The organism is uncultured Bradyrhizobium sp., assembly GCF_947648125.1.
Classification (GTDB): domain Bacteria; phylum Pseudomonadota; class Alphaproteobacteria; order Rhizobiales; family Xanthobacteraceae; genus Bradyrhizobium.
Map to the genome: position 1 here is coordinate 1 of NZ_CANSMR010000008.1, position 224,621 is coordinate 224,621.

The window sequence follows — 224,621 nt, forward strand, 5'->3', positions numbered from 1 at the left end:
GCCCCGAAGCGGCCTCCCGCAGCAAAGCGCCCGGTCCAGATCGCACCGGCTACGCCCGCGCCGCCGCCTGCCGCGGCGAGTGCGCCAGCAGCCGCGAACCAGGAATGAGCTGATGACGGCGGCTTGAGCCGTCGTCATTGCACCGTTCCGGGCAGTAAATCCCGATATCCACTGCCGCCGATATCGCTCCCTTTCCAAAGCGCCCGCCGGCCGCTACATCCGGCGCATGCCGCTTCATCTCATCAAGCTCGCCGTCGGTTGCGACTCGGTCAAGGAACTCAAAGGCTGGGTCGCCGAACGGATGACGACCGCGAAGAAAAAGGGCCTGCCCCTCCGTCACGTCCACATCACGCGGATGACGCCGAAGCGCGAGGAGGAGATCCTCGCCGGCGGCTCGCTGTATTGGGTGATCCGTGGCGAGATCGCCGCGCGCGAGAAGATCATCGCGATCGAGCCGTTCCGCGACAAGGACGGTATCGGACGCTGCCGGCTGGTGATGCAGCCCAAGGTGATCGCCGTCTCGCCGCGGCCGATGCGGCCGTTCCAGGGCTGGCGCTACCTGACCGCGGACTCCGCACCCGCAGATCTCACCAAGTCGAGTGCAGCCAGCGTGGCGTCGATGCCGGAACCGATGCGCCGCGAGTTGCGCGACCTCGGATTACTCTAAAGGGGCGCCGTGATCAGGTGCAGCCGCGTCCATTCGGACGGTGGCAGATCGACGTTCTGTGCGGCCGCCGCACTTTGCTCCATGATATCGATCAGATCGTCCAGGCTCGCATCCGGTTTGCGCGTGAACCGCTTCACACTTGTGCGGACCTCGCATTAGACCGCGATGTTGTCGATCAGGCGCGTGCTGCCGATCCTTGCCGCCACCAGCATCCGCATCGGGCCGTCCTTCAGCGACCCGATCGGCGCCAGCGAGGCAGCGTGGCGGACCTCGAGATAATCCAGCACGAAGCCGGCCTTGGTGATCTGCGCCGCTCCGGCGGCCATGGCGGTCGCGGCGTCCTCACCGGCACGCAGGCGGCCTGCCGCTTCCTTCATCGCACGGTTGAGCTCGGGGGCCGCGCGCCGTTCCTCCGCCGAGAGGTAGACGTTGCGCGAGGACATCGCGAGGCCGTCGCGTTCGCGCACCGTCTTCGACCCGATCACCTTGACGCCGAGGTCGAGGTCCGCGGCCATCTGGGTCACGACCCGAAGCTGCTGAAAGTCCTTCTCGCCGAAGATCGCAACATCGGGCCGGACTTGGGTGAACAGCTTGCCGACCACGGTGGCGACGCCGCCGAAGAAATGCGGTCGGAAGCGATCCTCCAATCCGGCGGTGGCCGGTCCCTCCGGCACGATCTTTGTGGCGAAGCCGTCGGGGTACATCGCCTTCACCTCGGGATGCCAGATCAGGTCGACGCCTTCGGCGGCGAGCTTGGCGACGTCTTCCTTCCAGGTGCGCGGATACGAACCGAAATCTTCGGTCGGCGCGAACTGGGTCGGGTTGACGAAGATCGAGACGACGACCCGCTTGGCGCGGCGCTTGGCGAGCCGCACCAGCGACACATGGCCGTCATGGAGGGCTCCCATGGTCGGGACCAGCGCGACGGTCGCCTTCTTGGCGCGCAGGGTGTCGACGGCGCGACGAAGGGCGGGGACGGTACGGACGACGGTGGGATTTCTCGGCATCTGGTCTCGACTCGTGGGGCAAGCTGGGTGGGGGGAATCCGAGTGGAACATTTGGCGTTCGGCAGGTAGTGCAGCTTACCAAGTCCGAACCGCTATCGGCAAACCACCGCGCAAGCATTACTCGATCTCGCACGCGCATGGATCGCAGGCCGCGTGCCGCCGATCGACGCAGCCGGCTTGCGCGTTCGATTCATCATTAAGGACGGCTGCAATTGATTTCCTTGCGCAGTGATGCATTTCACTTGACCGCAGCCGTGCGCGATTTGAAGATCAATGCGGGGATTGAATCATGTTGGTGCAGGCTAGTCAGGGTCAATCCGGCTCCGCACATGTCGTGGTGCTCGGCAACGAGAAGGGTGGTTCGGGCAAGTCGACCACCGCCCTGCATATCGCCGTTGCGCTCCTGAAGGCCGGACAGCGCGTTGCCAGCATCGATCTCGACTGCCGCCAGCAGAGTTTCACCCGCTACATCAACAATCGTCAGGCCTGGGCACGGCGTTCCGGGCTCGATCTCGAACTCCCCGCGCATTATTGCATCAAGTACGGCGAGACGATGCAGATCGAGGAGAACGAGAACACCGAATTCCAGCAGTTCATGGCCGCGGTGAGCGCGGTGGAACGTGCCTATGATTTCATCGTCATCGATACCCCGGGCTCCGACAGCTACCTGATGCGGCTCGCGCATTCGATGGCCGACACGCTGGTGACACCGATCAACGACAGCTTCCTCGATTTCGACGTGCTGGGCACCGTCGATCCCGCGACCTATGCGGTGATCGGGGAGAGCCATTACGCGGAGATGGTGCGCGACACCAGGCGCAAGCGCCGCCAGCTCGACGGGGCCTCGACCGACTGGATCGTGGTGCGCAACCGGCTGTCGATGCTCGGCTCGCGCAACAAGCAGCTGGTCGCCGACGGCTTGAAGCAGCTGTCGCTGCGGCTCGGGTTCCGTGCGGTCGACGGCTTTGCCGAGCGGGTGGTCTACCGCGAATTCTTCCCGCGCGGGCTGACGGCGCTCGACGACATCGACGAAGCGACGCTCGGCACCCGTCCGAGCCTCGGGCACGTCACCGCCCGCGAGGAGGTGATGGGTCTGCTGCGCCAGCTCAAGCTGCCGCTCGACGAGCGCGGCCGCCGCCGCGCCGCCAACCGGGCCGAATGGTTCAGCCAGGTCGACAAGCCGCTGGAAGTCGACGACATCATCGGCAGCTAGGGCGTTTTCGAGCGAAGTGGGGCCCGGTTCGCGTGAAGAAAACGCGTTAACACTGGAATCCAGAGCCTGTTCAGATTCAATCGGAACGGGACTCCGGCGTCGGCGCGGCGGAGCGGGCCTATCGGTTCGGCTTCAGCACCGTCATCTTGAACGGCCCGCCATTGGCGGCGGCATGCGCGACCGCGTCGTTGGCGTGTTCGAGATCGAAGGTCGTGACCTCGAATTGATCGAGCCGCAACAGTCCGGCGCGCGCGAGGTTGACGAGGCCGAATGTCGCCTCCGGCGGATACATCCAGACGCCGTGAATGCTGATGCATTCGCGCATGATCCAGGGGTAGGGCAGGTCGAGCCCCGGTCCGCCCTGCATTCCGACGCCGCCCATCAGCACGATCCGGCCATAGGGACGCACCGTCATGATCGCGGCGCGGACGGTCGGCGTCGTCACCGATGGCGGCATCAGGTCGAGCACGCAGTCGATCGGACCAGGTGAAGCCTGCCGCATGCGCTGGCGATCGTCGTCTTCGTTACCGCTGAGCCTGACCGGCCGCACGCGCGGTCCGAAGCGGCGGACCAGATCGGCCAACACTCTCTCGTTGCGGCCTGGCGCGACCACGCAGGCGGCGCCCATCGCGAGCGCGACGGCGACCGCGGCGCTGCCGAAATTGCCGGTCGCACCGCTCACCAGCACGGTCTCGCCCGGCTGCAGCCGCGCTGCCAGGAAGCCGCCATAAGGCACCAGGCAGGTGCCGAGCGCGCACCATGATGGCGCGTCGGCCGGATCGATGGTGCCGATCCGCTTGACGTTCTCGGTCGGCACCAGCGTCTGCTCGGCAAACGAGCCGTGGCGGAAGTGGCGTTGCAGGCGCAGTCCGCCTTCACCGCGCGCGCTCCAGCCCTGCAGGGTGATGTCGGGCGAGATGCTGTCGTCGCGCGAGCGGAAGGTTGGATCGCAGTACACCCAATCGCCGGCGGCGAGGTGGGTCGCGTCCGGCCCGACGGCGCGCACCCGTCCGATGGCGCCGGGACCTGGAACGGTCGGCAGCTCGAGCAGGTAACTGCGCGCGCCGCTGAAGACCTCGTTGGCGTAGGACAGCACGCGCGTCGCGACCACGTCGACGAGGACTTCGCCCGTTCCCATCACGGGTGGCGGGATCTCCTCGATCGCGAGCGGCGAGCCGAACGATTTCAGGATTGCTGCTTTCATCTGATCTGGCCCTTGGTTGAGGCCGGCATGATCAGTGGGCGCGTTGCGGCCAACAAGACCTGGTATTATCCTAGGACTGTTGAACCCCCTCAAGAGGTCCGGCGATGGCCAGTCCGCGGCAAGGCGAGCTCGGAGATTTCCTACGATCGCGGCGCGAGAAGCTCACGCCAAAACTGGTCGGCATCCCGGCCGGGCGGCGGCGCCGCACGCCCGGACTGCGCCGCGAGGAGGTGGCCGACCTCGCCGGCATCGGGGTCGATTGGTATGTGCGGCTTGAGCAGGGCCGCTCGGTGAGCCCGTCGGCCGCGACGATCGACGCGCTGGCGCGGGCGCTGCGGCTGAGCAAGGCCGAGCACACCCATTTGCGCGCGCTCGCCAAGGAGGGCGACCGACGGCTGTTCGTGCCTGAGGTGGTGCCGCCCGAGATTCGGCGCGCGGTCGAAAGCCTCAACCAGCCCGCCTATGTGACGGGACGGCGATGGGACGTGCTGGCGTGGAATGCGGCAGCCGAGGACGTCTTCGCCTTCGGCCGCCTTCCCGAGAACGAGCGCAATACCTTGATCTGCATGCTGACCAATCCCGAGACCCGCCGGCTGTTTGCCGCAAGCTGGGCCGAGGAGGCGCGCAGGATGGTGACGCAGTTCCGCAGGACTCACGACCTCTGGGCCGGGGATCCAGCCTTCGTCGACCTGCTGGCGAGGCTCCGCCTGGGCTGTCCCGAGTTCGATGCCTGGTGGGGAACCCATGATGTCAGCAGCAGCGTCGCCGGGCGGAAGGTTCTCAGCCACCCCAGGCGCGGCAGGCTCAATTTTGAGTACGCCAGCTTCCAGGCCAACGACGATCCCGGCCTGAAGCTGATTATTTACAGCGAGATCGGTTGAAATCCGTGTTTTTCCGGTGAATTCGGCCACATCGCGGCCAAAAAGCCGGAACAAAGCAGCCGAAATCCAGTTTTTCCTCAACGTCGATCCAAGGGCGATCCAAGGCTTGAACGCAACCTTGGGAACTCACGTCGAAGGGGAGAGGAGAGCACGAGCCGTCGCGGCGAGGCGTGTGCACCTGCACAAACTATAGGTGCGGCGCACAACGTTATGCCACCGAAGCCACAATATTTGGACTTCCTGTCACGGCGCTGTGACATATATTCTCACAAGGAGGCCGAAGAGCCTCCGGCCAAAATCGCCCTGTAAAAGGCAGGCACCTCGAGGACGTCATGAAGCGTGGAATTCTCGTTCTGCTTTCGCTCTCCGTAGTGATCACGGGTGCGTATTTCACCGCGAGCAAGTGGGCGATCCGTCACGAAACCCTCATGTTCAAGGATCCGACCCGCGATGAGCGGCCGGTCGCGGTCGACGTTGCCGTGCGCTTCGACAAGGAGATGCAGGCCGACGCCGGCATGATCAAGCTCCCGGTTGCGATCCTCAATCATGGCAATACCGTCAAATTTACCGAATATTCCTTCCTCGCGAATGTGTTCGCGGCGCGCGGCTATCTGACCATCAGCATTCAGAACGACCTGCCGTCGGATGGACCGATGGTGACCAAGGTCGGCGAGCTCTATGTCGGGCGCCTGCCGCAGTATCAGCGCGGCATCACCAACATCAAATTCGCGATCGAGGAGATGAAGAAGCGTCAGCCGAACGCGGACTACAGCAAGCTGACGATGGTCGGCCATTCCAACGGCGGCGACATCGCGATGTATTTCGCCAAGCAGTATCCGGACGAGATCAAGAAGGTCGTCACGCTGGACAATCTTCGCGTGCCGTTCATGACCGACGGCAAGTTCAAGATCCTCTCGTTCCGGTCGCACGATCAGCACTTCAAGCCCGATCCGGGCGTGGTGCCGGACGAGGAGGAGTGTGAGAAGGCCGGCATCACCGTTGTGAACACCAACTTCCAGCACAACGACATGCGCGACACCGGACCCGAGAAGGCCAAGGACTCGATCCAGGCGATGCTCGATAAATTCCTGGCCGACACCGACAGCGATGTCGCGGCGGTCGATACCAGGAATTCGCCGCCGAAGATTCTGGAGCCGGGTCCGGTCTCGCTCTACGTGCCGGTCGAGAAGGCGCAGACGTTTGGCGAGAAGGTCAAGAAGTCGCTGTCGCTGACCAAGACCGAGACCAAGAAGGGTCCGTCGGTCACGAACTGACAGGGCCGCCTGAGATCCGATCCGGGCCGGCGGGCGCGTCACGTTGACCAATCCGATGCCGCGGCCCACATAGTGTTTGCTGTACGAGGCAAGCGCTGATGGCTGGCAAGACGATCAAACCGACATCCGGAGGCGACGTGCGCCCGGCCAATGCGCCTGGCGTGCCGGCGTCGAGCGCCAATGACATCGCCGCGTTCGTGGCGAAGGCGCGCGCGATGTCGCCGCATCGCGCCGGCGCACGCGGCAGGCTGGTGTTCGCGCTCGACGCCACGATGAGCCGGCAGCCGACATGGGACATGGCCTGCACGCTGCAAGCGGACATGTTCCGCGAGGCCGGCTCGCTCGGCAGCCTCGATATCCGCCTCGTCTACTATCGCGGCTTCAACGAGTGCCGTGCCTCGGGCTGGATCTCCGACAGCGCGCAGCTCGCGCGGCTGATGAGCAAGATCGACTGCCAGGGCGGCAATACCCAGATCGGCAAGGTGTTGTCGGAGACCCGCCGCGAGGCGGTCGCGGCAGGCGTGCGCGCGCTGGTGTTCGTGGGCGACGCGATGGAGGAGAACGCCGACGCGCTGTGCGCAAGCGCCGGAGAGCTCGGCCTGCTCAAGGTGCCGGTCTTCATGTTCCAGGAGGGCGCGGACGCCACTGCCGAGCAGACGTTCCGCGAGATCGCGCGGCTGACCGGCGGCGCATGGTGCAGGTTCGATCCCGGCGCGGCGGCACAGCTCCGCGAGCTGCTGCGCGCCGCCGCGGCCTATGCCGCCGGCGGCCGCAAAGCGCTGCTGCAGCTGGCGAAGACGACGAGCGGCGCGGCCCGGCTGATCGGCCAGATGAAATAGGGCGCCGCCGGATCAGGCTCCGCCCGACGTCACGGCTTTGGCGATTGCGTCGAGCAGCGCCGACATACTGGCTGTGACCTGTTGGGTCGCTTCCGCGATGCCGTTCCGTTCGGCGAGCCAGGCCGGATCGTTGTAGGAGAACCAGCAGTCGCCGGCTTCGTCCTGCCAGACCAATGCCTTGAGCGGCAGATCGATCCCGATGGTCTGCGCAGCCTGCATCAAGGGCGTGCCGCCCTTCGCGTTGCCAAACACGAACAGCTCGGTCGGACGGAGCGCAAGACCGGCGCCGGCGGCGCCCGCGGCATGATCGATCTGCGCAAACAAGGTCAGCCCGCGCGCCTGCAATTCGGCCTTGAGGCGGTCGGCGGTTTGCTTCGGCCCGACATGACTGCGAAGGCTGATCAGTCCGTCAATCGCCATTGAGCTTCCTCCAGCGCGATTGCTGGAAGCTACTCAATCGCAGGGGACGGCGCCACGCGATGCGACTTCACGCTCCAGTGAGACGAAGCTTCGCATGCTTTTTGTCGCCGGGCCGCTTATATTCCGCGCATGCCAACCCTGATCGCCGGCGTCATCGCCGTTGTCGTCCTTTATTCCGCGCTGCAGATGTTTCGTGCGGCCAATCCGGCCGTGCTTGCACGTGCGATCAAGATCGTGGGCGGGGTGCTTGCGCTTGCCGTTGCGGCCTTTACCGGGGTGCGGGGCGAACTGGCGGTGGCAATCCCGCTCGGCATCTTCGGCGCCGGATTGCTCGGCTGGTCGCCGTTCGGGAGTACCGGCTTTCCCAATTTCGGCGGCATGTTCGGCGGTTCGCGCAATCAGGGACAGAGCTCGCGGGTGCGCTCGCAATATCTCGACATGAGCCTCGATCACGACAGCGGCGTGCTCAAGGGCCAGATCGTGGCGGGACCGCAGGCCGGCCGCATGCTCGACGAGTTCGACCTGTCGCAGCTTCTGGCGATGGTGCCGGGCTTCGACGCCGAAAGCGTCGCGCTACTTGAAAGCTATCTGGACCGCCGCTTTCCCGCCTGGCGTCAGGACGCACAGGGCGACCGGACAGGGGGGCAGGGCCGCGCGCCGACGAGTGGCAAAATGACGAACGAGGAGGCCTATCAGATCCTTGGCCTGCAGCCGGGAGCGTCGCGTGACGACATCAGCCGGGCTCACCGCACCCTGATGAAGAAACTCCATCCCGACCAGGGGGGCTCGACGTATCTCGCTGCCCGTGTGAACGAGGCCAAGGATACTTTGCTTCGCACGCATCTCTAACTCCGGCTACGCTACTGACGCCATAGCCGAGAGCTGCCTTCCGTTTCTGATTGATGCCCCGTGTGGCCCGCCGCTGTCCGGCGTGGCTGATCGTTCTTTTGGGAAAACTTAACCGTAAAATCTTGACGAGAAGTTTCATGGTTGCGCCGCGCGCCGACAGGCCGGCCGTTGGCGCGGCGGCCTGCCAAGCAAAAGGGCCGGCGCTTGCGGCGCCGGCCCTTTGAAATCAAGCGATCGCGTTGATCAGTTGCGAACGGTGATGCAGGAGATCTCGGCGCGCTTCAGCGTCTTGCACGCCGCTTCGGCCTGATCGCGCTCAAGGCCGGCAAAGCGGGCGCGGTAGAGCTTGCGATTGTCCTTGGCCACGACCTCGGTGAATGGGTCCGCCTTGCTGAGCAGGCCGCGCGCCGAGCTGCGCGCAAGGTCGATGCGCTTGTTGGCCTCGCCTTCGGACTCGAGCGCGCCAACCTGGATGATCCAGCCGGAGTGCGCAGCGCCTGGCTTGACGACGCTGGTCTGCGGGGCGGCCTGCAGGCTGCGGGTCGGCTCGATCGAGGCCACGGCCTGCGGCGCCGGAGCGGCGGCCGGTGCATGGACGGACGAGGCCGGCAGTACGCCGAGGATGCCGTTGCCGGTGCCGAAATTGGCCGGCTGCGGCGGCATCTCGGGCCTCGACGTCTCGGCAGCCCGCGCTATCATCGCGTTGGAGGTCTCGGGAACTTCGCCGCGGGACGGGATGGTGCTGGTGATCGGGGGGGCGGACTGTGCCGGGCCGGCGGCGGCGAGCTTGATCTGGCCGGCCTTGACCTGCACGGTTTTCACCTTGACCGGCTTCATCGGTTCGGCCGAGCCGGGGATCGCAGTGATCGGCTGGGTCTGGATCACGCCTGAGGTCAACGGGGCCGGCTCGGGCTTGGCCTGCGGCTCAGGCTTTGCCGGGGGCGGCGGCAGGGCAGCGGCGACGGCGGCCATCAGCGAGGGCTTGCTGGCCGGGCGCGGCGCCTGCACCGCGACCGCTGCCGCAGCAGGCTCCGACGCTGCGACCGGCGCGGTGTCCGCGCTGCGGGCGTTGTCGGCATCGGCAACCTCGACATTGGCGTCGGCCGGGTTGCGCTCGGTGATCGCGGCGGCAGTGCGGGTGGTCGCGCCCTTGCTGATGTTCTCGGCGAGGAGGTTGCGCATGATGGCGTCGCGGGAGCCGCCGCTGCGGCCGCCGAGCACCACGCCGACCAGGAAGCGATTGCCACGGTGGATCGAGGTCACGAGGTTGAAGCCGGAGGCGCGGGTGTAACCGGTCTTGATGCCGTCGACGCCTTCGACGCTGCCAAGCAGGCGATTGTGACCGGTGATCGTGTGGCCGCGGAAATTGAACGCCGTGGTCGAGAAGTAGCGATAGTAGCGCGGGAAGCGATCCTGGATGGCGCGGCCGAGCGTCGACTGATCGCGCGCGGTGGTGATCTGCTCGTCGTTGGGCAGGCCCGAGGCGTTGCGATAGGTGGTCCGGCTCATGCCGAGCGCGCGGGCCTTGCGGGTCATCATCCGGGCGAAGTCGTCTTCGCTGCCGCCGATCGCCTCGGCGATCACGACCGCAGCGTCATTGGCGGAGCGGGTGACGAGGCCCTTGATGGCGTCTTCGACCCTGATGGTCTGGCCGGGCCGCAGGCCGAGCTTGGTCGGGTCCTGCTCGGAGGCGTGCTCGGAAACCGGCATCTCGGTGTCGAGCTTCATCTTTCCGGAATCGAGGCGCTCGAACAGCAGATAGAGCGTCATGATCTTGGTGAGTGAGGCGGGGTGCCGCAGGCCGTCGGGACTGTTTGATGTCAGCACCGAGCCGGTGTTGCCGTCGACGATGATCGTCGCGAACTGCGGGCTGTAGCTTTCGCGCGCGGCCTCGCTGTGGTGGTGACGGGCGGTGTGGCGCCGGTGACGGCGCGCCTCCGCGCTATCACTGGTGATCAGGATCGCCGTCGTGACGGTAACGAGCCCAAGAACGCCAACTCGCAGCGCCCGCGAGGAGGCCAAGGTTGTTCGAAGCATCTACTTCCCCGTCCCAATTTCTATCTAGATCACTGGCTCGTGAGGCGAAATTGTGCCCAGCGGCCGTCGATCCTTGCCTGCGCAACAGACCACTTCGGGCAGAACCATCGGCCCTCGTGGCGGCTCAGGTCGCTCTTCTAGCTAAGGTGTTGTTCACAAACAGCTTTCAAGGCTGCCCGTCGGAAGGCGAACAAAGTCCGGGAATCAGGTTAGGCGGCCCGAGTTTCCAAAAGATTAAGCAACCGTTGCGTAGTCCCCCGGGGTTTATCGCAAATGCTCAGGATTCGGGCAAATGTCGTTGTGCGTCGCACAATATTTATTGACTTTATTGTGCGATGCGATATTCCAATCGCTGTCAGGGGGCCGGGAGCTTCCCGGCAATGGGAATTTGCGCCTTCAAGTCTGGGAAAAGGAATTCCATCCATGGTCAAGATCGAAGACATTCAGAACTACGGCAAAGAGCATTTCGAGTCCGTCACGGCGTCTGCGAACAACCTGCAGAGCGGCGTCCAGGCGATCGCCACCGCCTATGGCGACTATGCCAAGAAGTCCTTTGAGGACACCAAGTCGTTCGTCGAGAAGCTTTCTGGCGTGAAGTCGCTGGACAAGGCGCTCGAGGCGCAGACCGAGTTCCTGCGCTCGTCCTATGAGACCTTCGTCGCGGAATCGCAGAAGATCGCCGGCCTGTACAGCGACTGCGCCAAGCAGACCTTCAAGCCCTATGAGGGCCTGGTCTCCAAGTTCGCGCCTGCTCAGTAAGCGCCACTGATCAAGACAAACGAAAAGCCCGGCCGTTTCGGCCGGGCTTTTTTGTTGTGCGTGAAGCGGGCGGCTATTTCGCCAGCCGCAACTTGCTGAGAGCAGTGCCGATCGTGTTGAACGTCGTCACGATCTGGGTCGAACTGGTCAGCATGAAGAACTTGTCAGGGCTGCTGGCGCAGTTCTTCAGGACGGTCGAGGTCGGATCGGCGGGCGAGCTGGTGTTCACCTGGATGGTGTAGATCGTGTACATCGGCGCCCCGTTGGCATCCTTCGCGTTCTGCAGGTTCTGGCACTGCAGGGTCTGCCTTGCGTCGATCGGATTGCCTGAGGCCTGCGAACTGCCGTCGCCGTAATCGGGCCAGCGGTCTTGGGTATTCAAACCGTCGGACAGCAGGATGATGACCCGGTTGTAGGTGGTGTTGGAGTCCTCCGCCGGTGTATTCAGCGGACCGCCCACCAGGAGGGACTGCCACGCCACGGCCAATCCGATCGACTGGTCGGTGCCGCCGGTCGGCTGCATCGCATTGACGGCGGTCTTGAGCGCACTCCAATTGTAGCTTAGCGGAATGACGGGCTCGAGCGGTGTCGATGCGCTGCTGCTGCAAAACGAGTTGCTACCCCAGGTGTCGAAATACTCGTTGGCCGGAAACAGCGTCGTCACGTCGGATGACGCCGGCAGCACGCCCGTTGCATCGTTCGGCTGGGTGCGGTCTGCGACGCAGCCGGTCCAGGTACTGATCGGGTTGGTGGAGGGCTGGCGCCAGTCATTTGCGACCCCCACAGCGTTGGGGGTCCAGACGTGGTCCTTGTTGGGGGTATTGCTGTTATCCTTGAAACCGACGATGGCGGAAACTCTGGGTTGATTCGAATTGTCCGTCAGGTCGTTAGGCCCAGGCTGTGTCCAGTTGTGAACATAGGTCCATCCGGTACAGGACTTGCCGGTGCCGGTGCCGGTGCAAGTGCAACCCGAGACGCTGGAACCAGAGAGGTTCTTTGGGCAGCTGCAGTTCGAGCTTCCGCTGCAGAATTTCTCCTGGAGGCCGGTTGGTTCGCTGCTCCAGCAGCCGTTGTACTTTGCCTGGGTGTTGTTGTCGGCGGTCGGGCAAATTGGATTTTGGACGGATGCGCCGTTCACTGTGACCGTCGTCGACGGAATCGTTGACGTAGTCGAACTGTTGCTTGCTGTGGGACCAGTTTTACAAACGAAGCCACCGTTTGCGGCGCCATTCGTATTGCCAGTGGTGTTCGTGAACGGGCATCTCGAACCAGGTCCCACGGCATGCCAGTTGATGGGAAGCGTCGCGACACTCTGTCCGTTGGCGGGCTGGGTGGTGGGCGGATTTAGCCAGTCGGTCCAGTCGATCCAGCTCTGGCCGTAGTTGCTGGAGCCGACATTGACGTCCTTGGCGAACGGGATAACGGAAATATAGACGTCGCCGTTGTTCTTGCTCAGCGCGCTGAGCTGATCGATCAGGCCGCCGGATCCCGCCACCGCGTTGCGCAGCGCGGTAATCTTGCCGTTGTCCGCCATCGATCCCGTGTTGTCGAGGGCGAGGGCGACGCGCATCTTGACGTTGCCCCAGGTGGTGGTGGTCGAGGTACCGAAATTCATTTTCTGGAAATTGCCGCCGGACAGATCGGCAAACTTCATGAAATAGGTGTTGATGTAGCCGGACCCGCTCAGGAGAATGGTCGCCGCCGCGTTCGCGGTCGGGGTCGTGTAGGTGGCCGAGACGGAAATGCCCTTGCCGTCCTTGTTGGTGAAGAGACTGTTGAAATAGGTCTGTGCTTTGCTCGGGATCTGCGCGGCCGTGATGTTGCCCATGGTCAGATCCTTGGACAGCATCAGCGCGGTGGAATCGAGGGCCGCCTGCATCGCGGTGCGGGCGTTGTTGGCGCGGGTATAGTCGATCGCAGCGCCCACGAAGGCGAGGATCGGCAGGACGGCAAGGGTGAAGATCACCGCCACATTACCGTCGGTTGCCCTGGAAAACCGACGCACAGCCTTGCGGACGCGGCTGGAAATGGCTGAACCAAGCATGGCACTCTCGTCAAAATGGATTGCGCGGCCATATCCAACTGCGCGGCTAAACAGATGGTGAATCGGGCTAGGGAAACCCTGCGGGCGGCCCGGCAGGCGATCAAAGGCGGGGCCAAAGCACGCACTATCATCAATGCCGGCTAAATTGGATGCCCGACTCCTTTGTCAAATCAGGCAGAAATGATTAACCTTCCGAGGGTTGCCGCGCCGGGAATCGGACCGGTGGGCTGCGGCGGGTCTGCGCTTGCGGCAGGGCGTCGTGAGGCCCATATTCGGGAGGTCGATCCGGCCGCCGGATCGGACCGGGAGCGGCAATCTGGAAAGCATTGCTGGGGGTTCCGCGATCAGTCTTGCGGCAATCGCGACCACCTTCCAATCGCCAACCGGTTTCCCGCCAGTTTCCCTTGGGGAATTCGAACGCCTGAGCCATGCTGCGATACACGTTGACAGTCCCGATCTCCGAGCCGGTTTCGGCCATGCCCGCGGTGTCCGCCGCGCCGGTGCCGAAAATGAGCAATGACGACAACCGCAATGGAGCGGGCAGCGGCCCGTCGACCTCGGTCATCACCAAGGTCAAGCCGAAGACCAAGCGCCCGAACCTGTATCGCGTCCTGATCCTGAACGACGACTACACGCCGATGGAGTTCGTGGTTCACGTGCTGGAACGGTTCTTCAACAAGGACGCCGAGGCAGCGACCAAAATCATGCTGCACGTTCACCATCACGGGATCGGTGAGTGCGGCGTGTTTACCTATGAGATCGCCGAGACCAAGGTGACGCAAGTCATGGACTTCGCGCGCAAGCATCAGCATCCGCTGCAATGTGTGATGGAAAAGAAATAGTTCGCGGGAACGATTGACCTGCCGCGGGAAGCGGAACGGGTTTTGCATCGCGTTTTGACGGCGGCGAACGGCGTTCCCGTATGATCACGGGGCGCGGCCGGACAGCGTTCCGGTGCCCCGAATTTAGAAGAAAACCATCATCGCGGGACCGGTCTTTCGCCACGATCCGTCGTAACTATATCAATGGCGATCACGAAGGTTGTTATTGCCTGACCCGGTAATGGCGATCATGATGGCCGGGGGCCATAGAGGACGCGAATGCCTACTTTTTCCCAAAGCCTAGAACAATCCTTGCATCGTGCATTGGCGATCGCGAACGAGCGTCACCATCAATACGCGACGCTCGAACACCTTCTGCTGTCGCTGATCGATGACTCGGATGCGGCGGCGGTGATGCGGGCCTGCAGCGTCGATCTCGACAAGCTGAGGACGAGCCTCGTCAATTATCTCGAGACCGAATTCGAAAACCTGGTGACTGACGGCGCTGACGACGCGAAGCCGACCGCCGGGTTCCAGCGCGTGATCCAGCGCGCGGTGATCCATGTCCAGTCGTCCGGTCGCGAGGAAGTGACCGGCGCCAATGTCCTGATCGCGATCTTCGCCGAGCGCGAGAGCCACGCCGCGTATTTCCTGCAGGAGCAGGACATGACGCGCTACGACGCCGTCAACTACATCAGCCACGGCATCGCCAAGCGGCCCGGCGTGTCCGAGGCGCGGCCGGTGCGCGGCGTCGACGAGGAAACCGAGGCCAAGGGCAACGAGGACGCCAAGAAGAAGGGCGAGGCGCTCGAGACCTATTGCGTCAACCTCAACAAGAAGGCGCGCGACGGCAAGATCGATCCGGTGATCGGCCGCAATGCCGAGATCAACCGCGCGATCCAGGTCCTGTGCCGCCGCCAGAAGAACAACCCGCTGTTCGTCGGCGAAGCCGGCGTCGGCAAGACCGCGATCGCCGAAGGCCTCGCCAAGCGCATCGTCGACAGCGATGTGCCTGAGGTGCTGGCGGCCGCGACCGTGTTCTCGCTCGACATGGGCACGCTGCTCGCGGGCACCCGTTACCGCGGTGATTTCGAGGAGCGGCTCAAGCAGGTCCTGAAGGAGCTGGAGGCGCATCCGAACGCCATCCTGTTCATTGACGAGATCCACACCGTGATCGGCGCGGGCGCAACCTCCGGCGGCGCGATGGATGCTTCCAATCTGCTGAAGCCCGCGCTGGCTTCGGGCACGATCCGCTGCATGGGCTCGACCACCTACAAGGAATACCGTCAGCACTTTGAGAAGGACCGCGCGCTGGTGCGGCGCTTCCAGAAGATCGACGTCAACGAGCCGACGGTGGAAGACGCGATCGCGATCCTCAAGGGCCTCAAGCCCTATTTCGAGGATTACCATCGGCTGAAATACACCAATGAGGCGATCGAGGCGGCGGTGCAGCTGTCGTCGCGCTACATCCACGACCGCAAGCTGCCCGACAAGGCGATCGACGTGATCGACGAGTCCGGCGCGGCGCAGATGCTGGTCGCCGAGAGCAAGCGCAAGAAGACGATCGGCATCAAGGAGATCGAGACCACGATCGCGACCATGGCGCGGATCCCGCCGAAGAGCGTGTCGAAGGACGATGCCGAGGTGCTGAAGCATCTCGAGCAGACCCTGAAGCGCACGGTGTTCGGCCAGGACAAGGCGATCGAGTCGCTGGCGGCGTCGATCAAGCTGGCACGTGCCGGCTTGCGCGAGCCGGAGAAGCCGATCGGCAGCTATTTGTTCTCGGGTCCGACCGGCGTCGGCAAGACCGAGGTGGCCAAGCAACTCGCGGCGTCACTCGGTGTCGAGCTGCTGCGCTTCGACATGTCCGAATACATGGAGCGGCACACCGTGTCGCGCCTGATCGGCGCGCCTCCCGGCTATGTCGGCTTCGACCAGGGCGGTTTGCTCACCGATGGCGTGGACCAGCATCCGCATTGCGTCGTGCTGCTCGACGAAATCGAGAAGGCGCATCCGGATCTGTACAACGTGCTGCTGCAGATCATGGACCATGGCCGGCTCACCGACCATAACGGCAAGCAGGTCAACTTCCGCAACGTGATCCTGATCATGACCACGAACGCGGGCGCGGCTGACCTCGCGCGGCAGGCCTTCGGCTTCACCCGCTCGAAGCGGGAAGGCGACGATCACGAGGCGATCAACCGGCAGTTCGCGCCGGAGTTCCGCAATCGGCTGGATGCGATCGTCTCGTTCGCGCACCTCAACGCCGAGGTGATCGGCATGGTGGTCGAGAAGTTCGTGCTTCAGCTCGAGGCGCAACTCGCCGACCGCGACGTCACGATCGAGCTGTCCGAGCCCGCCAAGGCCTGGCTGATCGAGCACGGCTATGACGAGCAGATGGGCGCGCGTCCGATGGCCCGCATCATCCAGGAGCACATCAAGAAGCCGCTCGCGGATGAAGTGCTGTTCGGCCACCTCAAGGGCGGCGGACACGTCCGTGTCGTCCTGGTCAAGGACGAAGCGACCGCCAAGGACAAGATCGGCTTCGAATATGTCGAGGGCCCGGTCACGCCGAAGCCCGAGAACCTGCCGCCGCGCAAGCGCAAGCCGCCGAAGGGCGGCCCGAACAACGGCGGCGGAGGCGGCACCAAGGGGCCAGCCTCAAAGGGGCCGATGGTCAAGGCCTGACGGGCTGCATAATCAAAAAGGCCGGCTCTGAGCCGGCCTTTTTCGTGTGGCAGCCGGTGTTTTCCGTCGGTCGCGCATGCCGTCGGACCGGCGTTACACGCGGCCGGCCAGGAAATCCCGCGTTTGCGAATTCATCGGATAGGACAGTTCGATCCGCAGTTCCTGCAAACCGACATCCTGGGGCGTGCCGAACGTCGTGATCGTATTGAACAGGTGCAGCACGGTTCCATCGATTTTTAGCTGCAGCGGGACAATCGGGAGTTCGGTCCGCTCCTGATCGTCCGCCGCCAGGTCGCAGCCTGCGGACGGTCCGAACTCACTGAGCAGTGATGCGGAGGGTGACCGAGGATCGCCGCGCGCCTCGTTGCGAAGCCGCGCGAGCAGGCGTGGCGCCACCGCCTGCCAGTTCAGGATTCTCGGGCGCATTTGCGAAGGCTCGAACATCATGCGCATCAAATTGAGCGCGCCGTCCGCCTGCAGCGCGCGCAGCGTGGCTTCGTCGAAGCAGGCGGCGACGAGCCGCGCCGCGCCGTTATTGTGCATGACGACGCGCCACTGGCGGTCGACCACGAACGACGGATAGGGCTCGTGGTGGGTGATGATGCGCATGAGCGCCTCGCGCACGCTTGCCATCTCGGCAAGATCGAGCGATCGCTCCGGATAGAGCGCGGCATAACCGGCTGACGCCAGCAACTCGTTGCGTGCGCGCAAGGGAATATCCAGCGCATCGCAGAGCCGGATCAGCATCTCGCGGCTCGGAAGCGTGCGGCCGGACTCCAGGAAGCTGAGGTGGCGCTGCGAAATGTTGGCGGTGATCGCGAGGCTGAGCTGGCTCTCTCGCCGCCGCGTCCTCCATTCGCTCAGCCGCGCGCCGACGTGATCTGCCTGCAGCGGTTGTCGTCGCTTGCGTTCCGTCATGCGCGCGATCCTGTCCGGCCCGGTGGGCGCGTCCAATTACCCGGCGGGTAATTGCGCGAATTACGTGACCGGCAGTAGTGAACGAGAGAAGCACCCATGCAACCCCCGACATTCCGGAGCGATGCAATGTTGAAGCCGAAGATCCTGGTCACCGGAGCGACCGGCAAGACCGGCATGCCGACTGCACTCGGGCTCGCGGAGAAAGGCTTTCCGGTGCGCGCCCTCGTTCGGCGGGACGACGGGCGCGCGGCGCTGTTGCAGAGCAAGGGCGTCGAAATCGTCGTCGGCTCGCTGGAGAGCCTGCGCGATCTCGAGCTGGCCATGAAGGGCGTGAAGCGCGCCTATTTCTGTCCACCGCTCGAACCCGGCACGCTGCGGCGTGCGGTGCTGTTCGCGGCGGCTGCGCGTGAGGCCCGGCTTGAGGCCGTGGTGCAGCTCAGCCAATGGGTGGCCGACGCAAGCCATCCCGCGGTGCATGCGCGTGAGAAATGGCTGACCAATCACATGCTGTCGTGGATGCCGGATATCGGCATCGTCACGGTGCAGCCCGGCTGGTTCGCGGACAATTACTTCGCCGTTATCGGGCAGGCCGCCCAGTTCGGGCTGTTCGGCCTGCCGCTGGGGCGCGGCTGCAATGCGCCGCCATCCAATGAGGACATTGCGCGGGTCATTACGGCTTGCCTGGCCGAGCCGACGCCGCATATCGGCAAGGCTTACCGGCCGACCGGCCCCCGGCTGCTGGCGCCCGGCGAAATCGCCGAACTGATGGGCGTGGCACTTGGCCGTGCCGTAAGCTACCAGGACGTGCCGCTGCCGATGTTTCTGAAGGCCGCCGCGTCGCTCCGGCTATCCGAGTTCGTGATCTCCCAACTGTACTGGTTTCTGCAGGACTATCAGGCCAACGCGTTCGGCGTCGGTGCGCCGACCGACGCGGTCGAGGACGTCGCCGGGGTGATGCCGGAGGATTTTCTCACCATCGCAAGGCGCTACGTCAGGACGTCGCCATCGGCGGAGCGCGGGATAGCGGGAGCGTTGCGGGAGACCGGCGGCTTGCTGGCTGCCTTGCTCGCGCGCAAACCCGACATCGGGCGGATCGAAGCGCGCCTTGGCGCCCCGCAGATCGAGGGCTTCGTGCTTGCACGCCAGTCTGAGGCTTGGCTAGCGACCCATGCCTGACGGCGAGACACCTTCAGCCTTCGCTGAGCAAATTCCCTCCTTGATCTCGCACTTCGGGCGAGCGCGATGATATCGAAAAGATCGGCTGAGCAGCCGGCTCTTTTTTGTTTGCGCTCACTCGCCCTTCAAGCGCTGGCCCTCATGGACCCGCACCTGGTCGGCGCCGCGGCTGCCGGCCGAGGACAGCCGCAGCGTGCTGAGTACGGCGCCCACGACGGCAAAGCCGACGCCAACCATCAGCGAGATTCTGGTGCCGTCAGCCGGGTAGCGCGCCAGCAGCATCGCCACCAAAGCCGCGCCGACGGTTTGGCCGAGCAGGCGCGCGGTCCCTAGCATGCCGCTGGCGCCGCCCGAGCGCTCGCGCGGGGCGGCGGCGATCATGGTGCGGTTGTTCGGGGTCTGGAACAGGCCGAAGCCGGCGCCGGCGAGCGCCATCCGCCAGATCACGTCGATCGGCGTCGCATGGACCGGCATGAACGCCAGCGTGCCCAATCCCAATGCGAACAGCAGCAGGCCGATGCCGCCGAGCAGGCCGGCGGGGTAGCGCTCGACCAGCCAGCCGGCGATCGGCGCGGCGAATGCGACCGCGATCGGCCACGGCGTGATCAGAAGGCCGATCTGCACCGCCGAATATCCGAAGTGGTTCTCGAGATAGAACGGCATCGCGACGAAGGCCAGCATCTGGCCGCAGAACGAGGCGATCGAGGTGCCGATCGACAGCGCGAAGATCGGAATCCGCAAGAGGTCGACCGGCAGCAGCGGTGAGGGTAGATGCTGTTGCCGCCGGTACAGCAGATGAGATGCGACCGCGGCAATCGCGAACTCCAATGCGCAGAGATACAGCGCCTCGCCATGGCCGGCGCTGTCGATCGCGCTGATGCCAAATCCGAACGCGATGGCGCTCATCGCAGCGCTCTGCCAGTCGAAGGCGTGAACCGCGGGCCTGGTGTGCGGCAGGAAGCGCCAGCCCAGCGCCAGCGTGACGATGCCGAGCGGGACGTTGATGGCGAACAGATAGGGCCACGTTCCGACCGCCAGGATGAACGAGGCGATGGTCGGGCCGACCGCAGCCGAGATCGCGACGACCAGCGCGTTGACGCCAATGCCGCGGCCGAGCTGCGAATGCGGATAGATGAAGCGGACCAGCGCAGTATTGACGCTGAGGATTCCGGCGGCGCCGAACCCCTGTAGGATACGGGCGACCGTCAGCAGCGGCAGCGTATGCGACAGCGCGCAGAACAGCGACGCCAGCGTGAACAGCAACAGGCCCGCCAGATAGACGCGGCGATAGCCGATGATCTCGCCGAGCGAGGCCAGCGGCAGCAGCGAGATCGTGATCGCGAGCTGGTAGCCGTTGACGATCCAGATCGAGAAGGCGGGGCTGGCGTCAAGATCCCTCGCGATGGTCGGCAGCGCAACGTTGGCGATCGAGCCGTCGACGACGGCCATCACGAGGCCGAGCGCGATCGTGAGAATGGCCCAATTGCGCTGCGGCTGCGGCAGCCCGTCGGGATGCTCGATGATCGCGGACGACATGTCGTGAAATGGCCTTTGGTTCCAGCATGGGCGGGCTTACCGGATGCTGGATTAACCTGGCCTTTGCAACCCCCGAAATGACAGATGCCGGCCGCGATCCAAACGCGGCCGGGGAGCTGCGGGAGGACGCTCAGCCCTGGCCGAGCAGTTCCTTGATCCGCCGCTGCAACTGCCGCTTCTTGATCTCGCTGCGGCGGACCCGCTCGTCGAGATCGCTGACAGGGGTGTCCGAGGTCATGATCCGGAACGCGAGGCCGACCTTGTTGGCCTGGCGCCAGATCATGCGCGCCAGGAACGAGCGGCCCTTGCACGCGACGCTCAGATTCATCTCTTCGGGCAGGCGTGCGGCGTCGCCAAATTCGACGCAGGCGCCGCCTTCGCTGATGTTGCGGACGACGCAATCCATCGTCGAGCCGCGCTCATTGATCTCCGCAACCGCACCGTAAAATACCTTGTCGCGTGGGCTCTGGCGCCGGTCCTGCATGGGAAATCCTCCTAAATCAACGGCAGGACTGTACCGGTCCGGACCTGCGAAAAGAAGGGTACCAACGGAACCCGTTGGAGTTAGTGTAAATTGATTGCATCTGTGAAGGTCGGGATTCCCGGCTATTTTGCGCCGCAAACGACCCGAGAAGTCAGTTCGGCACCCGGCTGTGCCGCCAATCGCGCGGCGACAGGCCGTAATGGTCGCGGAACACGCGGCCGAAATGCGAGAGATCGTTAAAGCCCCAGGCGAATGCAATCTCGCCGATGTGGCGATGCGCGTGCGCCGGTGAGGCGAGGTCGCGCTTGCAGCGCTCCAGCCGCTGCGCCAGCACGAAGCGCTGGAACGAGGTGTCCTCGTCGGCCAGCAGGCTGTTGACGTAGCGCGGCGAGATGCCGAGCGCCGCGGCGGTTTCAGTGAGGCTGAGCTCGGGGTTCGGCAGGTGCGCGAGCACATGCGCCTTCAGCCGGTATAGCAGCGCGGAGCGGTGCGTCGAAGCCGGTAGCGCCGTGCCGCCGAGACGCTCGCTGATCGCCATCGCGAGCAGGTCGGCGGCCTGGTCGGCGAGGCGGATCGCGTTATCAGGATCGAGCTTGTCGGCGATCTCGGAGAGCCCGCTGATGAACTGCCAGGCGAGCCGCTGCACCGGACGATCCGATGTGAACGTGGTCGCCGTCAGGCCCTGGGTGCCGGCAAAGCGCCGGTGCAGCATCGCGCGCGGCACCTGGAAGATGGTCTGCGTGAAGTCGTCGTCGAAGCGCAGCTCATAGGGTCGGGTGGTGTCGTAGAACGCAAACTCGCCCGGCTGGATCACGGTCTCGCGACCGTCCTGCAGCACGGCGCCACAGCCGCGCTGGCCGAGCGCGAACAGAACAAAATCCTCGCTGGTGCGTGCGATCCGCGACGGCGTGCGCAGCACGCGCTGCCGGCCCGACGAGACGACGGAGCATTTCACCGCGCCGAGCTGCGCGCTGGTGATGGCGCCGTGGAAGGCGGTGCCGAGATCGGACTTGCAGTCGAGCTGCACGAACACGTCGCAGACGATGTCCCGCCAGAGCGCGAGGCGCCGATGCGTGGGCGCGACTTCCGTGGTGAACAGGGCCGGCATGATTTCCTCCCTTCACGAGTGCAAACGCTGGCCACGCAAACAAAGCAAGCTTCGTACCGGGGACGGCCGGGGGAATCTCCTTCGCAGTCGAATTTTCCTTCCGTCCTGGTCGAACGGCGTTCCCGGTCCCGGGGCAGCATGATGTCAGAGGCCGCTAGGCCCGATCAAGTACGAACCGGACAGCATCGGCGGCCACGAGGAGGACATCATGGGCATCGAACATCCGAAATATCGCGTTGCGGTGGTGCAGGCCGCGCCTGCCTGGCTCGACCTCGACGCCTCCATCGCCAAGAGCATTGCCTTGATCGAGGAGGCCGCCGCGAAGGGGGCCAAGCTGATCGCGTTCCCCGAGGCCTTCATCCCCGGCTATCCTTGGTACATCTGGCTGGACTCGCCGGCCTGGGCTATCGGGCGCGGCTTCGTGCAGCGCTACTTCGACAACTCGCTGAGCTATGACAGCCCGCAGGCCGAGAAGCTGCGGCTCGCCGTGAAGAAGGCCGGCATGACCGCGGTGCTCGGCCTGTCCGAGCGCGATGGCGGCAGCCTTTATCTGGCGCAGTGGCTGATCGGGCCCGACGGCGAGACCATCGCCAAGCGGCGCAAGCTGCGGCCGACCCACGCCGAGCGCACCGTTTACGGCGAGGGCGACGGCAGCGACCTTGCGGTGCATGACCGCCCCGGCATCGGCCGCCTCGGCGCGCTGTGCTGCTGGGAGCATCTGCAGCCGCTGTCGAAATACGCGATGTACGCCCAGAACGAGCAGGTGCATGTCGCGGCCTGGCCGAGCTTCTCGCTGTACGATCCGTTCGCGCCGGCGCTCGGCTGGGAGGTCAACAACGCGGCCTCGCGGGTCTACGCCGTTGAAGGCTCGTGCTTCGTGCTGGCGCCTTGCGCCACCGTCTCGCAGGCGATGATCGACGAGATGTGCGACCGCGACGACAAGCACGCGCTGCTGCATGTCGGCGGCGGGCACGCCGCGATCTACGGGCCCGACGGCAGCTCGATCGCCGAGAAGCTGCCACCCGACCAGGAGGGCCTGCTGCTCGCCGATATCGATCTCGGCGCGATCGGGATCGCCAAGAACGCCGCCGACCCGGCCGGGCATTATTCGCGGCCCGACGTCACGCGCCTGCTGCTGAACAAGAAGCCGTCGAAGCGCGTCGAGCACTTCGCGCTGCCGCTCGACAGTCTTGAGGAGGTCGACGCGGCCGCGAGCTAACGCATCAGCGCAACATCCAACCGGAGGCGACTGCCATGGAATCCGCGATTCCCTCTCATCTGCAAACAGCGCGCTCCCGTCATCGTCGTGTGCCCGACGATTACGCGCCGCCTTATCCCTCGTTCGTCGCGCGCCACAAGCCCGCGGTCGCAAGCGTCATCATGGCCTATTTCGGCGTGCAGGTTCGCGGTGAGCCGACCGCTGCGGTGACCGAGGCGCTGGCACTGATCGCAAAGCGTTTTGCCGCTGAGAACGGCCCGACGCATTGGGACCGCGCGCAATATGTCGACCAGGCCGGATTCACCAACATCGTCTCGGTCGCCTATTGGGACGATGCCGGGCGTTTCGACTCCTGGTTCGAGGGCGCCCGCGAGGCCTGGACCGGCGGCGGCGCAGCAAATGGCGTCGGCCGCTTCATCGAAGTGCTGCGGCCGCATGTCGCGCGCTACGAGACGCTGTTCTCATCGCTCGGCCGCCCCGAGGGCGTCGCGGTCCTTGCCGACGGCATGAGCGGGGAGGTGCAGGAGCACGCCTATTGGGGCGGCATGCGCGACCGCATCCCGTTGTCGCAGACCGACGCGATGACGCCCGGCGGCGAGCCGCGCGTGATCCGCGACGGCGCGCGCATCCGCGTGGTCGCGCATGACAATCTCTGCCTGATCCGCTCCGGCCAGGACTGGAGCGACACCGAGGCGTCGGAGCGCAAGATGTATCTCGACGATGTCGAGCCGGTACTGCGCGAGGGCATGGACTTCCTGCGCGACGACGGCGTGCCGATCGGCTGCTACGCCAACCGCTACATGCGCGTCGTGGACGCGGATGGAAGACTGACGGAGAAGTCCTACGGCCAGAGCTGGTGGAAGAGCCTCGCGGCGCTGGAGCGCTGGGCGGAATCGCATCCGACCCATGTCAGGATCTTCGGCGCGGCGATGAAGTATCTGTCGACCTTGGGACCGGCCGCGAAGCTCAGGCTGTATCACGAGGTCACGGTTGCCGCGGCCGACGAGCAGTTCTTCGAATATCTCGGCTGCCACGAACGGACTGGGATGCTGAACGCGGTGCAACTCGCGGTGGCGCCATCCGCCTGACGCGGGGCGCCTGGTCCGAGCAGGGGCCGCATCGAAGCTGCATTCCTTCTCCCGCTTGCGGGCAGGGCTATCGCATGGCGCTGACGTGCCCACGTCGTCATAGCCGGATGCGATAGCCCGCCGTCGCAGGGGCGCACTGCCAAAATATCGAAAACAACCCCATGCAAAGTAGCCGGCGGCTGCCGGCGTTCGACACGGCAACTTGACTCGTCGGGCAACTCAGCGGTAGCCTTCTATTATTCCGAAATCGTGATGTGAGTTGGTGACCCCTCCAACCCGTCGTCCCTGCGAAAGCAGGGACCCATACGCTGCGGCGGATCTTGTTCAAGGGACTCGTCGTTCCAGCGTCGCCCAACAATTGGCATCTCTGTGGTTATGGGTCCCTGCTTTCGCAGGGACGACGATGAGGATGGATCTCGATTCAAGGCGTCACACCACGTGGTGTCATCACCCGCCACGCGGTCTCGCCTTCGGCGAGCCCGGCCTCAGACCATTCTAGCAAAACATCATTGTACTTCTAAGGCCGCAGCCGGCCACCGCGTTCCGTGATGGCCTGCGCCAGTTCGACCGCCGGGCCGCGTCTGGTGCGGCGGGCGGTGCGGACCACGAATTCGACGTCGCCGAGCGGCGGCAATCCTGACGCCGGCATCGCTTCGAGTCCGTCCGGGATCAGGCCCTGCGCCTGCGGGGTGATGCCGAGGCCGGCGAGCGCTGCGGCGCGCAGGCCGCTGAGGCTGCCGCTGGAGCAGACGATGCGCCAGGGCCGTCCGAACCGTTCCATTGCCTCCAGCACCACGCTGCGGCTGACGCTCGGCGGCGCGTAGAGGATCAGGGGCAAAGGCTGCTCGGGATCGAGCCGCATGCCCGGCGCGCCGGTCCACACCAGGCGGTCCTGCCACACCAGCTGTCCCAGCGCGTCGCCGGGGCGCCGCTTGCCCAGCACGAGGTCGAGCTCGCCGGCGTCGAGCTGCTGGTACAGCACGGCGCTGAGGCCGATCGTCAATTCGAGATCGACCTGCGGGTGGCGGCGGACGAAGTCGCGCAGCAGATCGGGCAGGCGCGAGCTGGCAAAATCCTCGGCGGCGCCGAACCGGACCTTGCCGCGCACCTGCGATCCCGCGAAGTAGTCGCGGGCGCGGGCATTGGCCTCCAGGATCGGCCGCGCAAAGCCCGTCATCGCCTCGCCGTCGGCGGTGAGCACGACCGAATGGGTGTCGCGCACGAACAGGCGGCGTCCTGCGGCGGCCTCGAGCTTGCGGATGTGCTGGCTGACCGTCGACTGCTTCAGGCCGAGGCGGCGGCCGGCCTCGGTGAAGTTCTGGGTCTGCACCACGGTCAGGAAGGTTTCGAGCTGGGCCAGGTCGAGCATGGCGGCAATCTGTCATTACGTTACGTAATGACAATAACATCGGTAACTGCGGTTCACAATTGGCAAGGGGAGGGCCATTTTCCGGTCAAGGAAAGGAAGCCACCATGACCATCACCCGCCTGCGATCATTCGTGCCCGTCGACCCGTACATCGCCGCCATCGTCGGCATGGTCGGCCTCGCGACGCTGCTGCCGCTGCACGGACAGGGTACCGTGATCGGCGGCTACGCCACTGATGCTGCGATCGCGCTGCTGTTCTTTCTGCACGGCGCCCGGCTGTCGACGACGGAGGCGCTGGTCGGCGCCCGGCACTGGCGGCTTCACCTCGTGATCTTCCTGTCGACCTTCGCCCTGTTCCCGCTGCTCGGCCTTGCGGCCCACGCGCTGGCGCCGCATCTGCTGACGCCGGCGCTGTGGGCGGGCGTGATCCTGACCTGCATCCTGCCGTCGACGGTGCAGTCGTCGGTTGCCTTCACCTCGATCGCCCATGGCAATGTGTCGGCGGCGCTGTGCTCGGCGACCGCTTCCAACCTGCTCGGCATCGTCGCGACACCGCTGCTGGCTGGCGTGCTGCTCTCCAGCCATGGCGGGTTCTCGGGCAATGCCGCGCTCGACATCGTGGTGCAGCTCTTGCTGCCGTTCGTGGCGGGGCAATTGTCGCGGCCGCTGATCGGCCGCTGGGTCGCCAGGCATCATGCGATGCTCGGCCTTGTCGACCGCGGCTCGATCCTCTTGATCGTCTACACGGCGTTCAGCGACGGCATCAGCCACGGCATCTGGCATCAGGTCAACGCAACGCAGATGGCCATCGTGCTTGGCCTCGATGCGCTGCTGCTGGCGATCGTGCTGCTGATCACCAATTTCGGCAGCCAGCTGCTCGGCTTCTCGCGCGCCGACCGCATCGCGATCATGTTCTGCGGCTCGAAGAAGAGTCTGGCGAGCGGATTGCCGATGGCGAGCGTGCTGCTCGCCGGGCAGTCGGTCGGGCTGATCGTGCTGCCGCTGATGCTGTTTCACCAGATCCAGCTGATGACCTGCGCCGCGCTCGCGCGTCGTTATGCGGGCGGCGAGGAGGCCGCTTCACATGATGCTGTCCCGGTGCTTGTCGAAGCGCACTGAGTGGAGGCATGGGCCTCCGCTGTCGTCCCCCGGCTTGACCGGGGGACCCAGTACGCCGCGGCTTCTCCGTGACTGACTAGTGTCTCTGGAATACTGGATCGCCCGGTCGAGCCGGGCGATGACACCGAGAGTTGGGTGAGTGATCGGGCTTAACGCAAAGCCTCACGCGACGCGCAGGCCCTTCGCGATTTCCTTCTGCGCGTCGAACTCACGACGCAGGCGGGCGAGCTCCTCGGCGCTCAGCGCATCGGCGTTGCTGTAGTCGCGCTTCCAGGAGGCGTCCTCGCTCCAGCGCAGCGGCGACTGCACGGTGGTCTGCGGACCGGGGGCAGTTTCCAGCACGCGCAGCGCCAGCTCCAGCGTGAACGCCTGCGAGGCCACGTCATGCGGCTTACCGGCGGAGTTGCCGAGCGGGAAATCGGAGAACAGGAAGCGTGGCACCGCGGCGTGCTCGACGATATCCTTGGCGCAGCCCATCACGACGGTCGGGATGCCGTTGGCCTCGAGATGCCGTGCGACGAGGCTGACGGTCTGGTGGCAGACCGGGCAGTTCGGCACCAGCACCGCGGCGTCGACCTTGTCGTCACGGCAACGCTTGAGGATTTCGGGCGCATCGGTCTCGATGGTGACGCGGTGGCTGCGGTTGGTCGGGGCGCCGAAGAAGCGTGGGGCGACTTCGCCGATCTTGCCGGCCGCGGCGAGGCGCTTGAGTTGCGCCTGCGGGAACCAGGTGCCGCTGTCGGTCGCCGTGGTGTGGGCGCGGTCATAGGCGATGTGCGAAATCCGCAAATCGTGCGGCTGCGACGTGTCGCCGTCATAGACCGAATAGAACTTTGCCCCGCCATTGTATTTCGCGCCGGGGCCTTGGTCGCCCTTGGCTGGATCGAACGGTGCGGCGGTCGTGATGATGGCGACGCGGGACTGGTTCAGCGGCTTCGTTAGCGGCTGGAACGGGGCGGAAGTGTAGTGCGCCCAGCGGTAGGGGGTGGCGTAGCCGATCGCCGCATAATAATCGCGGGTCCGCTTCATGTAGCCGATCGGGGCGTCGTCGTCGGGGGCAAAGCCGAGTTGATCGTCTGAAGCTGCGGCCATTTTGCGCTCCCTTTTGCGCGCCATCATTTCAGTCCATAGCTAGACCACGAGCTTGCGGTGTCAAGCCACGCCGCGCGGGAACAGATTTGCGATGCGAACAGGTCTTTGCGCCGCATGGGTCATGCTTGTGTTGCTGGTGTCGCCGGGTGGCGCCGGCGCGGAGGACGCGCCTGCCGCTCCTCCGGCGCCGCCGCCAGGTGCCGAACAGCCCGCAACGCCGCCTGCGGACAAGCCCGCCATGCCCGCCGAGCAACCTGCACCGCAGCCGGGAGAGCAGGCCGCACCATCGGCCGGGAAACCTGCCGCGTCTCCGGCGGACACGCCCGCGACACCTGCCGAGAAGCCCGCGGCGGCAACCGACAAGCCCGCGGATGACGCGCGCGAGAGCGACACCCGCGAGGCGATGTGCCTGATGATCGAGTCGGCGGCGCGGGCGAACGATTTGCCGCTCGAATTCTTCGCGCGCGTGATCTGGCAGGAGAGCCGTTTCCAGGCCGACGCGGTTGGTCCTGTCACGCGGAGCGGCCAGCGCGCGCAGGGCATCGCGCAGTTCATGCCGGGCACGGCAAACGAGCGCGGGCTGCTCGATCCGCTCGATCCGGTACAGGCGCTGCCGAAGTCGGCTGAATTCCTCAGCGAGCTGCGCAACCAGTTCGGCAATCTCGGCCTCGCGGCCGCCGCCTACAATGCCGGCCCGCGCCGGATCCGGGACTGGCTCGCCGGCTCCGGCTACATGCCGCAGGAGACGCGCAACTATGTCTCCGCGATCACCGGCTCCAGCGTCGACGACTGGGCTGCCGCCGGCCGCAACGGCAAGATGCCGCAGCGTGCGCCGACCGCGAGCTGCCGTGAGCTGATGGCGCTGCTGAAGCGCGCGCCCAATCCGTTCGTGGCCGGGCTCGAGCAGCACATCACGCTGTCGGCGGCCAAGGTCTGGGGCGTGCAGCTCGCCGCCGGCTTCAGCCGCGACAAGGCGCTGGCGATGTATGCCCGTGCCATCAAGCGGCTGTCGAACGTGATCGGCGATCAGGACCCGAGCCTGCTCGGCTCGCGGCTGCGCAGCCGCGGCAGCGCGATGTTCTACCAGGTGCGCATCGGCGCCGACACGCGCCCTGAGGCCGACGGCCTGTGCAACCGCATCCGCAAGGCGGGCGGAGCATGCTTCGTGCTGAAGAACAGGGCGTGAGGTGAAGGGCTGAACTCTCCACGTCATTGCGAGGCGCGAAGCGACGAAGCAATTCATCGGCCCGCATGCGCGGAGGGATGGATTGCTTCGCTTCGCTCGCAATGACGGTTGGGTCGTCGCCACCGCATACCGGACCTGTCCCCGCACTTGCTTGACCCTGCGTCGCGCGCGCCCTAAGCCGCCGACATTGCAAAACCTTCCGGCTCCCCGTGGCGCTTCCTCCGCTCGATTCTCCGCAATGGCAGACCTCGTTCCGCGCCTTCCTTTGGGGCGCGCGGTCGATCGGCGCCACCGTGCTGACCTTGGTGCTGTTTGCGACCTATCTCGGCATCGGCGCGCTGGCGCATGATTCCGGCTTCTCGCTGGGCTGGACCCTGGCGAGCACAGCGTTCGTCTGGGCGGGGCCTGCGCAGATCATCGTGATCACGACGCTCGGCTCCGGCGCCACCGTGCTGCAATCGGCGATCGCCGTCACCGTCAGCGCGATCAGGCTGTTTCCGATGGTGGTGTCGGTGCTGCCGATGATGCGCACCGAGGACACCAAGCGCCGGCATCTGATCCTGGTGGCGCATCTCACGGCGGTGACGCTGTGGGTCGAGTGCTTCCGCTTCCTGCCGCAGGTGCCGCGCAACCGGCGGATCGCCTTCATCCACGGGCTTGGTTGCGGGCTGGTGTCGGTCTGCCTGATCGCCAATACCATCGGCTACACGCTCGCGGCCAACCTCACGCCGCTGCTCGCCGCCGGCATGCTGATGCTGACGCCGCTCGCCTTCCTGTTCTCCACCGCGCGCAACTGCCGCGAACTCGCCGACGTCATTGCGCTGGTGCTTGGGCTATTGCTGTTCCCGCTGGCGGCGATGCTGAACAGCGGCGTCGACATCCTGGTCAGCGGCGTCGTCGCGGGAACCATCGCCTATGGCGTGCACCGGGCGAGGGCAGGCATCGTGAAGGCGCGCGCATGACGGGCTTCATCGGCGATTGGCATGCGCTGGCGATCCTGTTCGTGGCGGGTGTCATCCCCAACCAGATCTGGCGCATGCTCGGCCTGTGGTTCGGCGGTGGTATCGACGAGAATTCCGAGCTCTTGGTCTGGGTGAGGGCGGTCGCCACCGCGATCCTCGCCGGTATCATTGCGCAGATCGTGGTGCAGCCGCCGGGCGCGCTCGCTAGCGTGCCGGACTGGCTGCGTTACGGCGCCGTCGCCGCGGGCTTTGTGGCCTTCATGCTGGCGAGGAAATCGATCTTCGCCGGCGTGATCGTGGGCGAAATCGTCATGCTGTCAGGCAAATACTGGCTCGGCTGATTGCGGCAGCCGCATTATCCGTTACTCTCGTTCCCCAACAAGACAACAACGGGGAAACGGCATGCGGCAGCGCGCATCATCGGCCTTTATCGTGGCTCTGACTGCCTTGCTGGTAGCAGCGCCGCCTGCGCGTGCTGCGGACTATCCGACGTGTCCGATCAAGCTCGTGGTGCCCTACGCCGCGGGCGGCCCGACCGACGTGCTCGGCCGCATCGTCGGCGAATATCTCGGGCGCGATCTCAAGCAGGTGGTCGTGGTCGAGAACAAGGCCGGCGCGCAGGGCGCGATCGGCGCCGAAGCGGTGGCGCGCTCCGACCCCGATGGCTACACGCTGTTCGTGACAGCCGCCTCGATCTTCGTGCTCAATCCGCTGCTCTACAAGAAGCTGCCCTACGATCCGGCCCGGGATTTCCGCCTGCTGTCCGTGATCACGGATGCGCCGATGATCATGGAGGTGCATCCGTCCGTCCCGGCCAAGACGATCGCGGAGTTCGTCGCCTACGCCAAGAAGAATCCCGGGAAACTCAATTTCGGATCGGCCGGCACCGGCGGCACGGTTCACCTTGCCGGCGAGATGTTCAAGCAGATGGCCGGCGTCGAGATGACCCACGTGCCGTACAAGGGCGCAGGACCCGCGCTGCAGGATTTGCTGTCAGGCAACATCCAGCTGATGTTCGACACGCTTGGCACCGCGCTGCCGCCGGTCAAGTCCGGTATGCTGCGCGCGCTCGGCGTCAGCTCGACCGAGCGCGTCCCCGATTTGCCCGATCTGCCGACGATTGCCGAGAGCGGCTACCCCGATTATGCGGTCAGCGTCTGGTATGGTATTGCGGCGCCGTCGAAAGTGCCTCACGAGATTGCCGACAAGATCAAGGCGAGCCTCGACCGGGCCTTGAACGACGAGGCGTTTCGCGCTTCGCTGGTCAGGATCGGTTTCCCGCCGCTGCGCGTAAAGGGCCAGGCCGAGATCGACAGATTTGTGGAAACCGATCGCGCGCGGTGGGCGGGCGTGGTCAAGGCGCTGAACATATCGTTGGACTGACACATGGTACGTGAAATGGAATTGCGCCAGGGCGAGGTCGCGGTCGACATGCCGACGGCGCGCGACGCCGGGCTCGTCTTCATCGGTCGCATCCGCACACCCTGGACCTCTCGGCTGGCGACGCCGCGGCAGGGTCGGCATGACGGTCCGGTGTGCCGGCTCGAGATCTTCGAGCCGTGGGTCGCCGCGATCAAGGGCGTCGATTTCTACTCGAATCTCGAAGTGCTGTACTGGCTGCACCAGTCGCGCCGCGACATCGTGCTGCAAAGCCCGAAGAACAACGGCAACACCCGCGGCACCTTCTCGCTGCGCTCGCCGGTGCGCCCCAATCCAATCGGGACATCGATCGTCAAGCTGGTCGGCGTCGAGGGCAACGTCATCCTGGTGCGCGGCCTCGACTGCCTCGACGAGACGCCGCTGATCGACGTCAAGCCCGACCGCTGCGAGTTCACCCCGCTCGCCCCGCCGCAGGCGGGGGATTTCGAGACGGAGTAGGATTCGTAGCCCGGATGAAGCGAAGCGAAATCCGGGACGGTCTTACAACGCTGTAAGGACTCCCGGATTGCGCTGCGCTTCATCCGGGCTACGCAGCATCGCGCGTGTCGCGCGGCCTATTTCAACGCCGCGATCAGCTTCGCCGCATGCGCCTCCAGCACCTTGCCGTCTTCCTTGTGACTGGCGGGCGGCAGCAGCGCAACGCCGTCCTTGCGCGGCATCACGTGCATGTGCAGATGGAACACGACCTGACCCCCGGCCGGCTCGTTGAATTGCTGCACGGTGATGCCGTCGGCCTCGAACGCCTTCATTCCGGCGGCGGCGATCTTGTGGGCGGCGCGCGCGACGTGAGCGTAGTCGTCCGGGGTGATGTCGAGGATGTTGCGGGCAGGGGCCTTCGGAATGACAAGCGTATGCCCGGGCGAGCGCGGCATGATGTCGAGGAAGGCGAGCACGTGCTCGTTCTCGTAGACCTTGTAGGACGGAAACTCGCCGCGCAGGATTTTTGCGAAGGGGTTGTTGTTGTCATAGGCGGCGGGCATGGAGGCGGCTCCCTGGATTTTGTGGGTCTAATTTCTCGGTCGCGAGCCAAACGTCAAGCGTCGTCGTCGACGGTCTTGCGGAACGGACCGGCCTCGGAGAGCTCGCGGCCAACCTCGGCGACATAGTCGCGCTCGCGCTTGAGGTAATCGGCGATCGCGCGGCGCAGACCGGGATCGGCGATGAAATGCGCCGAATAGGTGGTCTGCGGCAGGTAGCCGCGCGCCAGCTTGTGCTCGCCCTGCGCGCCGGCCTCGACCACCTTGAGCCCACGCTGAACCGCGAAATCGATCGCCTGGTAGTAGCAGACCTCGAAATGCAGGAACGGGTGGTGCTCGATCGCGCCCCAGTTGCGGCCGAACAGCGTGTCCGAGCCGATGAAGTTGATCGCACCCGCGATCCAGCGGCCGTTGCGCTTGGCCATGACCAGCAGCACGTCCCGGCTCATGCTCTCGCCGATCAGCGAGAAGAATTCTCGGGTGAGATACGGCCGGCCCCATTTGCGCGAGCCGGTCTCCATGTAGAACTCGAAGAACGCGTCCCAGGCGTCCTCGGTGATATCGGAGCCGGTCAGCCAGTGGATGGTGATCCCGGCGGCAACCGCCTCGCGGCGTTCGCGCTTGATGCCCTTGCGGTGACGGGAGTTCAGCGATCCCAGAAAATCGTCGAAGGTCTTGTACCCTTGATTGTGCCAGTGGAACTGCTGGTCGGTTCGCTGCAGGAAACCGTGTGCGCCGAGGAATTTTGCCTCGTCCTCGCGGGCAAAGGTGACGTGCACGGAGGAGGCTTCGGTGGCGTTGCAGAGCGCGCGCAGGCCCCGCGCCAGCGCCGAGCCGATCGCCTCGCGGTCGACGCCGTCGCGGATCAGCAGCCGCGGCCCGGTTGCGGGCGTGAAGGGGACGGAGACCTGCAGCTTCGGATAGTAGCTGCCGCCGGCGCGGTGATAGGCCTCGGCCCAGCCGCGGTCGAACACGTATTCGCCCTGCGAGTGCGATTTCAGATAGCACGGCACGACGCCGACGATCCGGCCATCGAGTTTTGCAATCAGATGCCGCGGGCCCCAGCCGGTCCGCGGGCAGGCCGAGTTGGAAGCTTCGGCCGCAGCAAAAAAGGCGTGGGAAACGAAAGGGTTATAGCTCGAACTTGCGACGGCCTGACAATCGCCTGCGACAGCAGGCGAGGCCAGCGTGTCGAGGCTATGGATGCTGTCCGCATCCGCCTTCGGATTGGCGCAGGCGTCCCATTCGGCGGCCGGAATTCCGCCGATGTCAGCCACAGCCTCTAGGGTGATTTCAGACGACGCCATCGAGAGTGAAGACCGGTGCCTCTTTTGAGCATGATCTTTCCGGAACAGCTGGCTCCACTTCCGGATCATGCTCCGCATTCCGCCATCGCCGATGACGACCAACTCCCGACAACATCGTGCGTCGCAGCGACGAGTTCAAGAGTCTCTGCGACATGTCAGGTTCCCGGCACAAACCCCTCGAAGATCATCTGGTCGGCGTAGCGCGCCGCGCGCTCGCGCTGTTCCGCGGTGCGCACGGTCCACGCCAGCAGCGGGCAGCCGAACACGTTGCGGGCGATCCAGGGCGCCGGCGCCGGGAGCTGGTTGACCCAGAAGGCAACAAAATGCGGCTCGGTCTTGAAGCCGTGGCGCAGGTACAGCATGCCGTCGCGCTGGGCCGGTGTCAGTTTGGTCCAGGAACTGTCGTCATAGGTGCGCTGGGCGGTAATGCCGCGCGGCAGGTTCGGCATGGCCTCGCGCAACGCCAGCACCTGGTCGGGATCGAACGACATGCCGACGACAGGGCCGGAATAGGACGACAGCACCTCGGCCATCCGTCGAACCAGCTTGCGGTCGCTGTCGAAATGGCTCTTCACCTCGACCACCAGCGGGACGCGGCCGGCGACCAGCGCGCAGAGGTCGCCGAGCGTCATCATCTGCTCGGAGGTGTTCTTGAACTTCACCGCCTTCAGCTCGGCTGCGGTCTTGGTCGACAGCAGGCCCGAACCTTCGGTGAGGCGGCCGAGCGCATCGTCGTGATGCACCATCGCCTCGCCATCGGCGGTGAGCTGGATATCGCACTCGATCGCGAAATTGCCCATGACCGCGGCGTTGGCCGCGGCCGGCATGTTCTCGATGATGCCGCGTGCGGCATCGTGCAGGCCGCGATGCGCGACCGGCCGTTTGGTCAGCCAATCAGGCGCGCGCATCGCTCAGGAGACTTCGAACACGCCTTCGACTTCGACCGCAGCGTCCGCAGGCAGCGAGGCGACGCCCACGGTGGTGCGGGCATGGCGGCCCTTGTCGCCGAAGGCTGCGACCATCAGGTCGGAGGCGCCGTTCAGCACCTTCGGTCCGTCGAAGAAATCCGGCGCCGAGTTGATGAAGCCGCCGAGCCGCACCACGCGCACGACCTTGTCGAGATCGCCGAGCGCCGCCTTGACCTGGGCCAAGAGGTTGATCGCGCAGCCCTGCGCCGCGGCGACGCCTTGCTCGAGCGTGACGCCGGCGCCGAGCTTGCCCTTGGCGAACAGCTTGCCTTCGGCGTTGAAACAGACCTGGCCCGAGACGAACAGCAGGTTGCCGCTGCGGACGAAGGGGACGTAATTCGCGACCGGCGAGGTCGGCTGGGGAAGTGTGATGCCCTGTGACGCCAGTTTCTGTTCGACGGTGCCCGCCATTTTTGTTCCCCAATTGGATTTGCACGAAGCCTGAAACGCGGTCAGGGCCAAGTTTGTTTCGATTGTTTCGCGCATCGTGCCGCCGGTTGCAAGCGACGGTAAGGTGAGGACAGGGCGGCCGTGACGTGTGGAATCGCACGAAAAGCTGCCAAAAATGACGACAAATTCGCTGCGCACATTGCTATTTTGTCAGATTTGCCCCAGTTGCGGCGCAATACCACCGTCACTATTGTGACGAATCCCTGCCTCATCGAGGAAAAACCATGACCCTGCCGTTTCGGAATCCGTCGCGTGCCCTGGTGCTCACGATCGCCGTTGCCGCAGGAACCGGCCTGGTTCATGGGGCGGCCGCTGCGGCCGCTGCGGCCGGCGGGCCGTTTCTCGCCCATCAGGCGCTTTACGATCTGAGCCTCGTGAAATCGCGCGGCTCCAATTCGGTCAGCGATGCGCGCGGGCGCATCCTCTACAATTTCTCCGGCAGCTCCTGCGAAGGCTACACCTCCGAATTCCGCCAGGTGTCCGAACTCGACAGTGGCGAGGGCAAGGTGACGCTGTCCGATCTGCGCTCGTCGTCCTGGGAGGACGCGTCGGGCAAGAGCTACCGCTTCAAGATCGACACGCGGATGAACGACAGTGAATCGTCGCCGGTCGACGGTATCGCCGAGCGCGTGGGCGATCATATCACCGTGAAGCTGACCCAGCCGGTGAAGAAGACCTTCAATCTCGACGGCAAGATCGTGTTCCCGACCGAGCAGATCCAGCACATCATCGCCGCCGCCCGCGACGGCAAATCGGTGCTCGAGCAGACCGTCTATGACGGCTCCGACAATGGCGAGAAGGTCTACAACACGCTGACCGTGATCGGCCGGCCGATCACAGGCGACCGCGCGCCGTCATCGCCCGATCCGTCGACCGCGAGCGATGCGATGAAAACGATGACGCGCTGGCCGGTGACGGTGAGCTACTACGACAGCGACGCGCGGGCCAAGGATGGCGAGCAGACGCCGGTCTACGCGATGTCGTTCGAGCTCTACGAGAACGGCGTCTCCCGTGCGCTGGTCCTGGATTACAACGATTTCGTGATCTCGGGCGCGCTGGACAAGTTCGACGTCAGGGATTCCAAACCCTGCAAGTGAAGGCCGGTAAGTGACCGGCTCGCTATCGCCACCCATTCGGCGTCGTCCCGGGCAAGCGAAGCGCGACCCGGGACCCATAACCACGACCGTCAATTGTCTTGCCGCGTTGGAGCTACAGCGCGCTTTAGCAACTGCTCCCTGTGGTTATGGGGTCCCTGCTTTCGCCGGGACGACGGCGGAGCAAGCCTTGAGCAATAAGCCAGACCGCTCTGGCCGGAACCATCAGACACGAGTACGCTTCCCAAAACACGCGTGTCAGGGAGGCACATCATGAGCAAATCAGACCATCTGCGCCCCAGCGGCCTGCATCACAATCCGGCTTACTCCCACGTCGTGGTCGCGTCAGGCGCGCGCACGATCTACATTTCCGGACAGGTTTCCACCGACGAGGAGGGCCGGGTGGTCGGCGCCGGCGATCTCGCCGCGCAGACGACGCAGGTGATGCAGAACCTCGGCATGGCATTGAAAGCCGCCGGAGCAAGCTATTCCAACATCGTCAAGATCACGACCTTCGTCGTCGGCTACAAACCGGAGCTGCGCCCGATCATCGGCAAGGCACGCTCGGCGTTCTTCGAAGGCATGGAGCCGCCGGCCTCGACGCTCGTCGGTGTCACCGCGCTCGCGGCGCCGGAATGGCTGATCGAGATTGAGGCGGTCGCGGTCGCTGATTGACGCAGGTCGTCATGCGCGGGCTTGACCCGCGCATCCATCGCGCTTCGAAGAATCTTTTGAGATGGATGGCCGGGTCAAGCCCGGCCATGACATCCCCAACTAATCCGGCTTTCCCGGCCCCTCATAGGCTATGCCGCGGATCACGGCGGCGTTGCCGAACTTCTTGCGCAGATTGTCGATGGCGCGTTCGGCGTGCGCCGAGCGGCGGTCGAGCATGTCGGAGTCGTTGGCCTGGGAGCCGGGGCGCAGCGCGCTGACGCCGGCGCCCATTAGGCGGAAGGCGGTGCCGTCGATCTCCTTGGCCAGCATCTCGCGTGTCACCGCAAAGATCTTTGCGGCCAATTGGGTCGGCGTCTGGATCGATTGTGAACGGGTGCGCTGGCGGAAATCCGCGGTCTTCAGCTTCAGCGTGATGGTGCAGCCCGAGAGGTCGCTGCTCTTCAGCCGCGCCGAGGTCTTCTCCGACAGCTTCCAGAGCAGTTTTTCCAGGATTGCAAAATCGCGGATGTCGGTCTCGAAGGTGGTCTCGCTCGAGATCGTCTTGGCACCGCGATCGGGCACCACGCTGCGGTCGTCGATGCCGCGCGCCAGCCGCCACAGCCTGCGGCCTTCGCTCGCGAACTGTTTCATCAGCTCGTTCTCGTCGGCGCGCTGCAGGTCGGCGATGACGCGGAAGCCGCGTTGTACGAGTTTTTCCTGGGTCGCAGGGCCGACGCCGTAGATGAAGCCGACCGGCTTGCTGGCCAGCATCTCGCGCGCCTCGTCCTGGTCGAGCGTGGCGAAGCCTCTCGGCTTGTCGAGGTCGGAGGCGATCTTGGCGAGGAACTTGTTGCAGGACAGCCCGACCGACACCGTGATGCCGATGTCGCGCTCGACGTCGCGGGCGAACTTGGCGAGCACCTTGGCCGGGATCATACCGTGGACGCGCTGCGTGCCGGAGAGATCGAGGAAGGCCTCGTCGATCGACAGTGGCTCGACCAGCGGCGTCAGCGCCTGCATCGCCTGGCGCACCTCGCGCCCGACCCGGACATATTTCGCCATGTCCGGCGCGATCACGGTCGCGTCAGGGCAGAGTTCCAGCGCCTTGAACATCGGCATCGCCGAGCGGACGCCGTAGGTGCGGGCGATGTAGCAGGCCGCCGACACCACGCCGCGCTTGCCGCCGCCGATGATGACGGGGCGGTCGGCGATGTCAGGATTGTCGCGCTTCTCGACGGTGGCATAGAACGCGTCGCAGTCGATATGCGCCAGCGCCAGCGCGGGCAGGGTGCGATGACGGACCAGCCGCGGCGAACCGCAATGGCTGCATCGCTTCACCTTGATATCGAGATCGCCGAGGCAGTCTCGGCAGAAACTGAGGGGGCCGTCGGAAGCTGGCGCTGCCGTCGTCACGGCACGTCGCGCTCCCATTTCGGGTCGCCCAGCACCTGATGGGCGGCAGCGATGTTGGTCGGGTGCAGTTCGGAGGCTGCGGCGAACGCCTTCACGGTGGCATCGTCGCGCATCACGAAATCGAGCACGCTCGCAAGAAATTGAGGATTGGACGCAGCGTTCCGCAACGTCTCCGGACCGATTCCGGTTTCGGCCAGGAACAAGCCCAGCCGCTCGGGATCGCCGGCAATGAAGCCGAGCGCCTGAATCGCAACGATTTCAGCGACTTCCCGGGGGTTGTGAACAGGCTTTTTCAACGCGCCGGTTTGCCTTTCCGTTAACTTATGGTCTCTAATGAGAGGCCCATCATGCCCGAGTCTTCCGCATGTGTTCAAGCAACGGAAACCACGCTGCGGAAGTTGGACTACGGGTTAACGGGTTAGAGCGATTCTGGCGCTAGTTTGAATTCACATTTTCGACGCGCTCCGCGCGCGGTGCGTGAGGTGCCGCAGCCGGGCCTGTTTCCTAAGTCTGGGAGGGACGGGATGGCCAAAACCGTCCTGATCGTGGAGGACAACGAGCTCAATATGAAGCTCTTTCGCGATCTGTTGGAAGCGCATGGCTATCAGACTTCGGGCACCAGCAATGGCTTCGAAGCGCTCGATCTCGTCCGCAAGCTGCGCCCCGACCTCATCCTGATGGATATTCAATTGCCCCAGGTCTCCGGCCTGGAGGTCACGCGCTGGATCAAGGACGATCCCGATCTGCGCACGATTCCGGTGGTCGCGGTCACCGCCTTCGCCATGAAGGGCGACGAAGAACGCATCCGCGAGGGCGGCTGCGAAGCCTATTTGTCCAAGCCGATCTCGGTCGGCAAATTTATTGAGACTGTCCGACGCTTTATCGGATAGGGGAGTTGTGGTGCCATGTCCGCGCGTATCCTCGTCGTCGATGACGTTCCGGCGAACGTCAAGCTGTTGGAAGCCCGTCTGTCAGCTGAATATTTCGACGTGCTGACTGCTTCCAACGGGACCGAGGCGCTGGAAATCTGCGCGCGCGCCGAATGCGACATCATCCTGCTCGACGTCATGATGCCTGATATGGACGGCTTCGAGGTCTGCCGTCGCCTGAAGTCGAACCCGGCGACCCACTTCATTCCCGTCGTCATCGTCACCGCTCTCGACAGTCCTGCCGATCGCGTGCGCGGCCTCGAGGCCGGCGCCGATGACTTCCTGACCAAGCCGGTGTCCGACGTCGTGCTGATCGCGCGTGTGCGCTCGCTGACGCGGCTGAAGATGATGACCGATGAGCTGCGCATGCGCGCCATCACCTCGCTCGAGATCGGCATGCAGGCGCCGGAGCGCAGCGCGATCGCCGACAAGGGCACCGGCGGCCGCATCCTGCTGGTCGACGACCGGCCGTCGTCCTACGAGAAGCTGGCGCCGATCCTTTCCGCCGAACACACCGTCGACGTCGAGACCAATCCGGCGGAAGCCTTGTTCCACGCCGCCGAGGGCAATTACGACCTCCTGATCGTGTCGCTCAGCCTCGACAATTTCGATGGCCTGCGGCTGTGCAGCCAGGCCCGCTCGCTGGAGCGTACGCGCCAGGTGCCGATCCTCGCGGTCTCGGATGCCGACAACAACACGCGGCTGATGCGCGGGCTCGAGATCGGCGTCAACGACTATCTGCTGCGGCCGGTCGACAAGAACGAGCTGCTGGCACGCGCGCGCACCCAGATCCGCCGTCGCCGCTACACCGATCATCTGCGCGACAACGTGCAGAACTCGATCGAGATGGCGATCACGGATGCGCTGACCGGCCTCAATAACCGCCGCTACATGGAGAGCCATCTCGCGACCCTGGCGGAGCAGGCCTCGATCCGCGGCAAGCCGCTGGCGCTGATGATCCTCGACATCGACTACTTCAAGGCGATCAACGACACCTACGGCCACGATGCCGGCGACGACGTGCTGCGCGAATTCGCCGTTCGCATCCGCAAGTCGATCCGCGGCATCGATCTCGCCTGCCGCTATGGCGGTGAGGAGTTCGTGATCGTGATGCCGGAGACCGACCTGCATGTCGCCGGCATGGTCGCCGAGCGGCTGCGCCGCTCGATCGCGGGCGAGCCGTTTGCCGTCGAGAAGGGCGGCAAGCGGATCACGGTCACGATCTCGATCGGGCTCACCACGCTGGAGCGCAAGGGCGAGCAGGTCACCGACGTGCTCAAGCGCGCCGACACCGCGCTCTATCGCGCCAAGCACGACGGCCGCAACCGCGTGGTTTCAGCCGCGGCGTAACGCGCGTCGCACTTTCCGTATCCTCCGTCGTCATACCCCGCGAAAGCGGGGTATCCAGTACGCTGCGGCCTCTCGTTTCAGCTCCCGTAGCCCGGATGAAGCGAAGCGCAATCCGGGGTTCTCGCCAGTTGCACAATTGTCCCGGATTTCGCTGCGCTCCATCCGGGCTACGAAGCGCTACTATCTCCCGCGCTTCACCGCGTCATAAGCCATCCGCTTGAACTCGAACGAGAACGGATGGACGAACGCCATCTGGCGCTGCGCCATCATGACGCCGGCGATCCCGGTCTTCGGCGAAATCCACCATTGCGTGCCGGCGACGCCGCCCCAGTAGAACTCGCCGGCAGCGTCGGGATGATCGATCGGCGAGGGGTTCAAGATCAGGCCACCGGCCAGACCATGCGCCTTGCCGGGTTGCTCGCCCATCATCGCGAAGCGGATCCACTGTCCTTCGGGCAACTGGTTGGACATCATCATGGCGATCGTGTCCGGCTTCAGCAGCGTCGGTCCGCCGGGCAGCAGGCTGCGGATCAACGCGACCATGTCGGGCAGCGTCGACACCAGGCCGCCGCCGCCATTGAGCCTTGCGACCGGGCGCAGATAGGCGCCGGGGAAGGGCGCATTGTCGGTGCGGGTGAGGCCCGGCTTCATCGGCTCCATCAGATCGGCGCCCGCGTAATACGCGACAAGGCGCCCCTGGTCCTGCTCCGGAACGACGAAGCCGGTATCGACCATGCCGAGCGGATCGAGGATGCGCGCCTTGATGAACTTGTCGAAGGTCTGGCCGCTGACGACTTCCACGAGGCGTGCCACCACGTCGATCGCAAGCGAATATTCCCACGAGGTGCCCGGCTGATAGATCAGCGGCAAATCGGCGAGCACGTCGACCATTTCAGCCAGGGACGTGTTGGGATTGTGCACGCCGCGCTCGTTGAGCGCCTTGAAAATGACGGTGCCGGGATCGAAGAAACCGTAGCTCAAGCCAGCGCTGTGGCTGAGTAATTGGCGGATGGTGATCGAACTCTTCGCGGGCTCGGTTTGATCGATCGACGTCGCGCCTTTCAGCAGAACCTTGCGGTTGCGGAGCTGCGGGATGAATTTCTCGATCGGATCGTCGAGCTGGAAGCGGCCATCCTCGAACAGCAATAGCGCCGCGCAGGAAGTGATCAGCTTGGTGTTGGAGAAGACCCGGAAGATGTGGTCGGTGCGCAGCGGGGTCTGCGCTTCCTTGTCGGCCCATCCGACGCAGCCCGTGTCGGCGATGTCGCGCCCGACCAGAACCGACCAGGAGATTCCGGACAGCAGATTGTTGTCGATATAGCGCTGCATGGCGGCGCGCGCCGGCGCGAAATCGTAGCCGGTGGCCGTCACCTTCAGATCTTCCATGGTTGTTCCCCAGTTGTGCCGCAGGTCGTCGTGCGGTCGTCAATCTCGCCGGACGGAATATCCAATCGGGAATGCCGTCTATGCCGTCACGCTACCAACCAAACCGGACTTGTGTACGCAACCGGATTTATCCAGTGCGCTTGTTGTCCGCAGGCGCGGGGCTGCCGACCTTGACGCCCGCATTCGCCAGCAGCACGCGGGCGGCTTCCTTGGCCGCGCGCGCCATGGCCGGGTCGTCGCGCACGAGGTCCTGCGCGATCGAGCCGTCGACCAACAGCGTCAGCTGGGTCGCAAGTGCCTCGGCATCCGTGACGCCGAGCTGCCGCAGCAGATCGCGAAACCAGACCCGGCGGCTTTCCTTGAAGGCGACGGCGATATTGCGGACGGTGCGGTCCTCGTCGTCGGGCCCAAGCTCGGCGACCGCGTTCACGAACGGACAGCCGCGAAAATCCTTCGCCGAGAAGCGCCGTTCCAGCGAATCGAAGGTTGCGAGGATCTGCTCGGCCGGCGGCTTGTCAGAGGGGCGGGGCTGCACGAAGCGGCGCTGCAGATAGGCCTCGATCAGCGCGTCCTTCGACGGGAAGTGATTGTAGAGCGTGCGCTTGCTGATGCCGATCTCGGCCGCGATGGTGTCGACGCCGATGGCGCGAATGCCCTGCAGGTAGAACAGTTTGTCGGCGGTCTCGAGGATCCGCTCTTTCATGGTCTGTTTGGGAGGCGGGGAAGCCATGCGTCGGCCGTGATCCTCTTCGCTTGACAGTTGGCCCCCTGTATAGCCTATGTACACAGGTCTGTGTAACTAAAACATGCGTGAATCGCAGGCTGTGGCACTCGTGCCGCGCCGTCATGGGAGAATAAGAACAATGCCCCTGTTTCAGGTCCTGCGTCCCACGCTTCCCATTCTGATCGGTGCCTCCATCATGCTCACGCTGAGCATGGGGCTGCGGCAGAGCCTTGGCATCTTCATGCAGCCGCTGACGCACGACATCGGCATCTCGGTGTCGCATTTCACGCTTGCGCTGGCGGTGCAGAACCTCGCCTGGGGCTTCCTGCAGCCGCTGGCGGGCGCGATGACGGTGCGTTACGGCTTCCGCCCGATCATGGTGGTCGGTGCGCTGGCCTACATCGCGGGCCTTGTGCTGATGACGACGGCGCATAGCCTCGTCGCCATCATGATCGGCGCCGGTGTGCTGATCGGCCTTTCGCTCGCCTGCACCGCGAATGCGATCGCCATGTCGGTCGCGGCGCGCGCGGTGTCGGAGACGGTGCGCTCGACCGTGCTCGGCATGGTCTCCGCCGCGGGCTCGCTCGGTGCACTGCTGTCGGCGCCGATCGGCCAGATGCTCAATGAAGGGTTTGGTTGGCGTGTCGGGCTTGCCGGATTCGTCATCCTGTCGATCGGGATGATTCCGGCCGCGTTGTACGCCGGCCGCGTCGACAAGATCCCGCTGCCGAAGCCCGCGGCCGATGACATCGGCAACGCCACAGCAGCGACCGCGGCCAAGACCGCATTCGGCAACGCATCCTTCGTGGTGATGACCTGCGCTTACATGGTCTGCGGCATGCAGCTCGTCTTCCTCACCACGCATCTGCCGTCGTATCTCGCGATCTGCGGGCTCGATCCGATGCTGAGCGCGCAGACGCTCGGCATGATCGGCGGCTTCAACGTGCTGGGCTCGCTGTTCTTCGGCTGGGCTGGTCAGCGCTGGAACAAGCTCGCGCTGCTCGGCGGCATCTACATCCTGCGCTCGCTGGCGCTCGCCTGGTACTTCATGCTGCCGGCGACGCCGGGCTCGACGTTGCTGTTCGGCGCCATCATGGGCTTCCTCTGGATGGGCGTCGGTCCGCTGGTCGCGGGTGCGGTGGCCGAGATGTTCGGTCTGCGCTGGCAGGCGATGATCCAGGGCCTTGCCTTCATGAGCCACCAGGTCGGCAGCTTCCTCGGCGCCTATGGAGGAGGGGTGATCTACGACTCGCTCGGCTCCTACACCATGGCCTGGCGGATCGGCGTCGCGCTCGGCCTTGCCGGCGGCATCATCCAGCTCGCCTTCGCGCTGATCCGCCCGGCACAGCCGCCGCTGCTCAAGGCCGCCTAGCTTCCGATCCCGGCAACCAGTGACTGCCCCATGTGAGGGCAGTCGCCGGTTGCTGCCTATTTTTCCATCGATTGTTTGCTATGAGAACGTGCAATGGAGCGCGAAGCCGTTCCGCTCGCAGATCGAAGTAGTAGTGCTTTCAAAACGTTACGCGGCACGCTTTCGTGGCACGAATCTTGTTTCAATTTGGCTAGAAATCGTGCCGGAACCCGTCGCTGAGGTTCCGGCCTGGGGACCCATGGGAAGGGCTGGCCGCGATGAGGCTAGTCGCCGTCATTCTCCAGCCATCCGCGCACCACGGCTTTCGCCGCGCCGCCGAGCAGGAGGCGCTTGTGCCTCGCGTCCGGCGCGATGCCGCGACCTTGCTGCTTCGCGCCGTCAGCATCGCCGACGCTCGGAGCGCGCCGCGCTCATTCCGAACAGCAGCATTTCTTGTGATGGGAGGACGATGATGGAGTCTGCGACATACACGCGCCCGAAGCTCGTGAGAATTCTGATTGCTCTGCTGGGAGTGGCGGTTCTTTGCCTGCTGTTCAGCGACCTCGCGCTGGCTGAGGAAGCGGCGGCGCCGCCGGCCTGTGGCGGCAAGATCCTCGAGAAGTGCACGCCGAATTCCGGCGACACCGCCTGGATGCTCACGTCAGTCGCGCTCGTCCTGATGATGACGATCCCGGGGCTCGGCCTGTTCTACGGTGGCATGGTGCGCAAGAAGAATGTTGGCGACACCGTGATGACCAGCTTCGCCGTCACTTGCCTGGTCACGATCCTGTTTGCCGTGCTCACCTACAGCCTGGCGTTTCGTGCCGGTACGCCGTTCATCGGCGGTCTGGATCGCATGTTCCTCAAGGACATCCTGAGTGACATCGGCAAGGGTGGCATCGGCAATCCCAATCCGCTCGCGGCGACCATCCCTGAGTCGGTTTACATCTGCTTCCAGATGACGTTCGCCATCATCACACCGGCGCTGATTGCCGGTGCCTTTGCCGAGCGGATGAAATTCTCCGCCATGCTCTGGTTCATCGGGCTGTGGGCGATCTTCGTCTATGCGCCGATCGCGCACTGGGTCTGGGGGCCCGACGGCATATTCTCGTCGGGCAACGACGCTGCATATGTCAAGGTTCTCGATTTCGCCGGCGGCACCGTGGTGCACATCAATGCCGGCGTGGCGGGCCTGATGTGCGCCATCATGCTCGGCAAGCGCGTCGAGACGGGGCCGGCGCACAACATGGTGCTGACCTTCATCGGCGCCTCGCTGCTGTGGGTCGGCTGGTTCGGCTTCAACGCCGGCTCCGCCGTCACGGCCGGAATGCAGGCGGGCATGGCCATGCTGGTGACCCAGATCGCGACAGCAGTGGCGGCCTTCACCTGGATGCTGGTGGAATGGGCATTGAAGGGCAAGCCGACCGTCGTCGGCATCTGCTCGGGGGCCGTCGCGGGCCTCGTCGCGATCACGCCGGCCTCCGGCTTCGTCGGGCCGGTCGGCGCGTTCGCCATCGGCATCGCCGCCGGCGTCTGCTGCTACTGGGGATGCACCGGCTTGAAGCGCATGTTCAGCTACGATGATGCGCTGGACTGCTTCGGCGTCCATGCCCTCGGCGGCATCGTCGGGGCGCTGCTGACGGGGGTGTTCGCGGTCGAGCAATACGGTGGAACGGCCGGCGTTCTGGAGGGAAATCCCGGGCAGTTCCTCAATCAATGCATCGGCGTCGCGACGGTTTTCGTGTATGATGCCGTGGTGAGCCTGATCATCCTGTTCGTGATCAATCTCTTCGTCGGGCTTCGCGTGACGCGCGACATCGAGCGCGAAGGGTTGGATCTGGCACTGCACGGCGAGGTCGTGCAGTAGACTTGGCGGCATTCCGCGCAGCCGGCGATCTTCGCCGGCTGACGCGGATCAAAGCTGTTCGAGGTGATCCGATGAACTGGTTCTATTGGAACACAGCGTGGTCGCTGTTCTTCAGCCTCATTTGGTTCATGACCATCACACACAATGCGGATGCAGACATTGCGGATGCGCATCTGCGCGATGAGGCGTTCGGCGGCCGCTAGCTCCGGTAGTAGCGCCACATCCTGAGGAACGTCCGGTGGATCTCATCGGGCGTCCGGTCGAATGGCTCCAGATTGACGCGGACCACGCCACGATGGTCCATGCGCCACGGCAAGCGCATCAGCAGCCGATAGGCCGGCCGCTTGCGCCAGTCGGCCACCAGCGCGCTGCCGAGCGGCCCACTGAGTGCGATCTGCAATTCGTGAACGGTCATGGCGCGCTCGGCGATCTCGACGAGGTCGATGCGCGTGACGGCGCGCCAGCGGATCAGCCCGAAGGCCTGGATGAAGATGCCGTACTGGTTGGCCCCGATGGTCGGACGACCGGCCTCCAGCAGGGGGATGTTGTAATAGGTGAAGCCGGCCGCGGCAGCCGCCAGCGCCAGCCAATACAGCGCGCCCGTGATCCAGGTCGCGGTCAGGAAGATCGCGGCGAGGGCTGCCGTGACATAGACCGGAAAGTAGGTGTCCTCGCGGCCGTAGGCGACGGAGTAGCCGCCGACGTTTCCCTCGTCCAAGGTTGCGATCATGTGAGCCCCGCGCCCGGGACTTGTCCGGGAATCGTGAGGGATGACGCCAGGCTACAAAGCAAAAACGGGGCCGCGAGGACCCCGTTTGAAACGTCAGAAGCAGGCGATCTTACTTGATCTTGGCTTCCTTGAACTCGACGTGCTTGCGCGCGACCGGGTCGTACTTCTTCTTGACCAGCTTGTCGGTCATGGTGCGCGAATTCTTCTTGGCGACGTAATAGAAGCCGGTATCGGCCGTCGACACGAGCTTGACCTTGATGGTGACCGCCTTGGCCATGTGCAAAACCTCGAAAATGCAGGGAGTTCGGGAGCCGGCCAAATCGGCCCGCGTTTGGCCGGGAAACTAGCCAGAAACCGTCCAAAGTCAAGGATTTCCGAGCCAGAACCACCCCGATTCCGGGCCGATTACCCCTCGAAGAACTGATTTTTGGGCCGCGGCAGGCCCAAATTCTCGCGCAGGGTCCGCCCTTCGTACTCGGCGCGGAAAATCCCGCGCTTTTGCAGTTCCGGCACCACCTTGTCGACGAACTCGAACAGGCCCTGCGGCAGATAGGGGAACATGATGTTGAAACCGTCGCTGCCGCGGCCGGTCAGCCATTCCTCCATCTGGTCGGCGATGGTCTGCGGCGTGCCGACGAAAGCGAGCCCGCCATAGCCGCCGACACGCTGGGCGAGCTGCCGCACGGTCAGCTTGTCGCGCGCGGCGACATCGACGAGGCGCTGGCGGCCGCTCTTGCTGGCATTGGTTTCCGGGATCGGCGGCAATTGCCCGTCGGGATCAAAGCTGGACGCATCGGTGCCGAGGATCACCGAGAGCGAGGCGATCGCGCTATCGTAATGCACGCGGCTGTCGAGCAGCGCGCGCTTCTCCTTGGCTTCCTCGACGCTGTCGCCGACCACGACGAAGGCGCCGGGCAGGATCTTCAGATGCTCGGGATCGCGGCCGATCTTCTCCATGCGGCCCTTGATGTCGGCATAGAGCTTCTGTCCGTCCGCAAGGCTGCCGCCGCCGGTGAACACGGCTTCCGCCGTCTCGGCCGCAAGCTGCCTGCCGTCGTCGGACGCGCCGGCCTGCACGATGACAGGCCAGCCCTGCACGGGGCGGGCGATGTTCAGCGGGCCGCGCACCGAGAGATATTTGCCCTTGTGATTGAGCACGTGCATCTTGTCGGGATCGACGAACAGGCCTGACTCGACATCGCGCACGAACGCGTCATCGGCGAAGGAGTCCCACAGGCCGGTGACGACATCGTAGAACTCGCGGGCGCGCCTGTAGCGCTCGGCGTGCTCCATGTGGTCGTCGAGGCCGAAATTCAACGCGGCGTCCGGATTGGATGTGGTGACGATATTCCAGCCGGCGCGTCCGCCGGAGATGTGGTCGAGCGAGGCGAAGCGCCGGGCGACGTGATAGGGCTCGTCGAAGGTGGTCGAGCCGGTTGCGATCAAGCCGATATGCTCGGTGACGGCGGCGAGTGCTGACAGCAGCGTGAACGGCTCGAACGAAGTGACCGTGTGGCTGCGCTTCAGCGCGTTGATCGGCATGTTCAACACGGCCAGATGATCGGCCATGAAGAAGGCGTCGAACTTGCCGGCCTCGAGCTTGCGGATCAGCTGCTTGATATGGTCGAAGTTGAAATTGGCGTCGGGCCAGGCCCCGGGATAGCGCCAGGCGCCGGTGTGGATGCTGATCGGCCGCATGAATGCGCCGAGCTTGAGTTGACGCTTCGCCATTGCCCCGTTCCGTTCTTGATGTCGTTAGCGGAACAGATAGGGAGGCGCTTCGCGGCGCGCCATCCCGACGGCGCCAGAAGATTTTTGCAATTTGAGGGGCGGTCGGAGCATAAGTCCGTAGCCTCCCTCTAGCGCGTCATTGCGAGGAGCGTAAGCGACGAAGCAATCCATGGTTCAGCAAGCGGTGATATGGATTGCTTCGCTTCGCTCGCAATGACAGTAGGGCTGGCCTACGCCCCCAGCACGTCCTTCTGCATCTTGCCGCTATAGAAGTGGAAGAACGGCACCGGCGCGTCGTGGCGGAGCGGGCCGGTGGCGAGGCGGCGGTCGAGCTCGGAGAGCACGTTCTTGGTCATGGCGTGCGCGTCCGCGAGCGGCTCGGAGCCGATCTCGACCCACACGAGCTCGACCAGCTCGGCATCGGCATGCACCACGCCTTCGACACGATGCGCGATGGTCGAGGCGTCCGCAGTGAAGAAGCGCGTGTCGAAGCGGCGGACGCGGCCGGGTGGCGTGATCGCGCGCGCGATCAGGAACAGGCCGGACGGATCGGGCAAGAGACCTGCGTCGGCGAACGGCGCCCAGGGGCCATCGAGCTTCGCCGTCTTCTCGACCTTGCGGCCGAGGCAGAGCCCGGTCTCTTCGCAGGCTTCGCGGATCGCCGCATTGGCGAGCGCACGCGCGCGGCCGGACGTGATCTTCGGGCTGCCTTTCAGGAGATTGGCTTCGAGCTCCGGCGTGATCGGGGCTGCGACCGGCACGCGGTTGTCGGCCTTGTCGACCCGCCCGCCGGGGAAGACGAACTTGCCCGGCATGAACACGACCTTGTCGTGGCGCTTGCCGACCAGGACCTTCGGCTTGGCGCCGGAGCGATCGATCAGGATCAGCGTCGCGGCATCCTTCGGCCGGAAATACGCGTGATGATCGGCTTCCTTTTCGCCCTGGTGGACGACGGCGGCAGGGGCGGCAGCTTCAGTCATTTCATCCCTTTCATTTCTTCTTAGCGCCCGGTTTAGCTAGACCGGCGGGATGTCGCTAGGGGGATTCTCGTCAAAGCCATGCATGCGCAGGGCCCATTGCAATCCGATCACGGCTCCCTTCACCGGCTGCAACAGCGCCAGCGATGCGAACAGCGTGAGCGGCAGATAGATCGCAAGTTGCAGCCACACCGGCGGCGAATAGTTGGTCTCGATCCACAGCGCGGTCGGTACCACGATATGGCCGACGATGACGATGACGAGATAGGCGGGCAGATCGTCGGCGCGATGCGGTGTGAAATCGAGGTCGCAGACCGGGCAATGGCCGTCGCATTTGAGAAATTTGCGGAACAGTTTGCCTCTTCCGCAGCGTGGGCAACGGCCAAGGAACCCGCGCTTCATCGCGGTCCACACGTCGCGCTTCTCGGGCTCGGCGGCGTCGCGAGTCCAGACCACTGTGGGCGATGTCACTTCCATGACGTGCCTCGCTTCGATTTGCCGGGCTTCTGCTTCGCCGGCTTGCGATCTTTCTTGTTGCGTGCCTTCCGTTCCTTGTGCGCCTTCTTGCCAGATCCTTTATTTGGCCCCTTGCTTTGTGCCTTGCCAAATCCCGCGCCACGACGCTCGGCCCCTGCGCCGTCGCGTTTTCTGCCGCGCGGAATTGCCTGACCGTCGGATAATAGCTCAAAGCGTAGCGCGCCCGCTACCGGTGCGGCCTCGACCAGCCGCACATCGACGACATCGCCGAGCCGATACATGGTGCCGCTGCGCGTGCCGATCAGCGCGTGGCGGGTTTCGTCATAGTTGAAATACTCGCTGCCGATGGTGCGGATCGGGATCAGGCCGTCGGCGCCGGTGTCGTCGAGCTTCACGAACAGGCCGGCGCGCGTCACACCGGAGATGCGGCCCTGGAACGAAGCGCCGATGCGATCGGCAAGGAAATGCGCGATCAGCCGATCGGTGGTCTCGCGCTCCGCCTTCATCGCGCGGCGCTCGGTGACGGAAATCTGCGCGGCGATCTCGGCCAGCGTCTCCACGCTCTCGTCAATCGGCAAGGCGCCTTCGCCAAGGCCGAGCGCGCGGATCAGCGCACGATGCACGATCAGATCGGCGTAGCGGCGGATCGGCGAGGTGAAGTGCGCGTAGCGGCGCAGGTTCAAGCCGAAATGGCCGTAATTCTCGGCGGAGTATTCGGCCTGCGCCTGCGAGCGCAGCACCACCTCATTGACCAGCGGTTCGTAATCCTCGCCGGCGACCTGCGCCAGCACGCGATTGAATTGCGTGGGACGCAGCACGCCCTGCTTGGTGAAGGGCAGGTCGAGCGTCTTGAGGAATTCCTGGAGGTTGTGCACCTTCTCCTGGCTCGGCTCGTCATGCACGCGGTAGATCAGCGGCAGCGCCTTCTTCTCCAGCATCTCGGCCGCGGCGACGTTGGCGAGGATCATGAACTCCTCGATCAGCCGGTGCGCATCGAGCCGCTGCGGCACGATCACGCGATCGACGGTGCCGTCCGGTTTCAGCAGGATCTTGCGCTCGGGCAGATCGAGATCGAGCGGGTCGCGCTCGTTGCGTGCGAGCTTGACGAGCTCGTAGGCGGCCCACAGCGGCTTGAGGATCGGATCGAGTAGGGGACCGGTCGTGTCGTCGGGCCCGCCGTCGATCGCCGCCTGCGCCTGCGCGTAAGCGAGCTTCGCGGCCGAGCGCATCAGCACGCGATGGAATGTATGCGAGCGCTTGCGCCCGTCGGCGCCGATCACCATGCGGACCGCAAGCGCGCCGCGCGGTTCGCCCGGCACGAGCGAGCAGAGATTGTTGGAGATGCGCTCGGGCAGCATCGGCACGACGCGATCGGGGAAATACACCGAGTTGCCGCGCTGGAGCGCGTCGCGGTCGAGCGCCGAGCCGGGCCGCACATAGTAGGCGACGTCGGCGATCGCGACATGGACGATGAAGCCGCCTCTGTTGTTCGGATCGGGGTCGACCTCCGCATGAACCGCGTCGTCATGGTCCTTGGCGTCAGGCGGATCGATGGTGACGAGCGGCACGTCGCGCCAGTCTTCGCGGCCCTGCAAGGTCGCGGGTTTTGCTTCTTCGGATTCGCGCACGGCGGCGGCGGAGAACACCTGCGGGATGTCGTGGGTGTTGATCGCGATCAGGCTGATCGCCTTCTCGCTCGCAATCGAGCCGAGCCGTTCCTTGACGCGGGCGGAGGCGAGCCCGTAGCCGCGGGTGCGGATCAGGTCGACACTGATGAGGTCGCCGTCCTCGGCGTCGCCGCTGTCGGCCTTGGCGATGTTGAGCTCGCGGCCGGCCTGCTTCTTGTCGACCGGGATCAGGCGCCCGCCGCCGTCAGGGTTCTTGCGGAAGATGCCGAGGATGCGGGTCCGTCCGTGATCGATCACCTTGATGACGCGGCCGCGATACGGCGTGCCATCCTGTTCGTCGGTCACTTCGACGCGCAGCAGCGCGCGGTCACCGACGCCGGCGGTGGTGCCGGGCTTCGGCCGCCGCGGCGTCTCGATGCGGATTTTCGGGGCGGTGCCGTCTTCCGAGTCCCACTCGGCGGGCGTCGCGATCAGTTCGCCGTCGCTGTCGCGGCCGGTGATGTCGGCGAGCACGGTCGGTGGCAGTGCCGCCGGCTCGTGGATCTTGCGGCCGCGCTTGGCGACCGTGCCGTCGTCGGCGAGTTCGCGGAGAATCCGCTTCAGCTCGATGCGGTCGGCGTTCTTCAGGCCGAACTCGCGCGCGATCTCGCGGGTGCCGACCTTGCCTGGATTGGCGCGGATGAAGGCGACGATGGCGTCCCGGCCCGGAAAGCCATGGTCGGGTTTTCGTTTCACTTATCCTCTTGCCTTGCCGGCGCTCTTCTTCGCGGGCGCTTTCGCGGGTGTCGATGACTTTGCAGGTGACGTCTTGGCACCGGAGGCGACCGGCGCGCGCGCCTTGCTGGTCGCATCCGTTTTTGGCTTTGCCGCGGCCTTCTTGGACGCAGCCTTCTTGGCGGGCCTAGCCTCGGCGTCGCCGTCAGCCTCTTCAGCCTTTGCTGCCTTGGCCTTCGTGGCCTTGGCGGGCTTTTCCGCCTTCGCTTTCTTGGCCTTCTTGCCGCCGCCCTTGGCCGCGCGCTCGTCGATCAGCGCGATCGCTTCCGCGAGCGTGATCTCGTCCGGAGTGCGGTCGCTCGGGATCGTCGCGTTGACGCCGCCGGCCGCGACATAGGCGCCGTAGCGGCCGTTCTTCAGCGCGACCGCGCCGAGCGTCGGGTGGTCGCCGAGCGGCTTGCCCGGATCGGCGCCGAAGCGGCGGCCGCTCGGGCCCTTCGCGATCTTCTCCGCGATCAGCGTGACGGCGCGGTTCAACCCGATATCGAAGACTTCGTCGCCGGCCTCGAGGCTGGCATAGGTCTTCTCGTGCTTCACGAACGGCCCGAACCGGCCGAGGCCGGCGGTGATCGGTTGCCCGGATTCCGGATGCTTGCCGATCTCGCGCGGCAGCGACAGCAGCTTCAGCGCCAGTTCGAGATCGACATCGGCGGGCGAGGTGCCTTTCGGAATGCCCGCGCGCTTCGGCTTCTCGCCTTCGGCGTAATCCTTCTGCTCGCCGAGCTGGATGTAGGGCCCGAACCGGCCGGCCTTCACCGTGACGTCGAATCCGGTGTCGGGATCGGTGCCGAGCACGCGATCGGCACTCTCGGCGCTGTCGGCCGCGAGTGGGCGGGTGTAACGGCATTCCGGATAGTTCGAGCAGCCGACGAAGGCGCCGAACTTGCCGGCCTTGAGGTTAAGCCGGCCGGTGCCGCAGGTCGGACACTGCCTGACGTCGCCACCATCCGCGCGCGGCGGATAGATATGCGGGCCGAGCATCTCGTCGAGCGCATCGAGCACCTCGGAGACGCGCAGGTCCTTGATGTCGTTCACCGCGCCGGTGAAGCCGCGCCAGAAATCCTTCAGCACCTGCTGCCAGGAGATCTCGTTGTTGGAGACGCGATCGAGCTGTTCCTCGAGGTCGGCGGTGAAGTCGTATTCGACGTAGCGCGAGAAGAAGTTTTCCAGGAACGCGACCACGACGCGGCCCTTGTCCTCGCCGTGCAGTCGCTTCTTCTCGAGCTTGACGTAGCCGCGGTCCTTCAGCACCTGCAGGATCGAGGCGTAGGTCGAGGGGCGGCCGATGCCGAGCTCTTCCATCCGCTTCACCAGCGAGGCTTCCGAGAAGCGCGGTGGCGGCTCGGTAAAATGCTGGGTGACGGCAAGGCTCTGGCGCTTCACCGCCTCGCCCTGGCTCATCGCGGGCAGGCGGCGTGAATCCTCGTCCTCCTCGTCGTCGCGGCTTTCCTGGTAGAGCGCGAGGAAGCCGTCGAACTTGATGACCTGGCCGGAGGCGCGCAGCTCCAGCACGCGGGCGCCGGCCTTGGCCTCGATGTCGACGGTGGTGCGCTCGAGTTCGGCCGACTCCATCTGGCTCGCAATGGTGCGCTTCCAGATCAATTCGTAGAGCCGCGCCTGATCGGTATCGAGCCTGCGGCCGATGGCGGCCGGGCGACGCGACAGATCGGTCGGGCGGATCGCTTCGTGCGCTTCCTGCGCGTTCTTGGCCTTGGCCTGGTACTGGCGCGGGGCGTCCGGCACATAGGCGTTGCCGTAATCCTCGCCGATCACCTTGCGGGCTTGAGTGATCGCGGACGGATCGATCTGCACGCCGTCGGTTCGCATATAGGTGATCAGACCAGTGGTCTCGCCGCCGATGTCGATGCCCTCATACAGCCGCTGCGCGATGCGCATGGTGTGCGCCGGCGCGAAGCCGAGCTTGCGGCTCGCTTCCTGCTGCAGGGTCGAGGTGGTGAAGGGCGCCTGCGGATTGCGCCGCGCCGGCTTGGCCTCGACGGTCGCGACCTTGAACAGCGCGGCCTCGATCGCCTTCTTGAAGTCCTCGGCCTCCGCGCCGGAGCCGATGTCGAGCCGTGCGATCTTCTTGCCGTCGGCGCCGACCAGCCGCGCCTCGAAGGCTTCGCCGCGCGGCGTCAGCAGGGTCGCAACCAGCGACCAGTACTCCCTCGGCACGAACTTCTCGATCTCGAGCTCGCGGTCGCAGACCAGCCGCAGCGCCACCGACTGCACGCGGCCCGCCGAACGGGCGCCGGGCAGCTTGCGCCACAGCACGGGCGAGAGCGTGAAGCCGACCAGATAGTCCAGCGCGCGGCGCGCCATATAGGCGTCGACCAGCGCGCCGTCGATCTGGCGCGGCGCCTTCATGGCGTCGGTGACCGCCTGCTTGGTGATGGCGTTGAACACCACGCGCTCGACCTTCTGGTCCTTCAGCGCGCGCTTCTCCTTCATCACCTCCAGCACGTGCCAGGAGATCGCCTCGCCCTCGCGATCAGGGTCGGTCGCCAGAATCAGGCGGTCGGCCCCCTTGAGCGCCTTGGCGATGTCGTTCAGCCGGCCGGCGGCCTTGGCATCGACCTCCCAGATCATCTGGAAATTGGCGTCCGGATCGACCGAACCGTTCTTGGCGGGGAGGTCGCGAACATGGCCAAACGACGCCAGGACCTCGTAGGAGGGCCCCAGATATTTGTTGATCGTCTTGGCCTTGGCAGGCGACTCCACAATGACGATATTCATGTCATTCCAATAGCTTACGGGAAAACTTGAAGGCGGGTTCCGCTAGACTCGCGGCCCGCCGTGTCGGGGCGAACATGGGTGCTGGGGCGGTCGGTGTCAAATCGCCAGATATTGAAGGGAGGGCTCAAGCTGTGGAGTTTCTATCCCAGGGGTTGAAAAATGCGTCCTAGAGTTGCGGCCGGAAAGGGCGTATCTCTTTATATAGTGGGTGGGAATCGGATTAGGCCTTTTGAGCAGCACAGGGGGCGGGCGCAAGCCCAAGCCGTCCGGTCGACGGCGACCGGAGGGCGACGAGCCAGGTGGGGAGGGCGGTCCGGATGACGCCCTGGTCCTGATCGCAGCAGCCGCGACCGAGCTCGCCAAACTCGCCCAGCGCCACAAGTTCGAAGTCCTCGACTATCTGCTCGCGATGACCCGCCTGGAGGCCGACGAGCAGTTGCGCGCGCGCAGCCGAAGGAAGCTGTCGTGAGGGATGTTGCGGGATGACAGGGCCGGCCTTGTACACAGGGCGCCCTCCATTCGTCGTCCTGGCGAAAGCCAGGACCCATAACCACCGCATTCGGTTATGAGCGTGATCGTGGCCCCAGCGTCGCGCACCAATTGAGATTTGGGGTAATGGGTCCTGGCTTTCGCCAGGACGACGATGGGGATGGTTCTCGCGCGATGCAACGCGCCGCAATTGGCGAACCCCATCTTTGATTTGGCGAGCGGAAAATGTGTCGGCTATGTCCCCGAACACCCGTCGGTCATGTCCCCGGGCTGAACACTTGACCGGGCGATCCAGTATTCCAGAGACGTCGCTGCTTGAGCCGATGGGCCGCTGCGTACTGGATCGCCCGGTCAAGCCGGGCGATGACAGTTGTGGTTGGGATGCAGCTTCGCATTCTGGCGACACGATTTGTCAGAGCTTTGGATATCGCTCCACTCTCCCTCAATCAGAGGTGGTCATGCCGATACTCGCCGCGCGCGCTTCGCCGCAGGCCGCGGCTTCAGCGTCGTGTCGGCCGCCCCGAGCACGCGACCGTCCTGCGAAAGCAGCGCGAGCTTCTTGACCGGTTTGCCCTTGTCGCGGTCGACCATGATGGTCGCGATCTCGTCCGGATGGTCGTCGAACTCCTCGGTCCATTGCCGGAGCGCGACCAGGATCGGAAAGATGCCGTGGCCCTTCGGCGTCAGGACATATTCCTGATAGGCGCTGCCGTCGGAGGCGGGGACCGTCTTCAGGATGCCGCGCTCGACCAGCGTGCGCAGCCGAGTGGCGAGGATGTTCTTCGCAAGCCCGAGGCTGGCCTGGAATTCGCCGAAGCGGCGCCGGCCGAGGCTGGCGTCGCGGATGATCAGGAGCGACCACCAGTCGCCGAACACGTCGAGCGCGCGTGCCACCGGACAGCTGTCGCCTGCAAGGCTGGTTCGTTTCACGACGCACGCTCCAAAAGTTGGGCCATCACGGTCTTGTGTGGTTGCAATATTAAACCGAATGCCCTAGGTAGGCAATGAAGTTTAATAATGCAACTAACTGGAGGCGGACATGAGACTGGCGAACAAGACGGCGTTGATCACCGGCGGCAACAGCGGCATCGGGCTTGCGACAGCAAGGCTGTTCGTCGCCGAGGGCGCCAAGGTCGTCATCACCGGGCGCAACAAGGAGACGCTCGCGGCCGCGGCGCGGGAGCTCGGACCGAACGCGTTCGCGGTGGTGGCTGACGCCACCGATGTCGCGGCGCTGGAAGCCGCGGTGAAGCAGGGCGCGGAGAAGTTCGGCAAGTATGACGTGCTGTTCGCCAATGCCGGCATTCCCGGCCAGACGCCGGTCGGCGGCACCACGCTCGCCGCATTCGAAAATGTGATCCGCACCAATCTCACCGGCGTGTTCTTCACCGTGCAGGCGGTCGCGCCGTATCTGAACGACGGCGCTTCGATCATCCTCAACGGCTCCGTGATTTCGGTGCTCGGCAATCCCGGCTATTCGGCCTATGCCGCGAGCAAGGCCGGCGTGCGCGCGATGGCGCGGGTGATGGCGTCAGAGCTGTCGCCGCGCAACATCCGCGTCAACGTGGTGGCGCCGGGCGCCGTGCGGACGCCGATCTGGGGCGCGGCGATCGCAACGCCCGAGGCCGAGAAGGCGTTCGAACAGCGGATCGGCAAGACCACGCCGCTCGGACGTATCGGTGAGCCCGATCACATCTCGAAGACGGTGTTGTTCCTCGCGTCCGACGACGCGGCGCATGTGCAGGGGCAGGAACTGTTCATCGATGGCGGTGCAACGGCATCTCCCGCCGGCGCGCCGATCTATCGCGGCTAGAGGTTTGTTTCTCATTGTAATGATCGGCCGGTGTGAAGCGGTTCACACCGGCCGATTTCGTGCGCGACTACTATCGCGCGTATTGAACCTTTGACGTACTCGCCGGACTCCTGAATGGGCGGGCTTTTTTCACCACGGAATCATTTTGGAGTTCCTTCATGCCGAAAGTAGCCCGCATTTCGACGCCGATCCCGGTTTCGTCTACCTCCGAACATGAAAATTCAGACTCAGCACAATTTGTGACGGTGGCGCTGTTTTCCGGCATCGGTTTGTTGATCTCGCTCGTTGCCGTCATCTTCGGCATTCAGGGCGTCTGGCTCTGACTTCATCCGCCTGAAACGACCTGCCGCCACCGAGGTGACGGCAGAAATAGGATCGCGTCAGGCGGCGTTCAGGCTGCCGGCGGCCTGCAGCGCGCCCGCGACGGCCTTCTCGCGATGCTCGGGACCGACCTGGATTCCGTCGGCGGGGATGAGCTCGAGATTCTTGACGCCGATGAAGCCGAACACCCCGCGCAGATAGCTCTCGAGGTGCTCGAGCGCGGCCATCGGCGTGTCGGCGCCGTAATAGCCGCCGCGCGAGATCGCGATGATGACGCGCTTGTTGCCGGCCAGTCCCTCGACGCCAGCAGCGCCATATTTGAAGGTCTTGCCCGCGACCACGACGCGGTCGATCCAGGCCTTGAGCTGGGAGGGAATGGTGAAATTGTACATCGGTGCGCCGATCACGACGATGTCGGCGGCGAGGAACTCCTCCAGCACGGCCTGGCCGGTCGCGATGTCGTCGCGCACCGACGGGTCCGGCGCCGCGCCCTGGCTGGCGGCGAGGTGCAGGCCGGAGAGGTGGGCCAGCGGGGTCTGGGTCAGATCACGGTAGCTCACGACCAGGCCGGGATTGGCCTGGCGCAGCCGCTCGACGGCGGCGGCCGAGACCTGGCGGCTGACGGAGTGGGGGCCGAGGACCGAGGAGTCGATGTGCAGAAGTTTCATGGCAGGGGTCACCTTTGGTATAGGTTTGTAACTGGCGCTATATGAGTGACTGCCCTAAATGTCCGCAAGAACGCACATTTTTGAAACCCGAGCACAGCAATGAGACCTGAGCACATCCGTGTGCCTGCCCTTCCGCCCCTGCCTGACCAGGATCACAGCGATTGCCGCGCGGTCGCCTCCGTGCTGGCGCGGGTCGGCGACAAATGGAGCGTGTTCGTGATCATGATGCTGATGGAGGGGCCCAAGCGCTTCAACGAGCTGAAGCGGATGATCAACGGCATCTCGCAACGGATGCTGACGCTCACGCTGCGCGGGCTCGAGCGCGATGGCCTCGTCACGCGCACCGTGTTTCCGACCATTCCGCCGCGGGTCGATTACGAGCTCACCGATCTTGGCCGCGGGCTGGCGAAACCGGTGAAGGCGCTCGGCGAATGGGCCTTCGCGAATCTGTCGGAGATCGAAGGCGCGCGAACGAAATTTGACGGGCGCAACGAGTAACGACTTTTATCCGTCACCCCCGCGCAACGGCTTTGCCGTTGTCGCTGGAGGAGCGCGCAGCGCGTCTCGAAGGGTCGATGGCCACCAACCGGGCCGTGCATCCTTCGAGACGCCTGCTGCGCAGGCTCCTCCAGCGACAACGGCGAAGCCTTTGCGCGGGGATGACGGTGACAGATCGGCGTGAGCCGCTTTTTCGCCCGCGCTAAATCATCGACACCAGTCCGCCGCCGTGACGCTCGAGTCTGCCGGCGAGCTCGAGTTCCAGCAGCACTGCGCGAACGACAGCGGGCGAGACATCGGCCATCCGGATCAGGTCGTCGAGGCTGATCGGGCTCGGTCCGAGCAGGTTGATGATGCGGGCGCGATCGGATGCATCGGTGGCAAAATCCATCGGCTCGTCGTCTTCGCGCGCGGACAGCATGATGGGCCGCTCCATGATCGGCGTGACCGCGTTGATGACGTCGGCGGCTTCGGTGACCAGCGTGGCGCCTTGCTTGATCAAATCGTTGGCGCCGGCGGCGCGCGGATCGATCGGCGAGCCCGGCACCGCGAACACCTCGCGGCCCTGTTCGGCAGCCATCCGCGCCGTGATCAGCGAGCCCGAGCGGTGCGCGGCCTCCACCACCACGACGCCGAGTGATGCGCCTGATATGAGCCGGTTGCGGCGAGGGAAGTCGCGCGCCCGCGGCACGTGGCCGAGCGGCATCTCCGAGATCGCCGCGCCGCGCGCGAGCAGGGCGGCCAGCAGATCCTCATGTTCCGGCGGGTAGATGCGGTCGTGGCCGCCGGCCAGCACGGCGACCGTGCCGCTTGCAACGGTCGTGCGATGTGCCGCCTGATCGATGCCGCGTGCAAGACCCGAGATCACGACGAAGCCGGCGTCGCCGAGATCGCGCGCCAGCTGGCCTGCAAATTTCAGCCCGGCGCCGGATGCATTGCGGGAGCCGACGATCGCGATCATCGGACGCATCAGGGTGTCGCGTGCGCCGCGCACGGCAAGCAGCGGCGGCGCGTCGTCGATGGTGGCAAGCCGCGCCGGATAGTGGGCTTCCTCCGGCGCGACGAGATCGATGCCGAACTTAGCGCAGGCCGCGAGCTCCGCGGCGGCATCGGCCTCGCTCGTGATGCGCCCGGGTCCCGATGCGCCGCCGCGGCGCGCGAGATCGGGCAGGCGCTCCAGCGCATGCGCCGCATCGCCAAAATGGCGGAGCAGCGATGCAAAGGTGCGCGGGCCGACATTATCGGAGCGGATCAGCCGCAGCCGGTTGAGCCGTTCGGCGTCGGTGAGTTCAGTGGTGCTTGGCGACCGGTCATGCATGCGGGGTGTAGCTTCGCCCAACCTTGGATTGTGATCAACTGCGACATTGGCGCAGCGGCGCGCGACGCGCTACAAGCGCTTGCCAAGAAGCCGTCAAGAAACAGGAAGTCTGCCGATGATTTCGCTTGCCGATCTCCAACGCCGCATCGCCTCCGGCGAATTGTCCGCCGATGCCGCTATCATGCAAACGCAGGACGCCATCGCGGCGCAGGACAAGACCATCGGTGCGTTCGTCCGCCATGACGCGACGGCGCGCGCGCAGGATGCCGGGCCGCTGCGCGGCATTGCGATCGGCATCAAGGACATCATCGATACCGCCGGTTTCCCGACCGAGATGGGGGCTGCGATCTATCGCGGCCATCAACCGCGCGCCGATGCGCCGGTCGTGATGGCGCTGAAGCAGGCCGGCGCCACCATCATCGGCAAGACCACGACGACTGCGTTCGCGGCGAATGATCCGACCGCGACGCTCAATCCGCACAATCACGCGCACACGCCGGGCGGATCGTCGTCGGGCTCGGCGGCCGCGGTCGCCGCCGGAATGATCCCGCTGGCGCTGGGCACCCAGACCGGCGGATCGGTGATCCGGCCGGCCTCGTTCTGCGGCGTCGCCGCGATCAAGCCGAGCTACCGGCTGCTGCCGACCGTCGGGGTGAAGTGTTTTTCGTGGACGCTGGATACGGTGGGGCTGTTCGGCGCCGGCGTGCGCGACATTGCGCTGGGATTGGCTGCGATGATCAGGCGCCCTGAGCTTGTCGTGCCGTCGGAGCTCGCTGTGCCGCGCATCGGCGTCGTGACGCAGGCCTTCGCCGGCGCACCCGAGCCATCCGGCGCGGAGGCGTTGCAGAAAGCCGCGCGGGCGGCGGAGCAGGCGGGCGCGACCGTGCGCGAGCTCGCGATGCCCGAGATCATCGCCGAGGCGTGGCGGATCCATCCGGTGGTGCAGGAGTTCGAGGCGCACCAGTCGTTCGCCTGGGAGTACGGGCAGAACTACGATGCGACGCCGCCGCTGCTGCGCGGCCGGCTCGACGAGAGCAAGGGCGGCACACCCGCCGAGTACGACGCGGCGATGGACGTCACGCTGCGGGCGCGGCAGGCGCTCGCCGCGATTTTTGGCGAGGTCGATGTGCTGCTGACGCTGTCGGCGCCGGGTGCCGCGCCGAACGGCTTGGCCTCGACCGGCGATCCCCGCTACAACCGGCTCTGGACGCTGATGGGCGTGCCCTGCGTCAACGTGCCGACGCCGATCGCCGAGGGTGGACTGCCGGTCGGCGTGACCGTGATCGCGGGTTTTGGCGGCGATGCAAAGGCGCTGGCGGCGGCGAGCTTTGTCGAGGATGCGCTGAGGAAATAGCCTCCAGTCATTCCCCGGTGCGCAATTGCGCACCTGAGGGCGCGACGTAGTCGCGAACCCAGAATCCATTTCACAGCGAAACATGCGGCTCGATGGATTCCGGGTTCTCGCTGCGCGACCCCGGAATGACGAAGGATTACTTCTTCTCGCCGATCTTGCCTTCGGTGCCGGCCTGCAGGCGCTTGATGTTCTCGCGGTGCATGTAGAACAACAGCAGCGTCAGCACGGCGAACAGCGAGGCGAGCGCGTTGTGGCCGAACCACCACAGGAACAGCGGCGTCACGAACGCGGCGACGAGCGCCGACAGCGACGAGTAGCGCGTGGTGGTGGCGGTGCCGATCCAGATCACGGCGAAGATCAGCGCCGCCGGCCAGAACAGGCCGAGCAGCACGCCGATATAGGTCGCGACGCCCTTGCCGCCGCGGAATCTGAGCCAGACCGGGAAGAGGTGGCCGAGGAATGCGCCGAGCGCCGCCAGCATCGCCGCGTTGGGGCCGTCGATCGAGCCCGCGATAATGACGGCGACCGTGCCCTTGAGCATGTCGCCGATCAGCGTCGCCGCGGCGAGACCCTTGTGGCCGGTGCGCAGCACGTTGGTGGCCCCGATATTGCCCGAGCCGATGGTGCGCAGATCCTGGGTGCCGGCGAGCCTGGTAAGGATCATGCCGAACGGGATCGAGCCCAGCAGATAGCCGATCAGGAAGGCGGCCAGCAGCAACGCGTCAGCAGACATCGCGGTGGCTCCTCGGACGGTCGGTTCGGTCCATTTTGGACAATCCCGTCAATGAAATATTAACCATCAATCCGCACCATGGCCTTGGAAATGAGGGACCTTATCATGGCTTCTGTTCGCAGGCGGCTGGAGCAGGTTTTCTTTGTCGTTTACGTCGCGGCCATCGTCGTCGGAACGACGATGGAGGCAATGTCGCAACTCGCGGCGCGCTGAGTTCCACCCCAGTTTTTTAGACGTGTTCGTACACCGTCCGTCCGCCGACGATCGTCCGGGTCACACGGCCCGAGAAGCGGGCGTCGTCGAACGGCGTATTCTTGCACAGCGATTTGAGGTCGTCGCGGTCGAGCACCCAAGGGGTGTCGGCGTCGATCACGATCACGTCGGCGGGGGACCCGGCACGCAGCGTGCCGCCGGGCAGGCCGAGCAGTTCCGCTGGCCGCGTCGACATCGCCCGGATCAGCGTCTTGAATTCCATCTCGCCATTGTGGATCAGCCGTAGCGCCGCCGGCAGCATGGTTTGCAGGCCGACCGCGCCGCTCGCCGCTTCCGCGAACGGCAGCCGCTTGACCTCGACGTCCTGCGGATTGTGATCGCTCATCACGACGTCGATCAGCCCGGAGGCGAGCGCCGCGACCAGCGCCTTGCGGTCTTCCTCGGTGCGCAACGGCGGCGCCAGCTTGAGGAAGGTGCGGTACGGGCCGATGTCGTTCTCGTTCAGCGTCACGTGGTTGATCGAGACCGAGGCCGAGACATTGTGGCCGCTCTCGCGGGCACGCTTGAGGATTTCCAGTGACTCGATCGAGGTCAGCGACGCCGCGTGATAGCGGCCGCCGGTCAGCCCCGCGAGCCGCATGTCGCGCTCGAGCATGATCGACTCGGCGGCAGTCGGAATTCCGGCAAGCCCGAGCCGCGTGGCGAATTCGCCCTCGTTCATCACGCCTTCGCCGACCAGATGCGGGTCTTCGGTGTGATGCACGATCAGCGCGTCGAAATCGCGAGCGTAGGTCAGCGCGCGCCGCATCACCTGGGCGTTGGTGACGCTGCGGTCGCCATCGGTGAAGGCGACGGCGCCGGCGGCCTTCAACAGGCCGATCTCGGTCATCTCCTGGCCCTGCATGCCCTTGGTCAGCGCCGCCATCGGGTAGATGTTGACGATCGCGGTGTCGCGGGCGCGGCGCAGCACGAAGTCGACGGTCGCCGAATTGTCGATGACCGGCGAGGTGTCGGGCTGGCAGATGATGGTGGTGATGCCGCCGGCGGCGGCGGCCTGGCTGGCGGACGCAAAGGTCTCGCGGTGGCTGGCACCGGGTTCACCGACGAAGGCGCGCATGTCGATCAGGCCGGGGGCCACAATCTTGCCGGCGCAATTGACGATGTCGGTGCCTTCGGGGACGCCGGCGGCGCCGATACCGCGCTTGGCGTCACGGATCACGCCTTCGGCGATCAGGACGTCGCCCGGACCGTCGAAGTCGCGGGACGGATCGATGACGCGGGCGTTGGCGAGCAGGATGGGGCGGCGGTCTGTCAGCATGGCGTCACGCGTTCGGCAGGTTGCGGGCGAGCGCTTCGAGCACTGCCATGCGCACCGCCACACCCATTTCGACTTGTTCTCGTATCAGCGATTGCGCGCCGTCGGCGACGAAGGTGTCGATCTCGACCCCGCGGTTCATCGGGCCCGGATGCATCACCAGCGCATCCGGCTTGGCGTATGCGAGCTTCTTTTGATCGAGACCGAAATAGTGGAAGTACTCCTGGCTCGACGGCACGAAGGAACCGTTCATGCGCTCGCGCTGCAGCCGCAGCATCATCACGATGTCGGCGCCGTTCAGCCCCTCGCGCATGTCGCGCGCGACCTCGACGCCCATCCGCTCGATGCCGCGCGGCAGCAGCGTGGAGGGCCCCACCACGCGGACGCGGGCGCCCATCGTGTTGAGCAGGAAGATGTTGGAACGCGCCACGCGCGAATGCAGCACGTCGCCGCAGATCGCGATCGTCAGCCCCTCGATCCGGCCCTTGTTGCGCCGGATCGTCAGCGCATCGAGCAGCGCCTGGGTCGGGTGCTCGTGGGCGCCGTCGCCGGCGTTGATCACGGAACCGTCGACCTTGCGCGCCAGCAGCTCGACCGCGCCGGAGGCGTGGTGGCGCACCACCAGGATATCGGGGTGCATCGCGTTCAGCGTTACCGCGGTGTCCATCAGGGTCTCGCCCTTGCGGGTCGACATCGATGACACCGACATGTTCATGACGTCGGCGCCCAGGCGTTTTCCGGCGATCTCGAACGAGGACTGGGTCCGGGTCGAAGCCTCGAAGAACAGATTGACCTGGGTGCGGCCGCGCAGACTGGCGCGTTTCTTGTCGACCTGGCGGTTGAGCTCGACATACTCCTCGGAGAGGTCGAGCAGGCCCGTGATGTCGTCAGCGGAAAGGCCCTCGATGCCCAGCAGATGCCGGTGACCGAGGACAAAAGTCGATTTCAGTGATGGGGTCATTAAAGCGAGAGCTATAGGCGCGGATGGCCGGTGGGGCAAGCGCGAAGAGGGCCCGGAGGAGTTTTCCCCGAGTAAGATGGAGCTGGGTTTCTCCGCGGTCATGCCCGGGCTAAAGCGCGAAGCGCGTCTTCGCGCTAGATGTGGCCGGCTATCCACGCCTTGCCTTTGCGGGCTTTTCCGGAACAAGACGTGGGCGACCGGGCCCGGGCGGAGCATAGGCGAGGCGGAGCCTTGAAAGGCCACGTAGGCAGGACAGCGGAGCAAGAACTCGTGAAAATTGCCGTGATCGCATTGCTGGCCGTCAAGTTGATCTCGGGGTCGATCTCGTCTGCCTTCGCGCAGGGCCTGCCCGGCGGCTTCGCGTTCCTGCGCGACATCGATCCGACCATCATCCAGGACATCCGCTACGCGACCTCCAACAATTTCATGGGGCGGCCGATCGCGGGCTATGGCGCGGCGGAATGCGTGGTGAAGCGGGAGGTGGGGCTGCGGCTCAAGGCGGTGCAGCAGGAACTGGCGCGGCAAAGCCTGTCGCTGAAAATGTTCGATTGCTACCGGCCGGCCCGCGCGGTTGCCGACATGGTGGCGTGGTCGCGGAACGGCAAGGAGACCGCCGCCGAGCGGCGCTACAATCCGGCGTTCTCGAAGGTGGACCTGTTCCGCCTCGGCTATATCGCCACCCATTCCGGTCATTCGACCGGTGCCGCGGTCGATCTCACGCTGGTCGATCTGACCGCGGACAATTCGCGCAAGTTCGACCCGGCCAGGGACTATGCCGACTGCACTGCGCCGGTTGCCGCGCGCGCCCCGGAGGGCAGCGTCGACATGGGCACCGGTTATGACTGCTCTGATGCGAAAGGCCACACCGCTTCCGGCTCGATCACGCCGACGCAGAAGCGGTGGCGGACGAGGCTGGTCGCCGCGATGGCCGGGCAGGGATTTGTGAACTATTCGAAGGAATGGTGGCACTTTTCGCTGCCGGGGGCGGGCGGACCGGCCTATGATTTCCCGATCGCGTCGCACCGCAATTGATTTCTGACAGGTTCGAGACATGCCCATGACGCAGGCTCCGTTCGCCACCCACGATGTCTTCAACCAGTCGCCGCCCTTTTGGGATGTCGACCTGTTCACGGCGGACGCGCCGCTCGTCGCGGCCGTCGCCGCCAATGGCGGGGCGGCGGCCACAGCAGAGCTGTCGGATTTCGGCAAGCACTGGGGATCGGCCGTCATGGCCGAGCGCGGCCGCATCGCCAACGAGAACACACCGAAACTGCGAACCTTCGATGCCAGGGGCAATCGCCGCGACGAGGTCGAGTTTCATCCGGCCTATCACGAGCTGATGGCGCACTCGGCCCATGCCGGCGTGCACAACTCGACCTGGACCGCCGACGGCAAGCCGGCCGGCGGGGCGGCCGAGGTGGTGCGCGCGGCAAGGTTCTATATCGCGTCCCAGATCGAGACCGGTCATCTCTGCCCGATCACGATGACGCGCGCCTCGGTCGCGGCGCTGGCCTCGCAGCCGGACATTCTGGCGAAGACGATGCCGGTCATCGCCACGCGCGCCTACGACCCGAGCTTTGCGCCATGGTGGACCAAGCGCGGCATGACGCTCGGCATGGGCATGACGGAGAAGCAGGGCGGCACCGATGTGCGCGCCAACATGACGCGCGCCGAGCGCGACGGCGACGCCTGGCGCATCACCGGGCACAAATGGTTCATGTCGGCGCCGATGTGCGACGCCTTCCTGGTGCTGGCGCAGGCCGAGCAGGGGCTGAGCTGCTTCTTCATGCCGCGCTTTGCGCCCGACGGCACGGTCAATGCGATCCACTTCCAGCGCCTGAAGGACAAGCTCGGCAACCGCTCCAACGCGTCGTCGGAGGTCGAATTCCACGGCGCCCATGCCGAGCTGATCGGGGAAGAGGGCAAGGGCATCCGCACTATCATCCAGATGGTGCAGCTGACGCGGCAGGATTGCGCGATCGCGTCCGCCGGGCTGATGCGCTCGGGGTTGGCGCACGCGCTCAATCACGCGCGGCATCGCAGCGTGTTCCAGAAGCATCTTGCCGACCAGCCGCTGATGCAGGCGGTGCTGTCGGACATGGCGCTGCATGTCGAGGCGTCGATCGCGCTGGTGATGCGGCTCTGCCGCGCCTTCGATCGCGCGCCTGCCGATACGGGCGAGGCCGCCTATATGCGGCTGCTGACGCCGGCGATCAAATACTGGACCTGCAAGAGCGCGCCGGGCTTCCTCTACGAGGCGATGGAGTGCCTCGGCGGCAATGGCTATGTCGAGGAGGGCATTCTGGCGCGGCACTACCGGGAGTCGCCGGTCAACGCGATCTGGGAAGGCTCCGGCAACGTGATGTGCCTCGACGTGCTCCGCGCGCTCGGCCGCGAGGCCGACGCTGCGCTCGCCGTGCTGCGTGGGCTCGCCGACGAGACCAGGGGCCTGCCGGGCGCCGCTGAGGCGGTGACGTCGATCGGGCAATCCTTCCGGCGGCCGGACAGCGAGCGCATCGCACGGCTTGCGGTCGAGAAGCTGGCGCTCTTGGCCGCAACCGCGGCGCTCAACCAGGTCTCGCCCAGGAACGCAGAATTATTCGCGGCGACCCGGCTTGCCGAACGCCACGCGGGCATGTACGGCGCGGTGGACCTCTCCGATGCCGATCAGCGCGCGCTGCTGGCGCGGGCGCTGCCATGACCACATTCACCACCGTCATGCCCGGCCTTGTGCCGGGCATCCATGTCTTTGCTTCGGCGGAGCAAGAAAAGACGTGGATGGCCGGGACAAGCCCGGCCATGACGAATTGATAGAGCCGAGGTTCGCTGATGGATTCTCTCACGCCGCACGACGCGACTGCCACTATCGAACCGCCGCCACGCCCGCCGCGGGCCTGGAAGTTCTGGGGCACCGCGCTGTGGGGCCTTGTGATCTTCGTGGCCATGTTTCTCGGCCAGGTTGCGGTCATCGTCTACCGCATCATCGCACAGGGCGGCGCGCTGTCGGCGGCCGGCATCACCCATGTGGTCGCCGACGGTTTGACGATCTCGCTCTCGGTCCTCGCCGGCCTGCCGATGGTGCTGCTGGCGCTGTGGTTCGCGATCCGCCGCACCGGGATCCCGTTTGCCGATTATCTCGGGTTGCGCGGAACGTCGTGGAAGAACGTGATCATCGGCGTCGTCGCGCTCGTCGTGCTGGTCGGCGCCTGGGACATGGTGTCCCGCGCCGCCGGCCGCGAGGTGACGCCGGGCTTCATGGGCGACGTGCTGAAATCGGCACAAGAGCACAGCGCGCTGTGGCTTCTGGTGATCGCCTTCGCCGTGGCCGCGCCGCTCTGGGAAGAACTGTTCGCGCGCGGCTGGCTCTATCGCGGCTGGTCGGAATCCAGGCTCGGCCCCTATGGCGCGATCCTGTTGTCGTCGATCGTCTGGACCTTCATGCACCTGCAGTACGACTGGTTCTTCCTCTGTGAGGTGCTGTCGATCGGGTTCCTGTTCGGCTATTTGCGCTTCCGCACCGGCTCGACCTGGCTGACCATTCTGCTGCACGGGCTGAACAATTTTGCGGCGACACTCCAGACATGGTGGCTGGCGAGCTGAGGCGGCCTGTAGGCCGCTGAATTATGTGAGAGAGGCTTTGACAAGCCTGGCTCAAGGCTCGACATGTGTCTAACGGTTCAGGCGCGAACGAGCCGGAAGCCGAGATTGAGTGGAGGCTTGCCGACAGCGCAACCGCCGGTCCGCGGGTCACGTATGAAGTCGGACATGTACGTCCGGTGGCGCCCCTCGACGACGCGGACGCCGCAATTGGCAATCGCAGTCTCCGCGCCAGTCGCACGAGATGCGTGGTGAACGTAGCAGGTGTCGGTCCACTCCCAAACGTTTCCGGCGAAATCGAATATGCCATTCTCGTTGGCCCCGAAGCCGCCAATCGCTCGCGGAGCAGCGTCAAATGGGGCGCCACGATCGATCTCGAACTCGTATAGTTGCAGCATGCGCCGGCCAGGATCGACCGCACCATCGGGAAATTCGTCGACGCTAAATCGGCTGCCGGCAGCGAAGGCCCACTCCTCGTCGGTGGGCAGGCGATAGGCCGCACCGAGTTGCCGCGATAGCCAGGCCGCATAGGCAGTGGCGTCCTGCCAATTGACCTTGACGACCGGCTGGTCGGACGAGTCGTGCGGTATGCGCAGGCAACCGCGATCACGCACGCAACGTTCGTAGTCGGCCACCGTCACTTGATGGATCATGATCGTGAGTGTTCGGTCCAACTGGGCGATGCGCAAGGGTGCGCTCAGCGGCCTGCCGTCACGGGTGAATTCACCGGCAAGTCGGTAAGAGAATGGACGGGGTTGCAACGCCACCACGGCCGGCGCTTCGATCACGGCGCCCAGCTGGCTGGCGAGTGGCGGCGCAAGCGTGGAGGCCAACACGATTGCAACCGCCGCGAAGTACCGTGGCTCGAAACTCAGCCGCGCGACATGGCAGGCGTCAAAAGCATCGCCCGACACTTGCCGGCGGCACACCGCTTCGTCAGTGGTCATATTGCGCCGTCGTCCTTGGCACGGCGCGCACCTGCGTGCCGATCGCTTCCGGCGGTTCCACCTGCGTCATCAGATCATCGTTCCATGGACCCTCGACCTTGAATTGGGCGGTGGCGCCGAGTTCGACGGCCTCGATCAGATTATGAGTGAGGTAGGCATAAATCCCGGGCTGTCGGAAAGTGTAGAGCGCCGCACCGGCCGATCCGCCGCGGATAAACCAGGTCTCCAGGTCGGTTTCCGGAGGATTGGAGAATTTGCCGGTTTCCCAAACATAGTCGCCATGGCCGCCGATCATGTGTGGACGGGAATCCCGATTGGCCTCGGAATGTACGATCAGCACCGTCTCGCCAACCCTGGCCGTCAGCGCGTTCTTGCCGGTGAGTGCTCCGACCCTGCCGTTGAACACGACGTGGGTAGGAACGAGTTTGCGCATGACCTCCATGGTGTCCGCGTATCCGTCGGCGGCCGACGCGTACGACTTGAACTTGCCCTTTTCGTCACGAGGAACGTAGAAGTCGTTCTCTCCGACATAGTAGACGCGGTCGTAGTGCAGCGGATTGCCGTTGCGATCGGTAAGGCCCTTGCGCGGCAGTACCATGACCACGCCGCTCATGCCTGACACGACGTGCCACGGGATCATGTCGCCACCGGGCGCGCAATGGTAGATGAAGACGCCAGTGCGCGTGGCCTTGAAGCGCAATACTGTCTGCTCGCCGGGATTGACGAGCGTCAGCGCGCCGCCGCCGAGCGCGCCGGTTGCCGCATGGAAGTCGACGTTGTGCGCGAAGGAATTCGTGCCGGGATTGATCAGCGTGACTTCGACATAGTCACCTTCGTGCACGACCATCATCGGACCGGGGACCGAGCCGTTGAAAGTCATTGCGTGTATGGAAGTCCCCTGGTCGTCAAGCGTCAGCCGCTTCTCCTCGACCGTGAGTGAGAACTCCACGATCTTCGGGCCCTTACTGGTCGACTGTTCGTGCGGATGCACGAAGGGCGGGGCCATCGGCGCAATCCGTTCGCGAGGCAGATCAAGTTCGTCCGCCATGGCGGCTGCACTAGAACAAAGCGTTGGGAGGAGGGCGCCGAGAAGCACGACTGATCGTCGGCTCATGGACCCGTTTTCAGTGAACGCCGATTTTTCGGTGATCATTTCGTCTGTCCTTGACACTCTGCGGCCGCGGCGAAGCCAATGGCTGGTTGAATCGCGTGGATGGGATAAACCGAAGAGAAATATGTTCAAGAACATACGGGATATGTTGAGCAACATCGCGTGATGGTCTGAGGAACTCTGTTTCGCGTCGAAACCCTGCTTGGTGATCGAGACGATATCGGGTTGAATTCACTGCAATCGCGCCAAATCAGCTTTGGTCATCCGATGTCTCGCGCGGATCAATGGACATGGGGATAGTTGGCAGCGCCGGAGCATGATCCGGAAATGGCTGTTTTTCCGAAAAGGTCGTGCTCGGTCAAAGACCTGAAGCGCGATCACTCAATTCAATCATCGCGCTTTGACGGCCGGTGTCGCGCCGGTCAGGCATTGCCTCGGACCTCATCAGACGTCGACCGCGGCCACTGCCCAAGGGAGAGTGCGATGCCCGTTGCTGCGTCGCGTAGTTCGTTCGCGAGCACGCGATCCTCGATCGAGCGCGCCAACACCATTCCGCCGACGCACAGCGTGGCGATGGCGTGAGCCCGATATCGAGCCATCTGGCCATCGCGCCCCAACGCTTGTTCGAAAACGTCGATCATCACCTTGAGCACCGTTTCGAATGCTTGTCGGACGCGTTCGTCCTTGCGCAGGAAATCGGTCGGAAACGCAATGAGGGGACAAGCCCCGTCAATGTCCTCAAAATGCTCGAGCGAAAGATAATCACGGATAAACTGCGCGGCGTTATCGACGGCACGCGGATGGACGCTGACTCCATCGCTGTCCAGCAATTGCTTTTCGTTCAGGATATCGATGACCGCTTCCGCGTACAGATCGCCCTTGCTCTTGAAATAGCTATAAAAGCTTCCGCGCGTGAGCCCGGCACCGCCCATCACGTCGTCGATCGACACCGCGTCAAAGCCGCGGCGATTGAAAAGCCTTCGAGCGCTCCGAACGATCTTCTCTTTGGTCAGATGACGATGATCAGCGGGATATGACATGAAGGGGTCCTTGAGCTGACTACATGCCGCACCTCAATCATATCCGAGCAACCTGTCAGGAAAACTGACTTTTCTGACAGAAATTAAACCGGGCCTGGAATCCTCGCGTGAATAACGTCCTTGTCATTTTTGTCGAAGCGCCGGAGGTCTTGCGTCGAAGCCGACATGCATCCACAGCGGCTTCGACATTGCTCCTTAAGGGCAACGCCGGCAATTTTGAGGACATGTGCCTAAGGTCCAATCGCGGCAATCACGACGGCATTGTGACGCGGCCAGGTTCGTTTGCAGCGCAATGATCTCGGCGAGCAGCGGTACGTCACCATCCATTGGAAGGTCGACGAAGGGGATGCCAGCGCCCCGTCCGAGTGCTATGATCCAGATCAATGAACGAGCGCGGGGCTGGACCGAAACCAGGCAGCGGCGGCTGCCGTCGTGCGAGCTTTTCTCATGGCTCCGTTGATCCGAACGCTGCTGGCCAGCGTCATCGCGCTGGCGTCTCTCGGCGCCATCACGCAGCAGGTCCGCGACGAGGGCGTTACCGACACTGAAATCCGCATCGGCAATCTCATGCCGTATAGCGGCGCGCTGGAGATTTTCGGCCAGATCGGCAAGGCGGAAGCCGCCTATTTCGAGATGATCAACGAACGCGGCGGAATCAATGGCCGCAAGATCCGCTTCATGTCCTACGACGATCTGTCGGATGCGTCCAACGCCATGGACCTCACGCGCATTCTGGTCGAGACCGACAATGTGCTCTTGATGTTCGGTTCGTTCGGCGCGCCGGAAAATCTCGCCGTGCGAAAGTATCTCAACGAACGGCAGGTCCCCCAGCTGTTTGTCGCCTCCGGCGATCAGGATCTCAGCGAACCGTCGCTCTATCCGTGGACCATGGGCTGGCAGCCCTCGTACCGCGAGGAGGGGCGGATCTACGCCAATTACATCCAGGCTTTCTATCCCGGAAAGAAAATCGTGGCGCTTTGGGAGAATGACCAGTTCGGCCGCGAATTGTTCAAGGGATTGGTGCAAGGGCTGGGTGACGTCGCCCACAACATCAGGGTCGACATCGCCTATGATGCCGACGATCAGCATCTGGACGGCCACATATCGATTCTGAAGCAATCGGGGGCTGAGGTCTTTGTGTTTGCCGGGGTGCCGGAAAATGCCTCGAAGGTGATCCGCGCTGCGGCCGAACACGGCTGGCGACCGGTGTTCATCGTGAACCAGATGGCGTCATCGATCGAGACGGTGCTCAAGCCGGCCGGCACGGAGAATGCGACCGGGGTCGTCACCGCCGCCTTCCTGAAGGATGCGAGCGATCCAGCCTGGAGGGATGAGCAGGGCGCCTGGCGCAGCTTCCTGGACAAATACACGAAGGCCGGCGGCAAGGATGACGCTGCCGCAGTCTATGGCTATGCCGCCGCCGAAACGATGGTGCAGGTGCTGAAGCAATGCGGCAACGATCTGTCGCGCGAAAACGTCATGAAGCAGGCCGCGGCGCTGAGGGACTATCAGGCGTCCGCCTTGCTCCCGGGCATCAAGATCAACACCACGCAGTTCCGGCCGGTCGAGCAATTGCGGTTGCTTCAGTTTGATGGCCGCAGCTGGCAGCCGATCGGCGACGTGCTCGATACCGCGTTCACCGGTTCCAGCGGGAAATAGCGACGATCAGCGTTGCGAGCCGGGCCCGCGCAAGCGCAGGCCGCATGCTACGGTCCCACCGCGGCGATCAGGATCGGCATCGTGATCGCGGCCAAAATCGTCTGCAGCGTGATGATCTGGGCGAGCAGGGGGGCATCGCCGCCCATCTGGCGCGCCAGCACATAGGCCGACGGCGACGTCGGCACCGCGGCGCAGGCCGCGACGATGGCGAGATTGGCGCCGGTGACGCCGAACCACACCGCGAGCGCGACGGTCAGGACGGGCATTGCGACCAGCTTCAGGACCAACGCGACGCTGGCGGCGAGGCTGGGACGGAAGATGCCTTCCAGATGCAGTCCGGCGCCGGTCACCAGCAGGCCGATCGCCAGCGACGAGCCGCCGAGCGCGTCGGCGACGTCGTGCCAGATCTTCGGCAGCGGGACATGCATGACGTTGATGGCGAGCCCGATAACGCAGGCCCAGATCAGCGGGTTCTTCACGACCGTCATCACGATGGCGCCCGCGGACCGCTTTCCGGATGAGGCATATTTTGCCAGCACGGCGACGCTGAAGACGTTGACCAGCGGAATGATCGCGACCATCGCGACCGAGGCCAGCGCAAGTCCGACCTTGCCATAGAGATTGCCCGACACCGACAGCGCGACGTAGGTCTGCCAGCGGGTGGCGCCCTGGAAGATCGAGGAGAATGCGGGTCCGTCGACCCCGGCGCGGGCGAGCGGGCCGCGCAGCGCAAGGCACAACAGGCACATCACGAGCGCCGCGAGCAGTAGCGCGCCGCCGACGCCCGCGACCGGCACCTTGGTCAGATCGGCCTTGACCAGCGTCTGCACCAAGAGCACCGGGAACAGCACGTAGTAAGTGAGCTGCTCCAGCCCATGCCATTGGGTGTCCAGCCGCATCAGCGTGCGTCTCAGGATGAAGCCGAGCACGATCAGCAAAAACACCGGCAGCAGCGCCGCGATCACCACGGCCATCGTCAGCGGTCCCCGCGCAGCTTCGCGAGCCGGTCGAGGGCGCCCTGCAGGATGAAGATCGCGGCGTGCTCGTCGATCACCTCGGCGCGGCGGGCGCGGCTGACGTCCATGCCGATCAACTCGCGCTCGACCGCTGCGGTCGACAGCCGCTCGTCCCACAGCCCGATCGCAAGCGCGGTAAGGTTGGCGAAGTTGCGGGCGAAGGCCCGGGTCGATTGCGCGCGCGGGCCTTCGCTGCCGTCCATGTTGATCGGCAGGCCCAGCACGAAGCCTGCGGCATTACGCTCGGCCGCGATCGCGAGCAGCCGCGCCGCGTCGGCCTTGAACTGCTTGCGGTGGATGGTCTCGACGCCGGTCGCGAGCCGCCGGTCCGGATCGGAGACGGCAACGCCGATGGTCTTGGTGCCGAGGTCGAGGCCGACCAGCGCGCCGCGCTCATGCCAGTGCGGCGCGGCTTCGATCAGGGGAAGGATGGGGGCGGGCATGGCCTTGCGCTTAGCACGCGGCCGCGCACCGAGGCAAAGCCCGGCGGCGGGCTGGCGTCCATGCGAAAACGCCGATCAGGCAGCCACCCGATCGTCGCCGCCAAGGCATGCGGCAAGTCCCTGCAACGCGCTGTACTGGTGCGCAGTGCGGCGCTGGATGAACAGCGTCTCGACATGCGCGTGCCGTGGATTGAGCTTGTGGATATGGATGTCGCGCTGGACGTGATCGCGTTCGACCACCGCGCGCGGCAGAAGCGTCACGCCCATGTCGGCGGCGACGCAGCCGACCATGCCGTCGAGCGTGCCGAGCTCGAAGCGGGCGGCGGACGGCCAGCCGAACTCGGCGAACACCTGTTCGAGGCGTTGCCGGTAGGTGCAGCCGGTGCGGAACACCAGCGCAGTGGGACCCGACTCCGGCGTGCCGGCTCGCAAGGCCGCAAGCGATTTCCAGCGCGGCGCGGTGACGAGCACCAGTTCCTCTGTGAAGGCTGATGTTGCACTCAGTTCGGCGTGCTCGATCGGACCCGCGACAAAGGCGCCATCGAGCGAGCCGTCGAGCACGGCCGCCACGAGATCGGCGGTCGGCGCGGTGCGCAAGGTCAGGCGCACCGCTGGATAGCGGCGATGAAACTCGGCAAGCAGCGTCGGCAGCCGCACCGCGGCGGTGGTCTCCATCGAGCCGATCGATAGCGGGCCTTTCGGCTCGCCATCGTCGCGCGCGGCGAGCACCGCTTCGCGCGACAGCGCCGCCATGCGCTGCGCATACGGCAACAGGCGGCGGCCGGCGCCGGTCAGCGACATGCCGCGGCTGTGACGCTCGAACAGCGCGGTGCCGATCTCGGCCTCCAGCGCCTTGATGCGCTGGGTGACGTTGGACTGCACGGTGTTCAGCTCGTCGGCAGCCCGGGTGATGCCGCCGAGCCGGGCGACCGTGGAAAAGGTGAGCAGGTCGGTCAATTCCATCTGGGATCACCGTTTCATTTTAGAGATGGTAGCGTTCTCTAGTATTCATTTTCCGAGAATGTTAGGCCCGCTTAGGCTGCGAGTCCAGAACAGCAAGCAGATCAGGGAGCAACGCATGCCGATCGGCACCGAATTGACGGCACGTCTGGGCATCACGCATCCGATCCTGGCGGCGCCGATGGCGATGATCACGGCAAGCCGGCTCGTGATGGCGGTGAGCGACGCGGGCGGCTTCGGCATTCTGGGTGGCGGCTATGGAGATAAAGCCTGGCTTGAGGCGGAGACGGCGGTGCTCAGGCGATATCACCGCCCGTTCGGGATCGGCTTCATCACCTGGAGCCTTGCCAGGCAGCCGGAGCTGATCGAGATCGCATTGGAGGCGCGGCCGCGCGCGGTGATGCTGTCATTCGGTGATCCCGCACCGTTCGCGCCCAGGATCAAGGCCGCAGGTGCGCTTCTGATCTGCCAGGTGCAAAGCGAGGAGATGGCGCAACAAGCGCTCGATTGCGGCGCCGACATCCTGATCGCGCAGGGCACGGAGGCGGGCGGTCACGGCGCCTCGCGCACCACGCTCGATATCGTCCCTGCGATCATCGATTTCGCGGCAGGGCGCGTCCCCGTCGTCGCGGCCGGTGGCATCGCGGACGGGCGTGGCCTCGCGGCGATGATGATGCTCGGCGCATCCGGCGTGCTGATGGGAACGCGCTTCTATGCCAGCGTCGAGGCCGATGCGCCCGAGAAGGCGAAGCAGCTGATCTGCGCGGCGAAGAGCGGCGAGACGGTGCGTGGCGTTGTGATGGACTGGTCGCGCAAATTGCAGTGGCCGGCGCCATTCACCGCGCGTTCGCTTGCCAACGATCATCTGCGACGCTGGTCTGGCCACGAGATCGAACTGATGCAGCGCGCGGACGAGATCGCGGTGGAATACGCCGCCGCGAGGGCCGCGGGCAATTTCGACATTGCCGCGGTGTTCGCCGGCGAGTCCGTCGGGCTGATCCATGATATCGTTCCTGCGGCCGAGATCGTCGGCCGTATCGTCGCCGAGGCCGAGCAGTCGTTGCAGGGCCGGCGCAACTTTTTCCCTTCTCCCCTTGTGGGAGAAGGCGGTGCGGACAAAGTCCGCGCCGGATGAGGGGTCGGTGTCCGCGGAGACAAACCCCTCACCCGACTTCGATGCTTCCGCATCGAAGTCACCCTCTCCCACAAGGGGAGAGGGTCTTCTGAGCAAGCCAGGAAAGAGACACACCATGTGGCCGGACCGTCGATTGATCGATCGTTTCAAGACCGAATTCCCGATCGTGCTGGCGCCGATGGCCGGCGTGATGGATGCGGAGCTCGTGATCGCGGTGGCGCAGGGCGGCGGGCTCGGCTCGCTGCCATGTGCGATGCTCTCGGCCGAGAAGGCGCGTGAGCAGGTCAACATCATCCGCCAGCGCGTCTGTGCGCCGGTCAACCTCAACTTCTTCTGCCACAAGGCGGTCGACGCCGATCCGGCACGCGAGGCGGCATGGCGGCAGCGGCTGGGGCCTTACTATCGCGAACATGGCCTCGATCCGGATGCGCCGATCAACGCCGCGAACCGCGCGCCGTTCGACGCGGCATTCTGCGCAGTGGTCGAGGAGCTGAAGCCCGAGGTCGTCAGCTTCCATTTCGGCCTGCCGGAGCCAAAGCTGTTGCAGCGGGTGAAGGCAGCGGGCGCAATCGTGATGTCGTCGGCGACGACAGTGAAGGAGGCGATCTGGCTCGAGGAGAACGGTGCCGACGTCGTCATCGCACAAGGCGCCGACGCCGGCGGCCATCGCGCCATGTTCCTGACCAATGATATCGCCGAGCAGCCCGGCACGTTCTCGCTGCTGCCGCAGGTGGTGGATGCGGTGAAGGTGCCGGTCGTCGCGGCCGGCGGCATCGCCGACGGACGCGGGATCGCCGCGGCCTTTGCGCTCGGAGCATCGGGCGTGCAGATCGGCACCGCGTTCCTGCGCTGTCCGGAATCCAAGGTGTCCGCGCAGGGCCGCGTCGCGCTGGCACAGGCCAGCGATGAATCGACTGTGATCACTAATGTGATGACCGGCCGTCCGGCGCGGGGTGTCGCCAACCGCGTGATGCGCGAGGTCGGCCCGATCTCACCAGACGCGCCGGCGTTCCCGCATGCGGCGACCGCCCTCGGGCCGCTGAAGGCGGCTGCCGAAAAACTCGGCAAGGTCGATTTCACCAATCTCTGGGCCGGGCAGGCGGTGCGGATGGGCAAGGAAATGCCTGCCGCCGAGCTGACCCGCGTACTGGCGGGCGGTGCACTGGCACGGATGGGAGCTCTGTCTCAGGCCTGACGCGCCGGCTCGCTCCGGTTGATCACCAGATGCTCGGTCGCGAGCCTGCGATAATGCGCGGCCATTTCCTTGTAATGTTGCCGGGAGATCGGATCCGCGGCGCTCTCGGCGCGGCGCTCGAACATCTCGGCCTTTTCCTGCAGAGCTTTCGCCCGGGACTTGGCCATCGTTCGCCTCGCTCAGACCAGACAGGCCACGTAGAGGATCGCGATCCCCAGCACCGTGCCGATCGACCACAGGGCGGGATCCCAGCCCTCCGACCGGGGGCGGCTTTCCAGCGTTTGCATGACGCACTCCGAACTTTTTCTATTTGGAGGGAGTAGGCGCCCTGAATGTTTCGGCACCACTTCGTGGCAGCCGCAAAGTGGTTTCGTCGCAGGCTTTTGCGTCCCGAATGCGCGCCGGAATGTCTCGCCCGGGGCGCCCGGCGGGGTGCCGAAGCCCCGGGCTGAGGGATTCGCGCGGTTGCGGCGCAAAACCGGCCTCTGCTATACGGCGGGCTGACCTTTGAGCCCCGAGGCCCTATATAATGTCCGTAGACGCCACAACCGTCCGCCGCATCGCGCATCTGGCGCGGATCGCGGTCAGCGACGCCGAAGTTCCCCATCTCCAGGGCGAGCTGAACGCGATGCTGGCCTTTGTCGAGCAGTTGTCGGAGGTGAACATCGACGGCGTCGAGCCGATGACCTCGGTGACGCCAATGGAGATGAAGAAGCGCGCCGACGTGGTCAACGACGGCGAGATCGCCGACGACATCGTCCGCAATGCGCCTGATGCGATGAACCACTTCTTCCTGGTGCCGAAGGTGGTCGAGTAACGTCCTGATTGGAAAGTCCGATGTGTCTGCTCTGCGACGATGAGAAGGCCTACAAGGCCTACATGGACTTCCTCGATGCGATGGAGCGCAAGGGGAAGGTCGCCGACCCCAATGCGGCGATGGACGCCGTGCTCGACCATCTCGAGGCGCTCGATGCCGCCCGTGCCAAGGAAAATGCCCAGAGAAATATGAGCCCCCGGCAAGACGACCCCGCCAACGACAAGACCCTGTCTCCGTTCTTCTGCAGCCCGATCAATAAATGACCGATTTGACATCGCTGACGATCGCCGAGGCCCGCGAGGGCCTGGCGAGCAAGTCTTTCACCGCCGTTGAGCTGACCGATGCGCATCTCGCTGCCATCGAAGCCGCGCGCGTGCTCAATGCCTATGTGCTCGAGACGCCGGACCGGGCGCGCGAAATGGCCAGGGCCGCCGACGAGAAAATTGCAAAGGGCGAGGGCGGACCGCTGGCGGGCATCCCGCTCGGCATCAAGGACCTGTTCGCGACCCGCGATATCAGGACCACGGCGTGCTCGAAGATCCTCGGCAACTTCATTCCGCCCTACGAATCCACAGTGACCTCGCAGCTCTGGCGCGACGGCGCGGTGCTGCTCGGCAAGCTCAACAACGACGAGTTCGCGATGGGCTCGTCGAACGAGACCTCGTGCTTCGGCCCGGTCACCAACCCCTGGCGGCGCGAGGGCTCCAACACCACGCTGGTGCCCGGCGGCTCGTCCGGCGGCTCGGCTTCGGCCGTGGCGGCGCTGCTGTGCATGGGCGCAACCGCGACCGACACCGGCGGCTCGATCCGCCAGCCCGCCGCGTTCACCGCGACCGTCGGCATCAAGCCGACCTACGGCCGCTGCTCGCGCTGGGGCATCGTCGCCTTCGCATCCTCGCTCGACCAGGCCGGCCCGATCGCGCGCACGACGCGTGACGCCGCGATCCTGATGCGCTCGATGGCCGGTCACGATCCCAAGGACACCACGTCGGTCGACATCGCGGTACCGGACTATGAGGCCGCGATCGGCAAGTCCGTGAAGGGCATGAAGATCGGCATCCCTAGGGAGTATCGGCTCGACGGCATGCCGGCCGAGATCGAAAAACTCTGGAGCGAGGGCGCGCAGTGGCTGAAGGCCGCCGGCGCCGAACTCGTCGAGGTGTCGCTGCCGCACACCAAATACGCGCTGCCGGCCTATTACATCGTGGCGCCGGCGGAGGCCTCGTCGAACCTCGCGCGCTATGACGGCGTCCGCTATGGGCTGCGCGAGCCGGCCAAGAACATCATCGAGATGTACGAGAACTCTCGTGCCGACGGCTTTGGCGACGAGGTGCGCCGCCGCGTGCTGATCGGCACCTATGTGCTCTCGGCGGGCTACTACGATGCCTATTATCTGCGTGCGCAGAAGGTGCGGACGCTGATCAAGAAGGATTTTGAGGACTGCTTCGCCAAGGGCGTCAATGCGATCCTGACGCCGGCGACGCCGTCGGCGGCGTTCGGCATCGGCGAGAAGGGCGGCGCCGATCCGGTCGAGATGTATCTCAACGACATCTTCACGGTGACCGTGAACATGGCGGGCCTGCCGGGCATCGCGGTGCCCGCGGGCAAGGACACGCAGGGCTTGCCGCTCGGCCTGCAACTGATTGGCCGTCCGTTCGACGAGGAGACGCTGTTCTCGCTCGGCGAGGTGATCGAGCAGGCGGCCGGCCGGTTCGCGGCGCCCAAATGGTGGTGAACGATGGCGGATTTCCGCGCCAGTCTCGCTGACGCTGCGCCTGATGCGGCGCTGTCGCCGCCGCTTGCCGCGTTGTGGTGGGCGAGGAAGGGCGATTGGGATCAGGCGCACCGCATCGTGCAGGACGAGAGCGACGCCAATTCGGCCTGGGTGCATGCCTATCTGCATCGCGTCGAGGGCGATCTCGGCAATGCAGGCTACTGGTATCGCCGGGCCGGCCAGCCGGTCGCAAAGGACACAGTTGAGGCCGAGTGGGAGCGGATCGTCTCCGCACTTTTGGTCTGAAGGACCGGTGCCAAGTGCGGTGTCTTGGCGCCGCGAGCATTAACCCTGTTTCGGCCGCCATGCCGCCGCCCAGATTGGCCGTGATAGGCTGGTGGAACGGGCGGGGCTAGCGGCAAAGAGAGTATTCGTGCGTGGGTCGGGCATAGGGGGATGGCTGTCAGCGTTGCTGGTGGCTGCGGTGGCGGTGGGCCTTGCCGGCTGTGCAACCGTCTACAATCTCCCGGGCAACGTACCGCTCGGCGCCGCGGCTGCCGACACCAGCGGTGTCAGCGATATTCCAAGCTATGAAGACGATCTGCTGCTCGCGCTGTCGTTCTCCGGCGGCGGCACGCGCGCCGCGGCGTTTTCGTTCGGCGTGCTCGAAGAACTCGACCGGGTGCGCTCCAGCGCTGCCGGCACCAAGACGCTGCTCGACCGCGTCGACTTCGTCTCCGGCGTCTCCGGCGGATCGGTCACCGCGGCCTATTTCGGATTGAAGCGGCGCGCGGCGCTCGACGATTTCCGCGAGCGCTTCCTGCTGCGCAACGCCGAGGAGGGGCTGAAGACCAGGATCTCGCTCGGCAATATCGGGCGCGCGCTGGGCGGCGGCGTCAACGACAGCCAGTTCACCGACTGGCTCGATCAAAACCTGTTCGACGGCGCGCGGTTCGAGGCATTGCCGGACGACCGCCGGCCGCGGGTCTGGATCAACGCGTCAGATATCTACAACCGCACGCCGTTCGTGTTCGGCAAGACGTCGTTCGATGCGCTGTGCAGCGACATCCGCTCCTATCGTGTCGCCGAAGCTGTGGCGGCATCCGCCGCGGTGCCGCTGGCATTCGCCCCGATCGTGCTGCAAACCTATCCCGGCGGCTGCGCCGCGCCGCTGCCGCCCTGGCTGGATCGGGTGCGCAACGATCCGAATGCGCAGCCGCTGCTGCGCTCCTATGCCGAGGCCCAGGCGCGCTACCGCGACGGCTCGATGCGCTACGTCAAGCTGCTCGATGGCGGCCTCGTCGACAATTACGGCCTGTCGGGGCTGAGTATCGGCCTGCTCGCCGCGCAACGGCCCTATGAGCCGCTGAGCGAACGGCAGGCGGCCAAGCTCAGGCGTATCCTGTTCCTGGTGGTCGATGCCGGCCGCGGCATCTCCGGCGACTTCGTGCAGACGCTCGAAGGGCCGAGTGGTGTCGAGCTGGTGTCGGCGGCTGCCGACACCGCGATCGATGCCAGCGTGCGCTCCAGCTACGCCGCCTTCACGTCGCTCGCCAACGACTGGTCCGGCAAGCTGAAGCGCTGGCGCTGCGGCCTGTCGGCGGCGGATCGCTCCAGGCTCGGCGTCGGCGCCGGCTGGAAATGCGGTGACGTCGCGATCTATGTCGAGCGGCTCGGCTTCGACCGGCTCGGACCGGAGCGTGCCGGCATCTTGAACGCCATCCCGACGCGGCTTTCGCTGCCGCCCGAGCAGGTCGACCAGCTGATCACGGGCGGCGCGGACGCGCTGCGCTCGAGCAAGGCCTATCAGCAGTTCCGCCGCGGCCTCTGATCCGTGCCGGATGCGCCGGTGCGGGCCGCAAGGCGGCTTGACTGACGCGATCGGTTGCGCGAAGCCCAATCCATCCCAGATATCACTTGTCCGGAAACCGAGATCCATGACCGCATCTGCCGCCCCTCACAAACTGATCAAGAGCGCCACCGGCGATTGGGAGGTCGTGATCGGCATGGAGGTCCATGCCCAGGTCACCTCGAACGCGAAGCTGTTCTCCGGCGCGTCCACCGAGTTCGGTGGCGAACCCAATTCCCATGTCTCGCTGGTCGATGCCGCGATGCCGGGCATGCTGCCCGTGATCAACGAGGAGTGCATCCGCCAGGCGGTGCGCACCGGTCTCGGGCTGAATGCGCAGGTCAACCTGCGCTCGGTGTTCGACCGCAAGAACTATTTCTATCCGGACTCTCCGCAGGGCTACCAGATCAGCCAGTACAAGTCGCCGATCGTCGGCGAGGGCGAGGTGGTGCTCGAGCTCGATGGCGGCCGCAGCGTCACGATCGGGATCGAGCGGCTGCATCTGGAGCAGGACGCTGGCAAGTTGCTGCACGATCAGTCGCCGACGATGTCCTTTGTCGACCTCAATCGCTGCGGCGTCGCGCTGATGGAGATCGTCTCCAAGCCCGATATCCGCGATGCCGAGCAGGCCAAGGCCTATGTGACCAAGCTGCGCTCGATCCTGCGCTACCTCGGCACCTGCGACGGCGACATGGAGAAGGGCAGCCTGCGCGCCGACGTCAACGTCTCGGTGCGCCGTTACGGCGAGACCGCGTACGGCACCCGCTGCGAAATCAAGAACATGAACTCGATCAACTTCATCGGCCAGGCGATCGAATACGAGGCGCGGCGTCAGATCGAGATCATCGAGGACGGCGGCTCGATCGACCAGGAAACCCGGCTGTTCGACCCCAACAAGGGCGAGACGCGCTCGATGCGCTCCAAGGAAGAGGCGCACGACTACCGTTACTTCCCCGATCCCGATCTGCTGCCGCTCGAATTCAGCCAGGCCTTCGTCGACGAACTCAAGGCGCAGCTGCCGGAACTGCCGGACGAGAAGAAGTCCCGTTTTATTACGGGCTTCGGCCTGTCGTCCTATGATGCGAGCGTGCTGGTCGCCGAGCGCGAGAGCGCGGAGTTCTACGAGACCGTGCTCGCGCGTCTCGCCGACAAGGCGCGCGACGGCAAGCTTGCCGCCAACTGGGTGATCAACGAGCTGTTCGGCCGTCTCAACAAGGAAGGCGTGGCGATCGCAGCCTCGCCGGTGTCGGCGGAGCAACTCGCCGCGATCGTCGACCTGATCGGCGAGGGAGCGATTTCCGGCAAGATCGCCAAGGACTTGTTTGAGATCGTCTGGCAGGAGGGCGGCGATCCGCGCGCGCTCGTCGAGGCGCGCGGCATGAAGCAGGTCACCGACCTCGGCGCGATCGAGAAGGTGGTCGACGACATCATCGCGGCCAATCCCGACAAGGTCGAGCAGGCGAAGGCGAAGCCCGCGGCCCTTCAATGGTTCGTCGGTCAGGTGATGAAGTCGTCGGGCGGCAAGGCGAACCCGAAGGCGGTGAACGAGCTCTTGAAGTCCAAGCTCGGCGTCTGAACGAACAGGACAATGATGTTGTCCTTGGCGCATGATCCAGTCGGATCATGCTCTCGCGACATCACCATCGGCGTCGTCGCGCGCGCGTGAACGCGGCGTGATCCTGCCTCACACCCTCCCGCGACGGTCGCACTGACGCCTTCCGCGCCGAATCGCCGAAGCTGCGATTCGTTCGCGAATTCGGTCCGGGCGACCTCAAACGAGGCAAAAGTCGTCTTACCCACGAAAATTTTTTCGTTGCCAAAAATTACGACTCGGCGTCCGCGACGCGGCGCTTTTCGTCGCGGCTTGCGACTCAACGCAATGACGATCGCGCGTCGATTGCTCGAATGCGAATTCAAGAAGTGCCTGCAATACGGGCGTTTCCTGCAACGTTGACAAATGCCGATGTCGGCCGTTGCTGCATTTCTTGCATCGTCGCGTGAACGCAATGCCGATTTGATCGGTGACGCGCGCTGTGCGCACTGCCACCGCTGCGTCAACACTTCCTTAAGCGGGACACTGTTTTTTTCGGTCTGTTGGTGTATTCGGGAAGTAGTGCATATCGATTCCCGAGTGCACGCAGCGAGAGCCATCTCACATACTGGAGGGCAACATGGCTAAGAAGGCAAAGAAGGCGAAGAAGGCGAAGAAGGCGAAGAGCGCAGTGAAGAAGACTGCGAAGAAGACCCGCAAGGTCGCCAAGAAGAAGTAAGCCTCTCGCCTTGAGAGGATTGCCGGCGGCTTGATGCCGGCACGTCGCGAGAGCCAGCGGACGGACTGCTGAGAGGCACATCCCACCCCCAAGGCTCTGGCTGACGAAAGAGGGTGTCGGCGAGACATCAGGTCAAACGGCTGGATCGAATTTCGGAGAGGGCAACCTTCCCAAAAGCGGTCCGGCAGAAGAAACAGAGATTTCTTCGTTCGGTGCGGGGCCGGCTCGGTTCCGCAATTTCACCGGCGAGAATGCCGAGCTGAAATCTGGTCCTGACGTGTTCGCCGACCCCCTCGTTCCGGCGGCCCGCGCAGTCCGCGCCCGGCAGCCACTTTCCACATCCCATTGTCTGGATCGACGTCGGGCCTGATGGCCTCGCGTTCTTTGTGCGCGCGCCCGTACCGCGGCTTCGTACACCGTCCGCCGGACGTGCCGGCCCGCCGTCAACTCATCGATTGATCACCTGCGTCGGCGGCCGGGACCGGCCGGCGCCCGCGGCCATTGTCCGCAATGGTTATCGATGTCCGAAGCACCAGGGTAAACCGGCATTCACGAATGCACGGAAATGCCTGCGGCACAGGCACTTCTGCGATTCCGGGGAATGCGCCCGGCGGGCCCGATTTACATCCCGTTCATCGCGATACTTAAACCGCTCTTCAAATTTGATGGGCCATGATCATCCCAACAAGCCGGCAAACGGCGAGCGCATGATCCCAGGATCGGCGCGGCGCATGATCCCAGGATCAGCGCGGGGATAACAAGGCGTTTCAACAGTGGACGGGGGCCGCGCTCGGGGGAGGGCGGCCAACAACAAAAAGGGGAATGACGACAATGTTTCAGGGGGTCATCGATCAGGAAAGCGCTGTCCCGGTTGCTGCGACTGCAATCCAGGATGTGCTGTTCGAGCGTGGCATGTATTGGGCGAGCGGCCGCTCCGGCGTGGTCAACCTCGTCGCGGCGCACAAATGGTTCAACCTGGCGGCGCTCAAGGGACGTACCGACGCAATCGCGCACCGCCGCGAAGTCGCCGAGCAGATGTCCGACGTCGAGATCGCTGCCGCCCAGCGCGAAGCGCGCGCCTGGATGACGACGCACTAAGCATTCGTTTTGACGCGTTTTGTTCACGCGAACCGGTAGTCCCCTTCGCTCGAAAACGCACAGCTCGAGCTGGGAGCCTCGGCTCCCTCGCTCCATCTAGAACCAGTATCGCGCGGCGTAGATCACGGTCATCAGCGCTCCGGCGGCGATGACGAACTGCCGGACGATGTGAGCCGGCAGGATCCGGATCAGGTGGCCTCCGGTATAGCCGCCGATCATGGCGCCGAGCAGCATCACAGAGGTCTCCGGCCACCGTACCGCTCCTTGCGCGATGAAGATCAATGTGGCGGCGAGCGACACGCAGGTCGCCAGCAGGTTCTTCAATGCCTTGATCGCCCTGATGTCGTTGGGTTCCGTGATCGACAGCACCGCGGTCAGGATGACGCCGAGCCCGGCACCGAAGAACCCTCCATACACGCACGCCAGTCCGAGCACCGCACTGCTTGCGCCGGTCGAGGGCAGAGCTGCGGCTTTCTGATGTCCGGTAGTCAACGCCTGGATCTGTGGCGCGAAGGCAAACAGCAGCGTTGCGAATGCAATCAGGGCCGGCACCGGCAGCACGAACAGCCGCTCGGGAAGCAACAAGAGGACGCCGGCACCGGCTGCGCCGCCAACGGTCGAGACGGCGACGAAGCTGATCGTGCGCCGCGTCGGCGACGGCAGCTTGCCGCGATCGGCAAGGGCTGCGATCAAATGCCCCGGCGAGATCGCTACCGCATTCGACGCATTGGCGATGACCGCCGGCAGGCCTGCGGCGAGCATCGCTGGAAACGTGATGAGCGTCGCGCCACCCGCCAATGCGTTGATGACGCCTCCCGCGCCACCGGCCGCGAGCAGCAGAACATTTGTCTGGGTATCCATCCTTCACCCCTTTGCAGGGTGAGCAGGGTAGTGGCCGGAGCAGTGGCCGGTCTGGAACGTCTGTGACGCTGCTTCAATCGCGCCAGTAGACGCCCGGTGTCGTGCCGAAGGTGCGGCGGAACAGGCGGGTGAGGTGGCTTTGGTCGGAAAAGCCGGCATCCGCCGCAACGGCTGCGATCGGCTCGCCGGCGCGCAGCAGCCGCCGGGCAAGATTGAGCCGGGCGAGCAGGCGGAAGGCGTGCGGCGCGACGCCGAGCTCGCGCCTCACCATGCGGCTGAATCCTTCGCGGCTTCGCCCGAAGCTCGCGGCAATCTCACCAATCGGCTCGGGGCTCTCCGTCAAGGCAGTGCTGAGCTTGGCTCTGCCGGTGTGCCCGGCTGAGCGGGACGGCACGCGCGACAGCGTGTCGTCGGCGATCTCGCTGATGTGCGCGGGCGATATCTCGTCGATGCTCCGCCAGCGGTTTTCGACACTGATGATCCGGAGCGACGAGCAGGCGCGGTTCGCCGGAACATAGGCATTCAGGCAAACCGTCTCCGCGCCCGGTGTCGCCATCGGTGCATGCAGCATTCCCGCCGGGATGAGCGCGGCATGGCCCGCAGGCACGGTGACGGTCGCGCCGTCGATGCGAAAGGCGCGCGACCCCGACAGCACCAGCACGATCTGGCTCTCGTCATGGAAGTGCGGTCGGAGGCCGAGCGAGCCGGCACCGCGCCACGACGCCAGCTCGACGATGTCGTCACTGTCGGCGCGCCGGTAGGTCCAGGCTTTGGTCATGGCGAACCGGGGGATCACAGAGGCTCGAACCGAGGGGTGGGTGATCCCTGAGCGTAGCACGGGGGTCACCGACCGTCATGGGACGTCACCGCCGCGCGACTGAAGCCATCGGCGAGGCCGTTCGTATCGTCGCGACAGCGATGAGGGCGGCCACGAGGTTGGCGGCTGCGCTGATCGCCACCGGGATGAAGTAGCTGTGGCTGACGTCGAACGCGAAGCCGGCAGCGCTCGGACCCAGCAGTGTGCCGAAGGCGACGCTGGTGTAGAGGATGCCGATGATGCCGCCGACATTGCGGCCGCCGAAATGGTCGGTGACCACGGCTGGCAGGATCGCCACCCAGCCGCCATAGAACACGCCGAACAGCAGCGCGAAGACCGTGAGCGACCAGAAGGTGTCGGCGATGGCCCAGATCGCCAGCGAGACGGCCATGCCGAGATACATCGCAACCAGGAACGCATCGCGGCCGACCCGGTCGGCGATGCCGCCGAGGAAGAAGCGGCCGGCGGTGCTGCCGACACCGATCATCCCGAGCAGCAGCACGGCGAGCGTCGGCGCCACCTGATGGTCGACGGCAAACGGCACCAGGTGCACGAAGGGCACGAACACCCCGAACGCGCTGATCAGGCAGGCCGCATAGAGCCCGGCGAACCGGCCAGTTCGCACCGCACCGCGGATCGAGACGCCCTGGCGGAGCGGCGCGCCCGAAACCGCTTCAAGCGGATCGCCATCCGGTCCGGTGCCATAGCGGCGCGGATCGTCGGCGATCAGGAGCGATGCGCCGATCCCGGCGACGGCGGCGACGACGCCCAGCACGACATAGGCATCGCGCCAGCCGAGGCTCGTGATCAGCCAGGTTGCGAGCGGCGGCATCACCAGTGTCCCGACTCCGATCCCGCTGACGGCGAGGCCCGACGCAAACCCGCGCCGCCTGACGAACCAGCGCTGCACGGCGCCCAAGGTCGGAACGTAGGCGCAACCGACGCCCGCGCCGATGCCGATGCTGTAGGCGGCGTAGACCTGGAGGATGGTCTGCGCCTGTCCTGCCAGCACCATGCCGAGACCGACCAGCGCCATTCCAAGGACCGCGAGCCTGCGTGCGCCCCAGCGATCGGCAAGCGGGCCGGAGACGATGCCGAGACCGAAATACAGGAAGCCCGCGAACGAGAACACCAGCGAGACCGAACCTCGCGAGGCGCCGAACTCCCGCTGCAGCGACTCGACAAAGGACGAGAACGTGTAGGCGCTGCCGAAGCCGACGAACGTCACGACGAACGCTGCTGCGACGACATACCAGCCATAGAACGGCTTTGCTCTCTGATAACCGGCGTGCATGACGGCGTTCCTCATGATCGTTCTCCCTGTGATGCGCCGCCGCCCGCCTTGGCCGGCGGATAGAGCAGCATCTGCGTGCAGCGAAACAGCGCGATGGCCTTGCCCGTCGCCTCGCTGCGGATCTCGGCATCCCACACCTGGGTCGTGCGTCCGGCATGAACGAGGCGCGCTTCGCAACTGACGCCGCCTTCGCGTGCGATGCCGATGAAGTTCGTCTTCAACTCTCCGGTCGCAAAGCCGATCGCGTCGTCCGGCAAGGAGGCGAGGCAGCCGAAGCCGCACGCGGTATCCGCCAGCGCGACGATGCCTGCGCCGTGCAAGAGCCCGTGCGGCGAGAAGTGCTTTGCGGCAATCTCGAAGCGGCCGCGGATGAGGCCGCGTTCGGCTTCGAGCCATTGAAAGTCCAGCAGGCCGGGCAGGCTGCCGGGTTGCGATGCGTTGATGCGGTCGACGCGTTGGCGGGTATCGCTGCCCGCACCGATCTCGTGCAGGGCGAGTGTGTATGGGACCTCGGTCATGTCCTGTTCCGGCTCCATTAGGGAACCGAGAGCCGCCGTCGCGAGCCATGATAAAGATTAGAAAATCTATCCTAATTGGCCCGAATCTCTCTGAGTTGACGCAGCTCTCGGCGTTACGGTAGGCTGATTGAGCGCCGGCAAGGCCCCGTTGGCAAACCAGATTTGCTGCGCGATTGAGATTAGAAAATCTAAATCATGGAGAGCAGGCTTCCACCCCTGAACGCGCTCAAGGCGTTCGAATCCGCCGCCCGCCATCTTTCGGTGAAGCTCGCGGCCGAGGAGCTGTATGTGACGCCGGGCGCGGTCAGCCAGATGCTCAAGACGCTCGAAGCCCATCTCGGCGTCAAGCTGTTCGAGCGCGTCCCGCGCGGCATCTATCTCACCGACGCCGGGCGCGACTATCTGCCGTCGATCCGCAATGCGTTTCGCCAGATCGCGGAGGCATCGCGTCGCGTCGCTGCATCGACCGACGTCGGCACGCTGACGGTGAGCGTCACACCGTTCTTTGCGTCGGCCTGGCTGGTGCCGCGCATGGCGTCGTTTCAGGGGGCGCATCCCGAGATCGATCTGCAGATCGTCACCAGCAACACGCTGGTCGACTTCTCGCGCAACGGCATCGACGTCGCGGTGCGCCACGGCCTCGGCCGCTATCCGGGGCTGCGCAGCGACCGCGTCGTCACGGTCGAGATGGTCGCGGTCGCATCGCCGTCGCTGGTTGCACGTCTCGGGCGGCCGACGTCTCCCGGCGAGCTTCCGGGCTGGCCGCAGGTGCATGATGCCGATCGCAAGGGGTGGAGCCTGTGGTTTCAGGCCAACGGCATCACGGAGGTACGCACGGCGCGCGGTCCCTCGTTCGACGACAGCGGTCTGCTGCTGAAGGCCGTGCTGACCGGGCAGGGCGCGGGGCTTTTGCCGGCGGCGATGGTTGCAAATGAGATCGAGAGCGGCGAGCTGATCCAGCTGCTGGAGACCGCGCATCTGGAGGAGTTCGCGTACTATCTCGTCTGCCCCGACAACCGGCAGGGGCTTCCGAAGATCGCGGCGTTCAGGGAATGGATACTGGGACCGGCGGCACAGTCAGCACTTGGGGAGCGCTAGCTATCTCGCCGCGACGGCCTACCGATAGAACGCGTTCGGCGGCACGCCAAAATGCTTGCGGAACATTGCGGTGAAGGCGCTCTGGCTGGCATAGCCGGCATCGAGCGCGACGTCGACCACCCGCGCGCCGCGCGCGAGGCGTTCGAGCGCAAACAGCAGGCGGGCCTGCTGACGCCACTCGCCGAACGTCATGCCGGTTTCCCTGGCGAACAGACGATGGATCGTCTTCGACGTCAGCTTCAGCCGGCGCGCCCACTGCTCGGCGGTCGAGGCGTCATCCGGACGGGCCACCAGCGCCGCGCAGATCCGCGCCAGCCTTTCGTCGCGCGGCATCGGCAGATCCAGCGGCAGCACATCGATTTCGCGCAGCTGGTCGAGCAGCACGCGCATCAGGCGCTCGTCGGACGTCGCGGGCGCATAGTCCAGCGGGACGCGCATCGCGGCGACGAACAGTTCGCGCAGCAGCGGCGAGACCGTGAACACGCAGCTGGTCTGCGGCAGGTTGGGGACCGCGTCGGCATCGACGAACACGGTGCGGATCTTGACCGCGCCGCACATCCGGACCTCGTGCGCGAGACCGGCCACCAGCCACACTGCGCGATTGGGCGGCACCACCCAGGTGCCCTCGGCGCAGCGCACGATCATCACGCCTTCGATCGCATAGAGCAGCTGGCCGCGCGGATGCGCATGCCGGCCGGTCGATGTGCCGCTCGGGTAGTCGATCTCCATCGCCGCCATCGGTCGCGCCGTGGCGTGATAATCGAGGTGCCGTGTGATCAGCTCGTCCAACACGTCTTCATCTCGCATGTCCCAATCTCGCTAGGTGCGGTCATTCTAGCGTGAGACGGACTTTGGCGCGACAGGTAGTTGCTGGTGTGTCCTTCACCAATGCGCTGCCGGGTCATGCTCAAGAAGAATGCTGCACTTCTCTATCCCTTCGCTGCCATCGTGCTGTGGGCCGGCAACGTCATCGTCTCGCGTCTCTCGGCCCACACGATCGGTCCGCAGGCGATCACCTTCTATCGCCTGCTGGTCGCGGTGCTGCTGATGTCCCCGTTCGTAGCGCGCGCTGCCTGGCGCAATCGCCGCGCGATCTGGCCGCATCTCGGGCCGCTCGCGATCCTCGGCTTCCTCGCAATGTGCCTGTTCCAGAGCCTGTCGTATCTGGCGGCCGAGACCACGACTGCGACCAACATGGCCGTGTTCACCGCGCTGACGCCACTACTCACGGTCGCGCTCAGCGCCGCGGTGCTCGGCGAGCAGCCGACGCTTGGGATGGTCTGCGGCGCGCCGCTGTCGTTCGCAGGCCTCGTCTATCTCGTCAGCGGCGGCGAATTGTTGTCGCTGTTGCAGAATGGTGTGCATGCGGGTGACGCACTGATGCTGCTTGCCGCGATCGTCTACGCGCTGTACGGCGTGCTCCTGAAGCGCTGGAATTTGCCGATCACCGGATGGCAATCCACCTACATGCAGGCACTGTGCGCGCTGGCCGTGATGTTTCCCGCGTTCCTCGCGACGCCGGCGCCGCTGCGGCAGGTCAACGCCGAAACGCTGCCGCTGATCGTCTACGCCGGCGCGCTGGCCTCGGTGGTGCTGCCGTTCCTGTGGATCCGTGGGGTTGCGCAGCTTGGCCCGAACCGCTGCGCGATCTTCGTGAACCTGTTGCCGGTGCTGACGGCTGCGGCCGCAATCATGATGCTGAGTGAGCCGGTCAGGTCCTTCCACGTCATCGGCGGCGGCCTCGCGCTGCTCGGCGTCGCCTGCGCGCAGGCGTTTCCGCGGCCGCTGAAGGCCGCACACGATCCGCGATGACGTGCGAGTGACGGATTGGCGATCTCGCGGTTTTGATCACATGTGAAAGGCCGGGCCAGAATAGAGCGCCGCGGTCGGCGGTCACTTGTTCGGTGAAACGGAGTGATCGCGATGCGTGTTGCCCTGGTCTTGACGTTGCCTCTTGTGATCCTGTGGAGTGCGGTTGCCGACGCGGCCACTGCGCATCACCGGCGCGTGCGACAACACCTCATCATCCGTCCGAGCGAAGAGGTGGTCGTGCCTGGCGGGTACAGATATCCCGGCTTCGGGCCAATCCCGCCGGGCGAGAACCGCAATCTCGATCCATCCACGCGTGGTAGCGGCTGACCTGGGTCAGCGCCGCGCCTCCATCACTCGATCACGCTGCCTGCCCGAACGACGGCAAGCGGCAGTGCTTCGGAGTGCAGTGAGGAGGCAGGGGCCTGCTTCTCGCGGGCCCTTTGCCTGGCGGGGACGGAGGGGTGGCTCTTCCATCGCACAGGAGGTTGGTCGAAGGATCGAGCTATGCCGCGTCGGTGACCAACTTGTGCTGAGGTCGCTCAGTGACACGCTTTTCGAGCGTGGCGATGGTTTCCTTGAGATTGCCGTAACGCTCAATGAGCGACCTTGCCAAAATTGGATACCTTGGGTTCGATCGGTCATGAATTCCCGCGCGCGCTTCTTCGGTCGCGATGTCGGCTTCGATCTGCTGGCAGGCCAGGACGAGATCGGACAGCATCTTCCTGATCGTCGGCTCTGGTCCGGTGCTTGCGCGAGCTGTCTCAAAACGATGATGCATGTTCATGTGCGTGCTCCGAATGTCCGAGTTCGGTACACCGACAACAGCTGGCGCCGAACTATTCACGGACGCATCGCAAGTTGCCTGCCAGTTGCGGGTCCGTAAGAATACGGCCGGGACGGGTCGGACGCGTGAATGTCACCGGTAGCGACAGTCTGATTGGTCTTGCAGGCTATTCTGGGCGCCAAGCCGGAACGCAAGCGCTTAGCGTGACGCGCTTGTAGTCTCGAGCGGCATTCTGATCTCCAGCTTCTTCCGCAAACCTGACCGCCGCTTCCATGTCCTGAGAGGCAGACGCGCTATCGCAGAACAGGCTGCGAATTTCAGCCCGGTATCGATACGCCCTGTAGTTCATCGGGTTGTATTGAAGCGCCAGGGTGTAGTTGCCTTGCTCCTCCGTGGCGCCTCGGCGCGCGTCGTCCGACTGACTGGTGAAGTTGGTTTGGCGATTGAGCGCCTGGAGCGTTCCGAGCTCGGTGTAACGTTGAGACATCGCGCCGAAACTTGCAGGAAGTGCTTCGGCCGAAGAAGCAGGTTGCTTCGCCGCGGTGTATGCGCGTTCAATTTCGATCTTCTTGTATTTGATGGCGTTGTCGTAGTCCCGCAGGCTTTGGAACGTGCTCGATATTTCGCTGTTGATCGGCGCAATATAGGCGGTCGAGAGCCGTCGATCGCTCAGCAGGTTGAGGCATGCCTGTATCTTTGCCTGCGCAGGCAAGACGTCGCGACATTCCTTGTCGATCACACGCCGCTGGTTCCGCGGATGCACTGTTGGCGGCGTCTGAGCAGCAGGCAGCACAATAGCCAGTGCGAAGTAGATCGCTAACCTGAGACCGCGACTTGGGCCATTCATCTTATTTCTTCGCCCTCAGCCCGATCTCGACCAGCCGGCGGATACCTCGTGCGGGCTTCATTGATTATTTGATGCCAAATAATCAAGCCGAGGGGAAGCTGCGACTTCCACCTCGGCTCTAATCCTCATCCGGCTCCGTGGCCACGCCAGCCGCAACAATCGCCTCAAGCCTTCAAGGCTCGTTGATCGATCGCGCGGCCGCTGACGCATTTCATTGATGGACTCAAAAGTGAGGCCGTTCGTGACTGGGATAGACCGAACGGCCTCAGCCAGCCCGAGGTACCAAAATGGAAGAATGGGCCGGCTGCCGAGCTACGGCGTCGCCGGCCAAATGGTTTCGCCAGCCGATTGACGTCGCGACCATTCGAGGCCGGCTGCTATGAGTGCGCAGGATCGGTCTGACGACAGGTCGTCAAAATGAACGCTGCCCTGCTGCATTGCCAATCGCTGCCAAGCGCAGCGCTCGAGACCGGCCGTGGGCCGGCAACGATCGCCAGCAGCACAACCATGCAAGCCAGCGAAGTTGCGATGACGAGCCTGCCGGCCTTGGATGAGAAGCGCTGCCTGAACCAGGGAGCCAAATCGGCGGATCGGCGAAGCTGGGCGTTACGCAAAACCTGGTCGATATCCTGGAATTGAATGCCACTGTCCTGCTGCATGGCTTTACTCCGGAAATATTCAGGTGATGAAAAACTCAGGGGATGCTGCGCGCGGTTTGTTTCGCGCTCGCTTCAACGCACCGGAAATGGTGTTTCGTTCACGCGGAGGTGACGACCGGTTCGAGCCAAAGGCGGCTTGTGCAGCCGCTCGTGCGCTGAACAGCGATTTTCCAGAAATTTCAATGATGTCAATGAGACTGGCGGAGACGGAGGGATTCGAACCCTCGATAGGCCTTTACAAGCCTATAACGGTTTAGCAAACCGCCGCCTTCAGCCACTCGGCCACGTCTCCAATGGCGCCGATATGCCCGAGAGGGCGCTGAGCCGCAAGCGGCAGATTCAGTTTGCGGCAAGGTGATTTAGTGGCAGCTCCGCCGCAGGGGGCCCCGGAGCGGGCGCTGAGCCTTTATATTGCGCCCCGATTTGGACGCGGCGGCTCGGGTCGATGCAAGAAATACTAAGTATAACAATTGGTTAGGTCGAATTTTAGGCAAGGCCGGCAGCCGCCCCTCGCGAGATTGTTGAAAACCGGCTGCGCCGGCTCATTCCACGCTGGCGCCGCGGCGCAGGTCGGCGTCGATCTGCAATCTGGTGCCCCCGCCGAAGCGGGCTCGGTAGACCTGTAGGTTCTCCATGATCCGCTGGACGTAGTTCCGCGTCTCCGAGAACGGAATCAGCTCGACCCAGTCGACCGCATCGACCTTGGGGTCGCGCGGGTCGCCGTAGCGCTCGATCCACTTCTTCACGCTGCCGCGGCCGGCATTGTAGGCGGCGAAGGTCAGGATGTAGGAGCCGCGATAGTCCTCGAGCAGGCCGCCGAGCTCGGCGGCACCGAGCATCGCGTTGTAGACCGGGTCGGTCTTCATCCGGTTGAGATCGAAGCCGATGCCGGCGCGCTTGCAGACATAGCGTCCGGCGTCCGGCGTCACCTGCATCAGGCCGTAGGCCTGGGCCGGCGACACCACCGCCGGGTTGAACGCGCTCTCCTGGCGCGCAATCGCGTAGACGACGCTCTGCTCGACTTCCGGTCCGACCTGGCGGAACGATGGAATGCCGTTCACCGGGTAGGCGTAGTGATCGAACGGCAGTCCGCGATTGAGCGCGGCCTTGCCCATCAGCAGCATGCCGCGGGCATCGCCGTGGCGGGCGGTGAGTTCGCCGAGGCCGGCCAGCGCTTCCGGATCGCCATTGTCGCCCATGTCGCCGAAGATCGGGATCGCGAGCTCGCGCGCGTCGATTTCGTAGAGCAGCCCGACGGCGCGCACCATTTCCAGCCGGTCGGCGCCACGTCCGCGCGGCGCGCTGTTCAATTCGATCTGCGGCAGGCCGAGCTTGGCGCGCGCGAGCTGGCCGTAATAGCTGGTCGACTGCTCGGCTGCGCGTGCGTAGGCGGCGCGCGCCTCCTGGCCGCGGCCGGCGGCTTCCGCCGCGCGGCCCTGCCAATAGCCGGCACGCGCCAGCGCGGTCGGGTTGGCGCTGCCGACGCCGATCCGCGCGAAATGCTGGGCGGCGAGGGAGGGGTCGTTGAGAAATCGCAGCGCGATCCAGCCCGAGGTGAATTCCTGCTCGGTCTTGTAGATGTCGCGGGCGGGCAGCGCCGCGTCGCGCGCGATCAGATAGGCGGTGCGAAACTCGTTGACGTCGATCATCTTGCGCGCCAGCAGGCGGCGCTCGACCCACCATTCGTCGACGTTGTAGAGCCGCGCGGCGTCCTTCGGCGCGCTCAGCATCAGCCGCGCGGCTTCAGCGAATTTCTCTTCGCGGCGGAGCAACTGGATTTTTGCGAACAGGTAACCGGCGTCGCCGGAGAGTTCGCTCGGCACTGCCTCGAGCAGCGCGCGCAGGTTCGAGCCCTTGCGGTTGGCTGCGATGCGCGCCTTGGCGAGCGCCAGATAGCCGGAGCCGAGCCGTTTGGCCTCGCGAATGCCGGCAGCCTCGTTATCGGTGCCGTAGAGCATCGTGTCCATGCGCGCTTTATGGTCGGCGGCGGTCAGGAACGAGCCGAACATTTCGAGTGCGGCGCTTTCGGTGTCCTCGCTCATCCCGTCATTGCGCCAGGCCTCGCGCACCAGCCGCTCGGCATTGCCGCGGTCGCCGCGTCCGATCATCACCTTGGCGAGCGCGAGCCGGCCCTTGGCCGAGACCGGCGATTCATTCTGGAACCAGGCCCAGACCGCAGAATCGTCGCGATGGTCGTCCCATAGCGATGCCTCGATGCGGCGGCGCAGGAAGGTCTGCGAGGGCCAGCTCGGATTGGCGTCGAGGAAGGCGCGGTAGCGCTCGACCGAGGCGCCATTGTCCTCGCTGCGCAGGATCAGCCATTCAGCAAGCTTGCGCGCGACCGGATCGGAAATCGAGGCCTCGGCTTCGGTTGCGTCCGCCGGCCTGCGCTTGCGCAACAGCTCGACGACGCTTGCAAGCGCCTCCTTGTCCGACTGCGACGTCGACGACGTCGCGGCCACGGCCGCAGGCAGTACCGGCTTGCGCGCGACCGGCGCGGCATGCTGGCGGGTCGCCGGAACCAGCGCGGGGGCGGCGGCGCGGACGGGTGCCGGCTTGTTCGGAAGACTTCCGGTTGCAGCCGGAGAGGCGGGCTTCGACGCAGTGGTCTTCGCAGCAGTGGACTTGGACGTGGTGCGATTTGACGCAGCGTTCTTCGAAGCGTCGGTTTTGGGAGGCGCGGCCTTGGCGCTGTCGGTCTTGGCCGCGCCGGACTTTGAAGAGGTCGTCTTGGCTGCGTCCGTCTTGGCAGCGCTGGTCTTGGTTTCGCTGTTCTTGGTCGCGGTTGGCTTTGAAGCATGCGGCTTCGAAGTACCGGCCTTCGACGCTTCGGTCTTGGAAGCAGCGTTCTTCGAGGCAGCCGTCTTGGAAGCGGTGTCGTGGGCAGCCGACTTTGCGGCTGGAGCATCCTCGGCGGCCCATGCATCGGCCGTGATGGCGGCCAAGCCGACGACGAGCGCGAGGCTCGTCGCCAGCGCCGTCGATCGCAATGTGCCTGCGCGGGCGGAACGGATCACAGAAGTCCTCTGCGGCCCCGAATCATCTGGTCGTTTGGGCCATGGGTTCTTATTTGATTGAAAACGTAGACAAAATACTAAGAAGCCTGCCGGTGCGGCTGTTTGCGCCAGCACAACGGCGAAATCGCGGCTGGAACCGGCTGGGAATAGGTTCGGTACGGCCCTTTCGCCTGTCGGTCAGACCCGATATGAATTGCCTTTCATGGCGTTTCGCATCAACCGGATGCCGGTTGCACGGACGTGAAGCACGACAATAACAAGGGTCCGTCGACCTAGCCTTTAGCCTGAAGCGTTTGGAGGAAGTCCATGGCAGCCAAGACAAAATTCCGGGGATCATTCACTGCCTTGGTGACGCCCTTCAAAAACGGCGCAGTGGATGAGGCGGCGTTCCGCGGCCTCGTGAACTGGCAGATCGCCGAGGGTACGCACGGCTTGGTGCCGGTCGGCACCACAGGCGAGAGCCCGACGCTGAGCCATGACGAGCACAAGCGCGTGGTCGAGTGGTGCATCGAGGAGGCCAAGGGCCGGGTGCCCGTGATCGCCGGCGCCGGCTCGAATTCGACCAAGGAGGCGATCGAGCTCGCCGAGCACGCGGAAAAGGCCGGAGCCAACGCGGTGCTGGTCGTGACGCCGTACTACAACAAGCCGACCCAGGAAGGCATGTACCAGCACTTCAAGGCGATCAACGATGCGATCGGGATTCCGATCATCATCTACAACATCCCGCCGCGCTCGGTGATCGACATGTCGGTCGACACCATGACGCGGCTGTTCGAGCTGAAGAACATCGCCGGCGTCAAGGACGCGACCGCGAGCATGGTGCGGGTGTCGCAGCAGCGCGCTGCGATGGGCGAGGACTTCAATCAGCTGTCGGGCGAGGACGCGACCATCATCGGCTACATGGCGCATGGCGGCCATGGCTGCATCTCGGTGACCTCGAACGTCGCGCCGCGGCTGTGCTCGGAGTTCCAGATCGCCTGGCAGAAGGGCGACGTCACCACGGCGCTGAAGATCCACGACAAGCTGATGCCGCTGCACACCAATCTGTTCATCGAGAGCAATCCGGCGCCGGTGAAGTATGCGATGTCGCTGCTCGGCAAGCTGGACGAGAAGCTGCGCCTGCCGATGGTGCCGGTCTCTGAATCGACCCGCCAGGCTGTCCGCAGCGCCATGGTGCATGCAGGCCTGATCAACTGAGCCAGGCCGGTACCGCCGTGAACAATACCGTGCGCAATGTCGAAGAGAAGGGGATGGGCATGCTGAAGGAATTCCGCGAGTTCGCCATGAAGGGCAATGTCGTCGACCTCGCCGTCGCCGTCATCATCGGTGCAGCCTTCGGCGCGATCGTCACCTCGCTGGTCGGCGACATCATCATGCCGATCATCGGCGCGATCACGGGCGGACTCGATTTCTCCAACTATTTCACCGGGCTTTCCAAGGCCGTCACGGCGACCAACCTGGCCGACGCGAAGAAGCAGGGCGCCGTGCTGGCCTGGGGCAACTTCCTGACGCTGACGCTGAACTTCCTGATCGTCGCCTTCGTGCTGTTCATGGTCATTCGCGTCATGAGCCAGTTCAAGCGCAAGGATGAGGCCAAGCCCGCCGAGCCGCCGAAGCCGTCCGACGAGGTCGTGCTGCTGACGGAAATCCGCGACCTCCTCAAGAAGGGCTAACGTGGCCGACAAGAACGAACGTCCGATCAAGGTTGTCGCTGAAAACCGAAAGGCCCGCTTCAACTACGCCATCGAGGATACGGTCGAGGCCGGCATTTCGCTGACCGGCACCGAGGTGAAGTCGATCCGCAGCGGCAAGAGCACGATTGCGGAATCCTATGCGGATTCCAAGGACGGCGAGATCTGGCTGATCAACGCCAATATCCCGGAATATCTCCAGGCCAACCGCTTCAACCACGAGCCGAAGCGGCCGCGCAAACTCCTGCTGCATCGCAAACAGATCAACAAGCTGCTTGGCGCCGTCGACCGCGAGGGCATGACGCTCATTCCGCTGAAGCTGTACTTCAACGAGCGCGGCCGTGCCAAACTGCTGCTCGCGGTCGCCAAGGGCAAGAAGCTGCACGACAAGCGCGAGTCCGAGAAGAAGCGTGACTGGGGCCGCGAAAAGGGCCGCCTGATGCGAGCGCGGGGCTAAGGCGCGTAGCGAATGGCGAGTGGCGCATAGGGCAGGATATTCGCCACGCACCATTCGCTGGTTCTCGGAGCAAGACATGACTCAACCGAGCCTTACTGACGTCGACTGGAGCAAGATCCCGGCACCCACGGACGATGGTGGTGCCGCGCATCTGACCGGCATGACGATCCCGCCGGTCAGGCTGCGCGCCACCGACGACACCTCGGTGGCGCTGTCGGCGCTCGAGGGCCGCACCGTGGTGTTCGCCTATCCGCGAACCGGCGAGCCCGGCAAGATCGGGCTGGTCGACGATTGGGACATGATCCCGGGGGCCCGCGGCTGTACGCCGCAGACCTGCGCCTTCCGCGACCTGTTCGCCGACCTGAAGGCGGCTGGTGCCGCCCAGGTGTTCGGGCTGTCGACGCAGAGCAATGCGTACCAGACCGAGATGGCGTCGCGCCTGCATCTGCCGTTCCCGGTGCTGTCGGACGAAGCGCTGGAACTGACGCACACGCTGAGATTGCCGACGATGTCGGTGGCGGGCCTGACGCTGATCAAGCGGCTTGCGCTCATCATCGACGATGCGCGCATCACGCACGTGTTCTATCCGGTGTTCCCGCCCGACCGGAACGCCGGCGACGTGCTGGAATGGCTGAAGGACAATCCGCCGAAGGGTTAAGACGCTTTCGCGCGAAGTGGATACCGGTTCGCGAAGTGGATAGCGGGAGAAGGCGCTAGCCGAGCTCCTTCCGCACGGTCGCGAAGACCTTGCGGAACATGTCGGTCGTCAGCACGCCTGTGTTGGTGTTGTAGCGCGAGCAGTGGTAGCTGTCGTAGAGCTTGAATGGGCCCGCGCTATGCACGGCGCCGTGCACGAAGGGCGCGGCAGCCAGACGAATATCCAGCGCCTTCAACGTTGATTCATGGGCGATTCGCCCGAGCAGCACGATCGCGCGCAGCTTCGGCATCGTGGCGATGGTGGCGCGGAGGAATTGCCGGCAGGTGTTGATCTCGGCCGGCAGCGGCTTGTTTTGCGGCGGCACGCAGCGCACCGCGTTGCTGATCCGGCAGTCCACCAGCTTCAAGCCGTCGTCCGGGCGCGCCTGATAGACGCCGCTGGCGAAGCCATATTCGAGCAAGGTCGCGTAGAGCAGGTCGCCGGCGTAATCGCCGGTGAACGGACGGCCGGTGCGGTTGGCGCCTTGCATGCCCGGCGCGAGCCCGACGATCAACAGCCGCGCATTCGGATCGCCAAACGATTCCACCGGCGAGTTGAACCAGTCCGGGTGGAGCGCGCGGGCCTGCGCGCGGAAGTCGGCCAGCCTGACACAGAGCTGACAGTTGCTGTCGGGGCGCGTAGGTGCGGCGACGAGATTACTCGTCGAAATCGTCATCGGCTCCCCGAGGGGCCATGGTGGTCGCACGCTGCAGGAATTGCGGGGAGTGGTGACGCGGTTCGCGCGGGGCCGGACGTTCTGACGGATCGCGGCCAAGCTTGGATTGCAGCTCGACGAGGTCGGTGAAGACGTCGGCCTGGCGGCGCAGCTCGTCGGCGATCATCGGCGGCTGGCTCGCAATGGTGGAGATCACGGTGACCCGAACGCCGCGGCGCTGCACGGCTTCGACCAGCGAGCGGAAGTCGCCGTCGCCGGAAAACAGAATCATCTGGTCGATGTGCTCGGCCAGCTCCATGGCATCGACGGCGAGCTCGATGTCCATATTGCCCTTCACCTTGCGGCGGCCGCTGGCGTCGATGAATTCCTTGGTCGCTTTGGTGACCACGGTGTAGCCGTTGTAGTCGAGCCAATCGATCAGCGGACGGATCGACGAATATTCCTGATCCTCGATGATCGCCGTGTAGTAGAACGCGCGAAGCAGCGTGCCGCGACTCTGGAATTCCTTGAGGAGGCGCTTGTAGTCGATGTCGAAGCCCAGCGTCTTTGCGGTTGCGTAAAGATTGGCTCCGTCGATGAAGAGCGCGATCTTGTTGGAAACAGGTGACGACATCAAAGTGTTCTCGCGTGGTTGTTAGTGTTCTTAGCGCGGCGGTGATCAACCGCGCGTAAATTCCGGCGTTGCTGCCTAAAGTTCTGTGAATCTTTCCCCACGACAGTCACCACCGCAATTATGGTGAGGCGAGGGCAAAAAGCCTAGACCTTTGACATTGCAATGAAGAGATTTACTTGCCTGGGACAGCAACCTAGCCATGTCGTCAGACGCTCCGGCCCTTCTGGCCCCGGCAGAGGGGGTTATCAGAGCCTGTTGGGAAGGCAAATCACAAATTTTACCTTGCGAAACGGGGGCTAGCCCTATAACTAACCCTCATAACCTACATGTTCGGTCCCTTTTACCACGGAGCGCCTCGAGATGGCTCGCGTCACCGTCGAAGATTGCATTGATAAGGTCGACAATCGTTTCGACCTCGTCCTGTTGGCTGCGCATCGTGCCCGGATGATCTCGTCGGGATCGCAACTCACGGTTGATCGCGACAACGATAAGAACCCGGTCGTTTCGCTGCGCGAGATCGCCGATTCGACGATCTCGCCGGAGGACCTGAAAGAGGAACTCGTGCACTCGCTGCAGAAGTTCGTCGAGGTCGACGAGCCCGAGCCGGACACGGTGCCGCTGATCGGTTCCGCCGGTGCCAGCGTCGACGCCGACGACACCGAGGTCGCGGTCGAGCGCATGACCGAGGAAGAGCTGCTGAAGGGCCTCGAGGGCCTGGCGCCCCCGGAAGAGCAGCCCGAGGAAGACGAGTAGGCTCGTCGTTCGGCTCCGCATCTCGGATCAATTTGCCAAAGGCCCGGATATTGCTCCGGGCCTTTGCTTTTGTTGACAATTTCGCTGTTACGGTGCGTCCTATGCGGGCGCGGGAAATTGAATGGTTCCAGGGCCCGCGCGGGGTGCAGCTTCGTTCGAAAGCGCACTAGATTGAGGAAGAAGGGACGTTCCGGTCCCGCGCAAGAGGCAGCGAGTTCATGGCGTATCGACGCCGCAGTTCCATCCAGATGCAGGCTGCAACCGAAACGGTCGCGGTGGCGCCGGCGTCGTCCGCGGCGGAGAGGCCGGCCAAGCCGCGGACCCGCATGATGCGACAATATGACCTCGTCGAGCGCGTCCGGTCCTATAACCCCGACACCAACGAGGACCTGCTCAACCGCGCCTACGTCTACGCCATGAAGGCGCACGGCACGCAGACGCGCGCCTCCGGCGATCCCTATTTCTCGCATCCGCTCGAGGTTGCCGCGATCCTCACCAACCTCAAGCTCGACGACGCCACGATCGTGGCGGCGCTGTTGCACGACACGATCGAGGACACCGAGGCGACGCGGGCCGAGATCGATAACGTGTTCGGCCACGAGATCGGCGCGCTGGTCGAGGGCCTGACCAAGCTGAAGCGGCTGGAGCTGGTGTCGCGCGAGGCCAAGCAGGCCGAGAATTTGCGCAAGCTGCTGCTTGCCATCGCCGACGACGTCCGCGTGCTGCTGATCAAGCTCGCCGACCGCCTGCACAACATGCGCACGCTGGAATTCGTGCCGCCGGCCTCGCGCCGCCGCATCGCCGAGGAAACGCTGGATATCTATGCGCCGCTGGCCGGCCGCATGGGTATGCAGGAGATGCGCGGGGAGCTGGAGGACCTGTCGTTCTTCGTACTCGATCCCGAGGCCTATGCGGTGGTCAAGCAGCGGCTCGATTCACTGGCCGAGCGCAACCGCAACCTGATCGGCGAGATCGAAACCCAGCTCTCCAAGAACCTGCAGAAGAACGGCATCACAGCGCGGGTGTTCGGCCGCCGCAAGCAGCCGTTTTCGATCTGGACCAAGATGGAGCGCAAGTCGGTCGGCTTCGAGCAGCTGTCCGACATCTACGGCTTCCGCGTCATCCTCGACGATGTCGGCGCCTGCTACCGCGCGCTCGGCATTGTCCACACCACCTGGCCGGTCGTGCCGGGCCGCTTCAAGGACTACATCTCGACCCCGAAGCAGAACGACTACCGGTCGATCCACACCACCGTGATCGGACCGGGCAAGCAGCGAGTCGAGTTGCAGATCCGCACCGAGGAGATGAACCAGATCGCCGAGTTCGGCATCGCCGCGCATGCCTTCTACAAGGAGGGGGCGGGCTCGCCGCATGAGCGGCTGAAGCACGAGTCCAACGCCTTCGCCTGGCTGCGCCACACCATCGGCATCCTCTCGGAGAGCTCCAATCCCGAAGAATTCCTTGAGCACACCAAGCTCGAGCTGTTCCACGACCAGGTGTTCTGCTTCACGCCGAAGGGCAAGCTGATCGCGCTGCCGCGCAACGCCAACGTGATCGACTTCGCCTATGCCGTGCACACCGGTGTCGGCAACAGCGCGGTCGGCTGCAAGATCAACGGCAAGTTCGCGCCGCTGTCCTCCGAGCTGCAGAACGGCGACGAGGTCGAGGTGCTGACGTCGAAGGCGCAGTCGGCGCCGCCGTCGGCCTGGGAAGCGCTCGCCCGCACCGGCAAGGCGCGCGCCGCGATCCGGCGTGCCACCCGTGATGCGGTACGCGACCAGTATGCCGGCCTCGGCCGCCGCATCGTCGACCGCCTGTTTGCCCGCGCCAAGATCGAATATGCCGACGACAAGCTGAAGGGCGCCTTGCCGCGGCTCGCGCGCACCTCGATCGAGGACGTGATGGCCTCCGTCGGACGTGGCGAGATCAAGGCCTCAGACGTCGCGCGCGCGATGTATCCCGACTACAAGGAAGAGCGGCTGGTGCGCTATGGCGCCAAGAAGGGGCTCGCCGCCAAGCTGAAGACGCAGACCCCGCCGCATCCGGCGCGCGCCACGTCGGTGATCCCGGTGCGTGGCATCAATTCCGACCTGCCGGTGAAGTTCGCGCCGAACGGCGGCGCCGTGCCGGGCGATCGGATCGTCGGCATCGTCACGGCGGGCGAGGGGATCACGATTTATCCGATCCAGTCACCGGCGCTGAAGGATTTCGAGGAGGAGCCGGAGCGCTGGCTCGACGTGCGCTGGGACATCGACGAGACCATGCCGCAGCGCTTCCCCGCGCGCATCCTGGTCCACAATGTCAACGAGCCGGGCAGCCTCGCCCAGATCGCGACCGTGATCGCCGAGCACGACGGCAATATCGACAATATCCACATGTCGCGCCAATCGCCTGATTTCACGGAGCTGACCATCGATCTTGAGGTCTATGACCTCAAGCATCTCAGCGCTATCATCGCGCAGTTGCGCGCCAAGGCCGTCGTTGCACGGGTCGAACGCGTCAACGGGTAAAGATGCATGCGCGGGGCATAGGCGAGCGGAAGCGACGCCGTTCTTCGGACGCCTATGGCTGCGCATGGCAGGCTAGAATTGCAGGTTAGAGAAATGTCAAAGGCTGCTCCGCTCCGTCTCGGTATCAATGTCGATCACGTCGCGACGCTTCGTAATGCGCGGGGCGGGGCGCGGCCCGATCCGGTGCGGCTGGCGCTTGCCGCGATCGCGGCCGGCGCCGACGGCATCACCGCGCATTTGCGCGAGGATCGCCGTCACATCCGCGACGAGGACATGGCGCGGCTCAAGGCCGAGATATCCAAGCCGCTGAATTTCGAGATGGCGGCGACCGACGACATGCTGCGGATTTCGCTCGCCACCAAGCCGCACGCCGTTTGTCTGGTGCCGGAGCGGCGCCAGGAACTCACCACCGAAGGCGGCCTCGACGTGGTCGGTCAGCACAATGCGCTGGCGCCGTTCATCGCGCGGCTCAATGATGCCGGCATCCGGGTCTCGCTGTTCATCGCCGCCGATCCCAGGCAGATCGAGATGGCCGCGCAGCTGAAGGCGCCGGTGATCGAGATCCACACCGGCGGCTGGTGCGACGCTGTGGTCGACGGTCACAAGGACAAGGCTGAGGCCGAATGGAAGCGCATGGTCGCCGGCGCCAAGCTCGCGCAGGCGGCCGGGCTCGAGGTCCATGCCGGCCACGGGCTCGACTATGAGACCGCGGAGACGATCTCCGCGCTGCCCGAAATCCGCGAGCTCAACATCGGCTATTTCATGATGGGCGAGGCGCTGTTCGTCGGCATCGCCGCCACGGTGCGCGAGATGCGTGCGGCAATGGACCGCGGCCGTGCCAGGGCGCAAGGTGCGGTCAGCGCATGATCATCGGCATCGGCTCCGACCTGATCGACATCACCCGGATTGCGAAGGTGATCGAGCGCCACGGCGAGCGATTCCTCGATCGCATCTTCACCGACGCCGAGCGCGCCAAGGCGATGCGCCGTGCCAACAGCGAAAAGATGGTGGTCGCAACCTACGCCAAGCGGTTCGCCGCGAAGGAAGCTTGCTCCAAGGCACTCGGCACCGGTATCCGGCGCGGGGTGTGGTGGAAGGACATGGGGGTGGTGAACCTGCCGGGAGGGCGGCCGTCGATGCGGCTGACCGGCGGGGCGCTGGCCCGGCTCCAGGAGCTGACACCCGAGGGCATGCAGGCGCAGATCGACCTTTCGATCACGGACGATTGGCCGCTGGCGCAGGCCTTCGTCATAATTTCGGCGGTTGCTCCCGCCAGATGAGCGGGTGGCGCCGGAATTTGCCAGAAAACTTCAGCAAACTAAAAAATCATTGACATTTCAATGAATTGCGAAGTTTTGAGGCGGCGATTGATTGCGCCCCTGCGAACAACCGTCTAAAACGCCGCAGGGTATCGAGCGAGACGCGAATTCCAGGTTCAGGCCGGAATTTGCCCTCAAGATCAGAATCAAGGCCATTTTCCTCACGCGGGGGTCGAACGCTTCGCGTGGAGAGAACGTTCTGCCACCGCGTGGGCATCAGGGGCCTGCGGGAATTGGGAAAGCAATGAGCGCGACCACCGGGACCAAATCTGAGAGCGGCTTGGGCGAGACCATCCGCGTCGTCATCCATGCCCTTCTGATCGCGCTCGTCATCCGCACCTTCCTGTTCCAGCCGTTCAACATCCCCTCGGGTTCGATGAAGGCGACACTGCTGGTCGGCGACTACCTGTTCGTCTCGAAATATTCCTATGGCTACAGCCACTATTCGATCCCGTTCTCGCCGAACATTTTCTCAGGGCGCATCTTCGGCTCGGAGCCGAACCGCGGCGACATCGTCGTGTTCCGCCTGCCGCGGGACGACTCCACCGACTACATCAAGCGCGTCATCGGTCTGCCGGGCGACCGCATCGAGGTTCGGAACGGGCTGCTCTACATCAACGATGAGCCGATCAAGCGCGAGCGGCTGAGCGATTTCGTCGGCGAGGATCCCTGCGGCTCGGCGGACGCGACCGCCCGGGTCAAGCGCTGGAAGGAAACGCTGCCGAACGGCGTCAGCTATGAGTCGCTCGACTGCACCGACAACAGCTACATGGACAACACCATCGTCTACACCGTTCCGCCCGGGCATTTCTTCATGATGGGCGACAACCGCGACAACTCCACCGACAGCCGCTTCCTGTCGCAGGTCGGCTACGTGCCGTTCGAGAACATCATCGGGCGGGCCCAGATGATCTTCTTCTCGATCGCCGAGGGCGAGCAGGCCTGGATGATCTGGCGCTGGCCGTTCGCCGTGCGGTGGAATCGCCTATTCACCATCGTGCGATGAACGACGATACCGCAGCCATCAACGATCAAGCGCCGACCGGCGAGCCGAGCCAAACGCCTGCCGCCGAAAGCACGGCCGCGCCGAAGAAGCGCCGCAGCAAGGCTGCCAAGGCGGCTGAAGAGAAGGCCGCGATCGCCGGCACCGAGGCGCGTATCGGGTATACGTTCTCGGATGCCGCGCTGCTGACCACCGCGTTCACCCACGTCTCTGCGCTGAAGCCCGCCACCCGCAACCGCGCCGACAGCTACCAGCGGCTGGAATTCCTCGGCGACCACGTGCTCGGGCTGATTGTGTCCGACATGCTGTTCCGGGCGTTCCCGAAGGCCGATGAGGGCGAATTGTCGAAGCGGCTCGCCGATCTCGTGCGCAAGGAAAGCTGCGCCGATGTCGCCAAGTCGCTCGGGTTGCTCGAGGACATCAAGCTCGGCATGGTGAAGGCGGTCGAGGGCGCACGGCTTCGCAAGTCCGTGCTCGGCGATATCTGCGAAGCGGTGATCGGGGCGATCTTTCTCGACGGCGGCTACGAGGCCGCGCGCCAGTTCGTCGAGCGCAACTGGACCGAGCGGATGCACAAACTGCGCCGGCCGCTGCGCGATCCCAAGACCGTTTTGCAGGAATGGGCGCAAGGCAAGGGATTGCCGACGCCGGTCTATCGCGAGGTCGAACGCACCGGCCCGCACCACGATCCACAATTCCGCGTTGCGGTTGACCTGCCGGGCCTGGCCTCCGCCGAGGGCCTCGGGGGCAACAAGCGCGCGGCCGAGAAAGCAGCAGCATCCGCGATGATCGAGCGTGAAGGCGTCGGCACCAATGACTGACGAAGCCAAAGGGCAGGGAGACGCGACGCGCTGCGGCTTCGTCGCGCTGATCGGTGCGCCCAATGTCGGCAAGTCGACGCTGGTCAACGCGCTGGTGGGCTCCAAGGTCACCATCGTTTCGCGCAAGGTTCAGACCACGCGCGCGCTGATCCGCGGCATCGTGATCGAGGGTAACGCGCAGATCATCCTGGTCGACACGCCCGGGATCTTCGCGCCGCGGCGTCGGCTCGACCGCGCCATGGTGTCGACTGCCTGGAGCGGCGCCCACGACGCCGATCTCGTCTGTGTGCTGCTCGATGCGAAGTCGGGCATCGACGAGGAGGCCAATGCGATCCTGGCCAAGCTCGAGACCGTTGCGCATCCGAAGATCCTGGTGCTGAACAAGGTCGACCTCGTGCAGCGCGAGAAGCTGCTGGCGCTGGCGCAGGCCGCCAACGAGCGGATGCGCTTCGAGCACACATTCATGATCTCGGCGCTGTCGGGCGATGGCGTTGACGACCTGCGCGGGGCGCTGGCCAAGCTGGTGCCCGCGGGACCGTTCCTCTATCCCGAGGACCAGATGTCGGATGCGCCGATGCGGCATCTGGCGGCCGAGATCACCCGCGAGAAGATCTACAGCCATCTGCATCAGGAATTGCCGTATCAGTCGACAGTCGAGACCGACAGCTGGACCGACCGCAAGGACAAGTCGATCCGCATCGAGCAGACGATCTTTGTCGAGCGCGAGAGCCAGCGCAAGATCGTGCTCGGCAAGGGCGGCGCCACCATCAAGTCGATCGGCGCGCAGGCGCGTGCCGAGATCGCCGAGATCATGGGCGTGCCCGTGCACCTGTTCCTGTTCGTCAAGGTACGCGAGAACTGGGGCGACGATCCCGACCGTTACAAGGAAATGGGACTGGATTTCCCCAAGGAATAGAGCCGGCGCTTGAACGTGCCCAGAGCAATGAGCGTGCCCAAAGCAATGAACGTGCCCAGGAATGTGCTGTGGTTTGAGGTGCTGCTCTATCTGTCGCTGACGCTCGACGCGTTGTCGGTGGCGTTCCAGGACCGCACGTCGACCGACGTGAGGACCGATCAGATGATCACCGGCGAGACGCTGACCGCCGGCTGCATGATCCTGCTGCTGGTGTATTTCGTCCGGCTGGCCGCGCAGCACCGCAAGAACTGGCCGCGCTGGGCGCTGGCCGCGATGCTGGTGCTGTCGGTGATCTCGCTGGTGCAGGTGATCGGCGAAAAAGGCCTGGAGCTCGACAGCGCCATCGAGGTGGTGTCCTGCATCCTGACCGCGGCCGGGCTGTATTACTCCTTCACCGGCGACGCGCAGGGCTGGTTCAACGCGTAGGATTTGTCGGGTGGGTTAGCCCAACGGGTCCGCGCCAGCGCGGCCCGATGACAGGCTCCGGCGTAACCCACCGCTGTAACTTCCTGGCGATATCGGCGGATTACGCTACGCTAATCCGCCCTACATGATACTTTTGCAACCATGGAATGGACCGACGAAGGCATCGTGCTGGGCGTGCGGCGGCATGGCGAATCCTCCGCCATTGTCGAGCTCTTGACGCGCGAGCATGGCCGTCATCTCGGCCTGGTGCGCGGCGGCGCCAGTTCGCGGATGCGGCCGCTGCTGCAGCCCGGCAACAGCGTCACTGCGGTGTGGCGGGCGCGGCTCGACGAGCATCTCGGCATGTACGCGCTGGAAGGCACGCGGCTGCGGGCGGCGACGCTGCTCGCCGCGTCGCACGCGGTCTATGGCGTGACGCATCTGGCGGCGCTGGCGCGGCTATTGCCGGAGCGCGATCCGCATCAAGACATCTACGAGATGCTGCAGGGAACGCTCGACGATTTCGAGGACAGGGGCGTTGCCGCGGTGCACGTGATCCGGTTTGAGCTCGCCATGCTGACCGAGCTCGGCTTCGGGCTCGACCTCGACAACTGCGCGGCCAGCGGAGAGACCACCGACCTGATCTACGTGTCGCCGAAATCCGGCGGTGCCGTGTCCCGCGCCGCCGGCGAGCCGTGGCGCGACCGCCTGTTGCCGCTGCCGGCGTTCCTGCGCGAAGGCGAGAGCGGCGCCAACAGCTGGTCGGAGCAGGACCTGCGCGACGGTTTCCAGATCACCGGCCTGTTCCTGCTCCGCCACGTGCTGGAGCCCCGTGGCCAGGGCCATTCCGACGCCCGCGACGGGTTTATCAACGCCGTGACCAGGCCGCGGAGCCGAACAGCGGTTCCGTAAGGCCGATTCGGGCCCTAAATTCCCGGTGATTCGCGGCTTGCCCGATTCACTGCCAAGGTTTAACGCCTCCCCATGGGAAAACGACAGACCCCGCCGGAAAAGCCGGCCGAAATTCACGAGGTGCCGCTGCGTGATGCGCTCGAGGAGCGCTATCTCGCCTACGCGCTCTCGACCATCATGCATCGTGCGCTGCCGGATGCCCGCGACGGGCTGAAGCCGGTGCACCGCCGCATCCTCTACGGCATGGATTTGCTTGGGCTCGACCCGCGCGCGGCATTCAAGAAGTCCGCCAAGATCGTCGGCGACGTGATGGGCTCGTTCCATCCGCACGGCGACCAGGCGATCTATGACGCCATGGTGCGCCTCGCGCAGGATTTCTCCTCGCGCTACCCGCTGGTCGACGGCCAGGGCAACTTCGGCAATATCGACGGCGATAACGCGGCCGCCTACCGCTACACCGAAGCGCGCATGACCGAAGTCGCGCGGCTCCTGCTCGACGGCATCGACGAGGACGGCGTCGAGTTCCGCCTCAATTACGACGGCCAGTCGAAGGAGCCGGTGGTGCTGCCGGGCGGGTTCCCGAACCTGCTCGCCAACGGCGCGCAAGGCATCGCAGTCGGCATGGCGACGTCGATCCCGCCGCACAACGCCGCCGAACTCTGCGATGCCGCGCTGCATCTGATCGAGAAGCCCGACGCCAAGTCGAAGGCGTTGCTGAAGTGGGTCAAGGGCCCGGATTTCCCAACCGGCGGCATTGTCGTCGATTCCAAGGAAGCGATCATCGAGGCCTACACCACGGGGCGCGGCTCGTTCCGCACCCGCGCGCGCTGGACCCAGGAGGAGGGCGCACGGGGCACCTGGGTGATCGTCGTCACCGAGATTCCGTGGCTGGTGCAGAAGTCGCGGATCGTCGAGAAGATCGCCGAACTCATCAACGAGAAGAAGCTGCCGCTGGTTGCCGACGTCCGCGACGAGTCGGCCGAGGACGTTCGCCTCGTGATCGAGCCGAAGTCCCGCACCGTCGATCCGGCGCTGATGATGGAATCGCTGTTCCGGCTGACCGAGCTGGAAAGCAAGATCTCGCTGAACCTGAACGTGCTGATCAAGGGCCGCATCCCGAAGGTAGTCGGCCTTGCCGAGTGCCTGCGCGAATGGCTCGACCATCTGCGCGACGTGCTGGTCCGCCGTTCCAACTTCCGCAAGACGCAGATCGAGCACCGCCTGGAAGTGCTGGGCGGTCACCTCGTCGCCTATCTGAACCTCGACAAGGTGATCAAGATCATCCGCACCGAGGACGAGCCGAAGCCGGTCTTGATGAAGACCTTCAACCTCACCGACGTCCAGGCCGATGCCATCCTCAACATGCGCCTGCGCAATTTGCGCCGCCTGGAGGAGATGGAGATCCGCACCGAGGACAAGGATCTGCGCAAGGAGCTGAAGGGCATCGAGGGCCTGCTCGGCTCCGAGACCGAGCAATGGGCCAAGGTCAGTGATCAGGTCCGCAAGGTCCGCGATATCTTCGGGCCGAAGACGCCGCTCGGCAAGCGCCGCACCACCTTCGCCGATGCGCCCGAGCATGACCTCGCCGCGATCGAGGAAGCGCTGGTCGAGCGCGAGCCCTGCACCGTCGTGATCTCCGAGAAGGGCTGGGTGCGGACGCTGAAGGGCCACGTCGAGGATCTCTCGGGGCTTGCCTTCAAGACCGACGACAAGCTCGAGCACTCGTTCTTTGCCGAGACCACCTCGAAGCTGTTGCTGTTCGCCACCAACGGCAAGTTCTACTCGCTCGACGTCGCCAAGCTGCCGGGCGGCCGCGGCCATGGCGAGCCGATCCGCATGTTCATCGACCTCGAGCAGGACGCTGCGATCATCTCGCTGTTCGTCAACAAGGGCGAGCGCAAGTTCCTGATCGCGAGCAGCGAGGGACAAGGCTTCGTCGTCAAGGAAGAGGACTGCGTCGGCAACACCCGCAAGGGCAAGCAGGTGCTCAACGTCGAGATGCCGAACGAGGCCCGTGCCATCACGACCGTGAACGGCGACACCGTTGCGGTGATCGGCACCAACCACAAGATGGTGCTGTTCGGTCTCGACCAGGTGCCGGAGATGGCGCGCGGCCGCGGCGTTCGGCTGCAGAAATACAGCAGCTCGGAGCTGTCCGATGTTGCGGTGTTCGACTCCAAGGCCGGCCTGACCTGGAAGGATTCCGCCGGCCGTGAGCACAGCATGACCTTGAAGGAACTGGCCGACTGGCGCGGCAACCGCGCCGATGCCGGCCGGCTCGCCCATGGCCTGCCGAAGTCGAACAAGTTCAATCGCGGCGTGGAGTAGTTGCGCAGGGCGGGTTAGGCGCAAGCCGTAACCCGCCGTTCGACAGCCGCGGTGTGATAGTATCCACATTTCACCGCGCTATAACCGTCGCCGACGATATCGGGCGACGGTTGCCATGGCGCACAATCACGACCACGACCATGACCACAGCGGTCATTCTCACGGACATTCCCATGCCGGGCACGCGCACGCCGGGCATTCCCATGCCGGGCACAGCCACGCGCCCGACAGTTTCGGCACGGCGTTTGCGGTCGGCGCCTCGCTGAACACCGCCTTCGTCATCGCCGAGCTGATCTTCGGCTACTCCGCCAACTCGCTGGCGCTGGTCTCCGACGCCGTTCACAATCTCTCCGATGTCATCGCGCTGCTGCTAGCCTGGGGCGGGGCGTGGCTCGCCGGCAGGCGCCCGACCGACACCCACACCTATGGCTACCGCCGTGCCTCGATCCTGGCGGCGCTGTTCAATGCCGGGCTGCTGTTGATCGCGGTCGGCGGCATCGCGGTCGAGGCGATCAACCGCTTCCGCGAGCCGGCCGAGGTCGCAAGCTGGACCGTGGTCTGGGTCGCGGCGCTCGGCATCCTGATCAATGGCGGCACGGCGCTGCTGTTCATGCGCGGCCGCGACAGCGACCTCAATGTGCGCGGCGCCTATCTGCACATGGCGGCGGACGCCGGCGTCTCGTTCGGCGTCGTGATCGCCGCGCTGCTGATCATGGCGACCGGTTGGCACTGGCTCGATCCGGCAATCAGCCTCGTCATTGCCGTGGTGGTGCTGCTGAGCGGCTGGGAGCTTGCTCGCGACAGCGTCAACCTCGCGCTCGACGCGGTGCCGAGGGGGATCGACCTCAAGCAGGTGAGGGATTATCTCGGCGCGCTCGAGGGCGTTACCGAGGTGCACGACCTGCACATCTGGGCGATGAGCACCAGCGAGACGGCGTTGACCGCGCATCTGGTGCGGCCCGGCGGACATGACGATGTCTTCCTGCATCGCGTCTGCGCCGAGCTGTCGGAGCGGTTCAGCATCCACCACGCGACCCTGCAGGTCGAGATCAGCAGCGAGACCTGCCGGCTGGCGCCGGCGGAAATGGTTTAGCCGTCGGCGGCGAGATTCACTCGCGTTCAATTGATCGACCGACCGATGTCCGTGTCTTCCACGGCCGCCAATGAGACGGCACATTGCGGCCGCGCGCGTCGAGCGGGCGCGATCAATGGAGGGCAACGTGAAGAAGGCTATCGGTCTTGCAATGTTGCTCTGGGTCGTGGGCGCGACACCGTACGCAGACGCCCAGCCAGCGAAATCAGGCGTCGAGCGGCTCTACATCCTCAACTGTGGCGAAGGCGTCGCGGGCGACATTTCGCGCTGGTCGCCCGGCGTCAATGAAGGCAAGTCGATGGACTTTGTCGACAATTGCTACCTGATCAAGCATGCGCAGGGCTGGTTCCTGTGGGACACCGGCATTCCCGACGCGGTGGCGGCGATGCCGAACGGCCTTGCGCCTGCCGATCCCAAGGCCATCACCTGGCGGCGGCCGAAGACCTTGGCCGCGCAGCTCGACCAGCTCGGAGTGAAGCCGTCGGACATCAAGGCGATCGCCGTCTCGCATACCCATCCCGATCACATCGGCAATGTCGAGCTGTTCCCGGCCGCGATGCTGTATGTGCAAAAGGCCGAGTATGACTGGCCTGGCACCAACAACGCGCCGCGCTTCAAGGCGGAGCATCCGGTGACAAAACTCGAGGGTGATCGCGACGTGTTCGGCGACGGCAGCGTCACCATCCTGTCGACGCCGGGCCACACGCCCGGCCACCAGTCGCTGCTGGTGAAGTTGCCGAAGACCGGCGCGGTCGTGCTGACCGGCGATGCCGTCCACTTCAGGGACAATTGGGACAATCGGCGCGTGCCGAGCCTGAACGCCAGCAAGGAGCAGACGCTGGCCTCGATGCAGAGGATCGCCGACATGCTGACCAGGGAGAAGGCGCAGCTCTGGATCAACCACGACAAGGCCCAGCGCGACGGGCTGAAGCTGTCACCGGACTTCTATGACTGAACCGCTTCGCGACCGCGCGTTTTCGACCAGTCTCGAAAAATCTGCGCCGTCGCATCGTCCATTGGAAAGAAGCTCTCGATGCGCAGCTCCTGCAAGGTGACGTCCTGCGGCGTTCCCAGTGTCGCGATGGTGGTGAACAGCTGCAGGCCGACGTCGCCCTTGCGAAACAGCATCGGCAGCACCGGTCCGGACGCGGGCCCCGCAGGCGGCGCGGCCAACGCAGCCTCGACGCCGTCATAGGCCAAGAGGCGCTTGAGCAAGTCGGCCGTCGCGCTGGTGCCGTCCGCTGCGGCATCGGCCTCGACGCTGCGGATGAAGTAGCCTGCAACCTCGGTCCAGTTGGTGAGATAGGGCCGCAGCACGCCGGGCGCGACCAGCGCGTCGGCGAGATTGACCGCGGTACCGGGCGCCAGCGGCCCGACCAGAAATTCCACCAGCTGCCCGGCGCCTGTATTGGCAAGCAGCAGATTCCAGTGTCGGTCGACCACGACCGCAGGGAAGGGCTCCTGCTGCGCCAATATGAAATCGAGCGCGTGACGGATCTGCGCGAGTTCAGGCGCGGCAAGATCGGTTTGCCGCCACACCGGCGCGAAGCCGGCCGCGACCAGCAGCGCGTTCTGCTGGCGCAACGGCACGTCGAGCGCCGCAGCGAGCCGGATCACCATGTCGCGGCTCGGTGCGGCGCGGCCGAGCTCGAGGAAGCTCAGATGGCGCTGCGAGATATCCGCGCGCCCGGCGAGCTCAAGTTGCGAATGGCCCTTGCGTTGCCGCCACCAGCGCAGGCTGGCTGCAAAATCGCGCTGCTGCGACATGAATACCTACCAGGTAGTTGCCGGAATGATCTGGCCGGGCAAGATGCCACAAGCGAGCACGAAACGCATGGGGACCGGGATGGGCGAGTGGATCGGCGTTGCGATTGCACTGGTCTCGAGCTGCCTCGGCGGCACGGCGGCGGCGATCACGCGTTACCTGGCAGGCAATGCCGACCCGATCACGCTTGCGATCCTGCGCTGGGCGATCGGCTTTCTCTGCGTGCTTCCCGCCGCGGTCCTGCTTCGCGCGAAGTGGCCGCGGCGCGAGGATTTGCTTGCGGTCGCGGGGCTCGGGATCGCCTTCTTCGGCGTGTTCTTCGTGCTCTACAACATCGCGATGTCGTACACGACGGCAGCGCGCGCCAGCCTTGCGCTGGCGACGTTGCCGCTCTCCACCATGGTGGTCGGTGCCTTGCTCGGCATCGAACCGCTGACGATGCGCAAATCGGCCGGGGTTTCGATTGCGGTGCTCGGCGTGGCCGCCGCGCTCGCATCCGGGCTGTCGGCGGCGCCGGCGGGTGCCTGGCGCGGCGAATTGATCATGGCCGCCGCGGTGCTCTGCATGGCGTTCTACAACGTGCTGTCGCGACCGTTCATCCGCCGCTCCAGTGCGCTCGGTTTCCTCACCGTGGGCATGGGCGCGGGCGCGGCGGCGCTCGTGGCGGTCGGGATGTTCACCGGCAGCCTGGCGACGCTGCGCGAATTCGGCCCATCGCAGTGGATCGCGGGGCTCTATCTCGGGATGGCCGGCGGCGCGATGGCCTTCATCCTGTGGGTGCTGGCGCTCGAGCGCGCCTCGCCGACCCGCGTCGCCAACACCATGACGGTCAATCCGATCGCCGCCGGGCTGCTGGCGAAGCAGCTGGTCGGCGAGCCGATCACGGCCAATCTGGTGGTCGGTCTGATCGCGGTCTTCGCCGGAATCTGGATCGCGACGTCGGAGACCAAGCCGGCCTGATCAACTATGCGGGGCGGACGGCGCGGCGACAGGCGGGGCCGGCGTGTGCTTCGGCTTCATTGTGCCGGCGTAGAACGACAGGGCGTAGACCAGGATGATGCCGGCCAGATAGACCCCATAGGATTGCGGCGGGGTGATCGCCCATCGCATGAGGCGTCGGATCGGGCTCGGCTGGCCGTCATCGTTGTCCATGCGCTCTTGTGCGCGAAGGCTGGGGCAAAGGGAAGCGGAATCGCCGCCATTCGGCGGCGTCGTTCCGCCCGAAAATGATGCGGCGGGACGGCTTGCAATGCCGGACGAGCGTCCGCATCTGTCACGCGACGACCAGCCCTTCCTCCCGCACCAATTGCCCGGCATAATCCCACGTATGGAACTGACGCCCCGTTTGCGCCTCATGAGTTGGCTGGTCCGCCAGGGTCTGACTGGCCTGCCGGAAAACGACCTGCTTCGCGGCTTCTGCGAGCGCTGCCGGGCCGCCGGCATGCCGCTGTCGCGGGCGATCGTTTTCATCGACACCCTGCACCCGATCTTCGAGGGCCGCGGCTTCCGCTGGAACGACGGCGAGAGCAACGAGGCCGACATCTTCGAATATGGCTCGACCAGCAGCGGCGAGGCCAGCCAGAACTGGCGGCGGTCGGCGTTCCATCACATGCTCGAAAACGGCCATGACGAGATGGTGATCGATCTCACCGGCTCGCACGATTTTTCGATGATCGGCGACCTCGCCGAGAAGGGCCACAAGCATTTCGCCGCCTTCGTGCACCGCTTCGGCGAGGCCGGCACGATCGGCGAGATGGATTGCTTCTACTCCTACTACACCACCCGCCGTTCGGACGGCTTCGACGAGAACCATATGTCGGCGCTGCGCGACCTCGTGCCGGTGCTCGGGCTCGCGATCAAATCGGCCGCCCAGGTCGAGATCGCCCGCACGCTCGGGCGGGTCTATCTCGGCCGCGAGACGGCGGAGCAGGTGCTGCGCGGGCGCATGCAGCGCGGCATCACCGAGAAGATCAAGGCCGTGCTGTGGTACTCCGACGTGCGCGGCTCGACCGCGATCAGCGAGCGCATCGGCCCGGACGAGATCATTCCGTTCCTCAACGACTACGCGCAGGCCTCGATCGACGCGATCCATGATGCCGGCGGTGAAGTATTGAAACTGATCGGCGACGGCGTGCTGGCGATGTTCACCGGTGAGAACATGGCAAACTCCAGGCGCGCGGCGCTGCGCGCCGAGCACAGATTCCGCCATAACATGCGCGTGCTGAACGATCGCCGCGAGAACGAGAACCGGCCGACCACCACGGCCTATGTCGGCCTCCATGTCGGTGAGGTCTTCTACGGCAATATCGGCAGCGAGGACCGACTGGATTTCACCGTGGTCGGGCCCGCCGTCAACGAAGTCAGCCGGATCGCCTCGATGTGCGCCTCGGTCGACCGCGAATTGCTGACCTCGACCGATTTCCGCACCGGGCTCGACGCCGCCGGCCGCAACTATCTGGTCTCCACCGGCCGCTTTGTCCTGCGCGGCATCAGCCATGCTCAGGATCTCTACACGCTGGATCCAGCCGTTACCGCCGACGAGGTCATCGGCGGCAAGTACGAGCGGTACCTGGCGGGCTGACCTCTCTCACCGTCGTTGCGAGGAGCACAGTGACGAAGCAATCCATGTCCCCACAAGCGAGGGGAATGGATTGCTTCGCTTCGCTCGCAATGACGTTGAGGGGCGAGGTTAGCAGCGCGCCGGTTCGCCGACCATCTCGGGCTGCCGCCTGAGCGACACGGCCGGCGACATCAGTATCACCAGCGCCTGGGCGGCGAAGATCGCGGCTGCCAGGTAGAGGCAGGCTTCGGCGCCGTAGAGGCCACCGACGACGGCGCCGAGTGCGGAGCCGAGCGGGCGGGCGCCGTAGCTCATGATGTTGATCGCGGAGACGCGGCCGAGCAGCGAGGGCGGCGTCACCGACTGCCGCAGCGTGGTGGTCGAGATCACCCACAGGATCGGACCGACGCCGAGCAGGAAGAAGCCGAGGCCCGCGAGCAGCGGCGTCGCAATCCAGGTCGTCAGTGCCATCACGAGCGAGGCGACGAGGCCGGTGACCGGGCCGAGCCCGATCACGGTGCCGAACGCCAGCCGCTTCATCACGCGGGTTGCGAACAGCGCGCCGACCACCATGCCGACGCCGTACATCGCGAGCGTCGTACCGACACCGGTGGCGCTGAGCCCGAGATGGCGCACCGCATAGGGCACGAACACGGCGAGCAGCAGGAAGGACGCGGTGTTAAAGATGAACTGGGTGACGAACACCGGCCGCAGCAAGGCGTGATGCATCACGAAGGCTGCGCCTTCCTTGATGTCCTGCAACGGATGACGCCGCGGGGCGGGCTGGCGCGCCGGCTCGTAGATGCCGGCGAGCAGCACAACCGCGATCGCCGACAGCGCCGCGGCAAACCCGAATGCGGGCGCGGCACCGACCCAGCCGACCAGCACGCCGCCGAGCGCGGGGCCGCTGGCGAAAGCGACCGTGCGGGCAAGTTCGATGCGGGCATTCGCGGCCGGCAATTGCTGCGAGGTCACCAGCGAGGGGACCAGCGCAGGAGCTGCGACGCTATAGGCAACCGTGCCGCAGACCGCGATGAAGCCGAGCAAGGCGAGCAGCGGCAAGGTCATCGCGCCGAACCACAGCAACAGCAGGATCGCGGCAAGGGCCGCCGCGCGCAGCGCCTCGGAGCCCGCCATCACCCAGCGCCGCGACACGCGGTCGGCCAGCAAGCCGGCGGGAATCGCAAACAGGATGAAGGGCAGCGTCAGCGCGGTCTGCAACAGGCCGGTCTGGCCTTCGCCGACGCCGAGCACCAGCACGGCAACGATAGGCGCGGCAGCAAGCGCAATCTGCTCGGCCGATTGCGCGGCGAGGTTGGACCAGGCCAGGCGATTGAAGGTGGCGGGCAGGCGCGGCGTATCGGCGGACATGGCAGAATCCTTCAGGGATATTCGATCTGGCCATAGTGTGTGGTTGGAAGACGCCCGATCCCACCCGTTTCCCGACAACGCCAAAAACAAAGCCCGCCGTGAGAGGCGGGCCTTGTCACTGATCGCGGAGCGCGGTCACACCATCACGGTGTGGGTCCCGTAGCGAGCTGGCCGGTGATGGTGCCGACCAATGTGGCCGGTCGGTTGTCGTCGCCGGTTGCAGGCGCCGCGGAGACCTCCGTCTTGCGCTGCGCCAGCGCGCTGGTCAGGCTGGTGAGCGCGTCGGGGCCGGCCGGGAAGCCTGCCTCCGAAAGGATCTTGTCGATCATCGGCTTGAACGCCGAGACCGACAGCAACTGCGCGGCGAGGCCGTCGCCGAGCCCAAGACCGCCATTGCCGTTAGCGTGGCCGTTGGCGCCGCCGCGGCCGAGCATGCTGCCGGTGTCGAAGATCCGGATGTCGGAGATCTTCTCGATCGGCTTCACCGCCTCGGCGAGCGCGCTCGGGATCACGTTGATCCGCGCGAGGTTGAGATCGTAGGCGATCATGTCGGCGCTCAGCTTGTTGCGCGCCTCCGCCTTCAACGTCGCGACTTCCGCTTCGGCCTGGCCGAGCGCCTTGACGCCGGCGGCGCGGGTGGTGGCTGCGTTGGCGTCGGCTTTCGCCAGCACGTTGGTGGCCTCGGCCTTGTTGGCCGCAGCCTGCTTCTCGGCCTCCGCCATCACGGTGATCGGCATCGCATTGGTCTCGGCAACCTTGCGTGCCGCGATCACATTGATGATCTTGTCGCGCTCGGCGACCTCCGTGGCGCGGGCGGTGGTGACCTTTTCCTCCGCTGCGATCGCGAGTGCGCGTGCGGTCTCGGCGATGGTCTGGGCTTCCGACTGCTCCTTGCTCTTGGTCGCAACCGCGATCGCAGCCTCCTGCGCCACGATCTGCAGCTCGCGGTCGGTTTCAGTGGTGCGGCGCTTCACGGCGAGATCGGCCTCGATCTTGCGGGTGTCGCGGGCCTGGTTGGCCTCGGTCTGCTTGTTGGCGACCGCAAGCTCCTGCTGGATGCGATACTCGGCCTCGTTCTGCAACGCGGTCTGTTCGACCTGCGCGGTCTGCGCGCGCATCGCGGCGGTCTTGTTGGCGATGTCGCGCTGCTGTGCCAGCTCGGCCTCGCGCTTGGTGCTTTCGATCGTCAGCGTGGTCTGCCGCGCCACCAGATCCTGCTGGGCGATATTGACCTCGGTGGTGCGGACGATCTGGTTGCGCTCCTGTTCGCGCTCCTTGGTGATCTTGGTCAGCGTGGTGAGGCCGTGCGCGTCGAAGAAGTTGCTCGGGTTGAAGTGCTTGATGTCGCTCTGGTCGAGCCGGGTCAGCGACACTGATTCAAGCTCGAGGCCGTTGTTCTGGATGTCGGCGCCGACCGCGTCCTGCACCGCCTTGACGAAGGTCGCGCGCTGCTCCTGCAACTCCTCGAGGTTCATGGTCGCGGCGACCGAGCGCAGGCCGTCGACGAACTTGGCCTCGACCAGCTCGCGGAGCTCGGCGGCGTCATTGGTGCGGTTGCCGAGCGTCTGCGCCGCCAGCGCAATCGACGAAGAGTCGGGTTTGACGCGCAGATAGAACTCGGCGCCGATGTCGACGCGCATGCGGTCCTTGGTGATCAGCGAGTCGGGGCCGCCGCGCGCGACCTCGAGCCGCAGCGTCTTCAGGTTCACCGCGGCGGTGGAGTGGAAGATCGGCAGCACGAGCGAGCCGCCGTCGAGCACCACCTTCTGGCCGCCGAGGCCGGTGCGGACATAGGCCTCGTCGCGCGTCGAGCGCTTGTAGAGTTTTGCGAAAAGCAGGCCAATGACGAGGATAGCGAGGACGCCAATGGCGACCGGTATAGCAAGTTCCCACATATGTTATGCCCTGTTGGAAGACTGTTGCTGTTCAATGAGGTCGGCGGGAGCGGCGATCGCGATGAAGCTCTTGGCGTCGCGGTCGACCAGCAACACGCTGGCGCCGACCGGCAACGCCTCGGACTCCGCGCTGGCACGCGCCGACACGGTGTGCCAGTTGCCGAAGACATCCTTGAGACGGACCCTGCCGGGCAGGCCCTGATCGAGCGGGCCGACCGACACGGTTGCGACCTTGCCGACAAAGTCACTGTCGTCGACCGCATAGCTCTCGTCGCGGGGAATGATGCGGGCGAGGCCGCGGCTCGCATTTCTGATCACGGGGACGCTGCCGGCGGCAGCAACCACCGCGGCAATCGAGACCGGAATGGCGGTGCCTGCGGCATGCGCCAGTCCTTGAAGCAGGAAGCCTCCGATCGAGAATATGCCAAGTCTCAGGATGATCAGGATCAGGAGGGGAAGCCGCCCGGCGTTGATCCAGAGAAACAGGCCACTGAGAGCATTGTGGCTCTCGGCCTCGACCGCGAAATCCTTGCCGACGAGTTCGCTGATCGAAAGTCCGACCATGGTGGTCAGCAGCTCGATACCGCCAAGTGCCACCATGATCGCAGCCGCGACCGCGAAGGGCCGCACGTCCGGGGCGAGCAGAATGTCGCCAACTGCACTCATTTTTCTGACTTGATCCTTTCAAGCCGCGCCGCGATTTCCTTTTCACGGTGCAGGCGATCGAGTTCGTCAAGCTCCTTGTCGCCGAGCACGCTTGCAGCGGGAACACCGGTGACCCGGGCGATCGCCGCCATGGCGCGTTCGGCACTCAATGTATTGGTCGTCGATGGGGCCCGGCTGGTTTCGTCCTTGGCCTCGCGGATCAGACTTTGTTCGAGATCGGCCAATCGCGTCTCCGCTTCGCGGCGCGCGCCGAGCATGGCTTGCAGCGCCTTGGTCTGCTCGTCGATTTCGAGCTCGATGAAATCCATCGCGCGTTCCAGCGCGATCACCTGCGACTCCAGGTCAATTTGCCGTGCGACACCGGCGCGCGCGAGATCCTCGCGATTTTCCGCAAGTGCGAGACGGATCTTCTCGTTCAGAGCAGTCGTCTCGGTATCCAGTTCTTCGCGCCGCCTCTTCAAGCGGAATTCCTCGGCGCGAGACTTGCCGAGCGCATAGCGCGCTTCGTCGGCGCCGGCGTCGATCTCGCGGATCGCCTGCTTGACCAGCGCGACCTTGTTGTTGCTCTCGACGTTGTCGATGGTCTGGCTCGCGATGGCGGCAAGAAGCCGGCCCATGCGCGCAAGGATGCCTTCGTGAAGCATGGTCTTCTCCTCCGGTTGTGCTGATTTCGATTTGACGGCGATGTGGATTTCGTAGCCGCGTCCATCCGAGATCAAATGTGCCGGGAAGGGGCTTTCCCAGCCCGAGACATATCCCGGCACGTCGAACGGCACCAAGACGCGTCCGCCGACAGTGCTAATGGTCAGTGAAGTTGGACCCTTGATCGCAAACAACTTGTCGTCGAGCGGTATCCGGCGGACGGCGGCGCCTGCGATGTAGTTGGCGCGGTCGCGCAGGCCGAGCGTCACCAGCCGCGCGGGCAGGCCGGTCTCCTTGCGGATCTTCTCGTAAGCCTGGGCATGCAGCGAGACGAGGTTGGCGCCGACGGGGGCGACCTCGGCGAGGATCGCCATCATCCGGTCATAGGCCGCAAAGGTCGCCTCGATCGCCTCGATGCCCGACGGGTCGGGGGCGAGGGCGTAGCGCAGCGTTGCGGTTGGCGTCTCGACGGGCAGCTTGATCATGCCTCTAACGTAAAGCACTTCCTCAGTACTTTACAAGGTGGGTGGCCGGTATCATTTTCGTGAACCTAGATGCAGTTGCAAATGAGTTGCAATAACGGGAGAGATCGGCCATCCTTCGGGGATGGACGCTCGTACCCCTGAAATGTCTCCCGTTTCCGTTGCCGACACCGTGCCAGGTGGCTGGCGGGGCGATGCCGGCCATACGCGCAGCCTGCCCGAGGTGAACGCGACTGTTGCGGTGCCGAGCGCAGGCGTGTGGTGGCGGCGCCTGCTGGCCTTCGCCGGGCCGGGCTACCTAGTCTCGGTCGGCTATATGGACCCCGGCAATTGGGCGACCGATCTCGCGGGTGGATCGAAGTTTGGCTACACGCTGCTGTCGGTCATCCTGCTCTCCAACCTGATGGCGATCCTGCTGCAGGCGCTTTCGGCCCGGCTTGGCATCGCGACCGACCGCGACCTGGCGCAGGCCTGCCGCGCGATCTATTCGCGGCCGGTGAATTTGCTGTTGTGGCTCGCCTGCGAGGCCGCGATCATCGCCTGCGACCTCGCCGAAGTGATCGGCACCGCGATCGCGCTGAAGCTGCTGTTCGGCATTCCCTTGATCGGCGGCGCGCTGCTGGCGGCGCTCGATGCGTTCCTGCTGCTGCTCCTGATGAACCGCGGCTTCCGCTTCCTCGAGGCCTTCGTGATTGCGCTGCTGATCGTCATCGCGGTCTGCTTTGTGGTCCAGATCACCGCCGCCGCGCCGCCGATTGCCGGCGTGATCGGCGGCTTCATGCCCTCGCGCGAGATCGTCACCAATCCGGAGATGCTCTACATCGCGATCGGCATCATCGGCGCCACCGTGATGCCGCATAACCTCTATCTGCACTCATCGATCGTGCAGACCCGCGCCTATCCGCGCACCGAGGAAGGGCGGCGCGATGCGATCAAATGGGCGACCACCGACTCCACTATCGCGCTGATGCTGGCGCTGTTCGTCAACGCCGCGATCCTGGTGCTGGCGGCTGCGACCTTCCACAAGAGCGGCCACTCTGATGTCGCCGAGATCGACCAGGCCTTCGAGCTGCTGTCGCCGCTGCTCGGCCTTGGCATCGCCTCGACGCTGTTTGCCGTGGCGCTGCTGGCGTCCGGCCTCAACTCGACGGTGACGGCGACGCTGGCCGGCCAGATCGTGATGCAGGGCTTTCTCGACCTCAAGCTACCCGACTGGCTGCAGCGGCTGGTAACCCGCGGCATCGCGATCGTTCCGGTCATCGTGGTGGCGGCGCTCTATGGCGAGAGCGGCACCGCGCAGCTGCTCGTGTTCAGCCAGGTCGTGCTGTCGATGCAGCTGCCGTTCGCGGTGATCCCGCTGGTGCGCTTCGTGTCCGACAAGCGCAAGATGGGCGCGTTCGCGATCTCGCGCCCCGTTGCGATAGCGGCGTGGATCGTGGCCGGCCTGATCGTGATCCTGAACGTGAAGCTGCTGATCGATACGATCTTCGGTACCTAATCCTGCGGCTCGGCCAGCGCCTCACCTGACGCGTCGACGCGCAGCCAGCCCGATGGCGCGAGCCGCTGCTGCGGCAGGAAGCGGCCCTTGTAGTCCATCTTCTTGGAGCCCTCGATCCAATAGCCGAGATAGACGTAGGGCAGGCCCTGTCGGCGGGCGCGGGCGATATGATCGAGGATCATGAAGGTGCCGAGCGAGCGGGCCTCAAGCCCCGGCTCGAAGAAGGAATAGACCATCGACAGCCCGTCGCTGAGCACGTCGGTCAGCGCCACCGCCATCAGCTCGTCGCCGCGGCCGGTGATGGCGCTGTCGGCATTGCGCTTGCGGTACTCGATGATCCGGGTCTCGACATGGCTGTCCTCGACCATCATCGCATAGTCGAGCACGGTCATGTCGGCCATGCCGCCGTTGCGGTGGCGGCGGTCGAGATAGGCGCGGAAGACCGAGTATTGCTCGGAGGTCGGCACCGCCGTGCGCTGCTCGCCGATGATGTCGGCGTTGCGGGCCAGCACCTTGCGGAAATTGCGGGAGGGGCGGAATTCGTTGGCGACCACCCGGACCGAGACGCAGGCCCGGCAGGCGTCGCAGGCCGGGCGGTAGGCTATCGACTGGCTGCGGCGGAAGCCGCCATGGGTCAGCAAGTCGTTGAGATCGCCCGCTTTGTCGCCGACCAGGTGCGTGAAAACCTTCCGCTCATGCCGGCCCGGCAGATACGGGCAGGGGGAGGGCGCCGTCAGATAGAACTGGGGGGTATCACGCGAGTGTTGGGTCACGTCTGATCGTCGGGCTCCACATACAATACAGGCAGCCGAGTTAGCATCGCCCCCCGGAGGCTAACGGTCAATTGGTTTAGGCGGGCCTAATAAGAGGCCCGCACGGCCGGGGTGACCTGGGTCCGGACCGAGCTGTTGATCATGACGGTTCCGAGGATGATGTCGTGCAGCAGCCGGCGGCGGCCGTTGAGCAGCCCGACCAGGAGTACCAGCGGCGACAGGAACGAGATCGTCACCCAGAACAGCACCGCGTGGGTGGCGCCGAGCACGAAATAGCCGCGTGCGCCGTACCAGGTGCGCAGTTCCAGATCCATCATGCGCATGCCAATGGTGGCCGAATGCTGCCCGCCGATCGAGGCGCCGTAGTAGACGATGGCCCAGACGATCGAAGCCGGCGACACCAGCCAGAACAATGCCCAGCCGAGGCCGAGCGTGACGATGCCGAAGATCGCGATGAAGATCACCGCCAGGATCACCGGCACCGACAGCACGAAGAGGTCGATCAGGAACGCAAAGACACGCCGCGTTAGCACGCCGCGGAACAGTTCCGGCTGCATCAGCGGATCGAACGCATGCGGGGGAACGCCGCCGTCGTTGCGCCTGGCCTCATTGCGCCAGGTGCCGCCGTCATTGCCGTAGGACATGACCAACCTCCGATGAAACTCCCGCGCAGGACATGGGAGCACGAGGCTCGCCTGCCAAGTCCGCGCGAACATTAACTAGCCGAAATATTCCGGCGATTCGGCGGCCATCGGCGGTCGCGGAACGTGTATGTTGCGTCCGGCAAGCCGAGAGGAACCCATGAGCACACGGATCGGGCTGCGCTGCAGGTGCGGAGAGGTCTTCGGTGTCGTCTCGAACCCGTCACCCAAATCGGCCAATCGTGTGACCTGTTATTGCGATGATTGCCAAGCGTTTCTCCATCAACTCGGCCGCGCCGATCTGCTCGATGCACACGGCGGCACCGATATCGTCCAGGTCGCGCCGTCGTCGCTCAGCTTCTTGCAGGGGCAAGACAAGATCGCAGGCGTCCGGCTGACGCCGAAGGGGTTGTTCCGCTGGTACGCGACGTGCTGCAACACCCCGGTCGGCAACACGCTGACGCCGCAGGTCCCGTTCGTCGGAATTGTCGCGTCGGCGTTCGACGGCGGCGCGGACCGTGCCGATGAAGCATTCGGCAAATCGGTCGGCGCGATCCTCGGGAAATACGCGGTTGGCGAGGCGCCGAAGGGCTCGACCGGATTGAACCTGTCGCTGATCGCGCGCGCCATCGGCAAGGTGCTGGGCTGGCGCCTGCGCGGAAAGGCGTGGCCGCATCCGTTCTTCAGGCGCGAGACCGGCGAGCCGATCTATCCGCTGACCGTGCTGACGCAACAGCAACGCGACGCACTGCGTCCGCTGTGTGGCCCGCATCCGACGGCGCCGGCCGCGGGCCAGACGGAGCTCAGCTCTCCGCCTTGATCTTCTCGGCGGCCTTCGGCGCGAAATAGGTGAGGATGCCGTCGGCGCCGGCGCGCTTGAAGCCGACCAGGCTCTCCATCATCGCGCGCTCGCCGTCGATCCAGCCATTGGCGGCGGCGCCTGCGATCATCGCGTATTCGCCCGACACCTGGTAGACGAAGGTCGGCATCGCGAAATGGTCCTTCACGCGGCGGACGATGTCGAGATAGGGCATGCCCGGCTTCACCATCACCATGTCGGCGCCCTCGGCGATGTCGAGCTCGACTTCGCGCAGCGCCTCGTCGGAATTGGCGCTGTCCATCTGATAGGTGCGCTTGTCGCCGGTCAGCGTCTTGGCCGAGCCGATCGCATCGCGGAACGGGCCGTAGAACGCGGAAGCATATTTCGCTGCATAGGACATGATCTGCACGTCGCCGAAGCCGCTGTCGTCGAGCGCCTCGCGGATCGCGCCGATCCGGCCATCCATCATGTCGGACGGCGCGATCACGTCGCAGCCGGCCTCGGCCTGGGTCAGCGCCTGCTTCACCAGCACCGCGACGGTCTCGTCGTTGAGGATCTTGCCGCCTTCGATCAGCCCGTCATGGCCGTGGCTGGTGAAGGGATCGAGCGCGACGTCGCAAAGCACGCCGATATCGGGAAACTCCTTCTTGATCGCGCGAACCGCCTGGCAGACCAGATTGTCGGGGTTGAGGGCCTCCGAGCCTTGCTCGTCGCGCAGGGCGGGCTCGGTGAAAGGAAACAGCGCGATGCAGGGGATGTTGAGTTTTGCGGCGCGTTCGGCGTCGCGGACGATCTGGTCGACGGTGAGCCGATCGACGCCGGGCATCGAGGCCACCGGCGTGCGGGTGTTGTGGCCATCGACCACGAACATCGGCCAGATCAGGTCGTCGGTGGTCAGTACGTTCTCCCGCACCAGCCGGCGGGCCCATTCCGACTTGCGGTTGCGGCGCATCCGGATCGTAAGGTCGAGCGAGGGGGAGGCGAGGGCATCCGTTTGGCGCCGCGGCGTGTCGCGCAATTCGATCGGGCGCCCGAATTTGATCGCCATGTCTTGTTCTCCTCGAGGGACGGCAGTTCTGGACCTGATAAAGTCTGGACCTGATATAAGTCTGGTTCTAGCACCTGTCAGGGGCGCCGTCATTGCGCCGCTATTGCACCCCTGTTGCACCTTTGGTGCCCTTGATTTGCCGCAACGGCAATTGATTTTGCGTCCCCGGCGGGCCAAGACTGCGCCATGAACCCCATTTTGCAGCCGCCATGCGGCGATTCGGATGTCTGACACCTCTGCACGCGATCAGGCGCGGGATAACGCCATCTCGGTGAGCGCGATCTCGTCCGACCGGATCGAGCCGGACGACAATGCGTGGACGCGGCGCCTTGTCATCTTCCTGCGCATCATGGCCGTCGTCTCGGTCGCCAAGGGCCTCTATCACTGGGCCCAGGTGACGGGCTTTGTCGGTGGCGAGGAGGAGGCCTTCGAGAACCAGTCGATGGCCTGGCAGACGGCCACGATCTATTTCGCAGTCATCGAACTCGTCGCCGCAGTCGGGCTCTGGCTCGCGACGCCGTGGGGCGCCGTGGTCTGGCTGACCACCGTGGTGTCGATGGCCGTCATCGAGCTGATGTTTCCGGGAATCTATGGCGGCAGCCTCACCGTGGTCGGGCTCGAGGCCGTGATGCTCGCGGCCTATCTGGCGCTGGCCTGGATGTCGGCGCGCGAACGCCCGCCATAGCCCCGCATGGCTCGCGCACTGTTGCCTGGCTGCGACAGCTCGGCGAGGAGCTGACGGGTGACGGCCAATATTTGGCGGTCGTGCGCGCAACGAGAAGACAGCATCGCTGGTTCTGCTAGGTGGATGCCTCAGATCGCACCCCTTCGAGACGCACCATTTGCGGCGCGTCTCTGCGGGACCTGCCGTCGGGACCCATTTCACCGGATCTCGGCGCGTGTGCCGGCCGGCTTTGCGCGGGCCGACGGCGGAACCGATCTGGCCGCGGCGACGAATGAGGGCCTCTTGCGCGCACCACGCGCGTCCCGCTCCGATGCACTCCCATAAAATTTTCGAAGAATTTTCCGGTAACCAATCGGTCACTGTAAAGGGTTCCCTCATACCCGTTACGGCACCGTTTCGAATTCAGACGCTGCTGTTTCCGAATGTGACAGGTGAGGCACACGAAGCGTGAACAAGGGCCTGCCACCGTCAATGAAGAGTTGCGAAAAGTCCTTGATCCATGGGCTTAATCCACGATTCACTGTCTTAAATTCATGATCTCTTTATTCTCTTATTTAAGCGGATATTCAAACGGCCCCCTTACGTTGGACCTATCAGGCGGGACACAAGTTTCGTCGAAATAAAGTCGATAAAAACGACAAACAGGGGAAGTGTCATGATGAAAGCCGTTGCGACAACGGCGGCGGATGCCGCTGATCGCGCTACCGGTCAAGCTCCGGTGCAGCCGCTCTATCTCGAAGCCCTGACTTTGGTGGAGCGGCTGCATCGCCGGCTCCTCGACGTCATCAAGGACGAATTCGATCGTCGTGGCCGCGCCGACATCAACTCGGTGCAGGCGCTGCTCCTGTACAATATCGGTGACAAGGAACTGACCGCCGGCGAGCTGCGCACCCGCGGCTACTATCTCGGCTCCAACGTCTCCTACAATCTGAAGAAGCTCGTTGAGCTCGGCTTCCTCGATCATCAGCGCTCGCGCGTCGATCGCCGCTCGGTCCGCATCCGTCTGACCCCGCAGGGCCAGGAAGTCCGCAAGATCGTCGATGCGCTCTATCAGAAGCACGTCAAGACGGTCGAGCAGGTCGGTGGCATTTCGAACGAGGAGTTCGCGAGCCTCAACAAATCGCTGCACCGCCTCGAGCGCTTCTGGACCGACCAGATCCTGTATCGCCTCTGAGCTTTCCTGTTTTCGCCTGATGGGCCAAGCCGGCCGCTTGAGAAGACCGGCAGCCTGCCTCCAGTCAACGCATCGGTCATGCCCGGCCGATGCGTTTTTCATGCTGCACCTGCGAAAATAAATAGGTCCCGGCGAGGAACCAAGCCGTTTCCTGCGCTTTATCCCGTCTCCCAACGGAGAGGCAGGGATATGCTGGTCGAGCGCGGGATTGAGGTGCTGAACGTCGAGGTCGTCGGTGACGCCTACGCGATCGCCTCGAATTATCTGCGCAAATCCGGCACCATTCCCGACACTTTCGCCACCAATGAGCGCCTGCTCGGCATCATCGTGAAGCTGTTCCAGCGTGGTGAGCTGAACCGACTCCGCCTCGCCAACAAGGCGATCGCGAAGTTCGAGGCCGAGACGCTGGTGGTCGCCTGAGCGTCAACCCGGAGACTTCAATGGAAGCCGCGATCGATCGGATCATGCAGACGTATGATCTGCTGCTCAACCGCACGTCCGCTGCAAGCGACGAAGCACGGGCGAAGGTGACAGAGTACGTGCAGACGCTGTTCGAGGCGGGTGAGCGCGATACGCATCGATTGACCGTGTGCGGGCTGACCTATCTGCGCCAGCTAGACGGCAGCACCGACCATGTGAAGGCCGGGTACACCGGGCTGTAGGCGCACTTGTCTGTCGTCCCTGCCTGGTGCGCAATTGCGCACGGGAGCAGGGACCCATAACCACTGGGTTGTGTTGTTGAGGCAGGCTGGGGCCCCAGCGTCGCGCAACGATCGCCGTCGGTGGTTATGGGTACCGGGCCGAGCTTCCGCCTTCGCTCGTTGAGCTACGGCGGACAAGTCGCTCGCCCGGGACGACGCGGTTAGATTCAATTGTCAGACAGCTACTCGGTGTCATCGCCCGCGTGAACGCCCTTATCCACGATCGTCGTCCCTGCGAAAGCATGGACCCATAACCACAGGGGCGTGTTGTTGAAGAGGGCTGCAGCCCCAGCGTCGCGCAACAACTTGCATTTGTGGTTATGGGTCCCGGGTCAAGCCCGGGACGACACCGAATGTGTTGCACTAATTGCGTGTCATACGTTGGCATTCTCGCGACATGAGTTGCAGCTCAGTTTGTAGGACAACGCCCGCCCGCCTGGTTCCGTCTGAACACCGTACTGATCCGGATTTCATCGCAAGCCAGGATGGTCGTAATACAACTGTGCCGGCACGACCTTTATTTACCCGAGCATTTTTTAACTTTTGAGTTTTTACCGATCTATTCCAACTGGCAGAAAAGGACCGCCCGTGTGACGGTCCTTTTCGATTCGATCGCTCACCGCAGCAGAAGCCACGCCACGCTGGCGATCAGGGCCATAAGCGACACCGCCGCAGCGCAGACAAAGGCAACCTCCACGCCGTCGATGTGGTGGTGGTTCGCCTGCATCGTCGCTCCTCCTGGATGGGCCGCTATCGGCGCGCTACGATGACGAGCGCGGTCGGCGTGCACTGCCACATCCTTCGCGATGCGAGCGCGAATGAATGAAGCGGCCTGGCTTTTCGAACTGAAATTTGCCGGGACGGAATTTTCTCCGAACTCCCGGGCTATGACGAGATAACTCCGTGCTTGCCGTTCTGGTTCCTGGCAAAGCGACGGTTGATACGATCGCATTGATATCGGCAGGCTTCGCGGGTGCCTCTTGCCTGAAAGACGATGCGCTGCCCTTTCCTGGCGGAAGGAGCGAGCGCGCAATTGGCATTCCGCTGGAACGAACTGGAACCGCAGGAGTAGACCTTCAGCTCCCGGCCTTTGCCCCCAAGCCCTCCGGGAGTAGCGATCCCTGGTGCTGCGAAACCTCCGGTGCCGGGGGTCGTTGGTTGGGCCCGGTATCCGGGGCTGTGCTCGTCCTGCCGTTTCGATCCATGCAGGACGAAGACCGCATTAAACCGCGTGCGCCGGCGAGCCACTCAGATCATCTCAAGCGAAAAGCAATCAGCGCGGTGCGGCGATTTGCAGCACGGTGTAGCTGCGCCGCGGGCTTGCCGAAGGCTGTGGCGAATGGTCGCTAAGGATGCGCAGACGCGAGCTCGGCGCGCGATTCCATAACCCGATGGGACTCGCGCGTTTCGATTGGCGATGCGACCACGCGACTGGACGCAGCCGGCGATCGGCGGGCCGCGTCTGAAAATCCAGGAGGAAGCCCCATGATCTCGTCCCACATGCGCCTGTTCGGCGCGGTCGTAGCGCTGTTGCTTGGGGCGAGCGGTCCGGCGCCCGCGCAGCAACTCGAGCTCAAGCTGATGGCGCCGGCGGCGCCTGGCGGTGGCTGGGATCAGACCGCGCGTTCGATGCAGCAGGCGCTGGTCGCCGCCGGTGTCGCGCGCAGCGTCCAGGTCACCAACGTGCCTGGCGCCGGCGGCAGCGTCGGCATCGCGCAGTTCGTCAATGGCGCCAAGGGCGACGGCAGCCAGATGATGGTGAACGGCTTCGTCATGGTGGGTGCGCTCGCCATGAACAAGTCGCCGGTGACGCTGGATCAGGTGACGCCGATCGCGCGCCTGACCGAGGAGACCCAGGTCATCGTGGTGCCGGCGAGTTCGTCGATCAAGACGGCGCAGGATCTAGCTGCCGCGCTCAAGGCCGATATCGCCAAGGTGACCTTTGCCGGCGGCTCGGCCGGCGGCGTCGACCATGTGATGGCGGCGCTGTTCGCAGGCACGGTCGGCGCCGACGCGAAGAAGATCAACTACATTCCGTTCTCGGGCGGCGGCGAGTCGCTCGCCGCCATTCTCGGCGGCAAGGTCACGGCCGGCATTTCCGGCCTCAGTGAGTACGAAGGCCAGATCAAGGCCGGCAAGCTGCGCGCGCTCGGCGTGACCTCGGCGCAGCGTCTGCCCGGCGTCGATATCCCGACCTTCAAGGAGCAGGGGATCGAGCTGGTGCTGGCCAACTGGCGCTCGGTGGTGGCTCCGCCCGGCATCACGCCGGAGCAGCGCAAGGTGCTGAGCGAAGCCGTCGAGAAGATGGTGAAGTCCGACGCCTGGAAGGACATCCTGAAGCAGAAGGGCTGGGATAACGCCTATCTCGGCGGCGATGCATTCGCGGATTTCCTGAAGAAAGAGATCACGCGCGTGACTGAGGTGCTGAAGTCCGTCGGTCTCGTGAAATCATGACGCCGGATACGGCCTCCGAAAACCTGCCGCGCGCGCCGGCGCGGCGCGTCGATCGCGCCGGCGTCGCCATCGCGGCCGCGCTCGCTGTACTCGCCACGGTGCTGGTGTGGGACGCCAGCAAGCTGCCGGCCACCACGATGTACGGGATGGGGCCGGAGGCGATGCCGATCGTCATCGCGATCGGCCTCGTCATCCTCGCGGTCGGCAATCTGATCGACGCGCTGCGTGGCAACCTGCCGCCGCGCGAGAGCATGGATCCGAAACCGGTGTGGCTGATCATCGGCGGCCTTGCGCTGCTGATCGCCATCATCGGCCTCGGCGCCGGCTTCATCCTTGCCACCTCGGCGCTGTTCGTCACCACGTCTGCGGCCTTCGGCCGGCGTGCCGTCGCGGCCGACACCGCCCTCGCGCTCGCGATCACGACCCTCATCTACCTCGCGTTCGACAAACTGTTAACGCTGAGCCTGCCTGCCGGCCCGCTGGAGCGACTGCTGTGATGGACACTTTCGCCGCGCTGGCGCACGGCATGGCGGTCGCCATGCAGCCGATGAACCTGCTCTACGCCCTGATCGGCGTGTTCCTCGGCACCGCGGTCGGCGTGTTGCCGGGCATCGGTCCGGCGCTGACGGTCGCGCTGCTGCTGCCGGTGACCTACAAGCTCGATCCCGGCGGCTCGCTGATCATGTTCGCCGGCATCTACTATGGCGGCATGTATGGCGGCTCGACCACCGCGATCCTGATCAACACGCCGGGCGAGAGTGCGTCGATGGCGACCGCGCTCGAGGGAAACAAGATGGCCAAGGCCGGCCGCGGCGGCCCGGCGCTGGCGACCTCGGCGATCGGTTCGTTCGTGGCCGGCACCATCGCCACCATCGGCCTCGCATTCCTCGCGCCATGGCTGGTCGACTTCGCGGTCCGGTTCGGGCCGGAGGATTACTTCGCACTGATGTGCGTCGCCTTCGTCACGGTGTCGGCGACCTTCGGTGACTCGCCGGTTCGCGGCCTCACCAGCCTGTTCATCGGCCTGACGCTCGGGCTGGTCGGCATCGACAAGCTCACCGGCCAGGCGCGGCTTGCGTTCGGCATCCCCGAGTTGCTCGATGGCGTCGAGGTGACGACGCTCGCGGTCGGCCTGTTCGCGGTGGGCGAGGCGCTCTATGTCGCCTCGCGCCGTCATCATGCCGAGGAGAAGCTCGAGCCGGTGCGCGGCTCGTTGTGGATGACGCGGGAGGACTGGCGGCGCTCGTGGAAGCCGTGGCTGCGCGGCACGCTGTTCGGCTTTCCGATCGGCGCGCTGCCGGCCGGCGGGGCTGAGATCCCGACCTTCCTGTCCTATTCAACCGAGCGGCGGCTGACCAAACATCCGGAGGAGTTCGGCAAGGGCGCGATCGAGGGCGTCGCCGGACCCGAAGCCGCCAACAACGCCTCCGCCGCCGGCACGCTGGTGCCGCTGTTGACGCTTGGGCTGCCGACCTCGGCCACCGCGGCGATGATGCTGGCGGGCTTCCAGCAATACGGCCTCAACCCCGGGCCGCTGTTGTTCGCGGAACGGCCCGACCTGGTGTGGGGCCTGATCGCGAGCCTGTTCATCGCCAACGGCATGCTGCTGGTGCTCAATCTGCCGCTGGTCGGGCTGTGGGTGCGGCTGCTCGCGATCCCGCAGCCCTGGCTCTATGCCGGCATCCTGGTGTTCGCGACCATGGGCACGATCGCGGCAAAGCCGTCGGTCGTCGAGCTGTCGATGCTGGCGGCGTTCGGCGTGATGGGCTTTTTGATGCGGCGGTTCGATTTCCCGATCGCGCCTGTCGTGATCGGATTGATCCTCGGGCCGATCGCCGAAAGCCAGTTGCGCCGTGCGCTGGCGATCAGCCTCGGCGATCCCATGGTGCTGCTGCAAAGCCCGATGTCGGCAACGCTGCTCGGCGTTGCACTGATCGCACTGCTGGCGCCGTTCGTGCTGAGGGGACTCGGGCGGTTCAAGGCCAATGAGGACTAGGTAAGTTGCTTCAATGTTGCCTGGTCAGCAAGAGGTTGGAAACGTCCTGCAGGTGAATGGCGGGATGCAGGGTTCCGAGCAGCCCAACAATGACGATGATGCCCAGTCCGAGTATTGTCTCGATCGCACTGTTACGGATCAGATGGCGAAGGGCGACAGACGAATGTTCGCTTTCGATGGCGGCGAACTGCGGCGTCAAGCGGAAGCGGTTGATCGCCGCGAAGACGAGCATCGTGACGAAGATCGCTATCTTGAGCATGAGCAGGCGCCCGTATTCGGTGGCGACGAGCCCATGCAGCGAGCCGACCAGAATGGCGGCGTTGACAACGCCACTGAGCAGAATGGTTGCCACGCTGACAATGCCGAGTATCGAAAACCGTTCGGTGGCATCGCGGACCAGCGACATGCTCTCACGGACCTTGGGAGTGGCCAAGAAGGTGATCAGTGACACCAGACCACCGATCCAGGCTGCCGCAGCGACGGTGTGCAACGCATCCGCTGCGAGATGCAGATAGCCGATCGGACCAACGGTTGAGGCGGCGTGGCCGGTCCAGGCAAGACTGCCGGCAAGCCCGATCGCCGCAGCGAGCCCTAGCCATTGTGCGGCCACCGCGCGGTCCGAGATGAGGCAGGCCGCCAGCCAGATCGCAAGACCTGCGCGGATGATCGTCATCTCACCGAACTGGGTTTCGTTGATGACGGTCGATAGGATGTCTGCGGTCAAAGCGTCGATGAGCGGCATTCCGCTCATCGACGCCGCCTGCAGCAGAAGCCAAATCGCGCCCGAGATCACCACGAGGGTAAGACTGGCCCAGATATGCCGCCGCGTCCGGCTCCGAAACGCAATCGTCGCCGCGGTGTGGTCGAGCAAGACCGGCACGGCGATCAGGCGGCCGAAAATAACGCTTCCGACCGCTAACGCCGTTGCCGCGAAATGCACGGCGCGCGTCGCGATCAACGGCGCTCCTGCTGCGGACCAATCCATTGCGACCAAGCTCTACTGGCCAACCTGGAAGGTGTAGTTCCCCTCGGTTGTGTGGGTGTCTACCGAAAGCACGTGCCAATTGACGTAATAGGTCCCAGCACCGCCCCCCTTCAGTGAGACCGACATCTGGTTGCCGTTCACGCGCGCCTTTCCGGCATCGACCCGCTGCCCGGAAGGACCGGTGACTGTTACCGAACTGAATGCGGCTTCCAGCTTCTGGGTGAAGGTGAGCGTCACCTCGCGCGGCGGGCTCGCTACCTGGTTGCCGACGCGTGGCTCGGCATGATCAAGAAAGGCGTGGGCGTGTGCCTTATCGGCTGCCAGCGACAGCAAAAGCGTGATGATCAGGGTTGAGCGTCGCATGATCAATTCCTCGCAAACGGACTGGCGGGCTGGACCGGGCCGCCAAAGAGCGGCCTGCCGATGCCCCGGGGATCGATATCGTCGAGATAAAGATGGAGTTGCCCAATCACGCCGACGCGAGTGCCGCTCTGCCGATTGATCGGAATCAGCGCCTCGACGCCGAGCTGATAGGTGTTTCCGACCCACAGAACGCCAGGGTTGATGGTCCCGGTCGTCATCGTGCCCGACGTCAGCGTGTTCGCGATCGGGGTCTGCAGCGTCGCTTCCACAAGCGGGATCATGCGATTGACGAAATCCGGCAGGCCGAGATCGACGACCGCGGATTTCAGATAGGGCATGCTGTACTGGATCGTGGCGCCCCAATTCAGCACGTTGGGATGAAATTGGGTATCGGAGGTCATCTCGCCGGAGTCGGGATCGACCCCGAAGGTCGTGGTGGAACGCCTCCCGGGAATGGCATAGCCGACCTGTCCGGTGACCGCGACGGGGCGCAGCCATGACAACGTGTCGGGCAGGTCGCCAAAACCTTTGCCGAAATAGACGGTCGGTGTGTAGGTGTTGAACGGATCAGCTCCGACGCTGTCGGCGCCGGTGCCGCCCCATTCGACGCTCAGCCCGACCGACATAACGAATTCATGCTCGGCGTCCTTGAAGACGCGATACTTGAAGGTGGTGTCGACGTTCTGGAAGCCATGGGCGCCGGTTCCGGTCGGTCCACCAGGTGGATGGAGAAAGCTGTACGTTGATCCAATGGAGATCGCGAAAGCCTCGGTGATCCGCTTGGAAAACTCGCCGGAGAAGTCACGCTGCCGAAACGACGGATCATCGCCGGTGTGGAAGCTGGAGACCGTCGGCAGCGAGAGCTCGTCATTGACGCCGGGGTCATCGATGCCGAGCGTGGCCGGAAAGAAGCGGTTGCCGACGATTTCGTGGGCGGTACTGACAGAAAATGGAATGAGCGCGACGGCGAGGCCCGGTAAGGCTGCGCGCGCATGACGGATGAACATGGGAATCTCCGCAGGCGTTGATGTGTAAAGGTGTCAGCGGCCAGTGGCCGCGCGGCTTTACGACAGAAACGGCGGGGCGCGCGCCTGGGCCTCGGAATCGGCGCCTGGACCGAACAGACGCGGCGCAAAATCCTGCCAGGCGACCTCACTCATCACGCGATCGATCACGATCGCGGCTGACATCTTCGGGGCAGCGATCGGCGCGCCGGTCTGCAGCACGCTGCAGGCGGTGCAGCAGCCCTCGTGCGCGCGGTGGCCGGTCTGATCGTTCTGGTCGGCCGCTTGTTGTGCCGCCCCGCCGTGGCACATGACCGCGCCTGCAAGCGGATCCGAGGCCGCTAGACTCGCCGCCCAACAGGCGCCGATCGGTGCAAAGATCTGCACCAGCAGGGCAACCAGAACTAGAGGTAGAAATCTCTTCAGCTGTCGGCGCATCGGTCCACCTGCGACAATCTACCGCAAGCGAGGGCCGCCGTCGAGCCAAGTGACAATGGAGCGAGGAGGGGTGACGATTTAATGGAGTGTGTTGTGCGTCGGCAACGCCGTGCATACGCGCTGCGGTACGGCCTGAGGCGGGATCAGTCTGATGAGCCGACTTGTTTTTAGGCGACAGAGGTAGGTCGGCTGGCCGCATTCATTGCGGCCTATGCGCTTGTCCTCAATGTCGTGCTGTTAGGCGTCCTGGTCGCCAGCGTATCGCCTGTGGCGGCGGGAGCCAGCTTGCCAGAATCCGACCTGCGGGGATAGCGCCCCGGTTCTGCGGCGCGATGCCTGCCTGGTCGAGACAGGTAGCAACACGGCCAACATTTGTGTGATCGGGAAATATCCGGACTCCGATCCCGGTCTTCCTTTCAGCAACGCACATGCCTCGCTTGCGCGAGGCGCAAATCAAGGCGGCCGAACGATGAAGATCATCTATCTTTTGGCGGCGCTCATGCTGGCGCCATCTCTCGCGACCCAAGCCATTGCTGATGCGCGAACCGGCAATGGCAGCGACCGGGCGCATGTCGGCGCACGATCGACAATTGGCAGCGGATTGCAGGGATACGGGATCGTAGGTCGTCAGATCGCGGCTCCGCCGTGGAGCTCCGCCTGCATGAACGACACAGGCCCACAGCAATGCGACGAGCCCATGTGGGTCTATGGGAGCCCCGACTATGTCGCTCAGTTCAGGAGTGCATTCTGACGTCGGCCCGCGGGCTCTTGAAGCCGCGCTGCTGGCCGGCTGAAGGCGCGGCTAGGACAATTCGTCATATGGCCCGCCTGCAACACCGCCGCGCGATCGGTTGAATCTGCGGCCGCTGTGTTTTGACTCGCTCTTGCGCTGTGATAGGCGTGAGGCGGGGTATGAGATGAGGCGGTTCGTTTTCAGGCAGCGTGTGGGCAGGGCGGCGGCGTTTGTCGCAGCGTACGCGCTTGTCCTCAACGTCATCCTGTCGAGCCTCCTGGTCGCCAGCATATCGCCTGCGGCCGCGGCAGCCGGCCAGATCCTCTGCATCAACAGCGCCGATGCCGATGCGGCCCACGACGATGCCGGCAAGAGCGGGCGGGGCGGCGCGATCCACTGTCCGCTGTGCATCGGTCATCACGTCACCGGCGCGTTGCCGCCGCCGGAGCTCGCGCTCGGCGCACGGCTGCCGGTCGCGGTCACCACGATCCGTGCGTTCGAGGCGCGGTTCGTTGCGCGTTTCCGATCCTACGATCATCAATCCCGCGGACCTCCGGCACTGACCTGACCACCGGCGCTTCGGCGCCCTTCGTTCGTCAGATCACATCCGGAGTCCTGTCATGTCATCCGCCATCGCGCGGCTGCGAGCCTGTTCGCTCGCCGGCACCGCCGTAGCATTCATCTTGCCTGCAAACGCTCAATCCACATCGCAATCGACACTGCCATCAGTCACGGTCGACGCACCGCAGCCGCGGCGGGACGCATCGGAGCGTCCGCAGCGGCGCGCTGCGCGCAGCGCCTCGGCGCGCGCCGCGCGTGTTCCCGCCGCGGCGGTGCAAGCGGCCAATGGCGAGGGCGGCGGCACCCGTGCCGCGTTGGCCGTGCTGTCGGCGCAGCAGGCGCTCACGGAAATCAACAACACGCCGGGTGGCGTCGCGCTGGTCCCGGCCGCGGCCTACCGCAACTCGACCGTTGCCAACACGATCAAGGACATTCTCGACTATGTCCCCGGCGTCTTCGCGCAGCCGAAATGGGGGGACGATACGCGGCTGTCGATCCGCGGCTCCGGCCTGTCGCGCGATTTCCATTTGCGCGGCATCCAGCTCACCATGGACGGCATTCCGATCAACACCTCGGACGGCTACGGCGATTTCCAGGAGGTCGACCCGACCGCCTACAAATATGTCGAGGTCTACAAGGGCGGCAACGCGCTGCAGTTCGGCGCCAATTCGCTCGGCGGCGCGATCAACTTCGTCACCCCGACCGGACGCGATCCGAACCCGAACGGCGCATCGTTCGACTTCGGTGCCTTCAACACCCGTCGGCTGCAGGTCAATGCCGGTGGCGTGAATGGGCCGTGGGACGGCTTCGTCACCGCGTCCACGCAAGCCTCGGACGGCTTCCGCGATCACAGTTTCGGCTCGAGCAACAAGCTCAGCGCCAATGTCGGCTACCAGATCTCGCCCGACGTCGAGACCCGGTTCTACCTGAACGCCAACGAGGTACGCCAGCGCATCCCGGGCAGCGTCGACCGGACCACGGCGTTGACGTCGCCGACCACGGCTGCACCCGTCAATGTCGCCAATGACTGGCAGCGCAACATCGACACGGTGCGGATCGCCAACAAGACGACCATCCGCTTCGACGACACGCAACTCGAATTCGGCGCGTTCGGTGTCGACCGGCACCTGATGCATCCGATCTTCCAGTGGCTCGACTATCGCTACAAGGATTATGGCGGCTTCGCGAAGCTGACCGACGACCGCATCATCGGCGGTTTCCGCAACCGCTTCGTCGCCGGAGTCAACATCCTCAACGGCAGCATCGATGCCCAGCAATTCGTCAATGTCGGCGGCTTCAAGGGCGCGCAGACGTCGTCGTTGCGGCAGACCCCGGAGAACTATTCGGCGTTCGCGGAGAATTCGTTCTACTTCCTGCCCAACGTCGCCGTCATCGCCGGCACGCAATATCTGTTCGCGGTGCGCGACCAGCACGTCAACTTCTCGACCAATGGCGATCTCAACGGCCGCAGCAGCTTCAGCCTGTGGAGCCCCAAGACCGGCCTGCTGTGGCAGGTCGATCCGAGCTGGCAGGTGTTCGGCAATGTCTCGCGCAGTGCCGAGGTGCCGAGCTTCGGCGAGAGCGTCAGCCCGAACTTCCTCAACCCGACCCTGCCGAACATTCCGTTCTTTTCGATCAAGCCGCAGACCGCGACGACCTATGAGATCGGCACCCGCACGAAGCGGCCGGACTACGCCTGGGAGGTCACGCTCTATCGATCGGAGATCGACAACGAGTTGCTGTGCCTCTACAGCGCGTTCGGCAATTGCAACGTCACCAACGCCAACAAGACGGTTCACCAGGGGATCGAGGCCGGGGCGGGCGCGGCGGTCTTTCGCGACATCTTCGTGGGCGGACCAGCGCCAGACAAGATCTGGCTCAACATCGCCTACACGCTGAACAATTTCCGGTTCGACAATGATCCGGTGTTCGGCAACAACCAGCTGCCGGGTGCGCCGCGCCACTTCGTGCGGGCGGAGCTGCTCTACAAGCATCCGACCGGGCTCTATTTCGGCCCCAATCTGGAATGGGTGCCGCAGGCCTACTTCGTCGATAGCGCCAACACGCTGATAACGTCCGCCTATGCGATCTGGGGCCTCAAGGCCGGCTTCGACAATGGCGGTCCGGTGTCCGGTTATATCGAGGCGCGCAATATCGCCAACAAGGCGTATATCGCGAGCGCCAGCATCATCGATCGCGCCAATGCGGCATCACCGCTGTTCGAGCCCGGAACGGGCAGGGCGATCTATGCGGGGCTACGCTATCGATGGTGAGCGGGATTTGAACGGACCGGCGCGGTGGCGCGGGACCCGTTGGCAATGTGCGAGAAATCCTCGCCATGTAAAAGGCCCGCTCCGGGGCTCGCAATTCGGAGCGGGCCAGTCTGGGCGCGGCAAATCTCGCCGCGGCGCGAACCTAGCGCGACATGCTGACACCACCCTGACGACGTCAAAAAAATGGAGAGGCAGCTGAACGCCGCCTCTCTGTTTCGATGATGGATTTGTGAACGGAATGTTGTGCGGCGTGCTCACCATTTGTAGGCGAGGCTTGCCGTGATGCGCCGGCGATCGCCGTAGTAGCAGGAGCTGATCGTTGCGCAGCTCGCGACGTAGATATTGTCTGTGACGTTCACCACATTGAGCGCCGCGCGCCAGTTGTTGTCCCACTCGTAGTGCAAGGCGAGATCGCCGAGCACGACCCCCGGGACGCGCGCAGTGTTCGCGGTGTCGGCAAAGGACGAGCCGACATAGCGCACGCCGCCGCCGAAGCCGAAGCCGTTCAGCGGGCCGTCGCGGAAGGTGTAGTCGGTCCAGATCGAGGCGAGCTGCCGCGGCGTGTTGGTCGGCACGGTGCCGATCAGCGCGGGATTGAGGTCCTTGCTGACGAACAGCTCGTAATTTGTGTAGCTCGCCACCAGCTTGAAATCCCGCGTGATGTTCGCCACCGCCTCGAGCTCGACGCCGCGAGAGGTGACCTCGCCATTCTGGGTCTGGAACAGCGTGTTGTTCGGATCTGTCGTCAGCGCGTTCTTGCGCTTGAGATCGAACAGCGCGACGCCGAACCGCGCGTTGAGCCCGACCGGCTCGTACTTGACGCCGACCTCGGTCTGCTCGGAGGTCTCCGGCAGCAGCATTTGGCCGGCGGCATTGGTGCCGATCACCGGATTGTAGCCGGTCATATAGGACACGTAGGGCGCAACACCGCTGTCGAAATTGTAGATCGCGCCGACCCGGCCGGAGAACTTGCTGTCCTGGCGGCTCTGATCGGCACCGATCCGGTTGTTTTTGCTGAGGTCGACCCAGTCCTGCCGCCCCGACAGCACGACCGTCAGGCGGTCGAGCTTGACCTGGTCCTGCAGATAGAGCCCGGCCATGCCCTGGGTCAGATAGGCGTTCTGATACAGCGGCCCGCTATACGGCAGGTTGTTGCCGTAGACCGGATTGAGCACGTTGAGATTCGTGCCCATGCCGAAACCCTGGCGATCGTCGATGCCGTAATATTTCAGATCGACGCCGACGAGCGCAGTGTGCTGCAGCGCGCCGGTTGAGAAACGATATTCGAGCTGATTATCGAGGTTGAGCTGCGTGGCGATGCCGCGGGTGTAGAAATTGCCGCGCATGATGTCGGCGGCCGCCGGCGTCGTCGCGTAGCCGAGCCCGTAGAGGCCGGCGTAGTAGACGTCGGCATGCGCCATGCGCGCGTTCTGACGGAAATCGACGTTGTCAGTGACGCTCTTCTGGAACTGATAGCCGACCATCTCCTGGTCGCGGCGGAACTGGTCGACGCTGGGATCGCCGGCGAACAGGCTGGTCGGAATGCGGCCGAACGGCGCGTTGGTGACGGTGCCGACATAGGGCAGGAAGTTCAGCGCGCGGGTGTTGCTGTGCGAGGCCATGCCGAACACAGTAAGGCTTGTGTCGGCATCGGGCCGCCAGGTCACCGACGGGGCGAAGAAGAAATTGTTGTCGTAGACATAGTCGGTCTGGGTGCCGCCGCCCTGGGCCTGGCCGACCAGGCGATACTGCACTTGGCCGCCGCCGGGCTGCGCCGTCGCGCCGCCAATGTCGAACTGGGTGTAGGCGTTGCCGAAATTGTTGACGCCGGTTTCAATGTAGCGGATGGGCTCGGCGGACGGCAGCTTGCTCACCGCGTTGACGAGGCCGCCCGGCGCCGAGCCGCCATACAGGATGCCGGACGGACCGCGCAGCACCTCGACGCGCTCGAGGTTGAAGGGCTGCAGCTTCCAGCTCGCATAGGAGGTGTAGAACAGCTGCAGGCCGTCGAGGAACAGCGACTCGTTCTGCGCGGGGAAGCCGCGGATCATGAACCAGTCGTTGCGGAAGTCGGCGCCATAGGTGCCGCCGATGACACCCGGCGTGTAGCGCAGCACTTCGTCGAACTTGCTGACGATCTTCTGGTCGCGGATCTGCTCGGCGCTGATCACCGTCACCGATTGCGGCGTCTGGATGATCGGCGTGCTGGTCTTGGTGCCGCTGGCGCTCTGCCGCGCCAGATAGCCGGTGACCGGGCCATTGGCGCGCTCGTGTCCGCCGCCTCCGCCCGCAGCCTGCTGTGCCGCCTGTGGCTGCGTGCCCACTGGGGCGACTGGCGCGCGGCGCGCGGCGCTGCGCGCGCGCATGCTCCGTTGCGAAGGCTGCTGCGATCGTGCCGATTGCCGGTGCGGCGCATCGACTGTCACGGGCGGCAATTGCGCCTGCGCGAAGACTTCGTCCGCACCAGCAACCGAAAGCATCACCAGAGCCGAAGCAGCAAACCGCTGCGGCCGAATCCATCCGTCCGTCATTCAACGCCCCCAAAGAGAATTGTCTTCGGCGTCGTTATCACGGTGATTTTCGCGAACAGCCCGCGCGCGGTTAGAAGCTATCGAAGCTGTGCGCAAAGCCGGCGTGTGTGACTGAGGGACAACGGAGTACGACGCACAATTGCACGCATCGCGTGAGAGGCTTGAATCGGTCCAGTGTTGAACGATTCAAAAATCGAACGATTCAAAATCATCTCGTGACTCGATGCATCATGATCGCGCGTGTGATGATCGAGGGAGCCGGACGCCGCGTGATGGGGTGAAGCGTGATTGGGGGATCGGCATTGGTGACGCTCGAGGGCGCGGCTCGCCTTGAGGCGTCAGCCTCGGCTCGTCGCGCGATCGGGAAGGGGGCGTCCTGTCCGCCCCCGCCGGCTCCCGCAGCCATGTTCTGCGGGGCTGGAACCGGGACGGCGAGGGGGCGGCCCTGCCGGCTGGCAATCCCCGGCATCCCCACCATATCTGGCATAATTGGCCGCGGGGGACCGCAACCGCTTGGCCATTTTGGGGTGATGTGATAACCCTCTGAAACCAGCTTCGACCGCCACTCGTGACCGTCCGCATCCCGTGTAAAGGCTTGCGGCGGTGGAGATATTTCGCCGATGACCTCATCCTCCAAGACCGCTTCCGCGCCCGATTCCTTCTTCACGGCAACCCTTGCCGAGGCCGATCCCGAGATCGCCGCCGCGATCAAGGGCGAGCTCGGCCGCCAGCGCCATGAGATCGAGCTGATCGCCTCGGAGAACATCGTCAGCCGTGCCGTGCTGGAGGCGCAAGGCTCGGTGATGACCAACAAATATGCGGAAGGTTATCCGGGCGCGCGCTACTACGGCGGTTGCGAATGGGTCGACGTCGCCGAGAACCTGGCGATCGAGCGCGCCAAGAAGCTGTTCGGCGCCGGCTTCGCCAACGTCCAGCCGAACTCCGGCAGCCAGATGAACCAGGCGGTGTTTCTGGCGCTGCTGCAGCCCGGTGACACCTTCATGGGCCTCGACCTCGCCGCCGGCGGCCATCTCACGCACGGCTCGCCGGTCAACATGTCCGGCAAGTGGTTCAAGGCCGCGCACTACACGGTGCGCCGCGAGGACCAGATCATCGACATGGACGAAGTCCAGAAGCAGGCCGAGCAGGTCAAGCCGAAGCTGATCATCGCCGGCGGCTCGGCCTATTCGCGCGCCTGGGACTTCAAGCGCTTTCGCGAGATCGCAGACTCGGTCGGCGCGTATCTGTTGGTCGACATGGCGCATTTCGCCGGCCTCGTCGCCGGCGGCGTGCATGCCTCGCCGGTGCCGCACGCCCACGTCACCACCACGACGACGCACAAATCGCTGCGCGGTCCGCGCGGCGGCCTGATCCTCACCAATGACGAGACGCTCGCCAAGAAGCTGAATTCGGCGATCTTCCCCGGCCTGCAGGGCGGCCCGCTGATGCACGTCATCGCCGCCAAGGCGGTCGCGTTCGCCGAAGCGCTGCGGCCGGACTTCAAGGTCTACGCCAAGAACGTGGTCGAGAACGCCAAGGCGCTGGCCGAGACGCTGCGCAGCTACGGCCTCGACATCGTGTCCGGCGGCACCGACAACCATCTGATGCTGGTCGACCTCAGGCCGAAGGGCCTGAAGGGCAACATCTCCGAGAAGGCGCTGGTGCGCGCCGCCATCACCTGCAACAAGAACGGCATCCCGTTCGATCCCGAGAAGCCGTTCGTCACTTCGGGCCTGCGTCTCGGTACGCCGGCTGCGACCACCCGCGGCTTCGGCGTCGCCGAGTTCAAGCAGGTCGGCGGCATGATCGCGGAAGTGCTAAACGCGCTCGCGCAGTCGCCGGACGGCAAGGCGCCGCTGGTCGAGGCCGCGATCAAGGAACGCGTCAAGGCGCTGACCGATCGCTTCCCGATCTATCAGTAGTCGTTCGCCGCTAGAGGTCCTGTCGGATGCGCTGCCCGAGCTGCAACTCACTTGATACGCAGGTCAAGGACTCGCGTCCGACCGAGGACTCCGCGGTTATCCGCAGGCGGCGCGTGTGCATGGCCTGCAACTTCCGCTTCACGACCTTCGAGCGGGTGCAGCTGCGCGAGCTGACCGTGATCAAGCGCAACGGCCGCCGCGTGCCGTTCGACCGCGACAAGCTGGTGCGCTCGCTGCAGATCTCGTTGCGGAAGCGCCCGGTGGAATCGGAGCGGGTGGAGAAGATGGTGTCCACCATCGTGCGCGAGCTCGAAAGCGGCGGCGAGGCGGAGGTCTCCTCGGAGGCGATCGGCGAGATCGTGATGGAGCATCTGCGCCAGCTCGACGACGTCGCCTATGTGCGCTTCGCCTCGGTCTATCGTAATTTCCGCGAGGCCAAAGACTTTGAGGCCGTGCTCGACGAGCTGACCGGCGAAGACGACCCGCGGATCGCGACGTTGCGAAAATGATCTTCCGTATTCTGGAAGAGCAGCTCGGGCAGAAAGCCAAAGAGGCCAGGGAAGCAGCCAAGGCCGCCGATCTGCGCTTCATGCAGCTCGCGCTCGCGCTCGGTCACCGCGGGCTCGGGCGTACCTGGCCCAATCCGGCAGTCGGCGCCGTCATCGTCAAGGACGGGGTGATCGTCGGGCGCGGCTGGACCCAACCCGGCGGCCGCCCGCATGCCGAGGTCGAGGCGCTGAGACGGGCAGGTAGCGCCGCGCGCGGCGCCACGCTCTATGTCACGCTCGAACCCTGCTCGCATTTCGGCCGCTCGCCGCCTTGCGCGGATGCCGTCGTCGCGGCCGGGCTTGCCCGCGTGGTCTCGGCGATCGAGGACCCCAATCCGGACGTCGGCGGCAAGGGGCACGCCAAGCTGCGTGCCGCCGGCATCGCCGTCGATGTCGGACTGTGCGCGGCCGAGGCTGCGCGCGACCATGCTGGGCATTTCCGCCGCATCACGGACCAGCGCCCGCATGTCGTCCTCAAGCTCGCGGTGTCCGCCGACGACAAGATCGCAGCCAGCGGCCACAAACCAGTTGCGATCACCGGCGAGGCCGCGCAGAGGCGCGTGCATCTGTTGCGCGCGCAGAGCGATGCGATCCTGGTCGGGATCGGCACGGTCAGGGCCGACGATCCGCTCTTGACCTGCCGGCTGCCCGGCATGGCGGCGCGCTCGCCGGTGCGGGTGGTGCTGGATCGCGCGCTGCGGATCTCGGGCGACAGCCGCCTGGTGCATTCGGCGCGCGAGACGCCGCTCTGGGTGATGACATCGGATCTTGCCGAGGCGCCGGCCGCGATGAAGCTCGGTGCTGCCGGGGCAGAGGTGATCCGCGTTGCCTCCGGCGCGCAGCCGGGGCTCGATCTGCCGGCGGTGTTGCACGCGCTGGCGGAGAAGGGCATCACGCGGCTGATGGTCGAGGGCGGCGCACGCGTGGCGAATTCTTTCGTGGCGGCAGGCCTGGTCGATGAAATCTGGCTGTTGCGCGGGCCCGAACGGATCGGCGCCGATGGCGTTCCCGCGCTGGACGCAATGCCGCTCGCCGCAATCACGCAGTCGCCCGCCTTCCGCCTTCGTGCTAGCGAAACCCTCGGCAAAGATGTTTTGACTGTTTACGATCGGTCCTAGGTCGTCAGGGCTTGACCCGGGCATCCACGTCTTGGTCGCCAGTAGTGAAGTAAGTCGTGGATGGCCGGGTCAAGCCCGGCCATGACGAAGAGTAAGAGATTTGTCATGTTTACCGGAATTGTCACCGATATCGGCGAGATCACCAGCCTGAAGCCAGTGGCGCAGGGTCAGCTGCACCGGATGCGGATTGCCTGCGACTACGACCAGACCACGATCGCCGACGGCGCCTCGATCGCCTGCAACGGTGTCTGTCTCACCGTGGTCGCCTCCGGCACCGCTGACGGCAAGACCTGGTTCGACGTCGACGCCGCGGCCGAGACGCTCGGCATGACCACCGCCAAGCATTGGGCGCAGGGTGGCCGGCTCAACCTCGAACGCGCGCTCAAGATCGGCGACGAGCTCGGCGGTCATATCGTGGCCGGGCATGCCGACGGCATCGCGACCATCGTCAAGCGCGACGATCTGCCGGACATGGCGCGGTTCGAGCTGCGAACCAGCCGCGAACTGGCGCGTTTCATCGCGGCGAAAGGATCCATCACGCTGGACGGCGTGTCGCTGACCGTGAATACGGTCGACGACGTCTCCTTTTCGGTGCTGATCATCCCGCACACGCTGTCCGTCACGACCCTGAGCGGCTGGAAGGCCGGCAGCGAGGTCAATATCGAGGTCGATCTGATGGCCCGCTATGCGGCGCGGCTGTCCGAGATGAAATAGCCTCGGCCTCGGCATTGCGGCCAAGACCGACGTCCTTATCTGCCAGTTCACCTCGGGCGGCGTCCAGCCGGATGGCCTATGCATTGCGGGCGAAGCCGACCTGAAAAATCAGGCCGATCGCGGTGACATCCGGGCCAGTATTGCCCTTGGCTTTACCGCCTGCTGCGCCTAAAACGCAGCACAACTCCTCCCCAAGTTCCGATTGGTATTGCAATGGCTGACGCGCGGCGCGCACCCCTGAAGGACCAGACCGACATCGCAGGCGCACGCGTGCTGATCGTCGAGGCCCGGTTTTATGACGACATCCAGGATGCGCTGCTGGAAGGCGCGCTCGCCGAGCTGAAGTCGGCCGGCGCCAGTCACGACGTGATCACGGTGCCGGGCGCGCTGGAGATTCCGGCCGCGATCGCGATTGCGATCGATGCCGCAGCGGCGAACGGCAAACCTTATGACGCGGCGATCGCGCTCGGCTGCGTGGTGCGCGGCGACACTATCCATTTCGAGATCGTTTCGCAGGAATCCTCGCGCGGATTGATGGATCTGGCCGTGAGCCGGAAATTCCCGCTCGGCAACGGCATCCTCACCGTCAACACCGAGGCGCAGGCCTGGGCGCGGGCGCGTGCCAGCGAGTTAAACAAGGGCGGCGACGCCGCGCGCGCGGCGATCGCGATGCTGCGGATCAAACGCCGCCTGGCAAAGGCCTGACCATGGCTGACAACAAGAAGCCCGCGAAAGCCCCCGACAGGAAAGCCAACCGGCGCGGCGCGGCACGGCTCGCGGCCGTGCAGGCGCTATACCAGATGGACATTGGCGGCGCGGGCATCAACGACATCTTCGCCGAGTTCGAGAGCCACTGGCTCGGTAACGAGGTTGAGGGCGAGAAGTACCTGCCGGCGGAAGCCGCGTTCTTCCGCGACGTCGTCTCCGGCGTGGTGCGCGATCAGGCCAAGCTCGATCCGCTGATCGACGAGGCGCTGTCGAAGGGCTGGCCGCTGAAGCGGATCGACGCGATCCTGCGCGCGGTGCTGCGGGCAGGGTCCTACGAGCTCGAGCACCGCCGGGACGTGCCGGGCCGCGTCGTGGTTTCCGAATATGTCGACGTCGCGCACGCCTTTGTCGAGAAGGACGAGACCGGCATGGTCAACGCCGTGCTCGACCAGATCGCACGCCAGTTCCGCGGCGACGAGTTTGTTCGGGGCTAAGTTTTAGGCGACGGTTGCAGCCGTAGCCGTCATCCTGAGGTGCCGTAGCGAAGCGGAGGCCTCGAAGGGTGGCGGCTTAGCTCGGTGGCGGAGCCGGGGCCGTGCATCCTTCGAGGCTCGCTCCGCTCGCACCTCAGGATGACGGGTTGATGACCGAAGCAAGCAAACCGACCTCCGGCGAAGACTCCCTCATCGCGCGCTATTTCAAGCCGCTTGCGACGGACCCGGGCGCGTTCGGGCTCGACGACGACGCTGCCGCGCTGAGGGCGGCCGGCGAGGACATCGTCGTCACCACGGATGCGATCGTCGAGGGCGTGCATTTCCTTACCGATGATCCGCCCGATACGCTGGCGCGCAAGGCGCTGCGGGTGAACCTCTCCGACGTCGCGGCCAAGGGGGCTGTGCCGGCCGGCTTCGTGCTGACGCTGGCGCTGCGCCGCGCCGAGGAGGCCTGGCTCAAGCCGTTTGCCCGGGCGCTCGGCGAGGATGCAGCCCATTTCGGCTGCCCGCTGCTCGGCGGCGACACGGTGTCGACGCCGGGCCCGCTGATGATCTCGATCACCGCATTCGGGCGACTGCCTCAGGGCAAGATGGTCCACCGCGCGGGGGCGAAGGCCGGCGACCGCGTGTTCGTGACCGGCACCATCGGCGATGCCGCGCTCGGTCTCGATGTGCTGCGGGGCGGTCCGGTCGCGGCGGCTCTGGCGGACGATACCGCCGGCCGGGATTTTCTTGCCGCCCGGTACCGTGTGCCGCAGCCGCGCAACGCACTTGCCAAGGCTGTCCGCAGCTACGCCAGCGCGGCGATGGACGTGTCCGACGGTCTCGCCGGCGATCTGGCCAAGCTTTGCGCAGCCAGTGGCGTGACGGCCGTGATCAACGTGCCGAGCATCCCTTTGTCGCCTGCCGCTGCGGGGCTGCTCGCACGCAAGGCGATCGGCATCGAGACCCTGGTCGCCGGCGGCGATGACTATGAGCTCTTGTGCGCGGTGCCGGGCGATCGCGCGGACGCCTTTCTGCGAGACGCACGGCAGGCCAAGGTCGCGGTCACCGCGATCGGTGGCCTCATTGCAGGCTTGTCACCGCCAAGCTTTCTCGACGGACAGGGCAGGGAACTGGCGCTGAAGCGCCTGTCCTACAGCCATTTCTAGAACGTCCGGCCGAAACGCGCCGACTTTCCTTCTAAATTGCTGCCGATATCGGCGTTTTCGGCCGTAGGTGGCGTTGCACAGCGGTAACGATTTTGGCAAGGTCGCGCCCGATTTGAGGCAATCCGTTTTTGGGGAGGATTGTCCTCGCAAAATAAGCGCCTGCCGCCCCCTAGCGGCACAATGAAGGCGCGGGGGTTACATCAAGGATCTGAGGCAACATTCAATGACAGCTTTATGGTTGATTGTGCTCTGCGGGGCGCTTTCCATCGTCTACGCGATCTGGGCGACGCAGTCGGTCTTGAACGCGGATGCGGGCAGTGCCCGCATGCAGGAAATCGCGGGCGCGGTGCGCGAGGGCGCACAAGCCTATCTGCGGCGGCAATACACGACGATCGGCATGGTCGGTATCGTGATCTTCGTGGTGCTGGCCTACTTCCTTGGCCTTCTGGTGGCGATCGGCTTTGCGATCGGCGCCATCCTGTCGGGTGCGGCCGGCTTCATCGGCATGAACGTCTCGGTGCGCGCCAACGTCCGCACCGCGCAGGCGGCGACCACATCGCTGGCCGGCGGCCTTGAGCTCGCCTTCAAGGCGGGTGCGATCACCGGCATGCTGGTGGCCGGTCTCGCGCTGCTCGGCGTCACCATCTACTTCATGGTGCTGGTCAAGTTCATGGGGCTGGAAGCCAGTAGCCGCACCGTGGTCGACGCCATGGTGGCGCTCGGCTTCGGCGCCTCGCTGATCTCGATCTTCGCCCGTCTCGGCGGCGGCATCTTCACCAAGGGTGCGGACGTCGGCGGCGACCTCGTCGGCAAGGTCGAGGCCGGCATCCCCGAAGACGATCCGCGCAACCCGGCCACCATCGCCGACAACGTCGGCGACAATGTCGGCGACTGCGCCGGCATGGCGGCCGACCTGTTCGAGACCTATGCGGTGACCGCGGTCGCCACCATGGTGCTCGCGGCGATCTTCTTCGCCAAGACGCCGATCCTGGTGAACATGATGACGCTGCCGCTCGCGATCGGCGGCATCTGCATCATCACCTCGATCATCGGCACTTTCTTCGTCAAGCTCGGCGCCAGCCAGTCGATCATGGGGGCCCTGTACAAGGGCCTGATCGCTACCGGCATCCTGTCGCTGGTCGGGGTTGCTGCCGTGATCAACTGGCTGATCGGCTTTGGCAAGCTCGATGGCGTCGACTACACCGGCATGGCGCTGTTCGAGTGCGGCGTGGTCGGTCTCGTCGTCACCGGCCTGATCATCTGGATCACCGAGTACTATACCGGCACCGACTATCGCCCGGTGAAGTCGATTGCGGCGGCGTCGGTCACCGGTCACGGCACCAACGTGATCCAGGGCCTTGCGGTCTCGATGGAGGCGACCGCGCTGCCCGCGCTCGTCATCATCGCCGGCATCCTGGTCACCTACAGCCTGGCCGGCCTGTTCGGCATCGCGATCGCGACCGCCACTATGCTGGCGCTGGCCGGCATGATCGTCGCGCTCGACGCCTTCGGCCCGGTCACCGACAACGCCGGCGGCATCGCCGAAATGGCGGGTCTGCCCAAGGAAGTGCGCAAGTCGACCGACGCGCTCGACGCGGTCGGCAACACCACCAAGGCGGTGACCAAGGGCTACGCGATCGGCTCCGCCGGTCTCGGTGCGCTGGTGCTGTTTGCGGCCTATAACCAGGACCTCAAATTCTTCATCAGTGACTCCAACGCCCACGCCTACTTCAAGGGCGTCAACCCGGACTTCTCGCTCAACAACCCGTACGTGGTGGTGGGCCTGCTGTTCGGCGGCCTGCTGCCGTATCTGTTCGGTGCGATGGGCATGACCGCGGTCGGACGCGCTGCGGGTGCGATCGTCGAGGAGGTGCGCCGTCAGTTCCGCGAGAAGCCGGGCATCATGCAGGGCACCGACAAGCCGGACTACGGCAAGGCGGTCGACCTGCTGACCCGGGCGGCGATCAAGGAGATGATCATCCCGTCGCTGCTGCCGGTGCTGTCGCCGATCGTCGTCTACTTCTTGATCTACGCGATCGCGGGCGGCGGCGCGGCCGGCAAGTCGGCGGCGTTCTCCGCGGTCGGCGCCATGTTGCTCGGCGTCATCGTCACCGGCCTGTTCGTCGCGATCTCGATGACCTCGGGCGGCGGCGCCTGGGACAACGCCAAGAAGTACATCGAGGACGGCCACTACGGCGGCAAGGGCTCTGACGCCCACAAGTCCGCGGTGACCGGCGACACCGTCGGCGATCCCTACAAGGACACGGCGGGCCCGGCGGTCAACCCGATGATCAAGATCACCAACATCGTGGCGCTGCTGCTGCTGGCGATTTTGGCGCACTAAGTTCTTGGCGCACTGAGCCGCGCGAAACGAACGAATGCAAAACCCCGCGGTGCGAGCCGCGGGGTTTTTGTTTCAGGGGCGCGAAACATCGCGCCGTCATTGCGAGCGGAGCGAAGCAATCCATCGCTTCACAAGTGGGGAAATGGATCGCTTCGTCGCTGTCGCTCCTCGCGATGACGGTGTATTCCGCCAAGGATACCCGCCAACAACCACACCCGAACAAAACGGAGATCAATCGATGTCGCTCTCATCCGCCCGGAACTACGCGCTCCGCGCCTCCAAGTCGCAGGATCAGAAGGAGGCCATCGAGCTGCTGTCGCAGGCGATCATGGAGCTGGCGATGTCGATGGAAGCAACCGACGCCAAGATCAAGAAGATCAACAAGTCGTCGTAGGAAGACTGTGACAGCGGCCGTCACTTGACCTCCATCTGGAGCCCTTCCTTCTCGATGATGGCGGCAAACTTCTTCGTCTCAGCGTCGACAAAATCCGAAAATTGTTGCGGCGTGCCGTAGTCGGCGCGGGCGCCCATGCCGGCGATGTTCTTCTTGACGTCGTCGCGCGCCAGCATCGCCTTGATCTGACGGTTCAGCTCGTCGACCACGGGCGCGGGCGCGGTCTTCGGAAGGAACACGCCGAACCACGAGGCGACATCGAATTTGGCGAGCTCCGGCGCGCCCTCGCGCATGACAGGCAGATTGGGCGCGGAGTCGCTGCGCTCGGCCGTGGTAACGCAGAGCCCGTTCAGCTTGCCGTCCTGCACCTGCGGCAGCGACGGATAGAGATTGTCGAACAGGATCTGGATGTCGCCGGCGAGCCCGGCCTGCAGCGCGGGGCCCGCGCCGCGGAACGGCACATGCGTCATCTTCAGACCGGTGAGTTGCAGGAACCAGGCGCCGGTGAGGTGAGGGCTCTGTCCGGTGCCGGACGAGCCGTAGGTCAGCTTGTCGGGGTTCTTCTTCAGATAGGCGATCAGTTCGGGGATCGACTTGATGCCGGTCGACGGATGTGCCGAGACGATGTTCGGAATCCGGATCATGTTGGAGACCGCCTGCAGCTGGTCAGCCTTGTAGGTCAGGTTCCTGAAGATGCTGAAGGCGATCGCGTTGGGGCCGGGATTGCCGATCAGGATGGTGTGGCCGTCGCCCTTGCTGCGCGCGACTTCTGATGTCCCGATGGTGCCGCCGGCGCCGGAGCGATTCTCCACCACGACCGACTGGCCCCAGAGCGGCTGCAAATGCGCCGCCAGCAGTCGCCCCATCACGTCGGTCGAGCCGCCAGCTGCCGCCGGCACGATGATCCGAACCGTCTCGGTCGGTCGCCAGTCGCCGGCGCCGAGACTGGCACGCGGCAGGATCGACGCGGCCGCCAATGCGGCCGTGCCCGACAATACCGTACGACGGGAAAATCTCTTCGCTCTCACGCGCTTACCCCCTGCTCAGGCTTCTTGTTTACGAGCAAGCCTAGGGGACCGCTTGCCCGTGGGACAAGCGACAAACTGGCGCAGTGCTTAAGCTCTAGTTGAAGCTCAGCAGCTTGAAGAGCGGTGTCAGGTAAGACATTTCCTGGCCCGACGTCGGCGTGGTCCGGCTGACGAAGTCGAAGATCTTGCCGTCCTTCAGGCCGTAATTGGCGAGCCGGCGCACCTGGCGGTTCTTGTCGAAATAGACCGCGATGACGCGCTGGTCGACCACGCGCTGGTTCATGAAGGCGACCGGCCGCGAGGTCCGCTGTGAGATGTAATAGAACACCTCGCCGTCGAGCGTTGCGACCGTCGAGGGCGTGCCGAGCACGATCAGGACCTGATCCTGGCTCGCGCCGATCGGAATCTGCTCGAGCGCTCCGTCGGGCAGGATGTAGCCCTTCTGGAATTGCTCGCCGGCGCAGCCGCCGAGCGCGGCGGCGCAGAACAGACCAACGACCGCAATGGCGCGGAAGCGCGTGAAGAACCCGCGCGCGGAAGCCGTGCGAGACTGTCTTGGAAGAGTGTGGTTCATCGGCGGAACTGATCCGTCCCCTTGCATCGGCCGGAGCATTGACGTACCGGGCAGCTCAATGGATTGCAATCATGCCGAGCTCCAATGGGCGAACCCTCAACAGGCGTCCTTTGGGGGGCCGGCAGCCGGAACCCGTCATGCTTTGGCCGTTCAATCACTTCAGAAGACCCCGGATGCCCGCGCGCAGCACCATTGAGACCATCTATGGCATGATCGTGACGCAGGCGCGAGAACCGTTATTTTACCGTGACTTGGGCGTTCCGGACACGGTTAATGGCCGTTTCGACCTGCTTCTGATGCATCTGTGGCTGGTGCTGCGGCGACTCAAATCCGCGGAAGGCGGCGTCGGGCTGGCGCAGGCCCTGTTCGATCATTTCTGCATCGACATGGACGACAACCTCCGGGAAATGGGCGTCGGCGACCTGACGGTGCCGAAGCGGATGCAGGCGTTCGGCGAGGCCTTCTACGGCCGTACCGCGGCCTATGATCTGGCGCTGACCGACAGCGACGAGGCCCTGGCCCAGTCGTTCTGCAAGAACATCCTCAATGGTCAGAACATCGACAAGGCCCGCGAACTGGCCGTCTATGCCCGCGAGGCGATCGCCGAGTTGGCGCGCGCCGACCTCGCGGCACTGACCCAGGGGGCATGGCGCTTCCCGGCGCCGCAGGCTGCGGGGACCACGGCATGAGCGGCGGCAACACAGGGCGGCCAGATGCCGCGCGGGACCCTTGGCGCGTTCTCGTTAACGTCGCGCAGATCCCGGATACCGGGCTGCATCGCGAGATCGTGGCCGACGAGGCGACGCGCAAGGCGATCGCCGAGGTCGGCGAGTTGCGCGAGGTTCTCTCCGCGCATGCCGAGTTCGATCTGCAGCCCAAGCGCGACGGCAGCTACCATGTCACCGGCCGGGTTTCGGCGAGAGTTGGGCAGACCTGCGTGGTGACGCTCGATCCGATCGAGAACGAGATCATTGAGCCGATCGACGTGGTGTTCGCGCCGCCCGAGCAGATCCCGGAGATGGCCGACCTCGTCGACGACGCCGAGGAAGGCGACGAGGAGACCCCGGACCCGCCGGAGCCGATCGTCGGCGGCTTCATCGACATCGGCCGGCTCGCCACCGATGCGCTGTTTCTCGGCATCGACCCCTATCCTCGCAAGCCGGATGCGGTCTTTGAACAAGAGGTTGAAGCGCCTGATCCGGAAAATCATCCCTTCGCTGCGCTGAAGGCGCTGAAGGAAAAGGCCGACGGCAAGAAGCCCAAGGGAAGTTGAGGGAAGTTGAGGGCAGCCAGCGCCAACATTTGAGGGGATGGCTTGCCTGCAGGCCTGCGCGAGGGGTATTTCCGGTTACTTCAAGTATGTGTCATAATAGTTTGAAATATCATGTATTTCAGGTATGTCTTGATGTGTTGCGTGACGGTTCGGCACCTCGGTTGTTTGTGGTCAAGAGGTTGTGTCGGACCGCGGACACGCTATTGTCGCGGCCCGGCCGGGGCGCGAGTTCGCGTTTCGCCGCGCGCCGTTGACGGCGGTGACTTCAAGCTCGCGGTCTTCGTCTGAAGGGCTGTGGGAGAGCAGGCTTCCGGGACGTTCATGCCTCATAAGGTTCGAATCGCGCTTGACGCCATGGGGGGCGATGTCGGCGCATCGGTGGTCATTCCCGGCGCCGCGATCTCGTTGAGCCGTCATCCCGACAGCGAATTCCTGCTGGTCGGAGACCGGGCCCAGATCGAGCCGGAGCTTGCGAAACATCCTGCGCTGAAGGCGGTATCGAAGGTGATCCATACCGACGTCGCGGTGAAGAATGACGAGAAGCCGAGCCAGGCGCTGCGGCGGACCCGCAGGGCGTCGTCGATGTGGCTGGCGATCGATGCGGTGAAGCACGGCGAGGCCGACGTTGCGGTCTCCGCCGGCAACTCCGGCGCGCTGATGGCGATGGGCAGTATCAATCTGCGGACGTTGCCGGGCGTCGACCGCCCGGCGCTCGCTGCGGCGTGGCCGACGCTCCGAGGCGATTCGGTGGTGCTCGATCTCGGAGCCTCGATCGGCGGCGACGCCCGCCATCTGGCGACGCTCGCGGTGATGGGCAGCGCCATGGCGAGCGTGCTGTTCAACCTCGAACGGCCGACCGTCGGCCTGCTCAATATCGGGTCCGAGGAGATCAAGGGGCACGGGGAAATCCGCGAGGCCGCCGAGATGCTGCGCGCGATGAACGCGCCCCAGTTCAACTATATCGGCTTCGTCGAGGGCGATGCGATCGGCAAGGGGCTCGCCGACGTGATCGTGTCGGAAGGTTTCAGCGGCAATATCGCGCTCAAGGCCGCCGAGGGAACCGCGCGCCAGATGTTCACGCTATTGCGCGAGGCGATGTCGTCGAGCTGGCTGGCGCGGATCGGCTATCTGTTTGCCCGCGGCGCGTTCCAGAAGCTGCGCGACAAGCTCGATCCCAACAAGTCGAACGGCGGCCTGCTGCTCGGCCTGAACGGCGTGGTGGTCAAGAGCCATGGCGGCATCAACGCGGAAGGCTTTGCCTATGCGGTGGATGTTGGCTATGAGATGGCCCACTACGATCTCCTCACCAAGATCAATCAGATGCTCAACCGTGACGGCGGCGCCCTGGTAAAGGCGCAGACCGCGCAGGAGGCTGTCTCGTGACTGCGATACGTTCGGTAGTGCTCGGCTGCGGCTCATATTTGCCGGAGCGGGTTTTGACCAACGCCGAACTGGCTCAGCGAATCGACACGTCGGATGACTGGATCGTGCAGCGCACCGGCATCAGCGAGCGGCACATCGCCGCCGATGACGAGTTCACTTCGCATCTCGCCATCAATGCCGCGCGCGCCGCGCTCGCCGATGCCAAGATCGACGCCCAGTCGATCGACCTCATCGTGCTGGCGACCTCGACGCCCGACAACACGTTTCCGGCGACCGCAGTCGCGGTCCAGCACGCGCTCGGCATCAACCACGGCGTCGCGTTTGATCTGCAGGCGGTGTGCTCCGGGTTCGTCTTTGCGCTGACCACCGCCGACAATTTCCTGCGCGCCGGCACCCACAAGCGGGCGCTGGTGATCGGCGCCGAAACCTTCTCGCGCATCCTCGACTGGAACGACCGCGGCACCTGTGTGCTGTTCGGCGATGGCGCCGGCGCGGTCGTGCTGGAAGCGCAGCAGCATTCCGGCACGACGGACGATCCCGGCGTGCTGACGACGCATCTGCGCTCGGACGGACGCCACAAGTCGAAGCTGTTCGTCGACGGGGGTCCCGGCTCGACCAAGACGGTCGGCCATCTCCGGATGGAAGGCCGCGAGGTATTCAAGCACGCCGTCGGCATGATCACCGATGTGATCGTCGATGCGTTCAACGCCACCGGCTTCACCGCCGACGACATCACCTGGTTCATTCCGCATCAGGCCAACAAGCGAATCATCGATGCCTCGGCCCACAAGCTGCATATTGCGCCGCAGAAGGTGGTCTTGACAGTCGACAAGCACGGCAACACCTCGGCGGCCTCGATCCCGCTCGCGCTGTCGGTCGCCGTGAAGGACGGACGCGTCAAGAAGGGCGATCTGGTGCTGTTCGAGGCGATGGGCGGCGGCTTCACCTGGGGCTCGGCGCTCGTGCGCTGGTAGCGCATCGCCAAAGAGTATCGGCAGGTTGCCGGCATCTTTCCAGCGACCGGATGCTGGTCGCTGTTGACCATTGCGCGCTAAGCTTTTAATTTCAGTCAAGAAATTGTTCGCCGAGAGTGCGGGGCAGGCGATGACCACGGGAACCGGAAAAACAGTGACGCGCGTCGATTTGTGCGAGGCGGTCTACCAAAAGGTAGGTCTGTCGCGCACGGAATCGTCGGCGTTTGTCGAGTTGGTGCTGAAGGAGATCACCGATTGCCTGGAGAAGGGCGAGACGGTGAAGCTGTCCTCATTCGGCTCCTTCATGGTGCGCAAGAAAGGCCAGCGTATCGGGCGCAATCCAAAGACCGGCACCGAGGTGCCGATCTCGCCGCGGCGTGTGATGGTGTTCAAGCCGTCGGCGATCCTGAAGCAGCGGATCAATGGCCACGTCGTCAGCAATGGCGACGGCAGCAAGGCCGACTAGAGCGTTTTCAAGCGAAGTGGATACCCGGTTCGCGTGAAGAAGACGCGCCGAAACCAGAAACCGGAGCCCCATTCCGATTCAATCGGAACGGAAGGGGCTCCAGGCATTGAAGCCAGAGGAGCGGGCATTTGGACAAGGCGCCGGATGCGTTCCGTACCATCAGCGAAGTCGCAGATGAGCTCGATATTCCCCAGCATGTGCTGAGATTCTGGGAAACGCGCTTCGCGCAGATCAAGCCGATGAAGCGCAGCGGCGGACGCCGCTATTATCGCCCCGACGACGTCGACCTGCTCAAGGGCATCCGCCGGTTGCTCTACGGCGAGGGCTACACCATCCGCGGCGTGCAGCGGATCCTGAAAGAGCACGGCATCAAGTCGGTGCAGGGCATCGCCGACCAGACCGCGGCCGTGTCGTTCGGCGCGGTCGAGGAGGCGGTCGGCAACAGTATGGCCGAGCCCGACGATCTCGAGAGCAATGACGGCCTCGATTTCGACGGCGAGGAGGGCGACGGCGACGAGGGGGGAATCGACTACCGATTCGTCGATCCCGACGAGGACCCGATCCTGTCGACCTACAAGAAGGCGCACGCTCACCCGGGCAAGGCGTCCGCTGCGCCGCCGGTGCGGCCCTCCGTTCCACCAGCGGATCGGGAGCGGCTCGAACGCGCGCTGCAGGAGCTGGTCGCCTGCCGCCAGATGATCGACGCGGCGATGAAGGACGGCTAGCCGCGGGAACCGGGGCCGGATTGCAGCCCTAAAGGGCCTGCTCCGCCTTGCGCGAACGCAGGATCGCAGCTAATGGAACGGCATCGGAGCGTGGCGCAGCCCGGTTAGCGCACTAGTCTGGGAGACTAGGGGTCGGAGGTTCAAATCCTCTCGCTCCGACCATTTTTCAAAGCATGCGATGTTTGAGGGCATTCGGGCGTCGTTTACGACCCGATGCGGCAATCGTCAGCTCTCGAAATCCATCGCGGCGATCAGGCAGGCCTTTTCCAGGCGGTTGTTGAGCATCGCAAGCTTGGCCGTGAACTCGGCCAGTTCGGCCTCGTTGAATTCCTCGAATACGGTCTTCTTGAACGCCTTGTGCTGGTCGGCGAGGCCCGCCAGATGCTTTCGGGTCTTGTCGGTCAACGACAGGCGGACCACGCGCGCATCGGCCGGAGAGGGCGCGCGACGCAGCAGTTCCTTCTGCTCGAGCAGCTTGGACTGCGTGGTCACGAACGACGGATCGACATGCAGCAGCTTCGACACCACGTTGATCGGTACGCCGTCATCCTTGTCGAGATCCGAGATTGCGATCAGGATCATCCATTGCGGACCGCTGACGCCGAGCGCCTTGCCCCAGAGCTGGCGGACCCGTTCGAGATGCGAGTTGATCGATGAGATCTCGAGCGTAAAGCGCTTGATGATGTCGAGATGCTCGATGGCGCGCAGGCGCGCCGGATCCTTCCTGGTCACTGACACAGCTTCCCCTTCCCTAGGTGCCGACTCAGCTTTGTGCTGATTTATTTCTTGTTTCCCGCGTCGACAGGACGTTTTTTCTAGTAAGTCGCTCAGGAAGGCAAGTGAACGTAAAGCAATTATGATGCGTGTGTGACGGTTCGGCTATTTGGGGTGCGACAAATTTGCCCATGCACGTAAGGGGCTTACGTCGAGCGTTGCTGGCGAGACACAGTGTGGCCGCATTCGCATTCCTGACTTTATAAACTATTTTGTTTGGCGAACTCGCCCATGCATATTGAACCCGGCGGTAGGGGAATCTCGATCGTCCCGTTGCGGTGATCGTTCAAGTCCGTCGCACTCACAGATTGATCTGAGGGTGCGAGGTTTGGGGAAAACGGTCTTGGACAATGCGGGAGGATCACGGGGCGCTCGCGACCCGGACTCTACGCATATGAGCAACTTGGAGGTTTAATATGAAATTGGCGAAGAGCCTTATTCTGGGCTCGGCCGCCGCGCTGGTCGCGGTCGGCGGGGCACAGGCGGCCGATCTTCCCGTTAAGGCCAAAGCGGTCGAATACGTGAAGGTTTGCTCGCTTTATGGTCCGGGCTTCTACTACATCCCCGGCACCGACACCTGCATCAAGCTGGGCGGCTACGTTCGTGCTGACGTCGTGGTGAACGGCAACAGCGTCTACGGCCCGAACACCAACGGTGCCAGCGGCGCCAACAACCGTTTCACCAACGGATACACTTGGCGTTCGCGTGAAGACTTCAACATCGATACGCGCACCGCGACCGAGTACGGCGTGGTCCGCACCTATTTCGATGCGGTGTTCACCTGGACCTCGGACACCTACACCGGCCAGGGCAACGGCTCGAGCGTCTACTCGGCGATCGGTTCGTCTGCTGCGCCGAACAACGCTGGTTCGGGCAACGTCGCTGCCGGTGCGGTCGGCGTCTACTACGCCTTCATCCAGTTCGCTGGCTTCACCATGGGCAAGGCGGTCTCGCAGTTCGCCGCTCCCTGGAATGGTTATCCGGGCAACAACTACGACGCTCTCGTCGGTGGCGTGAGCACGACCAACGGCATCAACCAGTTCACCTACACCGCGCAGTTCGGCAACGGCGTGTCGCTGGCTCTGTCGGCGCAGGACCAGGTTGCCTACATGCAGGCTGGCGTGAACAACCTCGGCGTCGGCGGTGCTTACGGTTCGAGCGACTACGCCGGCACGATCGCGCCGGACTTCGTCGCCGCACTCAAGGTCGACCAGGCCTGGGGCATCTTCCAGGCGTCGATCGCCGCGCATGACAACCATGCTGCCTACTACGGTGGCACCGAGTTGACCGGTCATCCCGACGACAAGTGGGGTTGGGCTGGTGCACTGGCCCTGTCGATCAAGAACATCCCGACCGGACCCGGCGACACCATCAACATCCAGGGCGTCTACACTGACGGTGCCACCCGTTACAACATCCAGGAACTGGCCAGCGGCCTCGGCTCGATCGCCATCTACGGCGGCTCGAACCTGCCCGGCGTCTATCAGAGCGTTGGCTTCGGCACCGCGCCTGACACGGTGTTCGGCCCCGGCGGTCAGCAGCAGTCCATCAAGACCTGGGGCTTCCGTGGTGCGTACACCCATAACTGGGATCCCTACTGGAACACCAGCTTGTACGGTGCTTATGCTGCGGTCATGTACAACGACACGGCCAAGTCGCTCATCTGCGGCGTTGGCGGCGTCGGTGGCACGTTCCGCACTGCCTTCGGTGGCGGCGCTGGCGTGACCAACTGCAACCCTGACTACAACATCGGTCAGATCGGCCTGATCACCCGTTGGACCCCGGTCAAGAACCTGACCTTCTCGGCAGACGTGACCTACGTCCATCTCGATCAGAAGTATGCCGGCACGATCACCACTTCGTCGGCTGGTATCGGCAAGCCGGTCGCGACCTACGAGCTGAAGGATCAGGACACTGTCCAGATGCTCTTCCGCGCTCAGCGCAACTGGTAATACCGGTTAATCTGATCACGATCTGACAGAACCCCGGCAGGCAACTGCCGGGGTTTTTTCTTCGACTGGAATAGGTAGCGGAAGATTGGCTGCGTCATTTCGGTCCAGGCGAACAACGAAGACGTGCCATGCGATTCATTCGCGGCAAATTTATTTACTTACCTGATCTACTAAACTATATACGTGGTGGCCAACACATTGAATGATGGCTCTTAGCTCATGCTAAGCCTCCCAAACCTCCGGCAATGCCCTGCCGGAGGTTTTTGATTCAAGGCGCAGGCTGCCTCCGACGATCGTGACGCGCGCGGCCATCGCAAACAGCTGCTCGCAGGCAGGGCCGACACCGTCTCGCCGATTCGACGTCGTCAAGATTTGACGGAATCGATCCGCAGTGCATTCTCGTCATTCATGGGACGCTTCAAGAACAGCCGCCTGGCTCGGATGAGCAGCGGCCAATACTGCTTGATCCGGGATCTCGGGCTGGTGAAGGGCGGCAAGGGATTGCGGCACCATGAGGTGGTCATCGACTTCTCGTGGCGCGGCCTGCTCAAGCTTGTCTTGAGCGTTGCCACCGGCGTTCTGCGGCGGCGCGCGCCGGTGCGGATCGAGACGGCCGAATAGCGCGGAGCGGTCCCGCGCTCCGACTTGGCGTTCACGGGGGCGCGGACGAGCGTTCGAGATCGAGCGACATCATCTCGGCATGTGAGAGCGCGCATGCGATGACGATGTGTTGTGCCGCGCCGCTTCTGCGCTTGTCTGATCTGATCAGCGTGAGCTGTCGGCACAGGCGCCGTCGCGCGGCTTCGGCGGTGTGACCTCGGCGGCAGCGGAAATGCCGGCCGCGATCGCCATCAGCGTCGTTGCGACCAATCTGTTCAGGATCTGCACGATCATCGTCTCCGCTTGTCGATATCGGATTGTTCGCTGCGCGGAATGATTTCGTTACAGCGCCGGCAGCCTCGATCTACCGCTGGCGGCACACTTGCGCGTGAGGGGTGAGCGTCGTTGCTGCGCGACAATTCGGTGATGTAGAGTGCCGCAGCCAAGCGGCCGGGATTGCGATCCGCGCTCCAGCCGAAACCAAGAACAAGCAGGGCAAGAAGAATCAAGGAAGGAACGGATCTCACATGAAGGACTTTGCCGGAAAGATTGCCGTCATCACCGGTGGCGGCACGGGCATGGGGCGCGAACTGGCGCGGCAGCTTGTTGTTGAAGGATGCAATGTCGCGATGTGCGACGTCTCGATGGAAGCGATGGCCGAGACCAAACGGCTGTGCGAGGTCGAGAAGCTGCCGCAGGGCCTGCGCATCACCACCCATGTCGCCGACGTCTCGATCGAGGATCACTACAAGCGTTTTCGCGATGAGCTGATCGAGCAGCAGGCGACCGACAAGATCCATTTGCTGTTCAACAACGCCGGCATCGGCGGTGGCGGCAGCCTGTTCACCAACACGCGCGAGCAGCGGGAGCGCACCTTCAATATCTGCTGGGGTGGCGTCTATCTCGGCGTCCGCACCTTCCTGCCGCTGCTGGTGAAGGCCGACGAGGCGCACATCGTCAACACCTCGAGCGTCAACGGCTTCTGGGCCTCGGTCGGCATGGGCGTATCGCACACCGCCTACAGCGCGGCGAAGTTCGCGGTGAAGGGATTCACGGAGGCGATGATCAACGATCTCCGGCTCAACGCGCCGCATGTCAAATGCTCGGTCGTGATGCCCGGCCACATCGGCACCTCGATCGTATCGAACTCGCGCAAGGTGCAGAACGGCGCCGACCAGCTCAATCCCGACGAGCTCAGGCAGGCCCGCCAGCGTCTGCAAGGGCAGGGCATCGACGTCGCCAAGATGTCGGATGCCGACATTCAGCAGCTCGCGCTCGACCGTGCCCGCATCTTCCATGACGAGGCACCGACCACGGCGGCTGCCGCAGCCAGGATCATCCTCGACGGCGTGAAAGCCGATCGCTGGCGCATCCTGGTCGGCGACGACGCGCATCTGCTCGACGAGCGCGTGCGCAAGACCCCGGAGCAGGCCTACACGCCGGAGTTCTACCAAGGCATCGTGGCGGCGACCGGCTGGAAGGTCGGGTGATCAGTGCGCCGGTTCTGATGGATCAGAACCGGACCTGCTTCTCGTTTTGACGCGGCGCGCGTCGCGCGAAACGCTACCCGCGCATCGCGCGCTGGCGTGATCCCGCCTGATAGGCGAGGCGGTAATGCCCTGAGCAATAGGGCATGCCGCCGAGCGGTGTGTTGCCACAAAAGCAGAAATCATCGGCGCCCGGCGTGCTGATCGGCCAGCGGCAACGTTGCTCGCTCAGCTCGAACAGCGAGCAGTTGTTGGTGCTGACGATCGGCGCATCGTCGGGCTCTTGTTCGTAGACTTCCTGAAGCAACCGGAGCTGCTGCTTCGCGGTCGCCCGTTGCGCGGTGTGCGCGGTGGATTTCTTCCGCCGAGCCCGGCGTTCGTCCGGCGTCGTGCGCGTGAGGTTCAGCCGCGACAGCTTGCCGATCACCGCATTGCGGCTGACGCCGATATTGACGGCGATGTCGCGGCAGGAGAGGCCGGCTTCAAAGTAGATCTTGAGTTGGTCGACGCGCTCCGGCGTCCAGGTCGGCTCGATGGTAATCATTTTGACGGTTCCACGTTCTGTTGAACCGCCGCGCCGACGCACACGCCGTCAAGGCGTGCGTCCGTTGTCGCGGATTGCAAGCAACCCGTCCTTGATGGCGAGCCGAATGCCTTCCTCGATCAATGTCCGTGCGACGCCCGGGACGCTCGTGCCGTGGGTGCCCTGTCTCACCAGCTTCTCGAGGTAACCAATGGTCGAGAGCGCCAGCGTGACCGGGACGCGGTCGGTTTCGGCCTTTTCTGTAGCCATGAGAAAACGCTTAACCCTGAACGCTTGTACTGAAAAGTATCTATTTAGAGTCTATTTAGGAGTATGGCAGTCCGTCAAGCCATGAGCTGCGAAACTGGACGAGCACGTTCGCGCGCGCCGGAAGCTGGTTCCGACGCGGCGCTGCGGTCAAATTAGCTAGACGAATGAGGATGTTAGGATCGCAACTCGACCTTGACCGGGAACTTCTTGAGAAGCCGCTCAGCCGTTTCGGCTTTGTCCGCAGGCGCGCTCACACTCAGGTACAGCCCGCGGGATGGGTCGGTGATGGCCTCGACACTGACGCCGGACAGGCCTTCCCGCGCCAGCAGCTCGCGCGCGGCCTCGCCGGCGGCGATCTCGCGCAGCTTCGGCTTGAAGATCTTGCCGACCGGCGTGACCGGCATCTCCGGAATCACTGACACCACGCGCGGCCGCGCCGGCGGCTCCAGGATGTTGTCCTGCACGAAGGCGGCGAGCGCGTTCGGATCGATATGGGCGCCGGGCTGCGCCGAGACGAACAGCATCGGCACTTCACCAGCATAGCTGTCGGGACGCCCGACGGCCGCGGCCAGCGCCACGCCCGGAAACCCTAGTGCGGCATCCTCGATCGCGCGCGGGTCGATGTTGTGGCCGCCGCGGATGATGACGTCCTTGGCACGGCCCAGGATGTAGACGAAGCCGTCGGCGTCGATCCGGCAGATGTCACCGGTGCGCAGCCAGCCGTCGCGGAACGCCTCCTCTGTCTGCTTCTTGTCGACGTAACCGGCGAACACCTGCGGACCCCTGGTCAGGAGCTCGCCGACCGGCGAGGGCCACGGCCCGGTGTGCAGCTTGCCGCCGTCAAGGATCGCGAGCTCGACCAGCGGATTGCGGGTGCCGACGCTCTCGGCGCGCGGCTTCACGCCGTGCACGTCGTGTGTGATGGCGCCGGCGAGCTCGGTCATGCCGTAGAGCTGCTGGATGCAGGCGCCGCCCCAGGTCGCAAGATAACGCCGTTCGATCTCCGGCGGGCAGATCGAGGCGCCGGTGGCGGTGACGCGCAGGGTCGAGATGTCGCTATCCGCGACCGGGATGTCGGCCAGCGCTCCGAGCGTGGTCGGCACGTTGCCGGAGATATTGACGCGGTATTTCTCGACGATCTTCCAGAAATGCGTGATCAGCGACGGATCGCGGGCACCGGCCGGGCCGGGGATGAAGATGGTCGTGCCGGCGGAAAGGCAATTGGCCGTCGTGCAGAACAGGCCTCCGACATGGAACAGCGGCATCGTGATCATCGCGCGCTCGCCGCGATGGAAGTCGAGCGCCATGCGCGAGGACACGGTGGAGGCGACCATCGCGCGGTTGGTGAGCCGCGCTACCTTGGGATGACCTGTGGTGCCGCCGGTCGGCAGCATCACCGCGACCCGGTCGGCCTCGCTCATGTCCTTCGACTTGCCGTAGTCGTCGCGCCACGCAGGATCGGGCCGCAGCAGCTCGCCGTCGAACGCAATGCTGCCGTCGAGCGGCACGATCACGATGCGCCGGAGCGACGGCACCTCGCGCTGCAAGCCTTCGACCCGCTCATAGAGGCCGCCCGGCATGCCCGGCGGCGGCGCCAGCAACAGTTTTGCCTTGATGGCGTTGAGCTGCGCGACAATCGCTTCGCGCGTGAACAGCAAATTGAGCGGCTCGGCGACACCGCAGGCAGCTGCGCCGAAGATCGCGACCACGGTCGCCGGGCACGCCGGCACCAGGACGGCGACCGCGTCGTCCTTGCCGATGCCCTGGCCGCGGAAATAGTTCTCGGCCGCCTTGATGCAGCCCATCAGATGATCGTTCGAGATCACGACCGGATTGGGATCGAGCGGCGAACGCAGGTAGATCGCGGCTTCGGCGTCGGGCGCGCCCTGCGGGCCGCGGGCAATGAGATCGAGGATGCGCGGGCAGGCGGCGAGCGTCTCCTGCATCTCCTCGTCGCGCACAGCCTCGTCGGCCGGCGAAAGCCTGTCCTTCAGCATATCCGTCCCCGTCCATTTTTGTTCGTTGGGACAGGGATTGTATCGAGCCGCACTTGCGGAACACAAGTGCGGCTTATCGACCGGCCGTCAGCCGTGAACCACCGATTTGGCGATCATGCAGTGAATGCCCTTGGAGCCGTTGACGGTCTGCGTCACGCGCAGGTCGGCGGCCAGGCTGCACAGCGTATAGGCGTCCTCGCGCGACAGATTGCGCTTCTCGCCGAGCAGCACGATCATGTCGCGCAGTGCCCGCACCACGCACTGGTCGAGATCGGGATCCATCGCCATGGTCATGTAATGGTCAGCGGTTTCGGCGCGCGGATAGGCGAGCTTGAGGTCCTTGCGCAGGGTCAGGCGGAAGCGGCCGGTGAGCGCGGTCTCGATCGCGGTGACGCAGACCTCGCCGTCGCCCTGCACGCCATGGCCGTCGCCGCACGAGAACAGCGCCCCCGGCACGAACACCGGCAGATAAAGCTTGGCGCCGGCGCCGAGCTCCTTGTTGTCGAGATTGCCGCCCATCGCGCGCGGGATCAGCGAGGAGATGCGGCCCCAGGCCGGCGGCGGCGACACGCCCATCACGCCGAAGAACGGCTTCAGCGGCAGGTCGAGCCCCCAAGGCATGCGGCCGACCATGCGCGCGCGATCGAGCGGGATGTTGAGGATGCGGGTCTCGTGGAAATCGTCGGGCAGGGTGCCGGACAGCGGCTTGATCAGATTGTAACCCCAGTCCTGCCGGAGCTGGACGTCGAGAATATCGACCTCGAGCACATCGCCGGGCTCGGCACCGCTGACGGCGATCGGGCCGGTCAGGATGTGCCCGGGCACCATCCGCTCGCACTTCGCATGAATGTCGTCGAGCTCCGGAGGCACGACAAACTTGCCGCGGTCGGGCACCACATCGGGGCCGCCGCTGACGGTCTCGATCGTCACCTCGTCGCCGCTCGCGACGGTCAGGACCGGTTTCAGCTTTGCTTCGAAGAAGCCCCAATGGCAGGTTTCGGGACTGGACTTCAGATGATGATGGGTCATGTGACTTCTTTTTATTGCATTCCCGGCAGCATATGACGCTGTAGCAGAACTTCGCAGAGGCTTCCCTTGTTTTTTGTGCTCTCCAAGACGCTCGGCATCATGCTGCTGCCGATCAATTTCCTGATCGGTATCGGCGTGATCGGCGCCGTTCTGCTGCTGACGCGGTTTGCCCGGCTCGGCCGCAGGTTGATGATTGGCTCGCTGCTGCTGCTCGCGATCTGCGGCTTCTCGCCGCTCGGCAATGTCCTGATCTCCACCCTGGAGCAGCGCTTTCCACCATGGGACGCTTCGCGCGGCGCGCCCGACGGCATCATCGTGCTCGGCGGCTCGATCGATGCCGATCTGTCAGTTGCGCATGGCACCCCGGTGGTGCGCACTGCGGCGGATCGCGTGATCGCGGCGGCGGCGCTTGCGCGCAGATATCCGAACGCGCGCCTCGTGTTCACCGGCGGCAGCGCGAACCTGATCTCGAACGACGCGCGCGAAGCCGACTACGCCGCCGAGGTGTTCGAGAGCCTCGGCATTGCCAAATCGCGATTGATCATCGAGCGCCGCTCGCGCAACACAGTGGAGAATGCCGAATTCTCCAAGGCGCTGGTCGATCCCAAGCCGGGTGAGCGCTGGTTGCTTGTGACGTCGGCCTATCATATGCCGAGGTCGGTCGGGCTGTTCCGCAAGGCGGGATTTAACGTCGAGGCTTATCCGGTCGACTGGCGCGTCGGCAATGTCATGGGTTTCGCGACGCTGGCGGTCGAGGGCCTGTCGCGCACCGATCTCGGCACGCGGGAGTGGATCGGGCTCATGGCCTATCATCTGGCGGGCAAGACCGACGATTTGCTGCCGGGACCGGCTGCACGTTGAGGTCAGCCACGACCTTGTCGCTTCCCTCCGCCAATCCGGCTAACATCAAATCAACAGGCGGCGCCAAGCCGCCGATCACGGGAGTTTTCGCCATGCAACAGCAGACACCGCCGGAACAGTTCGACCTCTCTGCAATCGTGGCCGACCTGAACAACCTGCTGCGGCTGAAGACCACGGTCATCGGCATCAAGATGTTCGCACGCGTCGAGGAGATGGAGGCGATCCCTAAGATCCGCCGCCCATCGGCGGTTCACACCACGGACCAGATCGTCAGCATGGCCTCGCGGCTCGGCTGGACCGTCGGCATCACCGGGGATGATCTGGTCGGCGCGCAATGCCGTGCGGTGATCGGGCTCGCGCCGCAGGACGAGAAGTGGCTTGCCGGCGAGAATTATGTCGGCGTCTGGCACGGCACGGCAGAAGACGCGCGCAAGCGCCAGGAGGCGCTCGACGTGGTGCCTTACGGTCAGTACCAGGCGATGGCGGTGAGCCCGCTGACCAGCGGACGTCTCAATCCGCCCGACATCTGCCTCGTCTACGCGACGCCGGGGCAGATGATCATCCTGATCAACGGGCTGCAGTACACCGGCTACAAGAAGTTCGAGTGGGGCGTGGTCGGCGAAACCGCGTGCGCGGATTCGTGGGGCCGGGCGCTGAAGACCGGCGAGCCGAGCCTGTCGCTGCCGTGCTTCGCCGAGCGCCGCTATGGCGGCGTGCCCGACGAGGAGATGCTGATGGCGCTGCCGCCGGCCTATCTGGTGAAGGCGATCGCGGGGATGAAGCAACTCGCCAAGAACGGCCTGCGCTACCCGATCGCACCCTATGGGATCCAGGCCGACGTGCGCGCCGGCATGGGCGTGTCCTATAAGAAATAGCGGCAGGAAATAGCGGCAAGAAATAGCTGATTGCGTCGCCGCGCCCGCGATGACAAAAGGGGCGCCCATTTTGCTGCGCAGGGAGCCTGATCCATGTCCTCGTCGAAACTCGACATCGTCGTCTATGGCGCGACCGGCTTCACCGGCCAGCTCGTCGCCGAATATCTCGCGGCGCATTATCGCGACGGCAGCCTGAAATGGGCGATGGCCGGGCGCAGCAAGGACAAGCTCACCTCGGTTCGTGATGCGATCGGTGCGCCCGCCGACACGCCGCTGATCGTCGCCGACGCCAGCGATGCCATGTCGCTGAAGGCGATGCTGGCGCAGACCAAGTCGGTCATCTCGACGGTCGGTCCGTATCAGCTCTATGGCAATGAGCTGATCGTGGCCTGCGTGGACAGCGGCACCGACTATTTCGATCTCTGCGGCGAGCCGGTCTGGATGCGGCAGATGATCGACAAGCACGAGGCCGCCGCAAAGGCCAGCGGCGCGCGGATCGTGTTCTCCTGCGGCTTCGATTCCGTGCCGTTCGAACTCGGCGCCTTCTTTGTCCAGGAGGAAGCCAAGCGGGTGTTCGGTGCGCCGGCGCAGCGCGTCAAGGGCCGGGTGCGCGACATGCGCGGCACGCTGTCCGGCGGCACCGCCGCGAGCGCCAAGGCAACCTTCGATGCGGTCGCCAAGGATTTGAGCCTGGTTGCGATCCTCAACAATCCGTTTGCATTGACGCCGGGCTTCGAGGGCGTGAGGCAGCCGCGCGGCAGCAAGCCGGCCTATGAGGACGACCTGCACTCATGGACCGCGCCGTTCATGATGGCGCTGATCAACACACGCAACGTGCATCGCTCCAACATGCTGATGGGCTTCCCCTACGGCAAGGAGTTCGTCTACGACGAGATGGTCCTGACCGGTCCCGGCGAGAAGGGCGAGGCCAATGCAAAACGCGTGATGGCGCTGAATTCGGAGAAGACCGGTCCGAGCGCGCCGAAGCCGGGCGAGGGGCCGTCGAAGGAAGAGCGCGAGAACGGCCGCTACGATTTGCTCTATCTCGCGGTCGCGCCCGACGGCCGCATGGTGCGCGCCGGCATCAAGGGCGATCGTGATCCCGGCTACGGTTCGACCTCGAAGATGATCTCGGAATGCGCGATCTGCCTGTTGCGCGACGCGCCAGATGTGTCGGCAGGCTTCTGGACGCCGGGAGCGGCGATGCAGCACAAGCTTATCAAACGCCTGGTCGATCACGCCGGGCTGACGTTCGAGGTCGAGAAGTAACTTCGCGTCCCCTTGTTCCGTGTCATCGCCCGGCTCGACCGGGCGATCCAGTACGCCGCAGCCTCTCGGCTCAAGCACTGCTGTCTCTGGAATATTGGATCACCCGCATGCGCGGGTGATGACAGCCGAGGCTACGCCGCGCGCGGATTGTACGCGTACATGAAGTCCATGCCCTTGGACGACACCGGCAGCAGCAGCTTCAGCAAGTGATCGCGCAGCCAGGCGCCGGTCGGGCCGAACTCGCGCTTGCTGTTGCCGTTGCGGCGGGCGATTGCCACGATCTTCTCGGCGCGCGGGCGCCGCTCGTGCTCGAAGGCCTGGAACGTCAGGCCGAGCTCCTGGCCGTCGCGCATCAGGATGCCGAGCCGCAGCGCGTCCTCCAGCGCGAGCGACGCGCCCTGGCCGGCATGCGGGCTGGTGGCGTGCGCGGCATCGCCGATCAGGAGCGTGCGCTTGCGCGACCAGGTCGGCAGCGTCGCGACGTCGAGCGTATCGGTCACCACGATGTTCTCGGCGGCCTCGATGATATCGGGGATCGGCGCGTGCCAGCCGGCGTGGAAATCGCGCAGATGCTGCCTGATCGCATCCTGGCTCTGCAGCCGGTAGGCCGCCGCGGTCATGCCGTGCGACGGCTGCGTGCTCCACCACATCCCACCCGTGTCGGGATCGGGGCTGCACAGGCCGTAGCCGAAGAAGCCGCTTTGCCCGAACGTCGTCTCCACCTTCTGACCGATCGGCAACCGCTCGAACATGGCCCGTGGCACGAAGCCGCCGAAGCCGATCAGCCCGGTGTCGAACGGCGTCGGGCCATCGGGGATCACGTGCCGCCGCACCGCCGAATGCACGCCGTCGGCGCCGATCACGAAATCGCCTTCGGCGGTGGTGCCGTCGTTGAAATAGGCGATGACCGGCTGGTCGCCGCGATCCTCGATCTTCACCAGCTTCTTCTCGAAGAACACCGAGACGTTGGAGCCCCAGGCCTTGTCGATCAGCGTCTCGTTCAGCGTCGCGCGGCACATGTTGACCGCGGGCTGGCCGAAGCGCTGCTGCATGTTCTGATTGAGCGAGCCGAGCTTCTTGCCGGCCTGCGAATAGAAATCGAACGACTCCGCGATCGAGCCGCTGCGGATCAGTTCGTCGGCGAGGCCGAGCTCCGCCAGCACATGCATGCCGTTCGGTGCGATCTGCAAGCCGCCGCCGATTCCGGTGGAGTAGGGCCATGCTTCATAGAGCTCGGCCTCGATGCCGGCGCGGGTCAGGAACATCGCGGTCACCGGACCTGCGATGCCGGCGCCGATGATCAGAGCTTTACGGGGACGTGAGGTCATGCCTTGCTCCATGCATCCGTGTGGGATACCTACGAAAGGTCATTTGCTAATTATCTTAGTATATAAGATATTAGGCGAGTAAGATATAGGAGCAGCTTTGTCAAGTGCGAAGTCGCGCGAAGCGCTGATGCAGGAACTCGAGGAGGCGATGCGCCGGTCATCCGCGCAGGGCGTGATGTATGGCCAAGCCGTTGCAAACATGGCCGGAATTTCCAATTCCGATATGGAATGCATGGACATCCTCCACCTTGAGGGGCGCGTGACCGCGGGGCGTCTTGCCGAAGTCACCGGGCTGACCACCGGCGCGATCACCGGCGTGGTCGATCGTCTGGAGAAGGCGGGTTACGTGCGCCGCGAGCGGGACGAGAGCGACCGCCGCAAGGTCTTCATCTCGGTGGTCGAGGAAAAGGCGGCGGAGATCGGCAAGTTCTACGTGCCGATGCAGGAGGCGATGCTCAAGCTCTGGAGCCGCTATACCGACGACGAACTGCGGCTGCTGCTGCGCTTCGCCAATGACGGCTACAAGGGCGTGCTGGAAGCGACGGGCGCGTTGAAGGCGGTGATCGACATGCCGCCGGAGCAGCGCGCCGAGCTCAAGCTGCCGCCGAAGTCTCGTCGCTGACCTCGGCCGGTGTCGCGCGGGTGCGCTCGGTGGCCGCGTACATGCCCCACATCGTGCCCAGCATCATCCAGAAATGCCGCCAATGGTCGGTATCGATGATGAAGCTCTCGCCGGCGATGCCGAGGAATGCCGAGAAGATCGCCAGATAGTCGCGTTGCCACGGCACCCGCTTGTAGACGTAGCGGAAGCCGATGATCGCGCTGACGAACACCAGCGCCGGATAACAGATGCCCGAGATCCAGCCGCCCGACATGAAGGCGTTGAGGAAGGAGTTGTGGGTGTCTTCGGGGAAGTAGGTGTGGAATTGCAGCGGCCCGATGCCGAACGGCAGCTCGAGCGCCATCTGGGCGCCGAGGATGTGGCGGCCGAACCGGCCGAAGCGGCCTTCGTCGTAACTCTGGTCGAAGCTCGCGCGCTGCTTGAACATGTCGGCGACCGAGCCGATCGACAGCAGCACCGCGACCAGCGCGACGGCGAGGATCGCGGCGATCAGAGTCATCACGATGATGCGCGAGCGCTGCGCCTGCGAGCGGCTGGTGAACACCATCAGCGCCAGCATGAAGGCCGCGGTGACGATCAGGCCGCCCCAGGCGGCGCGGGAGAACGACAGCAGGATCGCAAGCGAAATGATGCCGAAGGCGATGGCGTTGCGGAATGCCTTGCCGAAGCGGTCGGAGACCACGCTTTGCAGCGTGAACAGCGCCGGCAGGATCAGGAACGCGCCGAGCACGTTGGGATCCTTGAAAGTGCCGCGGGCGCGGTCATACAGCGTCAGCAGATCATAGCCGCCGGGCACCAGATGGAAGTAGCCGGCGATGCCCGCAAGCGAGGCGATCATCGCGCCGACGATCAGGCCGCGGCGCAGCATGTCGAGCCGGGCTTCGGTATCCTCCGACATCACCATTGCGAAGAAGATGACGGTAACGGCCATGTACCAGGAGGTGAGGACCCAGTTCACGACCTCCGGCTTGTCGAGGAACGGCACCGCGCCGATGCTGTAGCCGACATTGAGCACGATCAGCGCGAACAACAGCGGCATGAACACGAGCTGCATGCGCAGGCCCGTGGCAAAGAAAAGCACGCAGGCGGTCAGCGTGACGAGTTCATACGGGCTCGGTTCGATGAACACGATGGCGATCGAGGCACCGGCGAGCCACACCAGCGCCCGCTGCAGCGCCAGCACGCCCGACGGCGCTGATGTCGGCGAATGGGACGTCCCGGCTGTCGCCGCATAGGCCATCGGATACTCACGCAACTCGATACAACAACATTCAGTACGCTACTTCGCCTTCACAGGATCCAAAGCGACGACTTGTCCGCCGAAGCCTTGGCGAAGGCGGAAGCAATCCACCTATCCCCGAGCTGCGATATGGATTGCTTCGCTGCGCTCGCAATGACGGCAGTTCTCAGTACGCGTTCTCGCTCTTGGTCAGCAGCGAGAACGGGGTCTTGAGCAGGATGTAGAGGTCGAACAGCACCGACCAGTTCTCGATGTAGTAGAGGTCGTATTCGACGCGCTTCTGGATCTTCTCGTCGGTGTCGACCTCGCCGCGCCAGCCGTTGATCTGCGCCCAGCCGGTGATGCCGGGCTTGACGCGGTGGCGCGCGAAGTAACCGTCGACGGCCTCGTCGAACAGGCGGTTTTCCAGCTTGCTCTGCACCGCGTGCGGACGCGGGCCGACCAGCGAGAGATTGCCCTTCAGCACGACATTGAACAGCTGCGGCAATTCGTCGAGCGAGGACTTGCGGATGAAGCGGCCGACGCGGGTAACGCGCGGATCGTTCTTGGTCACGACCTTGGAGGCGGTCGGATCGGCCTGGTGATGGTAGAGCGAGCGGAACTTGTAGACGTCGATCCGCTCATTGTTGAAGCCGAAGCGCTTCTGGCGGAACAGCACCGGGCCGGGGCTGTCGAGCTTCACCGCAAGCGCCACCAGCCCGAGGACCGGCAGCGCCGCAAGCAGGGCCAGGCCGCCGACCACGCGGTCGAACAGCCATTTCAGCACCAGATCCCAGTCGGTGATCGGCGCCTCGAACACGTCGAGCGTCGGCACCTTGCCGACATAGGAATAGGAGCGGGGGCGGAAGCGCAGCTTGTTGGTATGAGCCGACAGGCGGATGTCGACCGGCAGCACCCAGAGCTTCTTCAGCATCTCCAGGATGCGGGTCTCCGCCGAGATCGGCAGCGCAAAGAGCACGAGGTCGACGCGGGTGCGGCGGGCGAATTCGACAATGTCGTCGACCTTGCCGAGCTTCGGTGAGCCGGCGCAGGTCTCCATGGCGCGGGCGTCATTGCGGTCGTCGAACACGCCGAGCACGTGGATGTCGGAATCATCGTCGGCATTGAGCGCCTCGATCAGCTTCTCGCCGTTCTGGTCGGCGCCGACGATGATGGTGCGGCGGTCGAGCCGGCCGTCATGTGCCCAGGCGCGCACCATCGAGCGCAGCACCAGCCGTTCGGCGATCAGCACTGCGAGGCCGACGCAGAAGAACGACGACAGCCAGACCCGCGAGACCTCGCCGCCGAGCTTGACCAGGAAGGAGACCCCGATGAACAGCAGGAACACGAACGCCCATGACGAGATCATCCGCGTCATCTGGCGGAGTTGGCCGCGGAAGATCTGGACCTGGTAGATGTCCGCGGCCTGGAAGCAGACCACCGCCGCAGCCGACATGCCGAGGATCGACGCGATATAGCCCCAATGGATGTCGCCGGCATGCGGTCTGACATAGGCAAAATAGAGCCCGACGCCGACCAGGCTGAGCAGAACGAAATCGGCGAGGCGAACCGCGCCGGCGATTACGACCGGCGAGTAGGCGCTGCGAACTTTCTGATTGGTAACGGCGAGCGCGGCCGGCGACAGGCGGCGGCGGCGTTCGACCTGCGGCTGAGCGGCCGTCGCAGACGCAGCGGCATCCAGCATCGAGCGTGCGTTAAGCGGTTCCACGAGTCCACGTCCATTCCCGCGCGTGCAGATGGGCATCCGCGCGCAGCACCGAAATTCCCCTGGACGCGAGTTAAGGGGACAAATCGGAAGAAACGGTTACGTGTGCAAGAAATGGTTAACGTTTGGCAAATGCGTCGCGATAGCCGGCCAGCACGCCCTCGACCATCGCGCTTTGCGAGAAATGTTCGGAAATCCGCTCGCGCAGTCTCTGCGCGCGTGCCGCGGTCGCCGTGGGATTGTCGAGTGCGGCCTTGATGGCGTCGGCCATCGCGCCGGCATTGCTGGGCGCAAATAGAGCGTCGGTGTGGGTATCGAAGATCTCCGGGATGCCGCCGACATTGGCGGCGATCATCGGAACACCGGCGGCGCCGGCCTCGATCACCACATAAGGCATCGAATCGCCACGCGAGGGGACCACCAGAACCTTGCCTTTCGAGAAGCCGTAGCGCGCCTTGACGTGGCCGATGAAGCGAACGGCATCGCCGAGCGACAACCGCTTCACCTGCTCCTTGAGCCGCTCGAACTCCTCGCCGTCGCCGCCGAGCGTCAGCGTCACCGGCTTGCCCTCGGCGCGCAGTTTCGCCACCGCATCGATCAGGAGGTCGGCGCCCTTGATGCGCCGGAATTCGCCGACATAGGCCACGTCGGAGGCGTCGTCGGCCTTCCCGACTGGTTCGAATTCCTCCGACGTCACGCCGTTGAAGACGCAGCGGACGAGGCCTGACGGCTTGCCCACGGTGCGCTGGTAGGTGTCGCGGGCAAACGCGCTCTCGAACAGGAACAGGTCAGTGCTGTTCATCAGCGTGCGCTCGAGCTGGCTGTAGAAGCGGCCCTTCCAGGTATCGAGCGGATAGTGCAGCGAGCCGCCATGCGGCGTGTAGACCCGGATCACCTTGTCCGATCGCCGCCGCAGCCGGACATAGGCGCCGGCCTTGGCGCCATGACCATGCACGACATCGGGTTTCAGCTTCCGGATCAGGCCGGCGATATGCGCCCAGACCAAGAAATCGGCAAAGCGCGGTTCGCGGCGAATAGCCACCCGGTGGACGCCGAGCTTGAGGCACGGTTCGATCTCGGCGAGGACCGCGTCAGCACGCGTGCCGCCGGTCAGGCTGTCGGCGACGATGCCGACATGGTGCCCGCGCTCGATCTGGCCGTTGGCGACATCGAGGATGTGACGAATGATGCCGCCGACCGGGGCGCGGACGACGTGCAGGATGCGGAGCGGCCGTGCCTGATCTTGATCCTGTGCCATCGATCAGAACCAGCGTTCGCCGACGAAGACGGTGTCGCCGGGCCCGATCGGCGTGCCCAGTGGAACGACGAAGCGGCCGGCGCCCGATGCGTCGGTATGGGTGAGGGTGACCTCGTCGCGCCTGGCGCGCGGCGAGAAGCCGCCGGCGATAGCCACCGCGCTCTCGACCGTCATGTTAGGCACGTAGGGATATTGGCCGGGGGCCTGAACTTCGCCGAGGATGAAGAATGGCCGGTAGGATTCGATCTCGACCGCCACCGAAGGCTCGCGGATGAAGCCGTTGCGCAGCCGTGCGGCGATCTCGGCGGCAAGCCCGGCAGGTGTCCGGCCGCGTGCCGGCACCGAGCCGATCAGCGGCATCGTGATCGCGCCGGCTGCATCGATCGCATAGGAATTGGTCAGGCCTTCCTGGCCATAGACCACGATGCGAAGCCTGTCGCCGGGGCCGAGATTGTAGGCATCGCGCGTCGGCGCGGGGTCGGCATAGGCCATCGGTGCGGGCGCAGCAAAGGCTGGCTGCCCATACGCCATCGAATCGAGGGCCGGGTCACCGGCAACCGGCGACGTCCGGCCCATGCAGCCCGACAGCGCGAGCGCAGCAATCAGACAAACGAGGGGAGCGCGCAGATCGCGCATGTGAGGAATCCCGCAACAATATCGGCGTTGATTAACGGCACTCATGGTTAACAAACGATGACGGGCCGGTGGTGGCCGCCGCATCCGTCAACTCCGCCGATTAACCCAGCAGCAACCTTAATGGACTGTAATCGCCGCCATTGAGATGGAATCGCGGTGTCCGCGGGAGTTCGTTATGCGTTTTGCATTCTGGCGTAGAGGCAAGGAAAAGGCCGCGGTGCAACGGGCATTGCCGAAGTCTGCGCCCGTTGCCGATGAAGCCGTTGCGAAGCCGGTTTCGTCGATATCAACTCATGACAAGCCGGCGCGTCCAGAGGCGACGGATCTCGATCTGCATATGCTCGGACGCGCGCTGGCGCGCAAGCGAAGCTGGATCGTCGTGCCGACCGTGCTCGTGTTTGCGGTGTCGCTTGCTGCCGTCAATGTCGTGACGCCGCGCTACAAGTCGGAAGCGCGAATCCTGATCGACAATCGCGAGAATGCCTTCCTGCGCCCGAACGGCGAGCGCGACCTGGAGCGCACCTCGCTCGACGCCGAAGCCGTGACGAGCCAGGTGCAACTGCTGCTGTCGCGCGATCTCGCCCGCGACATCATCAAGAAGAACAAGCTCGCCGAGCGCCCCGAATTCGATCCGGTGCTGCGGGGCTTTTCCCCGCTGAAGTCGCTGCTGGCGCTGTTCGGCATCGGCCGTGACCCGTTCAGCCTGACGCCGGAAGAGCGGGTGCTCGATTCCTATTACGAGCGCTTCCAGGCCTATGCGGTCGACAAGTCGCGCGTCATGGTGATCGAATTCCAGTCGGAGGATCCCGAGCTTGCGGCGCGCGTCGCCAACTCGATCGCCGATGGCTATCTCGTGCTGCAGCAGGCGGCGCGGCAGGACCAGGCCAAGTCCGCCAGCACCTGGCTGCTGGGCGAGATCGACAAGCTGCGCGGCAAGGTCGCTGACGCAGATTCGCGGGTCGAGGAATTCCGCTCCAAGTCGAGCCTGTTCGTCGGCACCAACAACATCCCGCTGTCGAACCAGCAGATGGGCGAGCTGAACACGCAGCTCAACAACGCCCGCGCGCTGAAGGCGGATGCCGAGACCAAGGCGCGGCTGATCCGCGAGATGCTTCAGGGCGGCAAGCCGATCGAGGCTTCGGAAGTGCTCAATTCCGAGCTGATCCGCCGGCTCGCCGAACAGCGCGGCACACTGCGCGCGCAGCTCGCCGAGCAGTCGTCGACGCTGCTCGACAACCATCCGCGCATTAAGGAACTGAAGGCGCAGATCGCCGACCTCGACCGCCAACTGCGCGAGGAAGCCGGCAAGATATCGCGCTCGCTCGACAACGACGCCCGCGTCGCCGATGGCCGCGTCCAGGCGCTGCAGGTGGGCCTGGATCAATCCAAGAAGCAGGCGTCGTCGAGCAACAGCCAGGACGTCCAGCTGCGCGGATTCGAGCGTGAAGCCAAGGCGCAGCGCGATCTGCTGGAAGCCTATCTCGCGAAGTATCGCGAGGCGACCGCACGCGAGAACATTGAGGCGGCACCGACCGATGGCCGCATCATCTCGCGCGCCACGGTCTCGAACACGCCGGCCTATCCGAAGAAACTGCCGATCGTGCTGATCGCCACGCTGGCGACGCTGTTGCTGTCGTCCGGCATCATCATCACCGGCGAGCTGCTGCGCATCTCCGCTCCCGGCGCGGTGGGCCGTGCCTTCGCACCGGCCGCCGCAGTGATCCGGCGCCGCGAGCCGGTGATGGAGACCGCAGCGATCGAGCAGGCGCCGACGCTGCCGCCTGAACCTGCGCTCGCATCGCCGCTCGCCCCCAGCCTGTCGCCAGAGCCTGATCTGAGGCCCGAACCCGCAGTTGCATATGAACCGGTCACCAGCGAGCCGCAGCCCGCGCCCGCCCAGACGGCCAACGAGATCGAGGAGTTGGCAGAGCGTCTCGTCGCGGCCGGTCCCGCCGCCCACAAGGTCACGGTGCTCGGCCCGGCGGCCGCCGAGAGCGTCACGCTGACCGCGTTGACGCTGGCCCGTCTGATGGCGCGTCAGGCCAAGGTCGTGGTGGTCGATCTCGTCGCGTCTTCACCGGTGCTCACGGCGGCCACGGTCGATCCCGGTGCGCCCGGCCTTGCCGAATTGATGCAGGGCGAGGCGACCTTCGCGCAGATCATCACCAAGGATCGGCAGTCACGGGTTCAGATCGTCAGCGCCGGGCGTCCGGGCTTCGATCGTTCGCATCTGCAATCACCCCGGCTGGCGCTTGCGATCGATGCGCTGCTCCGGGTCTACGATCACGTGCTGCTCGACGCCGGCTCGGCCGTCGACCTGCCGGCCGAGCTGCTGACCGCGAAGGCGCAAGCTATCGTCGTGCCCGACGCCAGCATGGCGCAGGATGCCCGCCGCTCGATGGTCGATCAGCTCAGGGCCGTCGGCTTCTCCGAAGTGACGATGCTGAGCAAGCCCTGCGCGCCATCGGAAACGGTCGCGACGGGTCCACGCGTCGTGGCGGCCTGAACCTCGTCTTAGGAGTGCGGTGAAATTCATCGCGCTCCGGCCCTTTATTTTCGCATGATCTTTTCGGAAAACCGCTTCACACTTTTCCGGATCATGCGCTAGTGCGCCAGCATCGGCTCGCGCGCGGCCCGCTCGAGGACCGGGTCGATCCGCAGCCTGATCGTGACGAGAGCGCCGATCAGGCCGACGACCGCAAGCAGCAGCAGGCCTGCAGTGAATCCACCGGTCAGGTCCTTCAGATAGCCCATGGCGAACGGGCCCGCGAAGCCTGACAGATTGCCGAGCGAGTTGATCGCGGCAATGCCCGCTGCGGCCGAGGCGCCGTTCAGGATGCTGGCCGGCATCGGCCAGAACATCGGCGGCACCGCCGAAACGCCGATCTGCGCAACGCAGAGCAGGCCGATGATCAGCACGGGACTGGAGACCAGTCCGGCGAGGCCAATGCCGACGGCGGCGAGCACGAGTGCGCCGGCGACATGGTAGCGCCGCTCACCGGTCTTGTCGGAATGGCGGCCGAGCAGCACCATGCCGACCGCGCCGAACACGAAGGGCAGGGCGGCGATGAAGCCTGTCTGGGTGTCGGTGACGCCAAACGCCTTGATGATGGTGGGCAGGAAGAACGCGACGCCGTAGCTGGCGGCGTTGAGGCAGAAGTAGACGAGGGCGCAGGCCAGCACCCGCGAGTCGGTGAGCGATTGCATCACCGAGATGTGCTCCACCGCTTCCTTCTTCTGCCGCTCGATCTCAAGGGTATTCTGGACCCATTTGATCTCGTCGGGCTGCAGCCAGCTTGCCTGACGCGGGAAGTCAGGCAGCATCGCCAGCACGGCGAAGCCGACCAGGACCGACGGCAGCGCCTCGCAGATGAACAGCCACTGCCACCCCGTCAGACCGCCTCCGGACAGGTTGAGCAGCAGGCCCGAGATCGGCGCCCCGATGATGCTGGAGATCGGGATTGCGAGCATGAACAGGCTGATGACGCGGGCCCGATAGATCGTCGGGAACCAGAGCGTCAGATAGAAGATGATGCCGGGGAAGAAGCCGGCCTCGCAGGCGCCGAGCAGCAGGCGAAGGAAGTAGAAGATCCATTCGCTCGAGAGGCCGCTCGCCGCAGACATCTGCGGGATGAAGGCGAATGCCGCCGAGACGATGCCCCAGCTGATCATGATGCGGGCGATCCAGCGCCGCGCGCCGAACCGTTCCAGAAGGATGTTGGAGGGCACTTCGAAGAAGAAATAGCCGACGAAGAACAGGCCCGCACCGAGTCCGTAGGCAGCCTCGCTGAGCCCAAGCGCGGTGTTCATATGCAGCTTGGCGAAGCCGACATTGACGCGATCGAGATAGGCCACGAAGTAACACAGGATGAGGAACGGAATCAGCCGCCGCATCATCTTTCCGATTGCGCGCTTCTCGACATCGTCGCTCATCGTTCCCATCCCTTCCGGTTTTTCGATTCGGCGCACGGTGATCGCGCTGTCCGGGCGGCACCTTCGTGCAGCCGCAGCGGTCCGCCGCCTTGCCCTTGCAAGTATTGCATTCATTGTTGTGTAATCGACCGCCGCGTGACTAATGGCATTTGGGAATGGAGCCACGGCGAAACCGTCATGATGCACCGCGGTATGAACGCGGGAACCCTGGAGCGTTTTCCAGCGAAGTGGATGCCGGTTCGCGGCAGGAAAACGCGTCGAAATAGAATCAAGAGCCAGGATGGTGGCGGGCAGTGATCAATAATCTGAAATTGCGCCAGTTGCGCCTGCTGGTGGCGCTCGACAGCGAGCGCAAGCTGCAGCTGGCCGCCGAGCGGCTCAACATCACCCAATCGGCTGCATCCAAGATGCTGGCCGAGATCGAGGCCGTGGCGCGGGTTCCGTTGTTCGAGCGGACCGCGCGCGGCGTCGAGCCGACCGCCTACGGCTCGATCCTGATCCGGGGCGGCAGGAGTGTCCTTGCGGACCTTGACCGGGTCACCGATGAATTCGCCGGTTACCGGTCCGGCGAGCTCGGCACCGTATCGGTCGGAACGGTCGCCAAGCCCAGCATCGACCTGGTCGTCGATGTGATGCAGTATCTCGGCGAGAAGCTGCATCGGGTCAACATTTCACTCGATGTCAGCACCAGCCCGCCGCTGGTTGCGCGGCTGCTCGCGCTTGAACTCGATTTCATCGTTGCGCGGATACCCGCCGGCGTTGATCCCGGACAGTTCGATTATCACGAGATCGGCGCCGAGCAGGCCGGCCTGTTGGTTCGCGCCGAGCATCCGCTGGCCGCGCTCGACAGCGTCAATCTGGAAGACACGGTCGACCTGCAATGGATTTCCCAGCCGCGGGAATCCTTCATGCGCCAGGCGCTCGAGCGGCTGTTCTACAGCCGGGGCATTGCGCCGCCGCAGCGCATGATCAATACCGAATCGTTCTCCGCGTCGATCGGAATTGCTGCAGGCATCGACGCGATCGTGCCGGTGCCCTTGCTGATCTTCGATCTGCTCGATCCGCAGCGCTTCAAGATGCTGCGCATCCGCGACCAGCTGATGCTCGAGAGTTATGGGCTGATCAAGCTGCGCAAGCGGGCGCTGTCGCCGGCCGCGATGCTGGTGTTCGATGCAATGATGCGGCTCAGCGTCGAGAGCGGACGGCAGCTGTCCGAGGGCTCATCTGCTTAGCACGTACCGCAGGCGTTCTCAGCGGAACATGCTGCGCAGGTTCTGCGCAATCTCGAACAGCGCCGGATTGTGCTTCACGGCGCGCTTGGCGCGGCTGATGGCCGCCAGCGCGCTTGCCGCCGGCTTGCCGCGCAGGCTGAGCGGAACGAAGCTGTCGACGATCGCTTCGTCGTCCTTGCAGAACAGCCGCTTGTACTCGTCCGAGCCGATGCCGAGGTCGAAGGCGCGGTAGTTCAGGCCGGCATGGCGATCGATGATGTCGCGCATCAGGATCAGGCCGGGGCTGAACTTGGAATTGGCCGACATCGTGTAGGTGTTGAACATCATCGAGAAGCGATGACCGTCGGAGACGCCGGCGTAGATCGCGATCACTTCCTCGTCGCACTCCAGCGCGTGGATGTCGATCGCATAGCCCTTGCCGTCGGCGCGCGGCGCGAGGCAGGCGCTGCGGATGAACTGCTCGACGCCGGGCTCGGCGAATACATCGGGCAATTTCTGCTCGGCCATGCGCTGCGGCTTGACACGGAAGAACCAGTCGAGCAGGCGGCAGACGTCGGCGCTGTCGGCCGCGACGTGATAACGGTAGCCGGGCAACGGCTGCAGCTTGCGCTCCTTGCCCTTGAGGCGGCGGCGGAACGAATTGCTGATCAGCGCAGCGGGTGCCGCGCCGGGCTCGATCACCAGCAGCGGGCAGTCGTTCACAGAGGCCTGATGCGGCAGCAACGCCAGCGGATTGGGCTGGTCCTGCCAGCGCAGCGGCTGTTGACACAGCACGAGCGCGTCGACGCGGGACCGCTCGGCGATCAATCCGGTCAGGGCCGTGATGTCGGCCTCGGTTGCGTTGGCGGCGAAGTCCTTGTCGTACAGCGCCATGTTGAAGGTCGCATGCTTGCCGCCCATGAAGCTCGCGCAGCTCGCACCGAGGCGCTGCTCGACGGCGAGCGGCAACAGCAGCAGCGGACGGCGTTCGCTGTCATGAGCTACGACGATGAAGGGCCGCAGGCCTTCGCGCTCGCCGACCTGGCGTTGCCAGTTGGCGAGGAAATCGAAGCGCTGATAGGGCGTGTAGCTGTGTTGCGGTGTTTCGAGACTGCGCCAGGTCGCTTCGGCCGCGGTGAGGTCATGAAAGATGTCGACGCCGGCGACGCGAATTGCGTTCGGCCATGGTCGCGTCTCCGCCGTCTGGCCTTCAACTGCCGCCGCCATGATCATCTCGGAACCTAAATTTTTAAGGTATTAATTTACAGGTCTCGGCTGCGGCCGACCTTCGCAGGGAAATGTCAACAAAGAGTAATAACAATGCCGCGGCGGTGTGTGGGAACCGCCGGGCAGAGGCGGGGACTTTGGCGCCGGAGAACAGGATTTTGCGGCGGGCCCGGATGGAGCTCGCCTGGTTCAGCGGTGCCTTCAGGTTGCGGGAACGCGAGGCCGGGGGCGCAGGCGTGATCCTGCGCTTCGCGCGCGTGCGTCCCGCACGCCGGGCCCGGTTCCAGCCGTTGAGGTCGCAGGAGATCACGCCGGCCTTCCTCGATCGTACGGTCCGCGCACTGAAGCGCTGGAAGTACGACATCGTCGGGATCGACGAGGCCTGCCGCCGCGCGGTGACCATGCCGGGGCGCCGCCGCTTTGCCTGCCTGACCTTCGACGGCGCCAGCAAGGACTTCGTCACGCATGGCTATGCCGTGCTCGCAAGGCACGGCGTCCCCTTTACCCTCTATTTGCCGACGGCCTTCCCGGACGGCGTGGGCAATGCGTGGTGGCTGGTGCTCGAGGACATCATCGCGCGCGAGAACCGCATCAGCCTGATAGTCGACGGCAGGGAGCGACACTTCGTGGTCTCGAGCCTGTCGGACAAATACGAGCTGTTCGATTTCCTGTCCGGCTGGCTGCGCAAGTTGTCGCCGCCTGATCTGTCCTATGCGGTGAACGATCTCGGCCGGCGCTATTCGGCCGATGCGGCGCAATTGTCACGCAGTGCCTCGCTCGACTGGACGGATCTGGCGAAGTTCGCGGCCGATCCGAACGTGACGTTTGGCAGCGCCACCGTGAACTATCCGGCGCTGTCGAGCCTCAGGGACGGCGACGCCCAGCGCGAGATGGCGATGGGAAAAGCAGTTGCCGAAAGCGCGCTACGGCGGCCGATCAGACATTTCGCATTCCCCTTCGGGGACCGCGAAGCGTTCCGCCGTCCGCATGTCGTGATGGCCGAGGAGGCCGGCTTCGCCAGTGCGGTGTCGACCATATCAGGGGTGGTTGAGGCGCAGGGACGCACTAATCTCCACGCACTGCCACGCATCGCATGGGACGGCCGCGTCCGCTCACTGCGGATGATGCGCGTGCTGCTCTCGGGCGTGATGTTCGCACCGGTTCGGCCGACGCGGCATGCGCGCGACGACGGCGCGATCTAGGCGCGGTCGGGCCGCGACATCCAGGAAACGATCGGCATCGCCGGCAGCACCCAGCCGAGGCCAGCGACGACGTAGAAGATGGCCTGGAGCAGCCCCGAATTGGCGAGCCACGGGGTCTGGGCCACCGTCATGCCAAGCAGTGACCACACCACGACCAGGATGAGCAGGGCGATGGTTCCGAGCAATTTGCGGGTGCGTATGGCCATGGCGGATATGTATGTATGACTCGTGATCTCGGCAGCGCTTGCGCCGCGGGCGGGCCGGACTATAAGGGGCCCGAAAATCCAATCAAGTCAGGGCGAAATGGCCGGTATTTCCGCACAACCATCGCAGCTCCGCGCGGTCAGGATCTGGCTGATCGCGGTCGCCGCCCTGATCGCGCTGATGGTCCTGGTCGGCGGCGCCACGCGGCTCACCGAGTCCGGCCTGTCGATCGTCGAATGGAAGCCGGTGACCGGCGCGCTGCCGCCGCTGACCGAGGCGCAATGGACGAAGGCCTTCGAGGGCTACAAGGCCATCCCGCAATATCGCGAGCTCAACGCAGGGATGACGCTCGCGCAATTCAAGACGATCTTCTGGTGGGAGTGGAGCCACCGGCTGCTCGGCCGGGTGATCGGCGCCGCCTATCTGCTGCCGTTCCTTTACTTCCTGTGGCGCGGCACGGTGAGCGGCGAGCTCGGCCGGCGGCTGTGGGTGATCTTTGGCCTCGGCGCGCTGCAGGGCGGCGTCGGCTGGTGGATGGTGGCGTCCGGTCTCTCCGAGCGCGTCGAGGTGTCACAGTATCGGCTGGCGACGCATCTGGTGCTGGCGCTTCTGATCTTCGCGGCGATCGTCTGGACGCTGCGGCGCTTGACGGACCGTCCGTCGGTGATCGCGCCGCTCAGGCTGAAGATCACGAGCGCGGTGCTGCTCGTGCTCACCTTCGTGCAGCTCTATTTCGGCGCGCTGGTTGCGGGTCTGCGCGCGGGCAGGGTTTACAACACCTGGCCCGAGATCGACGGCGGCTTGATTCCATCGGCTGACCGCCTCTGGTTCGAGACGCCGTGGTGGCGCAATCTGTTCGACAACACGCTGACGGTGCAGTTCGAGCATCGCATGACCGCGTATTTGCTGTTCGCGCTGGCGATCGCGCATGCGATCGATGCCGTGCGCGCGCGCGCCGGCGGTGCCGTCATCGCGGGTGCCTGGTGGCTGGTTGCGGCAATCACGGTACAGGCGACGCTCGGCATCCTGACGCTGCTGCATCAGGTGCCGATCGATCTGGCGCTGACGCACCAGGCGGTCGCGATCGTCGTGCTGACATTGGCGGTGTTGCAGGCCGAGCGCTTCGCGGCGCGCCGCACCGAACGGGACCAGCCGACCCTCGTTCCGGTCGGCCAGTCGCTTTGATCCATCAACCCGGCTGATCCATCAGGACAGATAGTCGAGCCCGATATCGAGCGCGGCCGAGCTGTGGGTCACCCAGCCGACCGAGATCAAATCGACGCCGGTGGCGGCGATCGCTCCGGCGGTTGCGGCCGTGATGCGGCCGGAGGCTTCGGTGAGTGCCTTGCCGCGCGCCATCGCCGCCGCCTGACTGAGCTGCTCGGTCGTCATGTTGTCGAGCAGGACCGCGTCGACGCCGAGCGCCAGCGCCTCCTCGAGCTGCGACAGCGTGTCGACCTCGACCTCGATCTTCACCAGATGGCCGGTATTGGCCTTGGCACGCTCGACCGCGGTGCGGATGCCGCCGGCGAGCGCGATGTGGTTGTCCTTGATCAGCACGGCATCGTCGAGACCGAAACGATGATTGCCGCCGCCGCCGGCGCGGACCGCGTATTTCTCCAGCGCGCGCAGTCCCGGCGTGGTCTTGCGGGTGCAGACGATCTGCGCGCGGGTGCCTGCGACGGCCTTGACGAGCGTGGCGGTTGCGGTCGCGACGCCGCTCAGGTGGCAGAGGAAGTTGAGCGCGGTTCGCTCCGCGGTGAGCAGGCTGCGGGCGGGGCCGTCGATGATCGCGATGACCTGGTCGGGTTCGACCGCACTGCCGTCGGGCCGCTCGGCGCGCAGCTCGATCGCCGGCGACACCGTCTGGAAGGCCGTGCGCGCCACGTCGAGCCCGGCGATCACGCCCGGCTGCCGCGCCCGCATTACCAGCCGGGCCTGCTGGCTGGCCGGCACGATGGCGTCTGCCGTGATATCGCCGGCGCGGCCGAGATCCTCGCGCAAGGCGGTTTGCACGATCGGCTCATACAGCAGCGGCAACAGGGGATTGAGGGTCATAAGCGGGCACTCCTGGCTGGTAGCTTGGATTCAACGATGTCGTGCGCAGCGACGAGCGCCTCGGCACGGGTGAGGGAAGACGGGGCCGCCGACAGAGCAGTGTGCGGGAAATCGGTGCGGAAATGACCGCCGCGGCTTTCCTCACGCCGGATTGCGGCGACCGCGATCATCAATCCGACCAGTGCTGCGTCGGATGCCGTACCGGGACTGCGCGCGAGCGGATAGAGGCCGCGGATCGCGCGTGCGATGCCGTCGTGGTCGCGCAGCACACCGAGCCCCTGGGTGAGGATCGGACGTACGGCAGAGGGATCGGAGGCGGCCGGCATCGTGTCGTCGCTCAGCATCGCGCGCGGACCCGCGCTGACGCCTTCGATGCTTTCGGCGACCCAGCGCGCGCAGACGATCGCTTCCATCAGCGAGTTGCTGGCGAGCCGGTTGGCGCCGTGCAGCCCGGTGCGCGCGGCCTCGCCGCAGGCCCACAGGCCCTGCACCGTGCTGCGGCCATGGCCGTCAACCGCGATGCCGCCCATGTGGTAGTGGACCGCCGGCCGGATCGGGATCGGATCCGTGGCGGGATCGATGCCGGCCATCTTGCAGAACGCGCTGATCACGGGATAGCGCTGCGCGAAATCCGCACCCGGATGCTTGCGCGCATCGAGGAAGGTGCGGTGTCCCGCGGCGCGATGGCGCCAGACGGCCCGTGCGACGATGTCCCGTGGCGCAAGTTCGGCGCCGGGCTGATCGGCCATGAAGCGTCGGCCGGTCTCGTCGATCAGGGTCGCGCCGTCGCCGCGGATCGCCTCGGTCAACAGCGGCATCGGCCGCGACGGCCCATCGAAGGCGGTCGGATGAAACTGGACGAATTCGAGGTCCGACAGTCTTGCGCCGGCATGCGCCGCGAGCGCGAGCCCCTGGCCGAAGCATCCGCCCGGATTGGTGCTGTCTGAAAACAGCCCGCCGATGCCGCCGGTCGCGATCACGACGCGGTTGGTCGCGATCGTCAACGCGCCGCGGTCGCTGGCTGCGAGCACGCCCCTAACCGCATTGTCCTCGACCAGCAGCCGCCGCGCCTCCACGCCTTCCAGCAAGGTGATCGATGGCGTCTGACGGACCGCCGCGATCAGCGCGCGCATGATCTCGCGCCCGGTGCCGTCGCCGGTGGCGTGCACGATGCGGTTGCGCCCGTGCGCGGCCTCGAGCCCGAGACGCCAGCTGCCGTCGGCGCGCCGGTCGAAGGCGACGCCGAGCTCGGCCAAATGCTCCACGGCGGCCGGCGCGGCATCAACGATCCGGGATGCTGCGGCCGCATCACAGAGGCCGGCGCCCGCCGCGAGCGTATCGGCGAGATGGAGGGCAGGGGTGTCATCCGCGCCGACCGGCGCGGCAAGTCCGCCCTGCGCCCACATGCTGGAGGCTTCCGCGCCGAGCGGCGATTTCGACAGCAGCACGACCGGCTCGGGCGCGAGCTGCAGCGCGGTCATCAGCCCCGCGGCGCCGCCGCCGACGATCACCGGGCGGCCGTTGAGATCGGAGATATCAATACTCATATCGCCAGCATCCTTTCGACGCTCTTGCGCGCGCGCTCGGCGATCTCTGGGTCGATCGTGACCTCGTGCTGATTGGTCTCCAGCGCGTGGCGGATGTTCTTCAGCGTGATCCGCTTCATGTGCGGACAGAGATTGCAGGGCCGGACGAAGTCGACATCGGGATTGCGGGCCGCGATGTTGTCGCTCATCGAACATTCTGTCAGCAGCACGACCCGGGGCGGACGTTTGGTCTCGACGAACGATTGCATCGCAGCGGTCGAGCCGGAAAAGTCCGCTTCGGCGACCACCTCGGGCGGGCATTCCGGATGCGCCAGGATGGTGACATCGGGATAGTTCTCACGCAGCTGACGCACGTCATCGGCGGTGAACAGCTCGTGCACCTCGCAATGGCCCTTCCAGGCGATGATCTTCTTGCTGGTCTGCTTGGCGATGTTCTGCGCCAGATATTCATCCGGCAGCATGATGATCCGCTCGGCGCCGAGCGATTCCACGATCCTGAGCGCGTTGCCTGACGTGCAGCAGATGTCGGACTCCGCCTTCACTGCGGTCGACGTGTTGACATAGGCAACCACGGGCGCGTCCGGATAGCGCGCGCGCATCAGCTGCACGTCAGCTGCCGTGATGGAATCCGCCAGCGAGCAGCCGGCCTTGAGGTCGGGGATCAGCACGGTCTTGGCCGGATTGAGCAGCTTCGCCGTCTCGGCCATGAAGTGCACGCCCGCCAGCACGATCACATCGGCGTCGACCTTGGTCGCTTCACGCGCGAGCAGGAGGCTGTCGCCGACGATGTCGGCGACACCGTGAAAGATCTCCGGCGTCTGGTAGTTGTGCGCAAGCACCACTGCGTTACGGCGGCGTTTCAGTTCGAGGATCGCATCGACGTCCTCGGCGAAAGTGGCCCATTCGAACGGTGGGATGACGCGCTTGACGCGCTCATAGAGCGGCGCGGTGCGGGTGAGAACATCGGTATCGAGTGCAACCATTTATACTCTCCTTGAGCATAAGATGGCTTATACTTATCCTGAGCATAAGGCGTGTCAAGAGCGCGAAAGCGGGAGCTTGGTGCCGGCGACGGCCCGTTCGGCCAGTACGGCATGGCGGAAGCGGAACAGCTTGGCCGGCCGTCCGACGGTATCGGCGGCCATTGCGCCAGTCTCTTCAACGAGTTCCTGCTGCTCGATGAGCCGGCGGAAGTTCTGCTTGTGGACCAGCCGGCCTGCGAGCGCCTCAACACTGCGTTGCAGTTGCAGCAGGGTGAACTCGGCCGGCATCAATTCGAATACCACCGGACGGTATTTGATCTTGGCGCGCAGCCGCGCGATCCCGGTGGCGAGGATGCGGCGATGATCTGCCGTCATCGGCTTGCCCGGCACGACCGGCGCGGCGTGGTCATGCGCGCGTCCGGCTTCCGGGATCAGCAGCGCCTCGTACAGCAGCTCGTAGCGCTGCAACACGAGTTCTTCGTTCCAGTCGCGGTCATCGAGACCGAAGGTGATCGCGCAGCGCTGCCAGCGCTCGCGCTGCAGCGTCGGTGACGGCGCCGCCTTCGCCCAGGTCTTCAGCTTCGGCGCGATCATCTTCGCAAGACAGACCGGCGTGCCGGCGCGATGATCCTCCCAGGGGAAATAGTCGTACCAGCCGGACCAATGCGCCTCAAAGCCTTCGCCGACCTGGTCCTCGCGGGTCAGCCCGAGATAGCTGATCGAGACACTATGCGGCGTCCTGGCGTCGCCGGACCGGCCGCGGTCGGCAAAGGTGTAGAGCTGTTCGACATAGCCAAGCGGATGGCCGGTCTGCGCCTCGACCCACGCCCGCAGCGCGGTCTGCAGCGAGCGGTGGGTGAACTCGAACGGGCCGCTCGGCAGTGCGGAGCCGCTGGCGATGGTCATGATCTTCGGCGTGCCGTCGGTGACGGCGACCAGCACCGCGACGAGGTCGGCGGTGACAGCATTGCCCGAAGCCGGTGCGTTGGTTTTCTTCTGCGGCGATCTGGCCACGCGCGTATCCCCGGCTAGCAGTAGCCGTAGACGCCGCAGGCGTAGGGCAGGCGGTCCCAGTAGGTCACATAGGCGCCGCCGTAATAGGGGCCGTAATAATTGTAGGAGTGCCAGTTGCCGTAATAGCCGGGCAATGACGACGATCCAGGCAGCAGCGGTTCACCCTGCATGTACGGGATGTACGGCTCTGAGTTGAGCGGGATCACCTTGGGCTCGACGACCACGAGCTGGCGTCCGCGCCGCACATAGGTCGGTGACGTGATGGTGGTGCGGTAGGCGTAGTGCCGGCGCGGCAGGCCCGCCGGCAGCTGGCGCACGGCCTTGACGGTGGCGCGTTTGGTGACGACAGGGCCGTCGGCGGCGTCAGCAGGCGAAATCGCAAACAGCGCGATCGCGAGCGGCAATATCCAGCGCAGCATCAATGGTCTCCCGAATCATCCGGAGCCTATCACTGCCACTTTATGCCGGATTGAGCGTTAACGAGAGACCCGTCGATATTAAGCGTTAACGAGACGGTCGTTCTGAGCAAGGTTGCCGGAGTGATGCGGGTGCACCGCTCCGGAACCAAGGTGGGATCAGGCGCGCAGGGCCTGGTCGAGGTCCGCGATCAGGTCTTCCTTGTCCTCGATGCCGATCGACAGCCGCACCACCTCGGGCGCCGCGCCGGACTTCACCTTGGCGGCGTCGTCGAGCTGGCTATGGGTGGTGGAGGCCGGGTGGATCACCAGCGAGCGGGTGTCGCCGACATTGGCGAGATGTGAGAACAGCTTCAGGTTCGACACCAGGTTGACGCCTGCGTCGTAGCCGCCCTTGAGGCTGAAGGTGAACACCGCGCCGGCGCCCTTCGGCGCATATTTGCGCTGCAGGGCGTTGTACCTGTCGCCGGGCAGGCCGGCGTAGTTCACGGCTGACACGGCGGGGTGGGTAGAGAGGAATTCCGCCACCGCCTTGGCATTGTCGCAGTGCTTCTGCATACGCAGCGGCAGCGTCTCGATGCCGGTCAGGATCATGAAGGCGTTGAACGGCGACAGCGCGGGGCCGAGGTCGCGCAGGCCGAGCACGCGGCAGGCGATCGCGAAGGCGAAATTGCCAAAGGTCTCCTGGATCCGGATGCCGTGATATTCCGGGCGCGGCTCGCTCAGCATCGGATATTTGTTGTCCTTCGACCAGTCGAAGGTGCCAGCGTCGACGATGATGCCGCCGAGCGAATTGCCATGACCGCCGAGGAACTTGGTCAGGGAGTGCACGACGATGTCGGCGCCATGGTCGATCGGCTTGATCAGATACGGCGAGGCGAGCGTGTTGTCGACGATCAGCGGCACGCCGGCCTTGCGCGCGACGGCCGCGATCGCCTCGATGTCGGTGATGCTGCCGGCGGGGTTGGCGATCGATTCGATGAAGATCGCCTTGGTGTGCGGCGTCACCGCCTGCTCGAAGCTTGCGACGTCGTCGGGATCGGCCCAGGCGACGTTCCAGCCGAACGCCTTGAAGGCGTGGGTGAACTGGTTGATCGAACCGCCATAGAGCTTGCGCGCTGCGATGATCTCGTCGCCGGGCTTCAACAGCTGCTGCAGCACGACGAGCTGCGCGGCGTGGCCGGAGGCAACCGCGAGCGCGGCTGTGCCGCCCTCGAGCGCTGCGACGCGTTCCTCCAGCACCGCATTGGTCGGGTTGCCGATACGGGTATAGATGTTGCCGAAGGCCTGCAGGCCGAACAGCGAAGCCGCATGGTCGGCGTCGTTGAAGACGAATGACGTGGTCTGGTAGATCGGCGTCGCCCGCGCGCCGGTGGTGGGATCAGGCTGTGCGCCGGCGTGCACGGCGAGGGTGGAAAATCCCGGAAGGCGATCGGTCATTCTTTGTGTCCTGTTGTGGCCTGGTCGAAACGCGCGGCATGCTGATGGCGGCGGTGCCCGCCGTCAAGCGAGTTAGGCACGCCGCCAGTTTTGGGAGGGGCATCCCACGCTATACTAGGTGATCGGAACGATTATTCCGGAGATGTCAGGTCGTCTCGGTCTTGTTCTTCGCCGCGCGGTCGGATGCCGCAGTCTGGCCGCCGCCAAAGCTCGTGCGGTTGAGCGACAGCCGCATGCCCTGGGTCGGGATCGGCGCGCGCTTGGAACTCAGCGTGCGCGAATTGACGCCCATCCAGGATATCTCCGACGACAGCCGGCCATACTCGATCTTCGGGCAGCGGTTCATCACGACCTTGAGGCCCGCGGCTTCCGCCTTCTCGGCGGCGGCATCGTTGCGTGCGCCAAGCTGCATCCAGATCACCTTCGGCGGCGGCGCCAATTTCAGCGCCTCGTCGACGACCGGCATGATGTGGCTCGAATTGCGGAAGATGTCGATCATGTCGATCGGCCGATCGATGTCCGCGAGCGATGCGACGAACGGTTTGCCCATCAGCGCCTTGCCGACATGGCCGGGGTTGACCGGGATCATGTCGTAGCCGCGCTGCGCCAGATATTTGAACGCGAAATAGCTCGGCCGCACGTTGACCGGCGACGCGCCGACCATCGCGATCGATTTCACGTTGTTCAGGATGCTGCGGATGTAGTTGTCGTCGTAGGCGTCGTGGTTCATCGTTCGTCTTTTTCAATTGCGTCATTGCGAGGAGCGAAGCGACGAAGCAATCCATGCTTTCTTGTGGTGCGATGGATTGATTCGCTTCGCTCGCAATGACGGGAAGTCACTTGTCCTGCCACTTCGGATCGCGCTTCTCGATGAAGGCGCCGATGCCTTCCTCGGCGTCGCGCGCCATCATGTTCTCGGTCATCACCTCGGCCGCGAAGCGATAGGCGTCTGCGAGGTTCATCTCGGCCTGGCGATAGAATGCCTCCTTGCCGAGCTTGACGGTGTAGGCCGATTTCAGCGCGACCTTTTGCGCCAGCGCGATCGCGGCGTCGCGTTCGGTGCCTGCCGGCACCACGCGGTTGACGAGGCCGATGCTCTGCGCTGTTGCCGCGGAGACGGGTTCACCGGTCAGCAGCATCTCCATCGCCTGCTTGCGCGGCACGTTGCGCGACAGCGCCACCATCGGCGTCGAGCAGAACAGGCCGATGTCGACGCCAGGCGTCGCAAACGCCGCAGCCTCGGAGGCGACCGCGAGGTCGCAGCTCGCGACGAGCTGGCAGCCCGCTGCGGTCGCGATGCCCTGGACGGACGCCACCACCGGCTTCGGCAGGTGCACGATCGCCTGCATCATCGCGCTGCAGGCGTTCATGATCTGCGCGAAATAGGCGCGGCCGCGGTCGGCGTCGGTGCGGCGTGCGGTGAGCTCCTTGAGGTCGTGGCCGGCGCAGAAGGCCGGACCGTTGGCGGCGAGCACGACCGCCCGGATGCTCTTGTCAGCGCCGATATCGCTCAGCGCAGCGTGCAACTCGCCGATCAGGCCCTCGGAGAGGCTGTTGCGCGCCGCGGGGCGATTGAGCGTCAGTAGCGCGATACTGCCGGCGGTCTCGCGCAGCAGGATCGGCTGGTGTTGCGGCGCTTCCGCGCGGGCGGCTTGGGCGGACATGGTGAAATTCCACTTTGGTCTCTATGACAACTTAATGTAACAGGCAGGCTGAAGCGAGGGCAGGGACGGCATGGCGATTGCGAAAATGAGCGTGGCTGATCTGGAGGAGTTCCTGCGTAAGGAATTTCCGCAGGCGTTCACCCACGACGATATCAGGATCGAAAGCGCCGACGGCGGGACGGCCCTGCTGCGCCAGCGCTTCAGCGAGCGCATGCTGCGGCCGGGCGGCACGGTGTCCGGACCGACCCTGATGGGGCTGGCGGATTTCGCGATGTATGTGGTGCTGCTGTCGGCGATCGGGCCGATCGGCCTTGCCGTCACCACCAACCTCAACATCAATTTCCTGCGCAAGGGCCAGCCGGGGCAGGACGTGCTTGCCGTCGCCAAGCTGCTCAAGCTCGGCAAGCGGCTAGCGGTCGGCGAGGTGAACCTGCTGTCCGGGACCTCTCCGGATCCGATCGCCCATGTTACGGCGACCTATTCCATTCCAAATCAATAGGCTTTCTCACGGTATTATTACACCATATTTATAAGCCATTGTTTTTACTGTTGTAATTAGCGCGTTTCGACGTTGACGTGCGCCCGCGGCTTCTCTAGAAACCCACGCAGTTCGGCGTATTCGGCGCCGATTTCCTTTTCACGGATTTCACACATGAGCACGTTCTCGGCCAAGCCCGCCGAAGTGACGAAGAAGTGGGTCGTGATCGACGCCAAGGGTCTGGTCGTCGGTCGCCTCGCCACGCTCGTCGCGATGCGCCTGCGCGGCAAACATCTGCCCACCTATACCCCGCATGTCGATTGCGGCGACAATGTCATCATCGTCAACGCCGCGCATGTGGTGCTGACCGGTCGCAAGCGCGACCAGAAGGTCTACTACAAGCACACCGGCTTCATCGGTGGCATCAAGGAGCGCACCGCGAAGCAGATCCTCGAGGGTCGCTTCCCCGAGCGCGTCGTCGAGAAGGCGATCGAGCGCATGATCCCGCGCGGTCCGCTCGGCCGCATGCAGATGGGCAATCTGCGCGTCTATCCGGGTGCCGAGCATCCGCATGAGGCCCAGAGCCCCGAGAAGGTCGATATCGCTTCCCTGAATCGCAAGAACACGAGGGCCGCATAATGTCCGATACGTTGCAGTCCCTCGACCAGCTTTCGCAGGTCAAGCCGGCGGCTCCCGACGCGCCGAAGTACGTCAAGAAGGTCGACAAGTTCAACCGCGCGTACGCGACCGGCAAGCGCAAGGACGCGGTCGCCCGCGTCTGGATTAAGCCGGGTGCCGGCAAGATCTCGGTCAACACCCGCGACATCGAAATCTACTTCGCCCGCCCGGTGCTCCGCATGATGATCCAGCAGCCGCTGGTCGCTGCCGCCCGTAACGGCCAGTACGACGTAATCTGCACCGTCGCCGGCGGCGGTCTCTCCGGCCAGGCCGGGGCTGTCAGACACGGCATCTCGAAGGCGCTGACCAACTTCGAGCCCGAGCTGCGCGGCGTCCTCAAGAAGGGTGGCTTCCTGACCCGTGACTCCCGCGCGGTCGAGCGCAAGAAGTACGGCAAGGCCAAGGCCCGCAAGTCCTTCCAGTTCTCGAAGCGCTAATTCGAGTTCTAAAATTCGCGGCAATTGCCGCGTGCATCGAGCTGCAGAGGGCGCCGCGAGGCGCCCTTTTTGCTGTGCCTAACCGCGCGCGCTTCGACGCGAATTAGCGCAGTTTTTCAAGAAAACTTGCGTGTGCGTGCAAACGAAATTGGAACTCGGGCCTTCTAGCTTGCGGTCTCGCACTGGCGCTGCATCACCGTATTAATTGCGCCTGCGAACGTTGCATCACCGGGCTGGGGTGACTCTATGTCGTTCGATCCATCGACGCTTTATCTGTTCGCTACCATGGTCGCGGGCATGCTCGGCGCCATGCTCTGGTTGTTCGGCAGGCAGGAGAACATTGCCGCGCTGAAATGGTGGGGCACCGCCTATCTGCTCGGCGCGGCCTCGGTCGCACTCTGGACGGTCGGCAGCTCGACGCTCGATCCGATGGTTCTGCTGGGGCTCAATGCGATCGGCTTCGCCGCCTGCGGCATGGTCTGGAATGCCGCGCGTATCTTCCACGGTCGCAAGGCCAACCTGCTCGGCCTCGTGCTCGGTCCGATCGCGTGGATCGGCACCGTGACGACCATGCAGGATCCGGCGATGCGCCTGACCATCGGCGCCGGCATCGTCGCACTCTACGCCGCGTTGACCGCCTCCGAACTCTGGAGCGAGCGCCGCCGTGCGATGCAAAGGCGCTGGATCGCGATCGCGATCCCGGTCGCACATGGCTGCGTCCTGATGCTGCCGATCCTGGTCGGCGACCTGTTGCGGCTGAACGGCCAGAACTTCGTCAGCAGCTTTTGGGTCACGCTGTTCTCGATCGAGCTCGTGCTGTACGCGATAGGCACGGTGTTCGTGATTTTCATGATGGTGTCGGACCGCGCGGTAGCGGTGCACAAGACCGCTGCGTCGATCGATCCGTTGAGCGGCATGCTCAACCGCCGCGGATTCACCGAGGCCTGCACGCGGGTGATCGAGCGGGAGGCGGTTGCCGGCCGGCCGGTCACTGTGATGATCTTCGACATCGATCACTTCAAGTCGATCAACGACCGGTTCGGCCATCCCGCGGGTGACGAGATCCTGAAACTGTTCTCCGCCGTGGTGGTTAGCAGCCTCAGGATCAGCGATCTGTCGGGCCGGATCGGCGGCGAGGAATTCGCAGCGCTGCTGCCGTGCTCGCTGGAGGAGGGCGTCTTGGTTGCCGAGCGCGTGCGCGAGGCGTTCGAGAACAGCAACATCACCTGCGAGGAAGGCGCGGTCGACACCACGGTCAGCATCGGCGTGGCCGGCGGACCCGCCGGGACCGAGCTCGAGGTGCTGCTGGCCTCGGCCGACACCGCGCTCTACCAGGCCAAGCGCGGCGGCCGCAACCGCGTCGAGGCGGCCGAGGAATTGCCGCTGTCGCTGGAGAATTGGCGACGCAAGACTGCGGGCCTGCCGGCATCGGCGCGGCAAAAGCCGGCACCCGCCCGCGCGTGAGTGTGCGGTAACGACTGGTTAACCATTCGATCCCATGCTTTCGGGCATGGAGTCGATCCGCACCCGCAATCCGCATTCAGCCCTGATGTCGCTCGAAGCCGATGCGGCTTCGGCGCGCGGCGGCTTCGCCTGCCTGTTCTCGGACTCCGATGAATACGAGACCGCGCTGATCGCCGAACGCCGCGCGCAGGGACGATACGAACCGCCGAGGAGCCACTGGCCGATCGCGATGCTGCTCGGCGTGATGCTGATGGTCGTCGGTACCGTCCTGCTCTTCAACTGAGCTGCGGCACGTTCGACGGAGCGGGCGTCTGCGCCGGCGCCTGATCCTCCGCCTTGAAGTGGTCGATCATCACCTTGGCGATCGCCATCAACGGCAGCGCCAGCGCGAGCCCCCAGATGCCGAACACGACGCCGAGCAGGATCTGGAACGCGAACAGCGTTGCCGGCGGGATGTCGAGCGCCTGGCGCTGGATGATCGGCGTCAGCACATAGCTTTCCAGCGCGTGGACGCCGAGGAACAGGATGAAAGCCGACAGCGCCGCGATCCACCCGCTCGCGAGGCTCGCCAGCACCACGATCAGCCCGCCCAGGATCGCGCCGACCGTCGGGATGAAGGCGAGCAGGCCGGCTTGGATGCCGAGGATGAACGAGCTCGGAATCCCGATGATGGCAAGCCCGATCCAGGTGACGAGGAACACTGCGGTCATGGTGATGATCTGCGCGATCAGCCAGCGTTCCAGCGTCTCACCGATGCGGTCGACGATGACGGTCGCCTGCGCGCGGTATTTGGCCGGCGCGACGAACAACAATCCGGCGCGGTAAATGCTCGGCTGGGCCGCAAAGGCGAGCCCGAGGAACAGCACGATGAAGAAGTTACCGACGACGCTGACGGTGCCGAGCAGCACCTTCAGCGTCTGACTGATGATCGCGCCGCCGCTCGAGGCCAGCGCGCCGGCGCCGGGGATGCCATGCGATTGCGGCGCTGCCGGCGTCGTTGTCGTCGTCGTCACGGCGGTGCCTTCGCCCTTCGCCTCGCCGGCGGCATTGGTGAAGTCGAGATAGCTGGTATCGACGCCGCGCTGCTCGAGGAATTCCTTGACGTTGCCGAGCTGCGATTTGATCGTGTTGCTCAGCACCGTGGCCTGCTGTGCGATCGTGGTGCCGCCGAGGAACACGATGCCGGACAATAGCCCGGCCATTGCCAGGCAGACGATCGCAAGCCGCAAGGCGTGAGGCAGCTTGGTCAGCCGGCCGAGCAGGGTGGTCATGGCATTGAGGGCGACCCCGAGCAGCATGCCCGCGAACAGCAGGAACAGGGTCGCGGCGAACTGCCAGGCGAACGTCAACAGGGCGGCGAACAGCACAATACCGATGCCGCCGACGGCGATCGCCCACGCCATATCGTTGCGGGCCTGCAGGCGATTGTCAGCCAGGTCTGTCACGGGTGATTCCCCCTTCGCGACGGTGTCCGGAGCAGTCTTTGGCGAAAATCCCGCCGGGATCAAGCTGGGCGGACCGTGCCGGTTTGCCGGTGACGCGCCTTGGTCCGGGCTCGACCGTTGGGCGCCAGGCCGGATTTGGGGCCCCGAGGCCTGCGAATCTGTGCAGGACTGCAAGCCCCCCTGTGCAGATATAGACAGTTGATCCGGGGGGAACTCGAAGGCATGATCGTCTCTGCAAAGTCGCAAACTTAGAAAAATCATTGCGCGAGACTTCGATAATGAGACGGCCCGTGGTCGGCGTGATCGGAAACGCCCATCGCATCGAAAATCGTTTCACAGTCCAGATGGTCGGGGAGCGCAACCTTCGCGCGGTTGCCGAGGTGTCGGGTGCCGTGCCCTTGATGTTCGCAGGCAGCCCCGAAATCACCGAGGTCGGCGCCTTGCTCGACGTGGTCGACGGCGTGGTGCTGACCGGAGCGCGCGCCAACGTTCATCCGACCCGCTTCAACACCGAACCTTGCGCGGCTCACGAGCCCTACGACATCCACCGCGACGACGTCGCGCTGGCGTTGTCGGAGGCCTGCGTCGCGCGCGGCGTGCCGATCTTCGGGATCTGCCGCGGCCTGCAGGAAATGAACGTCGCGTTCGGCGGCTCGCTGCATCCGGAGATCCGCGAGATTCCGGGCCGCATGAACCACCGGATGCCGCGGCTGGAGAACGGCGAGATCCATCCCGATCCGACCGTGGTGTTCGCCGATCGTCACGACGTCGCGCTGACGCCGGGGGGCGCCTTCGCAAGGATCCTCGGCTGCGAGACCATTCGGGTCAATTCGCTGCACGGCCAGGGCATCCTCGAGCCCGGCAAGCGCGTCGTGATCGAGGGCATCGCCGAGGACGGCACCATCGAGGCGATCCGCATCGCCGATGCGCCCGGCTTTGCGCTCGGCGTGCAATGGCACGCCGAATACGATCCGCAGCGCAACCCGATCAACCGCGCGCTGTTCGAGGCCTTCGGCGACGCACTGCGCGAGCGTCGGCGGGCGGCGTAGGCACATCCGCACCGCTGTCGTCCCTGCGAAAGCAGGGACCCATACTCCGCGGCGGTTGCTGTGGAAGGGACTCGTCGTTCCAACGCTGCTCAACGATGACCATCGGTGGTTATTGGTCCCTGCTTTCGCAGGGACGACGCTGAATGGGTGGCACCGTCTGTGAATCACACTTCCGCATTCTCGCGGCATGAATCGTCCGAGCTCTGCAAACTCGACTGGCATTCGAGCGGAGTGACTTAGGGCCTTGCTGGCTCAGATCGGCGCGTTGCTGCCACAAAATTCAAACTGAGACACGATCCCGTCGGCCTCCGCCCCTGAACGACCCTTCTCCGTACTTATACGGATACGAAAGTGGCGGATTGCAGGGCCGGACTCGGCTAAGCAAGAAGGCGCGAGCCACCCGATATTGCCCCGGCGCCGACGATTTTTTCCGATATTGTTTTGCTTTTCCATTTTCCGGTGCAACTGCTCACGATGAGTTGGTCGGGATGAATTTGTCGGGCCGACTGGCGGCCGGGATGATGCTTCCCGTCGTCACCCTCCTGCTCGCGCTGGGCTTCATCCATGGCGTCACCTGGCCGGGCATTCTGCTCGCCGGTGGTGTGGTTTCGGTGGTGTTGATGACGGCTGAGATGATTGCGAGGTCGCTGTCCAGAACGCCCGCCCAGTTGGTGCGGGCGGCGGAGGCGCTGTCGCGCGGCGAGCAGCTCTCGATACACCCGAGTGGCGACGACGAGGCTGCTCAGCTCGCTGCGACGCTTGCCGAGCTGTCCGCGCAGTTGGGCAGCAGGCAGCATTTGCTGGAGAAGACCGTCGAGAGCATCCGCGATCCGGTGGTGGTCGCCGACGAGCATGCGATGATCGTGATCGTTAACGCCGCGGCGCGGCGGCTGTATCGTGTCGAACCCGGTTTTGACACCCTGACCGGCGTTCGCGCCTTCCAGAACTATTATGCTGACGGCACGACCGTGATGCCGATTGCCGAGACGCCGATGGCGCGTGCGCTGCGCGGCGAGGATATCGACGATTGCGAACTGATCGTCAAACCGCTGCGGCCGGAACCGGCTGTCTGTCTTGTCGCCAACGCCAGGCCGCTGCGGGACGATGCCGGCAATTTGCGCGGCGCGGTCATCGTGCTGCGCGATGTCACCGCGGAGCGTCAGGCGCATCGGGCGCTGGTGGAGAGCGAGCAGATGGCGCAGGCCATCGTCAAGACCGCGCTCGACGCCTTCGTTCAGACCGACCAGGACGGCATCGTGCTCGACTGGAGCCCGCAGTCCGAAGCGCTGACCGGTTGGACGCGCTCCGAGGCGGTCGGCCGGCGCGTGGTCGAACTGGTGTTCCCGGAAGAGCTGCGGGTTGCCCACCGGCAGCGCATCACCCGCTTCCTGCAGGAGACCGCGGCCGGGGGCATGGGCATGCGCTATGAAACCGCATCCGTGCACCGCGACGGCCACCGGTTCTATGTCGAGGTGTCGCTCAATGCGCTGCGCCGCGGCGATGGCTGGATCATCAATTCCTTCGTCAGGGACGTCACCCAGCGGCGGCGCGCCGAAGAGCAGTTGATCCAGGCGCAGAAGACGGAATCGCTCGGGCGCTTGACCGGCGGCATCGCGCACGACTTCAACAACATGCTGACCGTGATCACCGGCACGATCGAGATCCTCGCCGACGGCGTCAGGGACAACCCGCAGCTTGCCGCGATCGCCAAGCTGATCAGCGATGCCGCCGATCGCGGCGCGCAGCTCACCTCAAGCCTGCTGGCGTTCGCGCGCAAGCAGCCGTTGCAGCCGGCCGAGACCGACGTCAACGACCTGATCGGCGAAGTGGTCCGGCTGCTGTCGCAGACGCTGGGGTCGCAGACCGAGATCAGGACGGAGCTCGGCCGCAACGCCTGGCTCGCCTTTGTCGACCGCAGCCAGCTCGGCGCCGCGCTGGTCAATCTCGCCATCAATGCGCGCGATGCGATGCCTGAAGGCGGCACGCTGACCTTTGCGACCCGCAACGTGCAGCTCGGGATTCCCGATGCCGTGGCGCACGGCGTCGAGCGCGCCGGCGATCATCTCGTGATCGAGGTGACCGATACCGGCACCGGAATTTCGCCGTCGCATCTGGAGAAGATCTTTGATCCGTTCTTCTCTACCAAGGAGGTCGGGCAGGGCACCGGGCTCGGGCTCAGCATGGTGTTCGGTTTCGTCAAGCAGAGCGGCGGCGGGATCGAGGTCAAGAGCGAGCAGGGGCGCGGCACGATCTTCAGGATCTATCTGCCCAAGGCGGACGGCAACGCGCAGCGTGCGGTCGAGGAGGACGATCTGCCGGTCAGGGGCGGCAACGAGACCATCCTGTGTGTCGAGGACGACCCCACGATCCGCGACTATGTGACGGGCCAGCTCGAAAGCCTCGGCTATAAGGTGCTGGTTGCGGCAAACGCAGATGCCGCGCTCGAGATCGTCAGCCGCGGCACCGCGTTCGATCTCCTGTTCACCGACATCGTGATGCCCGGCAGTATGAACGGCCGGCAATTGGCGGAGACGCTGATGGCCGGGCGCCCGGCGCTGCGGGTGCTGTTCACCTCGGGCTACAGCGATGGCGCGCTGCCGGCGCAACAGGGCCGCGGCGGCCACGGCATTCCGCTGCTGACCAAGCCCTACCGGCGCAGCGAGCTGGCGCGGATGCTGCGGCGCTGCCTTGATCTTCAGGTCGACTTTCAGGGCGATCCGGTTCCGCAGCCTTACTCCGTGCAGCCCGATCTCGAACGCTTCCTGCGCGAGAACCCGCCTGAGAAGACGTAAGACATGGTCAGCCGCATCGGTGCGGCCGTAGGACGAGTAGAGCGCAGCGAAACGCTTCGCTCCACCCATCCTACTTGACCCATGTCGGACGAGAGGAATGTACGGTGCAGGAAAGCGGCAAGATCGCGATCTTCGACGGCCATAACGACACGGCTCAGCACCTGGCTGAATACCGGGAAGGCGGGCGGGATTTTCTCGTGCGCTCCGAGGAGGGGCATCTCGATCTGCCGCGTGCCCGGGAAGGCGGCATGGCGGGCGGCCTGTTCGCGATGTACGCCAAGGCAGAACGTCCGCGCCAGGGCGATTTCATGCGCACCGCCGACGGGTACGAGGTGCGCCTTGCAGAGCCGCTCGATGCTGCCTATGCGCGCCGTACCATCGATGCCCAGCTGAGTGGACTGGAGACCATGGTGGCTCGCGCCGGCGGAAAAATCCGCTGCGCGACCACCGTGGACGAGATCGAGGCGGCACGGCGGGACGCGGCATTTTCAATCGTGCTACACCTCGAGGGCGCCGAAGCGATCGACGCCGATCTGGACGGGCTGGCGAGGCTCTACGCCCGCGGCTTGCGTTCGCTCGGCCTGGTCTGGAGCCGTCCGAACATCTTCGGCCACGGTGTGCCGTTCGCTTATCCGCGCTCCCCCGATACCGGCCCCGGTCTGACCGACGCGGGGAAGGCGCTGGTGAAGGCCTGCAATGAGCTCGGCATCATGCTCGACGCGGCCCACCTCAACGAGCGCGGGTTCTGGGATCTGGCAGCGATCAGCACCGCGCCCATCGTGGCCACCCACGCTTGCGCGCATGCGGTCTGCCCCGCGACCCGCAACCTGACCGACGGGCAACTCGACGCGGTCAGAGCATCGGGCGGCGTCGTCGGCTTCAATTTCAGTGTGTCCGAGGTGCGTCCGGACGGGCACCGCGACCCGGACATCCCGATCGAAACCGTCGTCGACCATCTCAGCTACCTGGTCGAACGGATGGGCGGCGACCATGTTGCGCTGGGATCCGACTTCGACGGCGCGCTCATGCCCGTTCCGCTCCGGGATGCAAGCCATCTGCCGAACCTGATCCAGGCGTTGCGCGCGCATGGCTATGACGACGCCACGTTGCGCAAGATCGCATTCGACAATTGGATGCGGGTGTTCCGTCAAAGCTGGCGGTGAAAACCACTGCACTCTTTCCATCGATCGTGATCTATTATCTGCACAACAACGGCGCGGCCGGTTAACGGCCCGATTCAGGGAGCATGGAATGCAGGACCGCAAATGGTCGAGACGCGACTGGCTCAAGGTGACGGCGGCGACGGCCGCAGGCATGGTGTTCGCCGAACCGCTGCGGGCGGCGCCGCCGCCGGCGGAAGCCGTGACGCCGGAGCTGATCGCGGTGGCGAAGAAAGAGGGCAAGATCTCGTTCTACAGCGCGCTGGAATTGAACACGGCCGAGCGTCTCGCGCGTGATTTCGAGCAGAAATATCCCGGGATCAGCGTTCGCGTCGAGCGCTCCGGCGCCGAGCGCATCTTCCAGCGCATCGCGCAGGAGCAGGGCAGCGGCATCCATGCCGTTGACGTCGCCAACTCGACCGATCCCGCGCATTACCTCGACTGGAAGAAGAACGACTGGCTCGCGGCGTACATGCCTGAGGAGGTCGCCAAGCATTTTCCGGCCGATCAGATCGATCCCGACGGCACCTCCGCGACATCCTGCGCCTGGTTCGAGGTGATCGGCTACAACACCGAGCAGGTGAAGCGCGAGGAGGCGCCGAAGAGCTACGCTGATTTGCTCGATCCGAAATGGCGCGGCAAGATCGTCAAGGGCCACCCGGGCTACTCCGGCGCGATCATGACCGCGACCTTTGTACTGGCGCGCGATCTCGGCTGGCCGTATCTGGAAAAGCTTTCGCAGCAGCGGGTCATGCAGGTGCAATCGGCGGCCGATCCGCCGAAGAAGATCCTGCTCGGCGAGCGCGCGGTCATGGCCGACGGCAACGACTACAACCTCGTGCTGGCCAAGGATCAGGGCAAACCGGTCGAGGTGGTCTACCCCACTGAGGGCGCACCGCTGATCATCGTGCCGAGCGGCATCTTCAAGAGCGCGCCGAACCCGAACGCGGCACGGCTGTTCCAGAGCTATTTCTTCAGCGCCGAAACCCAGCAGATGCTGGCCGACGAGTTCGCGCACCGTTCGTTCCACGCCAAGGTGAAGGAAAAAGCCGGGCATGTGCCGCTCGACAAGCTGAAGATGCTCAAGGCCGATCCGGCCCAGGTGCAGGCGCAGAGCGAGGAGATCAAGGCAAGGTACGCGAAGCTGTTCCGGGTGTGACGGCCGGTCCCCCCATCTTGCGAGCGACGTCAACGACGAGGAGCATTGGACAATGGCGATCGGGGCTTTGCGGACCGCGGATGTATGCTTTGATGGCCTTCCCGGCTATGCGTTCGCGCCCAACTATCGTGACGATCTTCCCGGCTATGCCGGTTTGCGCATGCACTATCTCGACGAGGGACGAGGCAATGCCCGTGTTGCGCTGTGCCTTCATGGCCAGCCGACCTGGAGCTACCTTTACCGAAAGATGATTCCCGGCCTCGTCGCCTCCGGCTACCGGGTGATCGCGCCCGATATGTTCGGGTTCGGTCGCTCCGACAAGCCTGTCGAGGAGGCCGTCTACACCTTCGACTTCCATCGCGAGAGCCTGATCGCCCTGATCCGTGCGCTCGATCTCGGCCGCATCACGCTGGTTTGCCAGGACTGGGGCGGCTTGCTCGGTCTTACCATCCCGATGGACATGGCCGATCGCTTCGAAGCGCTGCTGATCATGAATACCATGCTCGCGACCGGTGACCGGCCGCTGACGAAGGGCTTCATGGATTGGCGCGCGTGGAGCAACGCAAATCCCGATATGGTGGTCGGCAAGCTGATGGCGCGCGCCTGCCCGCAACTCTCATCCGCGGAGGCCGCAGCCTATGACGCGCCTTTCCCTGATGCCAGCTATAAGTCCGGTGTGCGCCGCTTTCCGAATCTCGTGCCGGACCAGCCCAATGCCGGCGGCGCGGCCATCTCACGCAAGGCGCGCGAATGGTGGCGAAGCGAATACTCCGGCAAGACCGCGATGGTGATTGGCATGACCGACCCGGTGCTCGGGCCGGCCGTGATGGAGGAGATGCGGCAAACGGTCCGCAATTGCCCCGAGCCGGTCACGCTCACCGCAGCCGGACACTTCGTGCAGGAATGGGGTGAGGATGTCCTGAAGGGCGCGCTGCCGCTGCTGTCCTGACCGCGGAGGATGGGCAGAGCCGGGCAATCGCAGCCCGTAGGATGGGTAGAGCGAAGCGAAACCCATCGCGCCAGTGCAAGGTGTGAGATGATGGGTTTCGCTGCGCTCTACCCATCCTACAGCTCTCATTCTACGGGCTCAGGCTGCACGCATCGTGCGCTGCGCACGATAAGCCTGGGGTGACAGCAGCGTGAGCTTGCGGAAAGCCTTTCGAAAGCTGCTCTCGTCCTCATAGCCGGTGGCGCGGGCGATGGCCTTGATCGGTTGGGCCGTTGTCTCCAGCAGCGTGCGGGCGTGCTCGACGCGACGGCGCATGATGAAGGCCTGCGGCGGCTCGTGGGTCAATTCGCGGAAGCGGCGGTTCAGCGTCCGTTCGCTCAAGCCCAGCGCCTGCGCAAGGCTGCGCACCGTGATCGGCGCCTTGCCCGTTCGGCGCACCAGCATGTCCGCCTTCATCAGCAGCGGATCCTGGGCGAGCATGTAGCCGAGCGGCATGAAGATCGCTTGCGTGCGCTGCGCGGTGTCGATCACCGCATAGTCGGCGCAGACTTTTGCGACCTCCGGGCCTTCGACGAGCTCGATCAGCCGCAGCAACAGATCGACCCACGACATCGGGCCGGCGGCGCAGACCAGGCGATCGGCCTGGGTGAGCACGGCATCGCTGGCGAGATCGATCCTGGGATGGCGGCGGCGGAGTTCGCTTTGCAGCCACCAGGTGATGGTGGCGCGGCGGCCGTCGAGCAGGCCGGCATTGGCGAGCAGCAGTACGCCGCTGCAGAAGGCGCCGATCAAGCGTCCACCAGCATGTTGCTGACGCAGCCAGGCACCGGCTCGGTCATATTGCGGCTGCAGGCGTTCGGCGGAGAGATGATCGACCAGGCTGCCCGGCACGATGATCGCGTCAAATGCCGTCCGCCTGCTGACGGCGCCGTCGACCGCAAGCAACTTGCCGCCGCCTGCGCGCACCGGCTTGCCGTCGAGCGAGAGCGTCTGCCAGGTGAAGCGCGCCTTGCCGCCGCGCAACTGCATCACATGGTTGCCGAGCGTGAGGATGTCGGCGATGCCGGCGACCGCCGATTGCATGCAGCCTTCCAGCGCGAGGATCGCGAGCTTCATGGGACCTCCGGAATTTGCCGTCATCCTACCCGATCGACGCAGGCAGGCCGTGGCAGATATTGCCCGATCTCTGTCCGATCGGCCACTGCCTGATCGCAGTTTGCCGGTCCATCTTGGTTGCGTTGTCACAACCTCAGCAATGGAGAGAGACCATGCCTTACGTCACCATTTCCACCGTTCGCGGCATTTTCGATGTCGCGCAGAAGCAGGCGCTGCTGCAGCGCGTCACCGATCTCATGGTCGAGGTCGAGGGGCAGGGTAACCCCGACTTCCGCCGCAACGTCTGGGTCAAGATCGAGGAGGGCGAGCCGGCGAGCTGGTCGCTCGGCGGCATGATCCCGACACCCGACATGATCGCGGGCAATTTCGGGGCGCTTGACGCCGGCGGACGGCGGGTCGCGAAGGCGAAAGCCTAGCCGCTGAAACAAAACAAGAGGCGCTTCCGGTGGAGGCGCCTTTTGCACGCGGCAGGCCGCGTTTGCACACGACTGCAGCTATGGCCGGCGTACTTCGAAGTAGGTTTTGCCGCCCCGCTGAAATCCTGCTTCCTCATAGAAGCGGAGAGTGGTCTCCCGCTTCGAGCCGGTCGCCAACAGAACCTTGTAGCAGTCGGCCTGCCACGCAACATCGAGCGCGTGCATAAGAACCCGTCGGCCGAGCCCCTGTCGACGGTAGTCGGCGTGAGTGACGACATTCTCGATCACGCCATATGATCTGCCGCCTCGCGACAGGTTGGGCACGATCGCGAGCATGCACGAGGAGACAAGCAGCTCTGCTGCTTGCGCCACGATCACGGTCATGAAGCTGGATGCAAGCAATGTCGACCAGACTCGCTCGGCAGCGGCCGCGTCCAGCTCAGGATCGTGCGGATGAAGGTGTCGGTAGAGCTTCAACATCTCTGGCAGTTCGTGTTCTGCCGCAGATCGGACGATGGCTTCGGTCATGGGCTGATACCGCGGATCATGGCTTCGCAGGAATATTATCAGAGTTCATCGAAGTTTCCTTCGGCGCGTAGGATCGCGCGCAATGGATAGAGCGCCAAAAACAAAAGGCGCTTCCGGTGGAAGCGCCTTTCGCATTCGGGAGGTGCCGTAGAGCTTACAGCGAGTAGTACATCTCGAACTCGACCGGGTGCGGGGTCATTTCGAAACGGGCGACCTCGGTCATCTTCAGCTCGATATAGGCGTCGATGAAGTCGTCGTCGAACACGCTGCCGTTCTTGAGGAACGCGCGATCCTTGTCGAGGCTCTCGAGCGCCTCGCGCAGCGAGCCGCACACGGTCGGGATCTGCTTCAGCTCTTCCTTCGGCAGATCGTACAGGTCCTTGTCCATCGCCGGACCCGGATCGATCTTGTTCTTGATGCCGTCGAGGCCGGCCATCAGCATCGCGGCGAAGCCGAGATAGGGATTGGCCATCGGATCGGGGAAACGCACCTCGACGCGCTTGGCCTTCGGGTTGGCCGTGTAGGGGATGCGGCAGGCCGCCGAGCGGTTGCGCGCGGAGTAGGCGAGCAGCACCGGGGCTTCATAGCCCGGGACCAGACGCTTGTAGGAGTTGGTCGACGGGTTGGTGAAGGCGTTGATCGCCTTGGCGTGCTTGATGACGCCACCGATGTAGTGCAGGCAGGTCTCCGACAAATCGGCATATTTGTTGCCGGCGAAGGTCGGCTTGCCGTCCTTCCAGATCGACTGATGGACGTGCATGCCCGAGCCGTTGTCGCCATAGACCGGCTTCGGCATGAAGGTGGCGGTCTTGCCATAGATGTGCGCGACCTGATGGATGCAGTACTTGTAGATCTGCATATGGTCGGCCATCAGCGTCAGCGTGTCGAACTTCATGCCGAGCTCGTGCTGGGCCGAAGCGACTTCGTGGTGATGCTTCTCGACCTTGACGCCCATCTTGGCCATTGCGCCGAGCATCTCGGAGCGCATGTCCTGCACCGAGTCCTGCGGCGGGACGGGGAAGTAGCCGGCCTTGGTGCGGATGCGGTGGCCGAGGTTGCCGCCTTCATACTCGGTAGCCGAGTTGATCGGCAGCTCGGAGGAGTCGAGGCGGAAGCCGGTGTTGTAGGGTTCGGCCGAATAGCGCACGTCGTCGAACACGAAGAACTCGGCCTCGGGGCCGACGAACACGGTGTCGCCCACGCCCATCGACTTCACCATGGCCTCGGCCTTCTTGGCGATGCCGCGGGGGTCGCGGTTGTAGGGCTCGCCGGTGGTCGGCTCGAGCACGTCGCAGGTGATGACCATGGTGGTCTCGGCGAAGAACGGATCGATCGTCGCGGTGACCGGGTCGGGCATCAGGCACATGTCGGATTCATTGATCGCCTTCCAGCCGGCGATCGACGATCCGTCGAACATCGTTCCCTCGGCGAAGATGTCATCGTCGATCATGCTGACGTCGAAGGTCACGTGCTGCCACTTGCCGCGCGGATCGGTGAAGCGCAGGTCGACGTATTTGACGTCGTTGTCCTTGATCGATTTCAGGACGTCTTTGGCGGTCTTCATGAATACCCCTTATGGATGTGCGGGTCGGTTTCCAGCGGAGAGCGACGTTATTCCCGCTTTTGGCGAGTTCGTGTGACTGCTGAAACGAAATCAGGCTGCCGAAGCAGCCTTTTTTCTCTTTTGCCGTCAGAAAATCCGGATAGCACCGCCCTTAAATAGCGTCCAGCCCGGATTCGCCGGTCCGGATGCGGATGGCTTCCTCGATGTTGGAGACGAAGATCTTGCCGTCGCCGATCCGCCCGGTCTGGGCCGCGCGGCGGATCGCGTCGATCGCCTTCTCGACCAGATCGTCGCCGATCACGATCTCGATCTTCACCTTGGGCAGGAAGTCGACGATGTATTCCGCACCGCGATAGAGCTCGGCGTGGCCCTTCTGGCGGCCAAATCCCTTGGCCTCGGTCACGGTGATGCCTTGCAGTCCGACTTCCTGGAGCGCTTCCTTCACCTCGTCGAGCTTGAAGGGCTTGATGATGGCTTCAATCTTCTTCACTGAGCGCCTCCCGGGCATTGCAGATTGCAGGGTCGAGTTCGATGCGCGTGGGGCGCAGTCTGGTTGGTCTTAAGCCTTCCGGCCGGTGGCCGGAAACACGCGCAATGGTCGCATCGAGCGGCATTGTGCGCGGCTTCCTCAAAAGCAGGGTCTATGCCAAGTTGTTAAGGTCCCCGATTTCGGAATGTTATCAGCCTTTTAACAGGCAGTCGGCTGATATCGAACCACATGGGCTATGATATCCAAGCCTAACAAATAGGCAAATAGATCAATCCATATGCAGTCGGCCAGTAGAAACCCTGCGAACGTCACAGGAATTGCCTCTCGAAAAGGCGAAGCGATTGAGGATTCGGCATGGACGTTCTGACCACAACCGAGATGGAGCGCGCCGACCGGCTGACCATCGCAGCCGGCACGCCGGGCTTCGCACTGATGATGAGCGCCGGCCAGGCCGTCGCTGAAGCCGCGATGGACCTGGTCGAGGAGGGGCCGATCGTCGTGGTCGCCGGCCGCGGCAACAATGGCGGCGACGGCTTTGTCGCCGCCGCTGAGCTCGCCGCGCGCGGCCGCGAGGTGTCGGTGATCCTGCTTTGCGAGCGCGACAGCCTCCAGGGCGACGCGGCGCTGGCGGCGAAGGGCTGGAAATATCCGGTGCTGCCGTTCAACCCGCAGGCGCTCGGCAAGCCGGCGCTGATCGTCGACGCCCTGTTCGGCGCCGGGCTCAATCGCCCGGTGAAGGCCGACCCGCTGGAGATGATCGCGGCCATCAACGCCAACGGTACGCCGGTGCTGGCGGTCGACCTGCCGAGCGGCATCAACGGCACGTCGGGCGCCGTCATGGGCGCGGCCGTGCAGGCGACCGAGACCGTCACCTTCTTCCGCAAGAAGCCTGCGCACCTGTTGCTGCCGGGCCGGATGTATTGCGGCCGGGTGCGCGTCGCCGACATCGGCATCGCGGCGCAGGTGCTCGACGAGATCAAGCCGCTGACCGCGGAGAATCTGCCACAGGCCTGGCGCCGGTCGTTTCCGGTGCCGCGGATCGATGGCCACAAATACGCAAGGGGCCACGCCGTCGTGGTCTCGGGCGATATCGCTTCGACCGGGGCGGCGCGGCTCGCCGCGCGCGCGGCGCTGCGCGCAGGTGCGGGCCTCGTGACGCTGGCCTCGCCGCGCGATGCGCTCGCCGTCAACGCGGCGGCGCTGACCGCGGTGATGGTGCGCGCGGTCGACAATCCGATCCAGTTCGCCGAATTGCTCGACGACAAGCGCCTCAATGCCTGCGTGATCGGACCCGGTGCGGGCGTCAGTGCGCGCACCCGCGACTTCGCTCACACCGCGCTGTCGGCGCAGCGGCATCTGGTGCTCGACGCCGACGCGCTGACCAGCTTTGCGAGTTCGCCGGACCGGTTGTTTGAGGCGATCAAGGCCTCCGACGGTCTTGGGGTGGTGCTGACCCCGCATGAGGGCGAGTTCCCGCGGCTGTTCAGCGATATCTCCAACAAGCATCCCGGCCGCTCGAAGCTCGAGCGCGTCCGCGCCGCGGCCGAGCGCTCCGGTGCGGTGGTGCTGTTGAAGGGCGCCGATACGGTGATCGCATCTCCCGACGGCCGCGCCACCATCGCCGCCAACGCGCCGCCCTGGCTCGCGACCGCCGGAGCCGGCGACGTGCTGGCGGGCATCATTGCGGGCTTCCTGGCGCAAGGCGTCGCGGCATTCGAGGCCGCCAGCATCGGCGTGTGGTTGCACGGCGAAGGCGCCAGCGAGGCGGGGCCCGGCCTGATCGCCGAGGATCTCACCGAAGTGCTGCCGGCGGTGTTCCGCCGGCTCTATGACGAGTTCGGGATTGAGTATTAGGCGGCGCACGCTTGCCGACATGGATGCCGCCGCGCGCGTGCACCGTGCGGCGTTCGACGATGCGCTGCCTTGGCTCGCCGGCCTGCACACGCCGGACGAAGATCGCTGGTTCTACCGCGAGCGGATGTTTGCGACCTGCACGGTGTGGGGCGCGTTCGACGGCGAGGCGATGAGCGGCATCATCGCGTCGCACGATGACTGGATCGCGCAGCTCTACGTGCTGCCGGCCGCGCAGGGCCGCGGCATCGGCAGTGCGCTGCTCGAGATCGCGCAGCAGGGCGCGGACCAGTTGCAACTTTGGACCTTCCAGCGCAATGCGCGGGCGCGCCGGTTCTATGAGGCGCGCGGTTTTGCCGCGGTCGAGGAAACCGACGGCAGCCGCAACGAGGAGAGGGAGCCGGACGTGCACTATCTCTGGGTGCGCAGGGCCGGCGGATGACATATTGATCGGATTGACTGCCCCCAGGCGAGTCCGGGGAACAGGACGGGGCTCACGGCGGGACGAAAGATCGTCTGGCAATCGGCCACCATTTGAGCACTTAATGCCTGTATCGACGAACGAAAGTACCCATGAGCCTCGAAGCCGCGTGGTACGGACCGGAGCAACATGACGAGTCCCTGCCGCGTTCTAATGATCTATCCGAAGTTCGTTCCGGACTCGTTCTGGAACTATACGGAAGCTTGCGAACTCGTCGGCGCGAAGTATCCGGCGGCACCGCTCGGATTGATCACCGTCGCCGCCATGCTGCCGAAGCATTGGGAGATTCGTCTCGTCAACCGTAACACCGAGCCTTCGACCGACGCGGACCTTGACTGGGCCGATCTCGTCATGATCGGCGGTATGCTCAACCAGCAGCCTGACTTTCTTCACCTGATCGATCTAGCCCACCGGCACGGCAAGCCAGTATGCGTCGGTGGGCCTGACGTCTCCTCCAGCCCGCACCTTTACGCGGATGCGGACTTCCAGGTGATCGGCGAGGCCGAACACATCATCGAGGAATTCATCGCCGCTTGGGAACGCGGCGAGCGCAAGGGCGTGTTCGTCGCCGAGAAATTCAAGACCGACGTCACGCTAAGCCCGATGCCCCGCTACGATCTGATCAAGTTCGATCATTATCTCTTCATTGGTGTGCAATATTCGCGTGGCTGCCCGTTCACCTGCGAGTTCTGCGATATTATTGAGCTGTACGGGCGCGTGCCGCGTACCAAGACCCCCGATCAGATTCTCGCCGAACTGCAAGCGCTCTACGATCATGGTTATCGAGGGCATGTCGATTTCGTCGACGACAATTTCATCGGCAACAAGAAAAACCTCCGCATCTTGCTGCCGCGGCTCAAAGCCTGGCTAGAAGAGCGAGACTATCCGTTCGAGTTCTCGACCGAGGCCTCGATCAATATCGCTGATGACAGCGAGCTGTTGCAGGCAATGAAGGACGCGAACTTCTTCGGAATTTTCGTCGGCATCGAGAGCCCGGATCCAGAGACCCTCGTGCAGATGAAGAAGAAGCAGAACACCAGGCGCAACATCGCCGAGAGCGTTCACAAGATCTATGACTATGGCATGTTCGTCACCGCGGGTTTCATCGTCGGGTTCGATACCGAGAGAGTCTCGATGGCGCAGGCGATGATCGATTTCATCGAGGAGGCGAGCATTCCAGTCTGCATGGTTGGACTGCTCTATGCGCTGCCTGGCACGCAGCTGACGCGGCGGCTGGCCCAGGAAGGCCGCCTGCACGAGGGCCATGATCTCATGAAGGTCGAGCAGGCGGGCGACCAATGCACGCTCGGCTGCAATTTCGACACCAAGCGTCCGCTTCGTGACATCCTTACGGATTACAGGGCTGTGCTCGGGCACGTGTACAGCCCGACGGCATATGCAGGACGGCTGTCGCGGCTTGCCGCCATGCTCGACCGGTCGGATCGGCGTCGCGACCTGCCGGATGGCGACACGCGCAAGAGGCTTGGCGGCATCGAAGGCGTACACAGGATCATAAGTGCCCTGCCGGAGGTTCGCGAGCCGTTCTGGAAGACCTTCGTCGAGGTCGCCAAGTCCAATCCAGGCGCGCTGCGTTACATCGTGATGCTGATGGCGCTGTACTTGCACTTCGGGCCGTTCTCGAAGCACGTGATCGGTGAGATCGACCGCCGGATTGCCGAGTTGGGCGGTACGCCTCCGGTGAGGGCCACCGCGCTCGTGCCGTGAGTTCATCAGGGATGCAGCTTGATGGACGGCAAAGTTCGCTAGAGATTCGGTTCTGACTGAATCAGAATCGAAGCTCTAGCTTTTTGTTTTGACGCGTTTTCTTCACGCGAACCGGCGTCCACTTCGCTCGAAAACGCTCCAGGCTGTCGGGCAGCTGACGCAACTCAGGCAACGTCGGTGGAGAGCGAAACGCTCTTCCACGCATCGAATTCGGCCTGCAGCAGTTTCATCTTGTCCTCGACCAGCCGCACGGCATCGCTGCCGAGCAGCAGATGCGCCGGCGGATCGGCCGACAAAACGAGTCTCAACATTGCTTGCGCGGCCTTCTTGGGATCGCCGACCTGCCTGCCACTCAGTTCCATGCGACGTTTGCGGATTGGATTGATGACAGCGTCGTAGTCTCCGATCGATCGTTCCGCCCGTACCATCGATCGTCCGGCCCAGTCGGTGCGGAAGCCGCCGGGCTCGACCGCGGTGACCTTGATGCCGAGGTCTTTGACTTCCTTGCCGAGGGATTCCGATATCCCCTCCAGCGCGAACTTGCTGCCATGGTAGTAGCTCAGGCCGGGCATCGTGATGATTCCGCCCATCGAGGTGATGTTGAGGATGTGCCCGGCGCGCCGCTTGCGCATGAAGGGCAGCACGGCCTGGATCATCGCCACCGCGCCGAAGACGTTGACCTCGAACTGGCGTCGCAGATCGTCGATCGATGATTCCTCCAGAATGCCCTCGTGGCCATAGCCGGCATTGTTCACCAGAATGTCGATCGCGCCGATCCTGCGCTCGACGTCAGCGACGGCGGGCGCGATGGCTTCTGTGTTGGTGACGTCAAGGATCACCGCGTGCACGCGCTTGCCGAGTGCTTCGAATTTCTGCCTGTCGTTCTCGTTGCGCACGGTGCCGGCGACGGTATGGCCGTCACCCAATGCGGCCTCGGCCAATGCGCGGCCGAAGCCGGACGAAACGCCCGTGATGAGGAAAGTCTTTGCCATAGGGGATGTCCTTCAGATCGAGATTGCGGGCTCGATATAGGCGACTTGATTAGTGCAATAACCGGCATAAAGTGGGATGACCTGATGCAGGTAATCGAACAATGCAGCATGCTGGCCTTTTCGAGCTGAATGCGGTCGTCGCGATCTCGACGCATCGCAGCTTTCGCGCGGCGGCGACGGAACTCGGCATTTCGCCCTCGGCGTTGAGCCATGCCGTCGCCGGGCTGGAAAAGCGGCTGGGCGTACGTCTCATCAATCGGACGACGCGCAGCGTCGCATTGTCGGAGGCGGGAGAACGTTTCCTCGCCAGGGTCAGTCCCGCGCTGCGCGAGATTGCCGGCGCGATGGAGGACGTGAACGAGTTTCGCGACACGCCCGCGGGAACACTGCGCATCAACCTGAAGGAGCGCGCCGCCCACCAGATCCTCCGCCCGGTCGTCGCGAGGTTTCTGCGACGCTATCCCGACATGAACGTCGAGCTGACCCTGGAGGGACGTCCCATCGATATTGTCGCGGAAGGTTTCGATGCCGGCATCCGGCTAGCCGAAGCCGTCCCGCAGGACATGGTCGCGATCCCCTGCGGCCCGGACACGCGCTTCATCGTCGTTGGCGCGCCCGATTATTTCGCACGCTGTTCGGTGCCGCGGTCTCCGCTTGATCTGCTCGCCCACGAATGCATTCGCAGGCGGATGCCGAGCGGCAAGCTCTATCACTGGGAGTTCGAAAAGCGCGGCGGCGAGCAGATGGTGGTAGATGTCCGGGGCAGACTGACCCTCGACAATGACAGCCTGATGGTCGAAGCCGCCCTCGAAGGCCTGGGACTGGCGTTCGTCAGCGATTTCTGGGTGACCGGGCATCTCGCCGCCGGAACCCTGCGCGCCGTGCTGGACGACTGGACGCCGCCGTTTCCCGGCCTGCGTCTCTACTATCCGAGACACCGGCATATGACGGCCGGGCTTCGCGCCTTCGTCGACATGATACGGGAGGAGACGAAGTTGGCCGCCAAGGGTAGGGAGGTTCATTCACCCTCGGCCAAGCGATCGGGCGATCGTCGCAAGCGCGCTTGAGCCGTCGTGGCCGCCCGCGTGTTCGGCCATACTTCGCCGAGTGGGCGTTTTAGCGTCGGCCCGCCGTGCCTGCGTCACGACACTTTTGGTGGACGCGTGGGGAATTGAGAGATAAAGGCGCATGATATTTCCCTCGCATCCTGTGAATTTGGCTCGTGAGTGGCAGGCAGAACAATTTCCTCGCACAGGCGCTGCAACAAGGCGCATTGGCGTTGCAGGCACAGCAGTTTGCTCAGGCAGAGCAGATCGCGACAAGCATCCTGAAATCAAACCGCACGGACAGACATGCGGCGCTTTTGCTGGCGCATGCGCTGATGGGGCAGAAGCGGGGAGGCGAGGCAATTGCACCGCTCGAGCGGGTGGCACGCCGCGCTGACGACGGGGAGATCGAAACCTTGCTCGGTGCGCTGCTGTGCGGTGCAGGGCGCGCCACGGACGGCATCGCGCAGCTTCGGCGCACGGCGGCACGCCGCCCACCATATCTTCCCTCGTTTCGGGAACTCGCCGGTCAACTCGCCAAGTCCGGTCAACACGACGAGGCGATCAGCACGATCGAGGCCGGCCTCGCGCTCGCTCCTGACAGCGTCGATCTGAAGCTCGACCTCGGGCGCCTGTTGCATGATACCAATGACTTCGCGCGGGCTGCATCTGTCCTGACAGCCGCCCGTGATGCTGCGCCGGGACGCCCCGACGTTCTCAACCAGCTTGGGCGGGTCCTGATCCTTGATGGCGACTATGCCGGAGCGGCGGATGCGTTCCGCCGCGTGCTCGCGCAGTACCCCGACGATCGCTCGACCCGCGCTTACCTCGCCACATCGCTTTTCGAGCAGGGTGAGCGCGATGCTGCCGAAGCGGCGCTGCGCGCCGTCACGCGTGGTCAGCCGCAGCTCGTTGGACGCGCGGCATTCGTCATGGCCGCGGGATCGCACGGCCGTTTCTTCTTCTCGCAGGGCGACGCTGCGAAATTCCTTGGCGTGGAATCAAACTGAGCGTGGCGGACGAAATCCCGTCGCGTCTCAAGCCCTGAAGTTTCTCCGGTAGAGATTGGGCTGCCGCCTGAGCTCACTCCGGAGCTCGCCGACGCGCTTGGCTTCTTCCGCGGTGAACGACGATGCCTGCGCGGTCCAGCTGTCGCGCTTGACCGGAATGCATTGTGCGATGGGCGTCCCCTTGGGGAGGACGCCTCGAAAATTCCTGTCGTGCCAATACGCCGGGAAGTGCACCCAGTTGTCGGTATAGAGGTCAGAATTGACCAGGCCGCTGAGCGTGGTGAACGGCAGATCGAAGCGGTTGACGGGATGCGTGAAGTAGACCGCGTAGCCTTCCGGCGCTTCGACGGTCCACAAATTGTGGAATTTGAGAAAGAAGCGGCCCTCTTCGAATAGCGGCGTGCCGCTGACCTGACCCGGGTCGTGAAATCCGATCGGCGAACGTGGAAACTCGGGCGTGCCTCCCGGCGGCAGGTCGTGGTCCCAGGTAATCTCGCCGTCCTCGACCTTGAGATCGCAGACCAGTGGCAGCAGGAATCCGCAGGTCATCGCGTCGACGAATGGCGGACAGCGCTTGATGGTGTCCTCGTCGTGCAGGTTGATCGAAGAGAAAGCCGTCGCCGGCATGGCCTTGAGCCAGTCGGGAACGCCCTGCGCCGCCGGGATAGGGGCCGGTATCCGTCCCTCAAGCTCCGTCGGACAACGGAATTTGAGCGTCAGTTTGTTGTTGGTGGACATTGGGCGCTCCGATGCCCTGATGGCCTACATGAATGCGTCGCAAAGGTGAAGCTGCGATCGATCGCAATAATGGCCATACAGGATGGGTGGAACGAAGCGATATCCATCAATCATTTCCGCGCGGTCAGATGATGGGTATCGCTGCGCTCCACCCATCCTACGGATTACCGTCCGCCGCTAGCTGACGAGATACTTCGCAACCGCCGGCTCGTTCCACGCGATGCCGAGCCCGGGACCCTTGGCGGTCACCGCGCCGTCGACGATCTCGGCGGGCTTCGCCAGGATGGAGCCTGCGAAGTCGAGGAATTCGAGCCAGTGCGCGGTCGGCGTCACCGCAAGCAGATGCGCGCTGACTTCCGCGAACAAATGGCTCGACATCGGGATCGAGGCGGCGTCGGCTTGGCCGGCGACCTGCATCCAGCCGGTGACGCCGCCGACCTTCATCACGTCGGGCATGATGAAGTCGGATGCGCCGGCTGCGATCGCCTCGGCAAAGCCACGCGGAAACCACCAGTTCTCGCCGGCCTGGATCGGCGTCGGCGAAGTCTCTCGGACCTTGGCGTGGCCGGACAGGCTTTCCTGCGGCACCGGCTCCTCGATCCAGTGCAGGTCGTACGGCGCAAGCCGGGCGATGCGGCGGGTGGCTTCCGCCGGATCGAGCGACTGGTTGAAGTCGATCATCAGCGCGATGTCGGGGCCGAGCAGGGCGCGCACGCCCTTCACGACGCGCTCGTCATTGGCGGCATCGCCGTCGCCACCCTTGATCTTGATGCCCTTGAAGCCTTGGTCGAGCGAGCGGCGCAGCGCGCGCTCGTCGGCAACGGGATCGACCGCGCCGTAGCTGTCATAGGCCTTGATCGGCTTCGCCGAGCCGCCGAGCAGCTCGACCAGAGGCCGGCCGGCGAGTTGGCCGAGCACATCCCAATAGGCCATGTCGAGGCCTGATACGGCCATGCCGACCAGACCCTGCGCGCCGAGCAGCCGGAACTTGGCATCCATCGCCTTCATCAGATCGAACGGGGCGACCGGCCTGCCGATCAGCTCGCGTCCGATCTCCTCGATCAGATAGCGGAGAGGGTTAAGTGTGAGCTTGCTGTAGGCGAAGATGTAGGTGCGGCCGGTAACGCCTTGATCGGTCTCGACATCGATCAGCACCAGCGGACCGGAATCGATCACGCCAAACGCGGTCTTCACAGGACGCTTGAGCGGCACCACGACGCTTCGCGCCTTCACTCCGCGAATCGCTGCAACGGTCTGGCTCATCGGTGTTTCCTTCGGCGGTTTCCACTTCTTGTTATTGGACACTGTACCATCGGACGAGCCGCGGCGCGGCCCAATCGGTTGCGACCTGCTCGATCAGATAGCGGCCCGGATATTCGGCGAGGAAGGCGATGCGCTGGGTCTGGCCCGGTTCGACCGCGAGCGTGTCGAGCCAGAACGGCTTCCAGCCGTCGTCGAGCCGGTCGAGCAGACGGAAGTGATGGCCGTGCAGATGAAAGACGTTTGCGATCGCGCCCTGGTTGGTCAGGGCCAGCACGACGGTTCGGCCGGCCTTGGCCTGAAAGGCCGGAGCCGTTGACGGCTTGAAGTCCGCTGGGCGGAACCACTCGGTCGGCGCACCGAGCGCCAGATCGAATCGTGCAGCGCTCTTGAGGTCGAGCTGCGCGGGCATGTCGTTGCCCGGCAGCGGTGGGGCCGGTGGGAACGGCGCCGTTCGGATCGGCGGTTCGTTCGAGACGGTCAGTCTGCCGACCGGGCGGGCTTGCTTGCCGTCGTGCAGCAGGATCGGGAAGCTGGTTCCGGCCGGATCGGCCGCATCGACGAAGACATCCGTCCGGCTTCCGGGCGCCAGGACCAGTGCGCCGTTGCGGGCCGGGAACGGTTCGGCCGGCTGGCCGTCGATTGCCATCACCCGGACGTCGAGGTTGTCCAGCTTGACCGCTAGCACGGTGCGTTGGCTGCCATTGATAAAGCGGAGTCTGAGGCGGGCATTGGCCGGTGCCGAGATGTCGTATGAGGTCTTGCCGTTAATTGTATGAATTTGCGTCGAATCTTTTGGATCGCTTCCAGGCGGGATCGCGGTTCCATCGGGCCGCACGCGCCACTCCTCGATCAGTAGAACCTCATCGCGATCGACGGCGACCGGAGAGGTGCCGGTCACAATCAGCGGACGCGGGCGTGCCGGCGCCGTGCCATCCCCGAACAGCGGCTCGCACAGGAAGGTGCCTGCATGCCGCAGCGGCAGCTGAAAGGTATCCTTTGCCCCCGTGGCAAGGGGCGCCCGGGAGGCCAGCGGCTCCGCGGCCGGGACGCCATCGAGCCCGCGGCAATCGAGCGCGGCGGCAACCGGCAGATCGTTGCTGAACGTCACGTCGAGGACCTCGCCGCGCTTGAAGCGGAGATCGCTGCTGCCGAGCGACCACACCGGGGTCTCGGGGGTGCCCGGACGAAGCAGGATGCGGTCGGTTTGGGCCTGCAGCGCGACCGCCGTCCGGCCCTGCGCCGAGCCGATGGTCGGCCAAGCGGGGCAAAGCGCCGCGGCGCCGAGGCCGGCGATCAGGTCGCGTCGGGTAAGGGAAAATTTGGGACTTGCTACAGGGCTTGCCATCCGGCCGATGCGGACCATTTTCAAGTGTACCTGTCCAGTCGCGATCGGTCGCAGGGCGGGCTCCCTAGCGGCCATTTTTTTGCTGCGAACCGGTGGGCGCATGTTATAAGCCCGGCCGCCCGCGGCATCGCGGCCGGACTGGATGCTTTTCGCGCGGGCGTGGCGGAACTGGTAGACGCGCTGGATTTAGGTTCCAGTGACGAAAGTTGTGGGGGTTCGAGTCCCTCCGCCCGCACCAAGCGCTTACAGCGTTTGCATGACGATTTCTTGGAGAACCTTGGGCCCCGAAGGGGACGAGGGTTCGCCGAACCCACAGACGTTAGGCCGCAAGGCTCACCGTCGAACAGATTGACACTGCCACGGCCGCTCGGGCCGCGGCAAAAGCGGAAGAAGATTGATACCATGCAGGTCACCGAGACCCTCAACGAGGGACTGAAGCACGAATTCAAGATCAGCGTTCCGGCATCCGATCTCGATGCCAAGGCGGGCGCCAAGCTGGTCGACCTCAAGGACAAGGTCCGTCTCAACGGCTTCCGTCCCGGCAAGGTGCCGGTGGCGCACCTGAAGAAGATCTACGGCCGCTCGGTCATGGCCGAGACCATCGACCAGACCATCAGCGACACCAACCGGCAGATTTTCGAAGATCGCGGCTTCCGCCTCGCCGGCGAGCCGAAGATCACGATGCCGACCGAGAAGGACCAGGTCGAGGAATTGCTGTCGGGCAAGACCGACCTGACCTACACCGTCGCGATCGAGGTCGTGCCGCAGATCCAGCTCGCTGACTTCAAGGCGTTCTCGGTCGAGAAGCCGGTGGTCGATGTCTCCGACGCCGATGTCGACGATGCCATCAAGCGCATCGCCGAAGGCAGCCGTCCGTACAATGCCAAGACCGAGGGAGCGGCAGAGAAGGGCGATCGCGTCACCATCAGCTTCAAGGGCACCATCAACGGTGAAGCCTTCGAGGGCGGCACCGGCGAGGGCATCCAGGTCGTGATCGGCGCCGGCCAGTTCATCCCGGGCTTCGAGGAGCAGCTGATCGGCATCGGCACCGGCGAGACCCGCATGCTGAAGGTCTCCTTCCCGAAGAACTACCTGAACGACAAGCTCGCCGGCCAGCCGGCCGAGTTCGAGACCACCGCGACGCTGATCGAAGCGCCCGGCGAGACCACGATCGACGACGAGTTCGCCAAGACGCTCGGCCTCGAATCGCTCGACAAGCTGAAGGAAGCGGCGCGCGAGCGCCTGACCGCCGAATTCGCCGGCGCGACCCGCCAGAAGGTCAAGCGCGCGCTGCTCGACCGGCTCGACGAGAGCCACAAATTCGAGGCCCCGCCGTCGCTTGTCGCCGAAGAGTTCAACCTGATGTGGAACTCGATCAAGGCCGAGATGGACTCGTCCGGCAAGACCTTCGCCGACGAGAACACCACCGAGGATGCGGCCAAGGAAGAGTACCACAAGATCGCCGACCGCCGCGTCCGCCTCGGCCTCGTGCTGTCGGAGATCGGCGAGAAGAACAAGATCACCGTGACCGACGACGAGGTCTCGCGCGCCGTGATCGAACGCGCGCGCCAGGTGCCGGGCCGCGAGAAGGAAGTCTGGGATTACTACCGCAGCAACGCCCAGGCGCTGGCCCAGCTCCGCGCCCCGATCTACGAGGACAAGGTCGTCGACTTCGTCCTGGAGCTCGCCAACGTGACCGAGAAGAAGGTCTCCAAGGATGAGCTGTTCAAGGATGAAGACGCCGAGCAAACTGCCGCTTGATTGCGGCACCTCGCGTTAATGATGAACCGCGAAAGCTGGCCTGGCGAGGGACACCCTCGCTAGGCGCGCCGACGCGAATCGGCTTGAACTTCTGCGGCCTGCCCAGGTGGCTAGTACGGCCAGTGCCGGTCTTGTCGGCCGGAAATTGGCCCATATCTGGGTTAAGCCTTGAGTCAGGTAGCCTTGAGTCAAGTTCTGCATCACCCCTAACCCTTGGGTTCTTTCATGCGCGATCCCGTTGAAACCTACATGAACCTCGTGCCGATGGTCGTCGAGCAGACCAATCGCGGCGAACGCGCCTACGACATTTTCTCGCGCCTGCTGAAAGAGCGCATCATCTTCGTCACCGGTCCGGTCGAGGACGGCATGTCGACGCTGATCGTCGCGCAGCTGCTGTTCCTCGAGGCCGAGAATCCGAAGAAGGAAATCTCGATGTACATCAACTCGCCGGGTGGCGTGGTGACGTCGGGCCTTGCGATCTACGACACGATGCAGTTCATCCGTCCGCCGGTGTCGACGCTGTGCACGGGGCAGGCGGCCTCGATGGGCTCGCTGCTGCTCGCAGCCGGCGAAAAGGACATGCGCTTCACGCTGCCGAACTCCCGCATCATGGTGCACCAGCCGTCCGGCGGCTTCCAGGGCCAGGCGACCGACATCATGCTGCACGCGCAGGAGATCCTGAATCTCAAGAAGCGCCTCAACGAGATCTACGTGAAGCACACCGGCCAGACCTACAAGGCGATCGAGGACGCGCTCGAGCGCGACAAGTTCCTCACCGCCGAGGACGCCAAGGCGTTCGGTCTCGTCGACAAGGTCATCGACAAGCGTCCGGAAGACCCGTCGGCAGCCAAAGCTGCCTGATCTGGACAGGCGACCCGGGGCGTCGGTGTGATCTCCACATTGACGCCTCACATAGTCGGCAAAGCAGGACGGCGGAGTACCTCGCAAGCGCATATGCGGGGGCAGAAAGTTCCGCTTTCGTGCTCATGGCTCGGCGTGGTAATCCCGCAACGTTCCGTGGATTTCGACGCGTATTCCACGTGCGATCGTGGAAAATCACGGTATTGTCACGGTCTTGAGCCGGCCCCCCGATTAGCGAATTCTTGATAGTCGGGTGCCAGCATGGTTGGCTGTAATGCATCGGCTATGATCGCGGAGATTCGAATAAACCGTGATCCACACGGTCAGTATTGCGTAGGGTCTTTTTTGGTACGGAATTTGCTCTATCTACCCAATACTCCGGTTTTGTGCCGGATTGGGTCGATCTGGCAAACGAGGTCGAACGGCGGACGGAGATAATGAATGAGTAAGGTCGGCACGAGCGACGCCAAGAACACGCTATATTGCTCGTTCTGCGGCAAGAGCCAGCATGAAGTTCGCAAGCTGATTGCCGGACCGACTGTCTTCATTTGTGACGAGTGTGTCGAACTCTGCATGGACATCATTCGCGAGGAGAACAAGTCCTCGCTGGTGAAGTCGCGCGACGGCATCCCGACACCGAAGGAAATCTGCAAGGTCCTGGACGACTACGTGATCGGTCAGAGCCATGCCAAGAAGGTGCTGTCGGTCGCCGTCCACAATCACTACAAGCGGCTTAACCACCAGACCAAGCACAACGACGTCGAACTGGCGAAGTCGAACATCCTGCTGATCGGTCCGACCGGTTCGGGCAAGACGCTGCTCGCGCAGACGCTGGCCCGTATCCTCGACGTTCCGTTCACCATGGCTGACGCGACGACGCTGACCGAAGCCGGCTATGTCGGCGAGGACGTCGAGAACATCATCCTGAAGCTGCTGCAGGCCGCCGACTACAACGTCGAGCGCGCGCAGCGCGGCATCGTCTATATCGACGAAATCGACAAGATCAGCCGCAAGTCGGACAATCCCTCGATCACCCGCGACGTGTCGGGCGAGGGCGTCCAGCAGGCGCTACTGAAGATCATGGAAGGCACGGTGGCCTCGGTCCCGCCGCAGGGCGGCCGCAAGCATCCGCAGCAGGAGTTCCTGCAGGTGGATACCACCAACATCCTGTTCATCTGCGGTGGTGCGTTCTCGGGCCTCGAGAAGATCATCTCCGCGCGCGGCCGTTCGACCTCGATCGGCTTCGCGGCGCAGGTGCTGGCGCCG

At 64.7% G+C, this 224,621-nt stretch carries 219 protein-coding genes and 3 tRNA genes (1 of these 222 running past the window's edge); 123 read left to right on the forward strand and 99 right to left on the reverse strand.

Annotated features, from left to right (window positions below):
• The first annotated feature begins 226 nt into the window (after positions 1-226).
• Complete coding sequence (locus tag Q0030_RS16225) at positions 227-667, forward strand: DUF1489 domain-containing protein (protein WP_298368837.1); 441 nt, start codon at positions 227-229, stop codon at positions 665-667.
• Here Q0030_RS16225 and Q0030_RS16230 read toward each other — a convergent pair.
• Both Q0030_RS16230 and panC read right to left on the reverse strand, forming a co-directional pair.
• Positions 664-804 (reverse strand): hypothetical protein, encoded by a 141-nt coding sequence (locus Q0030_RS16230; RefSeq protein WP_298368842.1) that lies wholly within the window; start codon positions 802-804, stop codon positions 664-666. The genes Q0030_RS16225 and Q0030_RS16230 overlap by 4 nt on opposite strands.
• An 18-nt stretch (positions 805-822) precedes the next feature.
• Positions 823-1,674, reverse strand: a complete 852-nt coding sequence (gene panC / locus Q0030_RS16235) for a pantoate--beta-alanine ligase (RefSeq protein WP_298368845.1) — start codon at positions 1,672-1,674, stop codon at positions 823-825.
• 289 nt (positions 1,675-1,963) lie between these two features.
• Between panC and Q0030_RS16240 the strand changes: the two genes are divergently transcribed.
• Positions 1,964-2,887 (forward strand): division plane positioning ATPase MipZ, encoded by a 924-nt coding sequence (locus Q0030_RS16240; protein WP_298368847.1) that lies wholly within the window; start codon positions 1,964-1,966, stop codon positions 2,885-2,887.
• A gap of 118 nt (positions 2,888-3,005) precedes the next feature.
• On the opposite strand, the gene Q0030_RS16245 is transcribed toward Q0030_RS16240, so the two are convergent.
• Positions 3,006-4,091 carry a zinc-binding alcohol dehydrogenase family protein gene (locus Q0030_RS16245; RefSeq protein ID WP_298368850.1) on the reverse strand — a complete coding sequence of 362 codons (1,086 nt, stop codon included), beginning with the start codon at positions 4,089-4,091 and terminating at the stop codon, positions 3,006-3,008.
• 104 nt (positions 4,092-4,195) lie between these two features.
• Between Q0030_RS16245 and Q0030_RS16250 the strand changes: the two genes are divergently transcribed.
• The 3 genes from Q0030_RS16250 (at position 4,196) to Q0030_RS16260 (ending at position 7,085) form a co-directional block, all read left to right on the forward strand.
• Positions 4,196-4,972: a helix-turn-helix transcriptional regulator gene (locus Q0030_RS16250; protein ID WP_298368852.1), complete on the forward strand. Its 777-nt coding sequence runs from the start codon at positions 4,196-4,198 to the stop codon at positions 4,970-4,972.
• Positions 4,973-5,304: 332 nt separating this feature from the next.
• On the forward strand, positions 5,305-6,246 hold the full coding sequence (locus Q0030_RS16255) for an alpha/beta fold hydrolase (protein ID WP_298368853.1): 942 nt from the start codon (positions 5,305-5,307) through the stop codon (positions 6,244-6,246).
• Between the two features lie 98 nt (positions 6,247-6,344).
• Entirely contained in the window at positions 6,345-7,085 is a 741-nt protein-coding gene (locus Q0030_RS16260) for a VWA domain-containing protein (RefSeq protein WP_298368855.1), read from the forward strand.
• 12 nt (positions 7,086-7,097) lie between these two features.
• Here the strand turns inward: Q0030_RS16260 and Q0030_RS16265 are convergent, their stop codons facing one another.
• Complete coding sequence (locus Q0030_RS16265; RefSeq protein WP_298368858.1) at positions 7,098-7,505, reverse strand: DUF302 domain-containing protein; 408 nt, start codon at positions 7,503-7,505, stop codon at positions 7,098-7,100.
• A gap of 129 nt (positions 7,506-7,634) precedes the next feature.
• Here Q0030_RS16265 and Q0030_RS16270 point away from each other — a divergent pair, with 129 nt between their 5' ends.
• The gene (locus Q0030_RS16270; RefSeq protein WP_298368861.1) at positions 7,635-8,354 is read left to right on the forward strand and encodes a DnaJ domain-containing protein; all 720 of its coding nucleotides are present in this window, start codon (positions 7,635-7,637) and stop codon (positions 8,352-8,354) included.
• 243 nt (positions 8,355-8,597) lie between these two features.
• Here Q0030_RS16270 and Q0030_RS16275 read toward each other — a convergent pair whose 3' ends face one another.
• Positions 8,598-10,391, reverse strand: a complete 1,794-nt coding sequence (locus tag Q0030_RS16275; protein WP_298368863.1) for a D-alanyl-D-alanine carboxypeptidase — start codon at positions 10,389-10,391, stop codon at positions 8,598-8,600.
• Between the two features lie 423 nt (positions 10,392-10,814).
• On the opposite strand from Q0030_RS16275, the gene Q0030_RS16280 reads away from it, so the two are divergent.
• The gene (locus Q0030_RS16280; RefSeq protein WP_298368865.1) at positions 10,815-11,150 is read left to right on the forward strand and encodes a phasin family protein; all 336 of its coding nucleotides are present in this window, start codon (positions 10,815-10,817) and stop codon (positions 11,148-11,150) included.
• 73 nt (positions 11,151-11,223) lie between these two features.
• On the opposite strand, the gene Q0030_RS16285 is transcribed toward Q0030_RS16280, so the two are convergent.
• On the reverse strand, positions 11,224-13,122 hold the full coding sequence (locus Q0030_RS16285) for a Tad domain-containing protein (RefSeq protein ID WP_298368868.1): 1,899 nt from the start codon (positions 13,120-13,122) through the stop codon (positions 11,224-11,226).
• A gap of 581 nt (positions 13,123-13,703) precedes the next feature.
• Between Q0030_RS16285 and clpS the strand changes: the two genes are divergently transcribed.
• The gene (gene clpS / locus Q0030_RS16290) at positions 13,704-14,036 is read left to right on the forward strand and encodes an ATP-dependent Clp protease adapter ClpS (RefSeq protein ID WP_106318898.1); all 333 of its coding nucleotides are present in this window, start codon (positions 13,704-13,706) and stop codon (positions 14,034-14,036) included.
• A 258-nt stretch (positions 14,037-14,294) separates the two neighbouring features.
• Positions 14,295-16,703: an ATP-dependent Clp protease ATP-binding subunit ClpA gene (clpA, locus tag Q0030_RS16295; RefSeq protein WP_298368870.1), complete on the forward strand. Its 2,409-nt coding sequence runs from the start codon at positions 14,295-14,297 to the stop codon at positions 16,701-16,703.
• 93 nt (positions 16,704-16,796) lie between these two features.
• Here clpA and Q0030_RS16300 read toward each other — a convergent pair whose 3' ends face one another.
• Positions 16,797-17,657 (reverse strand): helix-turn-helix transcriptional regulator, encoded by an 861-nt coding sequence (locus tag Q0030_RS16300; protein ID WP_298368873.1) that lies wholly within the window; start codon positions 17,655-17,657, stop codon positions 16,797-16,799.
• A gap of 90 nt (positions 17,658-17,747) precedes the next feature.
• Between Q0030_RS16300 and Q0030_RS16305 the strand changes: the two genes are divergently transcribed.
• Positions 17,748-18,797: an NmrA family NAD(P)-binding protein gene (locus Q0030_RS16305; RefSeq protein WP_298368875.1), complete on the forward strand. Its 1,050-nt coding sequence runs from the start codon at positions 17,748-17,750 to the stop codon at positions 18,795-18,797.
• A 114-nt stretch (positions 18,798-18,911) separates the two neighbouring features.
• On the opposite strand, the gene Q0030_RS16310 is transcribed toward Q0030_RS16305, so the two are convergent.
• The 3 genes from Q0030_RS16310 to Q0030_RS16320 all read right to left on the reverse strand — a co-directional run bounded on the left by Q0030_RS16310 (position 18,912) and on the right by Q0030_RS16320 (position 21,925).
• Positions 18,912-20,333 (reverse strand): MFS transporter, encoded by a 1,422-nt coding sequence (locus tag Q0030_RS16310; protein WP_298368878.1) that lies wholly within the window; start codon positions 20,331-20,333, stop codon positions 18,912-18,914.
• A 130-nt stretch (positions 20,334-20,463) separates the two neighbouring features.
• On the reverse strand, positions 20,464-20,817 hold the full coding sequence (locus Q0030_RS16315; protein ID WP_298368881.1) for a PilZ domain-containing protein: 354 nt from the start codon (positions 20,815-20,817) through the stop codon (positions 20,464-20,466).
• A 151-nt stretch (positions 20,818-20,968) separates the two neighbouring features.
• Positions 20,969-21,925, reverse strand: a complete 957-nt coding sequence (locus tag Q0030_RS16320; RefSeq protein WP_298368883.1) for a helix-turn-helix domain-containing protein — start codon at positions 21,923-21,925, stop codon at positions 20,969-20,971.
• A gap of 208 nt (positions 21,926-22,133) precedes the next feature.
• Between Q0030_RS16320 and Q0030_RS16325 the strand changes: the two genes are divergently transcribed.
• Together Q0030_RS16325 and Q0030_RS16330 are read left to right on the forward strand one after the other, a co-directional pair.
• Positions 22,134-23,144 carry a carbon-nitrogen hydrolase family protein gene (locus tag Q0030_RS16325; protein ID WP_298368885.1) on the forward strand — a complete coding sequence of 337 codons (1,011 nt, stop codon included), beginning with the start codon at positions 22,134-22,136 and terminating at the stop codon, positions 23,142-23,144.
• A 35-nt stretch (positions 23,145-23,179) separates the two neighbouring features.
• Positions 23,180-24,232, forward strand: a complete 1,053-nt coding sequence (locus Q0030_RS16330; RefSeq protein WP_298368887.1) for a phenylacetaldoxime dehydratase family protein — start codon at positions 23,180-23,182, stop codon at positions 24,230-24,232.
• A 517-nt stretch (positions 24,233-24,749) separates the two neighbouring features.
• Here Q0030_RS16330 and Q0030_RS16335 read toward each other — a convergent pair.
• Positions 24,750-25,601: a LysR substrate-binding domain-containing protein gene (locus Q0030_RS16335; protein ID WP_298368889.1), complete on the reverse strand. Its 852-nt coding sequence runs from the start codon at positions 25,599-25,601 to the stop codon at positions 24,750-24,752.
• Between the two features lie 104 nt (positions 25,602-25,705).
• Between Q0030_RS16335 and Q0030_RS16340 the strand changes: the two genes are divergently transcribed.
• Entirely contained in the window at positions 25,706-26,719 is a 1,014-nt protein-coding gene (locus Q0030_RS16340; RefSeq protein WP_298368892.1) for a bile acid:sodium symporter family protein, read from the forward strand.
• 162 nt (positions 26,720-26,881) lie between these two features.
• Here the strand turns inward: Q0030_RS16340 and Q0030_RS16345 are convergent, their stop codons facing one another.
• A complete protein-coding gene (locus Q0030_RS16345; protein ID WP_298368894.1) occupies positions 26,882-27,811 on the reverse strand; it encodes a glycine/sarcosine/betaine reductase selenoprotein B family protein in 930 nt (309 codons plus the stop codon).
• Between the two features lie 121 nt (positions 27,812-27,932).
• Here Q0030_RS16345 and Q0030_RS16350 point away from each other — a divergent pair, with 121 nt between their 5' ends.
• The 5 genes from Q0030_RS16350 (at position 27,933) to tsaA (ending at position 31,837) form a co-directional block, all read left to right on the forward strand.
• Positions 27,933-28,997 (forward strand): transglycosylase SLT domain-containing protein, encoded by a 1,065-nt coding sequence (locus Q0030_RS16350; protein ID WP_298368898.1) that lies wholly within the window; start codon positions 27,933-27,935, stop codon positions 28,995-28,997.
• 209 nt (positions 28,998-29,206) lie between these two features.
• Positions 29,207-29,959 (forward strand): AzlC family ABC transporter permease, encoded by a 753-nt coding sequence (locus tag Q0030_RS16355; RefSeq protein WP_298368901.1) that lies wholly within the window; start codon positions 29,207-29,209, stop codon positions 29,957-29,959.
• Complete coding sequence (locus tag Q0030_RS16360; protein WP_298368903.1) at positions 29,956-30,300, forward strand: AzlD domain-containing protein; 345 nt, start codon at positions 29,956-29,958, stop codon at positions 30,298-30,300. The genes Q0030_RS16355 and Q0030_RS16360 overlap by 4 nt, the downstream gene beginning before the upstream one ends.
• Before the next feature lie 61 nt (positions 30,301-30,361).
• Complete coding sequence (locus tag Q0030_RS16365; protein WP_298368906.1) at positions 30,362-31,342, forward strand: tripartite tricarboxylate transporter substrate binding protein; 981 nt, start codon at positions 30,362-30,364, stop codon at positions 31,340-31,342.
• 3 nt (positions 31,343-31,345) lie between these two features.
• Positions 31,346-31,837: a tRNA (N6-threonylcarbamoyladenosine(37)-N6)-methyltransferase TrmO gene (tsaA, locus tag Q0030_RS16370; RefSeq protein WP_074128941.1), complete on the forward strand. Its 492-nt coding sequence runs from the start codon at positions 31,346-31,348 to the stop codon at positions 31,835-31,837.
• A gap of 116 nt (positions 31,838-31,953) precedes the next feature.
• Here the strand turns inward: tsaA and Q0030_RS16375 are convergent, their stop codons facing one another.
• The 4 genes from Q0030_RS16375 to Q0030_RS16390 form a co-directional block, all read right to left on the reverse strand.
• Positions 31,954-32,379 (reverse strand): HIT family protein, encoded by a 426-nt coding sequence (locus Q0030_RS16375; protein WP_298368913.1) that lies wholly within the window; start codon positions 32,377-32,379, stop codon positions 31,954-31,956.
• Positions 32,380-32,432: 53 nt separating this feature from the next.
• Positions 32,433-33,683, reverse strand: coding sequence for a GNAT family N-acetyltransferase (locus tag Q0030_RS16380; RefSeq protein WP_298368918.1), 1,251 nt, complete (start codon positions 33,681-33,683; stop codon positions 32,433-32,435).
• A gap of 155 nt (positions 33,684-33,838) precedes the next feature.
• Complete coding sequence (locus Q0030_RS16385; RefSeq protein WP_298368921.1) at positions 33,839-34,591, reverse strand: glycerophosphodiester phosphodiesterase; 753 nt, start codon at positions 34,589-34,591, stop codon at positions 33,839-33,841.
• Positions 34,592-34,594: 3 nt separating this feature from the next.
• The gene (locus Q0030_RS16390) at positions 34,595-35,062 is read right to left on the reverse strand and encodes a RidA family protein (protein WP_298368925.1); all 468 of its coding nucleotides are present in this window, start codon (positions 35,060-35,062) and stop codon (positions 34,595-34,597) included.
• Between the two features lie 263 nt (positions 35,063-35,325).
• Between Q0030_RS16390 and Q0030_RS16395 the strand changes: the two genes are divergently transcribed.
• Both Q0030_RS16395 and Q0030_RS16400 read left to right on the forward strand, forming a co-directional pair.
• Entirely contained in the window at positions 35,326-36,198 is an 873-nt protein-coding gene (locus Q0030_RS16395) for a cell envelope integrity EipB family protein (protein ID WP_298368927.1), read from the forward strand.
• Positions 36,199-36,468: 270 nt separating this feature from the next.
• Positions 36,469-36,870, forward strand: coding sequence for a RidA family protein (locus Q0030_RS16400; protein WP_212013274.1), 402 nt, complete (start codon positions 36,469-36,471; stop codon positions 36,868-36,870).
• 99 nt (positions 36,871-36,969) lie between these two features.
• Here the strand turns inward: Q0030_RS16400 and Q0030_RS16405 are convergent, their stop codons facing one another.
• A complete protein-coding gene (locus Q0030_RS16405; protein ID WP_298368933.1) occupies positions 36,970-38,280 on the reverse strand; it encodes a DNA polymerase IV in 1,311 nt (436 codons plus the stop codon).
• Entirely contained in the window at positions 38,259-38,558 is a 300-nt protein-coding gene (locus Q0030_RS16410; protein ID WP_050425563.1) for a DUF3572 domain-containing protein, read from the reverse strand. The genes Q0030_RS16405 and Q0030_RS16410 overlap by 22 nt, the downstream gene beginning before the upstream one ends.
• A 228-nt stretch (positions 38,559-38,786) precedes the next feature.
• On the opposite strand from Q0030_RS16410, the gene Q0030_RS16415 reads away from it, so the two are divergent.
• Both Q0030_RS16415 and Q0030_RS16420 read left to right on the forward strand, forming a co-directional pair.
• Positions 38,787-39,152, forward strand: a complete 366-nt coding sequence (locus Q0030_RS16415; RefSeq protein ID WP_016845968.1) for a response regulator — start codon at positions 38,787-38,789, stop codon at positions 39,150-39,152.
• 15 nt (positions 39,153-39,167) lie between these two features.
• Positions 39,168-40,541 (forward strand): PleD family two-component system response regulator, encoded by a 1,374-nt coding sequence (locus Q0030_RS16420; protein ID WP_298368937.1) that lies wholly within the window; start codon positions 39,168-39,170, stop codon positions 40,539-40,541.
• A 180-nt stretch (positions 40,542-40,721) separates the two neighbouring features.
• Here the strand turns inward: Q0030_RS16420 and Q0030_RS16425 are convergent, their stop codons facing one another.
• Both Q0030_RS16425 and Q0030_RS16430 read right to left on the reverse strand, forming a co-directional pair.
• Positions 40,722-41,927 carry a serine hydrolase domain-containing protein gene (locus Q0030_RS16425; protein WP_298368939.1) on the reverse strand — a complete coding sequence of 402 codons (1,206 nt, stop codon included), beginning with the start codon at positions 41,925-41,927 and terminating at the stop codon, positions 40,722-40,724.
• 127 nt (positions 41,928-42,054) lie between these two features.
• Positions 42,055-42,657 (reverse strand): TetR/AcrR family transcriptional regulator, encoded by a 603-nt coding sequence (locus tag Q0030_RS16430; protein WP_298368941.1) that lies wholly within the window; start codon positions 42,655-42,657, stop codon positions 42,055-42,057.
• A gap of 133 nt (positions 42,658-42,790) precedes the next feature.
• Here Q0030_RS16430 and Q0030_RS16435 point away from each other — a divergent pair, with 133 nt between their 5' ends.
• The 3 genes from Q0030_RS16435 to Q0030_RS16445 all read left to right on the forward strand — a co-directional run bounded on the left by Q0030_RS16435 (position 42,791) and on the right by Q0030_RS16445 (position 46,072).
• Positions 42,791-44,023 carry an MFS transporter gene (locus Q0030_RS16435; protein ID WP_298368943.1) on the forward strand — a complete coding sequence of 411 codons (1,233 nt, stop codon included), beginning with the start codon at positions 42,791-42,793 and terminating at the stop codon, positions 44,021-44,023.
• Positions 44,024-44,471: 448 nt separating this feature from the next.
• Positions 44,472-45,869, forward strand: coding sequence for an ammonium transporter (locus Q0030_RS16440; RefSeq protein ID WP_298368946.1), 1,398 nt, complete (start codon positions 44,472-44,474; stop codon positions 45,867-45,869).
• A gap of 2 nt (positions 45,870-45,871) precedes the next feature.
• Positions 45,872-46,072: a hypothetical protein gene (locus tag Q0030_RS16445; protein WP_298368949.1), complete on the forward strand. Its 201-nt coding sequence runs from the start codon at positions 45,872-45,874 to the stop codon at positions 46,070-46,072.
• On the opposite strand, the gene Q0030_RS16450 is transcribed toward Q0030_RS16445, so the two are convergent.
• The 7 genes from Q0030_RS16450 to topA all read right to left on the reverse strand — a co-directional run bounded on the left by Q0030_RS16450 (position 46,069) and on the right by topA (position 54,922).
• Positions 46,069-46,599 carry a hypothetical protein gene (locus Q0030_RS16450; protein WP_298368952.1) on the reverse strand — a complete coding sequence of 177 codons (531 nt, stop codon included), beginning with the start codon at positions 46,597-46,599 and terminating at the stop codon, positions 46,069-46,071. The two genes, Q0030_RS16445 and Q0030_RS16450, sit on opposite strands and share 4 nt — an antisense overlap.
• A 109-nt stretch (positions 46,600-46,708) precedes the next feature.
• A complete protein-coding gene (rpmG, locus tag Q0030_RS16455; protein WP_018271988.1) occupies positions 46,709-46,876 on the reverse strand; it encodes a 50S ribosomal protein L33 in 168 nt (55 codons plus the stop codon).
• 128 nt (positions 46,877-47,004) lie between these two features.
• Complete coding sequence (locus tag Q0030_RS16460) at positions 47,005-48,330, reverse strand: LLM class flavin-dependent oxidoreductase (protein WP_298368954.1); 1,326 nt, start codon at positions 48,328-48,330, stop codon at positions 47,005-47,007.
• 230 nt (positions 48,331-48,560) lie between these two features.
• A complete protein-coding gene (locus tag Q0030_RS16465; RefSeq protein ID WP_298368958.1) occupies positions 48,561-49,310 on the reverse strand; it encodes an NUDIX domain-containing protein in 750 nt (249 codons plus the stop codon).
• Positions 49,311-49,346: 36 nt separating this feature from the next.
• Complete coding sequence (locus tag Q0030_RS16470; RefSeq protein WP_298368961.1) at positions 49,347-49,784, reverse strand: DUF983 domain-containing protein; 438 nt, start codon at positions 49,782-49,784, stop codon at positions 49,347-49,349.
• Complete coding sequence (rnr, locus tag Q0030_RS16475) at positions 49,775-52,147, reverse strand: ribonuclease R (protein WP_298368963.1); 2,373 nt, start codon at positions 52,145-52,147, stop codon at positions 49,775-49,777. The genes Q0030_RS16470 and rnr overlap by 10 nt, the downstream gene beginning before the upstream one ends.
• Positions 52,148-54,922 carry a type I DNA topoisomerase gene (gene topA / locus Q0030_RS16480; RefSeq protein ID WP_298368966.1) on the reverse strand — a complete coding sequence of 925 codons (2,775 nt, stop codon included), beginning with the start codon at positions 54,920-54,922 and terminating at the stop codon, positions 52,148-52,150.
• A gap of 229 nt (positions 54,923-55,151) precedes the next feature.
• On the opposite strand from topA, the gene Q0030_RS16485 reads away from it, so the two are divergent.
• Complete coding sequence (locus tag Q0030_RS16485; RefSeq protein ID WP_298368969.1) at positions 55,152-55,391, forward strand: hypothetical protein; 240 nt, start codon at positions 55,152-55,154, stop codon at positions 55,389-55,391.
• Between the two features lie 476 nt (positions 55,392-55,867).
• Here Q0030_RS16485 and Q0030_RS16490 read toward each other — a convergent pair whose 3' ends face one another.
• Positions 55,868-56,341: a helix-turn-helix domain-containing protein gene (locus Q0030_RS16490; RefSeq protein ID WP_298368970.1), complete on the reverse strand. Its 474-nt coding sequence runs from the start codon at positions 56,339-56,341 to the stop codon at positions 55,868-55,870.
• A gap of 109 nt (positions 56,342-56,450) precedes the next feature.
• Between Q0030_RS16490 and Q0030_RS16495 the strand changes: the two genes are divergently transcribed.
• Both Q0030_RS16495 and Q0030_RS16500 read left to right on the forward strand, forming a co-directional pair.
• Positions 56,451-57,224 carry a glucose 1-dehydrogenase gene (locus tag Q0030_RS16495; RefSeq protein WP_298368972.1) on the forward strand — a complete coding sequence of 258 codons (774 nt, stop codon included), beginning with the start codon at positions 56,451-56,453 and terminating at the stop codon, positions 57,222-57,224.
• Between the two features lie 158 nt (positions 57,225-57,382).
• Entirely contained in the window at positions 57,383-57,547 is a 165-nt protein-coding gene (locus Q0030_RS16500; protein WP_298368975.1) for a hypothetical protein, read from the forward strand.
• Between the two features lie 57 nt (positions 57,548-57,604).
• On the opposite strand, the gene Q0030_RS16505 is transcribed toward Q0030_RS16500, so the two are convergent.
• Positions 57,605-58,213, reverse strand: a complete 609-nt coding sequence (locus Q0030_RS16505) for an FMN-dependent NADH-azoreductase (protein ID WP_298368976.1) — start codon at positions 58,211-58,213, stop codon at positions 57,605-57,607.
• A 99-nt stretch (positions 58,214-58,312) separates the two neighbouring features.
• On the opposite strand from Q0030_RS16505, the gene Q0030_RS16510 reads away from it, so the two are divergent.
• Positions 58,313-58,711, forward strand: coding sequence for a helix-turn-helix domain-containing protein (locus Q0030_RS16510; protein ID WP_298368978.1), 399 nt, complete (start codon positions 58,313-58,315; stop codon positions 58,709-58,711).
• 202 nt (positions 58,712-58,913) lie between these two features.
• Here Q0030_RS16510 and dprA read toward each other — a convergent pair whose 3' ends face one another.
• On the reverse strand, positions 58,914-60,029 hold the full coding sequence (gene dprA / locus Q0030_RS16515) for a DNA-processing protein DprA (protein WP_298368979.1): 1,116 nt from the start codon (positions 60,027-60,029) through the stop codon (positions 58,914-58,916).
• A gap of 115 nt (positions 60,030-60,144) precedes the next feature.
• On the opposite strand from dprA, the gene Q0030_RS16520 reads away from it, so the two are divergent.
• Positions 60,145-61,383 (forward strand): amidase, encoded by a 1,239-nt coding sequence (locus tag Q0030_RS16520; RefSeq protein WP_298368981.1) that lies wholly within the window; start codon positions 60,145-60,147, stop codon positions 61,381-61,383.
• Positions 61,384-61,519: 136 nt separating this feature from the next.
• Here Q0030_RS16520 and plsY read toward each other — a convergent pair whose 3' ends face one another.
• The 3 genes from plsY to Q0030_RS16535 all read right to left on the reverse strand — a co-directional run bounded on the left by plsY (position 61,520) and on the right by Q0030_RS16535 (position 64,605).
• Positions 61,520-62,116, reverse strand: a complete 597-nt coding sequence (gene plsY / locus Q0030_RS16525) for a glycerol-3-phosphate 1-O-acyltransferase PlsY (protein ID WP_207829979.1) — start codon at positions 62,114-62,116, stop codon at positions 61,520-61,522.
• A gap of 229 nt (positions 62,117-62,345) precedes the next feature.
• Positions 62,346-63,647, reverse strand: coding sequence for a dihydroorotase (locus Q0030_RS16530; RefSeq protein ID WP_298368987.1), 1,302 nt, complete (start codon positions 63,645-63,647; stop codon positions 62,346-62,348).
• Between the two features lie 4 nt (positions 63,648-63,651).
• Entirely contained in the window at positions 63,652-64,605 is a 954-nt protein-coding gene (locus tag Q0030_RS16535; RefSeq protein WP_298368991.1) for an aspartate carbamoyltransferase catalytic subunit, read from the reverse strand.
• A gap of 276 nt (positions 64,606-64,881) precedes the next feature.
• On the opposite strand from Q0030_RS16535, the gene Q0030_RS16540 reads away from it, so the two are divergent.
• The 3 genes from Q0030_RS16540 to Q0030_RS16550 all read left to right on the forward strand — a co-directional run bounded on the left by Q0030_RS16540 (position 64,882) and on the right by Q0030_RS16550 (position 68,205).
• Complete coding sequence (locus Q0030_RS16540; protein ID WP_298369537.1) at positions 64,882-65,637, forward strand: M15 family metallopeptidase; 756 nt, start codon at positions 64,882-64,884, stop codon at positions 65,635-65,637.
• Positions 65,638-65,662: 25 nt separating this feature from the next.
• Entirely contained in the window at positions 65,663-67,306 is a 1,644-nt protein-coding gene (locus Q0030_RS16545; RefSeq protein ID WP_298368993.1) for an acyl-CoA dehydrogenase family protein, read from the forward strand.
• Between the two features lie 128 nt (positions 67,307-67,434).
• Positions 67,435-68,205 carry a CPBP family intramembrane glutamic endopeptidase gene (locus Q0030_RS16550; RefSeq protein WP_298368996.1) on the forward strand — a complete coding sequence of 257 codons (771 nt, stop codon included), beginning with the start codon at positions 67,435-67,437 and terminating at the stop codon, positions 68,203-68,205.
• Positions 68,206-68,282: 77 nt separating this feature from the next.
• Here Q0030_RS16550 and Q0030_RS16555 read toward each other — a convergent pair whose 3' ends face one another.
• The 3 genes from Q0030_RS16555 to Q0030_RS16565 form a co-directional block, all read right to left on the reverse strand.
• On the reverse strand, positions 68,283-69,149 hold the full coding sequence (locus Q0030_RS16555) for an SUMF1/EgtB/PvdO family nonheme iron enzyme (protein WP_298368999.1): 867 nt from the start codon (positions 69,147-69,149) through the stop codon (positions 68,283-68,285).
• A complete protein-coding gene (nirK, locus tag Q0030_RS16560; RefSeq protein ID WP_298369540.1) occupies positions 69,139-70,263 on the reverse strand; it encodes a copper-containing nitrite reductase in 1,125 nt (374 codons plus the stop codon). Before nirK ends, Q0030_RS16555 begins: the two co-directional genes overlap by 11 nt.
• A 419-nt stretch (positions 70,264-70,682) precedes the next feature.
• Positions 70,683-71,300, reverse strand: a complete 618-nt coding sequence (locus Q0030_RS16565; protein WP_298369002.1) for a TetR/AcrR family transcriptional regulator — start codon at positions 71,298-71,300, stop codon at positions 70,683-70,685.
• Between the two features lie 447 nt (positions 71,301-71,747).
• On the opposite strand from Q0030_RS16565, the gene Q0030_RS16570 reads away from it, so the two are divergent.
• The gene (locus tag Q0030_RS16570) at positions 71,748-72,959 is read left to right on the forward strand and encodes an ABC transporter substrate-binding protein (protein WP_298369004.1); all 1,212 of its coding nucleotides are present in this window, start codon (positions 71,748-71,750) and stop codon (positions 72,957-72,959) included.
• Positions 72,960-73,006: 47 nt separating this feature from the next.
• On the opposite strand, the gene Q0030_RS16575 is transcribed toward Q0030_RS16570, so the two are convergent.
• The 3 genes from Q0030_RS16575 to Q0030_RS16585 form a co-directional block, all read right to left on the reverse strand.
• On the reverse strand, positions 73,007-73,933 hold the full coding sequence (locus tag Q0030_RS16575; RefSeq protein WP_298369007.1) for an AEC family transporter: 927 nt from the start codon (positions 73,931-73,933) through the stop codon (positions 73,007-73,009).
• A 2-nt stretch (positions 73,934-73,935) separates the two neighbouring features.
• A complete protein-coding gene (gene ruvX, locus Q0030_RS16580) occupies positions 73,936-74,418 on the reverse strand; it encodes a Holliday junction resolvase RuvX (protein WP_298369010.1) in 483 nt (160 codons plus the stop codon).
• Positions 74,419-74,493: 75 nt separating this feature from the next.
• The gene (locus Q0030_RS16585) at positions 74,494-75,381 is read right to left on the reverse strand and encodes a LysR family transcriptional regulator (protein ID WP_298369012.1); all 888 of its coding nucleotides are present in this window, start codon (positions 75,379-75,381) and stop codon (positions 74,494-74,496) included.
• 58 nt (positions 75,382-75,439) lie between these two features.
• Here Q0030_RS16585 and Q0030_RS16590 point away from each other — a divergent pair, with 58 nt between their 5' ends.
• Together Q0030_RS16590 and Q0030_RS16595 are read left to right on the forward strand one after the other, a co-directional pair.
• Complete coding sequence (locus tag Q0030_RS16590; RefSeq protein ID WP_298369014.1) at positions 75,440-76,513, forward strand: nitronate monooxygenase; 1,074 nt, start codon at positions 75,440-75,442, stop codon at positions 76,511-76,513.
• Positions 76,514-76,628: 115 nt separating this feature from the next.
• Positions 76,629-77,708, forward strand: a complete 1,080-nt coding sequence (locus tag Q0030_RS16595; protein WP_298369017.1) for a nitronate monooxygenase family protein — start codon at positions 76,629-76,631, stop codon at positions 77,706-77,708.
• Here the strand turns inward: Q0030_RS16595 and Q0030_RS16600 are convergent.
• Positions 77,699-77,875 (reverse strand): hypothetical protein, encoded by a 177-nt coding sequence (locus Q0030_RS16600; RefSeq protein ID WP_298369019.1) that lies wholly within the window; start codon positions 77,873-77,875, stop codon positions 77,699-77,701. The two genes, Q0030_RS16595 and Q0030_RS16600, sit on opposite strands and share 10 nt — an antisense overlap.
• Before the next feature lie 362 nt (positions 77,876-78,237).
• On the opposite strand from Q0030_RS16600, the gene gatC reads away from it, so the two are divergent.
• The 6 genes from gatC (at position 78,238) to gatB (ending at position 83,664) form a co-directional block, all read left to right on the forward strand.
• On the forward strand, positions 78,238-78,525 hold the full coding sequence (gene gatC / locus Q0030_RS16605) for an Asp-tRNA(Asn)/Glu-tRNA(Gln) amidotransferase subunit GatC (RefSeq protein ID WP_298369021.1): 288 nt from the start codon (positions 78,238-78,240) through the stop codon (positions 78,523-78,525).
• Between the two features lie 20 nt (positions 78,526-78,545).
• Positions 78,546-78,788: a hypothetical protein gene (locus Q0030_RS16610; RefSeq protein ID WP_173642511.1), complete on the forward strand. Its 243-nt coding sequence runs from the start codon at positions 78,546-78,548 to the stop codon at positions 78,786-78,788.
• Positions 78,785-80,260, forward strand: coding sequence for an Asp-tRNA(Asn)/Glu-tRNA(Gln) amidotransferase subunit GatA (gatA, locus tag Q0030_RS16615; RefSeq protein ID WP_298369027.1), 1,476 nt, complete (start codon positions 78,785-78,787; stop codon positions 80,258-80,260). Before Q0030_RS16610 ends, gatA begins: the two co-directional genes overlap by 4 nt.
• A gap of 3 nt (positions 80,261-80,263) precedes the next feature.
• Positions 80,264-80,545, forward strand: a complete 282-nt coding sequence (locus tag Q0030_RS16620) for a hypothetical protein (protein ID WP_298369030.1) — start codon at positions 80,264-80,266, stop codon at positions 80,543-80,545.
• A gap of 163 nt (positions 80,546-80,708) precedes the next feature.
• A complete protein-coding gene (locus tag Q0030_RS16625; protein ID WP_298369543.1) occupies positions 80,709-82,070 on the forward strand; it encodes a patatin-like phospholipase family protein in 1,362 nt (453 codons plus the stop codon).
• Positions 82,071-82,176: 106 nt separating this feature from the next.
• On the forward strand, positions 82,177-83,664 hold the full coding sequence (gene gatB / locus Q0030_RS16630; RefSeq protein ID WP_298369033.1) for an Asp-tRNA(Asn)/Glu-tRNA(Gln) amidotransferase subunit GatB: 1,488 nt from the start codon (positions 82,177-82,179) through the stop codon (positions 83,662-83,664).
• On the opposite strand, the gene Q0030_RS16635 is transcribed toward gatB, so the two are convergent.
• A complete protein-coding gene (locus tag Q0030_RS16635) occupies positions 83,586-84,005 on the reverse strand; it encodes a hypothetical protein (protein ID WP_298369034.1) in 420 nt (139 codons plus the stop codon). The genes gatB and Q0030_RS16635 overlap by 79 nt on opposite strands.
• Before the next feature lie 1,184 nt (positions 84,006-85,189).
• On the opposite strand from Q0030_RS16635, the gene Q0030_RS16640 reads away from it, so the two are divergent.
• Positions 85,190-85,456 (forward strand): hypothetical protein, encoded by a 267-nt coding sequence (locus tag Q0030_RS16640; protein WP_021078341.1) that lies wholly within the window; start codon positions 85,190-85,192, stop codon positions 85,454-85,456.
• 96 nt (positions 85,457-85,552) lie between these two features.
• Here the strand turns inward: Q0030_RS16640 and Q0030_RS16645 are convergent, their stop codons facing one another.
• From Q0030_RS16645 to Q0030_RS16660, 4 genes are all read right to left on the reverse strand, one after another.
• Positions 85,553-86,317, reverse strand: a complete 765-nt coding sequence (locus Q0030_RS16645; RefSeq protein ID WP_298369037.1) for a sulfite exporter TauE/SafE family protein — start codon at positions 86,315-86,317, stop codon at positions 85,553-85,555.
• A 73-nt stretch (positions 86,318-86,390) separates the two neighbouring features.
• Complete coding sequence (locus Q0030_RS16650) at positions 86,391-87,095, reverse strand: helix-turn-helix transcriptional regulator (RefSeq protein WP_298369040.1); 705 nt, start codon at positions 87,093-87,095, stop codon at positions 86,391-86,393.
• Between the two features lie 85 nt (positions 87,096-87,180).
• Positions 87,181-88,443 (reverse strand): MFS transporter, encoded by a 1,263-nt coding sequence (locus Q0030_RS16655; RefSeq protein WP_298369043.1) that lies wholly within the window; start codon positions 88,441-88,443, stop codon positions 87,181-87,183.
• Positions 88,440-88,964: a PaaI family thioesterase gene (locus tag Q0030_RS16660; protein ID WP_298369046.1), complete on the reverse strand. Its 525-nt coding sequence runs from the start codon at positions 88,962-88,964 to the stop codon at positions 88,440-88,442. Before Q0030_RS16660 ends, Q0030_RS16655 begins: the two co-directional genes overlap by 4 nt.
• Positions 88,965-89,141: 177 nt before the next feature.
• Between Q0030_RS16660 and gcvA the strand changes: the two genes are divergently transcribed.
• Positions 89,142-90,044 (forward strand): transcriptional regulator GcvA, encoded by a 903-nt coding sequence (gene gcvA / locus Q0030_RS16665; protein ID WP_298369047.1) that lies wholly within the window; start codon positions 89,142-89,144, stop codon positions 90,042-90,044.
• A gap of 18 nt (positions 90,045-90,062) precedes the next feature.
• On the opposite strand, the gene Q0030_RS16670 is transcribed toward gcvA, so the two are convergent.
• Positions 90,063-90,851: a helix-turn-helix transcriptional regulator gene (locus tag Q0030_RS16670; RefSeq protein WP_298369050.1), complete on the reverse strand. Its 789-nt coding sequence runs from the start codon at positions 90,849-90,851 to the stop codon at positions 90,063-90,065.
• Between the two features lie 96 nt (positions 90,852-90,947).
• On the opposite strand from Q0030_RS16670, the gene Q0030_RS16675 reads away from it, so the two are divergent.
• Positions 90,948-91,856, forward strand: coding sequence for a DMT family transporter (locus tag Q0030_RS16675; protein WP_298369053.1), 909 nt, complete (start codon positions 90,948-90,950; stop codon positions 91,854-91,856).
• Positions 91,857-92,358: 502 nt separating this feature from the next.
• Here the strand turns inward: Q0030_RS16675 and Q0030_RS16680 are convergent.
• On the reverse strand, positions 92,359-92,640 hold the full coding sequence (locus Q0030_RS16680) for a hypothetical protein (protein WP_298369055.1): 282 nt from the start codon (positions 92,638-92,640) through the stop codon (positions 92,359-92,361).
• A 166-nt stretch (positions 92,641-92,806) separates the two neighbouring features.
• Complete coding sequence (locus Q0030_RS16685) at positions 92,807-93,379, reverse strand: hypothetical protein (RefSeq protein WP_298369058.1); 573 nt, start codon at positions 93,377-93,379, stop codon at positions 92,807-92,809.
• A 525-nt stretch (positions 93,380-93,904) separates the two neighbouring features.
• On the opposite strand from Q0030_RS16685, the gene Q0030_RS16690 reads away from it, so the two are divergent.
• Positions 93,905-94,126: a hypothetical protein gene (locus Q0030_RS16690; RefSeq protein ID WP_298369060.1), complete on the forward strand. Its 222-nt coding sequence runs from the start codon at positions 93,905-93,907 to the stop codon at positions 94,124-94,126.
• Positions 94,127-94,344: 218 nt separating this feature from the next.
• On the opposite strand, the gene Q0030_RS16695 is transcribed toward Q0030_RS16690, so the two are convergent.
• A tRNA-Ser gene (locus Q0030_RS16695) sits at positions 94,345-94,438 on the reverse strand.
• Positions 94,439-94,688: 250 nt separating this feature from the next.
• Complete coding sequence (locus tag Q0030_RS16700) at positions 94,689-97,163, reverse strand: transglycosylase SLT domain-containing protein (RefSeq protein WP_298369062.1); 2,475 nt, start codon at positions 97,161-97,163, stop codon at positions 94,689-94,691.
• 306 nt (positions 97,164-97,469) lie between these two features.
• On the opposite strand from Q0030_RS16700, the gene dapA reads away from it, so the two are divergent.
• The 4 genes from dapA (at position 97,470) to Q0030_RS16720 (ending at position 99,969) form a co-directional block, all read left to right on the forward strand.
• Positions 97,470-98,360 (forward strand): 4-hydroxy-tetrahydrodipicolinate synthase, encoded by an 891-nt coding sequence (dapA, locus tag Q0030_RS16705; RefSeq protein ID WP_298369064.1) that lies wholly within the window; start codon positions 97,470-97,472, stop codon positions 98,358-98,360.
• Positions 98,361-98,419: 59 nt separating this feature from the next.
• Positions 98,420-98,836, forward strand: a complete 417-nt coding sequence (mscL, locus tag Q0030_RS16710; RefSeq protein WP_298369545.1) for a large conductance mechanosensitive channel protein MscL — start codon at positions 98,420-98,422, stop codon at positions 98,834-98,836.
• A gap of 1 nt (position 98,837) precedes the next feature.
• A complete protein-coding gene (gene smpB / locus Q0030_RS16715; protein WP_097673428.1) occupies positions 98,838-99,311 on the forward strand; it encodes an SsrA-binding protein SmpB in 474 nt (157 codons plus the stop codon).
• 76 nt (positions 99,312-99,387) lie between these two features.
• Positions 99,388-99,969: a peroxiredoxin gene (locus tag Q0030_RS16720; protein ID WP_298369070.1), complete on the forward strand. Its 582-nt coding sequence runs from the start codon at positions 99,388-99,390 to the stop codon at positions 99,967-99,969.
• 55 nt (positions 99,970-100,024) lie between these two features.
• Here the strand turns inward: Q0030_RS16720 and Q0030_RS16725 are convergent, their stop codons facing one another.
• Positions 100,025-100,684: a uracil-DNA glycosylase gene (locus tag Q0030_RS16725; protein WP_298369072.1), complete on the reverse strand. Its 660-nt coding sequence runs from the start codon at positions 100,682-100,684 to the stop codon at positions 100,025-100,027.
• A complete protein-coding gene (locus Q0030_RS16730) occupies positions 100,665-101,297 on the reverse strand; it encodes an NYN domain-containing protein (protein WP_016844002.1) in 633 nt (210 codons plus the stop codon). Before Q0030_RS16730 ends, Q0030_RS16725 begins: the two co-directional genes overlap by 20 nt.
• A 360-nt stretch (positions 101,298-101,657) precedes the next feature.
• Here Q0030_RS16730 and rpoZ point away from each other — a divergent pair, with 360 nt between their 5' ends.
• The 12 genes from rpoZ (at position 101,658) to Q0030_RS16790 (ending at position 114,312) form a co-directional block, all read left to right on the forward strand.
• Entirely contained in the window at positions 101,658-102,050 is a 393-nt protein-coding gene (gene rpoZ / locus Q0030_RS16735; RefSeq protein WP_016844003.1) for a DNA-directed RNA polymerase subunit omega, read from the forward strand.
• Positions 102,051-102,268: 218 nt separating this feature from the next.
• On the forward strand, positions 102,269-104,560 hold the full coding sequence (locus tag Q0030_RS16740; RefSeq protein WP_298369077.1) for a bifunctional (p)ppGpp synthetase/guanosine-3',5'-bis(diphosphate) 3'-pyrophosphohydrolase: 2,292 nt from the start codon (positions 102,269-102,271) through the stop codon (positions 104,558-104,560).
• Positions 104,561-104,653: 93 nt separating this feature from the next.
• On the forward strand, positions 104,654-105,427 hold the full coding sequence (locus tag Q0030_RS16745) for a pyridoxine 5'-phosphate synthase (RefSeq protein WP_298369079.1): 774 nt from the start codon (positions 104,654-104,656) through the stop codon (positions 105,425-105,427).
• Positions 105,424-105,840: a holo-ACP synthase gene (gene acpS, locus Q0030_RS16750; protein WP_298369081.1), complete on the forward strand. Its 417-nt coding sequence runs from the start codon at positions 105,424-105,426 to the stop codon at positions 105,838-105,840. The genes Q0030_RS16745 and acpS overlap by 4 nt, the downstream gene beginning before the upstream one ends.
• A 283-nt stretch (positions 105,841-106,123) precedes the next feature.
• On the forward strand, positions 106,124-106,885 hold the full coding sequence (lepB, locus tag Q0030_RS16755) for a signal peptidase I (RefSeq protein WP_298369083.1): 762 nt from the start codon (positions 106,124-106,126) through the stop codon (positions 106,883-106,885).
• Positions 106,882-107,703: a ribonuclease III gene (gene rnc / locus Q0030_RS16760; RefSeq protein WP_050422613.1), complete on the forward strand. Its 822-nt coding sequence runs from the start codon at positions 106,882-106,884 to the stop codon at positions 107,701-107,703. The genes lepB and rnc overlap by 4 nt, the downstream gene beginning before the upstream one ends.
• Positions 107,696-108,619, forward strand: coding sequence for a GTPase Era (era, locus tag Q0030_RS16765; RefSeq protein WP_298369090.1), 924 nt, complete (start codon positions 107,696-107,698; stop codon positions 108,617-108,619). The genes rnc and era overlap by 8 nt, the downstream gene beginning before the upstream one ends.
• Before the next feature lie 45 nt (positions 108,620-108,664).
• A complete protein-coding gene (locus Q0030_RS16770) occupies positions 108,665-109,045 on the forward strand; it encodes a hypothetical protein (protein ID WP_298369548.1) in 381 nt (126 codons plus the stop codon).
• Positions 109,046-109,186: 141 nt separating this feature from the next.
• Positions 109,187-109,936, forward strand: a complete 750-nt coding sequence (gene recO, locus Q0030_RS16775; protein ID WP_298369092.1) for a DNA repair protein RecO — start codon at positions 109,187-109,189, stop codon at positions 109,934-109,936.
• Positions 109,937-110,008: 72 nt separating this feature from the next.
• The gene (parC, locus tag Q0030_RS16780; protein ID WP_298369095.1) at positions 110,009-112,264 is read left to right on the forward strand and encodes a DNA topoisomerase IV subunit A; all 2,256 of its coding nucleotides are present in this window, start codon (positions 110,009-110,011) and stop codon (positions 112,262-112,264) included.
• 115 nt (positions 112,265-112,379) lie between these two features.
• Positions 112,380-113,357 carry a cation diffusion facilitator family transporter gene (locus Q0030_RS16785; RefSeq protein WP_298369097.1) on the forward strand — a complete coding sequence of 326 codons (978 nt, stop codon included), beginning with the start codon at positions 112,380-112,382 and terminating at the stop codon, positions 113,355-113,357.
• Between the two features lie 151 nt (positions 113,358-113,508).
• Entirely contained in the window at positions 113,509-114,312 is an 804-nt protein-coding gene (locus Q0030_RS16790; RefSeq protein WP_298369551.1) for an N-acyl homoserine lactonase family protein, read from the forward strand.
• Here Q0030_RS16790 and Q0030_RS16795 read toward each other — a convergent pair.
• Positions 114,303-115,124, reverse strand: coding sequence for a helix-turn-helix domain-containing protein (locus tag Q0030_RS16795; RefSeq protein ID WP_298369099.1), 822 nt, complete (start codon positions 115,122-115,124; stop codon positions 114,303-114,305). The two genes, Q0030_RS16790 and Q0030_RS16795, sit on opposite strands and share 10 nt — an antisense overlap.
• A gap of 79 nt (positions 115,125-115,203) precedes the next feature.
• Between Q0030_RS16795 and Q0030_RS16800 the strand changes: the two genes are divergently transcribed.
• Positions 115,204-116,082, forward strand: a complete 879-nt coding sequence (locus Q0030_RS16800) for a DMT family transporter (RefSeq protein ID WP_298369553.1) — start codon at positions 115,204-115,206, stop codon at positions 116,080-116,082.
• Here Q0030_RS16800 and Q0030_RS16805 read toward each other — a convergent pair whose 3' ends face one another.
• Positions 116,083-116,274, reverse strand: a complete 192-nt coding sequence (locus Q0030_RS16805; RefSeq protein ID WP_298369101.1) for a hypothetical protein — start codon at positions 116,272-116,274, stop codon at positions 116,083-116,085.
• A gap of 175 nt (positions 116,275-116,449) precedes the next feature.
• Here Q0030_RS16805 and Q0030_RS16810 point away from each other — a divergent pair, with 175 nt between their 5' ends.
• On the forward strand, positions 116,450-117,703 hold the full coding sequence (locus tag Q0030_RS16810) for an adenylate/guanylate cyclase domain-containing protein (protein ID WP_298369103.1): 1,254 nt from the start codon (positions 116,450-116,452) through the stop codon (positions 117,701-117,703).
• 108 nt (positions 117,704-117,811) lie between these two features.
• Here Q0030_RS16810 and Q0030_RS16815 read toward each other — a convergent pair whose 3' ends face one another.
• The 4 genes from Q0030_RS16815 to Q0030_RS16830 all read right to left on the reverse strand — a co-directional run bounded on the left by Q0030_RS16815 (position 117,812) and on the right by Q0030_RS16830 (position 122,741).
• On the reverse strand, positions 117,812-119,053 hold the full coding sequence (locus Q0030_RS16815) for an MFS transporter (protein WP_298369104.1): 1,242 nt from the start codon (positions 119,051-119,053) through the stop codon (positions 117,812-117,814).
• A gap of 143 nt (positions 119,054-119,196) precedes the next feature.
• The gene (locus Q0030_RS16820; RefSeq protein ID WP_298369107.1) at positions 119,197-120,948 is read right to left on the reverse strand and encodes a flotillin domain-containing protein; all 1,752 of its coding nucleotides are present in this window, start codon (positions 120,946-120,948) and stop codon (positions 119,197-119,199) included.
• A gap of 3 nt (positions 120,949-120,951) precedes the next feature.
• Entirely contained in the window at positions 120,952-121,614 is a 663-nt protein-coding gene (locus tag Q0030_RS16825) for an OB-fold-containig protein (protein ID WP_298369110.1), read from the reverse strand.
• Positions 121,611-122,741 (reverse strand): PspA/IM30 family protein, encoded by a 1,131-nt coding sequence (locus Q0030_RS16830; protein ID WP_298369112.1) that lies wholly within the window; start codon positions 122,739-122,741, stop codon positions 121,611-121,613. Before Q0030_RS16830 ends, Q0030_RS16825 begins: the two co-directional genes overlap by 4 nt.
• 121 nt (positions 122,742-122,862) lie before the next feature.
• Between Q0030_RS16830 and Q0030_RS16835 the strand changes: the two genes are divergently transcribed.
• Entirely contained in the window at positions 122,863-124,236 is a 1,374-nt protein-coding gene (locus Q0030_RS16835) for an Nramp family divalent metal transporter (RefSeq protein WP_298369114.1), read from the forward strand.
• Here Q0030_RS16835 and Q0030_RS16840 read toward each other — a convergent pair.
• Complete coding sequence (locus Q0030_RS16840) at positions 124,233-125,009, reverse strand: arginyltransferase (protein ID WP_092114746.1); 777 nt, start codon at positions 125,007-125,009, stop codon at positions 124,233-124,235. The genes Q0030_RS16835 and Q0030_RS16840 overlap by 4 nt on opposite strands.
• A gap of 86 nt (positions 125,010-125,095) precedes the next feature.
• Positions 125,096-125,653, reverse strand: coding sequence for an RDD family protein (locus Q0030_RS16845; protein WP_298369121.1), 558 nt, complete (start codon positions 125,651-125,653; stop codon positions 125,096-125,098).
• 157 nt (positions 125,654-125,810) lie between these two features.
• On the opposite strand from Q0030_RS16845, the gene Q0030_RS16850 reads away from it, so the two are divergent.
• On the forward strand, positions 125,811-126,470 hold the full coding sequence (locus tag Q0030_RS16850) for a DUF6151 family protein (protein WP_298369122.1): 660 nt from the start codon (positions 125,811-125,813) through the stop codon (positions 126,468-126,470).
• On the opposite strand, the gene hemB is transcribed toward Q0030_RS16850, so the two are convergent.
• Positions 126,454-127,518: a porphobilinogen synthase gene (gene hemB / locus Q0030_RS16855; RefSeq protein ID WP_298369123.1), complete on the reverse strand. Its 1,065-nt coding sequence runs from the start codon at positions 127,516-127,518 to the stop codon at positions 126,454-126,456. The two genes, Q0030_RS16850 and hemB, sit on opposite strands and share 17 nt — an antisense overlap.
• A gap of 223 nt (positions 127,519-127,741) precedes the next feature.
• Between hemB and Q0030_RS16860 the strand changes: the two genes are divergently transcribed.
• From Q0030_RS16860 to Q0030_RS16890, 7 genes are all read left to right on the forward strand, one after another.
• Positions 127,742-128,203, forward strand: coding sequence for a DUF6163 family protein (locus Q0030_RS16860; protein WP_050422596.1), 462 nt, complete (start codon positions 127,742-127,744; stop codon positions 128,201-128,203).
• Positions 128,204-128,858: 655 nt separating this feature from the next.
• Entirely contained in the window at positions 128,859-129,377 is a 519-nt protein-coding gene (locus Q0030_RS16865; protein ID WP_018271925.1) for a MarR family winged helix-turn-helix transcriptional regulator, read from the forward strand.
• Positions 129,378-129,566: 189 nt separating this feature from the next.
• Positions 129,567-129,797 carry a hypothetical protein gene (locus tag Q0030_RS16870; RefSeq protein WP_298369124.1) on the forward strand — a complete coding sequence of 77 codons (231 nt, stop codon included), beginning with the start codon at positions 129,567-129,569 and terminating at the stop codon, positions 129,795-129,797.
• A gap of 20 nt (positions 129,798-129,817) precedes the next feature.
• The gene (locus Q0030_RS16875; protein ID WP_021078384.1) at positions 129,818-130,039 is read left to right on the forward strand and encodes a hypothetical protein; all 222 of its coding nucleotides are present in this window, start codon (positions 129,818-129,820) and stop codon (positions 130,037-130,039) included.
• Positions 130,040-131,563: 1,524 nt separating this feature from the next.
• The gene (locus Q0030_RS16880; RefSeq protein ID WP_298369125.1) at positions 131,564-132,532 is read left to right on the forward strand and encodes a tripartite tricarboxylate transporter substrate-binding protein; all 969 of its coding nucleotides are present in this window, start codon (positions 131,564-131,566) and stop codon (positions 132,530-132,532) included.
• The gene (locus tag Q0030_RS16885; RefSeq protein ID WP_298369126.1) at positions 132,529-133,029 is read left to right on the forward strand and encodes a tripartite tricarboxylate transporter TctB family protein; all 501 of its coding nucleotides are present in this window, start codon (positions 132,529-132,531) and stop codon (positions 133,027-133,029) included. The genes Q0030_RS16880 and Q0030_RS16885 overlap by 4 nt, the downstream gene beginning before the upstream one ends.
• Positions 133,029-134,528, forward strand: a complete 1,500-nt coding sequence (locus tag Q0030_RS16890) for a tripartite tricarboxylate transporter permease (protein WP_298369127.1) — start codon at positions 133,029-133,031, stop codon at positions 134,526-134,528. Before Q0030_RS16885 ends, Q0030_RS16890 begins: the two co-directional genes overlap by 1 nt.
• A gap of 10 nt (positions 134,529-134,538) precedes the next feature.
• On the opposite strand, the gene copD is transcribed toward Q0030_RS16890, so the two are convergent.
• From copD to Q0030_RS16910, 4 genes are read right to left on the reverse strand one after another with little or no spacing between them, the layout of a single operon-like run.
• The gene (copD, locus tag Q0030_RS16895; RefSeq protein WP_298369128.1) at positions 134,539-135,486 is read right to left on the reverse strand and encodes a copper homeostasis membrane protein CopD; all 948 of its coding nucleotides are present in this window, start codon (positions 135,484-135,486) and stop codon (positions 134,539-134,541) included.
• Between the two features lie 39 nt (positions 135,487-135,525).
• Positions 135,526-135,876: a copper resistance CopC family protein gene (locus Q0030_RS16900; protein WP_298369129.1), complete on the reverse strand. Its 351-nt coding sequence runs from the start codon at positions 135,874-135,876 to the stop codon at positions 135,526-135,528.
• A 2-nt stretch (positions 135,877-135,878) separates the two neighbouring features.
• Positions 135,879-136,883, reverse strand: coding sequence for a hypothetical protein (locus tag Q0030_RS16905; protein WP_298369130.1), 1,005 nt, complete (start codon positions 136,881-136,883; stop codon positions 135,879-135,881).
• 57 nt (positions 136,884-136,940) lie between these two features.
• A complete protein-coding gene (locus Q0030_RS16910) occupies positions 136,941-137,318 on the reverse strand; it encodes a DUF2946 family protein (RefSeq protein WP_298369131.1) in 378 nt (125 codons plus the stop codon).
• A gap of 469 nt (positions 137,319-137,787) precedes the next feature.
• Between Q0030_RS16910 and Q0030_RS16915 the strand changes: the two genes are divergently transcribed.
• The 3 genes from Q0030_RS16915 to Q0030_RS16925 all read left to right on the forward strand — a co-directional run bounded on the left by Q0030_RS16915 (position 137,788) and on the right by Q0030_RS16925 (position 140,885).
• Positions 137,788-138,069 carry a hypothetical protein gene (locus tag Q0030_RS16915; RefSeq protein ID WP_298369132.1) on the forward strand — a complete coding sequence of 94 codons (282 nt, stop codon included), beginning with the start codon at positions 137,788-137,790 and terminating at the stop codon, positions 138,067-138,069.
• Between the two features lie 166 nt (positions 138,070-138,235).
• Positions 138,236-138,619, forward strand: a complete 384-nt coding sequence (locus Q0030_RS16920; RefSeq protein ID WP_298369134.1) for a DUF2946 family protein — start codon at positions 138,236-138,238, stop codon at positions 138,617-138,619.
• Between the two features lie 52 nt (positions 138,620-138,671).
• A complete protein-coding gene (locus Q0030_RS16925; protein WP_298369136.1) occupies positions 138,672-140,885 on the forward strand; it encodes a TonB-dependent receptor in 2,214 nt (737 codons plus the stop codon).
• A gap of 254 nt (positions 140,886-141,139) precedes the next feature.
• Here Q0030_RS16925 and Q0030_RS16930 read toward each other — a convergent pair whose 3' ends face one another.
• Positions 141,140-143,416, reverse strand: a complete 2,277-nt coding sequence (locus tag Q0030_RS16930) for a TonB-dependent siderophore receptor (protein ID WP_298369137.1) — start codon at positions 143,414-143,416, stop codon at positions 141,140-141,142.
• A gap of 620 nt (positions 143,417-144,036) precedes the next feature.
• On the opposite strand from Q0030_RS16930, the gene glyA reads away from it, so the two are divergent.
• The 9 genes from glyA to Q0030_RS16975 all read left to right on the forward strand — a co-directional run bounded on the left by glyA (position 144,037) and on the right by Q0030_RS16975 (position 152,809).
• The gene (gene glyA, locus Q0030_RS16935) at positions 144,037-145,338 is read left to right on the forward strand and encodes a serine hydroxymethyltransferase (RefSeq protein WP_298369139.1); all 1,302 of its coding nucleotides are present in this window, start codon (positions 144,037-144,039) and stop codon (positions 145,336-145,338) included.
• Between the two features lie 26 nt (positions 145,339-145,364).
• The gene (gene nrdR / locus Q0030_RS16940; protein WP_176530931.1) at positions 145,365-145,847 is read left to right on the forward strand and encodes a transcriptional regulator NrdR; all 483 of its coding nucleotides are present in this window, start codon (positions 145,365-145,367) and stop codon (positions 145,845-145,847) included.
• Positions 145,844-147,004, forward strand: a complete 1,161-nt coding sequence (gene ribD / locus Q0030_RS16945) for a bifunctional diaminohydroxyphosphoribosylaminopyrimidine deaminase/5-amino-6-(5-phosphoribosylamino)uracil reductase RibD (RefSeq protein WP_298369142.1) — start codon at positions 145,844-145,846, stop codon at positions 147,002-147,004. Before nrdR ends, ribD begins: the two co-directional genes overlap by 4 nt.
• 105 nt (positions 147,005-147,109) lie before the next feature.
• Positions 147,110-147,718, forward strand: a complete 609-nt coding sequence (locus Q0030_RS16950; RefSeq protein WP_298369144.1) for a riboflavin synthase — start codon at positions 147,110-147,112, stop codon at positions 147,716-147,718.
• Between the two features lie 213 nt (positions 147,719-147,931).
• On the forward strand, positions 147,932-148,423 hold the full coding sequence (gene ribH, locus Q0030_RS16955; RefSeq protein WP_298369146.1) for a 6,7-dimethyl-8-ribityllumazine synthase: 492 nt from the start codon (positions 147,932-147,934) through the stop codon (positions 148,421-148,423).
• 2 nt (positions 148,424-148,425) lie between these two features.
• Complete coding sequence (gene nusB, locus Q0030_RS16960; protein WP_092114726.1) at positions 148,426-148,920, forward strand: transcription antitermination factor NusB; 495 nt, start codon at positions 148,426-148,428, stop codon at positions 148,918-148,920.
• Positions 148,921-149,069: 149 nt separating this feature from the next.
• Positions 149,070-150,071, forward strand: a complete 1,002-nt coding sequence (gene thiL, locus Q0030_RS16965; RefSeq protein WP_298369148.1) for a thiamine-phosphate kinase — start codon at positions 149,070-149,072, stop codon at positions 150,069-150,071.
• A gap of 223 nt (positions 150,072-150,294) precedes the next feature.
• Positions 150,295-152,415 carry a sodium-translocating pyrophosphatase gene (locus Q0030_RS16970; RefSeq protein WP_298369149.1) on the forward strand — a complete coding sequence of 707 codons (2,121 nt, stop codon included), beginning with the start codon at positions 150,295-150,297 and terminating at the stop codon, positions 152,413-152,415.
• A 238-nt stretch (positions 152,416-152,653) separates the two neighbouring features.
• On the forward strand, positions 152,654-152,809 hold the full coding sequence (locus Q0030_RS16975) for a hypothetical protein (RefSeq protein WP_223967599.1): 156 nt from the start codon (positions 152,654-152,656) through the stop codon (positions 152,807-152,809).
• Positions 152,810-152,829: 20 nt separating this feature from the next.
• On the opposite strand, the gene Q0030_RS16980 is transcribed toward Q0030_RS16975, so the two are convergent.
• Entirely contained in the window at positions 152,830-153,837 is a 1,008-nt protein-coding gene (locus Q0030_RS16980) for a tripartite tricarboxylate transporter substrate binding protein (protein WP_298369154.1), read from the reverse strand.
• Positions 153,838-153,931: 94 nt separating this feature from the next.
• The gene (locus tag Q0030_RS16985; RefSeq protein WP_229166332.1) at positions 153,932-154,411 is read right to left on the reverse strand and encodes an outer membrane protein assembly factor BamE; all 480 of its coding nucleotides are present in this window, start codon (positions 154,409-154,411) and stop codon (positions 153,932-153,934) included.
• A gap of 137 nt (positions 154,412-154,548) precedes the next feature.
• Between Q0030_RS16985 and Q0030_RS16990 the strand changes: the two genes are divergently transcribed.
• The 7 genes from Q0030_RS16990 (at position 154,549) to Q0030_RS17020 (ending at position 159,394) form a co-directional block, all read left to right on the forward strand.
• Entirely contained in the window at positions 154,549-155,100 is a 552-nt protein-coding gene (locus Q0030_RS16990) for a ubiquinol-cytochrome C chaperone family protein (RefSeq protein ID WP_298369160.1), read from the forward strand.
• Complete coding sequence (locus Q0030_RS16995) at positions 155,097-155,684, forward strand: DUF177 domain-containing protein (protein ID WP_298369163.1); 588 nt, start codon at positions 155,097-155,099, stop codon at positions 155,682-155,684. The genes Q0030_RS16990 and Q0030_RS16995 overlap by 4 nt, the downstream gene beginning before the upstream one ends.
• Before the next feature lie 321 nt (positions 155,685-156,005).
• On the forward strand, positions 156,006-157,067 hold the full coding sequence (gene plsX, locus Q0030_RS17000; protein WP_092114721.1) for a phosphate acyltransferase PlsX: 1,062 nt from the start codon (positions 156,006-156,008) through the stop codon (positions 157,065-157,067).
• Positions 157,064-158,041 carry a beta-ketoacyl-ACP synthase III gene (locus Q0030_RS17005; protein ID WP_298369167.1) on the forward strand — a complete coding sequence of 326 codons (978 nt, stop codon included), beginning with the start codon at positions 157,064-157,066 and terminating at the stop codon, positions 158,039-158,041. Before plsX ends, Q0030_RS17005 begins: the two co-directional genes overlap by 4 nt.
• Before the next feature lie 130 nt (positions 158,042-158,171).
• Positions 158,172-158,507 carry an integration host factor subunit alpha gene (locus tag Q0030_RS17010; protein ID WP_298369170.1) on the forward strand — a complete coding sequence of 112 codons (336 nt, stop codon included), beginning with the start codon at positions 158,172-158,174 and terminating at the stop codon, positions 158,505-158,507.
• A gap of 128 nt (positions 158,508-158,635) precedes the next feature.
• Complete coding sequence (locus tag Q0030_RS17015) at positions 158,636-159,232, forward strand: MerR family transcriptional regulator (RefSeq protein ID WP_298369173.1); 597 nt, start codon at positions 158,636-158,638, stop codon at positions 159,230-159,232.
• A gap of 84 nt (positions 159,233-159,316) precedes the next feature.
• A tRNA-Pro gene (locus Q0030_RS17020) sits at positions 159,317-159,394 on the forward strand.
• A 63-nt stretch (positions 159,395-159,457) separates the two neighbouring features.
• Here Q0030_RS17020 and Q0030_RS17025 read toward each other — a convergent pair.
• Complete coding sequence (locus Q0030_RS17025; RefSeq protein ID WP_298369175.1) at positions 159,458-159,970, reverse strand: MarR family transcriptional regulator; 513 nt, start codon at positions 159,968-159,970, stop codon at positions 159,458-159,460.
• 452 nt (positions 159,971-160,422) lie between these two features.
• Between Q0030_RS17025 and Q0030_RS17030 the strand changes: the two genes are divergently transcribed.
• Positions 160,423-161,958, forward strand: a complete 1,536-nt coding sequence (locus tag Q0030_RS17030; RefSeq protein ID WP_298369178.1) for a porin — start codon at positions 160,423-160,425, stop codon at positions 161,956-161,958.
• A gap of 441 nt (positions 161,959-162,399) precedes the next feature.
• Positions 162,400-162,579 carry a hypothetical protein gene (locus Q0030_RS17035; RefSeq protein ID WP_298369556.1) on the forward strand — a complete coding sequence of 60 codons (180 nt, stop codon included), beginning with the start codon at positions 162,400-162,402 and terminating at the stop codon, positions 162,577-162,579.
• 144 nt (positions 162,580-162,723) lie between these two features.
• On the opposite strand, the gene Q0030_RS17040 is transcribed toward Q0030_RS17035, so the two are convergent.
• Entirely contained in the window at positions 162,724-162,852 is a 129-nt protein-coding gene (locus Q0030_RS17040; protein WP_298369181.1) for a hypothetical protein, read from the reverse strand.
• A gap of 233 nt (positions 162,853-163,085) precedes the next feature.
• Between Q0030_RS17040 and Q0030_RS17045 the strand changes: the two genes are divergently transcribed.
• Positions 163,086-164,048 carry an SDR family NAD(P)-dependent oxidoreductase gene (locus Q0030_RS17045; protein WP_298369184.1) on the forward strand — a complete coding sequence of 321 codons (963 nt, stop codon included), beginning with the start codon at positions 163,086-163,088 and terminating at the stop codon, positions 164,046-164,048.
• Between the two features lie 73 nt (positions 164,049-164,121).
• Here Q0030_RS17045 and Q0030_RS17050 read toward each other — a convergent pair whose 3' ends face one another.
• The 4 genes from Q0030_RS17050 to Q0030_RS17065 form a co-directional block, all read right to left on the reverse strand.
• Positions 164,122-164,589, reverse strand: a complete 468-nt coding sequence (locus tag Q0030_RS17050; protein ID WP_298369559.1) for a GcrA family cell cycle regulator — start codon at positions 164,587-164,589, stop codon at positions 164,122-164,124.
• Positions 164,590-164,637: 48 nt separating this feature from the next.
• Positions 164,638-164,838, reverse strand: coding sequence for a hypothetical protein (locus Q0030_RS17055; protein WP_016844973.1), 201 nt, complete (start codon positions 164,836-164,838; stop codon positions 164,638-164,640).
• Between the two features lie 173 nt (positions 164,839-165,011).
• On the reverse strand, positions 165,012-166,835 hold the full coding sequence (locus Q0030_RS17060; protein WP_298369188.1) for an AMP-binding protein: 1,824 nt from the start codon (positions 166,833-166,835) through the stop codon (positions 165,012-165,014).
• An 87-nt stretch (positions 166,836-166,922) separates the two neighbouring features.
• Entirely contained in the window at positions 166,923-167,864 is a 942-nt protein-coding gene (locus Q0030_RS17065) for an acetamidase/formamidase family protein (protein ID WP_298369190.1), read from the reverse strand.
• A gap of 66 nt (positions 167,865-167,930) precedes the next feature.
• Between Q0030_RS17065 and Q0030_RS17070 the strand changes: the two genes are divergently transcribed.
• From Q0030_RS17070 to Q0030_RS17080, 3 genes are all read left to right on the forward strand, one after another.
• Positions 167,931-168,725 (forward strand): YdcF family protein, encoded by a 795-nt coding sequence (locus tag Q0030_RS17070; protein WP_298369193.1) that lies wholly within the window; start codon positions 167,931-167,933, stop codon positions 168,723-168,725.
• A gap of 92 nt (positions 168,726-168,817) precedes the next feature.
• Positions 168,818-169,600 carry a DUF169 domain-containing protein gene (locus Q0030_RS17075; protein ID WP_298369196.1) on the forward strand — a complete coding sequence of 261 codons (783 nt, stop codon included), beginning with the start codon at positions 168,818-168,820 and terminating at the stop codon, positions 169,598-169,600.
• 93 nt (positions 169,601-169,693) lie between these two features.
• Positions 169,694-170,869 (forward strand): saccharopine dehydrogenase NADP-binding domain-containing protein, encoded by a 1,176-nt coding sequence (locus tag Q0030_RS17080; RefSeq protein ID WP_298369199.1) that lies wholly within the window; start codon positions 169,694-169,696, stop codon positions 170,867-170,869.
• 131 nt (positions 170,870-171,000) lie between these two features.
• Here Q0030_RS17080 and Q0030_RS17085 read toward each other — a convergent pair whose 3' ends face one another.
• Positions 171,001-172,197 (reverse strand): FAD-dependent monooxygenase, encoded by a 1,197-nt coding sequence (locus Q0030_RS17085; RefSeq protein ID WP_298369202.1) that lies wholly within the window; start codon positions 172,195-172,197, stop codon positions 171,001-171,003.
• A 127-nt stretch (positions 172,198-172,324) separates the two neighbouring features.
• On the opposite strand from Q0030_RS17085, the gene Q0030_RS17090 reads away from it, so the two are divergent.
• Positions 172,325-172,819, forward strand: coding sequence for a MarR family transcriptional regulator (locus tag Q0030_RS17090; protein ID WP_176535008.1), 495 nt, complete (start codon positions 172,325-172,327; stop codon positions 172,817-172,819).
• Here the strand turns inward: Q0030_RS17090 and Q0030_RS17095 are convergent.
• The 4 genes from Q0030_RS17095 to Q0030_RS17110 form a co-directional block, all read right to left on the reverse strand.
• Positions 172,791-174,059 (reverse strand): O-antigen ligase family protein, encoded by a 1,269-nt coding sequence (locus Q0030_RS17095; protein WP_298369205.1) that lies wholly within the window; start codon positions 174,057-174,059, stop codon positions 172,791-172,793. The genes Q0030_RS17090 and Q0030_RS17095 overlap by 29 nt on opposite strands.
• Positions 174,060-174,225: 166 nt before the next feature.
• Positions 174,226-175,767, reverse strand: coding sequence for an undecaprenyl-phosphate glucose phosphotransferase (locus Q0030_RS17100; RefSeq protein ID WP_298369207.1), 1,542 nt, complete (start codon positions 175,765-175,767; stop codon positions 174,226-174,228).
• Positions 175,768-175,882: 115 nt separating this feature from the next.
• Positions 175,883-177,022, reverse strand: a complete 1,140-nt coding sequence (locus tag Q0030_RS17105) for a glycosyltransferase family 4 protein (RefSeq protein ID WP_298369210.1) — start codon at positions 177,020-177,022, stop codon at positions 175,883-175,885.
• 3 nt (positions 177,023-177,025) lie between these two features.
• Complete coding sequence (locus Q0030_RS17110) at positions 177,026-177,658, reverse strand: polysaccharide biosynthesis/export family protein (protein WP_298369213.1); 633 nt, start codon at positions 177,656-177,658, stop codon at positions 177,026-177,028.
• A 175-nt stretch (positions 177,659-177,833) separates the two neighbouring features.
• Between Q0030_RS17110 and Q0030_RS17115 the strand changes: the two genes are divergently transcribed.
• Complete coding sequence (locus tag Q0030_RS17115; protein WP_298369216.1) at positions 177,834-180,164, forward strand: Wzz/FepE/Etk N-terminal domain-containing protein; 2,331 nt, start codon at positions 177,834-177,836, stop codon at positions 180,162-180,164.
• A gap of 98 nt (positions 180,165-180,262) precedes the next feature.
• On the opposite strand, the gene Q0030_RS17120 is transcribed toward Q0030_RS17115, so the two are convergent.
• Entirely contained in the window at positions 180,263-181,591 is a 1,329-nt protein-coding gene (locus Q0030_RS17120) for an MFS transporter (protein WP_298369218.1), read from the reverse strand.
• 293 nt (positions 181,592-181,884) lie between these two features.
• Here Q0030_RS17120 and Q0030_RS17125 point away from each other — a divergent pair, with 293 nt between their 5' ends.
• Positions 181,885-182,823, forward strand: coding sequence for a LysR family transcriptional regulator (locus Q0030_RS17125; protein WP_298369221.1), 939 nt, complete (start codon positions 181,885-181,887; stop codon positions 182,821-182,823).
• Between the two features lie 18 nt (positions 182,824-182,841).
• On the opposite strand, the gene Q0030_RS17130 is transcribed toward Q0030_RS17125, so the two are convergent.
• Complete coding sequence (locus Q0030_RS17130; protein WP_298369224.1) at positions 182,842-184,035, reverse strand: GNAT family N-acetyltransferase; 1,194 nt, start codon at positions 184,033-184,035, stop codon at positions 182,842-182,844.
• Positions 184,036-184,202: 167 nt separating this feature from the next.
• Here Q0030_RS17130 and Q0030_RS17135 point away from each other — a divergent pair, with 167 nt between their 5' ends.
• Positions 184,203-185,231, forward strand: a complete 1,029-nt coding sequence (locus Q0030_RS17135; protein ID WP_298369226.1) for a polysaccharide deacetylase family protein — start codon at positions 184,203-184,205, stop codon at positions 185,229-185,231.
• Here Q0030_RS17135 and Q0030_RS17140 read toward each other — a convergent pair.
• Positions 185,228-185,437, reverse strand: coding sequence for a DUF2842 domain-containing protein (locus tag Q0030_RS17140; RefSeq protein ID WP_050400909.1), 210 nt, complete (start codon positions 185,435-185,437; stop codon positions 185,228-185,230). The genes Q0030_RS17135 and Q0030_RS17140 overlap by 4 nt on opposite strands.
• 97 nt (positions 185,438-185,534) lie before the next feature.
• Between Q0030_RS17140 and Q0030_RS17145 the strand changes: the two genes are divergently transcribed.
• Positions 185,535-186,620 (forward strand): COX15/CtaA family protein, encoded by a 1,086-nt coding sequence (locus Q0030_RS17145; protein WP_298369231.1) that lies wholly within the window; start codon positions 185,535-185,537, stop codon positions 186,618-186,620.
• A gap of 21 nt (positions 186,621-186,641) precedes the next feature.
• Here the strand turns inward: Q0030_RS17145 and nadC are convergent, their stop codons facing one another.
• The 8 genes from nadC to Q0030_RS17185 form a co-directional block, all read right to left on the reverse strand.
• Entirely contained in the window at positions 186,642-187,493 is an 852-nt protein-coding gene (nadC, locus tag Q0030_RS17150) for a carboxylating nicotinate-nucleotide diphosphorylase (protein WP_298369234.1), read from the reverse strand.
• A complete protein-coding gene (locus tag Q0030_RS17155) occupies positions 187,490-189,040 on the reverse strand; it encodes an L-aspartate oxidase (protein WP_298369237.1) in 1,551 nt (516 codons plus the stop codon). Before Q0030_RS17155 ends, nadC begins: the two co-directional genes overlap by 4 nt.
• Positions 189,037-190,023 carry a quinolinate synthase NadA gene (gene nadA / locus Q0030_RS17160; RefSeq protein ID WP_298369240.1) on the reverse strand — a complete coding sequence of 329 codons (987 nt, stop codon included), beginning with the start codon at positions 190,021-190,023 and terminating at the stop codon, positions 189,037-189,039. Before nadA ends, Q0030_RS17155 begins: the two co-directional genes overlap by 4 nt.
• A gap of 54 nt (positions 190,024-190,077) precedes the next feature.
• On the reverse strand, positions 190,078-191,037 hold the full coding sequence (locus Q0030_RS17165) for a hypothetical protein (protein ID WP_298369243.1): 960 nt from the start codon (positions 191,035-191,037) through the stop codon (positions 190,078-190,080).
• A gap of 14 nt (positions 191,038-191,051) precedes the next feature.
• Positions 191,052-191,456, reverse strand: a complete 405-nt coding sequence (locus Q0030_RS17170) for a hypothetical protein (RefSeq protein WP_298369245.1) — start codon at positions 191,454-191,456, stop codon at positions 191,052-191,054.
• Positions 191,457-191,612: 156 nt separating this feature from the next.
• Entirely contained in the window at positions 191,613-192,893 is a 1,281-nt protein-coding gene (locus tag Q0030_RS17175; RefSeq protein WP_298369248.1) for an O-acetylhomoserine aminocarboxypropyltransferase, read from the reverse strand.
• 145 nt (positions 192,894-193,038) lie between these two features.
• Positions 193,039-193,623 carry a CoA-binding protein gene (locus Q0030_RS17180; protein ID WP_298369250.1) on the reverse strand — a complete coding sequence of 195 codons (585 nt, stop codon included), beginning with the start codon at positions 193,621-193,623 and terminating at the stop codon, positions 193,039-193,041.
• Between the two features lie 106 nt (positions 193,624-193,729).
• Entirely contained in the window at positions 193,730-194,557 is an 828-nt protein-coding gene (locus Q0030_RS17185; protein WP_298369253.1) for an enoyl-CoA hydratase, read from the reverse strand.
• Positions 194,558-194,627: 70 nt separating this feature from the next.
• Between Q0030_RS17185 and Q0030_RS17190 the strand changes: the two genes are divergently transcribed.
• The 5 genes from Q0030_RS17190 to Q0030_RS17210 all read left to right on the forward strand — a co-directional run bounded on the left by Q0030_RS17190 (position 194,628) and on the right by Q0030_RS17210 (position 197,897).
• Positions 194,628-195,056 (forward strand): PaaI family thioesterase, encoded by a 429-nt coding sequence (locus tag Q0030_RS17190; RefSeq protein WP_229197314.1) that lies wholly within the window; start codon positions 194,628-194,630, stop codon positions 195,054-195,056.
• Between the two features lie 153 nt (positions 195,057-195,209).
• Positions 195,210-195,674, forward strand: coding sequence for a 50S ribosomal protein L13 (rplM, locus tag Q0030_RS17195; protein WP_050405657.1), 465 nt, complete (start codon positions 195,210-195,212; stop codon positions 195,672-195,674).
• Positions 195,674-196,150, forward strand: a complete 477-nt coding sequence (gene rpsI / locus Q0030_RS17200) for a 30S ribosomal protein S9 (protein ID WP_021079118.1) — start codon at positions 195,674-195,676, stop codon at positions 196,148-196,150. The genes rplM and rpsI overlap by 1 nt, the downstream gene beginning before the upstream one ends.
• A 246-nt stretch (positions 196,151-196,396) precedes the next feature.
• Positions 196,397-197,614 carry a GGDEF domain-containing protein gene (locus Q0030_RS17205; protein WP_298369261.1) on the forward strand — a complete coding sequence of 406 codons (1,218 nt, stop codon included), beginning with the start codon at positions 196,397-196,399 and terminating at the stop codon, positions 197,612-197,614.
• 46 nt (positions 197,615-197,660) lie between these two features.
• Entirely contained in the window at positions 197,661-197,897 is a 237-nt protein-coding gene (locus Q0030_RS17210) for a hypothetical protein (RefSeq protein ID WP_298369264.1), read from the forward strand.
• On the opposite strand, the gene Q0030_RS17215 is transcribed toward Q0030_RS17210, so the two are convergent.
• Positions 197,890-199,059: an AI-2E family transporter gene (locus Q0030_RS17215; RefSeq protein ID WP_298369266.1), complete on the reverse strand. Its 1,170-nt coding sequence runs from the start codon at positions 199,057-199,059 to the stop codon at positions 197,890-197,892. The genes Q0030_RS17210 and Q0030_RS17215 overlap by 8 nt on opposite strands.
• Before the next feature lie 278 nt (positions 199,060-199,337).
• Here Q0030_RS17215 and Q0030_RS17220 point away from each other — a divergent pair, with 278 nt between their 5' ends.
• From Q0030_RS17220 to Q0030_RS17240, 5 genes are all read left to right on the forward strand, one after another.
• Positions 199,338-200,108, forward strand: a complete 771-nt coding sequence (locus Q0030_RS17220; protein WP_097673503.1) for a gamma-glutamyl-gamma-aminobutyrate hydrolase family protein — start codon at positions 199,338-199,340, stop codon at positions 200,106-200,108.
• 518 nt (positions 200,109-200,626) lie between these two features.
• A complete protein-coding gene (locus Q0030_RS17225) occupies positions 200,627-202,900 on the forward strand; it encodes a PAS domain-containing sensor histidine kinase (RefSeq protein WP_298369270.1) in 2,274 nt (757 codons plus the stop codon).
• Positions 202,901-203,004: 104 nt separating this feature from the next.
• A complete protein-coding gene (locus tag Q0030_RS17230; protein WP_298369273.1) occupies positions 203,005-204,063 on the forward strand; it encodes a dipeptidase in 1,059 nt (352 codons plus the stop codon).
• 88 nt (positions 204,064-204,151) lie between these two features.
• A complete protein-coding gene (locus Q0030_RS17235; RefSeq protein ID WP_298369276.1) occupies positions 204,152-205,219 on the forward strand; it encodes an extracellular solute-binding protein in 1,068 nt (355 codons plus the stop codon).
• A 52-nt stretch (positions 205,220-205,271) separates the two neighbouring features.
• A complete protein-coding gene (locus Q0030_RS17240) occupies positions 205,272-206,168 on the forward strand; it encodes a haloalkane dehalogenase (RefSeq protein ID WP_298369278.1) in 897 nt (298 codons plus the stop codon).
• 138 nt (positions 206,169-206,306) lie between these two features.
• Here the strand turns inward: Q0030_RS17240 and Q0030_RS17245 are convergent, their stop codons facing one another.
• On the reverse strand, positions 206,307-207,284 hold the full coding sequence (locus Q0030_RS17245) for a helix-turn-helix domain-containing protein (RefSeq protein WP_298369281.1): 978 nt from the start codon (positions 207,282-207,284) through the stop codon (positions 206,307-206,309).
• A gap of 152 nt (positions 207,285-207,436) precedes the next feature.
• On the opposite strand from Q0030_RS17245, the gene Q0030_RS17250 reads away from it, so the two are divergent.
• Positions 207,437-207,700 (forward strand): tautomerase family protein, encoded by a 264-nt coding sequence (locus Q0030_RS17250; RefSeq protein WP_223967645.1) that lies wholly within the window; start codon positions 207,437-207,439, stop codon positions 207,698-207,700.
• 78 nt (positions 207,701-207,778) lie between these two features.
• Here the strand turns inward: Q0030_RS17250 and Q0030_RS17255 are convergent, their stop codons facing one another.
• The 3 genes from Q0030_RS17255 to Q0030_RS17265 all read right to left on the reverse strand — a co-directional run bounded on the left by Q0030_RS17255 (position 207,779) and on the right by Q0030_RS17265 (position 210,282).
• A complete protein-coding gene (locus tag Q0030_RS17255) occupies positions 207,779-208,228 on the reverse strand; it encodes a GNAT family N-acetyltransferase (RefSeq protein ID WP_298369287.1) in 450 nt (149 codons plus the stop codon).
• Positions 208,229-208,382: 154 nt separating this feature from the next.
• A complete protein-coding gene (gene glnA, locus Q0030_RS17260) occupies positions 208,383-209,792 on the reverse strand; it encodes a type I glutamate--ammonia ligase (protein WP_298369290.1) in 1,410 nt (469 codons plus the stop codon).
• A 151-nt stretch (positions 209,793-209,943) separates the two neighbouring features.
• Complete coding sequence (locus Q0030_RS17265; protein ID WP_011441447.1) at positions 209,944-210,282, reverse strand: P-II family nitrogen regulator; 339 nt, start codon at positions 210,280-210,282, stop codon at positions 209,944-209,946.
• 354 nt (positions 210,283-210,636) lie between these two features.
• On the opposite strand from Q0030_RS17265, the gene Q0030_RS17270 reads away from it, so the two are divergent.
• From Q0030_RS17270 to Q0030_RS17280, 3 genes are all read left to right on the forward strand, one after another.
• Complete coding sequence (locus tag Q0030_RS17270; protein WP_298369293.1) at positions 210,637-212,136, forward strand: NAD(P)H-hydrate dehydratase; 1,500 nt, start codon at positions 210,637-210,639, stop codon at positions 212,134-212,136.
• Positions 212,111-212,575, forward strand: a complete 465-nt coding sequence (locus Q0030_RS17275) for a GNAT family N-acetyltransferase (RefSeq protein WP_298369296.1) — start codon at positions 212,111-212,113, stop codon at positions 212,573-212,575. The genes Q0030_RS17270 and Q0030_RS17275 overlap by 26 nt, the downstream gene beginning before the upstream one ends.
• Positions 212,576-212,743: 168 nt before the next feature.
• Positions 212,744-214,339, forward strand: coding sequence for a radical SAM protein (locus Q0030_RS17280; protein WP_298369299.1), 1,596 nt, complete (start codon positions 212,744-212,746; stop codon positions 214,337-214,339).
• 164 nt (positions 214,340-214,503) lie between these two features.
• Here Q0030_RS17280 and Q0030_RS17285 read toward each other — a convergent pair whose 3' ends face one another.
• Positions 214,504-215,331, reverse strand: coding sequence for an oxidoreductase (locus tag Q0030_RS17285; protein ID WP_298369301.1), 828 nt, complete (start codon positions 215,329-215,331; stop codon positions 214,504-214,506).
• Between the two features lie 101 nt (positions 215,332-215,432).
• On the opposite strand from Q0030_RS17285, the gene Q0030_RS17290 reads away from it, so the two are divergent.
• Positions 215,433-216,398, forward strand: coding sequence for a LysR family transcriptional regulator (locus tag Q0030_RS17290; RefSeq protein WP_298369303.1), 966 nt, complete (start codon positions 215,433-215,435; stop codon positions 216,396-216,398).
• Positions 216,399-216,553: 155 nt separating this feature from the next.
• A complete protein-coding gene (locus Q0030_RS17295; RefSeq protein ID WP_363323460.1) occupies positions 216,554-217,387 on the forward strand; it encodes a tetratricopeptide repeat protein in 834 nt (277 codons plus the stop codon).
• 27 nt (positions 217,388-217,414) lie between these two features.
• Here the strand turns inward: Q0030_RS17295 and Q0030_RS17300 are convergent, their stop codons facing one another.
• The 3 genes from Q0030_RS17300 to Q0030_RS17310 all read right to left on the reverse strand — a co-directional run bounded on the left by Q0030_RS17300 (position 217,415) and on the right by Q0030_RS17310 (position 220,751).
• Positions 217,415-218,125: a hypothetical protein gene (locus tag Q0030_RS17300; protein ID WP_298369306.1), complete on the reverse strand. Its 711-nt coding sequence runs from the start codon at positions 218,123-218,125 to the stop codon at positions 217,415-217,417.
• A gap of 177 nt (positions 218,126-218,302) precedes the next feature.
• Positions 218,303-219,388, reverse strand: coding sequence for an enolase C-terminal domain-like protein (locus Q0030_RS17305; protein WP_298369309.1), 1,086 nt, complete (start codon positions 219,386-219,388; stop codon positions 218,303-218,305).
• Positions 219,389-219,419: 31 nt separating this feature from the next.
• Positions 219,420-220,751 carry a multicopper oxidase domain-containing protein gene (locus tag Q0030_RS17310; protein ID WP_298369312.1) on the reverse strand — a complete coding sequence of 444 codons (1,332 nt, stop codon included), beginning with the start codon at positions 220,749-220,751 and terminating at the stop codon, positions 219,420-219,422.
• A 135-nt stretch (positions 220,752-220,886) separates the two neighbouring features.
• Here Q0030_RS17310 and Q0030_RS17315 point away from each other — a divergent pair.
• The 4 genes from Q0030_RS17315 to clpX all read left to right on the forward strand — a co-directional run.
• Positions 220,887-220,971: transfer RNA gene (locus Q0030_RS17315), tRNA-Leu, on the forward strand.
• Between the two features lie 164 nt (positions 220,972-221,135).
• On the forward strand, positions 221,136-222,494 hold the full coding sequence (gene tig, locus Q0030_RS17320; RefSeq protein ID WP_298369314.1) for a trigger factor: 1,359 nt from the start codon (positions 221,136-221,138) through the stop codon (positions 222,492-222,494).
• A 225-nt stretch (positions 222,495-222,719) separates the two neighbouring features.
• Positions 222,720-223,355, forward strand: a complete 636-nt coding sequence (locus Q0030_RS17325; protein WP_021079148.1) for an ATP-dependent Clp protease proteolytic subunit — start codon at positions 222,720-222,722, stop codon at positions 223,353-223,355.
• Between the two features lie 441 nt (positions 223,356-223,796).
• On the forward strand, positions 223,797-224,621 hold the 5' portion of the coding sequence (gene clpX, locus Q0030_RS17330) for an ATP-dependent Clp protease ATP-binding subunit ClpX (RefSeq protein WP_024583449.1). Its footprint extends 450 nt past the window's final position; 825 of the gene's 1,275 nt are visible here — the first part of the coding sequence; the start codon lies at positions 223,797-223,799; its stop codon lies off the right edge, out of view.

Coding starts and splice junctions, on each gene's coding strand:
- Q0030_RS16225 (WP_298368837.1), top strand. CDS start 227: ATGCCGCTTCATCTCATCAAGCTCGCCGTCGGTTGCGACTCGGTCAAG.
- panC (WP_298368845.1), bottom strand. CDS start 1,674: ATGCCGAGAAATCCCACCGTCGTCCGTACCGTCCCCGCCCTTCGTCGC.
- Q0030_RS16240 (WP_298368847.1), top strand. CDS start 1,964: ATGTTGGTGCAGGCTAGTCAGGGTCAATCCGGCTCCGCACATGTCGTG.
- Q0030_RS16245 (WP_298368850.1), bottom strand. CDS start 4,091: ATGAAAGCAGCAATCCTGAAATCGTTCGGCTCGCCGCTCGCGATCGAG.
- Q0030_RS16250 (WP_298368852.1), top strand. CDS start 4,196: ATGGCCAGTCCGCGGCAAGGCGAGCTCGGAGATTTCCTACGATCGCGG.
- Q0030_RS16255 (WP_298368853.1), top strand. CDS start 5,305: ATGAAGCGTGGAATTCTCGTTCTGCTTTCGCTCTCCGTAGTGATCACG.
- Q0030_RS16260 (WP_298368855.1), top strand. CDS start 6,345: ATGGCTGGCAAGACGATCAAACCGACATCCGGAGGCGACGTGCGCCCG.
- Q0030_RS16265 (WP_298368858.1), bottom strand. CDS start 7,505: ATGGCGATTGACGGACTGATCAGCCTTCGCAGTCATGTCGGGCCGAAG.
- Q0030_RS16270 (WP_298368861.1), top strand. CDS start 7,635: ATGCCAACCCTGATCGCCGGCGTCATCGCCGTTGTCGTCCTTTATTCC.
- Q0030_RS16275 (WP_298368863.1), bottom strand. CDS start 10,391: ATGCTTCGAACAACCTTGGCCTCCTCGCGGGCGCTGCGAGTTGGCGTT.
- Q0030_RS16280 (WP_298368865.1), top strand. CDS start 10,815: ATGGTCAAGATCGAAGACATTCAGAACTACGGCAAAGAGCATTTCGAG.
- clpS (WP_106318898.1), top strand. CDS start 13,704: ATGAGCAATGACGACAACCGCAATGGAGCGGGCAGCGGCCCGTCGACC.
- clpA (WP_298368870.1), top strand. CDS start 14,295: ATGCCTACTTTTTCCCAAAGCCTAGAACAATCCTTGCATCGTGCATTG.
- Q0030_RS16305 (WP_298368875.1), top strand. CDS start 17,748: ATGTTGAAGCCGAAGATCCTGGTCACCGGAGCGACCGGCAAGACCGGC.
- Q0030_RS16310 (WP_298368878.1), bottom strand. CDS start 20,333: ATGTCGTCCGCGATCATCGAGCATCCCGACGGGCTGCCGCAGCCGCAG.
- Q0030_RS16315 (WP_298368881.1), bottom strand. CDS start 20,817: ATGCAGGACCGGCGCCAGAGCCCACGCGACAAGGTATTTTACGGTGCG.
- Q0030_RS16320 (WP_298368883.1), bottom strand. CDS start 21,925: ATGCCGGCCCTGTTCACCACGGAAGTCGCGCCCACGCATCGGCGCCTC.
- Q0030_RS16325 (WP_298368885.1), top strand. CDS start 22,134: ATGGGCATCGAACATCCGAAATATCGCGTTGCGGTGGTGCAGGCCGCG.
- Q0030_RS16330 (WP_298368887.1), top strand. CDS start 23,180: ATGGAATCCGCGATTCCCTCTCATCTGCAAACAGCGCGCTCCCGTCAT.
- Q0030_RS16335 (WP_298368889.1), bottom strand. CDS start 25,601: ATGCTCGACCTGGCCCAGCTCGAAACCTTCCTGACCGTGGTGCAGACC.
- Q0030_RS16340 (WP_298368892.1), top strand. CDS start 25,706: ATGACCATCACCCGCCTGCGATCATTCGTGCCCGTCGACCCGTACATC.
- Q0030_RS16345 (WP_298368894.1), bottom strand. CDS start 27,811: ATGGCCGCAGCTTCAGACGATCAACTCGGCTTTGCCCCCGACGACGAC.
- Q0030_RS16350 (WP_298368898.1), top strand. CDS start 27,933: ATGCTTGTGTTGCTGGTGTCGCCGGGTGGCGCCGGCGCGGAGGACGCG.
- Q0030_RS16360 (WP_298368903.1), top strand. CDS start 29,956: ATGACGGGCTTCATCGGCGATTGGCATGCGCTGGCGATCCTGTTCGTG.
- Q0030_RS16365 (WP_298368906.1), top strand. CDS start 30,362: ATGCGGCAGCGCGCATCATCGGCCTTTATCGTGGCTCTGACTGCCTTG.
- tsaA (WP_074128941.1), top strand. CDS start 31,346: ATGGTACGTGAAATGGAATTGCGCCAGGGCGAGGTCGCGGTCGACATG.
- Q0030_RS16375 (WP_298368913.1), bottom strand. CDS start 32,379: ATGCCCGCCGCCTATGACAACAACAACCCCTTCGCAAAAATCCTGCGC.
- Q0030_RS16380 (WP_298368918.1), bottom strand. CDS start 33,683: ATGGCGTCGTCTGAAATCACCCTAGAGGCTGTGGCTGACATCGGCGGA.
- Q0030_RS16385 (WP_298368921.1), bottom strand. CDS start 34,591: ATGCGCGCGCCTGATTGGCTGACCAAACGGCCGGTCGCGCATCGCGGC.
- Q0030_RS16390 (WP_298368925.1), bottom strand. CDS start 35,062: ATGGCGGGCACCGTCGAACAGAAACTGGCGTCACAGGGCATCACACTT.
- Q0030_RS16395 (WP_298368927.1), top strand. CDS start 35,326: ATGACCCTGCCGTTTCGGAATCCGTCGCGTGCCCTGGTGCTCACGATC.
- Q0030_RS16400 (WP_212013274.1), top strand. CDS start 36,469: ATGAGCAAATCAGACCATCTGCGCCCCAGCGGCCTGCATCACAATCCG.
- Q0030_RS16405 (WP_298368933.1), bottom strand. CDS start 38,280: ATGGGAGCGCGACGTGCCGTGACGACGGCAGCGCCAGCTTCCGACGGC.
- Q0030_RS16415 (WP_016845968.1), top strand. CDS start 38,787: ATGGCCAAAACCGTCCTGATCGTGGAGGACAACGAGCTCAATATGAAG.
- Q0030_RS16420 (WP_298368937.1), top strand. CDS start 39,168: ATGTCCGCGCGTATCCTCGTCGTCGATGACGTTCCGGCGAACGTCAAG.
- Q0030_RS16425 (WP_298368939.1), bottom strand. CDS start 41,927: ATGGAAGATCTGAAGGTGACGGCCACCGGCTACGATTTCGCGCCGGCG.
- Q0030_RS16430 (WP_298368941.1), bottom strand. CDS start 42,657: ATGGCTTCCCCGCCTCCCAAACAGACCATGAAAGAGCGGATCCTCGAG.
- Q0030_RS16435 (WP_298368943.1), top strand. CDS start 42,791: ATGCCCCTGTTTCAGGTCCTGCGTCCCACGCTTCCCATTCTGATCGGT.
- Q0030_RS16440 (WP_298368946.1), top strand. CDS start 44,472: ATGATGGAGTCTGCGACATACACGCGCCCGAAGCTCGTGAGAATTCTG.
- Q0030_RS16450 (WP_298368952.1), bottom strand. CDS start 46,599: ATGATCGCAACCTTGGACGAGGGAAACGTCGGCGGCTACTCCGTCGCC.
- rpmG (WP_018271988.1), bottom strand. CDS start 46,876: ATGGCCAAGGCGGTCACCATCAAGGTCAAGCTCGTGTCGACGGCCGAT.
- Q0030_RS16460 (WP_298368954.1), bottom strand. CDS start 48,330: ATGGCGAAGCGTCAACTCAAGCTCGGCGCATTCATGCGGCCGATCAGC.
- Q0030_RS16465 (WP_298368958.1), bottom strand. CDS start 49,310: ATGACTGAAGCTGCCGCCCCTGCCGCCGTCGTCCACCAGGGCGAAAAG.
- Q0030_RS16470 (WP_298368961.1), bottom strand. CDS start 49,784: ATGGAAGTGACATCGCCCACAGTGGTCTGGACTCGCGACGCCGCCGAG.
- topA (WP_298368966.1), bottom strand. CDS start 54,922: ATGAATATCGTCATTGTGGAGTCGCCTGCCAAGGCCAAGACGATCAAC.
- Q0030_RS16495 (WP_298368972.1), top strand. CDS start 56,451: ATGAGACTGGCGAACAAGACGGCGTTGATCACCGGCGGCAACAGCGGC.
- Q0030_RS16500 (WP_298368975.1), top strand. CDS start 57,383: ATGCCGAAAGTAGCCCGCATTTCGACGCCGATCCCGGTTTCGTCTACC.
- Q0030_RS16505 (WP_298368976.1), bottom strand. CDS start 58,213: ATGAAACTTCTGCACATCGACTCCTCGGTCCTCGGCCCCCACTCCGTC.
- Q0030_RS16510 (WP_298368978.1), top strand. CDS start 58,313: ATGAGACCTGAGCACATCCGTGTGCCTGCCCTTCCGCCCCTGCCTGAC.
- dprA (WP_298368979.1), bottom strand. CDS start 60,029: ATGCATGACCGGTCGCCAAGCACCACTGAACTCACCGACGCCGAACGG.
- Q0030_RS16520 (WP_298368981.1), top strand. CDS start 60,145: ATGATTTCGCTTGCCGATCTCCAACGCCGCATCGCCTCCGGCGAATTG.
- plsY (WP_207829979.1), bottom strand. CDS start 62,116: ATGTCTGCTGACGCGTTGCTGCTGGCCGCCTTCCTGATCGGCTATCTG.
- Q0030_RS16530 (WP_298368987.1), bottom strand. CDS start 63,647: ATGCTGACAGACCGCCGCCCCATCCTGCTCGCCAACGCCCGCGTCATC.
- Q0030_RS16535 (WP_298368991.1), bottom strand. CDS start 64,605: ATGACCCCATCACTGAAATCGACTTTTGTCCTCGGTCACCGGCATCTG.
- Q0030_RS16545 (WP_298368993.1), top strand. CDS start 65,663: ATGACGCAGGCTCCGTTCGCCACCCACGATGTCTTCAACCAGTCGCCG.
- Q0030_RS16550 (WP_298368996.1), top strand. CDS start 67,435: ATGGATTCTCTCACGCCGCACGACGCGACTGCCACTATCGAACCGCCG.
- Q0030_RS16555 (WP_298368999.1), bottom strand. CDS start 69,149: ATGACCACTGACGAAGCGGTGTGCCGCCGGCAAGTGTCGGGCGATGCT.
- nirK (WP_298369540.1), bottom strand. CDS start 70,263: ATGAGCCGACGATCAGTCGTGCTTCTCGGCGCCCTCCTCCCAACGCTT.
- Q0030_RS16565 (WP_298369002.1), bottom strand. CDS start 71,300: ATGTCATATCCCGCTGATCATCGTCATCTGACCAAAGAGAAGATCGTT.
- Q0030_RS16570 (WP_298369004.1), top strand. CDS start 71,748: ATGGCTCCGTTGATCCGAACGCTGCTGGCCAGCGTCATCGCGCTGGCG.
- Q0030_RS16575 (WP_298369007.1), bottom strand. CDS start 73,933: ATGGCCGTGGTGATCGCGGCGCTGCTGCCGGTGTTTTTGCTGATCGTG.
- ruvX (WP_298369010.1), bottom strand. CDS start 74,418: ATGCCCGCCCCCATCCTTCCCCTGATCGAAGCCGCGCCGCACTGGCAT.
- Q0030_RS16585 (WP_298369012.1), bottom strand. CDS start 75,381: ATGGAATTGACCGACCTGCTCACCTTTTCCACGGTCGCCCGGCTCGGC.
- Q0030_RS16590 (WP_298369014.1), top strand. CDS start 75,440: ATGTTAGGCCCGCTTAGGCTGCGAGTCCAGAACAGCAAGCAGATCAGG.
- Q0030_RS16595 (WP_298369017.1), top strand. CDS start 76,629: ATGTGGCCGGACCGTCGATTGATCGATCGTTTCAAGACCGAATTCCCG.
- Q0030_RS16600 (WP_298369019.1), bottom strand. CDS start 77,875: ATGGCCAAGTCCCGGGCGAAAGCTCTGCAGGAAAAGGCCGAGATGTTC.
- gatC (WP_298369021.1), top strand. CDS start 78,238: ATGTCCGTAGACGCCACAACCGTCCGCCGCATCGCGCATCTGGCGCGG.
- Q0030_RS16610 (WP_173642511.1), top strand. CDS start 78,546: ATGTGTCTGCTCTGCGACGATGAGAAGGCCTACAAGGCCTACATGGAC.
- gatA (WP_298369027.1), top strand. CDS start 78,785: ATGACCGATTTGACATCGCTGACGATCGCCGAGGCCCGCGAGGGCCTG.
- Q0030_RS16620 (WP_298369030.1), top strand. CDS start 80,264: ATGGCGGATTTCCGCGCCAGTCTCGCTGACGCTGCGCCTGATGCGGCG.
- gatB (WP_298369033.1), top strand. CDS start 82,177: ATGACCGCATCTGCCGCCCCTCACAAACTGATCAAGAGCGCCACCGGC.
- Q0030_RS16640 (WP_021078341.1), top strand. CDS start 85,190: ATGTTTCAGGGGGTCATCGATCAGGAAAGCGCTGTCCCGGTTGCTGCG.
- Q0030_RS16645 (WP_298369037.1), bottom strand. CDS start 86,317: ATGGATACCCAGACAAATGTTCTGCTGCTCGCGGCCGGTGGCGCGGGA.
- Q0030_RS16650 (WP_298369040.1), bottom strand. CDS start 87,095: ATGACCAAAGCCTGGACCTACCGGCGCGCCGACAGTGACGACATCGTC.
- Q0030_RS16655 (WP_298369043.1), bottom strand. CDS start 88,443: ATGAGGAACGCCGTCATGCACGCCGGTTATCAGAGAGCAAAGCCGTTC.
- Q0030_RS16660 (WP_298369046.1), bottom strand. CDS start 88,964: ATGGAGCCGGAACAGGACATGACCGAGGTCCCATACACACTCGCCCTG.
- gcvA (WP_298369047.1), top strand. CDS start 89,142: ATGGAGAGCAGGCTTCCACCCCTGAACGCGCTCAAGGCGTTCGAATCC.
- Q0030_RS16670 (WP_298369050.1), bottom strand. CDS start 90,851: ATGCGAGATGAAGACGTGTTGGACGAGCTGATCACACGGCACCTCGAT.
- Q0030_RS16675 (WP_298369053.1), top strand. CDS start 90,948: ATGCTCAAGAAGAATGCTGCACTTCTCTATCCCTTCGCTGCCATCGTG.
- Q0030_RS16680 (WP_298369055.1), bottom strand. CDS start 92,640: ATGAACATGCATCATCGTTTTGAGACAGCTCGCGCAAGCACCGGACCA.
- Q0030_RS16690 (WP_298369060.1), top strand. CDS start 93,905: ATGAACGCTGCCCTGCTGCATTGCCAATCGCTGCCAAGCGCAGCGCTC.
- dapA (WP_298369064.1), top strand. CDS start 97,470: ATGGCAGCCAAGACAAAATTCCGGGGATCATTCACTGCCTTGGTGACG.
- mscL (WP_298369545.1), top strand. CDS start 98,420: ATGCTGAAGGAATTCCGCGAGTTCGCCATGAAGGGCAATGTCGTCGAC.
- Q0030_RS16720 (WP_298369070.1), top strand. CDS start 99,388: ATGACTCAACCGAGCCTTACTGACGTCGACTGGAGCAAGATCCCGGCA.
- Q0030_RS16725 (WP_298369072.1), bottom strand. CDS start 100,684: ATGACGATTTCGACGAGTAATCTCGTCGCCGCACCTACGCGCCCCGAC.
- Q0030_RS16730 (WP_016844002.1), bottom strand. CDS start 101,297: ATGTCGTCACCTGTTTCCAACAAGATCGCGCTCTTCATCGACGGAGCC.
- rpoZ (WP_016844003.1), top strand. CDS start 101,658: ATGGCTCGCGTCACCGTCGAAGATTGCATTGATAAGGTCGACAATCGT.
- Q0030_RS16740 (WP_298369077.1), top strand. CDS start 102,269: ATGGCGTATCGACGCCGCAGTTCCATCCAGATGCAGGCTGCAACCGAA.
- Q0030_RS16745 (WP_298369079.1), top strand. CDS start 104,654: ATGTCAAAGGCTGCTCCGCTCCGTCTCGGTATCAATGTCGATCACGTC.
- acpS (WP_298369081.1), top strand. CDS start 105,424: ATGATCATCGGCATCGGCTCCGACCTGATCGACATCACCCGGATTGCG.
- lepB (WP_298369083.1), top strand. CDS start 106,124: ATGAGCGCGACCACCGGGACCAAATCTGAGAGCGGCTTGGGCGAGACC.
- rnc (WP_050422613.1), top strand. CDS start 106,882: ATGAACGACGATACCGCAGCCATCAACGATCAAGCGCCGACCGGCGAG.
- era (WP_298369090.1), top strand. CDS start 107,696: ATGACTGACGAAGCCAAAGGGCAGGGAGACGCGACGCGCTGCGGCTTC.
- Q0030_RS16770 (WP_298369548.1), top strand. CDS start 108,665: ATGAACGTGCCCAGGAATGTGCTGTGGTTTGAGGTGCTGCTCTATCTG.
- recO (WP_298369092.1), top strand. CDS start 109,187: ATGGAATGGACCGACGAAGGCATCGTGCTGGGCGTGCGGCGGCATGGC.
- parC (WP_298369095.1), top strand. CDS start 110,009: ATGGGAAAACGACAGACCCCGCCGGAAAAGCCGGCCGAAATTCACGAG.
- Q0030_RS16785 (WP_298369097.1), top strand. CDS start 112,380: ATGGCGCACAATCACGACCACGACCATGACCACAGCGGTCATTCTCAC.
- Q0030_RS16790 (WP_298369551.1), top strand. CDS start 113,509: ATGTTGCTCTGGGTCGTGGGCGCGACACCGTACGCAGACGCCCAGCCA.
- Q0030_RS16795 (WP_298369099.1), bottom strand. CDS start 115,124: ATGTCGCAGCAGCGCGATTTTGCAGCCAGCCTGCGCTGGTGGCGGCAA.
- Q0030_RS16800 (WP_298369553.1), top strand. CDS start 115,204: ATGGGCGAGTGGATCGGCGTTGCGATTGCACTGGTCTCGAGCTGCCTC.
- Q0030_RS16805 (WP_298369101.1), bottom strand. CDS start 116,274: ATGGACAACGATGACGGCCAGCCGAGCCCGATCCGACGCCTCATGCGA.
- Q0030_RS16810 (WP_298369103.1), top strand. CDS start 116,450: ATGGAACTGACGCCCCGTTTGCGCCTCATGAGTTGGCTGGTCCGCCAG.
- Q0030_RS16815 (WP_298369104.1), bottom strand. CDS start 119,053: ATGTCCGCCGATACGCCGCGCCTGCCCGCCACCTTCAATCGCCTGGCC.
- Q0030_RS16820 (WP_298369107.1), bottom strand. CDS start 120,948: ATGTGGGAACTTGCTATACCGGTCGCCATTGGCGTCCTCGCTATCCTC.
- Q0030_RS16825 (WP_298369110.1), bottom strand. CDS start 121,614: ATGAGTGCAGTTGGCGACATTCTGCTCGCCCCGGACGTGCGGCCCTTC.
- Q0030_RS16830 (WP_298369112.1), bottom strand. CDS start 122,741: ATGATCAAGCTGCCCGTCGAGACGCCAACCGCAACGCTGCGCTACGCC.
- Q0030_RS16835 (WP_298369114.1), top strand. CDS start 122,863: ATGGACGCTCGTACCCCTGAAATGTCTCCCGTTTCCGTTGCCGACACC.
- Q0030_RS16845 (WP_298369121.1), bottom strand. CDS start 125,653: ATGTCCTACGGCAATGACGGCGGCACCTGGCGCAATGAGGCCAGGCGC.
- Q0030_RS16850 (WP_298369122.1), top strand. CDS start 125,811: ATGAGCACACGGATCGGGCTGCGCTGCAGGTGCGGAGAGGTCTTCGGT.
- hemB (WP_298369123.1), bottom strand. CDS start 127,518: ATGGCGATCAAATTCGGGCGCCCGATCGAATTGCGCGACACGCCGCGG.
- Q0030_RS16860 (WP_050422596.1), top strand. CDS start 127,742: ATGTCTGACACCTCTGCACGCGATCAGGCGCGGGATAACGCCATCTCG.
- Q0030_RS16865 (WP_018271925.1), top strand. CDS start 128,859: ATGATGAAAGCCGTTGCGACAACGGCGGCGGATGCCGCTGATCGCGCT.
- Q0030_RS16870 (WP_298369124.1), top strand. CDS start 129,567: ATGCTGGTCGAGCGCGGGATTGAGGTGCTGAACGTCGAGGTCGTCGGT.
- Q0030_RS16875 (WP_021078384.1), top strand. CDS start 129,818: ATGGAAGCCGCGATCGATCGGATCATGCAGACGTATGATCTGCTGCTC.
- Q0030_RS16880 (WP_298369125.1), top strand. CDS start 131,564: ATGATCTCGTCCCACATGCGCCTGTTCGGCGCGGTCGTAGCGCTGTTG.
- Q0030_RS16885 (WP_298369126.1), top strand. CDS start 132,529: ATGACGCCGGATACGGCCTCCGAAAACCTGCCGCGCGCGCCGGCGCGG.
- Q0030_RS16890 (WP_298369127.1), top strand. CDS start 133,029: ATGGACACTTTCGCCGCGCTGGCGCACGGCATGGCGGTCGCCATGCAG.
- Q0030_RS16900 (WP_298369129.1), bottom strand. CDS start 135,876: ATGCGACGCTCAACCCTGATCATCACGCTTTTGCTGTCGCTGGCAGCC.
- Q0030_RS16905 (WP_298369130.1), bottom strand. CDS start 136,883: ATGTTCATCCGTCATGCGCGCGCAGCCTTACCGGGCCTCGCCGTCGCG.
- Q0030_RS16910 (WP_298369131.1), bottom strand. CDS start 137,318: ATGCGCCGACAGCTGAAGAGATTTCTACCTCTAGTTCTGGTTGCCCTG.
- Q0030_RS16915 (WP_298369132.1), top strand. CDS start 137,788: ATGAAGATCATCTATCTTTTGGCGGCGCTCATGCTGGCGCCATCTCTC.
- Q0030_RS16920 (WP_298369134.1), top strand. CDS start 138,236: ATGAGGCGGTTCGTTTTCAGGCAGCGTGTGGGCAGGGCGGCGGCGTTT.
- Q0030_RS16925 (WP_298369136.1), top strand. CDS start 138,672: ATGTCATCCGCCATCGCGCGGCTGCGAGCCTGTTCGCTCGCCGGCACC.
- Q0030_RS16930 (WP_298369137.1), bottom strand. CDS start 143,416: ATGACGGACGGATGGATTCGGCCGCAGCGGTTTGCTGCTTCGGCTCTG.
- glyA (WP_298369139.1), top strand. CDS start 144,037: ATGACCTCATCCTCCAAGACCGCTTCCGCGCCCGATTCCTTCTTCACG.
- nrdR (WP_176530931.1), top strand. CDS start 145,365: ATGCGCTGCCCGAGCTGCAACTCACTTGATACGCAGGTCAAGGACTCG.
- ribD (WP_298369142.1), top strand. CDS start 145,844: ATGATCTTCCGTATTCTGGAAGAGCAGCTCGGGCAGAAAGCCAAAGAG.
- Q0030_RS16950 (WP_298369144.1), top strand. CDS start 147,110: ATGTTTACCGGAATTGTCACCGATATCGGCGAGATCACCAGCCTGAAG.
- ribH (WP_298369146.1), top strand. CDS start 147,932: ATGGCTGACGCGCGGCGCGCACCCCTGAAGGACCAGACCGACATCGCA.
- nusB (WP_092114726.1), top strand. CDS start 148,426: ATGGCTGACAACAAGAAGCCCGCGAAAGCCCCCGACAGGAAAGCCAAC.
- thiL (WP_298369148.1), top strand. CDS start 149,070: ATGACCGAAGCAAGCAAACCGACCTCCGGCGAAGACTCCCTCATCGCG.
- Q0030_RS16970 (WP_298369149.1), top strand. CDS start 150,295: ATGACAGCTTTATGGTTGATTGTGCTCTGCGGGGCGCTTTCCATCGTC.
- Q0030_RS16975 (WP_223967599.1), top strand. CDS start 152,654: ATGTCGCTCTCATCCGCCCGGAACTACGCGCTCCGCGCCTCCAAGTCG.
- Q0030_RS16985 (WP_229166332.1), bottom strand. CDS start 154,411: ATGAACCACACTCTTCCAAGACAGTCTCGCACGGCTTCCGCGCGCGGG.
- Q0030_RS16990 (WP_298369160.1), top strand. CDS start 154,549: ATGCTTTGGCCGTTCAATCACTTCAGAAGACCCCGGATGCCCGCGCGC.
- Q0030_RS16995 (WP_298369163.1), top strand. CDS start 155,097: ATGAGCGGCGGCAACACAGGGCGGCCAGATGCCGCGCGGGACCCTTGG.
- plsX (WP_092114721.1), top strand. CDS start 156,006: ATGCCTCATAAGGTTCGAATCGCGCTTGACGCCATGGGGGGCGATGTC.
- Q0030_RS17010 (WP_298369170.1), top strand. CDS start 158,172: ATGACCACGGGAACCGGAAAAACAGTGACGCGCGTCGATTTGTGCGAG.
- Q0030_RS17030 (WP_298369178.1), top strand. CDS start 160,423: ATGAAATTGGCGAAGAGCCTTATTCTGGGCTCGGCCGCCGCGCTGGTC.
- Q0030_RS17035 (WP_298369556.1), top strand. CDS start 162,400: ATGAGCAGCGGCCAATACTGCTTGATCCGGGATCTCGGGCTGGTGAAG.
- Q0030_RS17040 (WP_298369181.1), bottom strand. CDS start 162,852: ATGATCGTGCAGATCCTGAACAGATTGGTCGCAACGACGCTGATGGCG.
- Q0030_RS17045 (WP_298369184.1), top strand. CDS start 163,086: ATGAAGGACTTTGCCGGAAAGATTGCCGTCATCACCGGTGGCGGCACG.
- Q0030_RS17050 (WP_298369559.1), bottom strand. CDS start 164,589: ATGATTACCATCGAGCCGACCTGGACGCCGGAGCGCGTCGACCAACTC.
- Q0030_RS17055 (WP_016844973.1), bottom strand. CDS start 164,838: ATGGCTACAGAAAAGGCCGAAACCGACCGCGTCCCGGTCACGCTGGCG.
- Q0030_RS17060 (WP_298369188.1), bottom strand. CDS start 166,835: ATGCTGAAGGACAGGCTTTCGCCGGCCGACGAGGCTGTGCGCGACGAG.
- Q0030_RS17065 (WP_298369190.1), bottom strand. CDS start 167,864: ATGACCCATCATCATCTGAAGTCCAGTCCCGAAACCTGCCATTGGGGC.
- Q0030_RS17075 (WP_298369196.1), top strand. CDS start 168,818: ATGCAACAGCAGACACCGCCGGAACAGTTCGACCTCTCTGCAATCGTG.
- Q0030_RS17080 (WP_298369199.1), top strand. CDS start 169,694: ATGTCCTCGTCGAAACTCGACATCGTCGTCTATGGCGCGACCGGCTTC.
- Q0030_RS17085 (WP_298369202.1), bottom strand. CDS start 172,197: ATGACCTCACGTCCCCGTAAAGCTCTGATCATCGGCGCCGGCATCGCA.
- Q0030_RS17090 (WP_176535008.1), top strand. CDS start 172,325: ATGCAGGAACTCGAGGAGGCGATGCGCCGGTCATCCGCGCAGGGCGTG.
- Q0030_RS17095 (WP_298369205.1), bottom strand. CDS start 174,059: ATGGCCTATGCGGCGACAGCCGGGACGTCCCATTCGCCGACATCAGCG.
- Q0030_RS17105 (WP_298369210.1), bottom strand. CDS start 177,022: ATGGCACAGGATCAAGATCAGGCACGGCCGCTCCGCATCCTGCACGTC.
- Q0030_RS17110 (WP_298369213.1), bottom strand. CDS start 177,658: ATGCGCGATCTGCGCGCTCCCCTCGTTTGTCTGATTGCTGCGCTCGCG.
- Q0030_RS17115 (WP_298369216.1), top strand. CDS start 177,834: ATGCGTTTTGCATTCTGGCGTAGAGGCAAGGAAAAGGCCGCGGTGCAA.
- Q0030_RS17120 (WP_298369218.1), bottom strand. CDS start 181,591: ATGAGCGACGATGTCGAGAAGCGCGCAATCGGAAAGATGATGCGGCGG.
- Q0030_RS17130 (WP_298369224.1), bottom strand. CDS start 184,035: ATGATCATGGCGGCGGCAGTTGAAGGCCAGACGGCGGAGACGCGACCA.
- Q0030_RS17135 (WP_298369226.1), top strand. CDS start 184,203: ATGGAGCTCGCCTGGTTCAGCGGTGCCTTCAGGTTGCGGGAACGCGAG.
- Q0030_RS17140 (WP_050400909.1), bottom strand. CDS start 185,437: ATGGCCATACGCACCCGCAAATTGCTCGGAACCATCGCCCTGCTCATC.
- Q0030_RS17145 (WP_298369231.1), top strand. CDS start 185,535: ATGGCCGGTATTTCCGCACAACCATCGCAGCTCCGCGCGGTCAGGATC.
- nadC (WP_298369234.1), bottom strand. CDS start 187,493: ATGACCCTCAATCCCCTGTTGCCGCTGCTGTATGAGCCGATCGTGCAA.
- Q0030_RS17155 (WP_298369237.1), bottom strand. CDS start 189,040: ATGAGTATTGATATCTCCGATCTCAACGGCCGCCCGGTGATCGTCGGC.
- nadA (WP_298369240.1), bottom strand. CDS start 190,023: ATGGTTGCACTCGATACCGATGTTCTCACCCGCACCGCGCCGCTCTAT.
- Q0030_RS17170 (WP_298369245.1), bottom strand. CDS start 191,456: ATGCTGCGCTGGATATTGCCGCTCGCGATCGCGCTGTTTGCGATTTCG.
- Q0030_RS17175 (WP_298369248.1), bottom strand. CDS start 192,893: ATGACCGATCGCCTTCCGGGATTTTCCACCCTCGCCGTGCACGCCGGC.
- Q0030_RS17180 (WP_298369250.1), bottom strand. CDS start 193,623: ATGAACCACGACGCCTACGACGACAACTACATCCGCAGCATCCTGAAC.
- Q0030_RS17185 (WP_298369253.1), bottom strand. CDS start 194,557: ATGTCCGCCCAAGCCGCCCGCGCGGAAGCGCCGCAACACCAGCCGATC.
- Q0030_RS17190 (WP_229197314.1), top strand. CDS start 194,628: ATGGCGATTGCGAAAATGAGCGTGGCTGATCTGGAGGAGTTCCTGCGT.
- rplM (WP_050405657.1), top strand. CDS start 195,210: ATGAGCACGTTCTCGGCCAAGCCCGCCGAAGTGACGAAGAAGTGGGTC.
- rpsI (WP_021079118.1), top strand. CDS start 195,674: ATGTCCGATACGTTGCAGTCCCTCGACCAGCTTTCGCAGGTCAAGCCG.
- Q0030_RS17205 (WP_298369261.1), top strand. CDS start 196,397: ATGTCGTTCGATCCATCGACGCTTTATCTGTTCGCTACCATGGTCGCG.
- Q0030_RS17210 (WP_298369264.1), top strand. CDS start 197,661: ATGGAGTCGATCCGCACCCGCAATCCGCATTCAGCCCTGATGTCGCTC.
- Q0030_RS17220 (WP_097673503.1), top strand. CDS start 199,338: ATGAGACGGCCCGTGGTCGGCGTGATCGGAAACGCCCATCGCATCGAA.
- Q0030_RS17225 (WP_298369270.1), top strand. CDS start 200,627: ATGATGCTTCCCGTCGTCACCCTCCTGCTCGCGCTGGGCTTCATCCAT.
- Q0030_RS17235 (WP_298369276.1), top strand. CDS start 204,152: ATGCAGGACCGCAAATGGTCGAGACGCGACTGGCTCAAGGTGACGGCG.
- Q0030_RS17240 (WP_298369278.1), top strand. CDS start 205,272: ATGGCGATCGGGGCTTTGCGGACCGCGGATGTATGCTTTGATGGCCTT.
- Q0030_RS17245 (WP_298369281.1), bottom strand. CDS start 207,284: ATGAAGCTCGCGATCCTCGCGCTGGAAGGCTGCATGCAATCGGCGGTC.
- Q0030_RS17250 (WP_223967645.1), top strand. CDS start 207,437: ATGCCTTACGTCACCATTTCCACCGTTCGCGGCATTTTCGATGTCGCG.
- Q0030_RS17255 (WP_298369287.1), bottom strand. CDS start 208,228: ATGACCGAAGCCATCGTCCGATCTGCGGCAGAACACGAACTGCCAGAG.
- glnA (WP_298369290.1), bottom strand. CDS start 209,792: ATGAAGACCGCCAAAGACGTCCTGAAATCGATCAAGGACAACGACGTC.
- Q0030_RS17270 (WP_298369293.1), top strand. CDS start 210,637: ATGGACGTTCTGACCACAACCGAGATGGAGCGCGCCGACCGGCTGACC.
- Q0030_RS17275 (WP_298369296.1), top strand. CDS start 212,111: ATGACGAGTTCGGGATTGAGTATTAGGCGGCGCACGCTTGCCGACATG.
- Q0030_RS17280 (WP_298369299.1), top strand. CDS start 212,744: ATGACGAGTCCCTGCCGCGTTCTAATGATCTATCCGAAGTTCGTTCCG.
- Q0030_RS17285 (WP_298369301.1), bottom strand. CDS start 215,331: ATGGCAAAGACTTTCCTCATCACGGGCGTTTCGTCCGGCTTCGGCCGC.
- Q0030_RS17290 (WP_298369303.1), top strand. CDS start 215,433: ATGCAGCATGCTGGCCTTTTCGAGCTGAATGCGGTCGTCGCGATCTCG.
- Q0030_RS17300 (WP_298369306.1), bottom strand. CDS start 218,125: ATGTCCACCAACAACAAACTGACGCTCAAATTCCGTTGTCCGACGGAG.
- Q0030_RS17305 (WP_298369309.1), bottom strand. CDS start 219,388: ATGAGCCAGACCGTTGCAGCGATTCGCGGAGTGAAGGCGCGAAGCGTC.
- Q0030_RS17310 (WP_298369312.1), bottom strand. CDS start 220,751: ATGGTCCGCATCGGCCGGATGGCAAGCCCTGTAGCAAGTCCCAAATTT.
- tig (WP_298369314.1), top strand. CDS start 221,136: ATGCAGGTCACCGAGACCCTCAACGAGGGACTGAAGCACGAATTCAAG.
- Q0030_RS17325 (WP_021079148.1), top strand. CDS start 222,720: ATGCGCGATCCCGTTGAAACCTACATGAACCTCGTGCCGATGGTCGTC.